This window comes from Curtobacterium sp. MWU13-2055 (assembly GCF_023242305.1).
Classification (GTDB): Bacteria; Actinomycetota; Actinomycetes; order Actinomycetales; family Microbacteriaceae; genus Curtobacterium.
In genome coordinates this window covers 229950-460635 of sequence record NZ_JALLIO010000001.1, presented here as the reverse complement: position 1 = coordinate 460635, position 230686 = coordinate 229950, and the positions used below count along the sequence as shown (strand labels likewise).

The 230686-nt window shown below is 71.3% G+C and carries 206 protein-coding genes and 3 tRNA genes (2 of these 209 only partly in view); 81 read left to right on the top strand and 128 right to left on the bottom strand.

Annotated features, from left to right (window positions below; genetic code table 11):
• Positions 1-1244, top strand: partial view of a GMC oxidoreductase gene (locus M4960_RS02070; protein ID WP_248703331.1) — the 3' portion only. The gene continues 829 nt to the left of window position 1, outside the view; only the last 1244 of its 2073 coding nucleotides appear in the window; the start codon falls outside the window, past its left edge; it ends in the stop codon at positions 1242-1244.
• Positions 1245-1280: 36 nt separating this feature from the next.
• Complete coding sequence (locus tag M4960_RS02065) at positions 1281-2660, top strand: hypothetical protein (RefSeq protein WP_148058294.1); 1380 nt, start codon at positions 1281-1283, stop codon at positions 2658-2660.
• Positions 2661-2696: 36 nt separating this feature from the next.
• Here M4960_RS02065 and M4960_RS02060 read toward each other — a convergent pair whose 3' ends face one another.
• Positions 2697-2903, bottom strand: coding sequence for a hypothetical protein (locus M4960_RS02060; protein WP_111084081.1), 207 nt, complete (start codon positions 2901-2903; stop codon positions 2697-2699).
• 179 nt (positions 2904-3082) lie between these two features.
• On the opposite strand from M4960_RS02060, the gene M4960_RS02055 reads away from it, so the two are divergent.
• Positions 3083-3154 (top strand) — tRNA-Gly (locus tag M4960_RS02055).
• A 274-nt stretch (positions 3155-3428) separates the two neighbouring features.
• On the opposite strand, the gene M4960_RS02050 is transcribed toward M4960_RS02055, so the two are convergent.
• The 3 genes from M4960_RS02050 to M4960_RS02040 are packed head-to-tail and all read right to left on the bottom strand — an operon-like array spanning position 3429 to position 5103.
• Positions 3429-3698 carry a DUF6510 family protein gene (locus M4960_RS02050; RefSeq protein WP_248703330.1) on the bottom strand — a complete coding sequence of 90 codons (270 nt, stop codon included), beginning with the start codon at positions 3696-3698 and terminating at the stop codon, positions 3429-3431.
• Positions 3698-4513, bottom strand: coding sequence for a ferredoxin reductase (locus tag M4960_RS02045; RefSeq protein WP_248703329.1), 816 nt, complete (start codon positions 4511-4513; stop codon positions 3698-3700). Before M4960_RS02045 ends, M4960_RS02050 begins: the two co-directional genes overlap by 1 nt.
• Positions 4510-5103: a molybdopterin-dependent oxidoreductase gene (locus M4960_RS02040; protein WP_123938053.1), complete on the bottom strand. Its 594-nt coding sequence runs from the start codon at positions 5101-5103 to the stop codon at positions 4510-4512. The genes M4960_RS02045 and M4960_RS02040 overlap by 4 nt, the downstream gene beginning before the upstream one ends.
• A 155-nt stretch (positions 5104-5258) precedes the next feature.
• Here M4960_RS02040 and M4960_RS02035 point away from each other — a divergent pair, with 155 nt between their 5' ends.
• From M4960_RS02035 to M4960_RS02000, 8 genes are all read left to right on the top strand, one after another.
• Positions 5259-6860 (top strand): ABC transporter substrate-binding protein, encoded by a 1602-nt coding sequence (locus M4960_RS02035; protein ID WP_111084078.1) that lies wholly within the window; start codon positions 5259-5261, stop codon positions 6858-6860.
• Positions 6857-7885, top strand: a complete 1029-nt coding sequence (locus M4960_RS02030) for an ABC transporter permease (RefSeq protein ID WP_248703328.1) — start codon at positions 6857-6859, stop codon at positions 7883-7885. The genes M4960_RS02035 and M4960_RS02030 overlap by 4 nt, the downstream gene beginning before the upstream one ends.
• Positions 7882-8766, top strand: coding sequence for an ABC transporter permease (locus M4960_RS02025; protein WP_123292790.1), 885 nt, complete (start codon positions 7882-7884; stop codon positions 8764-8766). The genes M4960_RS02030 and M4960_RS02025 overlap by 4 nt, the downstream gene beginning before the upstream one ends.
• The gene (locus M4960_RS02020) at positions 8763-10544 is read left to right on the top strand and encodes an ABC transporter ATP-binding protein (RefSeq protein WP_132100379.1); all 1782 of its coding nucleotides are present in this window, start codon (positions 8763-8765) and stop codon (positions 10542-10544) included. The genes M4960_RS02025 and M4960_RS02020 overlap by 4 nt, the downstream gene beginning before the upstream one ends.
• The gene (locus M4960_RS02015) at positions 10541-12610 is read left to right on the top strand and encodes a CocE/NonD family hydrolase (protein WP_248703327.1); all 2070 of its coding nucleotides are present in this window, start codon (positions 10541-10543) and stop codon (positions 12608-12610) included. Before M4960_RS02020 ends, M4960_RS02015 begins: the two co-directional genes overlap by 4 nt.
• Positions 12607-13323, top strand: a complete 717-nt coding sequence (locus tag M4960_RS02010; RefSeq protein ID WP_248703326.1) for a TetR/AcrR family transcriptional regulator — start codon at positions 12607-12609, stop codon at positions 13321-13323. Before M4960_RS02015 ends, M4960_RS02010 begins: the two co-directional genes overlap by 4 nt.
• A 29-nt stretch (positions 13324-13352) precedes the next feature.
• Positions 13353-13766 carry an SIP domain-containing protein gene (locus M4960_RS02005; protein WP_248703325.1) on the top strand — a complete coding sequence of 138 codons (414 nt, stop codon included), beginning with the start codon at positions 13353-13355 and terminating at the stop codon, positions 13764-13766.
• 156 nt (positions 13767-13922) lie between these two features.
• A complete protein-coding gene (locus tag M4960_RS02000) occupies positions 13923-14423 on the top strand; it encodes a Dps family protein (protein ID WP_111084072.1) in 501 nt (166 codons plus the stop codon).
• A gap of 424 nt (positions 14424-14847) precedes the next feature.
• Here M4960_RS02000 and M4960_RS01995 read toward each other — a convergent pair whose 3' ends face one another.
• The 5 genes from M4960_RS01995 to M4960_RS01975 form a co-directional block, all read right to left on the bottom strand.
• Positions 14848-15510 (bottom strand): response regulator transcription factor, encoded by a 663-nt coding sequence (locus tag M4960_RS01995; protein ID WP_123292794.1) that lies wholly within the window; start codon positions 15508-15510, stop codon positions 14848-14850.
• The gene (locus tag M4960_RS19555) at positions 15507-16724 is read right to left on the bottom strand and encodes a sensor histidine kinase (RefSeq protein ID WP_248703324.1); all 1218 of its coding nucleotides are present in this window, start codon (positions 16722-16724) and stop codon (positions 15507-15509) included. The genes M4960_RS01995 and M4960_RS19555 overlap by 4 nt, the downstream gene beginning before the upstream one ends.
• Entirely contained in the window at positions 16721-17509 is a 789-nt protein-coding gene (locus M4960_RS01985) for a DedA family protein (RefSeq protein ID WP_248703323.1), read from the bottom strand. The genes M4960_RS19555 and M4960_RS01985 overlap by 4 nt, the downstream gene beginning before the upstream one ends.
• Before the next feature lie 93 nt (positions 17510-17602).
• On the bottom strand, positions 17603-19180 hold the full coding sequence (gene rfaE2 / locus M4960_RS01980) for a D-glycero-beta-D-manno-heptose 1-phosphate adenylyltransferase (RefSeq protein WP_248703322.1): 1578 nt from the start codon (positions 19178-19180) through the stop codon (positions 17603-17605).
• On the bottom strand, positions 19177-20592 hold the full coding sequence (locus M4960_RS01975) for an aldehyde dehydrogenase (RefSeq protein WP_248703321.1): 1416 nt from the start codon (positions 20590-20592) through the stop codon (positions 19177-19179). The genes rfaE2 and M4960_RS01975 overlap by 4 nt, the downstream gene beginning before the upstream one ends.
• A 145-nt stretch (positions 20593-20737) precedes the next feature.
• On the opposite strand from M4960_RS01975, the gene M4960_RS01970 reads away from it, so the two are divergent.
• Complete coding sequence (locus M4960_RS01970; protein ID WP_248703320.1) at positions 20738-21835, top strand: glycosyltransferase family 9 protein; 1098 nt, start codon at positions 20738-20740, stop codon at positions 21833-21835.
• 688 nt (positions 21836-22523) lie between these two features.
• Here the strand turns inward: M4960_RS01970 and M4960_RS01965 are convergent.
• The 7 genes from M4960_RS01965 to M4960_RS01935 are packed head-to-tail and all read right to left on the bottom strand — an operon-like array spanning position 22524 to position 29438.
• Positions 22524-23228 (bottom strand): SDR family oxidoreductase, encoded by a 705-nt coding sequence (locus M4960_RS01965; protein WP_248703319.1) that lies wholly within the window; start codon positions 23226-23228, stop codon positions 22524-22526.
• A 35-nt stretch (positions 23229-23263) separates the two neighbouring features.
• Complete coding sequence (locus tag M4960_RS01960) at positions 23264-24676, bottom strand: PfkB family carbohydrate kinase (RefSeq protein WP_248703589.1); 1413 nt, start codon at positions 24674-24676, stop codon at positions 23264-23266.
• Positions 24677-24735: 59 nt separating this feature from the next.
• Positions 24736-25356 carry an SIS domain-containing protein gene (locus M4960_RS01955; RefSeq protein WP_123339609.1) on the bottom strand — a complete coding sequence of 207 codons (621 nt, stop codon included), beginning with the start codon at positions 25354-25356 and terminating at the stop codon, positions 24736-24738.
• Positions 25353-26711, bottom strand: a complete 1359-nt coding sequence (locus M4960_RS01950; protein WP_173168558.1) for a glycosyltransferase — start codon at positions 26709-26711, stop codon at positions 25353-25355. Before M4960_RS01950 ends, M4960_RS01955 begins: the two co-directional genes overlap by 4 nt.
• On the bottom strand, positions 26708-27745 hold the full coding sequence (locus tag M4960_RS01945; RefSeq protein WP_173168559.1) for a glycosyltransferase: 1038 nt from the start codon (positions 27743-27745) through the stop codon (positions 26708-26710). Before M4960_RS01945 ends, M4960_RS01950 begins: the two co-directional genes overlap by 4 nt.
• A gap of 53 nt (positions 27746-27798) precedes the next feature.
• Positions 27799-28875: a glycosyltransferase family 9 protein gene (locus M4960_RS01940; RefSeq protein WP_248703318.1), complete on the bottom strand. Its 1077-nt coding sequence runs from the start codon at positions 28873-28875 to the stop codon at positions 27799-27801.
• The gene (locus M4960_RS01935; protein ID WP_173168560.1) at positions 28872-29438 is read right to left on the bottom strand and encodes an HAD family hydrolase; all 567 of its coding nucleotides are present in this window, start codon (positions 29436-29438) and stop codon (positions 28872-28874) included. Before M4960_RS01935 ends, M4960_RS01940 begins: the two co-directional genes overlap by 4 nt.
• Before the next feature lie 100 nt (positions 29439-29538).
• On the opposite strand from M4960_RS01935, the gene M4960_RS01930 reads away from it, so the two are divergent.
• The 3 genes from M4960_RS01930 (at position 29539) to M4960_RS01920 (ending at position 32017) form a co-directional block, all read left to right on the top strand.
• Positions 29539-30531, top strand: a complete 993-nt coding sequence (locus M4960_RS01930) for a glycosyltransferase family 9 protein (RefSeq protein ID WP_248703317.1) — start codon at positions 29539-29541, stop codon at positions 30529-30531.
• Between the two features lie 50 nt (positions 30532-30581).
• A complete protein-coding gene (locus M4960_RS01925; protein ID WP_111084060.1) occupies positions 30582-30938 on the top strand; it encodes a PRC-barrel domain-containing protein in 357 nt (118 codons plus the stop codon).
• A 152-nt stretch (positions 30939-31090) separates the two neighbouring features.
• Positions 31091-32017, top strand: coding sequence for an SGNH/GDSL hydrolase family protein (locus M4960_RS01920; RefSeq protein ID WP_173168562.1), 927 nt, complete (start codon positions 31091-31093; stop codon positions 32015-32017).
• On the opposite strand, the gene M4960_RS01915 is transcribed toward M4960_RS01920, so the two are convergent.
• On the bottom strand, positions 31965-32861 hold the full coding sequence (locus M4960_RS01915; RefSeq protein ID WP_248703316.1) for a universal stress protein: 897 nt from the start codon (positions 32859-32861) through the stop codon (positions 31965-31967). The two genes, M4960_RS01920 and M4960_RS01915, sit on opposite strands and share 53 nt — an antisense overlap.
• A gap of 191 nt (positions 32862-33052) precedes the next feature.
• On the opposite strand from M4960_RS01915, the gene M4960_RS01910 reads away from it, so the two are divergent.
• Both M4960_RS01910 and M4960_RS01905 read left to right on the top strand, forming a co-directional pair.
• Complete coding sequence (locus M4960_RS01910) at positions 33053-33529, top strand: NUDIX domain-containing protein (protein ID WP_308221989.1); 477 nt, start codon at positions 33053-33055, stop codon at positions 33527-33529.
• 116 nt (positions 33530-33645) lie between these two features.
• The gene (locus tag M4960_RS01905) at positions 33646-35727 is read left to right on the top strand and encodes a collagen binding domain-containing protein (protein ID WP_248703315.1); all 2082 of its coding nucleotides are present in this window, start codon (positions 33646-33648) and stop codon (positions 35725-35727) included.
• A 445-nt stretch (positions 35728-36172) separates the two neighbouring features.
• Here the strand turns inward: M4960_RS01905 and M4960_RS01900 are convergent, their stop codons facing one another.
• Together M4960_RS01900 and M4960_RS01895 are read right to left on the bottom strand one after the other, a co-directional pair.
• A complete protein-coding gene (locus M4960_RS01900) occupies positions 36173-37534 on the bottom strand; it encodes an MFS transporter (RefSeq protein WP_111084056.1) in 1362 nt (453 codons plus the stop codon).
• Between the two features lie 212 nt (positions 37535-37746).
• Positions 37747-38178 (bottom strand): hypothetical protein, encoded by a 432-nt coding sequence (locus M4960_RS01895; protein WP_173168565.1) that lies wholly within the window; start codon positions 38176-38178, stop codon positions 37747-37749.
• A gap of 647 nt (positions 38179-38825) precedes the next feature.
• On the opposite strand from M4960_RS01895, the gene M4960_RS01890 reads away from it, so the two are divergent.
• Positions 38826-39041, top strand: a complete 216-nt coding sequence (locus M4960_RS01890) for a hypothetical protein (RefSeq protein WP_173168566.1) — start codon at positions 38826-38828, stop codon at positions 39039-39041.
• A gap of 27 nt (positions 39042-39068) precedes the next feature.
• On the opposite strand, the gene M4960_RS01885 is transcribed toward M4960_RS01890, so the two are convergent.
• Positions 39069-39812, bottom strand: a complete 744-nt coding sequence (locus M4960_RS01885) for a membrane protein insertase YidC (RefSeq protein ID WP_173168567.1) — start codon at positions 39810-39812, stop codon at positions 39069-39071.
• A gap of 63 nt (positions 39813-39875) precedes the next feature.
• Entirely contained in the window at positions 39876-40181 is a 306-nt protein-coding gene (locus M4960_RS01880; protein WP_173168568.1) for a DUF6412 domain-containing protein, read from the bottom strand.
• Positions 40182-40247: 66 nt separating this feature from the next.
• On the opposite strand from M4960_RS01880, the gene ybaK reads away from it, so the two are divergent.
• From ybaK to M4960_RS01795, 17 genes are all read left to right on the top strand, one after another.
• Positions 40248-40733 carry a Cys-tRNA(Pro) deacylase gene (gene ybaK / locus M4960_RS01875; RefSeq protein WP_123339622.1) on the top strand — a complete coding sequence of 162 codons (486 nt, stop codon included), beginning with the start codon at positions 40248-40250 and terminating at the stop codon, positions 40731-40733.
• A gap of 95 nt (positions 40734-40828) precedes the next feature.
• The gene (locus M4960_RS01870) at positions 40829-43498 is read left to right on the top strand and encodes an ATP-dependent Clp protease ATP-binding subunit (RefSeq protein WP_173168569.1); all 2670 of its coding nucleotides are present in this window, start codon (positions 40829-40831) and stop codon (positions 43496-43498) included.
• A gap of 649 nt (positions 43499-44147) precedes the next feature.
• Positions 44148-44381 (top strand): hypothetical protein, encoded by a 234-nt coding sequence (locus tag M4960_RS01865; protein WP_123339624.1) that lies wholly within the window; start codon positions 44148-44150, stop codon positions 44379-44381.
• Between the two features lie 220 nt (positions 44382-44601).
• A complete protein-coding gene (locus M4960_RS01860) occupies positions 44602-45144 on the top strand; it encodes an adenine phosphoribosyltransferase (protein WP_248703314.1) in 543 nt (180 codons plus the stop codon).
• Between the two features lie 55 nt (positions 45145-45199).
• The gene (gene thrS / locus M4960_RS01855; RefSeq protein ID WP_374202847.1) at positions 45200-47236 is read left to right on the top strand and encodes a threonine--tRNA ligase; all 2037 of its coding nucleotides are present in this window, start codon (positions 45200-45202) and stop codon (positions 47234-47236) included.
• Positions 47236-47805 (top strand): HIT domain-containing protein, encoded by a 570-nt coding sequence (locus M4960_RS01850; protein ID WP_248703313.1) that lies wholly within the window; start codon positions 47236-47238, stop codon positions 47803-47805. Before thrS ends, M4960_RS01850 begins: the two co-directional genes overlap by 1 nt.
• 13 nt (positions 47806-47818) lie before the next feature.
• Complete coding sequence (gene pdxS / locus M4960_RS01845) at positions 47819-48739, top strand: pyridoxal 5'-phosphate synthase lyase subunit PdxS (protein ID WP_123292809.1); 921 nt, start codon at positions 47819-47821, stop codon at positions 48737-48739.
• Positions 48729-49340 (top strand): pyridoxal 5'-phosphate synthase glutaminase subunit PdxT, encoded by a 612-nt coding sequence (gene pdxT, locus M4960_RS01840; RefSeq protein ID WP_173168571.1) that lies wholly within the window; start codon positions 48729-48731, stop codon positions 49338-49340. Before pdxS ends, pdxT begins: the two co-directional genes overlap by 11 nt.
• Positions 49341-49481: 141 nt before the next feature.
• The gene (locus M4960_RS01835) at positions 49482-50249 is read left to right on the top strand and encodes a YebC/PmpR family DNA-binding transcriptional regulator (RefSeq protein ID WP_111084044.1); all 768 of its coding nucleotides are present in this window, start codon (positions 49482-49484) and stop codon (positions 50247-50249) included.
• Positions 50250-50251: 2 nt separating this feature from the next.
• Positions 50252-50896, top strand: coding sequence for a crossover junction endodeoxyribonuclease RuvC (gene ruvC / locus M4960_RS01830; protein ID WP_111084043.1), 645 nt, complete (start codon positions 50252-50254; stop codon positions 50894-50896).
• Positions 50893-51513 (top strand): Holliday junction branch migration protein RuvA, encoded by a 621-nt coding sequence (gene ruvA, locus M4960_RS01825; protein WP_111084042.1) that lies wholly within the window; start codon positions 50893-50895, stop codon positions 51511-51513. The genes ruvC and ruvA overlap by 4 nt, the downstream gene beginning before the upstream one ends.
• A complete protein-coding gene (gene ruvB, locus M4960_RS01820; protein WP_111084041.1) occupies positions 51510-52553 on the top strand; it encodes a Holliday junction branch migration DNA helicase RuvB in 1044 nt (347 codons plus the stop codon). Before ruvA ends, ruvB begins: the two co-directional genes overlap by 4 nt.
• Positions 52554-52644: 91 nt before the next feature.
• Positions 52645-53043, top strand: a complete 399-nt coding sequence (gene yajC / locus M4960_RS01815; RefSeq protein ID WP_111084040.1) for a preprotein translocase subunit YajC — start codon at positions 52645-52647, stop codon at positions 53041-53043.
• Between the two features lie 92 nt (positions 53044-53135).
• Complete coding sequence (secD, locus tag M4960_RS01810; protein WP_123292812.1) at positions 53136-54887, top strand: protein translocase subunit SecD; 1752 nt, start codon at positions 53136-53138, stop codon at positions 54885-54887.
• Positions 54887-55894 carry a protein translocase subunit SecF gene (secF, locus tag M4960_RS01805; protein WP_248703312.1) on the top strand — a complete coding sequence of 336 codons (1008 nt, stop codon included), beginning with the start codon at positions 54887-54889 and terminating at the stop codon, positions 55892-55894. Before secD ends, secF begins: the two co-directional genes overlap by 1 nt.
• Positions 55894-56241 carry a rhodanese-like domain-containing protein gene (locus M4960_RS01800; protein WP_131920181.1) on the top strand — a complete coding sequence of 116 codons (348 nt, stop codon included), beginning with the start codon at positions 55894-55896 and terminating at the stop codon, positions 56239-56241. Before secF ends, M4960_RS01800 begins: the two co-directional genes overlap by 1 nt.
• 69 nt (positions 56242-56310) lie before the next feature.
• Entirely contained in the window at positions 56311-58635 is a 2325-nt protein-coding gene (locus M4960_RS01795) for a bifunctional (p)ppGpp synthetase/guanosine-3',5'-bis(diphosphate) 3'-pyrophosphohydrolase (protein ID WP_228505676.1), read from the top strand.
• 378 nt (positions 58636-59013) lie between these two features.
• On the opposite strand, the gene M4960_RS01790 is transcribed toward M4960_RS01795, so the two are convergent.
• The 3 genes from M4960_RS01790 to deoC all read right to left on the bottom strand — a co-directional run bounded on the left by M4960_RS01790 (position 59014) and on the right by deoC (position 61559).
• The gene (locus tag M4960_RS01790) at positions 59014-59604 is read right to left on the bottom strand and encodes a type IV toxin-antitoxin system AbiEi family antitoxin (RefSeq protein ID WP_248703311.1); all 591 of its coding nucleotides are present in this window, start codon (positions 59602-59604) and stop codon (positions 59014-59016) included.
• A 132-nt stretch (positions 59605-59736) separates the two neighbouring features.
• Positions 59737-60690 carry an ROK family protein gene (locus tag M4960_RS01785; RefSeq protein WP_123938024.1) on the bottom strand — a complete coding sequence of 318 codons (954 nt, stop codon included), beginning with the start codon at positions 60688-60690 and terminating at the stop codon, positions 59737-59739.
• Positions 60691-60827: 137 nt separating this feature from the next.
• Complete coding sequence (gene deoC / locus M4960_RS01780) at positions 60828-61559, bottom strand: deoxyribose-phosphate aldolase (protein WP_131880096.1); 732 nt, start codon at positions 61557-61559, stop codon at positions 60828-60830.
• Between the two features lie 43 nt (positions 61560-61602).
• Here deoC and M4960_RS01775 point away from each other — a divergent pair, with 43 nt between their 5' ends.
• The 4 genes from M4960_RS01775 (at position 61603) to M4960_RS01760 (ending at position 65801) form a co-directional block, all read left to right on the top strand.
• On the top strand, positions 61603-63135 hold the full coding sequence (locus M4960_RS01775) for an SDR family oxidoreductase (protein ID WP_248703310.1): 1533 nt from the start codon (positions 61603-61605) through the stop codon (positions 63133-63135).
• Positions 63132-63716, top strand: coding sequence for a GDSL-type esterase/lipase family protein (locus M4960_RS01770; RefSeq protein ID WP_248703309.1), 585 nt, complete (start codon positions 63132-63134; stop codon positions 63714-63716). The genes M4960_RS01775 and M4960_RS01770 overlap by 4 nt, the downstream gene beginning before the upstream one ends.
• Positions 63716-64150: a DUF6804 family protein gene (locus M4960_RS01765; RefSeq protein ID WP_248703308.1), complete on the top strand. Its 435-nt coding sequence runs from the start codon at positions 63716-63718 to the stop codon at positions 64148-64150. The genes M4960_RS01770 and M4960_RS01765 overlap by 1 nt, the downstream gene beginning before the upstream one ends.
• 97 nt (positions 64151-64247) lie before the next feature.
• Positions 64248-65801 (top strand): stealth conserved region 3 domain-containing protein, encoded by a 1554-nt coding sequence (locus M4960_RS01760; protein WP_131880098.1) that lies wholly within the window; start codon positions 64248-64250, stop codon positions 65799-65801.
• Between the two features lie 528 nt (positions 65802-66329).
• Here M4960_RS01760 and M4960_RS01755 read toward each other — a convergent pair.
• From M4960_RS01755 to M4960_RS01735, 5 genes are all read right to left on the bottom strand, one after another.
• Positions 66330-67289, bottom strand: coding sequence for a phosphodiesterase (locus M4960_RS01755; protein WP_123294422.1), 960 nt, complete (start codon positions 67287-67289; stop codon positions 66330-66332).
• 163 nt (positions 67290-67452) lie between these two features.
• The gene (locus M4960_RS01750) at positions 67453-69141 is read right to left on the bottom strand and encodes a ubiquinol-cytochrome c reductase cytochrome b subunit (RefSeq protein ID WP_248703307.1); all 1689 of its coding nucleotides are present in this window, start codon (positions 69139-69141) and stop codon (positions 67453-67455) included.
• Positions 69141-70205 (bottom strand): ubiquinol-cytochrome c reductase iron-sulfur subunit, encoded by a 1065-nt coding sequence (locus tag M4960_RS01745; RefSeq protein WP_111084029.1) that lies wholly within the window; start codon positions 70203-70205, stop codon positions 69141-69143. Before M4960_RS01745 ends, M4960_RS01750 begins: the two co-directional genes overlap by 1 nt.
• Positions 70206-70238: 33 nt before the next feature.
• A complete protein-coding gene (locus tag M4960_RS01740; protein WP_123294420.1) occupies positions 70239-71048 on the bottom strand; it encodes a cytochrome c in 810 nt (269 codons plus the stop codon).
• Between the two features lie 21 nt (positions 71049-71069).
• A complete protein-coding gene (locus M4960_RS01735; protein WP_111084027.1) occupies positions 71070-71708 on the bottom strand; it encodes a heme-copper oxidase subunit III in 639 nt (212 codons plus the stop codon).
• A 70-nt stretch (positions 71709-71778) separates the two neighbouring features.
• Between M4960_RS01735 and trpD the strand changes: the two genes are divergently transcribed.
• Positions 71779-72843 carry an anthranilate phosphoribosyltransferase gene (gene trpD, locus M4960_RS01730; protein WP_248703306.1) on the top strand — a complete coding sequence of 355 codons (1065 nt, stop codon included), beginning with the start codon at positions 71779-71781 and terminating at the stop codon, positions 72841-72843.
• Between the two features lie 96 nt (positions 72844-72939).
• On the opposite strand, the gene glpK is transcribed toward trpD, so the two are convergent.
• Together glpK and M4960_RS01720 are read right to left on the bottom strand one after the other, a co-directional pair.
• Positions 72940-74451 carry a glycerol kinase GlpK gene (gene glpK, locus M4960_RS01725; protein WP_111084025.1) on the bottom strand — a complete coding sequence of 504 codons (1512 nt, stop codon included), beginning with the start codon at positions 74449-74451 and terminating at the stop codon, positions 72940-72942.
• 74 nt (positions 74452-74525) lie between these two features.
• Positions 74526-75251 (bottom strand): MIP/aquaporin family protein, encoded by a 726-nt coding sequence (locus tag M4960_RS01720; RefSeq protein ID WP_123294418.1) that lies wholly within the window; start codon positions 75249-75251, stop codon positions 74526-74528.
• Between the two features lie 318 nt (positions 75252-75569).
• Between M4960_RS01720 and dhaK the strand changes: the two genes are divergently transcribed.
• The 3 genes from dhaK to dhaM all read left to right on the top strand — a co-directional run bounded on the left by dhaK (position 75570) and on the right by dhaM (position 78006).
• Entirely contained in the window at positions 75570-76571 is a 1002-nt protein-coding gene (dhaK, locus tag M4960_RS01715; protein ID WP_133936618.1) for a dihydroxyacetone kinase subunit DhaK, read from the top strand.
• 74 nt (positions 76572-76645) lie between these two features.
• A complete protein-coding gene (gene dhaL / locus M4960_RS01710; protein WP_133936617.1) occupies positions 76646-77287 on the top strand; it encodes a dihydroxyacetone kinase subunit DhaL in 642 nt (213 codons plus the stop codon).
• Entirely contained in the window at positions 77284-78006 is a 723-nt protein-coding gene (gene dhaM / locus M4960_RS01705; protein ID WP_173168578.1) for a dihydroxyacetone kinase phosphoryl donor subunit DhaM, read from the top strand. Before dhaL ends, dhaM begins: the two co-directional genes overlap by 4 nt.
• A gap of 24 nt (positions 78007-78030) precedes the next feature.
• On the opposite strand, the gene M4960_RS01700 is transcribed toward dhaM, so the two are convergent.
• Entirely contained in the window at positions 78031-78639 is a 609-nt protein-coding gene (locus M4960_RS01700) for a TetR/AcrR family transcriptional regulator C-terminal domain-containing protein (RefSeq protein WP_173168579.1), read from the bottom strand.
• A 55-nt stretch (positions 78640-78694) separates the two neighbouring features.
• Between M4960_RS01700 and M4960_RS01695 the strand changes: the two genes are divergently transcribed.
• From M4960_RS01695 to M4960_RS01685, 3 genes are all read left to right on the top strand, one after another.
• Complete coding sequence (locus M4960_RS01695; protein WP_173168580.1) at positions 78695-79915, top strand: beta-ketoacyl synthase; 1221 nt, start codon at positions 78695-78697, stop codon at positions 79913-79915.
• Positions 79916-79946: 31 nt separating this feature from the next.
• Positions 79947-81857 (top strand): ABC transporter ATP-binding protein, encoded by a 1911-nt coding sequence (locus tag M4960_RS01690; protein WP_173168581.1) that lies wholly within the window; start codon positions 79947-79949, stop codon positions 81855-81857.
• Positions 81858-81955: 98 nt separating this feature from the next.
• Complete coding sequence (locus M4960_RS01685) at positions 81956-83302, top strand: DUF1254 domain-containing protein (protein WP_173168582.1); 1347 nt, start codon at positions 81956-81958, stop codon at positions 83300-83302.
• 52 nt (positions 83303-83354) lie between these two features.
• On the opposite strand, the gene M4960_RS01680 is transcribed toward M4960_RS01685, so the two are convergent.
• On the bottom strand, positions 83355-84191 hold the full coding sequence (locus M4960_RS01680; RefSeq protein WP_123294411.1) for a helix-turn-helix domain-containing protein: 837 nt from the start codon (positions 84189-84191) through the stop codon (positions 83355-83357).
• A gap of 102 nt (positions 84192-84293) precedes the next feature.
• On the opposite strand from M4960_RS01680, the gene M4960_RS01675 reads away from it, so the two are divergent.
• On the top strand, positions 84294-84974 hold the full coding sequence (locus M4960_RS01675) for an SDR family NAD(P)-dependent oxidoreductase (protein ID WP_173168583.1): 681 nt from the start codon (positions 84294-84296) through the stop codon (positions 84972-84974).
• A 16-nt stretch (positions 84975-84990) separates the two neighbouring features.
• Here the strand turns inward: M4960_RS01675 and M4960_RS01670 are convergent, their stop codons facing one another.
• Positions 84991-85440, bottom strand: coding sequence for a GNAT family N-acetyltransferase (locus M4960_RS01670; RefSeq protein WP_131880131.1), 450 nt, complete (start codon positions 85438-85440; stop codon positions 84991-84993).
• Positions 85441-85531: 91 nt separating this feature from the next.
• Between M4960_RS01670 and M4960_RS01665 the strand changes: the two genes are divergently transcribed.
• Positions 85532-86563, top strand: coding sequence for an alcohol dehydrogenase catalytic domain-containing protein (locus M4960_RS01665; protein WP_173168584.1), 1032 nt, complete (start codon positions 85532-85534; stop codon positions 86561-86563).
• Positions 86564-86568: 5 nt separating this feature from the next.
• On the opposite strand, the gene M4960_RS01660 is transcribed toward M4960_RS01665, so the two are convergent.
• Together M4960_RS01660 and M4960_RS01655 are read right to left on the bottom strand one after the other, a co-directional pair.
• Complete coding sequence (locus tag M4960_RS01660; protein WP_248703305.1) at positions 86569-87162, bottom strand: dihydrofolate reductase family protein; 594 nt, start codon at positions 87160-87162, stop codon at positions 86569-86571.
• 152 nt (positions 87163-87314) lie between these two features.
• Positions 87315-87470, bottom strand: coding sequence for a hypothetical protein (locus tag M4960_RS01655; protein ID WP_159571359.1), 156 nt, complete (start codon positions 87468-87470; stop codon positions 87315-87317).
• Between the two features lie 94 nt (positions 87471-87564).
• Between M4960_RS01655 and M4960_RS01650 the strand changes: the two genes are divergently transcribed.
• Positions 87565-88464, top strand: coding sequence for a shikimate dehydrogenase (locus M4960_RS01650; RefSeq protein WP_248703304.1), 900 nt, complete (start codon positions 87565-87567; stop codon positions 88462-88464).
• 93 nt (positions 88465-88557) lie between these two features.
• Here the strand turns inward: M4960_RS01650 and M4960_RS01645 are convergent, their stop codons facing one another.
• The 4 genes from M4960_RS01645 to M4960_RS01630 form a co-directional block, all read right to left on the bottom strand.
• Positions 88558-88824: a hypothetical protein gene (locus M4960_RS01645; protein ID WP_123294405.1), complete on the bottom strand. Its 267-nt coding sequence runs from the start codon at positions 88822-88824 to the stop codon at positions 88558-88560.
• A gap of 119 nt (positions 88825-88943) precedes the next feature.
• On the bottom strand, positions 88944-91337 hold the full coding sequence (locus M4960_RS01640; protein WP_248703303.1) for an excinuclease ABC subunit UvrA: 2394 nt from the start codon (positions 91335-91337) through the stop codon (positions 88944-88946).
• A 423-nt stretch (positions 91338-91760) separates the two neighbouring features.
• Positions 91761-92216 (bottom strand): NUDIX hydrolase, encoded by a 456-nt coding sequence (locus M4960_RS01635; RefSeq protein ID WP_123671761.1) that lies wholly within the window; start codon positions 92214-92216, stop codon positions 91761-91763.
• 10 nt (positions 92217-92226) lie between these two features.
• A complete protein-coding gene (locus M4960_RS01630; protein WP_111084008.1) occupies positions 92227-92988 on the bottom strand; it encodes an SDR family oxidoreductase in 762 nt (253 codons plus the stop codon).
• A 154-nt stretch (positions 92989-93142) separates the two neighbouring features.
• Here M4960_RS01630 and M4960_RS01625 point away from each other — a divergent pair, with 154 nt between their 5' ends.
• Entirely contained in the window at positions 93143-93616 is a 474-nt protein-coding gene (locus M4960_RS01625) for an NfeD family protein (protein ID WP_235035827.1), read from the top strand.
• Positions 93613-94839, top strand: a complete 1227-nt coding sequence (locus M4960_RS01620; protein WP_248703302.1) for an SPFH domain-containing protein — start codon at positions 93613-93615, stop codon at positions 94837-94839. Before M4960_RS01625 ends, M4960_RS01620 begins: the two co-directional genes overlap by 4 nt.
• A 73-nt stretch (positions 94840-94912) precedes the next feature.
• Here the strand turns inward: M4960_RS01620 and M4960_RS01615 are convergent, their stop codons facing one another.
• The 9 genes from M4960_RS01615 to M4960_RS01575 all read right to left on the bottom strand — a co-directional run bounded on the left by M4960_RS01615 (position 94913) and on the right by M4960_RS01575 (position 105273).
• Complete coding sequence (locus tag M4960_RS01615) at positions 94913-95263, bottom strand: RNA polymerase-binding protein RbpA (protein WP_111084006.1); 351 nt, start codon at positions 95261-95263, stop codon at positions 94913-94915.
• Positions 95264-95408: 145 nt separating this feature from the next.
• Positions 95409-97001 carry an apolipoprotein N-acyltransferase gene (lnt, locus tag M4960_RS01610; RefSeq protein ID WP_248703301.1) on the bottom strand — a complete coding sequence of 531 codons (1593 nt, stop codon included), beginning with the start codon at positions 96999-97001 and terminating at the stop codon, positions 95409-95411.
• Between the two features lie 11 nt (positions 97002-97012).
• Positions 97013-99457, bottom strand: a complete 2445-nt coding sequence (locus tag M4960_RS01605) for an RNA helicase (protein ID WP_123294401.1) — start codon at positions 99455-99457, stop codon at positions 97013-97015.
• Entirely contained in the window at positions 99454-100206 is a 753-nt protein-coding gene (tatC, locus tag M4960_RS01600; protein WP_111084003.1) for a twin-arginine translocase subunit TatC, read from the bottom strand. The genes M4960_RS01605 and tatC overlap by 4 nt, the downstream gene beginning before the upstream one ends.
• Positions 100207-100362: 156 nt before the next feature.
• Positions 100363-101334 (bottom strand): YafY family protein, encoded by a 972-nt coding sequence (locus M4960_RS01595; RefSeq protein ID WP_111084002.1) that lies wholly within the window; start codon positions 101332-101334, stop codon positions 100363-100365.
• Complete coding sequence (locus M4960_RS01590; protein ID WP_123294400.1) at positions 101327-102358, bottom strand: YafY family protein; 1032 nt, start codon at positions 102356-102358, stop codon at positions 101327-101329. The genes M4960_RS01595 and M4960_RS01590 overlap by 8 nt, the downstream gene beginning before the upstream one ends.
• A 71-nt stretch (positions 102359-102429) precedes the next feature.
• Positions 102430-103356, bottom strand: coding sequence for a hypothetical protein (locus M4960_RS01585; RefSeq protein ID WP_248703300.1), 927 nt, complete (start codon positions 103354-103356; stop codon positions 102430-102432).
• Between the two features lie 43 nt (positions 103357-103399).
• Positions 103400-104518 carry a tRNA (adenine-N1)-methyltransferase gene (locus M4960_RS01580; RefSeq protein ID WP_248703299.1) on the bottom strand — a complete coding sequence of 373 codons (1119 nt, stop codon included), beginning with the start codon at positions 104516-104518 and terminating at the stop codon, positions 103400-103402.
• Positions 104515-105273, bottom strand: a complete 759-nt coding sequence (locus tag M4960_RS01575; protein WP_235035824.1) for an HAD family phosphatase — start codon at positions 105271-105273, stop codon at positions 104515-104517. Before M4960_RS01575 ends, M4960_RS01580 begins: the two co-directional genes overlap by 4 nt.
• Positions 105274-105423: 150 nt before the next feature.
• Between M4960_RS01575 and M4960_RS01570 the strand changes: the two genes are divergently transcribed.
• Positions 105424-106350 (top strand): proteasome assembly chaperone family protein, encoded by a 927-nt coding sequence (locus tag M4960_RS01570; RefSeq protein WP_123294397.1) that lies wholly within the window; start codon positions 105424-105426, stop codon positions 106348-106350.
• A gap of 313 nt (positions 106351-106663) precedes the next feature.
• On the opposite strand, the gene mshC is transcribed toward M4960_RS01570, so the two are convergent.
• The 3 genes from mshC to M4960_RS01555 are packed head-to-tail and all read right to left on the bottom strand — an operon-like array spanning position 106664 to position 110112.
• Positions 106664-107908: a cysteine--1-D-myo-inosityl 2-amino-2-deoxy-alpha-D-glucopyranoside ligase gene (gene mshC, locus M4960_RS01565; protein ID WP_111083997.1), complete on the bottom strand. Its 1245-nt coding sequence runs from the start codon at positions 107906-107908 to the stop codon at positions 106664-106666.
• On the bottom strand, positions 107905-108735 hold the full coding sequence (locus M4960_RS01560) for an undecaprenyl-diphosphate phosphatase (protein ID WP_248703298.1): 831 nt from the start codon (positions 108733-108735) through the stop codon (positions 107905-107907). The genes mshC and M4960_RS01560 overlap by 4 nt, the downstream gene beginning before the upstream one ends.
• Before the next feature lie 60 nt (positions 108736-108795).
• Entirely contained in the window at positions 108796-110112 is a 1317-nt protein-coding gene (locus tag M4960_RS01555; protein ID WP_123937896.1) for a M20/M25/M40 family metallo-hydrolase, read from the bottom strand.
• A 183-nt stretch (positions 110113-110295) separates the two neighbouring features.
• Here M4960_RS01555 and M4960_RS01550 point away from each other — a divergent pair.
• Positions 110296-110381, top strand: a tRNA-Leu gene (locus tag M4960_RS01550).
• A gap of 429 nt (positions 110382-110810) precedes the next feature.
• Here the strand turns inward: M4960_RS01550 and M4960_RS01545 are convergent.
• The 6 genes from M4960_RS01545 to M4960_RS01520 all read right to left on the bottom strand — a co-directional run bounded on the left by M4960_RS01545 (position 110811) and on the right by M4960_RS01520 (position 119561).
• Entirely contained in the window at positions 110811-112139 is a 1329-nt protein-coding gene (locus M4960_RS01545; protein WP_248703297.1) for an NAD(P)/FAD-dependent oxidoreductase, read from the bottom strand.
• Between the two features lie 59 nt (positions 112140-112198).
• Complete coding sequence (locus tag M4960_RS01540; protein WP_248703296.1) at positions 112199-112396, bottom strand: hypothetical protein; 198 nt, start codon at positions 112394-112396, stop codon at positions 112199-112201.
• 25 nt (positions 112397-112421) lie between these two features.
• Positions 112422-114215, bottom strand: a complete 1794-nt coding sequence (locus M4960_RS01535; RefSeq protein ID WP_123294459.1) for a DEAD/DEAH box helicase — start codon at positions 114213-114215, stop codon at positions 112422-112424.
• Positions 114216-114391: 176 nt separating this feature from the next.
• A complete protein-coding gene (gene dinB / locus M4960_RS01530) occupies positions 114392-115636 on the bottom strand; it encodes a DNA polymerase IV (RefSeq protein WP_111083991.1) in 1245 nt (414 codons plus the stop codon).
• A 37-nt stretch (positions 115637-115673) separates the two neighbouring features.
• Complete coding sequence (locus M4960_RS19550) at positions 115674-118001, bottom strand: FUSC family protein (RefSeq protein WP_248703295.1); 2328 nt, start codon at positions 117999-118001, stop codon at positions 115674-115676.
• 366 nt (positions 118002-118367) lie between these two features.
• Positions 118368-119561, bottom strand: coding sequence for an acyl-CoA dehydrogenase family protein (locus M4960_RS01520; RefSeq protein ID WP_173168593.1), 1194 nt, complete (start codon positions 119559-119561; stop codon positions 118368-118370).
• 23 nt (positions 119562-119584) lie between these two features.
• On the opposite strand from M4960_RS01520, the gene M4960_RS01515 reads away from it, so the two are divergent.
• Complete coding sequence (locus M4960_RS01515) at positions 119585-120379, top strand: SGNH/GDSL hydrolase family protein (RefSeq protein ID WP_111084173.1); 795 nt, start codon at positions 119585-119587, stop codon at positions 120377-120379.
• 3 nt (positions 120380-120382) lie between these two features.
• Here M4960_RS01515 and M4960_RS01510 read toward each other — a convergent pair whose 3' ends face one another.
• The 4 genes from M4960_RS01510 to M4960_RS01495 are packed head-to-tail and all read right to left on the bottom strand — an operon-like array spanning position 120383 to position 124937.
• The gene (locus tag M4960_RS01510; protein ID WP_248703294.1) at positions 120383-121729 is read right to left on the bottom strand and encodes a serine hydrolase; all 1347 of its coding nucleotides are present in this window, start codon (positions 121727-121729) and stop codon (positions 120383-120385) included.
• A gap of 50 nt (positions 121730-121779) precedes the next feature.
• Complete coding sequence (locus M4960_RS01505) at positions 121780-123009, bottom strand: D-alanyl-D-alanine carboxypeptidase family protein (RefSeq protein ID WP_248703293.1); 1230 nt, start codon at positions 123007-123009, stop codon at positions 121780-121782.
• 25 nt (positions 123010-123034) lie between these two features.
• Positions 123035-123613, bottom strand: coding sequence for a DUF1097 domain-containing protein (locus M4960_RS01500; protein WP_235035823.1), 579 nt, complete (start codon positions 123611-123613; stop codon positions 123035-123037).
• Positions 123606-124937, bottom strand: a complete 1332-nt coding sequence (locus M4960_RS01495) for an amidohydrolase family protein (protein WP_248703292.1) — start codon at positions 124935-124937, stop codon at positions 123606-123608. Before M4960_RS01495 ends, M4960_RS01500 begins: the two co-directional genes overlap by 8 nt.
• A 146-nt stretch (positions 124938-125083) precedes the next feature.
• On the opposite strand from M4960_RS01495, the gene M4960_RS01490 reads away from it, so the two are divergent.
• From M4960_RS01490 to M4960_RS01480, 3 genes are read left to right on the top strand one after another with little or no spacing between them, the layout of a single operon-like run.
• Positions 125084-125776 (top strand): FadR/GntR family transcriptional regulator, encoded by a 693-nt coding sequence (locus tag M4960_RS01490; RefSeq protein ID WP_248703291.1) that lies wholly within the window; start codon positions 125084-125086, stop codon positions 125774-125776.
• Complete coding sequence (locus M4960_RS01485; RefSeq protein ID WP_248703290.1) at positions 125776-126876, top strand: acetamidase/formamidase family protein; 1101 nt, start codon at positions 125776-125778, stop codon at positions 126874-126876. Before M4960_RS01490 ends, M4960_RS01485 begins: the two co-directional genes overlap by 1 nt.
• Entirely contained in the window at positions 126873-128459 is a 1587-nt protein-coding gene (locus tag M4960_RS01480; RefSeq protein WP_248703289.1) for an AtzH-like domain-containing protein, read from the top strand. Before M4960_RS01485 ends, M4960_RS01480 begins: the two co-directional genes overlap by 4 nt.
• 35 nt (positions 128460-128494) lie before the next feature.
• On the opposite strand, the gene M4960_RS01475 is transcribed toward M4960_RS01480, so the two are convergent.
• Complete coding sequence (locus tag M4960_RS01475; protein WP_248703288.1) at positions 128495-129313, bottom strand: RNA methyltransferase; 819 nt, start codon at positions 129311-129313, stop codon at positions 128495-128497.
• Positions 129314-129488: 175 nt separating this feature from the next.
• On the opposite strand from M4960_RS01475, the gene M4960_RS01470 reads away from it, so the two are divergent.
• From M4960_RS01470 to M4960_RS01460, 3 genes are read left to right on the top strand one after another with little or no spacing between them, the layout of a single operon-like run.
• A complete protein-coding gene (locus M4960_RS01470) occupies positions 129489-130325 on the top strand; it encodes a Sir2 family NAD-dependent protein deacetylase (RefSeq protein WP_248703586.1) in 837 nt (278 codons plus the stop codon).
• Between the two features lie 7 nt (positions 130326-130332).
• Positions 130333-130971, top strand: a complete 639-nt coding sequence (locus M4960_RS01465) for a histidine phosphatase family protein (protein ID WP_248703287.1) — start codon at positions 130333-130335, stop codon at positions 130969-130971.
• A gap of 57 nt (positions 130972-131028) precedes the next feature.
• A complete protein-coding gene (locus M4960_RS01460) occupies positions 131029-131769 on the top strand; it encodes a hypothetical protein (RefSeq protein ID WP_132100332.1) in 741 nt (246 codons plus the stop codon).
• Between the two features lie 108 nt (positions 131770-131877).
• On the opposite strand, the gene M4960_RS01455 is transcribed toward M4960_RS01460, so the two are convergent.
• Both M4960_RS01455 and M4960_RS01450 read right to left on the bottom strand, forming a co-directional pair.
• Positions 131878-132951 carry a glycosyltransferase gene (locus tag M4960_RS01455; protein ID WP_248703585.1) on the bottom strand — a complete coding sequence of 358 codons (1074 nt, stop codon included), beginning with the start codon at positions 132949-132951 and terminating at the stop codon, positions 131878-131880.
• 5 nt (positions 132952-132956) lie between these two features.
• Positions 132957-133964 carry an alpha/beta fold hydrolase gene (locus M4960_RS01450; protein WP_248703286.1) on the bottom strand — a complete coding sequence of 336 codons (1008 nt, stop codon included), beginning with the start codon at positions 133962-133964 and terminating at the stop codon, positions 132957-132959.
• Between the two features lie 113 nt (positions 133965-134077).
• On the opposite strand from M4960_RS01450, the gene treS reads away from it, so the two are divergent.
• Positions 134078-135787, top strand: a complete 1710-nt coding sequence (gene treS, locus M4960_RS01445; protein WP_111084171.1) for a maltose alpha-D-glucosyltransferase — start codon at positions 134078-134080, stop codon at positions 135785-135787.
• Positions 135788-135845: 58 nt separating this feature from the next.
• Positions 135846-136589, top strand: coding sequence for a 3'-5' exonuclease (locus tag M4960_RS01440; RefSeq protein WP_123339893.1), 744 nt, complete (start codon positions 135846-135848; stop codon positions 136587-136589).
• Positions 136590-136665: 76 nt separating this feature from the next.
• Here the strand turns inward: M4960_RS01440 and M4960_RS01435 are convergent, their stop codons facing one another.
• The 3 genes from M4960_RS01435 to glgA all read right to left on the bottom strand — a co-directional run bounded on the left by M4960_RS01435 (position 136666) and on the right by glgA (position 139014).
• Complete coding sequence (locus M4960_RS01435) at positions 136666-136914, bottom strand: type B 50S ribosomal protein L31 (RefSeq protein WP_017887280.1); 249 nt, start codon at positions 136912-136914, stop codon at positions 136666-136668.
• Between the two features lie 108 nt (positions 136915-137022).
• Positions 137023-137805, bottom strand: coding sequence for an ABC transporter ATP-binding protein (locus M4960_RS01430; protein WP_111083979.1), 783 nt, complete (start codon positions 137803-137805; stop codon positions 137023-137025).
• Between the two features lie 9 nt (positions 137806-137814).
• Positions 137815-139014, bottom strand: coding sequence for a glycogen synthase (gene glgA, locus M4960_RS01425; protein WP_123294382.1), 1200 nt, complete (start codon positions 139012-139014; stop codon positions 137815-137817).
• A gap of 47 nt (positions 139015-139061) precedes the next feature.
• On the opposite strand from glgA, the gene glgC reads away from it, so the two are divergent.
• Both glgC and serB read left to right on the top strand, forming a co-directional pair.
• A complete protein-coding gene (glgC, locus tag M4960_RS01420; RefSeq protein ID WP_123294454.1) occupies positions 139062-140303 on the top strand; it encodes a glucose-1-phosphate adenylyltransferase in 1242 nt (413 codons plus the stop codon).
• 99 nt (positions 140304-140402) lie between these two features.
• Positions 140403-141041, top strand: coding sequence for a phosphoserine phosphatase SerB (serB, locus tag M4960_RS01415; protein WP_333925945.1), 639 nt, complete (start codon positions 140403-140405; stop codon positions 141039-141041).
• A 90-nt stretch (positions 141042-141131) separates the two neighbouring features.
• Here the strand turns inward: serB and fabG are convergent, their stop codons facing one another.
• The gene (gene fabG, locus M4960_RS01410; RefSeq protein ID WP_027465673.1) at positions 141132-141845 is read right to left on the bottom strand and encodes a 3-oxoacyl-ACP reductase FabG; all 714 of its coding nucleotides are present in this window, start codon (positions 141843-141845) and stop codon (positions 141132-141134) included.
• A 165-nt stretch (positions 141846-142010) separates the two neighbouring features.
• On the opposite strand from fabG, the gene M4960_RS01405 reads away from it, so the two are divergent.
• The 3 genes from M4960_RS01405 to M4960_RS01395 are packed head-to-tail and all read left to right on the top strand — an operon-like array spanning position 142011 to position 143718.
• Entirely contained in the window at positions 142011-142433 is a 423-nt protein-coding gene (locus M4960_RS01405) for a DUF3099 domain-containing protein (protein ID WP_248703284.1), read from the top strand.
• On the top strand, positions 142433-142741 hold the full coding sequence (locus M4960_RS01400; RefSeq protein WP_374114431.1) for a hypothetical protein: 309 nt from the start codon (positions 142433-142435) through the stop codon (positions 142739-142741). The genes M4960_RS01405 and M4960_RS01400 overlap by 1 nt, the downstream gene beginning before the upstream one ends.
• Positions 142738-143718: an SURF1 family protein gene (locus M4960_RS01395; protein WP_131880192.1), complete on the top strand. Its 981-nt coding sequence runs from the start codon at positions 142738-142740 to the stop codon at positions 143716-143718. Before M4960_RS01400 ends, M4960_RS01395 begins: the two co-directional genes overlap by 4 nt.
• Positions 143719-144047: 329 nt before the next feature.
• Here M4960_RS01395 and M4960_RS01390 read toward each other — a convergent pair whose 3' ends face one another.
• Positions 144048-145646, bottom strand: coding sequence for an ABC-F family ATP-binding cassette domain-containing protein (locus M4960_RS01390; protein ID WP_123294378.1), 1599 nt, complete (start codon positions 145644-145646; stop codon positions 144048-144050).
• A gap of 115 nt (positions 145647-145761) precedes the next feature.
• Between M4960_RS01390 and M4960_RS01385 the strand changes: the two genes are divergently transcribed.
• Positions 145762-146361, top strand: a complete 600-nt coding sequence (locus M4960_RS01385) for a biotin transporter BioY (protein WP_248703283.1) — start codon at positions 145762-145764, stop codon at positions 146359-146361.
• Positions 146362-146631: 270 nt separating this feature from the next.
• Here M4960_RS01385 and M4960_RS01380 read toward each other — a convergent pair whose 3' ends face one another.
• The 5 genes from M4960_RS01380 to sufB form a co-directional block, all read right to left on the bottom strand.
• Entirely contained in the window at positions 146632-146961 is a 330-nt protein-coding gene (locus M4960_RS01380; RefSeq protein WP_111083972.1) for a metal-sulfur cluster assembly factor, read from the bottom strand.
• Positions 146961-147743: a Fe-S cluster assembly ATPase SufC gene (sufC, locus tag M4960_RS01375; protein ID WP_111083971.1), complete on the bottom strand. Its 783-nt coding sequence runs from the start codon at positions 147741-147743 to the stop codon at positions 146961-146963. Before sufC ends, M4960_RS01380 begins: the two co-directional genes overlap by 1 nt.
• A gap of 71 nt (positions 147744-147814) precedes the next feature.
• The gene (locus tag M4960_RS01370; RefSeq protein ID WP_111083970.1) at positions 147815-148141 is read right to left on the bottom strand and encodes a non-heme iron oxygenase ferredoxin subunit; all 327 of its coding nucleotides are present in this window, start codon (positions 148139-148141) and stop codon (positions 147815-147817) included.
• Positions 148141-149406 (bottom strand): Fe-S cluster assembly protein SufD, encoded by a 1266-nt coding sequence (gene sufD, locus M4960_RS01365; protein ID WP_248703282.1) that lies wholly within the window; start codon positions 149404-149406, stop codon positions 148141-148143. The genes M4960_RS01370 and sufD overlap by 1 nt, the downstream gene beginning before the upstream one ends.
• The gene (gene sufB, locus M4960_RS01360; RefSeq protein ID WP_111083968.1) at positions 149407-150825 is read right to left on the bottom strand and encodes a Fe-S cluster assembly protein SufB; all 1419 of its coding nucleotides are present in this window, start codon (positions 150823-150825) and stop codon (positions 149407-149409) included.
• A gap of 252 nt (positions 150826-151077) precedes the next feature.
• On the opposite strand from sufB, the gene M4960_RS01355 reads away from it, so the two are divergent.
• Complete coding sequence (locus M4960_RS01355; RefSeq protein WP_248703281.1) at positions 151078-152055, top strand: heme A synthase; 978 nt, start codon at positions 151078-151080, stop codon at positions 152053-152055.
• 360 nt (positions 152056-152415) lie between these two features.
• On the opposite strand, the gene M4960_RS01350 is transcribed toward M4960_RS01355, so the two are convergent.
• Positions 152416-153342: a heme o synthase gene (locus M4960_RS01350; protein ID WP_111083966.1), complete on the bottom strand. Its 927-nt coding sequence runs from the start codon at positions 153340-153342 to the stop codon at positions 152416-152418.
• A gap of 432 nt (positions 153343-153774) precedes the next feature.
• On the opposite strand from M4960_RS01350, the gene tkt reads away from it, so the two are divergent.
• The 6 genes from tkt (at position 153775) to pgl (ending at position 162077) form a co-directional block, all read left to right on the top strand.
• The gene (gene tkt / locus M4960_RS01345; RefSeq protein WP_248703280.1) at positions 153775-155868 is read left to right on the top strand and encodes a transketolase; all 2094 of its coding nucleotides are present in this window, start codon (positions 153775-153777) and stop codon (positions 155866-155868) included.
• A 127-nt stretch (positions 155869-155995) separates the two neighbouring features.
• Positions 155996-157108 carry a transaldolase gene (gene tal / locus M4960_RS01340; protein WP_123937848.1) on the top strand — a complete coding sequence of 371 codons (1113 nt, stop codon included), beginning with the start codon at positions 155996-155998 and terminating at the stop codon, positions 157106-157108.
• Positions 157108-158706, top strand: coding sequence for a glucose-6-phosphate isomerase (locus M4960_RS01335; RefSeq protein WP_248703279.1), 1599 nt, complete (start codon positions 157108-157110; stop codon positions 158704-158706). Before tal ends, M4960_RS01335 begins: the two co-directional genes overlap by 1 nt.
• A 22-nt stretch (positions 158707-158728) precedes the next feature.
• Entirely contained in the window at positions 158729-160267 is a 1539-nt protein-coding gene (gene zwf / locus M4960_RS01330) for a glucose-6-phosphate dehydrogenase (protein WP_111083962.1), read from the top strand.
• A complete protein-coding gene (locus M4960_RS01325) occupies positions 160264-161208 on the top strand; it encodes a glucose-6-phosphate dehydrogenase assembly protein OpcA (protein WP_111083961.1) in 945 nt (314 codons plus the stop codon). Before zwf ends, M4960_RS01325 begins: the two co-directional genes overlap by 4 nt.
• Before the next feature lie 98 nt (positions 161209-161306).
• The gene (pgl, locus tag M4960_RS01320; protein ID WP_111083960.1) at positions 161307-162077 is read left to right on the top strand and encodes a 6-phosphogluconolactonase; all 771 of its coding nucleotides are present in this window, start codon (positions 161307-161309) and stop codon (positions 162075-162077) included.
• A 265-nt stretch (positions 162078-162342) separates the two neighbouring features.
• Here the strand turns inward: pgl and M4960_RS01315 are convergent, their stop codons facing one another.
• From M4960_RS01315 to uvrB, 11 genes are all read right to left on the bottom strand, one after another.
• Positions 162343-162711, bottom strand: coding sequence for an RNA polymerase-binding protein RbpA (locus M4960_RS01315; RefSeq protein WP_027465686.1), 369 nt, complete (start codon positions 162709-162711; stop codon positions 162343-162345).
• Positions 162712-162714: 3 nt separating this feature from the next.
• A complete protein-coding gene (gene secG, locus M4960_RS01310) occupies positions 162715-162966 on the bottom strand; it encodes a preprotein translocase subunit SecG (protein WP_017887256.1) in 252 nt (83 codons plus the stop codon).
• Positions 162967-163074: 108 nt separating this feature from the next.
• Positions 163075-163854 (bottom strand): triose-phosphate isomerase, encoded by a 780-nt coding sequence (tpiA, locus tag M4960_RS01305; protein ID WP_111084168.1) that lies wholly within the window; start codon positions 163852-163854, stop codon positions 163075-163077.
• Entirely contained in the window at positions 163851-165068 is a 1218-nt protein-coding gene (gene pgk / locus M4960_RS01300; protein ID WP_248703278.1) for a phosphoglycerate kinase, read from the bottom strand. The genes tpiA and pgk overlap by 4 nt, the downstream gene beginning before the upstream one ends.
• Positions 165069-165071: 3 nt before the next feature.
• Positions 165072-166076, bottom strand: a complete 1005-nt coding sequence (gene gap / locus M4960_RS01295) for a type I glyceraldehyde-3-phosphate dehydrogenase (RefSeq protein ID WP_111083958.1) — start codon at positions 166074-166076, stop codon at positions 165072-165074.
• A gap of 280 nt (positions 166077-166356) precedes the next feature.
• Complete coding sequence (whiA, locus tag M4960_RS01290; RefSeq protein ID WP_111083957.1) at positions 166357-167337, bottom strand: DNA-binding protein WhiA; 981 nt, start codon at positions 167335-167337, stop codon at positions 166357-166359.
• A 75-nt stretch (positions 167338-167412) separates the two neighbouring features.
• The gene (gene rapZ, locus M4960_RS01285) at positions 167413-168312 is read right to left on the bottom strand and encodes an RNase adapter RapZ (RefSeq protein ID WP_111083956.1); all 900 of its coding nucleotides are present in this window, start codon (positions 168310-168312) and stop codon (positions 167413-167415) included.
• 103 nt (positions 168313-168415) lie between these two features.
• Positions 168416-170440 carry an excinuclease ABC subunit UvrC gene (uvrC, locus tag M4960_RS01280; RefSeq protein ID WP_248703277.1) on the bottom strand — a complete coding sequence of 675 codons (2025 nt, stop codon included), beginning with the start codon at positions 170438-170440 and terminating at the stop codon, positions 168416-168418.
• Positions 170441-173467 carry an excinuclease ABC subunit UvrA gene (gene uvrA, locus M4960_RS01275; RefSeq protein ID WP_228505224.1) on the bottom strand — a complete coding sequence of 1009 codons (3027 nt, stop codon included), beginning with the start codon at positions 173465-173467 and terminating at the stop codon, positions 170441-170443.
• Positions 173468-173516: 49 nt separating this feature from the next.
• On the bottom strand, positions 173517-174434 hold the full coding sequence (locus M4960_RS01270) for an SDR family NAD(P)-dependent oxidoreductase (RefSeq protein WP_248703276.1): 918 nt from the start codon (positions 174432-174434) through the stop codon (positions 173517-173519).
• Complete coding sequence (uvrB, locus tag M4960_RS01265; protein ID WP_111084166.1) at positions 174424-176496, bottom strand: excinuclease ABC subunit UvrB; 2073 nt, start codon at positions 176494-176496, stop codon at positions 174424-174426. Before uvrB ends, M4960_RS01270 begins: the two co-directional genes overlap by 11 nt.
• Before the next feature lie 193 nt (positions 176497-176689).
• Here uvrB and M4960_RS01260 point away from each other — a divergent pair, with 193 nt between their 5' ends.
• Positions 176690-178018: an MFS transporter gene (locus M4960_RS01260; protein WP_248703275.1), complete on the top strand. Its 1329-nt coding sequence runs from the start codon at positions 176690-176692 to the stop codon at positions 178016-178018.
• Positions 178019-178308: 290 nt separating this feature from the next.
• Here M4960_RS01260 and M4960_RS01255 read toward each other — a convergent pair whose 3' ends face one another.
• The 6 genes from M4960_RS01255 to M4960_RS01230 all read right to left on the bottom strand — a co-directional run bounded on the left by M4960_RS01255 (position 178309) and on the right by M4960_RS01230 (position 186091).
• Positions 178309-179526: an acyltransferase gene (locus tag M4960_RS01255; RefSeq protein WP_248703274.1), complete on the bottom strand. Its 1218-nt coding sequence runs from the start codon at positions 179524-179526 to the stop codon at positions 178309-178311.
• A complete protein-coding gene (locus M4960_RS01250) occupies positions 179523-181016 on the bottom strand; it encodes a class I adenylate-forming enzyme family protein (protein ID WP_248703273.1) in 1494 nt (497 codons plus the stop codon). Before M4960_RS01250 ends, M4960_RS01255 begins: the two co-directional genes overlap by 4 nt.
• A 22-nt stretch (positions 181017-181038) precedes the next feature.
• On the bottom strand, positions 181039-182082 hold the full coding sequence (locus M4960_RS01245; protein ID WP_132100315.1) for a hypothetical protein: 1044 nt from the start codon (positions 182080-182082) through the stop codon (positions 181039-181041).
• A complete protein-coding gene (coaE, locus tag M4960_RS01240) occupies positions 182079-182681 on the bottom strand; it encodes a dephospho-CoA kinase (protein ID WP_248703272.1) in 603 nt (200 codons plus the stop codon). The genes M4960_RS01245 and coaE overlap by 4 nt, the downstream gene beginning before the upstream one ends.
• Positions 182682-182772: 91 nt before the next feature.
• Positions 182773-184251, bottom strand: a complete 1479-nt coding sequence (gene rpsA / locus M4960_RS01235) for a 30S ribosomal protein S1 (RefSeq protein WP_111083948.1) — start codon at positions 184249-184251, stop codon at positions 182773-182775.
• 160 nt (positions 184252-184411) lie between these two features.
• Positions 184412-186091 (bottom strand): DUF885 domain-containing protein, encoded by a 1680-nt coding sequence (locus M4960_RS01230; protein WP_248703271.1) that lies wholly within the window; start codon positions 186089-186091, stop codon positions 184412-184414.
• A gap of 89 nt (positions 186092-186180) precedes the next feature.
• Here M4960_RS01230 and M4960_RS01225 point away from each other — a divergent pair, with 89 nt between their 5' ends.
• Entirely contained in the window at positions 186181-186966 is a 786-nt protein-coding gene (locus M4960_RS01225; protein WP_248703270.1) for a VOC family protein, read from the top strand.
• Positions 186967-187003: 37 nt separating this feature from the next.
• On the opposite strand, the gene polA is transcribed toward M4960_RS01225, so the two are convergent.
• On the bottom strand, positions 187004-189673 hold the full coding sequence (polA, locus tag M4960_RS01220; RefSeq protein ID WP_173168613.1) for a DNA polymerase I: 2670 nt from the start codon (positions 189671-189673) through the stop codon (positions 187004-187006).
• 100 nt (positions 189674-189773) lie between these two features.
• On the opposite strand from polA, the gene M4960_RS01215 reads away from it, so the two are divergent.
• Positions 189774-190142 carry a PaaI family thioesterase gene (locus M4960_RS01215; protein ID WP_131846571.1) on the top strand — a complete coding sequence of 123 codons (369 nt, stop codon included), beginning with the start codon at positions 189774-189776 and terminating at the stop codon, positions 190140-190142.
• Positions 190143-190149: 7 nt separating this feature from the next.
• Here M4960_RS01215 and M4960_RS01210 read toward each other — a convergent pair whose 3' ends face one another.
• From M4960_RS01210 to M4960_RS01190, 5 genes are all read right to left on the bottom strand, one after another.
• The gene (locus M4960_RS01210) at positions 190150-190620 is read right to left on the bottom strand and encodes a GNAT family N-acetyltransferase (RefSeq protein WP_173168614.1); all 471 of its coding nucleotides are present in this window, start codon (positions 190618-190620) and stop codon (positions 190150-190152) included.
• Between the two features lie 205 nt (positions 190621-190825).
• Complete coding sequence (locus tag M4960_RS01205) at positions 190826-191431, bottom strand: ANTAR domain-containing response regulator (RefSeq protein ID WP_071291723.1); 606 nt, start codon at positions 191429-191431, stop codon at positions 190826-190828.
• Between the two features lie 129 nt (positions 191432-191560).
• Positions 191561-191642, bottom strand: a tRNA-Leu gene (locus M4960_RS01200).
• A 12-nt stretch (positions 191643-191654) separates the two neighbouring features.
• Positions 191655-193163, bottom strand: a complete 1509-nt coding sequence (locus M4960_RS01195) for a HAMP domain-containing sensor histidine kinase (RefSeq protein ID WP_248703269.1) — start codon at positions 193161-193163, stop codon at positions 191655-191657.
• Positions 193160-193843 carry a response regulator gene (locus M4960_RS01190; RefSeq protein WP_243692451.1) on the bottom strand — a complete coding sequence of 228 codons (684 nt, stop codon included), beginning with the start codon at positions 193841-193843 and terminating at the stop codon, positions 193160-193162. The genes M4960_RS01195 and M4960_RS01190 overlap by 4 nt, the downstream gene beginning before the upstream one ends.
• Positions 193844-193990: 147 nt before the next feature.
• Between M4960_RS01190 and M4960_RS01185 the strand changes: the two genes are divergently transcribed.
• Positions 193991-194473, top strand: coding sequence for a hypothetical protein (locus M4960_RS01185; RefSeq protein WP_248703268.1), 483 nt, complete (start codon positions 193991-193993; stop codon positions 194471-194473).
• A gap of 79 nt (positions 194474-194552) precedes the next feature.
• Here the strand turns inward: M4960_RS01185 and M4960_RS01180 are convergent, their stop codons facing one another.
• From M4960_RS01180 to M4960_RS01170, 3 genes are read right to left on the bottom strand one after another with little or no spacing between them, the layout of a single operon-like run.
• Positions 194553-195731, bottom strand: coding sequence for a GAF domain-containing protein (locus tag M4960_RS01180; RefSeq protein WP_131920092.1), 1179 nt, complete (start codon positions 195729-195731; stop codon positions 194553-194555).
• A 52-nt stretch (positions 195732-195783) separates the two neighbouring features.
• Positions 195784-196182, bottom strand: a complete 399-nt coding sequence (locus M4960_RS01175; protein ID WP_248703267.1) for a DUF779 domain-containing protein — start codon at positions 196180-196182, stop codon at positions 195784-195786.
• Positions 196182-197723, bottom strand: coding sequence for an aldehyde dehydrogenase family protein (locus M4960_RS01170; protein WP_123294335.1), 1542 nt, complete (start codon positions 197721-197723; stop codon positions 196182-196184). The genes M4960_RS01175 and M4960_RS01170 overlap by 1 nt, the downstream gene beginning before the upstream one ends.
• 182 nt (positions 197724-197905) lie before the next feature.
• Between M4960_RS01170 and M4960_RS01165 the strand changes: the two genes are divergently transcribed.
• Positions 197906-198445, top strand: a complete 540-nt coding sequence (locus M4960_RS01165; protein WP_165901426.1) for an HdeD family acid-resistance protein — start codon at positions 197906-197908, stop codon at positions 198443-198445.
• 18 nt (positions 198446-198463) lie between these two features.
• Here the strand turns inward: M4960_RS01165 and M4960_RS01160 are convergent, their stop codons facing one another.
• The 18 genes from M4960_RS01160 to M4960_RS01075 all read right to left on the bottom strand — a co-directional run bounded on the left by M4960_RS01160 (position 198464) and on the right by M4960_RS01075 (position 219584).
• Positions 198464-199558: a VIT1/CCC1 transporter family protein gene (locus M4960_RS01160; RefSeq protein WP_248703266.1), complete on the bottom strand. Its 1095-nt coding sequence runs from the start codon at positions 199556-199558 to the stop codon at positions 198464-198466.
• Positions 199559-199688: 130 nt separating this feature from the next.
• Positions 199689-201134, bottom strand: a complete 1446-nt coding sequence (gene pyk, locus M4960_RS01155; protein WP_123294333.1) for a pyruvate kinase — start codon at positions 201132-201134, stop codon at positions 199689-199691.
• Positions 201135-201291: 157 nt separating this feature from the next.
• On the bottom strand, positions 201292-202749 hold the full coding sequence (locus M4960_RS01150; RefSeq protein WP_131846522.1) for a glutamate synthase subunit beta: 1458 nt from the start codon (positions 202747-202749) through the stop codon (positions 201292-201294).
• On the bottom strand, positions 202742-207259 hold the full coding sequence (gltB, locus tag M4960_RS01145; protein WP_248703584.1) for a glutamate synthase large subunit: 4518 nt from the start codon (positions 207257-207259) through the stop codon (positions 202742-202744). Before gltB ends, M4960_RS01150 begins: the two co-directional genes overlap by 8 nt.
• 202 nt (positions 207260-207461) lie before the next feature.
• A complete protein-coding gene (lgt, locus tag M4960_RS01140; protein WP_123294331.1) occupies positions 207462-208460 on the bottom strand; it encodes a prolipoprotein diacylglyceryl transferase in 999 nt (332 codons plus the stop codon).
• A 98-nt stretch (positions 208461-208558) separates the two neighbouring features.
• A complete protein-coding gene (gene trpA, locus M4960_RS01135) occupies positions 208559-209353 on the bottom strand; it encodes a tryptophan synthase subunit alpha (RefSeq protein WP_123294330.1) in 795 nt (264 codons plus the stop codon).
• Complete coding sequence (gene trpB, locus M4960_RS01130; protein ID WP_123294329.1) at positions 209350-210564, bottom strand: tryptophan synthase subunit beta; 1215 nt, start codon at positions 210562-210564, stop codon at positions 209350-209352. The genes trpA and trpB overlap by 4 nt, the downstream gene beginning before the upstream one ends.
• Positions 210565-210628: 64 nt before the next feature.
• Positions 210629-211414, bottom strand: a complete 786-nt coding sequence (trpC, locus tag M4960_RS01125; RefSeq protein ID WP_123294446.1) for an indole-3-glycerol phosphate synthase TrpC — start codon at positions 211412-211414, stop codon at positions 210629-210631.
• Positions 211415-211430: 16 nt separating this feature from the next.
• Positions 211431-211670: an HGxxPAAW family protein gene (locus M4960_RS01120; protein ID WP_159571188.1), complete on the bottom strand. Its 240-nt coding sequence runs from the start codon at positions 211668-211670 to the stop codon at positions 211431-211433.
• On the bottom strand, positions 211667-212332 hold the full coding sequence (locus M4960_RS01115) for a Trp biosynthesis-associated membrane protein (protein WP_123339700.1): 666 nt from the start codon (positions 212330-212332) through the stop codon (positions 211667-211669). Before M4960_RS01115 ends, M4960_RS01120 begins: the two co-directional genes overlap by 4 nt.
• Positions 212329-213873, bottom strand: coding sequence for an anthranilate synthase component I (locus M4960_RS01110; protein ID WP_173168621.1), 1545 nt, complete (start codon positions 213871-213873; stop codon positions 212329-212331). Before M4960_RS01110 ends, M4960_RS01115 begins: the two co-directional genes overlap by 4 nt.
• Positions 213870-214316, bottom strand: a complete 447-nt coding sequence (gene hisI / locus M4960_RS01105) for a phosphoribosyl-AMP cyclohydrolase (RefSeq protein ID WP_248703265.1) — start codon at positions 214314-214316, stop codon at positions 213870-213872. Before hisI ends, M4960_RS01110 begins: the two co-directional genes overlap by 4 nt.
• A gap of 43 nt (positions 214317-214359) precedes the next feature.
• Positions 214360-215145: an imidazole glycerol phosphate synthase subunit HisF gene (gene hisF, locus M4960_RS01100; protein WP_243692450.1), complete on the bottom strand. Its 786-nt coding sequence runs from the start codon at positions 215143-215145 to the stop codon at positions 214360-214362.
• Positions 215142-215981 (bottom strand): ATP phosphoribosyltransferase, encoded by an 840-nt coding sequence (gene hisG, locus M4960_RS01095; protein WP_111083926.1) that lies wholly within the window; start codon positions 215979-215981, stop codon positions 215142-215144. The genes hisF and hisG overlap by 4 nt, the downstream gene beginning before the upstream one ends.
• A gap of 69 nt (positions 215982-216050) precedes the next feature.
• Positions 216051-216314 (bottom strand): phosphoribosyl-ATP diphosphatase, encoded by a 264-nt coding sequence (locus tag M4960_RS01090; protein WP_111084162.1) that lies wholly within the window; start codon positions 216312-216314, stop codon positions 216051-216053.
• Positions 216315-216373: 59 nt separating this feature from the next.
• Complete coding sequence (rpe, locus tag M4960_RS01085; protein WP_194647834.1) at positions 216374-217033, bottom strand: ribulose-phosphate 3-epimerase; 660 nt, start codon at positions 217031-217033, stop codon at positions 216374-216376.
• 44 nt (positions 217034-217077) lie between these two features.
• Positions 217078-218652: an RsmB/NOP family class I SAM-dependent RNA methyltransferase gene (locus M4960_RS01080; protein ID WP_248703264.1), complete on the bottom strand. Its 1575-nt coding sequence runs from the start codon at positions 218650-218652 to the stop codon at positions 217078-217080.
• Positions 218649-219584 carry a methionyl-tRNA formyltransferase gene (locus M4960_RS01075; protein WP_248703263.1) on the bottom strand — a complete coding sequence of 312 codons (936 nt, stop codon included), beginning with the start codon at positions 219582-219584 and terminating at the stop codon, positions 218649-218651. Before M4960_RS01075 ends, M4960_RS01080 begins: the two co-directional genes overlap by 4 nt.
• Positions 219585-219680: 96 nt before the next feature.
• On the opposite strand from M4960_RS01075, the gene M4960_RS01070 reads away from it, so the two are divergent.
• On the top strand, positions 219681-220136 hold the full coding sequence (locus tag M4960_RS01070; RefSeq protein ID WP_123339707.1) for a DUF4383 domain-containing protein: 456 nt from the start codon (positions 219681-219683) through the stop codon (positions 220134-220136).
• Positions 220137-220346: 210 nt separating this feature from the next.
• On the opposite strand, the gene M4960_RS01065 is transcribed toward M4960_RS01070, so the two are convergent.
• The 8 genes in view from M4960_RS01065 to M4960_RS01030 are tightly spaced (at most 27 nt apart) and all read right to left on the bottom strand, a layout consistent with a single transcriptional unit that may run on beyond the window.
• Positions 220347-222353, bottom strand: a complete 2007-nt coding sequence (locus M4960_RS01065; protein WP_248703262.1) for a primosomal protein N' — start codon at positions 222351-222353, stop codon at positions 220347-220349.
• Between the two features lie 8 nt (positions 222354-222361).
• Positions 222362-223573 carry a methionine adenosyltransferase gene (gene metK, locus M4960_RS01060; protein WP_111083919.1) on the bottom strand — a complete coding sequence of 404 codons (1212 nt, stop codon included), beginning with the start codon at positions 223571-223573 and terminating at the stop codon, positions 222362-222364.
• A gap of 5 nt (positions 223574-223578) precedes the next feature.
• Complete coding sequence (rpoZ, locus tag M4960_RS01055; RefSeq protein ID WP_114849971.1) at positions 223579-223842, bottom strand: DNA-directed RNA polymerase subunit omega; 264 nt, start codon at positions 223840-223842, stop codon at positions 223579-223581.
• A gap of 27 nt (positions 223843-223869) precedes the next feature.
• Positions 223870-224808 (bottom strand): guanylate kinase, encoded by a 939-nt coding sequence (gene gmk / locus M4960_RS01050; RefSeq protein ID WP_248703261.1) that lies wholly within the window; start codon positions 224806-224808, stop codon positions 223870-223872.
• Positions 224805-225689, bottom strand: coding sequence for an orotidine-5'-phosphate decarboxylase (gene pyrF / locus M4960_RS01045; protein ID WP_308221988.1), 885 nt, complete (start codon positions 225687-225689; stop codon positions 224805-224807). Before pyrF ends, gmk begins: the two co-directional genes overlap by 4 nt.
• A complete protein-coding gene (gene carB / locus M4960_RS01040) occupies positions 225686-228979 on the bottom strand; it encodes a carbamoyl-phosphate synthase large subunit (protein ID WP_123294320.1) in 3294 nt (1097 codons plus the stop codon). Before carB ends, pyrF begins: the two co-directional genes overlap by 4 nt.
• Positions 228979-230178, bottom strand: a complete 1200-nt coding sequence (gene carA / locus M4960_RS01035) for a glutamine-hydrolyzing carbamoyl-phosphate synthase small subunit (protein ID WP_123937797.1) — start codon at positions 230176-230178, stop codon at positions 228979-228981. The genes carB and carA overlap by 1 nt, the downstream gene beginning before the upstream one ends.
• Positions 230175-230686, bottom strand: partial view of a hypothetical protein gene (locus M4960_RS01030; RefSeq protein ID WP_123294318.1) — the 3' portion only. 52 nt of this gene lie beyond the right edge of the window; the window shows 512 of its 564 coding nt (coding positions 53-564); the start codon falls outside the window, past its right edge — the gene reads right to left on this strand; its stop codon occupies positions 230175-230177. The genes carA and M4960_RS01030 overlap by 4 nt, the downstream gene beginning before the upstream one ends.

Sequence of the window (230686 nt, the reverse complement as noted above, 5' to 3'; positions counted from 1 at the left end):
ACGAGCTCGAGCCCTGGTACGAGCGCGCCGAGTGGGAGATCGGGGTCAGCGGCGGCGACGTCGACGGTCCGTGGTCCGGGGAGCGCTCGCGCGCGCGACCGATGCCACCGCTGCCGTCGGGGGCAGCGCGGGACCGGCTCGCCGGCGCCGCGGACGCCCTTGGCATCTCGACGGTGCACGTCCCGCTCCTGATCAACTCGACGCCGTACCTGGGCCGCCGCGCGTGCGAACAGTGCGGCATGTGCGTCGGCTTCGCGTGCCCGGTCGACGCCAAGAACGGCAGCCAGAACACCATGCTGACCCGCGCGTTCGCCACCGGGAACGCGTCGATCGTGCTCGAGTCACGGGTCGCCCGGCTGCGCACGGACAGTGCCGGCCGCGTGGTCGGCGTCACGATCGTCGGCACCGCGGACGGCCGCGACTGGCGGGCCGAGGTCGACGCCACCGAGGTCGTCGTGGCGGCCGGGGCGGTGGAGTCGGCACGGCTCCTGCTCAACAGCCGGAGCGACCAGGAGCCCGACGGCATCGGCAACGGTGCGGACCAGGTCGGCCGGCACCTGCAGGGCCACGTCTACGGCGGCGCGATGGGCGTCTTCGACGACGTGGTGGACGACGGGCTCGGACCGGGACCGTCGATCGCCACCACCGACTACCGGCACGGCGTGCCCGGGCAGATCGGTGGCGGGATCCTGGCGAACGAGTTCATCGCGACGCCGTCGAACACGTACCAGTACCTCGTCGGCACGGGGCTCGCGCCGCGCTCCGGGCTCGACGGCAAGCACGCGATGCGGGACCTGGCGCGGCGCAGCATGCGGATCATGGGGCCGATCCAGGAGGTCACCACGGCCGACGCACGCGTCCGGGTCGACCCCGCGGTGACGGACCGGTACGGCATCCCGGTGGCGTCGTTCAGCGGTGGGGTCCACCCGGAGGACGTCCGTGCTCGCGACCACACCAGCGCCCGGAGCGGCGACTGGTTGCGCGCGGCCGGCGCCACGCGCGTGGCGGAGCTGCACGGTCCGGTCCGGGGCACGAGCGGTGGCCAGCACCAGGCCGGCACGCTCCGGATGGGGACGGACCCCGCGACGTCGGTCGTCGACCCGTTCGGCCGGGTGTGGGGACACGACAACCTGCGCGTGACCGACGGCTCGGTGCACGTGACGAACGGCGGGGTCAACCCGGTGCTCACCATCCTGGCGACCGCGATGCGGAGCGTCGACGCGATGGTCGCGCAGCACGGTTGACCACGTGCCCGGTCCGCCACCGATACGGTGGCGTCCGTGACCGACGACCCTGAAGCCGCCATCGCCCAGCACGTCCACGACGCGTGGGACGGTTCCCTGCGGCTCGTGCACATCACGATCTCGGACGAGGACGGCGACGCCTACCCCGGCCAGGACGTCGACCGGTGGGTGATCGACGTCCGGGTGCCCATCACCGACGACGAGGCCGAAGCGGTGTCGGTCGCCGAGGTCGCCGCGTACACGAGCCGATCGCCCGAGTCGGTCGAGGCACTGGTGCTCGGGTACCAGGTGTCCGACGTCGACGGTGACTTCGCCGCGGCGATCGTCGTGCCGGACGCCACGGGCGAGACCTTCCTGTCGCTGCAGACGCACGCCGCCGAGATGCTCGGCAAGCCGGACCTGCTCGCGCTGGACCGCCTCACCGTGCGCCCGGCGTACCGCGGGCTGCCCGGGCTCGTCCCCGCCGTGGTCGACGCCGTGCGTCGTGGCCCCGCCGGTCGTTCGGCGTCGTGGGTGCTCGCGGACCCCTCGGTCTGGAACGTGCCGTTCGAGGACCAGGACCGTGCCGCCGGCGAGTTCGTCCAGTGGGCGGACACCCACGTGTTCGCGTCGATGAACGCGGACCACGAGGACCTCGAGCGGTTGGCCGCCGTGCCCCCGACCGGCGGCATCGTCATGGGGTCCCGCTCGGACGAGGTGCACCTCGGCGACGCGCTCGACGAGGCGTTGGCGCGTCCGGCGATCGCGGTGGCGTTCGCCCTGCCGCCGAAGCTCCCGGCGAGCATCTGGGCCGCGGCCCCCGAGGACGTCCACGGCGTGCACCCCGACGAGGCCACCGGGTCCATCACCGTCGAGACGCACGACGAGCAGCTCGAGGTCGTCGGATCGCCCGGCACGGCACCGCAGCTGGTCGGGACCTCGGCTTCGGCCGACGCCGCGACGCAGGACTGGCTCCGGGCGGTGCACCAGCGCTGGTGGCAGTACGAGCCCGGACTGCACGACCGGATCCACGAGGTCGTCGACGAGTACCTGACGTCGGGGGAGATCGAGTCCGTCACCGACGAACGCGCCCCGCACCTGCACGCGCCGGACCTGCCCGTGTTCCGCACCGAGTGGCCCGGGATCGGCGAGGTGCACCTGGAGCCCCTCGGCGAGGACACCGAACCGGTCGTGTACGACGCCGTGCTCGAGGTCGGCGATGCCCACGACCACATCGGGGTCGTCGTCGTGCACGAGTCCGGGCACGTCCGCGCGTCCCTCCACGACGAGTGGAACCCCGGGCTGGTCGACGTGGGCGGTGCGCTCACGCACCTGGTCAGCCTCGGTGCGGGGGAGTTCTTCGCGGACGCCCTGCACGACGAGCTGTCGGCCGGCGCCGAGCACGCGATCCTGACGGGCGACGTCCGCGGGCACTGACCGCAGTCGAGCGCCCGGCCCGTCGCCGAGCGCGGCTCAGACCGGGCGGTAGATCGCGATCGGGGGCGCCTGGTCGTCACCGTCGTCGTGCGCGTCGCCGGTGGCGAGCCAGGTCCGCCCCTCGTGCTCGATCGTGGTCGGCAGGTCGCCGTGCACCAGGATGCGGATGGCGGGGGTGTCACCGTCGATCAGGTCGACGCCGTGGGCCTCGGTCCCGCCCGGGTTGTCGTGCACGTAGCTCATGCTCCGATCGAACTCCTCGGTGCCTGATGACCGTGCCTGATGACCGCGCCTGACGACCGCGTCGGGCCGCGACGGGCCGCGCCTCGCGACACCGGACACGCCCGGATCTGCCGCAGAACACGTCTGTGGGCCCGCGATCGGGTACAGTCGACTCCGCACGGCCCACACGGCGTGCGAACGCGGATGTGGCGCAGTGGTAGCGCATCACCTTGCCAAGGTGAGGGTCGCGAGTTCGAATCTCGTCATCCGCTCGGACGGAACAGGACCCCCGGGGTTGCTCACAGAGCAGCACCGGGGGTTCTGTCGTTCCCGGGCGCCGTGAGCGGGCGCATCCGGGGGCGCAGGCTTCGGGTACCCGCGCCCGCCGGACGCAGAGGCCGCACTGCCCCGAGTGGAGACGCCGGGTGGGTGGCCCAGCGATGTCCCGAAGAGTGATCCGGAGCATCGTCGCGGTCGGATTGGACCCCAGTTCGGGGCATGCGGAAAGCCGCAAGAACTCCGCACGAGATGCGTTCGGTGATTGCGCTAGCCGCGATCCTCGGAAAGTGGGATCAGCGTGGCACGGGTGCCGGGGAGGCTGATCCAGCGCGCGGATCCGGCCTCGACCACCGTGACGAGCACGGTGTCACACGTCCGGCACCGGGCGACGGAGCCCATCGCCGAGCAGTACACGGCGGTGCGTGCGACCGTTCCGCGGGACCCGCACCCCGCGCAGCAGAGCACCGTCACGGTCGGCTCCGGACCGAGCTCCTCGGACAGGACCCCTGCGAGGGCGTTGCCGTCGACGACGATCATCAGCTGCCCCCGAACCGTTCGGCACGGACGTCGGCGGTGTCGTGCCCGAGGTCGGCGAGCCAGCGGAGCACCTGCTCGACGAAGGGCGTCGAGCCGCACACGTAGACGAGCGCCCTGGCGTCGGGTGGGAAGACCGCGGCGGCGAGCGCATCGCGGGTCAGCCGTCCCGCGAGCACGGCGGACCCGGGTGGAGCGATCCGGCTGTACACGGTGGTCACCTCGAGCGGAGCGTCGGAAGCGACGGCCCGGTCGAGTTCGGCGCGGAAGAAGACGCCGTCCGGGGTCCGGACGGCGACGAGCAACCGGAACGGTGCGGGGTCCCCGGCCTCGGCGTGCGCGGTGACCATGGCGACGAGCGGCACGATCCCCGAGCCGCCGGCGATCAGCTGCACCGGACGGTCGGACGCGCCGGGACGCCACACGAACCAGCCGCCGAGCGGCCCGTGCACCTCGAGCGCGTCGCCGACCTCGACCGCGTCGACCAGGAACGGGGACACCTCGCCACCCTCGACGCGGTCGACGGCGAGGACGACGTCGGTCCGGTCACCCGCCGAGGCGATCGAGTACGAGCGGGATGCCTGGTAGCCGTCCTCGGCCGTGAGCCGCAGGTCCAGGTGCTGGCCCGGGTCGTTCCCCGGCCACGTCGGGACGTCCAGGACGACCCGACGGGCGTTCGGGGTCTCGCGCTCCACCGAGGCGACCGTCGCGGGGTGCCAGGCCGGCCGCCTGCGGGGCGCGGGCCGACCGGCGGGCGCGATCCGGGCCTCCAGGTCGGTGGACGGGGCGGTGGGCACGTCGGTGTCGGGAACCGTCACCAGTACCGCTCTTCCTTCCACGGGTCGCCGTGCAGGTTGTAGCCCGCGTTCTCCCAGAAGCCCGGTTCGTCGTCCGCCTGCATGACGATCCCGCTCACCCACTTCGCGCTCTTCCAGAAGTACAGGTGCGGCACCAGCAGGCGCGCCGGACCGCCGTGTTCGGGCTCGAGCGGTTCGCCGTCGGCCTCGAACGCGATCCACGCCTTGCCGTCCAGCAGCTCGTCGAGCGGCACGTTCGTCGTGTACCCGCCGGTGCTGTGCACCATGCAGTAGTCGAGCGACGTCTCGACGTCCTCGAACAGGCGGTCGAGGGGGACGCCGCGCCACGGCATGTCGAGCTTGGTCCAGTGGGTGACGCAGTGGATGTCGACGGTGACGTCCTCGACGCCGAGCGCGTGCACCTCGTCCCACGTCCAGGTGTGCAGACCGTTCTCGGTGCGGATCGAGAAGACCCACGACGCCGGATCGACGTCGGGCGTGGCACCGGCCGACAGGACCGGCCAGTCGCGCACCAGGGTCTGGCCGGGCGGGATGCGGGTGTCGTCGCGGTCGGCTCGACGGCCACCGAACCCCCTGGTGAACGTCGCCATGATCCTCCTCGGACGGGATGGTCCGATCATGCTCCGTGCCGGCGGCGCCCGTGTAACGAGTTCGTAAACACTCGGACGGACGAGGAGCAGGAGTTGGGGGATCGCCAGGTTCCCTCTATCGTTCACCGGAACGATTACAGGAGGGGCCACCCCGAATGCAGCCCATCGTCCCCGAACCCCGGAACGCCCGCGGCCCGAGCCGCCGAGCGCTCCTCACCGGCGCCGCCGGCCTGGCCGGCCTCGGCCTGCTCACCCTGACGGGGTGCAGCTCCGGCGCGAACGCCGGCACGCCCACCATCCCCGAAGCGGCGGCCACCGGCGTCGCCCGACGCGGCGGTCGCCTGCGCATCGCGCGCCCGGCCGCCTCGGCCGCCGAGACCCTCGACTCCGCCAGCTCCCTGTCGGCGTACGAGTACCTCGGCGCGCTCTACAACCGGCTCGTCAAGCTCGACGAGCAGGGCACCACCGTGCCCGACCTCGCCGAGGAGTGGTCCGCGAACGCCGACGGCACCGAGTGGACGTTCTCGCTCCGCCGTGGCGTCACCTTCCACGACGGCAGCCGCTTCACCGCGGACGACGCCATCGCGAGCATCCGGCACATCCTCGACGAGAAGACCGGCAGCCCGCAGGCCGGGGTCCTCGGCGAGGTGATGGACGCCGACTCCATGCGTGCGACCGACCCGTACACGCTGCGGTTCTCGCTGACCAAGCCGAACGCCGAGTTCCCGTCGCTGCTCACCGCGTACCAGTGCTACATCGTGCCGGCGGCCGCGATCGCCGACATCGGCCGCACCGGGATCGGGACGGGTCCGTTCCGGCTCTCCGCGTTCACCCCCGCCGGTGCCGGCAGTGTCGAGGCGTTCGACGACCACTTCGCCGGGCGTCCCGCGCTGGACGGCATCGACTTCTACTCGATCCAGGACACCACCGCCCGGGTGAACGCGCTGCTCGCCGGCCAGATCGACCTGATCTCGCAGACGAACCTGGACTTCGCGACCGCTCGGGTGGTGTCCGCCTCCGACCGCGCCACCGTCGCCCGGTCGAAGAACGCCCAGTGGTACACGATCCCGATGCTCGCCACGAGCGACGAGTTCAGCGACCCGCGGGTCCGCCAGGCGATGAAGCTCGCCTACGACCCGCAGCAGATCGTCGACACCGCCCTGCAGGGCACCGGCTCGCCCGGGTGGGACAACCCCGTCCCGCCGCAGCTCGCCGCGTTCGTCGACGACCACCGCGAGTACGACCCGGACAAGGCGAAGGCACTGCTCAAGCAGGCCGGTCACGAGGGGTTCCGGACCTCGATCTACACGTCGAGCTACGAGTCGGTCTTCACGCCGATGGCGGTCGCCTACCGCGACGCCGTCGCCGACGCGGGCATCCGCCTGACGGTCCGCAACGCGAGCTCGGACTCGTACTACACGCAGATCTGGATGCAGAAGCCGCTCATGGTGAGCTACTGGTTCACCGGCCGGCCGATCGACCAGCTGCTCAACCAGATCTTCCGCACGGGCTCGTCCTACAACGAGAGCGCGTGGTCGAACGAGACCTTCGACGGGCTGCTCGACGACGCCCGCGCCGAGATGGACGACGCCAAGCGGCTGACGCTCTACCAGGACGCCCAGCGGCTCGTGGTCGAGGACGGGGCCGACATGACCCCGATGTTCGGCGACCGGCTCGTGGGGTTGTCCCGCGACGTCGTGAACTACTCGGAGTACGGCTTCGAGTTCGACTACCTCCGGATCGGACTGCGCCGATGACGACCAAGAACACCCCGTCGGACGTCCTCGTCCCCGTCCTCCGCCGGGTCGGCATCGCCGTGCTCACGGTCGTGCTCGCCTCGCTCTTCGTGTTCCTGGCCGTGCAGGCACTGCCCGGCGACGTCGCGCAGCAGCTCCTCGGCCAGAACGCCACCCCGGACGCCGTCAAGCAGCTGCGCGAGACCCTCGGCCTCGACCAGAACGTGTGGCTCCGCTACCTGCAGTGGCTCGGTGGCGCGGTGCACGGCGACTTCGGCACCTCGCTCGTCAGCGGCGAGGCCGTCGCGCCGACGCTGTTCACCGCCTTCCGGAACAGCATGCTCATCGCCGTGCCCGCCATGCTCGTCGGCGTCACGGTCTCCCTGACGCTCGGCGTCCTCGCCGGGGTCCGTCGGGGTCGCCCGTCCGACAAGGTGATCTCGATCGTCAGCCTCGTCGTGATGAGCGTGCCCGAGTTCATGGTCGCGACCGTGCTCGTGCTGCTCTTCGCGATCGGCCTGCCGATCTTCCCCGCCGTCGTGCTGCGGGGGAGCGACGCCACGGTCGGCGAACTCCTGCCGACGATCTGGCTGCCGATCATCGTGCTCACCCTGGCGATGGCCGCCTACATCGTGCGCACCGCCCGCTCCTCGACCATCGACGTGATGGCGTCCGAGTTCGTCACCACGGCGGAGCTCAAGGGCCTGACGATGCGCCGCGTGGTCTGGAAGCACGCGGTGCCGAGCGCGCTGCTGCCGACGCTCAACGTCGTCGCGCTCAACGTCGCCTGGCTGCTCGGCGGTGTCGTCGTCGTCGAGAACGTCTTCAACTACCCGGGCATGGGCAAGCTCATGCTCGAGTCGGTCTTCAACCGCGACCTGCCGACGATCGAGGCGATCGCGCTCCTGAGCGCCGTCATCTACGTCGTCTGCAACCTCGCCGCCGACCTCGTGGCGCTCGTCCTCGACCCGAAGCTGCGGACCCGCCAGCGGCGACCGCGCACGCGCACCCGCACGACGCGCAGCACCAGGAAGGCCGCCGCATGACCGCCACCGCCACCCGCCGCCCCGGACGCGCCGTCCTCGCCGGGGCCCTCGCGCCCCTGCGCGGCTCGACGGCGCTGAGCATCGGCCTCGGCCTCATCGCCCTGCACGTCGTGCTCGCCCTGCTCGCACCGGTCATCGCCGGGTACGACCCGGTGGCCACGAACGCCGGCGACGTCCTCGCCGGTCCGACCTGGACGCACTGGCTCGGTACCGACCAGTACGGCCGTGACGTGCTGTCGCGGACGCTCAACGGCGGCCGGTACGCCCTGCTCGTGACTTTCCTGGCCACCACGATCGCGGTCGCGGTCGGCACGGTGCTCGGCTGCATCACGGCGTACGCCGACAACTGGTTCGACGAGGCCGTCATGCGCGTCGTCGACGCCCTGCTCAGCGTGCCGTCGATCCTCGCCCTGCTGGTCGTGGTCACCGTCTTCGACGCCGGGCTCTGGGTGATCGTCCTCGCCGTCACCGTCGTCTACGCGCCCGCCGTGACCCGCGTCGTCCGTGGTGCCGCCCGCACCGTCATCACGCAGGACTACGTGACGGCCGCCCGGGCCCGGGGTGAACGTGCGCTGTCGATCGTGTTCCGCGAGATCCTGCCGAACGTCCTCGACGTGGTGCTCGTCGAGTACGCCATGCGGGCCTCGTGGATCGTGCTGCTCGTCGCGTCGCTGTCCTTCCTCGGCTTCGGCGCCAACCCACCGACGCCGGACTGGGGGCTGATGGTGCAGGAGAACCGCACCGCGCTGACCGTGGTGCCGCTCGGCACGCTCGCACCGATCGTCGCCCTGGCGACCCTGGTGATCGGGCTCAACCTCGCCGCCGACGGCCTGAGCAAGTCGCTCGGCGTCGACCGCGCAACGAAGGGAGTGAGCGCATGACGCACACCGACACCGCACCGGCCGCACCGGCGACCGCGACGGACCCCATCGTCCGCGTCGACGACCTCGCGATCTCCTACGCGGCCGGCAAGCGCCTGGTCCCCGTGGTGCGCGGCGTCTCCTTCGCGATCCCCGCCGGGCGCACCCTCGGCCTCGTCGGGGAGTCCGGCAGCGGCAAGTCCACCGTCGCCCGGACCCTGCTCGCGCACCTCCGGGCGGGCTCGACCATCGTCGGCGGCTCGGTCCGCGTCGGCGGCGACGACGTCTTCGCGCTGTCACCGTCCGGCCGCCGCGAGCTCCGCGGCGGCGTTGCCTCCGTCGTCGCGCAGAACGCCGGCCAGGCGCTCACCCCGTCGATGCGCGTCGGCGAGCAGATCCGCGAGGCCCTGCGCGCCCACCGCGAACCCGACGGCCCCGAGCGCGTCGCCGAGCTGGTCCGGCTGGTCCGGCTGCCAGACCCCGACGCGATCGTCCGCCGCTACCCGCACCAGCTCTCCGGTGGGCAGCAGCAGCGCATCGCGATCGCGATGGCCGTCGCCGCACGCCCGCGGGTGCTCGTGCTCGACGAGCCCACGACGGCGCTCGACGTCGTCACCCAGGCCGCCGTCCTCGACCTGATCGCTGACCTCGGCCGGCAGCTCGGCATGGCCGTCCTGCTCGTCAGCCACGACCTCGGGGTCGTGTCGGCGATGGCGGACGAGATCGCCGTCATGCGCGACGGCGAGATCGTCGAGCACGCCGCCACGGCGGCGCTCTTCGCCGCCCCGCAGCACGAGTACACGCGTGCCCTGCTGGCCGCGGTGCCGGACGGGCGACGGCCGGGAGGGACGGATCGCGTGCCCGAGACGGCGACCGTCTCGTCGACGGTCGCCTCCACGGCCGGCCGAACCGTTCCTCCCGAACCGCTCGTCCGTCCCGTGGTGACCGCCGAGGACCTGGTGATCCGCTACGGACGCGGCCTGCCGGCCGCCGTCGACGGCGTCTCCTTCACGATCGCACCGCGTGAGACGCTCGCGGTCGTGGGGGAGTCCGGAAGTGGCAAGTCGACGCTCGCGACCGCCCTCGCCGGCCTGGTGCCGGCCGAGTCGGGCACGTTCTCGTTCGACGACGGGACCGTGAGCGGCGACCTGCGCGAGCCGATCGCCGGACGGTCCCCGGACCTTCGTCGTGCGGTGCAGCTCGTGTTCCAGAACGCCGACACGTCGCTCAACCCGCGGCGCACCGTGGGCGCGGCGATCGGGCGACCGCTCAAGCTGTTCACGGGCACGTCCTCGCGGCAGCGCGTCGGCGAGCTGCTCACCCAGGTCGGCCTCGGCCCGGAGTTCGCCGAGCGGCTGCCGGCGCAGCTCTCCGGTGGGCAGCGGCAGCGCGTCGGCATCGCCCGGGCCCTCGCCGCCGAGCCGCGCCTGGTCATCGCCGACGAGATCACCACCGCGCTCGACGTGCAGGTGCAGGCCGGGATCCTCGCGCTCCTCGCCGACCTGCAGCGCTCGCGCGGGCTCAGTTGCCTGTTCATCAGCCACGACCTGGCCGTCGTCCGGGGCGTGGCCGACCGGGTCGCCGTGATGACCGGCGGCCGGATCGTCGAGATCGGACCGACCGAGCGGGTCTTCACCGGCCCGAACCACCCGTACACGTCGACGCTGCTGGCCGCGACGCTCGAGCCGGGCAGCACCGAGCTGCCCGACGTCGGCGACGGGGTACCGCGCTGGCGGCACACCGAGGGCTGGACGGACCACGGCGACGGCCACCTGACCCGGAACTGGGAGGACGCATGAGCCGCGATCGCTCGGTGTACGCCGACGCTTCGACCCTCACCGCCATCGGCGCGCCGGACTCGCTGCCGGACGGCGTGACCGTCCGCGACGAGTGGATCCCGATGCCCGACGGCGTCCGACTGCACACCCGGATCTGGTCGCCGGCGTCGTCCGACGGTCCGGTGCCGGTGCTGCTCGAGTACCTGCCGTACCGACTCGACGACTGGACCGCGCCGCGCGACTCCGAACGGCACCCCTGGTACGCCCAGCACGGGTACGCCTCGGTCCGGGTCGACATCCGGGGCAGCGGCTCGTCGGACGGGTTCTTCGACGACGAGTACAGCGAGCAGGAGCTCCGCGACGGTGAGGCCGTGATCGCCTGGCTCGCCGAGCAGGAGTGGTCGACGGGTGCCGTCGGCATGTTCGGCATCTCGTGGGGCGGGTTCAACGCCCTGCAGCTGGCGGCGCGTGCGCCCGCTGCCCTCAAGGCCATCGTCACGGTGTGTTCGACCGACGACCGGTACGACAACGACGTGCACTACGTCGGCGGAGCGGTGCTCGGCATCGACATGGCGGCGTGGGGCGCGACGATGTTCGCGTTCAACTCGCGGCCGCCCCGGCCCGAGGTCGTCGGCACGGACTGGGTCGACCGGTGGCGCGAGCGGCTGGAGTCGAACCGCCCGATGACGCCGGTGTGGCTCGCGCACCAGGAACGCGACGACTACTGGCGGCACGGCAGCGCCGCCGAGGACTACGGCAACATCGGTGCAGCGGTCCTCGCCGTCGGCGGCTGGGCGGACCCGTACCGCGACGCCGTGCTCCGACTGGTGTCGAACGTGCAGTCCCCGGTCAAGGGCATCGTCGGGCCGTGGTCGCACCAGTACCCGGACCGCGGTCTCGCACCCGGACCGTCGATCGGGTTCCTGCAGGAGACGCTGCGTTGGTGGGACCGCTGGCTCCGCGGGATCGACACCGGCGTGGAGGAGGACCCCGCACTCCGCGCCTGGATCAACGAGGGCGAAGCCCCGGCGACGTACTACGCCTCGCGACGGGGCCGGTGGGTCGGCGCCGAGGCGTGGCCCTCGGCGGCGACGCACCGGCGTGCGCTGCCGCTCGCGACGCTCCGCGGCGGCGAGGACGGGCCGGTCGTCGTCCGGTCGCCGCAGCACACCGGCGCCGACGCCGGACGGTTCTTCCCGTTCGGCAACGCGACCGACCTGCCACCCGACCAGCGTGCCGAGGACGGCCGCTCCGTCTGCTTCGACCTGCCCGTCGGCCGGGCGTTCGACCTGCTCGGCAACGCGCTCGTCACCCTGTCGGTCACGAGCGACCAGCCCCGCGCCACCCTGACGGTGCGGTTGTGCGACGTCGCGCCGGACGGCTCGTCGACCCTCGTGACGCGCGGGGTGCTCAACGCGGCGAAGCGGGACGGCATGGACCGGAACGACCCGCTGGTCCCCGGTGAGCCGGCGTCGCTGCCGGTGCAGCTCGTCGCGACCGGTCACCGGTTCGCCGCCGGGCACCGCCTGCGGATCGCGGTGTCGTCGTCCTACTGGCCCTGGGTCTGGCCGCACGGCACCGAGGCCACCGTCACGATCGACCCGACGGCGTCCGAGGTGTGCCTGCCCGTCTGGACGCGCGACACCGACGACGACGTGCGCTTCGACGAGCCCGAGCGGTCGACGCCGCTCGCGATCGAGCGCGTTGCACCGACCGAGCAGCTGCCCCAGCGCACCGTCACGCACGACGTCGAGACGGGGGAGTGGACCCTCGACGTCGACCCCGGGTACGGCGGTGGACGGGTCTACCCCGACGGGCTCGTCTTCAGCGAGGACGCCCGCGAGACGTACCGCATCCGGTCGGACGACCCGAACTCGGCCGTGGCATCGTCGCGCTGGGCGATCGGCCTGGAGAAGCCGGACTGGTCGGCACGGCTCGAGACGTCCTCCGAGGTCACCGCCGACGCCGAGGCCTTCCACGTCGTGAACACCGTGCGGGCCTGGGCCCGTGACGGCGACCCCGACGCCCCCGAGGTGCTGGTCACCGAGCAGACCTTCGCCGACGACGTCCCGAGGACCTCGGCGTGACCGGCGCGGCGGGTGCTGCACCGGGGGCGGCGGCGGGTGCTGCACCGGGCGCGGCAGCGGGTGCGGCGCCGCGCGCCCGGCAGCGTCCCGCGGTCCGGCGCGCGATGATCGTCGCGGCCGCCCGTGCCGTCATCGTCCGGAACGGCGTCGGGGCGACGGGTCTGCGGGACATCGCCGCCGAGGCCGGAGTGTCCGTCGGCACCGTGACGTACCACTTCGGCAGCGTGGCGGAGATCCTCAACGAGGTCGTCGTGCTCGAGACGGAGCGCTTCTACGGGGCGATCGTCATCGCCGTCGACGCCGAGTCCGACCCCGTCGAGGCGCTGCGGATGCTCGTCGCGCCCCTGTTCGACGACACCGAACAGGTCCGGCAGCACTGGCGGATCTGGTCCGACTACTGGACTGCGGTCGCCCGCCGGCCCGAGGTGGCCGCCGAGTACGCCGAACGGATCCGCGTCTGGGAGGCCTGTCTGGTCCGTGTGATCCGCCGCGGTGCCGACGCCGGCAGATTCCCGGGCGGCGCCGGACCGATCGAGCCGGACACCGTGGCCCTCAAGCTCGCGGCCTACAGCGACGGCGTCGCGACGCAGATCGCCCAGGGTGTCCCGGGGCTCACGAACACCGTCGCGCTGTCGTGGATGTGGACGTTCCTGGCGCACGAACTCGGTGTGCCGGCTGTGGAGATCGCCGGAACCGGCCAGCAGCCCTTGTGATGAGGTAAGGCTTGCCTTACCGTTGCAGCATGGCACGGACCCGGCGACAGCCCAGCGAACGCATCCTCATCGCCGGCGGCGTCGAGGACCTGCCGGAGATCCACCGTCAGCTTGAAGACCTGCCGGAGAACGCGTACGGACAGGTCTTCGTCGAGGTCGCCCTCGACGAGCAGATCCGCATCCTGCCCGCGCCGCCCCGCGTGACCGTGACGTGGCTGGTCCGCAGCGCCCGCACCTCGGCGGTGTCGCCACTCGTCTTCGCCGACCACGGCGAGGCCCTCGCGCACGCCCTGACCGGCTGGGCGGCCGAGTGGTGCGTCGCCGACTGCGAGCCGCGCACGAGCGTCTGGATCGGGTGCACCGACAGCCCCTGGGTCGAGCGCGCACGTTCCGCCGTCCAGCTCGAGCTGAGCGACGCCGGCTTCGACACGCTCGTCGGCTGACCGCTGCCGGCTGGCGGCTGCTCGCCGCCGGTAAGGGCAGCCTCCGCTTCCTTGCGGCATACAAGAGAAGCGGGCATGGTTGTGTCCATCGGCAGCACCGAACTGGTCAGGACAGGCCCAGCGATCCGGTGTAACCACGACGCAGGAGGTTCAGACATGACCACGACCACCACCAGCACCACGACCACCACGTCCCCGTTCTCGACGACGCCGGAGCTCGCCGCCGGAGTGGCACAGTTCCTCGCCCCCGTCGTGATCGACCTCGAGGCACTCGTCGTCAACGGCAAGCAGGCGCACTGGCACGTCCGCGGCCGCAACTTCGTCGGTGTGCACGAGCTCCTCGACGACATCGTCGAGCACGCCCAGGCCTACGCCGACACCGCCGCGGAGCGCATCGTCGCCCTCGGCCTGCCGGTCGACTCGCGCATCGCGACCGTCGCCGCCAACACGACGCTGCCGCCGCTGTCGCAGGGCTTCCAGAACTCCGACGTCACCATCACCGAGGTCATCGCCCAGATCGACGCGGCCCTGCTGCAGGTCCGTCGCGCCGTCGAGGGTCTCGACGAGGTCGACCTCAACAGCCAGGACGTCGTCATCGAGATCGAGCGCGGTCTGACGAAGGACCGCTGGTTCCTGCAGGCGCACCTCGCCGCCTGAGTCGCGACCACCTTCTGACGGGAGGCCCGGTGCCAGCTGGCACCGGGCCTCCCGTCCGTCTGTGGTCGGGTCTGCCCACCGCGACCCGCTTCGACCCGGTGCGACACTCTCGATGTCGTTCGACAACGACCTTGTCGCCGCTCCGCGTGTGCAACCGTTGCGGGCGCGCAGTTGCGACGTACTCGATGTCGTACGACATCGGCGACGTCGCTGGTTGCGCGCGCAAGTACCCGCGCGTTACCTGTACCCGTGCCGGCCCTGCGACACCGACGAGATCGCGCGACACGCCGCTGGCGCGACGCCGAGGTTCCACGGACCGACGTTTCGGCGCGCGAGATGTGCAGATTTCGGAACCTCGGGGGACGTGAGCGGCGCGGCGGACGGGCGCGGCGCGGCGGGGGGACGTGAGCGGCGCGGCGGCGCGTCAGGCAGACGGGCGGACCAGGCCGGCCTCGTACGCCAGCACCACGGCGTGCACCCGGTCGCGCAACTGCAACTTCGCCAGCACCCGCCCCACGTGGGTCTTGACGGTCTGCTCCGCGATGAACAGGTCGCCCGCGATCTCGCCGTTCGACCGCCCGCGCGCCATGAGCAGGAACACGTCGCGCTCCCGGTCGGTCAGGACGTCGAGCACCTCGGTACGCGGAGCGGCGGTGACCGGTCCGGCGACGAACGCCTCGACCAGGTGCCGGGTCACGCGCGGCGCGAGCAGTGCCTCGCCCGCAGCCACCGTGCGCACCGCCGCGACGAGCTCGTCGGCGCTCGCGTCCTTGAGCAGGAAGCCGCTCGCCCCGGCCCGCAGGGCGTCGAACACGTAGTCGTCGATGTCAAACGTCGTCAGCATGACCACGCGGACGGGTCGGTCCGTCGGCGCCGCCGTGATCCGTCGGGTCGCCTCGATCCCGTCGAGTTCCGGCATCCGGACGTCCATCAGGATCACGTCCGGCTGCAGCCGGATCGCCGCGACCACCGCCTCGGCACCGTTCGCGGCCTCGCCCACGACCTCGACGTCGTCCTGGGCCTGGAGGATCGCCCGCAGTCCCATGCGGAACATCTGTTGGTCGTCCACCACCATCACCCGCGTCATCGGCTTCCCCCGTCGGCCGCCGGTACGCGGACGGGCAGGGTCACCACGACCGTGAAGCCGCCGTCCGCCACGGGGCCGTGGTCGATCGTGCCCTCGAGCGCCGTCACCCGCTCGCGCATCCCGGCCAGGCCGAAGCCACCGTCGTCGGGTGGTGCGGCCGGCACGGTGCCAGCGGGTGGAGCGGTGTTGGCGACCTCCACCCGGAGACGCGAGCCATGCCTCCTGACCGTCACGACGGTGGACGCGCCGGGCGCGTGCCGGGCGACGTTGCCGAGCGCCTCCTGCACGACCCGGTAGACGGTGAGCTGCGCGAGCCGGTCGACGTCGTCGGCGACGTCGACGTCGAGGTCGACGGGGATGCCGGCGGCGCGCGTGGCCTGCACGAGCGCGGGCAGGTCGGCGAGGTCCGGCTGCGGCGCGCGCTCGGCGGCGGTGTCCCCGCGTAGGGTACCGAGCAGCTGGCGCATCTCGCGCAGCGCGGTGCGGGAGGTCTCGGCGATCGCGGCGAACTCGGCGCGGGCCTCCTGCGGCAGGTCGGCCACCCGGTACGGGGCCGACTCCGCCTGCATGTGCACGACGGACATGCTGTGCGCGACGACGTCGTGCAGCTCGCGGGCGATCCGGGAGCGCTCCTCGACCGTGCGGCGCCTGGCCTGCTCGAGCTCGGCGTCGCGGCGGGCGGCGACGAGCTCCTGGCGGATGCTGCGGCGCTGCCCGATGACGACGGCGGCCGCGGCGACCAGGAGCGTGTCGCCGGCGGACACGACGAAGCTCGTCGCCCACACGGCGGGCTGGTCCCAGCGGCCCGGCGTCACCGCGACGAGCAGCAGGGGGAGCACGGCGGCGACGGCCCACACGATCGCGGTCAGCCGCCAGGTCGAGCGGACCCCGAGCACGACGAGCAGGACGCTCAGGCCGATGATGCCGGTGACCGGGATCGGCCACGGGCTCGTCTCGACCGGCGCGGTGAGCAGGCCGAGCGCGACGAGTCCGACGAGGTGGGCGGCGGCTGCGGTTCGGGGGACGAACGGGGCGATGCCGATGCTGACCGCGAGCACCGCCGACACGAGCAGGGAGAGCGGGACCGCGACGGCGTAGTAGACCGAGGTCACCGGGGCGGCGACGCTGAACAGGGACACCACCGCAACCACGAGAGCGATCCGGGTCGCCAGCGGCAGCCAGGTCGGTCGCGGGCGGAGCAGGGCGGTGGTCACGGTCGGACGATCTCTCCGGTGGGGACGATTCGGGGTGTGGCGGACGGGGCGTGCGTGACGGGTGTGGTGCTCGCGGTGGGCAGGTCGGTCGCGGGCACGTCGGTCGTGGGCACGACGGTCGTGGGGACGTCGGTCGTGGGGACGCCGGTCGTGGGGACGATCGCGGCGGCCGCTCGGGCGGCACGGGTGTCGCGCCTGCGGCTGATGCTACCGATCACCCGGTCGACCGCGATGCCGAGGCCGCCCGCGACCACCATCGACACCAGGGCGGCGACGAGCGGCTCGTGCAGCACCTGCGACGCGGCCAGGGCGATCCCGACCGAGGTCGCGGACCACGCCGTCCCGGCGATCGCGCTGATGGCGAGGAAGCGACGGTAGGGCAGCCGGGTCGCGCCGGCGGTCATGTTCACCGCGACCCGGCCGACGGGGATGTACCGACCGACCAGGATCAGGCTCGCGGACCGGCGCTGCATCTGCCGTTCGGCGAACGCGAAGGCCGCGGCGATCCGCGGCTGTCGGGACTGCGCCAGGCGGGCGAGTCCGATCCGGCGACCGATCCAGTACGCCACCGAGTCACCCGCGATCGCACCCACCGCGGCGGCCACCAGGACCCCGGCCATAACGGGCTGGCCGGACGTCGCGGCGATGGCGGCGACGGCTACGAGCGCGGACTCGCTCGGGACCGGCGGGAAGAAGCCGTCGACGAAGCACAGGGCGACGAGCACGACGTAGACGAGCGGACTCGCGGCCAACTCTACGACGAACGGGGTGATCTGGTCGAACACGGCGACGCTCCCTCCGCCGACGGACCTCGTCGACGGGTTCGACGCTACGGAGCGCCGGGAGCGCTGCCATCCCGCCGGGGTCTCGACGACCCCCTACTGCGGTATGACCTTTCCGTCGGTGGTCCCCTCGGGGTCGGGCGCGGCTGCGGGCGCGGCCGCGGTCGCGGTGGTCGCTGCGGCTGGCACCGCGGACCCGGCCGACGCTGCCGCGGCTTCGCGGATGCGCCGGACCACGGCCGTCGTGGAGTGCTCGGGGACGTAGTCGACCATGACCACCTCGCCGCCGTACCCGCGCACGACCGCCGTCTCGCGGAGCATCTCGGGCGAGTAGTCGCCGCCCTTGACGTAGACCTCGGGACGCAGCCGTTCGATGAGCGGGATCGGGGTGTCGGTCGCGAACACCGTCACCAGGTCGACGCAGGCCAGGGCGGCGATCACCCCGGCGCGGTCCTCGGCCGGGTTGATCGGGCGTTCCGGTCCCTTCAGCCGCCGCACCGAGTCGTCGTCGTTCAACGCGACGACGAGCAGGTCGCCGAGGTCCCGGGCCTGGCGCAGGTACGTCGTGTGCCCACGGTGCACGACGTCGAAGCAGCCGTTCGTGAACACCACGCGACGACCGACCTGACGGGCCCGTTCGACGGCGGCCGCGAGTTCGTCGTGGTCGACGACGGTCGCGGCCGGCGCCGTCACCGAGTCGAGCAACGCGGCGGCGCTGCAGACCGACGTACCGGCTTCGCGGACGACGACGTCGGCGGCAGCCTGGGCAACGGACACGGCATCACGGACGGACGCGTCGACCGCGAGCGCCACCGTCGCGGCGGCGCAGAACGTGTCCCCGGCTCCGGACGCCTGCTGCTCGGACGCCGGCACCGCGCGGGTGCGGAAGCCCTCGTCCGTGTCGGGCTCGAGCAGCACGGTGCCGTCGCGGTCGAGCGTGACGACGGCCGCGCGGGCACCGGTCCGGGCGAGGACGTCGGCCCGTGCACCCAGGACGGCGGCCACCCGGTCGGCGCCGTTTCCGAGGTCGCGTCCGAGCAGTGCTGCGGCCTCGCCGGCGTTGGGTGTGACGAGGTCGGGTCGCAACGGCGCCCAGCGGGGCAGGTCGTGCGCGTCGACGACGATGGACCCGGGGCGGTCGCGGTCGAGCACCGGGACGACGTCCTCGGCTCGGACGCCGAGTCCGTAGTCGCAGACGACCGCGGCGTCGGCGCACCGGACGGCTCGGGCGACGGCACGCCCCAGCCGTTCGTTGTGGTCAGCGGTCGGCGTACCAGCCAGGTCGTCGACCCGGACCACGACCCGGTCGCCACCGACCACGCGGGACTTCGTGGTGGTGCGCGCACCTGCGATCTCGACCAGGAACGCGGTGTCAACGCCCGCGGTCTCGAGCCGTTCGCGCAGGACGTCGCCGGCCTCGTCGTCGCCGATGAGTCCGACGAGCCGGACCCGGGCGCCGAGCGCGCGGGCGTTCACCGCGGTGTTCGCGGCACCACCGGGCACCGCGATGGTCTCGGTGACCCGGACGACGGGTGCCGGTGCCTCGCGCGAGACCCGCTCGGCCTCGCCCACGGTCCACCGGTCGAGGATGCAGTCGCCGATCACGACGACGAGCGGTTCGCGGTCGTCGATCGTGGCGACCAGGTCGCGGACGAGCCGGACGTCGACGCTCACCGTGTGCCGCCCGCGGTGCGTGCGGGTGCGGGCTCGAGGTGCACGACCGTGGTGGTGGTCATCTCGTCGAGCAGGTGCGGGCCGTACCCGAAACCCGCTCCGGAGGCACCTCGCGGCTGGGCACTGCCGCCCGGCGCACCACCGAACACCGCGTTGACCTTGACGGTGCCGACCGGCAGCTCCGCGGCGGCGCGCAGGGCGTGACCGGTGTCGTTCGTCAGGACGGTGGCGGCCAGGCCGTACCGGTCGGCGGCGGCGAGCCGGAGGCCCTCGTCGAAGTCGTCGACGACGCGGACGGGCGCGATCGGACCGAAGGTCTCCTCGGTCATCACGAGCATGTCGTCGGTGCACCCGGTGAGCACGGTCGCCGGGTAGAACGACCCGGCGCCGTCCGGGGTGAGCCCACCGGTCCGTGCCGAGGCACCGCGCTGCAGGGCGTCGTCGACGTGGGACTGCACGGTGCTGCGCAGCCGGTCGTCGACCAACGGGCCGTAGGTCGTCGCGGGTGCGGCGGTGCGGCGCTCCGCCTCGGCCACGAGGGCGGCGACGAAGGGCCCGGCGACGTCACGGTGCACGTAGACGCGCTCGACGCTGGTGCAGATCTGCCCGGTGTTCGCGAACGCGCCAAGCGCCACCTGGGCGGCCGCCCACACCGGGTCGACGTCGGCATCGACGACGACCGCGTCGTTCCCGCCGTTCTCACGGACCACGTGGGCACGCGTCGCGACGGCGACCTCGGACAGCCGGTCACCGGTCGCGGTGGACCCGACGTGCGCGTACACGTCGATGCCCTCCTGGGCGAGCAACAACTCGCCGGTGGACCGGTCCCCGTCCACGCCGACGAGCACGCCGTCGGGCAGGACCTCAGCGAGCAGGGCGTTCAGGCGCGCGATGGTGGCGGGGGACCGCTCGCTGCACTTGTGCACCACGGTGTTGCCGGTGACGATCGCGGCACCGAGGATGCCGCAGGCTACGGCGACCGGGTCGTTCCACGGCGTCAGGGCGAGCACGACGCCGCGGGGGTGCGGGACGGCCCAGTCGGCGGCCCCGAACTGCCCGCGCAGCGCCTCGCCGCGGTGCACCGGTCCGAGCTCGGCGTACTGCACGAGCGTCCCGACGCCGGCCTCGACCCCACCGAGTGCGTCACCCGGCACCTTGCCGGTCTCGCGGGTGTTCAGGTCGGCGAGTTCCTGGGCGTGTGCGCGCACGTGCTCGGCCGCCGCGTGTAGAAGCGCCCCGCGCTCGGCCGGGGCGGTGCGCGCCCAGGGGCCCGCAGCTGCCCGGGCGCGGGCGACCGCATCGCGGACGTCGGCTTCGGAGGCACGGGGCACGGTCGACGCGACCGTCCCGTCGACGGGGTCGGTCACCACCAGGTCCGTGGCGGCGTCGGCAGCAGCAGGTGCGATCGTCATGGTGTCCTTCCGGAGGGCGGGCGGGGGTCAGACGGTGCTCGGACACCGCTGTGTGCCGACTCGACTCCGCGCTTCGTGTCCATCGGTGGCTGTCCGCCGCCCGGTGCTGGACGTCCCACCGGGATCCGACCGGTAGACGAGAGGCGTGCAGCAGATCGGTGTGGGCGGAGAACGGTTCGACGGCGTGACCGAGATCGCGGTGCTCCGCGGCGGGGGCCTCGGCGACCTGATGTTCGCCGTGCCGGCCCTCGAGGCCCTCGCCGCTGCCTACCCGGACGCGCGCACCACGCTCCTCGGCACGCCCGCCGCGGCAGCGGTCCTGGGCGGTCGGACCGACGCCGTGCACGCCTTCGAGGAACTCCCGGTCGCACCAGGTGTCCGCGACGCCGGCGACGACGCTCCTGATGCCGAGGACTTCTTCGCGCGGCTGGCCGGCCGGTTCGACCTCGCGGTGCAGCTGCACGGTGGGGGTCGCAACTCGAACCCGTTCCTGCTCCGCCTCGGCGCCCGGCACACCGTCGGCACCGCGACCGAGGACGCTGAGGTCCTCGAGCGCTGGGTGCGCTACGTCTACTACCAGCACGAGGTCCTGCGTGCCCTCGAGGTCGTGTCGCTCGCGGGTGCCGCCCCCGTCACGCTCGATCCGCGGGTGCGCGTGTCCGACGACGAGCGGGCAGCGGTCCGCGAGCGGCTCGGCGTCGCCGGGGACGGCACCCGGCTTGTGGCGATCCACCCCGGGGCGACGGACCCGCGCCGCCGTTGGAGCCCCTCACGATTCGCCGAGGTCGCCCGTGTCTGGCTCGCCGCCGGGGACGACGTGGTGCTCGTCGGCGACGCGTCCGACGTGCCGGCGTCGACCGCCATCGTCGAGGCGCTGCCCGCCGACCTCGCCGGACGGGTGCACGACCTGACCGGTGCCGTGCCGCTCCGCGAGCTCCCCGCCGTGCTCGCCGCCGCCGACGTCATGGTCGGCGACGACTCCGGCCCGCGGCACCTGGCGGTCGCCGTCGGGACGCCCACCGTCGGCGTGTTCTGGTTCGGCAACGTCGTCAACGCCGGGCCGTTCGACCGCGGGCGCCACCGCGTGCACCTGTCCTACGTCACGCGCTGCCCGGTCTGCGGGATCGACGTCACGCAGGTGGGGTGGACGGCCGAGCGCTGCGCGCACGACCCGTCCTACGTCGACGAGGTCGACCCGCAGTGGGTCCTCGACGACGTCGCCGACCTGCTCCGCACCGTCTGACCGCGGCACCGTCTGACCGCACCGTGCGCACGTCCCCACCCCGTGCGCGGTTGACCGCTGCGTGCTGCGCTGCAAGCGCGCACCACGCCGTCTACCCCGCACCAGGCAACGCAAGCCGCACCGTGCGCAGGTCCCCACCCTGTGCGCGGTTGACCGCTGCGTGCGGCGCTGCAAGCGCGCACCACGCCGTCAACTCCGCACCAGACAACGCACGCCGCACCGCGCAGGCAACGTGACAAGAAGGACGGACGGACGGGAGGCACGGTGCCAACCCGGCACGCGCCTCCCGGCCGCGCCGTGCGCACGTCCCCACCCGGTGCGCGGTTGACCGCTGCGTGCGGCGCTGCAAGCGCGCACCACGCCGTCAACCCCGCACCAAAAGACGCACGCCGCACCGTGCAGGCAACGTGACAAGACCGACGGACGGGAGGCCCGGCGCACGGCCGGCACCGCCTCTCCCGGCCGCACCGTGCGCACGTCCCCACCCGGTGCGCCGTTGACCGCTGCGTGCGGCGCCACAGGCGCGCACCACGCCGTCAACTCCGCACCAGACGACGCAAGCCGCACCGCGCAGGCAACGTGACAAGACGGACGGATGGGAGGCCCGGTGCCAACCCGGCACGCGCCTCCCGTCCGCCCCGTGGCGACGACCAATGCGCCTGGCAGCGGCGCGGCGCGCAGCGAGCGCCTACGGCCAGCTCGGCTCCGTCGCGGGCATGATCGACAGCTCCCGGATCTCGCAGCCAGCCGGCTGCGCCAGCGCGAAGAGGATCGCGTTCGCGACGTACTCGGGCTCGATGAGCTGCGCGTCCGGACCCGGCTTGTACTGCTCGGTGCGGTCGGCGAAGAAGTTCGTGCGCATGCCGGCCGGGATCACGTTGGTGACACCGACGCGACCGGCGGTCTCGGCGGCCAGGGCCTGCGAGAAGCCGCGGACGCCGAACTTCGACGCCGAGTACGCGGTGCCGTCGCCGACGCCGCGCAGGGCGAGCGACGACGAGATCGTGACCACACGTCCGTGCGCTGCCTCGAGGGCGGGCAGTGCGGCGCGGACGACCGAGGCGGTGCCGATGAGGTTGACCGCGACGATCTTCTCCCAGTTGCCGGACGAGATCGCGTCGATCGGTGCCGGGGTGTCGATCCCCGCGGCGGTCACGACCGCGTCGAGTCCGTCGTGACGGTCGGCCGCCTGGCGGACCGCCTGCTCGACCGCGTCGGTGTCCGACACGTCGACGGCCACGGCGTCGATGCCCTCGGACACCGCGTCGACGCGCAGGTCGAGGACGATCGGGGTGCCGCCGGCCTCGACGACCGCGGCGACGACCGCTGCGCCGAGTCCGGAGGCGCCGCCGGTGACGAGGACGCGACCGATGGGGGTGGTGGGGACGGGCATGGAATTCCTTCCGTAGGGGCGTGGGTCCGTCGGGTTCAGCCGACGTGTTCGAGGGCTGCGGCCAGGCGGGTCGTCGAGCGGCCGGGGTGGAACGGGACGGTGACGACTCGTCCGCCCCACTCGGCGAGGGTCGCGGCCTCGGGCAGCTCGCTCGCGGTGTAGTCGCCGCCCTTCGCCCAGACGTCCGGGCGGAACCGGCGAAGTGCCTCGTCGGGGGTGTGCTCGTCGAACACCACGACGGCGTCGACGCAGTCCAGGGCGAGCAGCAGCTCGACGCGGTCGTCCTGGGTCATGATCGGCCGGTCCGGACCCTTGAGCGCGCGGACTGAACTGTCCGAGTTGAGGCACACGACCAGGCAGTCGCCGAGTGCCCGCGCGGCCGACAGGGTGCGGGCATGCCCGGCGTGCAGCAGGTCGAAGCAGCCGCCGGTCGCGACGACGGTGCCGCCGGCGCTCCGGACCTCGTGCACGGTGCGCAGCGCGTCGCGGTCGGCTCCCGGTACCCGGAGCGGCGCGGGGCCGTCGTCGGCGAAGAGCGCGGTGACGCCGCCGGCGGCCAGGTACTCGGAGGCCGCGACCACACCGGCGGCGACGGCGTCGGCGACGTCCGCTCCACCGGCCAGTGCGACGGCGACACCGGCCGCCAACCGGTCGCCGGCGCCGCACGGGTCGCCGACGGTGACGGAGGGTGCCGGCACGAAGCGGCTGTCCGAACGGTCGTCGGCGAGGAGTGCTCCGCGGTCGCCGAGCGTCACCGCGACGGCGCCGACACCCCACTGCTCGACGAGGGCCGCCGCGGCCACGGTCGCGAAAGCCACGGTCGCGAAGGGCACGGTGGCGACGGGCACGGTGGCGACGGGCACGCCGTGGCCGTCGACGTCGGTGAACCGGCGGGCCTCGGCGGCGTTCGGGGTGGCCACGGTGATGCCGGGAACGGGTGCGGCGCCCTTCGGGTGCGGGTCCCAGACCACGGGGGTGTGCTCGGCGAGGCGTGCGAGGGCCTCCCGCAGCGCCGGAGCGGCGGCGACCCCGCGGCCGTAGTCGGCAACCACGATCGCGTCGGCGTCGTCGAGGGCGGCCGTCATGGCGTCGGTGGCCTCGGGCACGGGCGGGGTCGCACAACCCTCGTCGATGCGGACGAGCGCGTGGTCGACGACGCGCACGCGGGTCTTCACCGGCGTCGGGGCACCGGAGGGCCCGGCGACCACGGTGACGTCGGGGAGCAGGTCGCGGAGCTCCTGCGCACGGGCGTCGTCGCCCAGGACGGTGACCAGGGTGACGTCGTGTCCGTCGCGCACCAGCATCGTGGCGACGAGTCCGGCACCCCCGGCGCGGCGGTCGTCGGTCGTGACGTCGACGACGGGCACGGGTGCGTCCGGGCTGAGCCGATCGCTGGTGCCGGCCACGTCGACGTCGAGCAAGGTGTCGCCGACGACGACGATCCGCAGGCGACGACCCGCCGCGCGGTGGGGCCCGGCCGGTCGCTGCGCGGCCGGCTGCTGGGGCGTCATCGCCGGACCCCGCGGCGCAGTGCGGGCTCCATCGCCCGGCACAGGGCGTGCACGAGCACGAGCTGCGCCTCCTGCACGTTGGCGGACGGCCCCGCGATGCAGATCGCGTCGTCCACGGCCTCGGCGAGGGGGTTCGGCCGGGGCCCGGTCATCGCGATCGTCCGGGCACCGACGGCGCGGGCGGCCTCGGCGGCGCGGAGCAGGTTCGGGCTCCTGCCGCTGGTCGACAGCAGCACGACGACGTCACCCGCCCGGGCGTGCGCCGACACCTGTCGCGCGAAGACCTGGTCGAAGCCGTAGTCGTTGCCGATCGCCGTGACCGCCGAGGTCTCCGCGTGCAGCGAGATCGCGGAGTAGGCGGGGCGGTCGCCGTCGAACCGTCCGGTGAGCTCCGAGGTCAGGTGCTGCGCCTCGGCGGCCGACCCGCCGTTGCCCGCAGCGAGCAGGCGGCGACCTGCGACGAGTCGGGCCGCGATGTCGTCGGCCCAGGCGGCGATGTGGTCGTGGTGGTCGACGAGCGAGGCGATCACGGGGACCGAGGCGGCGACGTGGTCGAGCACGATGCGCGCACTCGCGGTGGTGTGCTCGTCGATGCCGGGCTGCTGGTCGATGGTCATCGGGCGGTCCTCTCGGTCGGCTGTGCGGCACGCGGGACCCGTCCGGCGTGGGTGGCGGTGCGCTGCGGTGCGCCCGCCGTGGTGGTGCGCTGCGGTGCGCCCGCCGTGGTGGTCGGTGCGGCCACGGCGACGGCACCGGCCAGCAGCCGCTCGTACACGCGCTCGCTGTCGGCGGCCACCTTCTTCCACGTGTACCGCGACTCCGCGCGTGCACGGCCGGCCCGGCCGAGGGATCCGCGGCGGTCCGGGTCGTCGAGCAGGGCGCCGACGGCAGCGGCGACCTCGGCCTCGTCGCGCGGCGGGACGTGCAGGCCCGTGCCGTCCTCGACGACGGTGTCGATGAGCCCACCGACACTCGACGCGACGACGGGTCGACCGCAGGCCATCGCCTCGAGCGGGACGATGCCGAACGGCTCGTACCAGGGTGCGCAGACCACGACGTCGGCGCTCCGGTACACGGCGGGCATCTCGTGCTGCGCCAGCTGTCCGCGGAAGGTCACGTGGTCACGGACCCCGAGCGACCGGGCGAGGGCGTCGAGCCGCTGGTACTCGGGGTCGTCCACCAGGTCGGCCCCGGCGACACCGGCACCGCCGACGACCACGAGTTCGACGTCGCGCCCCTCGGCGACCAGGGCGGCGAGTGCGGCGATGGTCGTGCCGACGCCCTTGCGCCGGACCAGCCGCGACACGGTGAGCACCCGCTGCGGACGGCCGCGCTCCTCGACGGGCCCGTCGGGGCGGAACAGCGCGACGTCGACACCGCACGGCACGACGGAGATGCGCTGCAGGGGGACGCCGAGGGCCTTCAGCTCGAAGGCCTCGTCGGAGCACGTCGCGACGACCTGGTCGGCGCTCCGTCCGACGGCCGGTTCGAGCCACTCGCGCTCCGCGGGACTCGTGTCGGCCGAGCCCTGGTGCCGACGCTTCACGACGCCGAGCGCGTGGAAGGTCTGCGCGACGGCGATGCGGGTGCCGCCGGTCCGGGCCTGCACCTGCGCGACGGCGTCGAGTGCCGCGTGCCCAGACATCCAGAAGTGCGCGTGCACGACGTCGGGCCGGTCCACGAACCACTCCGCGGCGAGCACCGACGCGAACGTCCCCATGAAGGGGAACAGCTCGTCCTTCGGCACGTGCCGCGCCGGACCGGCGTCGACGTGCACGACGTCGACCCCCGGACGCAGCGGCGCCCGGACCGGCGCGGATGCGTCGTCACGCCGGGTGTAGACGGTCACCTGGTGCCCGCGGTCCGCGAGCGCCCCGGACAGTTCGGCCACGTGGACGTTCTGTCCACCGGCGTCGACACCGCCGAGCACGGCGAGCGGGCTCGCGTGCTCCGACACCATCGCGATCTTCATCGGAGGCTCCCCTCGAACGTGGCCGAAGTCGGGGCCGAGGCCGTGGCCGAAGTCGGGGCCGAGACCGCCCGGTCGCGCCGGGCACCGCGGGTCACGGCGTCGTCGAGCAGGTCGTCCCAGTCGGCGGTGAAACGGCCGAGCGCGTGCCGTGCGAGTACGGCCTCCCGCGCCACGGCCCCCCGTCGGCGCGCCTCGTCGGGGTCCTCGATGAGGATCCGGGAGGCCCGCACCAGCTCCTCGACGTCCGTCGCGATCGCGCCGGCCTCGCCCGGCACCGTGCGGGCCGCGTCCGTCGTCGCGAGCACCAGGACCGGCATCGCCAGGTGCATCGCCTCGAGGAGCGACAGGCCGAGCGAGGTCCACCGGTTCGGGTGGACGTACGCGCGGCGTTCGGCGAGGGCCGTGTGCATCGGGTCGGAGGGCACGTCACCGCGGGCGACCACGGCGTCGCCGAAGCCGAGCTCCGGCAGCCGTTCGGTGCCCATGCCCCAGACGTCGACGGGTGCCACGGCCGCGAAGCGGGGGAGCAGGTCGGTGCCGACGACGCGGTCCCGGCGGACGGGCTCGTTGATGACGACGCCGAGGCGGTCGAGCGAGCCGGTGTAGCGCGGGCCGGGGTCGACGACGCCGTGTTCGACGACCGTGGTGCGCGTGGTGCCGCAGTCCCACATCAGCGCGTTCCAGTGCGTGACGTGCGCGATGGTCAGGTCGTCGCGGTCGCGGAACGGGTGCAGGCTGTTCGGCACGTCGACGCGGGGCGCGTTGTGCTCGACGAAGACGATCGGCACGTCGCGACCGGCCAGCAGGCGCTTCGCCGCGTCGAGTTCCTCGGTGCGTTGCAGGACGACCACGTCGACCTCGGCGTCGGCGACGTCGGCGGGGTCGATCTCGATCGCCGACGCCGGCCAGGCGCGCCCGCCACGACCGAGGCCCCAGGCGTCGCGCGCCGGCGTGGTCGGGATCAGGTACTCGTGCGGGCCGCGGACGAAGGCGTCCATCCAGCCGCCGTGCACGTGCCAGACGAGGATGCGCATGCGGGGCCTTTCGGTCGGTCGGGCACGAGGAGAAGGGGGAGCAGTGGCGGACGCTACGCAGCACCTTCTGGCGCGCTCCGCAGACTTCTCGGTTCCATCCGCGAAGCGCGGTCGAGCAGCCGTTCGTGGGCCGCGAGCACGTCCTCGATGCGCACCGTGGACAGGCACGGGTGGCCGGGGACGGGGCACTCGCGGGCACGGCTGAGCCGGCAGGGAGCCGCCTGGTCCCCGAGCAGTTCGACCAGCGGTGCGTACGGCGCCCACCGGACGGCGGGGACGACGGGCGAGAAGAGGCTGACGATCGGTGCGCCGACCGCCGCGGCGAGGTGCGCCGGCCCGGTGTTGCCGACGACGACGACCTCGGCACCGGCCAGGACCGCGGCGAGCTCGGCGGGCGTGGTCCGACCGCCGAGGTCGATGCCGGTGGCGCCGGCGACGGCCGCGGTCAGGTCGCGTTCACCGGGGGAGCCGGTGACGACGACGGGCACGCCACGCTCGGCGTACGCGGCGACGAGCTCCCGGTGGTGCGACGCCGGCCACGACCGGGCGGGGACGCTGGCGCCGGGGTGCACGACCACGTACCGTCCCAGCCCGGCCACGGACCGGGGTGCGACGGCGTCGTGACGCACCACGAGCCTCCCATCGTCCTCCGGCGGCAGCCGGAACCCGGCCGCGTCGGCGATCCGCAGCGCGCGCTCGGGTTCGGGGAGGTCCTCGGGCAGGTCCTCGCCGGGTCGCAGGCGGACGTCGAGGAGCGACCCCGGGTGGTCGACCGAGGCCCCGGAGACGCGGGGGACACCGGCGAGGCGGAGGAGCAGCGCCAGGGGCAGCGGCGACTGGTGGAACGAGGTGAGGACGACCGCTTCGTCGGGTCGCTCCTCGGCGACGAGCGCGCGGAACTCGGCGAGCACGGCGTCGTCGATCGGCCGCGCCGTCTCGGTGACCCAGGGCGCTGCCCACACCCGGACGCGGTCCACACCGGGCAGCAGGTCGGCGGCCGGGGTGCCCTGCGGTCCGCACAGCATCGTGATGTGCGAGGCACCGGCGGCGACGGCGCGCACGGCGGGGCCGGCGACCAGGACGTCACCGAACGAGTCGAGGCGCGCCACGAGAACGCGGGGACGGCTCACGTGCGGTCCGTCCCGACGGTCGACGGACCGGCCGCGGCGATCACCAGGTCGACGGCCTCGGCGAGGGTCGCCGCGACGGTCTCGGCGTCGTCGACCTCCTCGGGTCGCGTGCGCGGGGTCGGCACGAGCACGCCCTGCGCTCCTGCGGCCCGCGCCGCCTGCACGTCGGCGCCGATGTCGCCGACCACCACGAGCGCGTCCGGCGGGACCCCGAGTCGCTCGGCGGCGTCGAGGACCATGCCCGGCCGCGGCTTCCGGCAGGCGCAGTCGTCGCCGGCGTCGTGTGGGCAGACGCACCAGACGTCGAACGGCCCGACGAGCGCGTCCACGCGGGCGTTCGTCGCGTCGACCTGCTCGCGCGTCGCGAGGCCCTTCGCGACCACGGACTGGTTCGTGACCACGCCGAGCAGCAGCCCGGCTGCACGAGCCCGCTCCACGGCGCGACGGGCACCGGGGACGGGCACCACCAGGCGCGGGTCGGCGTTGTACGGGACGTCCACGACGAGGGTGTCGTCGCGGTCGAAGAGCAGGCCGCGGATCGCGCGGTCCGGAGCGAGGGGCATGGCACCGGAGTACCGGTCGGCGGCCGCGTGCCGGCTCAGGACAGCCGGGGAACGCGCCCGCTGCCGACGCCACCAGCGGACACCGCCTACCGTCGCGCCCGTGACCGCACTCGAGACCCTGCCCGCCGCCGACGGACGCCCGGAGCTCGTCGTCCTCCGCGCCATCAAGCTCGGCGACCTCCTGGTCGCCGTCCCCGCGCTCCGCGCTCTGCGACGGGCCTTCCCCGACCACCGCATCACCCTCGCGACGACGGCGTGGCTGGCGCCCGTCGTCGAACTCGTCCCCGCCGTGGACGTCCACCTGGCGCAGCACGGCCTCGACCACCCGATCAACGCCCCCGCCGGCACGGTCGACGTCGCGGTGAACCTGCACGGCGCCGGCCCCGAGTCGTCCGACCTGATCGCCGCCCTGCAGCCCCGACGGGTCATCGGGCACGCCGACCCGACCCACGGGTACGACGGTCCGGAGTGGCCGTCCGACGTGCACGAACGCGACCGCTGGGCGGACCTGCTCACCTGGCACGGCGTCCCCGCCGACGCCGACGACGTGCCCGTCGACCGCCCCTCGGCACCGCCCGTGGTCGCCGACGCCGCGGTCGTCCACGTCGGTGCCTTCCACGGGGCGCGGCACTGGCCCACGGACCGCTTCGCCGACGTGGTGCGCGGACTGCGGGAGCGCGGTGCCGACGTGGTCCTGACGGGAGGCGCGGACGACGTCGTCCGTGCACGTGCCGTCGCGGACGCGGCCGGCCTGGCGCCGGGGGCGGTCCTGGCCGGCTCCCTGGAGCTGCAGGAATTCGCGGGCGTCATCGCCGCGGCGCGGCTCGTGGTCACCGTCGACACCGGTGCGGCGCACCTCGCGACCGCGTACGGCGTGCCGTCGGTGGTGCTCTTCGGCCCGGCGCCGCCGGAGGCCTGGGGACCGCCCGCGTCGGGTCCGCACATCGTGCTCACCGATGCCTCGGTCCGGCGCGGCGACGTCTTCGCCGAGGACCCCGACCCGGCGATCCTGGCGGTCGGCGCGGCCGACGTGCTCGCCGCGGTGGACCGGCTCGACGTGCTCGGGGTGACCCCACAGGCGGCCGACCGGTAGCGTCGACCGAGAGCCACCCGGACCCACCGGGCACTCGGAAGGAGTCCTTCGTGTTCGAAGCCGCCAACATCCGTGACTGGATCGGCCTGCCGGTCGTCGACGAGGCCGAGGACAAGGTCGGGACGCTCGAGAGCATCTACTACGACACCGCCACGTCCGAGCCGGCGTTCGGTGCGCTCACGACCGGGATGGTCGGCTTCCAGAAGCTCGTGTTCGTCCCCCTCGTCGGGGCGACCGTCGCACCGAAGCACCTGCGCGTGACCTTCCCGAAGAAGCTCGTGAAGGACGCACCCTCCATCGCGACCGACGGTGAGCTCGACGCCGCGACCGAGCCCGAGCTGTTCCAGCACTACGGCCTCGAGTACCGCACGGGCAGCGGCGGCGAGCGTCGCCTCGGACGCCGCTGAGGCCGGAACTGCTCCGGATCGCCCGCCGGCCACTGCGCGCTGCCCTGGCGGTGGTCGGCGCCGTCTGTCTCGTGGCGGCGGGCCTCGGCGGGTCCGTCGGCGCGCCGCCGGCCTCCGCGGCGCCGATGTGGCCGGTGCCCGAGCCGTACCCCGTGACCGCCGACCCCACCGAGACGCTCGACGCGGTCCCGCCGGGCAGTGAGTACGTGGCGCTCGGCGACTCCTACTCGGCCGGGTACGGCCTGGGGGACCGCACCGGGCTGCCGACGAACGCCTGCGTGCAGTCGGCGCGCGACTACCCGCACCGGCTCGCGGCGCAGTTCGGGCTCGCCCTGACCGACGTCACGTGCGCCGGCGCCACGAGCGCCGACGTCACCATGGGCCACCAGTTCAAGGGCGTCCCACCCCAGATCGAGTCGTTGTCCGACCGCACCCGACTGGTGACCCTGACGATCGGCGGCAACGACGCGGACCTGTTCGGCACGGCGGCCTCGTGCCTGGCGATCTCCGCGAGCGGCCCGGTGTTCTCGGGCCGCGACGCCCCGTCGTGCGAGAGCACCCTGGTGCAGGACGGCGTCGACCAGCTCGCCGTGAAGATCCAGTCGCGCGTGGCCCTCGGCATCGCCGACACCCTCGGCGCGGTGCAGCGGGCCGCCCCGAACGCCGTCGTCGTGTTCCTCGGGTACCCGGCGATCTTCCCGGACGCCGAGGACACCCCCGCGAAGGGCTGCTTCCGGTCTGCACTCGACCTCGGCACCCTGGCGGGCTCGTTCCCGTCGGACACCTACCCGTTCACGGACACCGACGTCGAGTACCTGCACGGTGTCCAGGACGAGCTCAACGAGGTCTCCCGGTCCGCTGCCGCCGCCGCCGGGGTGCGGTTCGTCGACGTCTTCGCGAGCACACAGGACCACTCGCCGTGCGCCGCGTCGAAGCGCTACGTGGCCGGGGTGACGCTCACCGGTTCCGGCGACCTGCGGAAGATCGACCTGAAGGCCGGCGCCCTGCACCCGAACGAGCGCGGCGTCACGTACCTGACCGCGCGGATGGCCGCCGCGATCCGCGCCCTCGCCGGCTGATCCCACCGGCGGTCTCGGTCGCCGTGGCCGCTCGGCTGTCCGGGTGCGCCGCCGGCGGGACCACGCAGACCGGGGCGGCGGTCTCGCGCACGACGTCGTGGAGCAACGAGCCCGAGAGCGCGCGCACGTGGCCGCGGCCGAGCACCACCAACGACGCCCGGCGGGTGTGCGACGCGATGGCGTGACCCGGGTGGCCCTCGACCAGCAGCGGACGGATGCGGAGCGACGGGTACCGTGCGGCCAGCACGGACGTCACCCGCTGCAGCAGCTCGGCGTTGCTCGTACGCCACCGGAGCGGGTCCTCGGCGAAGTCGGTCAGCCCGGTCCGGGTGAGCACGGGCATCTCCCACGCGCGCAGCAGCGTCAGCCGTCGGTTCCGCCGGACGGCCTCGTCGACGGCGATCGACACCGCACGTTCGTCGATCGGGTCCTCCACCGCGAGCACCACGTCACCGTCGATCGGGTGCGGACCCTCCGGCACGACCACGGTCGGGACGGCAGCACGCTCGGCGACCCGCGCCGGGTCACCGCCGGCCGTCGATCCGCGCCGGTGGCGGAAGCTCCCGATCACGAGCAGGTCACCGCCGTCCGACTCCTCGACCAGGGCTGCGGCGAACGGACCCGCGTGCCGGTGCACCTCGACCGCCACACCGGGCAGGGCGGTCCGCGCGGCCTCGGCGAGCTGGTCGGCGACCGGAGTCCGGCCCTCCAACGCGTGGTCGGCGCCGATGATCCGCAGCCGCTCGACATCGGCGTCGGCGCGGGCCACGATCCACCGCAGGGCCTCGTCGTGGGGCATCGCCGCATCGGCGGCCAACGTCACCGTCGTCCATCGCTCGTCCATCCCGATCGGCCTCCTCCGTCGCAGGCTTCGGGGGCGTCACCTGGCGCTCCGTGCGCCACACGGTACTCCGGTCGGGGGCGGTGGAACCGGCCGTGCGCAGCGGTGGAACCGGCCGTGCGCGGCGGTGACCGCGAGCGCCGGACGTGGGCCGGGCCTCCCGTACGACGCCGCGTAGTCTCGCAGGCGTGGTGGTGAGCGCCGGACTGTTGCTGCACCGGACCGGTCCGGCCGGGCCGGAGGTCTTCGTCGCGCACATGGGCGGGCCGTTCTGGCGGAACCGGCCACGTGCCTGGTCGATCCCGAAGGGACTCGTCGAAGCCGGCGAGGACGCGCTCGAGACTGCCGTGCGTGAGTTCGGTGAGGAGATCGGGGTCCCCGCACCCGTGGCCGCCGACGACGTCACGGACCTGGGCGAGTTCCGGCAGGCCTCGGGCAAGCGCGTGCGGGTGTTCGCCGCCCCGGCCCCGGCGTTCGAGGTCGCCGTCGTGCGGAGCAACACCGTCCGGCTCGAGCTGCCACGCGGTTCAGGACGGTTCGTCGACGTGCCGGAGGTCGACGACGCCCGGTGGGTGCCGGTCGCCGAGGCGCGGGAGCTGCTCGTCGCGGGCCAGGTCGCCGCGGTGGACGCGCTGCTCGTGCTGCTCGACGGGCCGGATCCGGCCGGGTGAGCGCATCGCCCGTTGCGGGTGAGTCACGATCGGGTGACGGTCCGGACAGGGTCACGGGGGCGTGGATAACCTGACCGGGTGTCGGGCGGGCCGGCGCGACCACCAGGGGAGTACACATGCGGCGCTGGCGCACGGTCACAGCAGGGTTCACCGCCCTCGCACTCGGAGCAGGACTCGCGATCGGCGGCGCGACGAGCGCCTCGGCGGAGCCCGCGGGCAACTGGGGCACGTTCACCCTGAGCGGGGCGTCGAAGGCGTACACGGGCACGATGACGTTGCCCGGGTTCCCCGCCACGACGTTCACCTCGAACTCGCGGCAGTCGACCGTGATCAGCGGTGCATCGACGTGGCAGTCGGCGGGGACGCCGGTCGGTGGGGTCTACGGCACGAGTCGTGCGCAGACGTACATGAACCAGCGGCCGCAGGCTGATCGTCCCAACGGGGACTCGGCCTCGACCACCACCTACACGTTCGACGGCGCGACGCCCGGCGCGCAGAGCTGGTCGTTCGTCCTCGGGGACATCGACGCCGACCAGGCGACGATCTCGGCCACGGTGGCCGGCGGCGGTGCCGCGACCGCCGAGCAGCTCGGGTACCAGGGCTCCTACAACTCGTGCTCGGCATCCAGCCCTGCCGGATGGTCCTGCTCGCCGGATCCGGACGGCACGACCGGTCAGGACCAGCCGACCTGGGACGCCGCCACCCGCACGCTGACCGGCAACGCCGCCGCGTCGGACACCGCGGGCGCCTCGGCCTGGTTCACCCCGACCGCGTCGCTGACGAGCCTGACCATCACGTACCAGCAGCGCAGCGGGTTCCCGGTGTACCAGACCTGGTTCGCCAACCGCACCGCGGCGATCAGCGGCACCGCGACCCTCGACGGCACCCCGATCCCGGGAGCCACCGTCACCGTGACCGCACCGCGCGGCACCGTGTACACGACGACCACCGACGCCGATGGCAACTACGTGTTCCCGCAGTTGCCGGTGATCGCGAACTACCGCGTCGAGGTCACCCCGCCGGCGGGTGCTGACGGTCCGGAGCAGCCGCAGCGCGTGTCGCTCGCTGTTGACGGCACCCCAGGCGGCGTCGACGGGGTCGCCGACTTCGCGTTCACATCGCCACCGGAGACCGTCGCGGTGATCGGGACGGTGACCGACGACGACGGCAACCCGGTCTCGAACATCCCGGTCGTCATCACCGACCCGGACACCGGCGACACGCTGGTCGACACCACGACGAACAGCGACGGTGTGTACACCGGTTCCGACCTGCCCGCCGGCACCGAGCTGGACGTCTCCGTCGCCGACGAGCCGCCCGTGTCGATCACCACCGGTGACGCCGATGCAGCACCGGTCGAGCCCGAGCCGATCGTGGCGCCGCCCGCCGTGATCGCCACCGTGACCGGCGTCGTGTCGCTCGACGGCACGCCCGTGCCCGCCGGCGTGGTCGTCGAGCTCCTCGACGAGAGCGGCGCCGTCGTCGGATCGGACACCACCGACGCCGACGGTCGCTACACCTTCGCCACGTCTGCGGGTACCTACACGGTCCGCACGGTGGTCCCCGCCGCGGGTGCCACCGGTGACACCGCGAACACCGGTATCGCCGCGGTCGCCGGCACCAGCGTGACGTCGGACCTGCCGTTCACGTCGGCCGCCGCGCCCGAGGTCATCACGACCGACCAGCCCGGCACCGTTGCGGACACGAACGGCGACCCGGTCGCCGGCGTGGACGTCGTCGCGACGCCGACCGACCCGGAGGCCGGCCCGCCGGTGACCGTGGCCACCGACTCCGACGGCGTGTTCGACCTGGTCGACCTGCAGCCGACGACCGAGTACACGATCACGGTCGACGTCGACGGCGCCACTCCGGTGACCGTAGTCACGCCCGAGGACGGCGCAGCGACCCCGCTCGCCTTCGTGGTCGAGGCCGCGGTGACCCCGGTTCCGTCGCCGTCGCCCAGTGCACCGACGCCGAGCAACTCGCCGACCGCGGTGCCGACCGTGCCGGCTGCCGGAGGCTCGGGCAACGCGCCGGCCGCCGGTTCGGGTGACGTCGGCAACGGCGGGCCGCTGGCCTACACCGGTGCGGACCTGAAGCCCGGGCTCATCGCGGCCGGGGTGCTCGTGCTGCTCGGTGCGGCGCTGCTGACCTTCCGCGCGGTGCGCAACCGTCGCCGGAGCCACCTGCAGGACTGATCGGTCACGACGAGGGGCGGGCCCGGCGCGATGCCGGCCCGCCCTTCGTCGTGTTGCTGCACGCCACGCCGCCGCCCCACGAAACGCCGCCGCCCCACCCCCGAGGTTCCGAAATCTGCCCATCTCGGCGTCCCGAACGGCAGTTCGTGGAACCTCAGCGCAACGCGAACGGCAGTTCGTGGAACCTCGACGCCGCGCGCATGGCATGTCGCCGCGGCCCCTCGCCACACGCCGCCACACGCCGCCACACGCCGCCGCGACGACGCCACGCCCGGACCTCGACGCCGAGGGTCCACGACATGCCGCCGCTGCACCGCCGAGGTTCCACGGATCGCCGCCAGGACCGCCGAGATGCCGAGATTTCGGAACCTCGGCGCAGCGCGAGGCCGAGGACGACGACGACGCCACCCGACGCCACCCGACGCCGCGCCGCCCGCGCGCCGCGCTACTGCGTGCGGTGCGTGCGGTGCGAGCCCGTGACCGTCGCGACCGAGCCCGTCAGGGTCTGGATCGCCCGACCGACGACGGGCACCGACGTGGTGACCACCGCGAGCGAGGACGTGATCGCCTCGATCGACGACGTCGACAGGTGCTCCTGCCCGACCGTGTGCACCGGGAAGCCCCGACGCGCCAGCACGACGACCCCGAGCGACCCGAGCAGCACCGCACCACCGGCGAACGGCAGGTACTGCAGCCCGACGATCCCGAGCGCCTGCCCACCGATGGCTGCACCGCCGGCGATGCCGATGTTCGACGCACCGTTGATGAGCGCACCGGCGATGTCGGGGGAGACGCCTCCGGAGCGGATCGCGGCCGCCATGAAGAGCGTGCCCGTCGTGCCGTTCGCGGCCATCCACACGCCGGCGACGACCATCGTGCCGACCAGGGAGCCGTGCACGAACGGCATCGCGGCGAACGCGACGGCCATCACGGCGACGGCGGCGATGAGGGTCTGCCGGGGCGCCCGGTCGACGAACATGCCCGCGAGCCAGAGGCCGATCACCCCGGTGCCGCCCAGGACGAGCAGCGCACCGCTCACCATCGAGGCGTCGAGTCCGGCGTCGATCGCGTACGGCCCGACGTAGGTGTAGACGACGTAGTGCCCGGCGAACAGGAGCAGGTCGGCGATCACGACGGACAGCAGCCCGGTGCGCGCCCATGCTTTCGGGGACCCGATGTGCGGCGACGAGGCACCACTGACGGCGGGCAGGAACAGCAGTGCCACGGCGGCGAGCACGGCGGCGGCGACACCGATCGAGAACACGGCGGGGCGCCAGCCGATGTGCTGCGCGACCCAGGTGGCGACGGGCACGCCGAGCACGAACCCGAGCGAGCTGCCCGAGTACACGAACGCGATGGCGCGACCGGCCAGGCGCGGCGGCACGATCCGGGTGGCGTACGCCGAGGCGACCGAGAAGAACAGCGCGTGCGCGATGCCGCCGACGACCCGGCCGGCGCAGACGACGGCGAACGACGGTGCGAACGCGATCATGAGGTTCGACACCGTGTAGCCGACGAGCGTCGACACGAGCACGGCCTTGCGGGGGAGCTTCGCGGTGAAGGCGGTGAGCGGGAGCGCCAGGAGTGCCACGGCGCCCGCGTACACGGTGACGACGATGCCCATGGTGGCCTCGGACACACCGAGGTCGGCGCTCATCGTGCCGAGCAGCCCGACGGGCATGAGCTCGGTGGTGATGGCGAAGAACGTCGCCAGCCCGAGGACGGCGATGCCGACGATGGACTGGGTGGTGACGGTGATCGGCCGCGTGTTCGTCGACACGGCCGAGGTGGTGGTGTTGGTGGACACGCTGCTGACCTCCTCCGGGGCACGGGCGAGCGCGCGACGGTGCCGTTCGGGGGAACGACGATGACCGGGAGGTCTGCGGGGCACGCTCGCTGTGGATGTGGGTGATGTGGGTACGACTCCACGGCGAGTGCGCTCATCCAGTGTTGCACGATGGACCGCAGCCCGCGAGGGGGTCAGCGGAGATTCTCGGAGCGCTCCAACAATCCGCGCCCTCAGTTCTCGTTCGTCACCCGACCCTGCACGCCGCCACCCCGGAGCGCGATCGTCAACGTCCCGCTCATCGACTGCGCCGACATCGACACCGAGCCGTGCAGTGCCGCCTCGCGCGGGAAGCACGCCGTCGACGACTCGATCCGGTTCGCCGTCGCCACCAGGCAGATCGTCGACCGGTCCGTGCCGACCCCGGCCCAGACGGCCCACGGCGTGTCGAACGAGCCGCCGTCCAACGCCCGGTTCGTGAACACGAGCCGCGTGGAGTGCAGGCTCACAGGTGCCTCCACCGGACCCGGCAGCTGGTCGGCGTAGGTCTGCGGCACGTCGAGCAGCTGCTCGAGCGTGACCGTGCCCGCCGTCGGCGTGACGCTCGGTGCCGCTGCGACGTCGCCGCGCACGGGCCCGACGACGGTGCCGGCGGCGAACGCCACCCCGACCGCCGCTGCCGCGCCGAGCGCGATCCAGACGCGTGGCCGCTCCGTCCAGAGCAGCGTGCGCCACCGGGACCGTCGCGTCGGTCCGACCGGGAGGCCCGGCTCACCCCCGACATCGTCACCCGCGTCATCGGGACGGCCGGGTTCTCGGGCTTCGGTCGCCGCCCAGGATCCGGCTTCCGGTCTCAGGGAGGCATCCGGTTGCACGGACGGATCCGGCTCGGCAGCAACCGTCGCGCGCTCCGGGACCGACCGCCCCGGCGATGGCACGGACGGTGGAGCCGTCGGTTCCGGCGACGAGCCGGGCAGTGGAGCCGACCGTTCCGGGGACGCGACCTGCCCGCTGGCCGGGGCCGTGCCTCCCGGCCGCCCGTCGGGCCCCGTGTCGGAGGCGACTCCCGCGACCGCTCGCCGTCCACCCGGCCGCCGCCCGCTCGCCAGGTCCTGCAGCGCGATCCGGGCGCGCGCCGCGTCGGCGGGGCGCGATGCCGCTCCCCAGGCGACGGCCTCGAGCCGTGCCCGTTCCGCTGCCACGTCGTCGTGGGCCATGCGCACTCCCGATCTGCCGGTCGCGTGGACTCCCTTCATCGTGGCACTGCCGGGGCGGCGGCGCGCACCCAGAACGAGGGGAGTAGGCGTGACGCATGAGCACCGAACCCGAACCGCGGCAGGACGCTGACCCGGAGACCCTCGAGCCGCTGAGCCACGACTCCCAGTCCGGCGAGGCCGACTACGTGGCGACGAGCCCCGGTGGGACCGGCACGGAGCGCCACGTGCCGACCGCCGACGAGGAGCAGGGTCGCGGCACCGAGTACGACCCGGTGGACCAGGGGCCGCAGCAGGAGGGCCAGGGCGGCTGACGCCGGGCCCGACGCCACGCGCCCGCGCTACCGGATCACCCGGCGCAGCACGGCTCGCTCACCCGCCGTCCACGCGGCACTCGTCACGACGTACAGCGCGGCGGCGAGCGGGGCGATCGCGGCGAACACGACCGTGATGAACGGGGCGAACCGCCCGATGGCGGCGGTCGCTGCCGCACCGGGCACCTGCGCGCCCGGCTCGGGCGTCGGCACCGGGTTCCAGCGCAGGTTCGCGCGACGGCTGAGCTCCACGACGACGGCGAGCACGGCCAGCAGCAGGACGACGACCCAGGCGTGCACCCAGAGCGGCGACGTGAGCGTGACGACGAGTGAGTGCCCGAGCGGGACCCCGACCAGGGTGGCCTCGAGCAGGGCGTTGACCGTGCCGCCGATCGACGCATGCGTGAACAGGGCGTAGACGAGGGACAGCACCGGAGCCTGCGCGAGGACGGGTAGGCAGCCGGCCAGGGGTGAGACCTTCTCGTTCGTGTAGAGCTGCTGGACGGCGCGCTGCAGCTGCTCGGCGTTCTTCCCGTGGCGCTTCCGCAGGGCGGCGAGCTGCGGCGCGAGCCGACGTCGGTCGCGCTCCGCTCGGACCTGCAGGACGGACAGCGGCACGAGCACGGCCCGGACGGCCAGGGTCAGGAGCACGACGGCGATCGCCGCGGCGAACGAGCCCATGGTGGGGGAGAGCGCCGCGGTCAGGGCGGCGACGAGGTCCGCGCCACCGTGCAGCAGCGGGCCGACGAGGGGCAGGGTGGACAGGTCCATGACGGTTCCGATCGGTGGTGGTTCGCAGGAGGGGTCGCGAGGGGCCCGGCCACCGGTCGGTGGTCAGGCCGGGGCGACGACTCCCGGAGCACGCGATCGGACGTGCCCGTCGGCATCGGGGTGGCTCCACGCGATGCGGGTGACCAGGTCCGGTACCGCAGCGTGTTCGACGCCCGTCGACCGCAGCCCGAGGACCGCCGCCAGCACCGTGGCGATGACCTGCGCGACGACGACCGCCACGGCGACGGCCGTCAGGCCGAGCGCGGCCACTGCCAGCAGCGGCAGGACGCCGGCCGCGGGGTCGCCGATCGCGGGCGCCCCGAGCAGCAGCGCGGCGGCGGCGCGGAGGATCAGCAGGGCGACGGTCATGGTCGGTTCAGCGTAACGCCCGCGTGCCGCCACGGACAGGACGGCAGCGCGGGAGAGGATCGCCGCATGACCGCAGGTTCGCCGAGCACCCCAGCGACCGTCGCGCTCGACCGAGCCGGGGTGTCGTACACGCCGCACGTGTACGACCATCACGAGAGCGCCACGAACTTCGGCGAGGAGGCCGCCGCCGCACTCGGCCTCCGCGAGGAGCAGGTCTTCAAGACCCTGGTCGTCTCGGTCGACGGCGCACTGGCGGTGGCGATCGTGCCGGTGGCGAACCGGCTCGACCTCAAGGCCATCGCGGCGGCGGTCGGGGGCAAGAAGGCGACGCTGGCCGATCCGGCCCTCGCCGAGAAGCGCACCGGGTACGTCGTCGGCGGGATCAGCCCGGTCGGCCAGAAGTCCCGGATCCGGACCGTGCTCGACGAGTCGGCCTTGGCGTACGACAGCATCTTCGTCTCCGGCGGGCGCCGCGGGTTCGACATCGAGGTGGCTCCGGCCGACCTCGCGCGGGTCACCGACGCCATCTCGGCAGCGATCGCGCGGACCTGAGTCGGGTCGCCGCAAGTTTCTCCGGTGGCCGGGAATGACCCCGGCACTCCTGCGTTGCATTGAGTCAAAGGCACTCAAGTTCCCAGGAGGTCCCTTTGCCAGAGACGTTCGGCCCGACCGGCAGCAGTGACTCGTTCGACGAGTTCCTCGCCCGCCTCCTCGCGGCGCAGAACACCGGTGACCCGCAGCGCCCCCGTGCGTTCGGCCGACCGGTGGACATCACGCGGCTCCTCAGCCGCCGTACCCACGAGCTGCTCCAGCACACCGCCGAGTACGCGGTGTCGCAGGGGCAGCACGAGCTCGACGCGCTGCACCTGCTGCACGTGCTCGTCCGCACCGAGCCGTTCGACGCCGTCGTCCGTTCCGCCGGGGTCGACCCCGAGCGCCTCGCCGCCGAGATCGAGCAGCGCCTGCCGATGGCCCGCGAGCCGCAGCCCGAGCAGACCGGCCGCCCGGCCCTGACCGGCACGGCGCAGCGCATCCTCGTCGAGGCCACCCAGGCCGCACGGGGCTTCGGCAGCACCTACACCGACCCCGAGCACGTCTTCTTCGCGCTCGTGACCGACCAGGAGACCGTCACCGGGCAGCTGCTCGCCAGCGCCGGTGTCACCCCGCAGGCCATGCAGGACTACGCCCAGCAGGCGGCGGCAGCAGCACGAGAGGGGCGCCCCATGCCCGGAACCAGTGCAACGACCGGAACGGACGAGTCCGGTTCCGTCAGCGACACCCCGACCCTCGACCAGTTCGGTACCGACCTCACCGCGCGGGCCCGTGACGGTCGCATCGACCCCGTCATCGGTCGCGCCGAGGAGATCGAGCAGGCGGTCGAGATCCTGCTCCGTCGCACCAAGAACAACCCCGTCCTGATCGGCGAGCCCGGCGTCGGCAAGACCGCCATCGTCGAGGGACTCGCCCAGCGAATCGTCGACGGCGAGGTCCCCACCCTGTTGCAGGGCAAGCGCGTCGTCGCCCTCGACCTGCCCGGCATGCTCGCCGGCACCCGGTACCGCGGCGACTTCGAGGAGCGCCTGACGAAGGCCATGGACGAGATCGCGGCACACGCCGACGAGCTCATCGTCTTCGTCGACGAGCTCCACACCGTCGTCGGCGCCGGTGGTGGCGGTGAGGGCGGCTCGATGGACGCCGGCAACATCCTCAAGCCCCGGCTCGCCCGCGGCGACCTGCACCTGGTCGGCGCGACCACCCTGAACGAGTACCGCCGGATCGAGAAGGACGCCGCACTCGAGCGTCGCTTCCAGCCGGTCACGGTCGGGGAGCCGAGCGTCGAGGACGCCGTCGCGATCCTGACCGGCCTCGCACCCCGGTACGAGGAGCACCACGGCGTCGTCTACACGCCGGAGTCGCTGCGCGCCGCCGTCGAGCTCTCGCACCGCTACGTCACCGACCGGCACCTGCCGGACAAGGCCATCGACCTCATCGACCAGGCCGGTGCACGGCGCCGGCTCGCCCGTTCGGGCGACGTCGACGTCGAGGCCCTCCGCGACCAGGTCGCCGAGCTGCTGGCCGAGAAGGACCGCGCGGTCGCCGAGGAACTGTACGAAGAGGCGTCGCGCCTGCGCGACGAGACGGTCGGACTGGAGGCCCGGATCGCCGCCGCCACGTCGGCGGACGCTCCCCGCGCTCCCCACCGGCACGGCCGCGACGCCGCTGACGCGTCGCCGCGGGACCGGCGGCGTGGGCCCACCCGTCCGGAATCCGTGGGCACCTCGATCACGGAACGCGACATCGCCGGTGTGGTGTCACGCGCCACGGGCATCCCGGCGACGCGCCTGACCCAGGGCGACCGCTCACGGCTCGCCGTGCTCGAGCAGGAACTGCACGGGCGCGTCGTCGGACAGGACGACGCCGTCGCGGCGATCGCGAAGGCCGTCCGACGCAGCCGCACCGGCATGGGCGACCAGCGTCGTCCGGTCGGCAGCTTCCTGTTCCTCGGCCCGACCGGCGTCGGCAAGACCGAACTGGCGAAGGCCCTGGCGTCGTCGCTGTTCGGTGACGAGTCCGCCATGCTCCGCTTCGACATGAGCGAGTTCGGCGAGCGGCACACCGTCTCGCGGCTGGTCGGGGCGCCTCCCGGGTACGTCGGCTACGACGAGGCCGGGCAGCTCACCGAACGCGTGCGCCGGAACCCGTACTCGGTGATCCTGCTCGACGAGGTCGAGAAGGCGCACCCCGACGTGTTCAACCTGCTGCTGCAGGTGCTGGACGACGGTCGACTGACCGACGGCCAGGGGCGCACGGTGGACTTCCGGAACACGGTCGTGATCATGACGTCGAACATCGGCTCGGAGTTCCTGGCCTCGCGGTCGGGCGCCCTCGGCTTCGCGCCCGTGGGTTCCACTGACGGGTACGGCGAGGACGACCTCCGCGCCCGGGTGATGGGCAAGCTCCGCGAGGCCATGCGGCCGGAGTTCATCAACCGCATCGACGAGATCGTGCTCTTCCGCAAGCTCGACCGGTCGCAGATCACGTCGATCGTGTCACTGCTGCTGCAGGACACGGCGCTGCGGCTCGTCGCGCAGGACATGGTGCTCTCCGTGTCCGACGCCGCGGTCGACTGGCTCGCCGAGCACGGGTACGAGCCCGAGTACGGCGCGCGTCCGCTCCGCCGGCTCATCCAGCGCGAGGTCGACGACCGCATCGCGACGCTCGTGGTCGACGGTGGCGTGACCGCCGGGGACACCGTGCGGATCGACGTCGTCGACGACGTGCTGACGGCAGCGGTGGTGGAACCCGCGGCGCTGTAGCAGCCGTTCGCCCACGAAGGCCCGGTACCGATTCGGTACCGGGCCTTCGTGGCGTCCGGGTACGACAGCGTGGTGTTCGGGAATGCAATTCCGGAGAAATCGGAGAAAGGGGTTGCGCTGCGAATTGCGGGGCCGATAGTGTTCACTCGTCGCGAACCGCTGCAGTGCAGCCGGGGGACGACTCCGACAGCTCGAGACCGAAAGGGGGCCGACCATGATGATCACCGCAACCACTCCGTTCCGTGGAATCCGTGGACGCGTCGGCACCCCGCTCCGCGTCCGCTGACCCGGAGCGTTCCGCCTTCTGCCGACATCTGTGTCGTTCGATCCTCGTCTCGTGACGAGTCCGTCGCCTGACACCTCGCGCTGAGCCGTTCTGGCTCGCGTCGAACCGGCTCCGTCGATCGCCGATCGGTCCCGACCCGTGTGCTCCGCGCACGCGATCGGACTGCGTCGATCGTCGCCGGAGAATGTCGGCGGTCGGTGCGACGCTCTCGGTACCGGAAGTCATTCAGTACCGCGTCGTCGGACATTCCTCCGGTGACCGCGGAATGCATTCTCACGCATTCATTTTGACCTGCCCGTGTTCCGGGCAGTCCACTCCTGCCCGTGTGCCGGGCAACTCCGTCATGCCCTGAAAGGGATCACCGTGTCATCGAAGACCGCCACCCGTCCTCCCGATACCCGCGCAGCGCGCCACCGGGTCTCCCTCACCGACCGCATCGCGCTGCGCATCGGCATGTCGCTCATCATCTGGAGCCGGCGGACCCGCCGGGTCCGTCCGGTGATCGACCACGCAACACGGCTGCAACTCGACCGCGAGCGGCAGCAGCGCGAGAACGACCTGCTCCTGCAGGCCGCACTCATGCGCGCCTGGCGCTGAGCCGGATCGGACACGCGACCGTCGCACCGTGCGACCGTCGCCGTCCCGTGCCCGCTTGGTGGCTCGGTGCGAGGGATTAGCCCCGCACCGAGCCACCGCCGGCGCACCGGCCGACGCAACCCGCACAGTGCGCCGCACCGACGACCCAGCACGGCGCGACCGAGCCCGCACCGTGCGCCGACGTGTCGGACGCACCCCGGGCCTCCCGTACCGTTGGCGGGTGACCGAAACCGCAGCTGCACTCGTCGAACGCCTGACCGCCGTCGTCCCGGACTTCCCGAAGCCGGGGGTGCTGTTCCGCGACGTGACGCCGGTGTTCTCGGACGCCGTCGCGTTCGGCCGCGTGTGCGAGGCACTCGCCGCGCCCTTCGCGGTCGGTGCCGGGTTCGACGCCGTCGCCGGCATCGAGGCACGGGGCTTCGCCCTCGGCGGCGGGATCGCCGCGCAGCACCAGGTGGGCGTGCTCACCGTGCGCAAGGCCGGCAAGCTGCCGGGCGAGGTCCTCAGCGAGCAGTACGCACTCGAGTACGGCGAGGCCGAGCTCGAGCTGCGTCCGGGCCAGCTCCCCGCGGGCACCAGGGTCCTCGTCGTCGACGACGTCCTCGCCACCGGTGGGACCGGCGCCGCCACCATCACGCTGCTCGAACGCGCGGGCTACCAGGCGGTCGGGTTCGCCGCGCTGCTCGAGCTCGACGGGCTGAACGGACGCGAGCGACTCGAGCCGCGCCTGCCCGTCACGACGCTCGGCGCCGTGCCCGCCTGAGCCCCACGCGCGCACTAGTCTTGACGCACCATTTCGATCGAGGAGTCCCATCATCGTGACCGAGTCAGTCGCCGCAGCGCCGGAGAGCGCCGAGCCCGCAGCCGTGCCCCAGGCACCCGAGCCCCGCACCGCGACGACGACCACGACGGGCACCGAGCTCTTCGACGGTGAGCGCGGCGTCGTCGCGATCCGCGTCGACGGTGTCCTCAAGGACCTCGCTGCCGACGTCGCCGCCGGCGAGACCGCCGAGGCCGTCACCCTGCAGGAGCAGGACGGGCTCGACATCCTCCGTCACTCGGCCGCGCACGTGCTCGCGCAGGCCGTCCAGCAGATCAACCCCGAGGCCAAGCTCGGCATCGGGCCGCCCGTCACCGACGGCTTCTACTACGACTTCGACGTCGCCGAGCCCTTCACCCCCGAGGACCTCAAGGCCATCGAGAAGGGCATGGACCGCATCGTCAAGCAGGCCCAGCGCTTCCGCCGCGTGGTCGTCTCGGACGAGCAGGCGCGGGAGCTGATGGCGGGGGAGCCGTACAAGCAGGAGCTCATCGGGCTCAAGGGTGCGGCGACCGACGGCGCCTCCGGCGAGAGCGTCGAGGTCGGCGCCGGCGAGCTCACCGTGTACGAGAACGTCGACCCGAAGTCGGGCGAGGTCGTCTGGCAGGACCTCTGCCGGGGCCCGCACGTGCCGCACACCCGCTGGATCGGCAACGCCGCGAAGCTCATGCGCGTCGCCGCTGCCTACTGGCGCGGCTCCGAGAAGAACCCGCAGCTGCAGCGCATCTACGGCACCGCCTGGCCTGACAAGGACCAGCTCAAGGCGTACCTGGTGCGTCTCGAGGAAGCCGCCAAGCGCGACCACCGCAAGCTCGGTGCCGAACTCGACCTGTTCTCGTTCCCCGACGAGATCGGGTCCGGCCTGGCGATCTTCCACCCGAAGGGCGGCATCATCCGCCGCGAGATGGAGGACTACTCGCGCCGTCGGCACGAGGAGAACGGCTACTCGTTCGTCTACACGCCCCACATCACCAAGGGCGACCTGTTCGAGACCTCCGGGCACCTCGGCTGGTACAAGGACGGCATGTTCCCGGCCATGCACATGGACGAGGCACGCGACGAGGACGGCAACGTCACGCGTCAGGGCGCCGACTACTACCTCAAGCCGATGAACTGCCCGATGCACATCCTGGCGTACCGGTCGCAGCCGCGTTCGTACCGCGATCTGCCGCTCCGGATGTTCGAGTTCGGCACGGTCTACCGCAACGAGAAGTCCGGCGTCATCCACGGCCTCACCCGCGTGCGCGGCCTGACCCAGGACGACGCGCACATCTTCACCACGCAGGAGAAGATGAAGGAGGAGCTGACCACGACCCTCGCGTTCGTGCTCTCGCTCCTGCGCGACTACGGCCTCGACGACTTCTACCTCGAGCTGTCGACGAAGGACCCGGAGAAGTACGTCGGTGACGACGAGGTCTGGGACGTGGCGACGGAGACCCTGCGCCAGGTCGCCGAGGAGTCCGGTCTCGAGCTCGTGCCGGACCCGGCCGGCGCCGCGTTCTACGGCCCGAAGATCTCGGTGCAGGCCCGCGACGCCATCGGCCGCACCTGGCAGATGTCGACCGTGCAGCTCGACTTCAACCTGCCCGAGCGTTTCGGCATCGACTACACCGCGGCCGACGGCTCCCGCCAGCGCCCGGTGATGATCCACCGCGCGCTGTTCGGCTCGATCGAGCGGTTCTTCGGCGTGCTGACCGAGCACTACGCCGGTGCGTTCCCGGCCTGGCTGTCGCCGGTGCAGGTCGTCGGCATCCCCGTCGCGGCTGAGTACGGCGACTACCTCGACGAGGTCATCGCGAAGCTCCGGTCGCACGGCGTCCGCGCCGAGGTCGACCACTCGGACGACCGCATGCAGAAGAAGATCCGCACGCACACCAAGGCGAAGGTGCCGTTCCAGCTCATCGCGGGCGGTGACGACCGCGACGCCGGTGCGGTCTCGTTCCGCTTCCGTGACGGGCGCCAGGACAATGCCGTGCCCGTGGACGAAGCGGTCGACCGCATCCTGACGGCGATCCGCGAGCGCGCGCAGGTCTGATGACGGACGAGCAGGACCCGCTGGTCATCCGGGACGCCGCCACCGGTGCGGCCGTCCCGGATGCCTTCCAGCGCCTGTGGAACCCGCACCGGATGGCGTACATCGACGCCGGGCGCGACGGCACGGGCCGCGGGCACGCGGACGACTGCCCGTTCTGCGAGGCACCGCGGAAGTCCGACGAGGACGCCCTCATCGTCGCCCGGGGCGAGCACGCCTACGTGCTCCTCAACCTGTTCCCGTACAACAACGGACACCTGCTGGTCTGCCCGTACCGCCACGTGCCGCTGTACGACGAGGCCACGCCGGACGAGCTCCGCGAGATGGGCGAGCTGACCCAGACCGCGATGCGGGTCCTGCGCGCCGTGTCGCACTGCGACGGCTTCAACATCGGCATGAACCAGGGCGAGGTCGCGGGGGCCGGCATCGCCGCACACCTGCACCAGCACATCGTGCCGCGGTGGCAGTCTGACGCGAACTTCTTCCCGATCATCGCGCGGACGAAGTCGATGTCCCAGATGCTCGGGGACACCCGCCGACTGCTCGCCGAGGGCTGGCCGGCAGCGGACTAGACTGATCGGCATCATGAGCGACAGCACCAGCACCTCCGGCACCCCTGGCACCTCGATCACCGGCTCCGACCGCGTCAAGCGCGGCCTCGCCGAGATGCTCAAGGGCGGCGTCATCATGGACGTCGTCGACGCCGAGCAGGCCCGCATCGCGGAAGAAGCCGGCGCCACCGCGGTCATGGCCCTCGAGCGTGTCCCCGCCGACATCCGCGCACAGGGCGGCGTGGCCCGCATGTCCGACCCGTCGATGATCGAGGAGATCATCGCCGCCGTGTCGATCCCCGTCATGGCGAAGGCCCGCATCGGCCACTTCGTCGAGGCGCAGATCCTGCAGGAGCTCGGCGTCGACTACATCGACGAGTCCGAGGTGCTCTCGCCCGCCGACTACGTCAACCACATCGACAAGTGGAACTTCACCACGCCGTTCGTCTGCGGTGCCACCGAGCTGGGCGAGGCGCTCCGTCGCATCACCGAGGGCGCTGCGATGATCCGTTCCAAGGGCGAGGCCGGCACGGGTGACGTGTCCGAGGCCACGAAGCACATCCGCACGATCAACAAGGAGATCGCGGCGCTGCGCCACCTCAAGGAAGACGAGCTCTACGTCGCCGCCAAGGAACTGCAGGCGCCGTTCGAGATCGTGCGCGAGGTCGCCCGCACCGGCAAGCTCCCCGTCGTGCTCTTCACCGCCGGTGGCGTCGCCACCCCGGCCGACGCCGCGATGATGATGCAGCTCGGCGCGGACGGCGTGTTCGTCGGCTCCGGCATCTTCAAGTCCGGCGACCCGGCGAAGCGTGCCGCGGCGATCGTCAAGGCCGTCACCTTCCACGACGACCCCAAGGTCATCGCCGAGGTCTCGCGTGGTCTGGGCGAGGCGATGGTCGGCATCAACGTCGCCGACGTCCCCGCGCCGCACCGCCTCGCCGAGCGTGGCTGGTAGCACGACGAGCAGTGCCCGGCCCCGCATCGGGGTCCTGGCGCTGCAGGGTGACTTCCGCGAGCACATCGCCTCGTTGACGGAGCTCGGCGCCGACGTGGTGCCGCTCCGTCGACCCGAGGAGATCGCGGCGCTCGACGGCATCGTGATCCCCGGCGGCGAGTCGAGCGTGATGGACAAGCTGTCCCGGTCGTTCGGCGTCGCCGAGCCCCTCGCAGCTGCCATCCGCGACGGCCTGCCGACGTACGGCACGTGCGCCGGCATGATCATGCTGTCGTCGCGGATCACCGACGGCATCAGCGGCCAGCAGACCCTCGACGTGCTCGACACCACGGTTCGTCGGAACGCGTTCGGCAGCCAGAACGACTCGTTCGAGGTCGACGTCCCGATGCCCGAGCTTGGTGACGCCCCCGTGCACGCGGTCTTCATCCGAGCCCCGGTGGTCGAGCAGCACGGCCCCGGCGTCCAGGTCCTCGGTGCGCTGGCGGACGGGCAGGTCGTCGCGGTGCAGCAGGGCAACGTCCTCGCCAGTGCGTTCCACCCCGAGGTCGCCGGCGAGGACCGCTTCCACCGCCGCTTCCTCGCCATGGTGCGCAGCGCCTGACGCGGCCCCCGGGCTCTGGGCACGACCGCCCGCGGGCCCTGGGCCCGGCCGCCTGCGTGCCCGCACCGGCGGGGCGGGGGGGCGCCGGGCCTCCCGGCTGGGTAAACTGACCCCGACTTTCCGCAAGACGCAAGGAGAACCGTGTCCGGGCATTCCAAGTGGGCGACGACCAAGCACAAGAAGGCCGTCATCGACGGCCGTCGTGCCAAGTCCTTCGCCAAGCTCATCAAGAACATCGAGGTCGCCGCGAAGATGGGCGGCGCCGACCTGTCGGGCAACCCGACGCTGGTCGACGCGATCCAGAAGGCCAAGAAGACCTCGGTCCCGAACGACAACATCGACCGCGCCGTCAAGCGCGGTGCCGGCCTGACCGGTGAGTCGATCGAGTACACGACGATCATGTACGAGGGCTACGCCCCGAACGGCGTCGCGATGCTGATCGAGTGCCTCACCGACAACAAGAACCGCGCAGCGGCCGAGGTCCGGACGGCGATGTCCCGCAACGGTGGCACCATGGCCGACCCGGGCAGCGTCGCCTACAACTTCTCGCGCAAGGGCGTCATCTCGGTCACGAAGACCGACGGCCTCGACGAGGACACCGTCATGACCGCCGTGCTCGACGCCGGTGTCGAGGACGTCATCGACCAGGGCGGCGGCTTCGAGATCATCACCGAGGCGAGCGACCTCGTCGCAGCCCGCACCGCGCTGCAGGACGCCGGCATCGACTACGACTCGGCCGACGCCGAGTTCGTCCCCGGCCTCAAGGTGCCGGTCGACGCCGAGACCGCCCGCAAGGTCTTCCGCCTGATCGACGCGCTCGAGGACAGCGACGACGTGCAGAACGTCTACGCCAACTTCGACGTGCCGGCGGACGTCCAGGCCGAGCTCGACGAGGACGAGGGCGAGTAGCCGTGCTCCGTGTGCTCGGGGTGGACCCCGGGCTCACCCGGTGCGGCGTCGGCGTCGTCGAGGTCGCACCGAACCGGCGCGCACGGCTCGTCCACGTGACGGTCGTGCGCACCCCGGCGGACATGCCGCTCGAACAGCGGCTGCTCCGCATCGCCGACGGCATCGCCGCCGAGATCGACGAGCACCACCCGGACGCGGTCGCCGTCGAGCGTGTGTTCGCGCAGGCGAACGTCCGCACCGTGATGGGCACCGCCCAGGCGGCCGGGCTCGCGCTGCACGCCGCGGCGGCCCGCGGGCTGCCCGTCGGCCTGCACACGCCGTCCGAGGTCAAGGCGGCCGTCACCGGCTACGGCAACGCCGACAAGCGCCAGGTGCAGACCATGATCGCGCGCGTGCTCGGTCTCGCCGAGGCCCCGAAGCCGGCCGACGCCGCCGATGCGCTCGCGCTGGCCGTGTGCCATGCCTGGAGGCTCGGATCACCGGACGTCGCCGGCGAACGTGCCACGAACCTCACCCCGGCACAACGCGCGTGGCGCGACGCACAGGGCGGCACCGTCGACTCCCCGCTCGCCCGTGCGGCCGCTGCCGCGGCCCGACCGCGTGGCTCGTCGGCCGCGTCGGTGGGCGGCCGTAGGCTCGGGGCATGATCGCGAGTCTCCGGGGTACCTGCATCGACATCGCCGGTTCCGGCGTGGTGATCGAGGCCGGGGGAGTCGGGTACGCCGTCACCGTGACCCCGGCCCACGCGCTGACGATGCGCCACGGGTCCGAGGTGTTCGTGCGCACCGCGATGATCGTGCGCGAAGACGAGCACCTGCTCTTCGGCTTCGAGTCGACCGACGCCCTCCAGGTGTTCGACCTGCTGCGCAGCGTCACGGGTGTCGGGCCGAAGTCCGCGATGGGCGTCCTGGCCCACATGGACCCGTCGCAGGTCGCGAACGCCGTGGCGAAGGACGACGACGGCGCCTTCCGCAAGGTCTCCGGCATCGGCCCGAAGACCGCGAAGCTCATCATCCTCGCGCTCACCGGCAAGCTCGCCGCGTTCGAGCAGGCCGCCGTCGTCACCGCCGGTCGTGGCACCGCTGCCCACCCGGCCGCGACCGACGTCGTCTCCGCACTGATCGGCCTCGGCTGGCGCGAGGACGCAGCACAGACCGCCGTCGACGAGACCGTCGCGAACGAGCCAGGGGCCGCGGCCATGGGCACGCAGGCGCTGCTCCGCGCCGCGCTCGGTGCGCTCCGGCCCGCCGGTGCCGGTCGATGAGCGGCATCACGTCAGCCGGAGCCGAGTCGCAGGAAGAACTCGCGTTCGAAGGTGCACTCCGGCCGCGGTCGCTCGACGAGTTCGTCGGCCAGCGGAAGGTGCGCGGGCAGCTCGACCTGCTGCTCAAAGCCGCGGGCATGCAGGACCGCACCCCGGACCACATCCTGATGGCGGGTCCTCCCGGCCTCGGCAAGACCACGCTGGCGATGATCGTCGCGCACGAGACCGGGCGTCCGTTGCGGATGTCGAGCGGTCCGGCGATCCAGCACGCGGGCGACCTGGCTGCCGTCCTGTCGTCGCTCGTGCCGGGCGAGGTCCTGTTCATCGACGAGATCCACCGGATGGCGCGCTCGGCGGAAGAGATGCTCTACCTGGCGATGGAGGACTTCCGGATCGACGTCATGGTGGGCAAGGGCGCCGGCGCGACGAGCATCCCACTCGACCTCGCGCCGTTCACCCTGGTCGGTGCCACCACCCGCGCCGGCCTGCTGCCGAACCCGCTCCGCGACCGCTTCGGCTTCACGGCGCACCTCGAGTTCTACGAGAAGGACGAACTCGAACAGGTCCTGATCCGCGCCGCGCACCTGCTCGAGCTCGACATCGACCGATCGGCGCTGCGGGAGATCGCCGGGCGTTCCCGGGGCACCCCGCGCATCGCGAACCGGCTGCTCCGCCGGGTCCGCGACTACGCCCTCGTGCACCGCACCACCGACGGCATGGCGGCCGTCCAGGGTGCACTCGACCTGTACGACGTCGACGAGCTCGGGCTCGACCGCCTCGACCGCGCCGTGGTCGAGATCATGCTGACCCGCTTCGACGGCGGACCGGTGGGGCTGAACACCCTCGCGGTCTCGGTCGGAGAAGAGTCCGAGACCATCGAGTCGGTCGTCGAACCCTTCCTCGTCCGGGTCGGTCTGGTCACGCGCACCCCGCGCGGCCGCATCGCGACCCCGGTCGCGTGGCGGCACCTGGGCCTCACCCCAGGGCAGGGCGTCGGGCCGCTCCCGGGCCTGTTCGACGACACCGACACCACCGACTAGCGGCCGATCGGTCGGGTGACATGCCACGCACAGTGGCGTGCCCTAGACTGCTACGGCCCGAAACCGAGCAACCAGAGAAGGCAACTGCATCATGGGTCAAGAAGTCATCCTCATCGTCATCGTCGTGGCGTTCGCGGCCTTCATGTTCTACAACAGCCGCAAGCGCAAGAAGCAGCAGGGCGAGCTCGCCACCAAGATGGTGCCGGGTGCTCGCGTGATGCTGTCCTTCGGCCTGTACGGCACGCTCCTCTCCGTCGACGACGAGAAGGTCACCGCCGACGTCGAGATCGCCCCCGGCACCGTCGTCACCGTGCACCGCCAGACCCTGTCGCGCGTCGTCGACGACAGCGCCTCCGACATCGAGACCACCGCGACGCCGGAGGACGAGGCCAAGCCCGTCGCCGAACTCAACGGGGAGCCGGTCTACGGCGAGCGGGTCGACAACGACCGCCTCGACGAGACCGACTCGAAGCGCAAGTCCGACGACTGACGCCCTCGGCCGCCGGGTCGTCTGACCCGGCGGCTTCCCTCTGCCGTCGTGCCTGAGCGCCGACGGTCCTGAACAGAAAGACGAGACGACCGGTGGCACGATCGACACCCGTCAAGAAGGCGCTGCGCTCGCTCACCTGGTTGGTGATCCTGATGGCGATCCTCGCCGGCCTGAACACCGCCGCGACGATCCTCGCCGGCAGCTCGAAGGACGACACGGACAAGTGGTACCAGGGCGCGAGCTGGGTACCGGAGCTCGCACTCGACCTGCAGGGCGGCACGCAGCTGACCCTCGCGGCGCAGAACACCGAGGGCGACTCGGTCACCTCGCAGCAGCTGCAGCAGGCGGTGGAGATCATCCGCCAGCGCATCAACGCCACCGGCGTCTCCGAGACCGAGATCAACACGCAGGGTGCGAACAACATCGTCGTGTCGATCCCCGGTCGGCCCGACAAGGCCACGATCGACCGCATCGAGGCAGCGGCGAAGCTGACGTTCCGCCCCGTGCTCTTCACCGAGGCCGCGACGAACTCCGCCGTCGGTGACGACGGGAAGTCCACCGCCTCGCCGACGCCGTACTCGCCGCCCGCATCGCTCGCGGCGACGCCGAGCGCGAAGCCGACGAACGCCAGCGACGTCAACTGGATCACCCCGGCGCTGCAGGACCTGTACACCAACTACAACTGCGCGGCTCCGGACGACGTCACCTCGGCTCCGGACGACGAGCCCCTCGTCACGTGTGACGCCGACGGTGCGTCGAAGTACATCCTCGGCCCGGTCGAGGTCTCCGGTGCGAACATCAGCAACGCCACCTCGGGTCTGGCCACCGACTCGCAGGGCACGTCGACGGGCCAGTGGGCCGTCAACCTGACCTTCGACGGCCAGGGCACGAAGGACTTCCGCACCGTCACGAACCGCCTCGTCTCGCTGCAGGCACCGCAGAACCAGTTCGCGATCGTGCTGGACGGCTCGGTCATCACGGCCCCGTCCACGAACTCCGCCATCACCAACGGCAAGGCGCAGATCACCGGCTCGTTCACGGCCGAGTCGTCGAAGACGCTCGCCGACCAGCTCAAGTACGGTGCACTGCCGATCAACTTCCAGGTGCAGTCGAACGAGAACATCTCGGCGACGCTCGGCACGGCGCAGCTCATCGGCGGTCTCGTCGCGGGCCTGATCGGCCTCGGCCTGGTGATCATCTACTCCGTCATCCAGTACCGGGCGCTCGCGTTCGTCACGGTGCTCTCGCTCGGAGTGGCCGCCGTCCTGACCTACCTGGTCATCGCGATCATGTCCTGGCGCGTCGACTACCGCCTGTCCTTGGCGGGTGTGGCGGGTCTGATCGTCGCGATCGGCATCACGGCGGACTCGTTCATCGTCTACTTCGAACGCATCCGTGACGAACTCCGCGACGGTCGTGCACTCGAGAGTGCGGTCGAGTCCGGCTGGAAGCGTGCACTCCGCACGATCCTCGCGTCCGACGCGGTGAACTTCCTCGCCGCCGTCACCCTGTACGTGCTCGCGGTCGCCGACGTGAAGGGCTTCGCGTTCACGCTGCTCCTCACGACGCTGATCGACATCGTGGTGGTCGCGCTCTTCACCCACCCGATGATGCAGCTCATCTCCCGCACCCGGTTCTTCGGCGAGGGGCACAAGTTCAGCGGGCTCGACCCAGCGGCGCTCGGTGCGGTCTACAAGGGGCGTGCGCAGTTCCGCGCCCCCGTGGTGGACGGCAAGCGCCAGCGCAGTGCCGGTGAGGCGCAGCGCCGACAGACGATCGCGGAGCGGAAGGCCCAGCAGGCCTCCGGCGACAACGGCTCGACGCCGGACGGGAAGGACGACTGATGGCCAGCTTCAGCCAGTTCGGCAGCGACCTCTACACGGGGAAGCGGTCGTACGACATCATCGGACGACGCAAGACCTGGTACCTCATCGCGCTCATCATGATCGTGATCTCGCTCGCCACCCCGTGGCTGCGCGGCGGGTACCAGCTCGGCATCGAGTTCACCGGTGGTTCCGAGTTCACCCTGTCGGACGTCAAGAACACCGACCAGAGCATCGCGACGGACACCGTCGAGCGGGTCGTCTCGGACGAGATCCCGCGCGTCTCCCAGCTCGGAACGCACGGCATCCGCGTGCAGACCGGCCAGCTCACCGACCGTCAGACGACCGAGGTGCAGGACGCCCTGGCCGAGGCGTACAACGTGCCGGAGAGCCAGGTCGCGGCGACGTTCATCGGTGCCACGTGGGGCGCCGACGTGCTCGCCCAGGCGATCCGCGGTCTGGTGATCTTCCTCGCCCTGGCCGCCGTGTTCATGACGCTGTACTTCCGCACCTGGAAGATGTCGCTCTCCGCGATGGCCGCGCTGGTCCACGACCTGTTGATCACGGCCGGTGTCTACGGCATCGTCGGGCTCGAGGTCACGCCCGCGGCGGTGATCGGGTTCCTGACGATCCTCGGGTACTCGCTCTACGACACCGTGGTGGTCTTCGACAAGGTGCGTGAGAACACCGCGCAGGAGTCGATCCGCACGTTCAAGCAGTCGGTGAACCTCGCGGTGAACCAGACGCTCGTCCGCTCGATCAACACCTCGGTCGTGGCGCTGCTGCCGGTCGCGGCGATCCTGTTCATCGGGTCGTACGTGCTCGGTGCCGGCACGCTCCGCGACATCTCGCTCGCACTGTTCATCGGCATCATCGTCGGTACCTACTCGACGATCTTCATCGCCTCGCCGATGTACGCCCAGCTGCGCGAGAACGAGCCGAAGATCAAGCAGGCCGACGCCAAGAAGATCCAGGCGGCCGAGAAGCGCCAGCGCGAGGTCGACGCCGACGCGAAGGCGACCGCCTGATGCCGATCGAGATCACCGAGGTCGACGTCGCCGAGGCGCGTCGTCGGCTGGAGTCGGGGTCGCGGCTGTTCGACGTCCGTGAGCAGGGGGAGTGGGACGAGGTCCACGCTCCCGAGGCCACGCTCGTCCCGATGTCCGAGCTGGTGAACCGCTGGCAGGAGATCGACGGCGGCGACGAACCGGCGATCATCGTCTGCCACTCGGGTGCTCGTTCGGCCCGGGTGGTCGCGGCACTCGAACAATCCGGTGTCTCCGCGGTCAACCTGACCGGCGGCATGGTCGCCTGGGAGCAGTCCGGCGCACCGGTGGTCCGCGACGCCCAGGGCGAACCGGTTCACGAGCACTGACCGGACACGCGTAGTGTTGGCGGATCGAGCTCGGATCGAGCTCTCGGACCGAGTCCTGGGAGGCGCATCATGACGGACACCCGCGAAGAGCCGTCCGCGCCGAGCCGCCCCGGCTCCGCCCAGCGGCCGACCAGCCCCCTCGGACCGAACACGACGGGCAACCTCGGTTCCCTCCGGTCGCTGCTGCCGCGCCTGTTCTCCCGCGCCCAGCCGGCCGGTGCCGTGGACACCCTGATCCGCACGGTGCGCTCGCACCACCCCAAGGCCGACGTCACGCTCATCGAGCGCGCGTACTCCGTCGCCGAGCGCGCGCACGACGGTCAGAAGCGCAAGTCCGGCGAGCCGTACATCACGCACCCCGTCGCGGTCGCCCAGATCCTGGCCGACCTGGGCATCGGGCCGATCACGATCGCCGCCGCGCTGCTCCACGACACGGTCGAGGACACCGACTACCAGCTCGACCAGCTGCAGGTCGACTTCGGCGACGAGATCGCCATGCTCGTCGACGGCGTCACGAAGCTCGACAAGGTCAAGTACGGCGACAGCGCCCAGGCCGAGACGGTCCGCAAGATGGTCATCGCGATGTCGAAGGACATCCGCGTGCTGGTCATCAAGCTCGCCGACCGGCTGCACAACGCCCGCACCTGGGGCTTCGTCGAGTCCACCTCCGCCACCCGCAAGGCGAAGGAGACGCTCGAGATCTACGCGCCCCTCGCGCACCGGCTCGGCATCCAGATGATCAAGCTCGAGCTCGAGGACCTGTCCTTCGCGGTCCTGCACCCGAAGCTCTACGTCGAGATCGACAGCCTGGTCAAGGAACGGCAGCCGAAGCGCGAGCAGTTCGTCCAGAACGTCATCGGCACGCTCAAGAAGGACCTGAAGGCCGCGAAGGTCCGCGGCGAGGTCATGGGGCGGCCGAAGCAGTACTACTCGATCTACCAGAAGATGATCGTGCGGGGTCGCGAGTTCGACGAGATCTACGACCTCGTCGGCATCCGGGTGCTCGTGCCCACGGTGCGCGACTGCTACGCCATGCTCGGTTCGGTGCACGCGCGGTGGACACCGCTGCCCGGCCGGTTCAAGGACTACATCGCGACGCCGAAGTTCAACCTGTACCAGTCGCTGCACACCAGCGTGCTCGGGCCGCAGGGGCGCCCGGTCGAGATCCAGATCCGCACGCACGAGATGCACCAGCGCGCCGAGTTCGGTGTCGCCGCGCACTGGAAGTACAAGCAGCGTGCCGCCGGCCGAGACGTCGGGACCTCGTCGACCACCGACGACCAGGACATGGCGTGGCTCGCGCACATCACCGACTGGCAGGCCGAGACGAGCGACCCGGGGGAGTTCCTCGACTCGCTCCGCTACGAGATCGGCGCGAAGGAGACCTACGTCTTCACGCCGCAGGGCAAGGTCATCGGCTTGCCCGCCGGCGCCACCCCGGTGGACTTCGCGTACGCCGTGCACACCGAGGTCGGGCACCGCACCATGGGCGCCAAGGTCAACGGTCGCCTCGTCCCGCTCGAGAGCTCGCTGTCGAGTGGCGACGTCGTCGAGATCTTCACGTCGAAGAACCCCGACTCCGGTCCGTCGCAGGACTGGCTGAAGTTCGTCAAGAGCCCCCGGGCGCGGAACAAGATCAAGCAGTGGTTCACCAAGGAGCGCCGCGAAGAGGCGATCGAGCAGGGCCGCGACGCCATCGCCCGCGCCGTGCGCAAGCAGAACCTGCCGCTCCAGCGGATCATGAGCCAGGACACCATCGCCGAGGTCGCCTCGTCGATGCGCTACGACGACGTCTCGGCCCTGTACGCCGCGGTCGGCGAGGGGCACGTCTCGACGCAGTCCGTCATCGAGAAGGTCCTGGGCAGCGTCCAGAGCGACACCGAGACCGACGAGCCGGAGCTCACGTTCCCGCGCCAGGTCACGAGCCGTCAGCTGCGCACGAGCGACAGCGGCGTGCTGGTGCGCGGTGCGCCGGACATCCTGGTGAAGCTCGCGAAGTGCTGCACGCCGGTGCCGGGCGACCAGATCGTCGGGTTCATCACCCGCGGGCAGGGCGTCTCGGTGCACCAGTCGTCGTGCACGAACGTCAAGTCCCTGATGAACGAGCCCGACCGGATGATCGAGGTCGAGTGGGCCCCGTCGTCGAAGTCGGTGTTCCTCGTCCAGATCCAGATCGAGGCGCTCGATCGGTCGGGGCTGCTCAGCGACGTCACCCGGGTGCTCACCGACCACCACGTCAACATCCTGTCGGCGACGGTCTCGACCTCGTCCGACCGGTTGGCGCTCAGTCGGTTCGTGTTCGAGATGGGTGACACCATCCACCTCGACCGGGTGCTGAACGCGGTCCGACGCATCGACGCCGTCTACGACGTCTACCGCGTCAGCGCCGGCTGAGCACGGCTCGAGCGCGCGTCGCCGCGGCAGTGCCCCGCGCGGCACGACCATCCGTCGGTCGCGACACGTCGCGCGGGCCCCGTCGACCGGTCACAAACCGTCGGCTGCGGCCCCGCCGACCGACAGTTCGCGACCACTCGGCGGACGCGAGCGGGGTGTAGTGACCGCTCGCACGCTCCGGACGGGAGGCCCGTGGCGCCCCCGCCCCGCGCCTCCCGCCCGACGTCCGGCCGACGCCCGACCATCCGCCGGTCGCGACACGTCGCGCGGGCCCCGTCGACCGGTCACAAACCGTCGGCTGCGGCCCCGCCGACCGACAGTTCGCGACCACTCGGCGGACGCGAGCGGGGTGTTGTGACCGCTCGCACCCGCGACGCACTACCGGACAACGCCCCCAGCGCCTCCAGCGCCCCCAGCGGCGTCCTGCAGCCCCCGCAACCGCCGCTCGGCCTGCCGCACCATCGGGATCGTCCCGAGGGCGCTCAGCCGCACCTGCAGTTCGGCCGCGGTGACCGCCCCGATCGCCAGCAGCCCGTGCACGGCCGTCGCCTCGGCCTCCCCGAACGCGCCGGCCGAGAGGTCCGGCATCCGGAGCAGGTCGACCGCGGTCCGCGCCGGCATCGTGACCCGCAGCCCTCCGAGGACGGCGCTGTCGTCAGCCTGGATCCGGACCTCCCGCAGGCGCACGTCCGGCCCGACGTGCACGCGGACCTGCGGCGGGATGCAGGCCTCGAGCGGTGCCGGCAGTCTGGACGCCGCACCCCAGATCCACGCGGCCGTCAGGGTGCAGGCGATCAGCCGCCCATCCCGCAGGACCCAGGCGGCAGCGGCGGCACGCAACGACGGCGTCTGGGGCTCGGCAGGGGAGGCCCAGCACGGTCCGACTGGGACGAGTTCGCCGGCGAGGACCGCCGCACGCAGCTCGGGCTCCGGCCAGTCGTCACTGGTCAGCAGTCGCGGGCGGGGCACCCGCACATCCTGCCCGACCTGCGCACGCGACCGACATGCCTGTGGACAAGCCGCGGACCGGCCTGGAGGCCCGTGGCGGGCCCGCACCGAGCCTCCAGGTCGGCGTCGGCGCGGTCCGCTCAGCGCAGGACGTCAGCGCAGGACGTCGGCGCGGTGCACGAGTGCCGCCGCGCCGATGAGCGGGCCGTCCTGCGACAGCGCCGTCGGCACGATGCGCACCTTCGTCACGAACCCGAACTCGACGCGCTCCGCCACCGCTTCGCGTGCGTACTCGAACAGGTCCGGCGTGACGTGGGAGAACCCGCCGCCGATCGCCACGACCTCGAGGTCGACGAGGCTCGTCGCCGCCGCGATCGCCTGCCCGAGCGCCCGGCCGCTGCGCTTGACCGCGGCGACCGCGATCTCGTCGCCGGCCGCGTACGCCGCCGACAGTTCTTCGCCGGTGGACCCGTCGAACCCCTGGCGCTGCGCCCAGGCAACGGTCTTCGGGCCGCTGGCGATCGCCTCGAGGCAGCCGGTGCCGCCGCACGCGCACGGATCGTCGTAACCGCCGCACTCCACGTGCCCGATGTGCCCGGCGTTGCCCGTCGGGCCGCTGACGGTCCGGCCGTGCAGGATGAGGCCACCGCCGACGCCCGTCGACACGATCATGCCCATGACGTGGTCGTACCCCTGGGCCGCACCGACCCAGTGCTCGGCCAGCGTGATCGCCAGGCCGTCCATGCGCAGCGTGACCGGCACGCCCTCGGGCACGAGCGCGGCGATGCGGTCGCGCAGCGGGTGGCCGCGCCACACCGGCATGTTGAGCGGAGAGACGAGGCCGTGCTCCTCGTCGACGGGGCCGGCCGAGCCGACCCCGACGCCGACCAGGGTCGCGTCGGTCGGGACCGTGGCGAGCGCGCTCGTCACGACCTCGTCGACGGCGGCCTGCAGCTCGTCGGACGTGCGCTGCGGCCCGGTGGGGCTGCGGAAGCGCGTGCCCGGCAGGACGACGCCCTGGTCGGTGACGAGCGCGGCCTCGACCTTGGTGCCGCCGAGGTCGACGGCGAGTGCGAGGGCGGGGGGCTGGGGTGCGGTGCTGGACATGCGCGCTCCGATGCGGCGGTCTGGAGGCCCGGGGCGGCTCCCGGACGCGGCGTCGCGTCCGGTGGGCCCCGGCCTGGCAGGTGGTGGGTCGGTCGGGTCAGGTCGTCGTGCGGTGGATCAGGTCGTGTCGCGGTGGGTCAGTAGGAGCTGGTGTCGTCGCCCTGCGACGACGCGGCACCGGTCTCGACGCGGTGCGCGACCTCGTCGAGGATGCGCGCGGACGCACTCGTGCCGATGCGGTTCGCCCCGGCGTCCACCATCTCGAGCAGGGTGTCGAGCCCGCGGACCCCGCCCGAGGCCTTCACGCCCGTGTCGGCACCGACCGTTCGGCGCATCAGCGCGATGTGCTCGGTCGTCGCCCCGCCGCCGGCGAACCCGGTGGAGGTCTTCACGAACGCGGCACCGGCGGACTGCGCGGCACGCGAGGCTGCGACGATCTCGTCGTCGGTCAGGAACGCGGTCTCGAGGATCACCTTGACGACGGTGGACCCGGCTGCGTCGACGACGGCGCGGACGTCCTGCTCGACGCGCTCCCAGTCGCCGGACTTCGCGGCGCCGATGTTCTGCACCATGTCGAGCTCGAAGGCGCCGTCGGCGAGGGCCTGCAGCGACTCGGCGACCTTGGCCGCGGTGGAGGTGGTGCCGTGCGGGAAGCCGATGACCGTCCCGACGCCGACGCCGGTGCCCCGGAGACGCTCGACGGCGTAGGCGACGTCGCTGGGCCGGACGCACACGCTGAAGACCCGGTACGCGGCGGCTTCGTCGAGCTGGGCGTCGACGTCCGAGCGGGTGAGCTCGGGCTTCAGGATCGCGTGGTCGATGAGGCCGCGGACGGCATCGGCGGTGACGGGGAAGGCTGCGTTGTCCACCCGGCAAGCCTACCCGTCAGGCGTGCCGCGTAGCGTTCCGGGCATGCAGGTCCTCGTCACCGGCGCCACCGGGTACATCGGCGGTCGTCTCGTCCCCCGTCTCCTCGAAGCCGGACACTCCGTGCGCGTGTTCGTGCGCAACCCCCGGAAGCTCCAGGACGTCCCGTGGAGCAGCGACGTCGACGTCGCCGAAGGAGACCTGCAGGACGCCGACGCGGTCCGCGCCGCGGTCGACGGCGTCGAGGCCGTGTACTACCTCGCCCACGCGATGGGTGCCGACGGCGACTTCGAGTCCGCGGAACGGCAGGCGGCCGAGACGATGGCGCACGAGGCGAAGCGTGCCGGTGTCAGCCGGTTCGTCTACCTGGGCGGCCTGCACCCCGACGGCGACCTGTCGAAGCACCTGCGCAGTCGGAAGGAGGTGGGGGAGATCCTGCTCCACTCCGGCGTGCCGACGATCGCCTACCAGGCCGGCGTCGTCATCGGTTCCGGCAGCACCTCGTTCGAGATGATCCGGCACGTGACCGACGTCCTGCCGTGGATGCCCGCACCGCGGTGGGTGCGCAACCGCATCCAGCCGATCGCCGTGCGCGACGTCCTGTACTACCTGGTCGCGGCGCTCGACGTCCCCGCCGACGTCAACCGCACCTTCGACATCGGCGGGCCGGACGTCCTGCGCTACGGGCAGATGCTCAACGGCTACGCGGTCGAGGCGAAGCTGCGGCAGCGGCCGATCACGGTCCTGCCGGTGCTCACCCCGCGCCTCGCCGCACACTGGTTCAACGTCGTCACCCCGATCCCGCGCAAGCTCGCGACGCCGATCATCGAGTCGCTGCAGTTCGAGTGCGTCCAGCGCGAGCACGACATCGACGACGTCGTCCCGCAGCCCGAGGGCGGGCTCACCTCGTACCGCCGCGCGGTCCGACTGGCCCTGAACAAGATGCGCTCCGGCGAGGTGCAGACGAGCTGGCGGAGCGCCACCCTGTCGAGCGCCTCGGCCGACCCGATGCCGACCGACCCGGACTGGGCCGGCCACACCGTCTACGTCGACGACCGGAAGCGGCACTCGACCGCCTCGGCGGAGGACGTCTGGCGCGTCGTCGAGTCGATCGGCGGCGAGAACGGCTGGTACTCGTTCCCGCTGGCCTGGGTCGCACGGGGCTGGATGGACAAGGTCGCCGGTGGTGTCGGGCTCAGCCGTGGTCGTCGCGACCAGGACCGACTCGAGCAGGGCGACGCCCTCGACTGGTGGCGCGTCGAACGCCTCGAGCGCGGTCACTACCTGCGGCTCCGCGCCGAGTTCAAGTCACCCGGGCGCGCCTGGCTCGAGATGACCGTGACCCCGAACCCCGAGGGCGGCAGCGACTACCACCAGCGGGCGATCTACTTCCCGCAGGGCCTGCCCGGCCGGCTGTACTGGTACGGGATCCTGCCCTTCCACGGGATCATCTTCCCCGGCATGGTCGAGCGCATCACCGCGGCCGCCGAGCGCGAGTCGGACAACACCGAGTCGACGCAGCGCAACCGGACCCAGCACAATGGGAGTCCGGAACCGGCGAACGAGGAGGCAGCATGACCGAGGAACGCAGTCCCGTCCTGTTCCTGGGGGACAGCATCACGGCCCAGGGGTCGTGGGACAGCTGGCTCCCCGACGAGCAGACCCTGAACCAGGGCATCAGCGGTGACACGACGGACGGCGTGCTCGCACGGCTCGACGCGGTCATCGCCGAGCAGCCCGAGGTGATCGTGCTGTTGATCGGCACGAACGACTTCGGCAACCACCGGGCGAGCGCCGAACACGTCGTCCGCAACGTCGAGACGATCCTCGTCACCCTGCGGCGCGAGCTGCCCGGTGTCCGCCTGCTGCTCGTCTCCGTCCTGCCCCGCCAGGCCGAGTACACGGCGAAGATCGAGGAGGCGAACCGGCACCTGCGGCAGTTCGTCGCGACCTGCCACGCGCAGTACCTCGACGCCTGGCCCGCGCTGGCCGGCGGCGACCACCTGGACGACCGCTTCACCGACGACGGCCTGCACCTCACCGACGAGGGCTACCGGGCCTACCTCGGCGAGCTGGTCCCCGCGCTCGAGCGTGTGCGGGGTCTCCCGCCGATGTCCCGGTCCTTCACGGCCATCGACCTCGACGAGGCCCCCGCCTGATGGCTGCCCGCAAGGGACGACCCCCGGTGGGGTCGTCGCAGAACGGCGTGCCCGCCGCACCGGTCCGACCGACCGCGGGGACGACGAACACCCGTGCCACCCCGGGGTTCACCCGGCCGGCACTCGCGCCGTCGCTCATCGCCGCGATCGTCCTGCTCGCCTGCGTGGCGATCATCGACTCGTCCGGCTTCGTCTTCGCCCGCTGGGGTGTCACGGTGCTGTCCCTCATCGTGCTCGTCTTCGCGGTGCGCGGGAAGACGTGGTGGGCCGCCGCGCTGATGGCCGCCGTCGCCGTCTGCTGGAACCCCCTGGTCACGGTGCCGATCCCCGGCCAGGTGTGGGCCGCGTTGCAGATCCTGGCTGCCGCCCTGTTCATCGTGGTGGGCATCGCCGTCAAGGTGCCGCGCGAGGCGGACGCACCCCGGGCCTCCTGACCGGCTCCGCTGACCGCCTGCGGAACCGACCGGGCGGGCGGACGGTAGGATCGCAGGGTCGGGTACAGGACCCGGCAGCACGACCCGAAGGGCATGGATGAACGACGAGACCGAGCCGGTGACCGAGAGTCCTCTGCTGACCCCTCGACCGTCCTCCGGCGGTCTCGACCGGCCCGACGTCGTCGTCCGCAAGGGGCGCCTGACGCTGCTCAACGGTCACCTGACGCCGCAGCAGTCGATGATCGAGGACCTTCTGTTCCTGGACGACGCGCTGACCGAAGCCGACGTCGACCACCTGCTCATCCGCGGCAACGACGAGCGTCCGGTCATCGCGATCGACGAGCGCGACCGGCAGCGTGCGGAGAGCGCCGTCATGGCCGCCGCCGTCAACGAACCGTTCTACGCGAAGCCGCCGGGCGAACCGGCCGTGCTCGTGCAGGACGACGGTCTCGGGCCGGTCGACGAGCCGGTGCTGCGCGTGTTCCGCCCGCGCCTGGAGCCCCTCGGTCGTCTGCGCTACGGCGCCGAGACGAGCGTGCAGCTCGAGTTCTGGCGACTCACCGACACCGAGGTGCTCGCGCCCGTCGAGAACGCTCTGATGCGCCGCAGCCTGCCCGTCGACGAGTTCGTGCTCGTCGACATCGAGCGCTACGGCCGCACCTGGCGCACCGTCGAGCACATGTTCGACGACCACGTCTCCGACATCCGGTTCCCGATCGACATCGTCTTCTCGTGGGTCGACGGCAACGCCATCGAGTACCAGCGCGCGCGCCAGGCAGCGCAGGCGACGGCCGTCCTGGGCGAGGGCGACGACGCCCCCGCACGGTTCCGCCAGATCGACGAGCTCAAGTACGCACTCCGCTCGGTGCACACGTTCGCACCGTGGATCCGCCAGATCTACATCGCCACCGATTCGCCCGCTCCGCACTGGCTCGCCGACCACCCCAAGGTCCGAATCGTGCGCAGCGAGGAGTTCTTCGCCGACCCGTCCGTGCTGCCGACGCACAACTCCCAGGCCGTCGAGTCGCAGCTGCACCACATCCCGGGCATCAGCGAGCACTTCATCTACTCGAACGACGACATGTTCTTCGGCCGCACCGTCGACCCCTCGGTGTTCTTCAGCCCGGGGTCGGTGTCGAAGTTCATCCTCGCCACCACCCGCATCGGCCTCGGCGTGAATAACGCCGCGCGCAGCGGGTTCGAGAACTCCGCGCGGGTCAACCGTCGCCTGTTGCAGCAGCGGTTCGGCGCGGTCACCACCCGGCACCTCGAGCACGCGCCCACCCCGCTCCGGTCGTCGATCATGACGGAGATGGAGCACGAGTTCGCCGACGAGTTCCGTGCCACGGCGGCGTCGCGCTTCCGTGCGGCCGAGAACATCTCGGTGACAAACTCGCTGTACCACTACTACTCGTTGCTCACGGGTCGAGCGATCACGCAGGAGAACGCCGACGTCCGCTACATCGACACCACGATGCAGTCCGGGCTGCGGTCGCTCGACGAGTTGCTCAAGAAGCGGAACGCGGACTTCTTCTGCCTGAACGACGGCAGTTTCCCGGAGGTCAGCGACGAGGAGCGGACGCAGCGCGTGACCGACTTCCTCGAGCGCTACTTCCCCTTCCCCGCGCCGTGGGAGCGCGACAGCGTCTAGAACGCGCCAGCGTTCTGCTGTCGCGCTCCGGGCGAGCCTGCGAGCCCGGCGCCGGAGCCCAGCCACGCGCTCCGGGCGAGCCTGCGAGCCCGGCGCCGAAACCCAGCCACGGCTCCGGGCCCGACCGCCCCGCCCCGTCACCGACCGCCGACCGGTCGCGGCCTGTCGGCGCACGCGCCGGCAGACGACGCAAGCTGACCGCTCGACACACGTCTCGCGGTGGGTCGTGACCACCTGCCGGACAGGAGTGCCGGGACGGACTCGCCACGCGCCTCCCGACCGCCCCGCCCCGTCGCCGACCGCCGAGCGGTCGCGGCCTGTCGGCACGCGCGCCGTCCAGACGACGCAAGCTGACCGCTCGACACACGACTCGCGGTGGGTCGTGACCACCGACCGGACGGGAGGCCCGTAGCGGCCCCGCCACGCGCCTCCCGTCCGCCCCGCGCGCACGCTCACCGCACATGGTGAGCACAAATGGTCGGGTCCGCACCGCGGACCCGACCATTGCTGCTCACGAAGTGCGGCGACCTACCGGTGGACGGGGGAGACCGGCACCGAGTCGAGCGTGAAGACCGGGATGCTCGAGGTCACCGGAGCCGGCTCGACCGCGGGCGGGATCGTGACCCCGTGCGCTGCGAGTCGGGCCTCGGTCTCGACGGCCGACACCGGTTCGCCGACCGTGGAGTAGTGCCCGATCGGGACGACCGAGTGCACGACGTTGTGGCCGTAGACGTGCACCAGGTTGAACGACTGCGCGCCGTCCCGCCCACGCGTGCCGCCCTGGAACTCGGTGAGGTCCTGCGTGTAGCAGGTGGCACTGGCGACCGACACGGGGATGCCCGCGAAGACCGCGCTGGTCGAGTAGTGCAGGTGTCCGGCGATGATGGACAGGACGTCACTGCCCTCCACGACCTCGGCCAGGGCCTGCTGGTCGCGGAGTTCGACGAGGACGGTCAGGTCCTGCACGCTCGGCACGGGCGGGTGGTGCATCGCCAGGATGGTGCCGTGCGGCGCAGCCTCGGACAGGACCTCGGCCAGCCAGTCGAGCTGCTCGGGGGAGACCTCGCCGTGGTGGTGGCCCGGGACGCTCGTGTCGAGGGTGATCACCCGCAGACCGTTGACGTCGTAGACGAAGTCGACCGGACGGTCGGTGGGGTGTAACCCGAAGAGCTCCTGACGGAACGCGCCGCGCTCGTCGTGGTTGCCCATCGCCCAGATGACCTGGGCACCGATCCGGCGGGCAGCCGGCTCGACGATCTCGCGGACACGGGCGTAGGCACCCGGTTCGCCCTTGTCAGCCACGTCGCCGGTGACGACGATCGCTTCGGGCCGGGTGCCTGATGCTTCGATGTCCGCGACGATCTCGGTGAGCCGGGCGGCGGAGTCGACCCCGCCGTACAGATCGCCGTCGCCGGAGACGAGGTGGGTGTCGCTGAGGTGGAGGAGGAAGTGGTTCGGCCTGGGGTGTTCGGCCGTCCGGCTGTCCATCGGGGTCTCATTCCGTTGGCGGATGCGTGGTGCAACACGTTGCCACACCGTCCTGGATGAGTCCAGCACGTGTCAGTGAACCAGCCGTGAACTGGGGGCGGCGTTTCGCCCATCGCACGAAGAAACCCCCGCCACGTGGTGGCGGGGGTTCCTGTCGTCGTGCTTAGTGCTTTTCCTCGACCTGCTGGGCCTGGTGGCTGCCCTCGAGGTCCGGGCCGTGGTGGGCGGCGTGCGCTGCCTCGAGCTCGGCCTTCGAGACCGGCTCGATGCGGTCTTCGAAGAAGAAGCGGGAGACGCTCGCACGGGCCTTCTGGACCACGGTGATCTGCCCCTTGGCGTTCGGGCGGATCATGAGCGGCTTGTACTCGTTGAACTGCAGCAGCTTCCAGCGCTCGTACTCGTCGAGCTGCTCGTGCACCTCGATGTACTCGCCGTGGGGGAGTCGGACGATGCGACCGGACTCGTAGCCGTGCAGGACGATCTCGCGGTCCTTCTTCTGGAGTGCGAGGCACACGCGCTTCGTGATCCAGAAGGCGACGAACGGGCCGAGGACCGTCGTTGCCTGGATCACGTGGATCACGTGTTCGATCGACACCAGGAAGTGGGTCGCGATGATGTCCGACGACGCCGCAGCCCAGAGGCTGGCGTAGAGCGTGATGCCGGCGGCACCGATCGCCGTGCGGGTCGGGGCGTTGCGCGGACGGTCCAGGATGTGGTGCTCGCGCTTGTCGCCGGTGATCCACGACTCGAGGAACGGGTACAGCAGGATCGCGAGGATGAGCAGCACCAGGACCGCGATGGGCGCCAGGATGTTGAACGACACCGTGTAGCCGAACCACACGACCTCCCAGTGCGGCGGCACCAGACGCAGTGCGCCGTCGGCGAAGCCGATGTACCAGTCGGGCTGGGTACCGGCGGAGACCGGCGAGGGGTCGTACGGGCCGTAGTTCCAGATCGGGTTGATCGTGAACATCGACGCGATGAGGGCGATGATGCCCGCGACGATGAAGAAGAACCCGCCGGCCTTGGCGGCGAACGCCGGGAGGATCGGGACACCGACGACGTTGTCGTTGGTCTTGCCCGGGCCAGCGAACTGGGTGTGCTTGTTGATCACGACGAGCACGAGGTGGACACCGAGCACCGCGACGAGGATCGCCGGCAGCAGCAGGATGTGCAGCGTGTAGAGGCGGCCCACGATGTCGGTGCCCGGGAACTCGCCACCGAAGAGCAGGTAGGCGATCCAGACACCGATCACCGGAACGCCCTCGATCATGCCGACGATGATCCGCAGACCGTTTCCGGAGAGCAGGTCGTCGGGGAGCGAGTAGCCGGTGAAGCCCTCACCCATGGCGAGGACCCAGAGCAGGAAGCCGAAGACCCAGTTGAGCTCACGCGGCTTGCGGAAGGCACCGGTGAAGAACACGCGGGCCATGTGCAGCATGATCGACGCCACGAACAGCAGGGCCGCCCAGTGGTGGACCTGGCGGACGAAGAGCCCACCGCGGATGTCGAACGAGATGTCCAGCGTGGACTGGAGCGCCGTCGACATCTCGACGCCCTTGAGCGGGACGTACGTGCCGTTGTAGACGACCTCGGCCATCGAGGCCTGGAAGAAGAACGTCAGGAACGTACCGGAGAGCAGGACGACGACGAAGCTGTACAGCGCCACCTCGCCGAGCATGAAGCTCCAGTGGTCCGGGAAGATCTTCCGGCCGACTTCCTTGACGAGCCCCGAGATGCTGGTGCGCTCGTCGATGTAGTTGGCGACCCCGCCGATTATGCGGGATCCGCGCTCCGGAGCCGGCTTGTTGGCCGTGCTGCTCGGTGCCGTGGTGGTGGGGGTGCTGGTCATCAGCGTTCACGCTCCCAGAAGGACGGTCCGACCGGCTCGTGGAAGTCGCTCTGGGCAACCAGGTAGCCGTCGTCGTCGATCGCGATCGGAAGTTGGGGGAGGGGGCGTGCGGCCGGACCGAAGATGACCTCGCAGTTGTTCGAGACATCGAAGGTGGACTGGTGGCACGGGCACAGCAGGTGGTGCGTCTGCTGCTCGTAGAGCGCGACCGGGCATCCGACGTGGGTGCAGATCTTGGAGTACGCGACGATGCCGTCGTAGCCCCAGTTCTCGTGGCCCTTGGACGGGTTGAGGTCCTTCGGGTCGAGACGCATGAGGAGGACGGAGGCCTTGGCCTTCTCCTCGAGCATGTGCTCGGAGTCGAGCATGCCGTCCGGGATGACGTGGAACACCGAACCGATGGTCACGTCCGAGGCCTTGATCGGCAGACCCGTCGGGTCCTTCGTCAGGCGCAGGCCCTGCTTCCAGAAGGTGTGGCGCAGGAGCTCGTTCGGGTCCTCGGCCGGAGCGAGGTCGCGGACCAGGACGATGCCCGGCAGCGGGAACGCGGCCAGCGCACCGATCATCGAGTTGCGGATCAGCTTGCGACGGCTGAAGCCGGACTCCTTGTCGGCCAGCTGGAAGGCCTCGACGGCCTTGGCGCGCGTCGCGTCCGTGCCGCGGGTGCCGTGGCGGAGCTCGGTGATCTCGCGGTCGACGACGAGCGACTTCGACCAGTAGACCGCGCCGAGGCCCAGCGCGATGAGCGCGAGGGCGATCGAGAGGCCGAGGAAGAGGTTCGCGGTGCGGACCGTCCCGAAGTCGTTCGAGTCGATCGGGAACGCGACGTAGGCCGCGATCGAGAGGACGCTGCCGACGATCGAGAGGTAGAAGAAGGTCGCGACCTGACGCTCGGCCAGGCGCTGCTTCTTCGGGTCGACGTCGGTGCGGCGCGCGCGGTGCGGCGGCTCACCCGGGTTCTCGAACGGGTCGGTGGGCAGCACCGCGATCCCGGGGGAGGTGGTCGTGCCGTGCTTCTCGACAGCCGAGGACGAGTTCAGCGTCTCGTCGTCGTGCTCTGCCATGGTGTTCCCTTCAGTGTCGTTCGACACGGACGATCAGTTGGACTTCGCGGTCAGCCAGACGGTCATCGCGACGACCGCGCCGAGTCCGAAGATCCAGATGAACAGACCCTCGGCCACCGGGCCCAGGGAGCCGAGTGCGAACCCGCCGGGCGACTTGTTGTCCTGCACGTACTTGAGGTACGTGATGATGTCGGCCTTCTGCTCCGGCGTGAGGTTCAGGTCGTTGAAGACCGGCATGTTCTGCGGGCCGGTCTGCATCGCCTCGTAGATGTGCTTGCCGGAGACCGTCGACAGGTTCGGTGCGTACTTGCCCTCGGTCAGGGCACCGCCGGCGCCGGCCACGTTGTGACACATGGCGCAGTTGATGCGGAAGAGCTCGGCACCCTCGGCCGCGTCGCCGTCCTCACCGTTGGTGAGCTCGGTGGACGGGACGGCCGGGCCGGGGCCCAGCGAGGCGACGTACTCGGCGAGGGCGTCGACCTGCTCGTCCGTGAACTGCGCGGGCTTCTCTTCGGCCTGCGGACCCTGGGCGGCCATCGGCATGCGGCCGGTGCCGACCTGGAAGTCGACCGAGGCGGCGCCGACACCGATGAGGGACGGACCCTCGCTCGTGCCCTGGGCGGAGAGGCCGTGGCAGGTCGCGCAGTTCGAGGCGAAGAGCTTCTGGCCCTCGTTCACCTTCGACTGGCTGGTCGCCGCGACGGTGCTCGTGCTGTCGTCGGCGTTGGCCGTGGAGCTGAAGAGCGCGTACGCACCGCCGGTGGTCATGAGGCCGACGACGATGAGCGAGACGGTCGCCATCGGTGAACGGCGGCCCTTCTTGGTCTTGGTTCTGTTGAACATGTGCTCGGGGGTGTCCAGTTCCTACTTGAGAAGGTAGATGACGGCGAAGAGGAAGATCCACACGACGTCGACGAAGTGCCAGTAGTACGACACGACGATGGCGGTGGTCGCTTCCTTGTGACCGAAGTTCTTCGCGGCGAAGCCGCGGCCGAGCGTCAGCAGGAAGGCGATGAGGCCACCCGTGACGTGGAGGCCGTGGAACCCGGTCGTCATGTAGAAGGCCGAGCCGTAGGCGCTGGAGGAGAGCGTGACGCCCTCGTGCCAGAGGTTGGCGTACTCGAAGATCTGGCCGCAGACGAAGATCGCGCCCATCGCGTAGGTGACGAAGAACCACTCCGTCATGCCCCAGTGGCGCGGGTTCCAGCTCGTGCGGTGCACCTGGAAGCGCTCTGCAGCGAACACGGCGAACTGGCACGCGAAGCTGGACAGCACCAGGATGATCGTGTTCACCGAGGCGAAGGGCACCTCGAGCTTGGAGGTTTCGGCCGCCCACAGCTCGGGGGACGTGCTGCGCAGCGTGAAGTAGATCGCGAACAGGCCGGCGAAGAACATGACCTCGCTGCCCAGCCACACGATCGTCCCCACGGCAACGGCGTTCGGCCTGTTCAGGGCCGGACCGCTGGCGGATCTGGAGAGAGGGGTGCTAGTCACGTCCTCCATTATGGCCGAAACCCCAGACAGTGTTTTCGCAGGAGACTGGCGGGTCTCTCGAATTCACTACGATCGAGCCATGCCTGACGCACTCTCTTGGCCTGCAGTGATCAGCGCGCTCATGGCGCGCGAGGACCTGACGATCAGGCAATCCACATGGGCCATGGAGGAGATCGTGCACGGGCGCGCCACCCAGGCACAGATCGCCGCGTTCGCCGTGACGCTCCGCGCGAAGGGCGAGACCGTCGACGAGGTGGTCGGGTTCCGCGACGCGATCCTCGACGCCGCCGTTCCGCTGGACGTCGACCCGATGGCGTTGGACATCGTCGGCACGGGTGGGGACGTCGTCGGCACCGTGAACGTCTCGACGATGGCGGCGATCGTCATCGCCGCCGCCGGGGTGCCCGTCGTGAAGCACGGCAACAAGGCGAGCTCGTCGAAGTCCGGTTCGAGCGACGTGCTCGCCGCACTCGGGCTCGATCTCACGATGGACGCCGCGCGTGTCGCGGACACCTTCCGGCGTGTCGGACTGACCTTCGCGTTCGCGAACGCGTTCCACCCGGGCTTCGCGCACGCCGGGCCGGTCCGCCGCGAGATCGGCGTGCCCACGGTGTTCAACTTCCTCGGGCCGCTCGTCAACCCCGCACGGTGCGAAGCGAACGCCGTCGGCGTCGCGCAGCTCGACCTCGTGCCGATCATCACGGGCGTGTTCCAGACCCGCGGCGCGACCGCCCTGGTGTTCCGCGGGGACGACGGCCTCGACGAGCTCACCACCACCGGCCACAGCCACATCTGGGAGGTCACCGGCGGGCGCATCATCGAGCACGACCTCGACCCGCGCGACCTCGGCATCGCACGTGCACGCACCGAGGACTTCCTCGGTGGCGACCCCGAGCACAACGCGGCCGTCGTGCACCGCGTGCTGTCGGGGGAGACGGGCCCGGTACGCGACATCGTGTTGCTCAACGCCGCAGCGGGACTGGTCTCCTTCCGTCTGGCGCAGGACCCGGCCGAGTCCGACCGACCGATCCTGCAGCGCTTCCGCGAGCAGCTCGCGGTCGCGGCCGAGGCGATCGACTCCGGCGCCGGTACCCGCAAGCTGGCGGACTGGATCGCGGTCCCGACCGCGACCGACGCGGAGTAGACGCAACCGACGGGAGGCCCGGTGCCGGTTCCTGGAACCGGCACCGGGCCTCCCGTCGGTGCGTTCAGTGCACGCGGTCAGCGTGCGCGTGCGTCGCTACTGGACGTCCTCGTCGACCCAGTCGAAGGTCTTCGTGACGGCCTTCTTCCAGAGACGGAGCGTGCGCTCGCGCTCCGCAGCGTCGAGCTGCGGCTCCCAACGCTTGTCCTCCTGCCAGTTGGCACGGAGCTCGTCGAGGTTGGCCCAGAAGCCCACCGCGAGACCGGCCGCGTAGGCCGCGCCGAGCGCCGTCGTCTCGGCGACGACCGGACGCACCACCGGCACGTTGAGGATGTCGGCCTGGAACTGCATGAGCTCGTTGTTGGCGGTCATGCCGCCGTCGACCTTGAGCTCGGTCAGGTCCACGCCCGAGTCGGCGTTCACCGCGTCGAGGACCTCGCGGGTCTGCAGCGCCGTCGCCTCGAGGGCCGCACGTGCGATGTGCCCCTTGTTGACGTAGCGGGTCAGGCCGACGATGGCTCCGCGAGCATCCGGACGCCAGTACGGCGCGAAGAGCCCGGAGAACGCCGGCACGAAGTACACGCCGCCGTTGTCCTCGACGGTCTTGGCCAGTGCCTCGACCTCCGGCGCACTGCCGATGAGACCGAGGTTGTCACGGAGCCACTGGATGAGCGAACCCGTGACGGCGATCGAGCCCTCGAGTGCGTAGTGCGTCTCCTGGTCGCCGAGCTTGTAGCCGACGGTGGTGAGCAGGCCGTTCTCGGAGCGGACGATCTCGGTACCGGTGTTGAAGATGAGGAAGTTGCCGGTGCCGTAGGTGTTCTTCGACTCGCCCTGGTCGAACGCCGCCTGGCCGAAGGTCGCGGCCTGCTGGTCGCCGAGGATGCCCGCGATCGGGACCTCGCGGAGCAGGTTGGACGACTCGACGTGGCCGTAGACCTCGGAGGAGCTGACGATCTCGGGGAGCATCGACTTCGGCACACCGAAATCGGCGAGGATGTCGTCGCGCCACTGGAGCGTCTCGAGGTCCATGAACAGCGTGCGGGACGCGTTCGTGACGTCGGTCTTGTGGACGCCGCCGTCGACGCCACCGGTCAGGTTCCAGAGGACCCAGGTGTCGGTGGTGCCGAAGAGCAGGTCCCCGGCCTCGGCCTTCTCACGCGCACCCTCGACGTTCTCGAGGATCCACATGATCTTGGTGCCGGCGAAGTACGTCGCGAGCGGGAGGCCGACGATGGCCTTGTAGCGGTCGGTGTCACCGTCGGCGAGCTTGTCGACGATCGACTGCGTGCGGGTGTCCTGCCAGACGATCGCGTTGTAGATCGGCTTGCCGGTGGTCTTGTCCCAGACGACGGCGGTCTCGCGCTGGTTGGTGATGCCCACGGCGGCGACGTCGTGACGCGTGATGTCGGCACGCGACAGTGCCTGACCGATCACCTCGCGGGTGTTGTCCCAGATCTCGGCGGGGTCGTGCTCGACCCACCCGGCGCGCGGGAAGATCTGCTCGTGCTCCTTCTGCCCGGTCGAGATGATCGAGCCGGAGTGATCGAAGACGATCGCTCGGGTGGAGGTCGTGCCCTGGTCGATGGCGACGATGTAGTCGGCCATTGGTGCTCCTTACGGGTGTTCGGTGCGGTGGGCGGCCCGCGATCGCGGGCCGCCCACCCCGGGGTTGGGTTGGTTCAGCTGACGACGGGCAGCAGCGCGAGCGACAGCACGGCGGCGAGTGCACCGCCGACGAGCGGTCCGACGACCGGCACCCAGGCGTACGACCAGTCGCTCGAGCCCTTGCCCTTGATGGGCAGGAAGGCGTGGGCGATGCGCGGGCCGAGGTCACGGGCCGGGTTGATGGCGTAGCCGGTCGGGCCACCGAGGCTGACACCGATCGCGATCACGAGGAAGGCGACGGGGACGGCGCCGAGTTCGGCAGGTGCCTTGCCGTTCGTCATCGCGAGGATGACGAAGACGAGCACGAAGGTGCCGATGATCTCGGTCACGACGTTCCAGCCGTACGACCGGATCGCGGGGCCGGTGGAGAAGACGCCGAGCTTCGCAGCGGCGTCGGGCTCCTCGTCGAAGTGCTGCTTGTAGGCGAGCCAGACGATGACGGCACCGATGACCGCGCCGATCATCTGCGCGAGCCAGTAGATGAGCATCGTGCCGACACTGATGTTGCCGAGGATGGCCTGGGCGAGGCTGACGGCCGGGTTGAGCTGGCCGCCCGACTTGTAGGACACGAGGACGCCGGCGAAGACCGCGAAGCCCCAACCGATCGTGACCATGAGGAAGCCGGCCCCGAAGCCCTTCGACTTCGTGAGGGAGACGGCGGCGACGACACCGCCACCCAGGATGATGAGCATCGCTGTACCGACGAGCTCGGACAGGAACTTGACGCCGATGTCGTCCATCGGTGACCTCCAGTGCGTGAGGTGGGGGTCCGGTGGTGCTGCGCCGCACTCCCCGTTGAGTGATTGAGGCCGAGCCTAGTGACGAGGCGAACGACGCGGCGATGAATTCCTGAGGGAAGTCCGGGATCGTGCACGAACGTGCAACCGGCGTGCGCTGCGGGGGATCGCGAGCCGGTGACGCGTCCCCGTCGCACTGCACGAACGTGCAGACCGGACGAACGAGCGCCCGGGCGTCGGATGTAGATTGGGCGCACTCCGGTCGACGACGGCGGTGTGCAGTTCGCCTCGGCTCGGCCCCGTACCCGTGGAGGCACGCGCATGAAGAAGCTCATCAACGACCCGCAGGCCGTGGTCGACGAGACCGTCCGGGGATTCGCCCGGGCACACGCCGGACACGTCGTCCTGGTCGAGGACCCGATCCACCTGCACCGCTCCGACGCACCCGTCGCCGGCAAGGTCGGCATCGTCAGTGGCGGCGGCAGCGGACACGAGCCGCTGCACGCGGGCTTCGTCGGGTACGGCATGCTCGACGCCGCCGTCCCGGGCCCGGTGTTCACGAGTCCGACCCCCGACCCGATCGTCGCGGCCACCAAGGCCGTCGACGGCGGCGCGGGCGTCCTGCACATCGTGAAGAACTACACCGGCGACGTCCTGAACTTCGAGACCGCCGCCGAGCTCGCCGAGATGGACGACATCCGCGTCGAGGCCGTCGTGGTCGACGACGACGTCGCCGTGCAGGACTCGCTCTACACCGCCGGTCGCCGCGGCGTGGCCGGCACCGTGGTCGTCGAGAAGTGCGCCGGTGCCGCGGCCGAGCGCGGTGACGACCTCGACGCCGTCGCCGCGATCGCCCGCCACGTCAACGACGTCACGCGGTCGATGGGCCTGGCCCTGGCGTCCGGCACCGTGCCGCACGCGGGGGAGCCGTCCTTCACGCTCGCCGACGACGAGGTCGAACTCGGCATCGGCATCCATGGCGAGCCCGGGCGCGAGCGCATCCCGATGGCACCGGCCGACCAGCTCGTCGACCGTGTGCTCGAACCGATCCTGACCGACCTCGACGCCCCGGCCGGCTCGAAGCTGCTCCTGCTCGTCAACGGCATGGGCGGCACGCCGCTGTCCGAGCTGTACATCGCCTACCGCCGCGCCGCCGAGGTGCTGACGGACCGCGGGTACGACGTCACGCGTAGTTTGGTCGGCGACTACGTCACGTCCCTCGAGATGCAGGGGTTCTCGATCACCGTCACGGTGCTCGACGAGGAACTCACGGCACTCTGGGACGCACCGGTGGAGACCCCAGCACTGCGCTGGGGTCGCTGAGCAGCCGACATCGACCGCTCGACCACCGACCACGACACCGAGCCCACCGGGCCGGGAACACGAAGGGAACCGCATTGGCGCTCGACACCGAATGGGCCATCGACTGGGTCCGTCGCACCGCTGCGACGATCGACGAACACCGGGCCGAACTCGTCACACTCGACCGCGAGATCGGTGACGGGGACCACGGCGAGAACCTCGACCGCGGTTTCCGCGCCGTGCTCGAGGCCATCGACGGCGGGTCCTTCGACACGCCCGGCGCCGTGCTCAAGACGGTCGCGACGAAGCTCATCTCGACCGTCGGCGGCGCCGCCGGCCCGCTGTTCGGCACCGCGTACCTGAAGGCAGCCCAGGCTGCTGGCGACGCGACCGAGCTCGACGCCGACACGCTCGTCGCCGTGCTCGCCGCAGCCCGCGACGGCGTGGTCTCGCGCGGCAAGGCCGCCGTCGGCGACAAGACGATGGTGGACGCCTGGACCCCCGCGGTCGACGCCGCCACCGCTGCCGCCGCCGCCGGTGACGACCCGGCAGCGGTGCTCGCCGCCGCGGCCGACGCCGCCGCCTCGGGCGCCGAGGCCACCGAACCGCTCGTCGCCCACAAGGGGCGTGCGAGCTACCTCGGCGAACGCGCCGTCGGGCACCGCGATCCGGGTGCACAGTCGACGGCGTACATCCTGCGCGCCGCGGTGGACGCGACGACGGGCTCCGCCGCGTGACCGTCGGCATCCTGATCGTCTCGCACAGCGCCGCGATCGCCTCCGGCACCGTCGAACTCGCCCGACAGATGGCGGCCGACGTACCGCTCGTCGCGGCCGGCGGGACCGACGACGGCGGCATCGGCACGTCGTTCGAGGCGATCACCGCCGGCATCGAGGAACTCGCCGACGCCGACGCCGTCGTCGTCCTGTGCGACCTCGGTTCGGCCTACCTGACCACCGACACGGCGCTCGACTTCCTCGACGACGACGTCCGCGCACGCGTGCACGTCTCGCCGGCGCCCCTGGTCGAGGGCGCGGTCGCCGCGGCCGTCGCGGCCCAGACCGGTGGTGACGCCGAGGCAGTGCTCGCTGCCGCGGCGTCCGCCGCAGGGTCCGCGGACGACGCGAGCAGCGCCTCCCGTCCGTCCGGTGACCAGCCGGGAGGCACGGGGCCGGGTGACGGGGCCGCCAGCGTCGACGACGTGGCCGCGTCCGAGAGCGTCGAACTGGTGAACGAGACCGGCCTGCACGCCCGCCCCGCGGCGGAGTTCGTGAAGACGGCAGCCAAGTACGACGCAGCGGTGCGCGTGAACGGCGTGGACGCGAAGAGCCTGCTGGCGATCATGGCGTTGGCGCTGCCGAAGGGTGCCACCGTGTCGATCGAGGCGAGCGGAGCCGATGCGCAGGTCGCGGTCGACGCACTGGTGGAGCTGGTGCGGAGCGGCTTCGGCGAGTAGCCCTCGCCGGTCGTCGTCCCGCGCTCAGCGGATGGACACCGTGCCTGCGAGGTCGAGGTCCGACGGCCCGCCGGTGACGCCCGCGTCGGCCAGGAGCGTCGCGCCGAACACCGCGCTCCAGAACGTCCGGGCATCACGGCCGACACCGCTCGGACTCGTCCAGCCGTGCTCGGCGACGACGCGCTCGAGGTAGCGCTCCGACTGCCGGAACAGGACCGCGAGCAGGAGCCGCACGCGCTCCCGCTGGGCGTCGTCGTCACCGGCGGCGGCCAGCGCGCGCACGACGAGGAGTGTCGACGGCATGGCGAGCGCGGTGCGTGCGAGCACCTGACGGAACGCGTCGGCGGACCCGGCTCGCCGACCGGCGACCTGCAGGCGCGTGGTGTCGCGGAGGAAGAGCGCGAAGGCGGCGTCGAGGACGAGGCGGTCCTTCGAGCCGTAGTGGTGCGTGATCTGGTTCGGGTAGACCCCGGCCGCACGGGCGATCTCGCTGACGGTGACGGCGTGGCGTGGGGTGCTCACTCCGCCCGCGCCACCGGCTGCCCCCGCGCTGAGGAGTCCGGCGGTCGCGGCGAGGATCCTCGCTCGGGTCGCTGCGCCGCGGGTCGTCCCGGTGCCGTCGGTGGTTGCCATCTCTGAATTGTACGTGGTACAACTCCACTTGTTCAACGTACAAGAAGGAGCACTCGTGGACATCTCCATCACCGGCTACGGCGCGGTCTCACCGTTCGGCCACGGCGTCGCGCCAATGTGGGACGCCCTGGTCGCCGGACGCTCCGGCGTGCACGAGCTGCACCGCGACGGGCAGCTCTGGGAACGGGTGCCGATCATGGTCGGCGCCGACGCAGCACTCGACGCCGAGTCTGCTCTCGGTCGCGTCCGGGCGAACCGACTCGACCGCAGCCAGCAGCTCGCGCTCGTCGCCGCCGGCGAGGCCTGGGCCGACGCCGGCGCGCCCGCGGTGGACGGCGACCGCCTGGCCGTCGTCGTCGGGACCGGCATCGGGGGAGTGGAGACGTTGCTCGATGCACACGACGTGCTCGGCGCCTCGGGCGCGCGTCGGGTGTCGCCCCGGACCGTCCCGATGCTCATGGCCAACGGGGCCGCAGCGCAGATCAGCATCGAGTACGGCGCCCGCGCCGGTGCGTACACGACCGTCTCGGCGTGCGCGTCCGGTGCCGAGGCGATCGCGACGGCCGCGCGGCTCATCGTCACGGGGGAGGCCGACGTCGTCATCGCGGGCGGCACCGAAGCGGCGGTCACCCCGGTCACCATGGCATCGTTCGCGCAGTCCCAGGCCCTCGCGAAGCCCGACGGTGACGACCCCACCACGTTGTCGCGACCGTTCGACGCCGACCGCCGCGGGTTCGTGCTCGGCGAGGGTGCCGGGTTCGTCGTCCTGGAACGGGCCTCGCACGCCGCCGCCCGCGCACAGCGGTCGCACGGGACGCTTGCCGGGTGGGGGATCACGTCGGACGCGTTCCACATCACCGCCCCGCTCGGGGACGGCAGCGAGCAGGAGCGCGCGATGACGGCGGCGATCCGGATGGCCGGGCTCACCGGTGCGGACATCGACCACGTCAACGCGCACGCGACCGGGACCCCGGTCGGGGACGTCGGTGAGGCAGCGGCGATCGGTCGTGCTGTCGGGACCGGTGCGCTCGTCACCGCGCCGAAGAGCGCCATCGGGCACATGTTCGGTGCGGCGGGAGCAGTCGAGGCGATCCTGACGGTCCGGGCACTCGAGACCGGGGTCGTGCCGCCGACGCTGAACCTGCAGCACCAGGACCCGGCGATCGACCTGGACGTGGTGGCGGGGACGGCTCGGACCGCGACCATGCGTGCGGCGCTGAACAACTCGTTCGGGTTCGGTGGGCAGAACGCCTCGTTGGTGTTCACCGCGGTCTGAGCGGCACGGGGACCGACGTATCCTGACTGCCATGAGCATGGAAGGCGTGGCCTGGAGCTCGCTGTACAAGATCTCGACCGCCAAGGACGGCAAGCACGGCATCTCGCGCGAGTCGGTGCGGCGGATCATGACGTTCGCAGTGCCCTACCGGGCCAAGCTGGTGGTCTTCATCGTCCTCTCCGTCGTGGGCGCGGTCCTCGCGGTCGCGACACCGGTGCTCGCTGGCCGGGTGGTCGACGTCATCGTCGCCCGGGGCGCGCTCGACACGATCGTCTGGCTCGCGGTCGTCATCGCCCTGGTCGCCGTGGGCGACGCAGGCGTGTCGCTCGCCACGCGCTGGTTCTCCGCACGCATCGGCGAAGGCGTGATCCTGGACCTCCGGACCGCCGTCTTCAACCACGTGCAGAAGATGCCGATCGCGTTCTTCACCCGCACACGGACGGGTGCCCTCGTCAGTCGCCTCAACAACGACGTGATCGGTGCGCAGCAGGCCTTCAGCGGCACGCTGTCCGGCGTGGTCACGAACCTCGTGGCGCTGATCCTCACCCTGACCGTCATGCTCAGCACGTCCTGGCTCGTGACGGTCCTGGCGATCGTGATGCTCCCGATCTTCCTCGTGCCCGCGCGGCGCATGGGCAGCCGCCTCGCCGCGCTGCGTCGCGAGGCCGCCGACCACAACGCCGCCATGAGCACGCAGATGACCGAGCGCTTCTCCGCGCCCGGTGCCACCCTCGTGAAGCTGTTCGGCCGGCCCGACGAGGAAGCCGAGGAGTTCCGGGTCCGCGCAGCCCGGGTCCGCGACATCGGGGTGCGGAGTGCCCTGCTGCAGTTCGTCTTCGTCACCGCCCTCACCCTGGTCTCCGCGCTCGCCCTCGCGCTCGTCTACGGGGTCGGCGGCGCCCTCGCCCTCGGTGGCCACCTGAACACGGGCGACGTGGTGACGCTGGCCCTCCTGCTCACCCGCCTGTACGCGCCGCTGACCAGCCTCGCGAACGCCCGGGTGGAGATCATGAGCGCGGTGGTCAGCTTCGAGCGCGTCTTCGAAGTCCTCGACCTCGAACCACTCATCCAGGAGAAGCCCGACGCCGGCACCGTCCCCGACGGCCCGGTGGCGGTCGAGTTCGACGACGTCCGCTTCGCGTACCCCTCGGCGGACAAGGTGTCCCTCGCCTCGCTCGAGGAGGTCTCCACGCTGGACACCCGCGGCGGTGACGAGGTGTTGCACGGCGTCTCGTTCCGGATCGAGCCGGGGCAGACCGTCGCCCTCGTCGGCACCTCCGGGGCCGGCAAGTCCACGATCGCACAGCTGCTCTCCCGCCTGTACGACGTCGACAGCGGCGCCGTACGACTCGCCGGGTCGGACGTCCGCGACGTCACGTTCGCCTCCATGCGACACACCATGGGGATGGTGACGCAGGACGGCCACCTGTTCCACGAGACCATCCGCTCCAACCTGCGCCTCGCACGGCCCGAGGCGACCGAGGACGAGGTGTGGGACGCCGTCCGGCGCGCACGGCTCGAACCGCTCATCCGCTCCCTGCCGGACCAGCTGGACACCATGGTCGGCGAGCGCGGCTACCGGCTGTCCGGCGGCGAGCGCCAGCGGATGACCATCGCCAGGCTCCTGCTCGCCCAGCCGCGCGTCGTCATCCTCGACGAGGCCACCGCGGCGCTCGACTCGACGTCCGAGGCGGCCGTGCAGGCTGCGCTCAGCGAGGCACTCGAGGGGCGGACGGCGATGGTGATCGCCCACCGGCTGTCGACCATCCGCAGCGCGGACCTGATCCTCGTGGTCGAGGACGGTTCGATCGTCGAGCGTGGGACCCACGAGGAACTGCTGGCCGTCGGCGGACGGTACGAGGAGTTGCACCGGACCCAGTTCGCGGTGCAGAAGGACGTCGCGGCGGACGAGGAAGCGCTGAGCCCGAGCTCGTCGCAGTGAGGCACGAGCTCTGATCGGGGGATGCCGGAAGTCGCATCGCGGCCTGCTCACCCGTTCGGGGTGAAGCCACTGGCGGCGGTTCGCGGTGAGATCGCTGCATGACCGACACAGCAGTGAGCAGCGATGCCGACCGAGCACTCCTGACGAAGGCGTACCTGTACGGCTTCCCGCTGGTGTTCAACCTCGCGCAGGTCGCGCGGTACGTCGAGACCGGTGTCGGTGCGGTTCCAGCGGCACCGTGGAACTCCTTCGGACACGCCCGTACCCTCGCCGGGCCGGACGACACGTTCGTGACCATCAACAACGACACGTTGTACTCGATGGCCCAGATCGACCTCAGCGTCGGACCGGTCCGGTTGCGCGTACCCGACACGGCCGGTCGGTACTACGTGCTGCAGTTCGTGTCCGCGTGGACGGACAACTTCGCCTACGTCGGCCACCGTGCGACCGGCACCCATGCGGCAGAGTTCCTCCTCGTGCCACCGACGTGGGACGACTCCGCACCGTCGGGCACGACCGTCATCCACTTCCCGACGACGGTGGCGTCCATCGTCGGCCGCTGGGCGGTGAGCAGCGACGACGACCTGCCCACCGTGCACGCGCTCCAGGACGCGACGACGCTGACGCCGCTGGACGCCGCTGCCCGTCCGATCGGCCTCGCCGAACCGGACCCAGCCGTTCCCGAGGACCTGGTCTTCCTCGAGCAGTTGCGCGTCTGGTCCCAGCAGTTCCCGCCCGCGGCACGCGACCGCGAACTGCAGCGGTCGCTGGCGCCCGCCGGCACCACCGCGCCGACCACTCCGTACCTCGACCTGTCCACCACCGCGCACGAGAGGCTCGCCGCCGGTCTCGACGCCGGACGAGCGGCGCTCGAGCACGCGCTCACCTCGGGTGCGAGCCCGCAGGTGAACGGCTGGAAGCTCACCCTGCACGCCTTCGACTACAACCTCGACTTCTTCGAGGTGGGTGCGCTCGACGACGACCGATTCACGATCACCGATCCGGAACTGCGCATCGTCGAACGTGCCGCAGCGGCACTCGGTGGTCTGTGGGGCAACCACGCGTACGAGGCGGCGTACATCATGACGTACGTCGACGACCAGGGTGAGCAGCTCACGGGGTCCCGGACCTACACGCTCCGTCTCGATCCGACCCCTCCCGTCGGCGGGTTCTGGTCGCTGACCATGTACTCCATGCCCGACTTCTACCTCGTCGCGAACCCCATCGACCGCTACTCGGTCGGCGACCGGACACCCGGCATCGTCCGCGACCCGGACGGCGCACTCACGATCACGATCAGCCACGAGCGGCCAGCGGACCCGGACGCCAACTGGCTCCCGAGCCCCGCCGGGGACTTCCGCCCGATCCTCCGGATGTACGAACCGGACGACGCCGTCCTGAGCCGAGCGTGGACCGCTCCGGCAGTCGTTCGTTCGGACCGCTAGCCAGGGGACCAGCCGCCGTCCGGACGCCAGCGGTCGTGCTCGCCCATCGCGGTCACGGCGCCGTCGTGAACTGCTGGAGGCCGGTGACCCGCAGCAGGTCGAGCTTGGCGGCGTCCTCGGTTCCGGGAACCGCGGTGTAGACGACGATCCGCAGGTCGCCACCCGGGACCGTCAGCACGTCGCAGTCGATCTCGATGGGGCCGACGGGCGTGTGCACCTGCTTGCGGCTCGCCCGGTGCTCGGCGATGCGACCGGTGTCCCAGCGACGTTCGAACTCGGGTGACTCCCGGCGGAGCCGCGCCACGAGTTCGGCCAGGTCGCGGTCGGCGGGGTAGCGGCCGGATGCCTGCCGGAGGTCCGCTGCGAGGTCGCTCGAGAACTCCTCCTGGTGCTCGTCGTCCCACTCGACACCGTCGTGCGCGTGCATGAAGTGCCGCCACACCAGGTTGCGCTCGATGCCGACGGCCCGCGAGGGGTCACCGTTCAACGCAGCCCACAGGTCGTTCCACAGCACGATGTCGTGCGTCGCCGTGAACACCGCGATCGGGACGTCGCCGAGGCGGTCGACGAGCCGCTGCACCCCGGGGGTGATGTGCCGCGGGACGACCTGGAGCGACGGGGGAGCGACGCCGGCGACCCGGCACAGGTGGTCGCGCTCGGCCGCGGTGAGCCGAAGCGCCGTGGCGAGCGCGCCGAGGAGCTGCGGTGAGGGGTTCAGCGCGCGGCCCTGCTCGAGCCGGACGACGTAGTCGACGCTCACCCCGGCGAGCGCGGCGAGCTCCTCGCGTCGGAGACCCGGGGTCCGTCGGCCGGGCCCGGCCGGCAGGCCGACCTCTTCGGGACGGACGCGGTCGCGCCAGGAACGCAACACACTCGCGAACTCGCTCATGTCCACCATCTTCGCCCCGCGCCTCCTGTCCGTCCTGGTACTGCTGGTCCCACCGTCGCACGGTGCCTGGGGGAGTCAGCCGCTCAGGCGGAGAGTGGGGGCATGACAACGACACTCATCACCGGAGCCAACCGCAGCCTCGGGCTCGAGACCGTCCGCCGCCTGGTCGACGCGGGCCACACCGTGTACGCCGGCATGCGCGATCCGTCCACCGGCGACGAAGCACGCGCCCTCGGTGCCCAGGTGGTCCAGCTCGACGTGACCGACCAGGACAGCATCGACGCCGCGATCGCGACCATCCCCGTCCTCGACGTGCTCGTGAACAACGCCGGCATCCTCGGGACGTCGTTCGGCGTCGACGACCTCGACGCCGCCGCGATGTCCGCCGTGCTCGACACCAACGTCACCGGCATCGTCCGGGTCACACAGGCAGCGCTCCCGCTCCTGCGGGCATCCGACCACCCGGTGATCGTGAACGTCGCCTCGGGCGTCGGGTTCGCGCGGTGGTTGACGACCCCGGGCCACGACGAGTACGCGGTGCCGGCGGTGCCCTACGCCGCGTCGAAGGCCGCGGTGATCGCGTTGACCGTGCAGTACGCGAAGAACCTGCCGGGGTTCCGCGTCAACGTCAGCGACCCCGGGTACACCGCCACCGAGTTCAACGGGTTCGGTGGCCACCAGACGATCACCGAGGGCACGGACGCGACCTTCGCGCTCGCCACCGTCGGGCCGGACGGGCCCACCGGCGAGTTCCACAACCGGGACGGCCGCATCGAGTACTGAGGTCACGGCGTCCGGCTCAGTCGTGCACGTCGGCGCCGAACCCCGGCCCGGGGCGCATCATCCAGCCTTCCGGGTCGGGGAGCGGACGGAACCCGAACCGCTCGTACAGTGCCTGCGCATCCGCGGTGAACAGGGCGAACCGCTTCAACCCGAGTGGCTCGATCGCCTCGGTCACGCCCTGCACGAGGGCGACGCCGACACCACGGCCACGAGCGTCCGGATCGACGAACACGTCGGCCAGCCAGCCGAACGTCACCCCGTCGGTGATCACCCGGGCGTACCCGAGCTGCGCACCCGTCGCCGTGTCGTAGACGCCGAAGTTGCGGGACCCGGCGATGATCGCGTCCTGGGTGGCACGACTGCGACCCCGTGCCCAGTACGACTGCTCGCTGAGCCAGCGGTGCACGCGGTCGACGTCGAGGTCGGCGGGGTCGGCGGAGAAGTGCAGTGCGGTCGGTTCGTCCATGGGACCAGTGAACCGGCGGTCGCCGTCGGCGGGCAACGGCCAATCCGTCGCCTGTGGACAACGCGGCACCACCGTCTGGGACGATGGCGGGATGCGCGCAGTCCAGTACGACCAGTTCGGATCCGCCCCGTCGATCGTCGACGTGCCCGATCCGGTGGCACCGGACCACGGTGTCGTCGTCCGGGTCGCGGCCACCGGGGTGTGCCGCAGTGACTGGCACGCCTGGAAGGGGCACGACGACTCCGTCTCGCTGCCGCACGTCCCCGGGCACGAGTTCGCCGGTGTCGTCACGTCCGTCGGGGACGCGGTGACCCGGGTCTCGGTCGGTGACCGGGTGACCGCGCCCTTCGTGTTCGCCTGCGGGACGTGCCCGGAGTGCGTCGACGGCGCCACCCAGGTGTGCACGCGCCAGCAGCAACCCGGGTTCACGCTGCCCGGTTCCCACGCCGAATCGGTCGTCATCCCGCACGCCGACGTCAACGTGGTCGCGCTCCCGGACGCCGTGGACTTCGCCGAGGCCGCAGCACTCGGGTGCCGGTTCGGGACGGCGTACCACGCCCTGCACGCCCGAGGTCGGGTCGCAGCAGGGGAGTGGGTGGTCGTGTTCGGCTGCGGCGGCGTCGGCCTGTCGACGATCATCGTCGCGGTCGCGGCGGGCGCCCAGGTGGTCGCGGTGGACGTCTCGCCGGCGGCGCTCGAACGTGCGGCGGCACTCGGTGCCGTCACCGTGCCGATGGACGACGGCGCCGTCGCCGCAGTCCGCGCTCGCACCGACGGCGGCGCGCACATCTCGATCGACGCCTTCGGCAGCCGAGCGACCTCCGTCGCAGCGGTCGCCTCCCTGCGCCCTCGGGGACGTCACGTGCAGGTCGGCCTGCTGCTCGACGACGAGGCCGAGCCGGTGATCCCGATGGGCCGCGTCATCGCTGATGAGCTCGAACTGCTCGGCAGCCACGGGATCTCCGTGGGGGAGTACGCGGCGATGCTCGCCGACGTCGTCACCGGGCGACTGCGTCCGGACGACTCGATCGGTCGGACGATCGGTTTCGACGACCTGCCCGGGGCGATCGTCGCCATGGACCGTCCCGCCACGTCGACCGGGATGACCGTCGCCGTCTTCTGACCTGCTCAGCGCTTCGGTCGGTACACCAGTCCGAGCGCGCCGCCTGCGAAGGCCTGAGAACTGATCAGTTCGAGATCGAGCTCGTCGGTCAGGTCGGCGAACACGCCATCGCCTGACCCGAGCGCGACGGGCAGGACGGCCAGCCGGTACTCGTCCACCAGACCAGCCCGGACCAGGCTGCGACCGAACTCCGTCCCGCCCTGAGCGAGGACGTACCCGCCCGACTCCTGCTTGAGCGCTGTCACCTCGGCTTCGAGCGGTCCGGCTGCGACTCGTGCACCCGTCCAGGTCGCCGCCGCGGGGGAGTCGGGGTCGGGGACTGCCGCTGTTCGCGGATCGAAGTCGCGCTGCGTGGTGAAGACGACCTTGGGGATCCGGTTCATCGGTTCGGCGATCGGCCCGGGCGCCGTCGGCCAGAAACCTGAGATGGACTCGAAGGTCTTGCGGCCGAAGGCGTGCACGCCCGCACCAGCGACGACGTCGAGCACCCAGGCCATCGAGTCCGGACTTCCGCCGCGGAACATCCAGTCCGACTCAGCTCGGGGAGCGGCCACGAAGCCGTCCAACGACATCGACATCTTCAGGACGAGTTCACGCACGGGGAGCCCCTGTCCGATTCCGAGTTGACATAATATGCATTATCGGCGCACGCCTATGAGCGGCACCAGAGGGCTTCGTGAGCAGAAATGGTCGAGTCCCACGCGCGGACCCGACCTTTTCTGCTCACGAAGCACATCGTCGGGCGACAGTGTCAGTCGACGGGCTTCGTCGGGACGTCGTCGGCGTCGATCTCGAGCGCCGCCGGTTCACCGCCCTGTTCTTCCAGGTTCTCCTGGTCGGTGTCCGGCTGCTCCGGCGTCTCGCTCTGGGTGGTCTCTTCGGCTGGGTCTGGCTGGCTGTAGCTCATGCGCCGGACGGTACGCCGAACGCGCTGATGACGTATCGGGTCTCCTGCACGGCGCGTTAGTGTCGGACGGCCGGTCGACGCCACAGGAGGAACGATGCCGCACACGCTCGTCGGGCTGATCGGCGCCGGACTGCAGCGGTCGCTGACTCCCCTGATGCACGAAGCAGAGGGCCGGGTGCTCGGACTCGACTACGAGTACCGCCTGCTCGACCTCGACGTGCTGGGCCGAACTGCTGCCGATCTGCCGGAACTGCTCGCCACCGCCGAGGCCGAGGGGTACCGCGCGGTCAACGTCACGCACCCCTGCAAGCAGGCCGTCGTCCCGTTGCTCGACGCGCTCGACCCGCGGGCTGTCCGGATCGGTGCGGTCAACCTCGTGCTGTTCCGCGACGGCCGCCGCATCGGGTACAACACCGACGAGACCGGCTTCCGGATCGCCGTGGAGCGCGGTCTCGGATCGGTCGCCGGGCAGCACGTCGTGCAGTTCGGTGCCGGTGGTGCCGGCTCGGCGATCGCCCACGCGCTCGTCGGACTCGGTGTCCGGCGGCTCGACGTCGTCGATGCGGACGTCGGCCGCGCGGAGGCCCTCGTCGCGACGCTCGAGCCACCGCCCGACTCCTCCGTCGACGCCCGCGTCCTGGCGATGACCGATGCCGACGAGGTGCTCGCGACGGCGGACGGAGCCGTCAACGCTACACCGCTCGGCATGAACGACGACCCGCGGCAGGCCTTCGACCCCGCGCTGCTCCCCCGAGGCGCCTGGGTCTCCGACGCCGTCTACTTCCCGCTCGAGACGCCGCTCGTCCGGGCGGCACGTGCGGCCGGATACCGGGTGGTCGACGGTGGCTGGATGGCCGTCGGGCAAGCGGTCGCGAGCCTCCGACACATCACCGGGCTCGAGCCGGACCTCGACCGTGTGCGCGCCGCCTTCACCGGGTTCCTCGCCGAAGGGCGAACCGCCGGTGACCGGACCGGGCGCGAAGCCATCGGGTGAGCAGAAGAGGTCGAGTCCGGATGGCGGACTCGACCTCTTCTGCTCGCGATGCACGCCCGCGGACGCACCGAGTGCGCCCGCGAACGCGCTCCATCACGACTGGGTGAGGATGACCGCCGTCAGGATGTAGCCGACGATGCCGATGACGATCGCGACGGCCGACAGGATGATGCCGGCGAGGACGGTGCCGCGGCTGCCCCCACGCTTGCGCGCCAGGATGCCGAGCACGAGCCCGATGATGCCGGCGATGATGCCGATCAGGGCGATGAAGATGCCGCCGACGACGCCGACGATGCCGAGCACCAGGGAGACGACACCGAAGGTGTTGGACTGAGCGGGCGCGTTGCCGGGGTTGGACATGGGAGCTCCTTCGATCAGGACGCCGATCCAGGCCGGGTAGCCGATCGTGAGCGTCGATCAAACGCTATCCGAATCGCACCGGCAACGTTCAGGTTCCGTGCACGAACCTGTCCCCTGCTTCAGACGCCGACGTACGTCGCCAGGTGCTGGCCGGTCAGTGTCGAGCGAGCGGCGACGAGGTCGGCGGGCGTGCCCTCGAACACGATCCGGCCGCCGTCGTGCCCCGCGCCGGGCCCGAGGTCGATGATCCAGTCAGCGTGCGCCATGACGGCCTGGTGGTGCTCGATCACCACGACGGTCTTGCCCGAGTCCACCAAGCGGTCGAGCAGCCCGAGCAGCTGGGCGACGTCCGCCAGGTGCAGTCCGGTGGTCGGTTCGTCGAGCACGACGATGCCGCCCGGCTCGCCGAGGTGCGTCGCGAGCTTGAGGCGCTGCCGTTCTCCGCCCGACAGCGTCGTGAGCGGCTGCCCGATGGTCAGGTAACCGAGTCCGACGTCGGCCAGGCGCGCCAGGATCGTGTGCGCAGCAGGCAGCGCGGCAGGACCGTCGGCGAAGAACGCCACGGCCTCGGCGACGGACATGCCCAGGACCTGGCTGATGTCCTTGCCGCCGAGCTGGTACCCGAGCACCGACTGGTCGAACCGTTTGCCGTCGCACTCCACGCACGGGGTGGCGATGCCCGCCATCATCCCGAGGTCGGTGTAGACGACACCGGCGCCGTTGCACGCGGGGCACGCGCCCTCGGAGTTCGCGCTGAACAGCGCGGGCTTCACGCCGTTGGCCTTCGCGAACGCCTTGCGGATGGGTTCGAGCAGCCCGGTGTAGGTCGCCGGGTTGCTGCGTCGGGAGCCGCGGATCCCGCTCTGGTCGATGGCCACGACACCCTCGCGATGGGCGAGCGAACCGTGGATCAGCGTGCTCTTGCCGGAACCGGCGACGCCCGTCACGACGGTGAGCACCCCGGTGGGGACGTCCACGTCGACGTCGTGCAGGTTGTGTGCCGACGCACCGCGGATCGCGATCGCCCCGTCGCACCGGCGGACGGCGGTCTTCACCGAGACGCGGTCGTCGAGGTGCTGACCGGTGATGGTCCCGCTCCCCCGCAGCCCCTGCACCGGACCCTGGTAGCAGAGCGTCCCGCCGCCGGAGCCGGCGCCCGGGCCGAGGTCGACGACGTGGTCGGCGATCGCGATCACCTCGGGCTTGTGCTCGACCACGAGGACGGTGTTGCCCTTGTCGCGCAGCCGCAGCAGCAGGCCGTTCATCCGCTCGATGTCGTGCGGGTGCAACCCGGTGCTCGGCTCGTCGAAGACGTACGTGACGTCGCTGAGGGACGACCCGAGGTGCTTCACCATCTTGACCCGCTGCCCCTCTCCCCCGGACAGCGTGCCGGTCGGGCGGTCGAGCGAGAGGTAGCCGAGACCGATCTCGACGAACGACTCGAGCAGGTCGCGGAGGCCGTCGAGCAGCGGCGCGACGCCGGGGTCGTCGATGGCCCGCAGCCACGGCACGACGTCGGTGATCTGCATCGAGCAGACGTCGGCGATGCTCTTCCCGCCGATCTTCGACGAGCGGGCGATGTCGTTCAGCCGGGTACCACCGCACGCCGGGCACGTCGTGAAGGTCACCGCACGGTCGACGAAGGCGCGGATGTGCGGCTGCATCGCCTCGCGGTCCTTCTGCAGCATCGAGCGGCGCACTCGGGGGACGAGCCCCTCGTACGTCATGTTGATGCCGGCGATCTTCTGCTTCGTGGGCTCGCGGTACAGGAAGTCGGCGCGTTCCTGCTCGGTGAAGTCGCGGATCGGGGTGTCCTTGTCGAAGTACCCGGACTCCGCGTACATCCGGACGTTCCACCCGTCGGTGCCGTAGCCGGGGATCGTGATCGCCCCGTCGCCGAGCGCCTTCGAGTCGTCGAACAGCTGCGTGAGGTCGATGTCGTTGACGAGTCCGCGCCCCTCGCAGTCGGCGCACATGCCACCGAGCCGGGTGAACGAGACCTTCTCGGCCTTGGCGTCCTTGCCCTTCTGCACGGTGATCGCTCCCCCGGCGGTGACCGTCGCCAGGTTGAACGAGAACGCGTTCGGACCACCCACGTGCGGGTCGCCCAGACGGCTGAAGAGCACGCGCAGCATCGCGTTCGCATCGGTGACGGTGCCGACGGTCGACCGCGGGTCGGCGCCGATGCGCTCCTGGTCGACGACGATCGCGGTGGTCAGACCGTCGAGCAGGTCGACATCGGGTCGTGCGAGCGACGGCATGAAGCCCTGCACGAAGGCGCTGTACGTCTCGTTGATCATCCGCTGCGACTCGGCGGCGACGGTGCCGAACACCAGCGAGCTCTTGCCGGACCCGGACACACCGGTGAACACCGTGAGTCGACGCTTCGGCAGGTCGACGTCGATCCCCTGCAGGTTGTTGGCGCGGGCACCGCGCACGCGGATCCGGTCGTGGCCGTCAGCGGCGTGCACGCTCCGGCTCGGAACGCCGTCGTCGCCGGAACTGGTATGCATGTCGATCAGCGTACCGACGGGTACCGACACCGACAAGACGACCCGGCACCGTGCGTTGGACTCGACCCACCACCGGACGGGAGGCACGGGTCAGGCCCGCACCGTGCCTCCCGTCAGCACCGTGCGCACCTTCTCACCCCGTGCGCGTTTCCGCGCACCGTGCAGCGCCACAAGCGCGCACCACGCGACCAACCCCGCACCGGCCGACGGACCCGGCACCGTGCGTTGGACGAACCCACCACCGGACGGGAGGCACACGTCACGCCCGCACCGCGCCTCCCGTCAGCACCGTGCGCTCTTTCTCACTCCGTGCGCGGTTCCGCGCACCGTGCAGCGCCACAAGCGCACACCACGCCACCAACCCCGCACCGGTCGACGGACCCGGCACCGTGCAGACGACGGCCGGGTCAGACGACGGCCGAGTCAGGCGGCAGCGAACCGACGCACCAGCTCCGGCAGCTCCGCCGGTTCGAACGGCTCGTCGGTGGCGTCGAGTTCGTCGGCGGTCCACCAGCGCGACGCGAGGATGTCGACCCGCTCGTCGTCCGTCCACTCGGCGTCCGACAACTCGAAGCCCGGGGTGCGCACGACGTAGAACTCGCTGTGGCCGCGGTCGTGGTCGGCGAGGTCCCACTCGACGGTGAAGTCCCAGGACCAGACGGGCTCGCCCGGGTCGTCGATGACGATGCCGGTCTCCTCGCGCAGCTCGCGGATCGCCGCGTCGCGGTGGTCCTCGCCGGGGTCGACCCCGCCACCGGGCGTGATCCACCGGTGTGCACCGTCCGACGACGGCGAGTTCGTGTCCATCAGGAACACGCGACCCTCGGGGTCGAGCAGGATGATGCGGGAGGTTCGGCGCAGGCCGGGCTTGGCAGTCACCCGCCCGACGCTAGCCGACGAAGCCGCTGACGTCGCCGACGAGCTTGGTGTGGTCGGCGGGGATCGGCTCGATCGCAGCGAGGGCGATCTCAGCCGCGAACTCCGACACGCTGTAGAGCTTGCCGACCTCTTGCCGGCGGCCCTCGATCGCGCCGGGGTTCAGGCGGTTCAGCAGGGTCGCGGTGATCGTGCCCTCGATCATGTCGCCGGAGACGACGACGAACTCGATGCCGGCGGCCTCGAGCTGCGGGATGAGCTCACGCAGGGCGAGTTCGCCGGCGCGCTTGCTCTTGGCGACGGGGACGTACTCGTCCATCGTCTCGGCGGTCTCGACGAAGTGGGCCTGGTGGCTCGTGACGAAGACGACGCGCGACCCGGCGGGCATGTGCGGCACGGCCGTCTGGAGCATGTCGACCTGCGCGTCGCGGTTCAGGCGGAGCGCGTAGTCCTCGCCGAGGCCGGACTCCATGCCGCCCGAGGCGTTCAGGACGAGCAGGTCGATGCCGCCCCACTCCTGCACGACGGTGTCGACGAGCGCCTGCACCGACTCGTGGTCGGTCAGGTCGGCGCCGATCGCCAGGGCGGAGCCACCGGCTGCGACGACCTTCTCGGCGATCTGCTCGGCGCGCTTGGCCTTGTTGCGGTAGTTCACGACGACCTTGGCGCCGGCCTCGGCCAGGTACCCGACGGTGTCGGCGCCGATGCCGCGCGACGAGCCGGTGACGACGGCGCGCGTGTCGGTGAGGGATCCGGGGGCGAGGGGGTTGCTCACAGTCGTGTTCTCCAGGTCGTGTTCCGGCCGGTCGGCCGCATCGAGCCTACCAATCGCCTGCACGGCCGACCGACCCTCCTGATATGTTGAACGGAGTTGTACCGGCCGTCGCGACGCTGCGAGCCACGGCGCGCGACCGAGGGAGGGAGATCGCGTGAACGGAATCGATTGGATCCAGACCATCGTCTGGATCGGACTCGTGTTGCTGCTGGGAGTGGTCGAGATCTTCACCCTCGACTTCATCTTCATCATGCTCGCGGCCGGAGCCGCTGGTGGGTTGATCGCCGCCCTGCTCGGCGCCCCGTGGTGGCTGTCGGCCATCATCTCCGCCGTGCTCGCGCTCGTGCTGCTGTCGCTCGTGCGACCGCGTCTGCTGCTCATGCTCGGCCGAGGCGCCGACCCGCACCGCACGAACATCGAGGGGCTCATCGGGCTCCCCGGCACCGTCGCAGTCGCGTTCACATCATCTGCTCCCGGTCAGGTCCGCCTGGCCAACGGCGAGACCTGGAGCGCACGGTTCGCCGTGGGCGCCATCGACCGCACACCGCCACTCGGCACCCCCGTGGTCGTCGAGTCGATCGAGGGGTCGACCGCGGTCGTGCGCCTCGCAGAAAGGGCCACCTCGTGACCATCACACCCGGGACGATCGCACTGCTCGTCCTGATCCTCGTCGTCGTCATCTTCGTGATCGTCGTCCTGGCCAAGGCGATCCGCATCGTCCCGCAGGCCACCGCGGGCATCGTGGAACGCCTCGGCAAGTACCACAAGACGCTCTCGCCTGGCCTGAACCTGCTGGTGCCGTTCATCGACCGCCTGCGGCCCCTGCTCGACATGCGTGAGCAGGTCGTGTCGTTCCCGCCGCAGCCGGTGATCACCGAGGACAACCTCGTGGTCTCCATCGACACCGTCGTGTACTTCCAGGTCACCGACGCCCGTGCGGCGACGTACGAGATCGCGAACTACCTCGGCGCCGTCGAGCAGCTCACCACCACCACGCTCCGCAACGTCGTCGGTGGCCTCAACCTCGAAGAGGCCCTGACCAGCCGCGACAACATCAACGGTCAGCTCCGCGTCGTGCTCGACGAAGCGACCGGCAAGTGGGGCATCCGCGTCGGCCGTGTCGAGCTCAAGGCGATCGAGCCGCCCGTGTCCATCCAGGACGCCATGGAGCAGCAGCTGCGTGCCGAGCGGAGCCGTCGTGCCGCGATCCTGCAGGCCGAGGGCACCAAGCAGTCCCAGATCCTCGAGGCCGAGGGGCAGCGGCAGGCCGCCATCCTCGCGGCCGAGGGTGACGCCAAGGCCCAGGTGCTCCGCGCCGAGGGTGAAGCCTCGGCCATCGCCACCGTCTTCGAGGCCATCCACACCGGTGACCCCGACGACAAGCTGCTCTCGTACCAGTACCTGCAGATGCTCCCGAAGATCGCCGAGGGCACCGCGAACAAGCTCTGGATGATCCCGAGCGAGTTCACCGAGGCGCTGTCCGGCATCGCGAAGGGCTTCTCCGGCGGACGGAGCGGCAGCGGCCCGGTCGCCGGCGCCGGCTCGGGCGGGGACTTCCTCTCCCGCATCTCCAAGCTCGCGAACGAGAGCCTGGCGAACACCGCCGCTGCCGGGTCCGCCGGCACGGCCATGCCGCGTGCGGATGCCACGGCCGCGGACATCGTCCCCGAGTCCGACCTCGACGCACGACTGGCCGAGTCGAACCGGAGCGTCGACGCGCACCTCGCAGCCGCCGACGACGCGACCGCCGAGAAGGTCGACGACGCACCGGCTCCGCAGGCCGACGCCGCGCAGCACCCGAACGACGAAGCGTCGGGGCACCGCACCAGCGACGGCTCCGGCCGACGCTGACCCCCACCACCACGAACGACGATGCCCGCCCCGGGGAACCGGGGCGGGCATCGTCGTTCGTCAGGTGGTGGTGTCAGGCACCGCGTCGTGCACGGAGGACCTGCAGGCGCTCTTCGAGGAGCTCCTCGAGTTCCTCGCGCGAGCGACGCTCGAGCAGCATGTCCCAGTGGGTGCGGGGCGCCTTGACGTCCTCTGCTGCGACCTCGACGGGGATGCCGTCGTCACCGAGCAGGCGTCCTTCGCGGCCGGAGCGTGGCTCCGACCAGGTCTGGGGCACGTCTGCGTCAGCGGAGAAGACGATGTCGAAGGTCTCCCCCGAATCCGTCTGGTAGACCGCGCGCTTGCGGTCCGAGAGCTCGACGCCCTCTTCGCTCTGGAGACTCTGACTCCCGAGCCGCATGCCGCGGAGACTCCGATCAGCCATGTGTGTGCTCCTCTCGCTCGTCTGCCCTCCACAACACTGTCCCACGCCCCATCGTTCCCGACTGGGTGCATTCACAGTCCGTTCCCAGTGCGTGGCCCCGATGCACGGGCTCACGGCCTCGGACGTACAGGGACGCGGCGGCGGATCAGGCGCGCTTGCGGCGTCCCCACGGTGCACAGGCGAGCAGCACGAGGAGCCCGCCGAGCGACAGGAACAACGCGATCGACCCCGAAGCGAGCGACGCCGGGGTCGTCGAGGTGCCGAGTGGCACGTCGGTCACCATCGAGGTCGCGGTGTACTCGGGGACCCGGTCGATGGTGCGTCCGGACGGGTCGATGACCTGCGAGGCGCCGACGGTCGAGATGTTGACGAGGGACCGACCGGTCTCGATCGCCCGCATCCGTGCGATCTCGAGTTGCTGGAGGTTCTCGTCGGTGCCGGAGAAGTCCGCGTTGTTCGTCTGCGCGAGGATCACCTGCGCTCCCCCGCGCACCATGTCGCGGGTCAGCCCGTCGTCGACGATGTCGAAGCAGATCGCGATCCCCGCCTTGATCCCCGCCACCGGCAGGACGTTCGGCTTCGTGCCCGGCGTGTAGTCACGCTGCAGCAGGCCGATCAGGGACGGCGCGAGCTTCGAGAAGAACCACCGGTCCGGCACGTACTCGCCGAAGGGCACCGGGCGCTTCTTGTCGTAGGACGACTGCCAGCCGTCGGCGGTCCACACGAACGACGTGTTGTGCAGCACCCCGGACGGCGTCTGTGTGATGGCTCCGGCGACCAGCGGCGCACCGACCGAGTCGACGACGGCGTCGAGCGACGACGCGATCACGGGCTGCTGGCGCGGGTCGAACTCGGCGGAGGCCTCGGGCCAGACGACGAGGTCGACGCCCTTCGCCTCGACGTCGGTCGCCGCGACCTGCGCCGCCAGGACCTCGCCCGGCGCAGCACGGTCGAAGTACCCGGCCGGCCCGTTGCCCTGTACCGACTCGATCCGGATGGTGCCGGAGGTCGCGGTCGGCCAGGCCGGCACCGCCAGCACGGCGGCGACGAGCAACCCGGCGGTCCCGACCCGGACCGGCAGCCGTAGGGTCGCGCCCGGCGCCCGCGGGGACACGAGGGCGAGCGACACGACCACCGCGACGCAGTAGACGACCACGAACGTCACCCCGAGGACGCCGACGTACGCGGCGAGGTGGGTGAACGGCCCCTGCGACTGCGACAGGCCGACGCGCCCCCAGGCGAAGCCGCCGTACGGCCAGCTCCCCGAGAACCACTCGCGTCCGGTCCACAGTGCGGCGACCATGGCCGGGAGGCCCCACACGCGTCCGGCGGTCGATGGCACCACGCGCGCGACCCAGCGGTACGCGAGGGCGATCGCGACGCTGCCAAGGGCGAAGAACGCCGCCTCCAACAACGCCAAGGCGAACCACGGGACGGGCCCCAGGTAGCGGCCGGCCCACGAGATGGCCGGGATCCAGAACGCGGCACCGGCCACGTAGCCGAGCCACGCGGCCCTGCGGGCACGCTGTCCCATCGCGGCGAGCAGCATGCACGCGAGCGCCGGGAAGGCCAGGAACCACCAACCGGGCGACGGGAACGCGAGCGCGAAGAGCAGCCCGCCGATGACGGCCAGGGGCAGCGCGCTGCCCAGCGGGAGCGCCGAGAACGGGCCGTCCGCGACCGCACCGCGGCCCACGCGCGCGGGCACCCCGCGCACACCGGTCTCCGGAACCCGCACCGTGCCTCCTGTCAGACCGCGGCGTAGGCGACGATGCCGCGGCGCACCGCGTCGGTCGCACGTCGGGCGGTCTGGGCGAGGTCGTCGTCACCGGCGTTCCGGATCTGGTCGAGCAGGTCGATGACCTGCTTCGACCAGCGGACGAAGTCGCCGGCGGGCAGGTCGAGGGTGCGGAGGACGTCGTCGAGGGCCGAGCCGGAGGCCCAGCGGAACATGCCGACCGCCATCGCCGGGGTGGGCGGCACCGACCCGGCCAGACGGGCGTCGCGCTCGATGTCGTCGAGGCGCGACCAGATCGTCAGGGTCTCGTCGAGCGCCGGACGGAACGCGCCGCGCGGCAGTGCGTGCTCGGTGCCGGGGGCGTCGTCGCGGCGGGGCTGGTAGATGATCGTGGCGGCCATCGCTGCGAGCTGCGCCGGCGTGAGGTCCTTCCAGACACCCGCCTCGAGGCACTCGGCGACGAGCAGGTCGCGGTCACCGTAGATGCGCTGCAGTCGGCGGCCGCCAGCGGCCACGGTGGCCTCGCCGTTGCCGGCGTCGACGAGGTAGCCGAGCTGCAGGAGCACGTCGGTGACCCGGTCGAAGGTGGTGGCCACGGCACCGGTGCGGGACCGGATCTGCTGGAGCAGCTTGTCGTTGACGCGCTTGAGCTTCCACCAGCGCTCCGCCCAACGGGCGTGCGCCTCGCGGTCGGGGCAGGCGTGGCAGGGGTGCCGCTGCATCTGGCGACGGACCGCCGTGATCGCGGCCTGCCGTTCCTGCCGTGCGCCGTGCGAGGCCTCGCGCCCACCGGGCACGTTCGTGCGCTCGAGGTCGGAGAGCTCGCGGCGGAGCGTCGAGTACTCGGTGAAGTCACCGAGGTGGCACTGCATGGCCTCGCGGTAGCCCTCGAGGGACTCCTGCTGCGAGCGGACCTTACGGGCCAGGTCGACCACGGACCGGTCGGCCTGGAACTGCGCGAACGAGGTCTCGAGGACCTCGCGCGTGCGCTGCCGCCCGAACTGGTCGATCAGGTTGACGGCCATGTTGTAGGTCGGCTTGAACGACGAGTTCAGCGGGTAGGTGCGCCGGCTGGCGAGCGAGGCGACGGCCTGGGGGTCGAGGCCGTCGGTCCACTGGATGACCGAGTGCCCCTCGACGTCGATGCCACGGCGCCCGGCACGCCCGGTGAGCTGGGTGTACTCCCCCGGGGTGATCGGGACACGGGCCTCGCCGTTGAACTTCTCGAGCTTCTCGAGCACCACCGTGCGTGCGGGCATGTTCACACCGAGCGCGAGGGTCTCGGTGGCGAACACCACCTTGAGCAGCTTGCGCTGGAAGAGGTTCTCGACCACCTCCTTGAACGCGGGGAGCATGCCGGCGTGGTGCGCGGCGACACCGCGCTCCAAGCCCTCGAGGAACTCCCAGTAGCCCAGGACGGCGAGGTCCTCGTCCGGCAGGGTGCGGCAGTGGTACTCCGCGGTCTCGCGGATCTCGTTGCGCTCCGGGACCGTGGTGAGCGACAGGCCGGAGCGCAGGACGTTCCGGACGCCCTGGTCGCACCCGGCGCGGCTGAACACGAAGAAGATCGCGGGCAGCAGCATCCGCTCGTCGAGCATGTGCGCGATGCGTTCGCGGTGCAGTTTCTCGGTACGCGGCCCACGGCGGTCGTGGTATCCCCCACGCCCTCGTCCGCCACGGTGGCCGCCGCCGTGCCGTTCGCTGCGCGATGCACCGCCGACCATGCGGAGCAGTTCCGGGTTGACGCGGTTCGTCGCCGCCGCACCGCTGGAGTCGAAGAGGTCGACCATCTTCGAGCCGACCAGGACGTGCTGCTCGAGCGGGACCGGGCGGTCTTCCGACACGATGACGTCGGTGTCGCCGCGGACCGTCTGCAGCCAGTCGCCGAACTCCTCGGCGTTGGAGACCGTGGCGCTGAGCGAGACCAGCCGGACCTCGGTCGGCAGGTGCAGGATCACTTCTTCCCACACCGCACCGCGGAACCGGTCGGCCAGGTAGTGGACCTCGTCGAGGACGACCCAGGCCAGGTCGTCGAGCAGGTCGGAGTCGGCGTAGATCATGTTCCGCAGGACCTCGGTCGTCATCACGACGACCCGCGCCCGCGGGTTCACGTTCGTGTCACCGGTGAGCAGGCCCACCTCGGACTCGCCGTAGACCTCGACCAGCTCGGCGTACTTCTGGTTGCTCAGGGCCTTCATCGGCGTCGTGTAGAACACCTTCGCCGTCGGCTGCCGCATCGCCAGCCAGATCGCGAACTCGGCCACGATCGTCTTGCCGGCACCGGTCGGCGCGGCCACGAGGACGCTGCGGCCCTGGTCGAGCGCGTCGCACGCGGCGAACTGGAACGGGTCGAGGTCGAAGCGCAGGTCGGCGCGGAACAACTCCAGGTTGCGGGAGCGGTTCCGGACCTTGGCGGCGGCGAAGCGCTCGGCCGCGCTGAGGTCCGCGCCCGTCACAGGCCGTACTCTTCGTCGAGCTTGGCCTGCTTCTTCGCCACCCTGCGGTCGTGGAACCAGGCCACGACGCACGCGGCGATGTAGAGCACCACCATCGGGACGGCCAGCAGGAACATCGAGATGACGTCGGCGCTCGGCGTGACGATCGCGCAGAAGACCAGGATGCACAGGATCGCGATGCGCCAGGACTTGATGATCGCCGCCGCCGACAGGACGCCGACGAAGTTCAGCAGCACGATGAAGACCGGCAGCACGAACGCGATCCCGACCGCGACGATGAGCTTGATGACGAAGTCGTAGTACGCCTTCGCGTCGACGATCGAGGTGTCCTGGCTCGACACGAAGCTGCCGAGGATGCCGACCACGTGGGGCAGGATGTACCACCCGAAGTAGCACCCGGCGAAGAACAGCGGGATCGCGGTGCCGAGGAAGCCCCACACGTACTGCTTCTCGCGCCGGACCAGGGCGGGCACGATGAACGCCCAGATCTGGTAGAGCCAGACCGGGCTGGCGATGACGATGCCGATCGTGATCGCGATCTGCAGCTTGAGGTCGAACGCGCCCGTGATCATCGGGAAGTTCAGCTCGGCCGTGTGTCCGCCGACCTTGGCGAGCTCGGCCACCGGTGCCCGGAGCGAGTCCAGCACGAACGGGGTCAGGAACCATCCGCCGACCGCGGCGATGACCACGGCGATCACTGCGCGGAACAGGCGGTTGCGCAGCTCGATGAGGTGCTGCCCGAGCGACATGCGGCCTTCGGCGTCGTTGTCACGGCGCCCTTGCCGCCTCGCTCGCCCGCGCGCGGTCGTCGAAGCCATGGGTCGATCCTACGGGGTGGGGACCGACAGTTCGGCGCGCTCCGTGCGAACGCACATGCAGGACCGGTCGGCGGCGGGGCTGCGACGTCAGCCGGCGGCGAGGGCTGCGGCGGCGAAGTCCCGCACCGCGTCCCGCGCTGCGGGCGGGTCGAGCACCACGGCACGGCCGGGCAGCCCAGCGACGAGCCGGACCACCCCGTCGAAGCCGTTCGACGCCGCGAGCCGGATGCGCACGCGCGCCTCGGCATCGGGGGCGTCCGCTGTGTCGGCGAGGAAGTCGGCCACGAGCGGCAGCGACGACGAGTCGAGTTCGACGGTGACGATGACGTCCTCTGCCGACTGCTGGAACAGCGTGTCCGGGATCACCACCTGGTCCGCCGACTTCTCCACCGCACGGTCGTCGACGCGTGCACCGGACATCCGGTCGAGGCGGAAGGTCCGGAGCGCCTGCCGGTCGAGGTCCCAGGCGCGGAGGTACCAGTCCGTGTCGATCGACTCGACGCGCAGCGGGTCGACCCGGCGGGTGCCGCCCTGGGTGCGCGGACCGGCGTACTCGAAGGACAAGCCGCGGCCGTCGGCCATCGCACGACGGATCGTTGCCAGGGCGACGTCGTGCAGGTCCTGCCCGACCGCGACCGTCGAGGCGGCACCGCCGGCACCGCGCGACAGCTTCGCCATGAGTGCTCGGATGGCATCGCGGTCAGCGGCCTCGGGCAGCGCGGAGAGGTACTGCAGCCCGGCGATGAGCGCAGAAGCTTCTCGCGCGGAAAGTCGGGGCGAGTCGTCGATGGCGACGAGGTTCGTCAGGACGATCATCTCGTTCTGGTCGAAGTCGTCCCACGCGATGTCGAACAGGTCGCCGTGCTGGTACTGCATCGTCTCGCCGGGGACCCCCGACACCGCGATGAGCTCCACGGCGCGGCGGATACGGGCCTCGGGGACGCCGAAGTGGCGCGCGGCCTCGGCCACCGAGACGCGCTCGCGGTCGATCAGGTACGGCACCAGGGCGAGCAGGAAGGCGAGCTTGTCCTGCGCTTGCAGGGGTTGGGCGTCAGCCACGGGCGGACTCCTCTCCGTCGCTGTGGTCGCGCACGAGCGCACGGAGCCGCTCGACGACGCGCAGCCGCAGGTCCTCCGGCTCGAGCACCCGGACCTCGGGTCCGAAGGCGGCGAGTTCCTCAGCCAGGATCTGCGGGTCGACGTGGTGCAGCACGAGTGCGCCGTCGGCGTCGGTCTCGGTGTCTCGACGGCGGGCGAGCCGCCGCTCGGCGTCGGAGCCGGGGGTCACCGCGATGCGCGCCGTGCGGGCTGACCAGATCCGTTCGAGTTCGGCGAGCGTGCGCTCCCCCGCGCCCACCGGGGCGGTGTGCTGCCCGACGTCGTACTGCGTGACGGGTCCGACGATGCGTGAGAGCAGGTAGTTCTTGTCCGAGTCCGTGGCGAACTCGTGGGCGGCGAGCATCCAGCGGCCGCCGTGCTGCACCAGGGCGAGCGGGGCGAGTTCGCGCCGACGGGCCTCGTGCTGGCCCGGGGTGATGTAGTCGAACCGGACGGCGGCACCGCGGTCGAGGGCGGAGCGGAGCGGCTCGAACGCTGCGTCGCGGGCTCGGAGCCGCGGGGCGTACGCGTCGACGCCGAGCTGGAGTGCGCCGTCGTCGTCCTCGGAACCCGCGGACCGGACCTTCAGCAGCCCGCGACGCGAGTCAGCGGACAGCGCGCCTTCGCGCCAGGCCATGGCGGCCAGCGACAGCAGGGCCGACTCGTCCGGGGTGAAGCGGACGTCCACAGGCAGGTCGTACTCGCCCTTCGGGATCCGGTACCGCAGCGTCTGGTTGTTGCCGGCGGCACCCGGTGTCTCGATGGTCTCGAGCGGGATGCCGAGCTCGCGGACGTCGTCCTTGTCGCGCTCGAACTGCCGCTCGAGTGAGGCGTTGTCCCCACCCGGTGTGAACCGCTGGCGGTAGCCCTGCACGTTGGTCAGGATCTCCGCCTTGGTCAGCCCGGACTCCGTCGAGAGCAGCGCGAGCACGAGGCTGAACAGCCGCTCCTCTGCGGGCACACGGGGCACACGGGTCGCTGGCACGAGGCGATCCTACGGCAGCGCGGGTGCACCGGAGTGCACCCGCGCCGCGGTCGGTGGACGGTGTGGGAGCGTCAGCTCGACATCGCTCCGAGCACGTCGATGACGTACGCGTAGGCGGTGCCCTGCTGGTTCACGACGGCCAGGACCTGGTCGCCGACGTGGTGCCCGACGATGGCGTTCCGGACTCCCTCGTCGACCTGGCCCTTGGTGAGCGGCACGGTCTGCGCGCCCGAGCCGTCGGTCCAGCTGGAGCCGGCCACGGACGGGTCAGCGCCCCACGTCACGGCGGTGTACTTGATGACCGCGGTGTCCTTGGCGGTGAGCACGCGACCGGACCCCTTGCGGAGCAGGTGCGTCTCGTTCGACTTCGGCGCGTTCCACGACGGGATCGTGATGCCGGGGGCGCCGGACGGTGCGAGCACGACGGCGGGCATCTTGTCGCCAGCGAGCTGCGGGGTGCCGGTCGCGCGGGCGTCGAAGGCCCGCTTGACGTCGATGACGGCGATGACGGCGTCCTCGGTCTTCGCCGACGAGCCGCTGTCGGTGGTCGCGCTGGTGTCCGAGCTGCTGAGGGCGCTCTTCGGCAGCGCGACGGCCAGGCGGTCGCCGACCTGCGCGCACTCGAGCGATTCGCCGAGGGCGCCGTAGTTGCTCGCCCCGGCGGTGATCGGGGCCGTCTGCCCGGAGTACCCGCTGGTCTGCGCGACCTCGCCGGTGGCGCCGTCGACGAGCGTGTACTCGATCAGGACGGGGGTGCCGTCGTCGATCGTGCGGCCGTCGCCCTGCTCCAGGACGGAGACCTGCGTGCCCTTCGTGGTGAGTCCGCTCGGGATCGACACCTTCGGCTCCTTGCCGAACGCGCCGGTGGCGGTCACCGCTTCGGACGCCGCACCGGGTGCGGCGCAGCTCGAGGGGGTGGTGCCGGCGCCGTTCGAGGCGCACGCCGTGAGCGACGCCACGAGACCGATGGTGACCAGGAGTGCGGGGATGGTGCGCACGGACCCTCTTTCCGTTCGATGCAGGACGGGCACGACCGTCAGCCTACCGTTCGCCGTCGGTCGGCTCGGACGCGTCGCTGGCGGGCTCGGACGGTGCCCCGGACCCCTCGGTGGCGGCCGCTGCGGACCCGGCCTCGGCAGCGGCGACCTTGCGGGCCTGCGCCGCCGACTGCCGTGCGACCTTGCGGAGCTTCTTGTCGCTCGTCGCGCGCTCGCCCACGGCGCCGGGGGTCCAGGCCTCGATGTCCTCGTCGGAGAACTCGACCTTGCCCGCGCGGCGCTTCAGGTTCGGCAGGACGGTGCCGTCGGCGAGACGACGGGCCGTGATGAGGAACCCGGTGTGCCCGACCATGCGGTGGTCCGGTCGGACGGCGAGCCCCTCGACGTGCCAGGTGCGCACCAGGGTCTCGCTCGGCATCGGGTCGGTGAAGCGGCCGGTGTCGCGCAGGGCCTCGGCCGTGCGGGACAGCTGGGTGACGGTCGCGACGTAGCAGACGATGAGTCCGCCGGGCACGAGGGCGTCGGCTGCGGCGTCGACGCACTCCCACGGCGCGAGCATGTCGAGCACCACGCGGTCGACGCTTTGCTCCTGGACAGCGCCGGGCAGCTCCTCGACCAGGTCGCCGACGGTCACCGACCAGTTGTCCGGGACGGCGCCGAGGAACGTGCCGACGTTGCCCTGCGCGATCGCGGCGAACTCCTCGCGACGCTCGAACGACTGCAGCTGCCCCGTCGGACCGATCGCCCGCAGCAGGAACAGGGAGAGGGCACCGGAACCGACGCCCGCCTCGACCACCCGGGCGCCCGGGAAGACGTCCGCGAACGCCACGATCTGGGCGGCGTCCTTCGGGTAGACGATGGCGGCACCACGTGGCATCGACATCACGTAGTCGTTGAGCAGCGGACGGAGCGCGAGGTACTCGTCGCCCGTGCTGGCCCGGATCACCGAGCCGTCGGGCTGGCCGATGACGTCGTCGTGCCGGAGGACCCCGCGGTGCGTGTGGTACTCGCCGGCGGTCTCGAGGGACAGCGTCGTGAGCTTGCCCTTCGGGCCGGTGAGCTGCACGCGGTCGCCGGCCCGGAACGGGCCACGCGGCGGCGTGTGGGGTGCGCCACCGGCGGTGTGCGGCAGGGCCGCTGTCGGGTTGTCGGTGTGGCTCATCGGGTGACTCCCTCGGTGTCCGCAGCGTGCGCCGGGTCAGGAGCCGGGCCTCCCGTCACGGCAGCGCGCGCGGCCAGCGCCGGCCCCGTCAACTCGACCAGGCGGTCGACGTCGACACCCGACAGGGTGGTCAGGTGCACGTCACCGCCGGCGATCTCGGACAGCGGGACGATGTGCTCCACGGCGACCGTGACGGCGCCGGAGGCGACGGCCGAGGCGACGCCGGTGGCGGAGTCCTCGATCGCGACGCACGCGGTCGGCTCGACGCCGAGCTGGGCGGCGGCGGAGAGGTAGGCGTCCGGGTACGGCTTCGGACGGTCGACGTCGTCACCGGCCACGACGACGCGGAACCCGCGCTCGCCCAGTGCCTCGGCGGCGACGAGTGCCATCTTGCGACGGGACATCGTCACCAGTGCGGTGGGGATGCCGCGGGCGTGGAGCTCCTCGACGAGCTCGCGGGCTCCCGGGCGCCACGGCAGCTCACCCGCGCGCAGGTGCTCCATCACGTAGTCGGTCATCCACTGGATGATCTCCTCGACCTCCATGTCGACGCCCTTGGCGCGCAGGAGCTCGCCGGAGCGCTCGAGGCCGGAGCCGACCAGGGACAGGCCGTCCTCGTGGGTCCACTCGGCGCCGTAGCGGTTCGTCAGGTCGACCTGGGAGCGCTGCCAGATCGGCTCGGTGTCGATGATCGTGCCGTCCATGTCCCACAGCACGGCTGCGGGCGGGACGAGGGCAGGAGGATGCGCGGTCACGGGCGACGAGTCTACCGGGGCCGTTCCGCTGGGCGCGGACGGGCATGCCCGCGGGCGTCGCCGGGGCCTACAGTGGATGCCTGCATCGTGTCCGGCCGGGTGCCTCGTCGTGCCCGCCCCGCTCCGCTCCACCACCAGGAGGTCCGCTCCGTGCCACAGCACTCCCCCTTCAGCGACGGCCGGTTGCTCGTCGTCGCCTTCGAGGGCTGGAACGACGCCGGCGAAGCCGCGAGCGGACTCGCCCGCCGCATCGTCGAGTCCCTCGGGCTCGACGAGCTGCGCGAGCTCGACGGGGAGCGGTACGTCGACTACCAGTTCAACCGTCCGACCATGGGATCCGACGAGACCGGCGCCCGCGGGGTGCAGTGGCCCCGCATCGTGCTGCACGGCCCCGGGGCCGAGGGCCGTCCGGTCATCGGCGCCACCGGCTCCCCGACCGACCGCGACGTGTTCGTCCTCGTCGGTCCGGAGCCCTCCCGCACCTGGCGCGGCTTCTGCGCCGAGATCATCGACCTCGCCGACGTCTACTCGATCGACGCCGTCGTCTTCGTCGGCGCGATGCTGGCCGACGTGCCGCACACCCGACCGATCTCGGTCTTCGTCTCGAGCGAGAACGCCGGCGTCCGCACCGCGTTCGACGTCGACAAGTCCTCGTACGAGGGTCCGACCGGCATCCTCGGTGTCCTGGCCGACGCGATGGACAAGGCCGGGCTGACCACGCTGTCGCTCTGGGCCTCGGTCCCGCACTACGTGCACAACTCGCCGTCACCCAAGGCCACCCTCTCGCTGCTCGACAAGATCGAGGAGCTCACCGACGTCACCGTGCCCCGTGGCACCCTGCTCGACGACGCCACCGAGTGGGAGGACGGCATCGACGCCCTCGCCGCCGACGACGAGGACATGGCCTCGTACATCGGGCAGCTCGAGCAGGCCCGCGACACCGTCGACTCCCCCGAGGCCTCGGGCGACGCGATCGCGCAGGAGTTCGAGCAGTACCTGCGGCGCCGCGAGCACAAGGACGGCAAGGACGGCGGCACCGCTGGTGGCGAGGGGCCCTGGCGGCCCCCGCAGCAGTAGCCGACACCCCGCTCACTTCCGCCGAGTGGTCGCGACCTGTCGGTTGCCGCCCGCCTCGGCGACAGTTCCTGACCGACCGGCGACCGGCACACGACGTGTTGCGACCGCACGGCGGACGGGAGGCACGGGGCGGGTCCGCCACGGGCCTCCCGTCCGGGGGTCGCGAACGGTCACGGCACCCCGCTCACCTTCGCAAGGTGGTCGCGAACTGTCGGTTGCCGCCCGCCAACGCGACAGTTCCTGACCGACCGGCGGCCCGCACACGACGTGTCGTCGCCTGTCGACGCAGGCCGACGACGCCGCCGGCCAGAGCTCAGGCCAGACGGATGCCGAGCAGCGCGTCGATCAGGTCGGCGAGCTCCGGCGTGCACGCAGTGCCCCCGGCGATCGCAGTGTCGACCGCGGCGACCGCACCCGGCGTGTCGAGGTCGTCGGAGACCCGCGCCCGGATCCGGGACGCCACGTCGGCCGCGTCGTCAGCGTGCCCGGCGGACGCACCCGATGCCCAGGCGTCCCAGGTCGCGAGGCGCGTCGTGGCACTCGTGAGCTCGGCGTCGAACCACTCCCAGTCGTCGGAGTACTTGTGCGACAGCAGCGCGAGCCGGATCGCGCGGGGGTCCGCGCCGTCGTCGAGCAGCCCCCGCACGGTGACGAGGTTGCCGAGCGACTTCGAGATCTTCGTGCCCTGGTAGGCGATCATCCCGGTGTGCACGAACGCGTGTGCCAGGGGCTGGTGCGCCAGGGCCGCTGCGTGTCCCGCGCTCATCTCGTGGTGCGGGAAGACGAGGTCACTGCCGCCACCCTGCACGCTGATCGGCAGGCCGAGGCGGTCGCCGGCGATGACGCTGCACTCGATGTGCCAGCCGGGCCGGCCGGGGCCGATCTCGGAGTCCCAGCTCGGCTCACCGTCGCGGGCCGCACGCCAGAGGAGCGGGTCGAGCGGGTCGCGCTTACCGGGGCGCTCCGGGTCCCCGCCGCGCTCGGCAGCGAGCGTGAGCATCGTCTCGCGGTCCAGGCCGCTCTCGTCGCCGAGCGACCACGCGTCGGTGGGGTGGTTGACGTCGAAGTACAGGTCGTCGCCCTCGGCGTCCGGGGTGGGGACCTCGTAGGCGGAGCCGGTCTCCTGCAGGAACGCAACGGCCTCGGCGACGCGGTCGACCTCGTCGGTGACGGCCACGAAGTCGTCGGGCGGCAGGATCCGCAGCGACTCCATGTCGCGACGGAACAGGTCGATCTGCGACGCGGCGAGCTCGCGCCAGTCGACGCCGTCGCGGGTGGCGCGCTCGAGCAGCGGGTCGTCGACGTCGGTGACGTTCTGCGCGTACTCGACGTCGAGGCCGGCGTCGCGCCACGCGCGGCCGAGCGTGTCGAACGCCAGGTAGGTCGCCGCGTGCCCGAGGTGGGTGGCGTCGTACGGGGTGATCCCGCAGACGTACAGTGCAGCGCGCTCGTCGCCCTGCGTCGGGTCGACCGGCTTGCCGGTGGCGGTGTCGTGCACGACGGGCCGCGGCGCTGCGCCGGGGACGTCGGGGACGGACGGGGCCTGCCAGGCCCTCACGGCTGGATCACTCCGAGCGACAACAACACGATGAGAACGATACCGAGTGCGATGCGGTACACGACGAACGGCATGAAGCTGCGCTTGCTGATGTAGTTCATGAACGCCGCGATCACCACGAACCCGACGACGAACGCCACCACCGTCGCGATGAGCGTGTCGGCGAGTCCGAACGGCGCTCCGTGGTCACCGAGGCTCGTCGCGGCCTCGTACAGCCCGGACAGGAACACCGCGGGGACGGCCAGCAGGAACGCGAACCGCGCCGCGGCCGGCCGCGTGTACCCGAGCGCGAGCCCCATCGACACGGTCGCACCGGAGCGGGAGACACCGGGGACGAGTGCGAGCACCTGCGCGAGCCCGATCAGGATGCCGCCACCGAAGGTCATGTGTTCGATCCGACGCTCCTTGCGGCCGACGACGTCGAACACACCGAGCACGATGCCGAAGACGATGAGCACGATCGCGACGATCCAGAGCGAGCGGAACGTGGTCTCGATGGAGTCCTTCAGCAGGAGCCCGGCGATGCCGATCGGGATGGTGCCGAGGATCACGAGCCACCCGAGACGCACGTCGGGGTCGCCCTTCGGGACGTCGCGCCGGAACACGGAACGGAACCACCGCCCGATGATCCGGGTGATGTCCTTCCAGAAGTAGATGAGCACCGCGGTCTCGGTGCCGAGCTGCGTCACCGCGGTGAAGGCCGCGCCCGGGTCCTTCGCGTCGGGCAGGAACAGCCCGACGATGCGCAGGTGCGCGCTGGAGGACACCGGCAGGAACTCGGTGAGCCCCTGGACGAAGCCGAGGAAGATCGCCTCGAGGATGTGCACGCACGGGCCTTTCGGGGGAGGTCGGTCAGGACACCGCCACGCAGGCGACCATGAACAATATCAGTACGTGGCCAGGAGGTCCCCGAGAACACGCCGACCGAAGGCCAGCGAGTCGAGCGGCACCCGCTCGTCGACACCGTGGAACATCGCCGGGAAGTCCACCCCGGCGGGCAGCTGCAGCGGCACGAAGCCGTACCCGGCGATCCCGAGCGTCGACAGCGCTTTGTTGTCCGTGCCGCCGGACAGCAGGTACGGCAGCACCGGGGCGCCCGGGTCGTGGCGGCCGAGGACGTCGCGGACGGCGTCGACGAGCGGTCCGCCGAAGTCCTGCTCGAGACCGATGTCGCGGAAGGACATCACGACCTCGACCTCGTCGCCGGCGAGCTCCCGCACACGCGCCAGCACCGACTCTTCGTCACCGGGCAGGCAGCGGATGTCGACGAGCGCCTCGGCCGTGTCCGGGATCACGTTGTGCTTGTAGCCCGCGGTCAGGACCGTCGGGTTCGTCGTGGTGTGCAGTGCGGCGTGGATGAACCGCGAGGCCGACCCGGTCGCGAGCGCGACCTCGTCCGGGCCCGTCACGGTCGGGTCGACGCCCAGGAACCGAGCGACCTCGGCGACCATCGCGTCCGTCGTCGCCGACAGGCGCACCGGCCACTCCTCGCTGCCGATCCGGGCGACCGCCGCGGCGAGCTTCGTCACGGCGTTGTCGCGGATGACGTGCGAACCGTGCGCAGCCGTGCCGCGGGCGACGAGCTTGATCCACATCAGCGCCTTCTCGCCCGTCTGCAGCAGGTAGGCGCGACGGTCGCCGAGGGTGATCGAGTACCCGCCCACCTCGCTGATGGCGGCACTGGCCCCGGCGAAGACCTCGGGGTGGTGCTCGACGACGTGGTGCGAGCCGAGCACTCCCCCGGCTTCCTCGTCGGCGAAGTACGCGATCACCAAGTCGCGCTCGGGAGCCCCCTGCGCCGCGATGACGTCCGACAGCGATGTGAGCATCATCGCGTCCATGTTCTTCATGTCGACGGCGCCCCGCCCCCACAGCGAGCCGTCCTTGACGACACCGCCGAAGGGGTCGACCGACCAGTTCGCCGGATCGGCCGGCACGACGTCGAGGTGCCCGTGCACCACCAGGGCCGGCTTGTCACGATCGCGGCCGGGCACCCGCGCGACGACACTGACGCGATCCGGCTCGGACTCGAACAACTGCGGCTCGAGGCCCAGCCCGCGCAACTTGTCCTCGACGTAGTGCGCCGCCTCGGTCTCGCCGCGCGACTTCCCCTCGCCCCAGTTCGTGGTGTCGATGCGGATGAGGTCGCGCGCGATCGCCGCGGTGGCCTCGAGCTCGGTCGCGGTCGGCTCCGGGTTCGTCATGCCACCACGGTATCGGTCCGCACCGACGCGCCCCGGCCCGGTGACGCCGCGGGACGCGCCGGGAACCCAGCCCTCTGGACGCGCCCGGGATGCACGGCCGTGTTCATCGGGCGTTCAGACCCGTGCTAGTGTTTTCTCTCGGCAGGGACGCCGGGGAAACCCGGAGAAATCGCCACACATCCAGTCCGGATGGCGGAATTGGTAGACGCGCTAGCTTGAGGTGCTAGTGCCCGTATTAGGGCGTGGGGGTTCAAGTCCCCCTTCGGACACAGAAACATGCAATGCCCCCTGACCTTTCGGTCCGGGGGCATTTTCTGTTGCGTTTCCCGGCGAGTGCCGCCATCGCTGCGCTCAGGGCGTCACCGCCTCGGCCAGTTCGCTGCGCTCACGGCCAGGGGCGGGGGCACGGCCAGCTCGCTTCGCTCACGGCCAGGGGTGGGGGCACGGCCAGTTCGCTGCGCTCACGGCCGATGCGTGAGCAAGTTCCGACAGACCACCAGGGGAACGACGCGTGTGCTGTCGGAACATGCACACGCACTGGATGAGTGCGCATCTTCCGACGGACCACGCGTCGATCGACAAGTGGAGCGTCGGAAGATGCGCACGCATACGGCAGCGAGCAAGACAGCGCACGCACGGACGGACGGGAGGCGCGGTGCCGGCTGGCACCGCGCCTCCCGTCCGTCAGGTGGTCGCGTCTAGGACTTCGACGCCTCGACGAAGTTGCGGCGCGGGTCCGTCTCCTTGATGAGCGAGGTCGCGTCGCGGCCCGAGACGGCACCGGTGACCCAGCCGATGACGATGCGCGCCTTGCGGTTCAGCGTCGGCATCGCGTACACGTGGTACGCGCGGTGGGCGAGCCAGGCGAGCAGGTTCGTCATCTTGATGCCCTTGATGTTGGCGGCACCCTTGGCGACACCGTACGAGGCGACCGTGCCGATCGAGGGGTGGCGGTACTCCTCGAGGGGCTTGCCGGTGATCGTCGCGACGACGTTGTCCGCCGCGACGACGGCCTGGCGGACGGCGTTCTGCGCGTTCGGCGGGTAGAACGCCGGCTGCTTGTCGGCGGTCAGGTCGGGCACCTGTGCGACGTCGCCGAGACCCCAGACACCGGGGACGACCTCGTGCGTGTCCTCGGCCTCGACCTGGAGCTTCGCGTTGGCGGCGAGGTGCCCCTTCGGTCCGCGTGGCAGGTCGGAGGCGTCGAGCAGCGGGTTCGGCTTCACGCCAGCGGTCCAGACGAGCAGCCCGGTGGGGATCTCGTCGCCGTCGGAGAGCTTGACGATGCCGCCCTCGGCGCTCGGCATGGTGGTCTTCAGGCGCACGTCGATGCCGCGGGCGCGGAGCGACTCGAGCGTCCACTTGGACAGCTCCGGGCCGACCTCGGGCGCGACACGGTCGAGCGCGTCGATGAGGATCCAGCGGGGCTGCTCGCCCGCGAGCGACGGGTAGGTCTTGATGGCGGCCTGCGAGACGTCGAACAGCTCGCCGATCGCCTCGACGCCGGTGTAGCCACCGCCGACGAAGACGCTGGTCAGCAGACGACGACGCTCGTCCTCGTCACGGGTGGCAGCGGCCTTGGCGATGTTGTCGAGGAGCTTGGCGCGCACGTAGGCGGCCTCTTCCACGCTCTTGAAGCCGACGCCGTACTCCTCGAGCCCGGGGGTCGGGAAGGTGCGGGTGACCGAGCCGAGCGCGACGACGAGCTGGTCGTAGCCGAGCGTGCGGTCGTCGCCACCGGCGGTCGCGATCGAGACGGTCTTGTCCTTCGACGAGATGCCGGTGACCTTGCCCTGGATGACGCGCGTCTTGCGGAGCGCACGGCGCAGCTCGACGGTCACGTCCTTCGGGGCGATGTGGCCGCCGGCGACCTCGGGCAGGAACGGCAGGTACGTGTAGTAGGTGTTCTGGTCCACGAGCGTGATGCGCATGGGCACGGTCGCGGCGTGCTTCTGCAGCTCCTTGACGGTGCTGTAGCCAGCGGAGCCGCCGCCGAGGACGAGGACGTGAGGGATCGAGTCTGCCATTCCTCCGGTCTACCGGATACGGGCCGTCAACGTCATGAACGCCGCACTTCCTGAGCGAATCAGCGCTCTCGGAGTCGCCACCAGGCCGTCTCAGCGAGGTCGAGACCCATGTAGACCCCGTACGGGGTGCGTCGGGACTCGGTCAGCGAGAACCGTCGCAACCGGTACCCACCACCGAACCGGTCGATGATCGCCTCTGGGGAGGACTCGGCGTCGCGCTTGACGTACCAGGTGCGGTCGTCGACGGACTCGATCACGGGCGGACCGCCCGGACCGGACCCGTCACCGGCGCCCGCCGATGCGGGAGCGCAGGACGTCGATGCGCTTCTGGATCTGCTCGATGCTCGCCTGCGCCACGGCCGGCCCACCGCTGATGCGACGGAGTTCGGCGTGGATGGAGCCGTGCGGCTCGTTGGAGTGCCGGGACCAGATCGACACGAGGCGCGCGAGCTCGGTCCGCTGCTCCTTGATGGTCATGTACATCGGGCGGTTCTCGGGCTCGGCAGCCTTCGGCTGGCCGTCCTTGACCGCCCGGCCCTTGGAGCGCTTCGCCTGGGTCGCCTGACGCGCCCGGAGCAGGTCGCGCACCTGGTCGGGTTCGAGGAGCCCCGGGATGCCGATGAAGTCGAGTTCCTCGAGCGACCCGACCTCGCCGCCGGTGCCGAACTCACCACCGTCGTAGAGGACGCGGTCGAACGACGCCTGCGAGTCGAGCGCCTCGAACGGCTGGACCTCGAGCAGGCTCTCGGACGCGCGGTCTTCCTTGTTGGCCTCGGCCACCATCGCGTCTTCGGGGTTGTACATGCCGTCGTCGGCGTCCTTCGGACGGTCGAGGGCGTGGTCGCGTTCGAGCTCGAGCGTCGCCGCCAGTGCCATCAGTCCGGGCACGCTCGGCAGGAACACCGAGGCGGTCTCGCCACGACGGCGGGCACGCACGAAGCGGCCGATCACCTGGGCGAAGAACAGCGGGGTGCTCGCGCTCGTGGCGTACACGCCGACGCAGAGCCGCGGGACGTCGACGCCCTCGGACACCATGCGCACGGCGACCATCCACCGCGAGGTGTCGTCGGCGAACGCGCTGATCCGGCTGGACCCGGCGGCTTCGTCGGACAGGACGACCGTCGGCCGTTCCCCGGTGATCTGCTGCAGGATCCGGGCGTAGGCGCGGGCCGTGGTGGTGTCCGTCGCGATGACCAGACCACCGGCGTCGGGCACGCCACGGCGCACCTCGGTCAGGCGCTTGTCGGCGGCGGACAGCACGGCCGGCATCCACTCACCCTCGGGCGACAGCGCGGTGCGCCAGGCCTGCGCGGTGATGTCCTTCGTGACCTGTTCGCCCAGGGAAGCCGACATCTCGTCGCCCATCCGGGTCTTCCAGCGCATCTGGCCGGCGTACGCCATGAACAGCACGGGCCGGACGACGCCGTCCTTGAGCGCCCGGCCGTAGCCGTAGTTGTAGTCGGAGATCGAAGTGCGGATGCCCTGCTCGTCGGGGGCGTACTGGACGAACGGGATCGGCGCGGTGTCGGACCGGAACGGCGTGCCGGACAGCGAGAGCCGTCGGGTGGCACCGGAGAAGGCTTCCCTGATGCCGTCGCCCCAGGTGAGTGCGTCGCCGCCGTGGTGGACCTCGTCGAGGACGACCAGGGTGCGCCCGCCCTCGGTGATCTTCTTGTGCACCTCGGGGTTCATGCCGACCTGGGCGTACGTGATCGCGACGCCCTGGTAGTGCCGGCCGAACATGCCGTCGCCGTTCTTGAACATCGGGTCGATGCGGATGCCCACGCGGTCGGCGGAGTCCGCCCACTGCCGCTTCAGGTGCTCGGTGGGGGCGACGACCACTATGCGGTCGACGGTCCCGCGCGCCAGCAGCTCGGTGGCCAGTCGGAGCGCGAACGTCGTCTTGCCGGCGCCGGGTGTCGCGGCCGTCAGGAAGTCACGCGGCTCGGACTCGAAGTACTTCGTGAGGGCTTCGACCTGCCACGCCCGGAGCTTCGACGCGGTGCCCCACGCGGCCCGGTCCGGGAACGCCGGCGACAGGTGCTGGACGGCCGAGTTGCCGGCTGCCTCGGCCAGTGCGGCTGCGTCGGCTTCGTCCCGTGCGACGGCGTCGGCGTGCGCCGATGACTGCGCGGACACCGACGACGAAGACGTCGACGACGTGTGGTCGTCCCCCGACTCGGCCCACAGCGTGGCGGGCTGCTGCTGTTCGTACTCCGCTGCGCTCACTGGACCTGATTCTACCGCCACCGTCAGTCCTGCCTGGCGTGCGGGACGTGGCCGTCGGGGGTCCGGCGGACCAGGGATGCCGGTCGCAGCACGCCTGCGCCGAAGCGCGCGGCGACCGCGTCGACCGTGGTCTCGGTCTCGCGCCACGGCGCGTCGTCGTCCCAGAGCGCGTTGCTCGCGGCGGCCGGCACGAGGTTCTCGCCGCGGACCCCGATGAGCCGGATCCGGTTGCCCGGTCGGTGCAGCACGTCGTACAGCTCGACGGCTTCGCGGTGCAGCCGCTTGGCGACGTCGGTGGGCTCGGCGAGGGTGCGCGACCGGGTGAGCGTGGTGAAGTCGGTGTAGCGGACCTTGAGCGCGACGGTGCGGGCCTGCACGTCGGCGTGGCGCAGGCGGACGGCGACCTTGTCGGCGAGGCGCAGGAGCTCGCGCGCGACGTCGTCCCGCTCGGTCAGGTCGTGACCGAAGGTGACCTCGTGCCCGATGGACTTCTCGCCCACGCCGGTGTCGACGACGCGTGGGTCGCGCCCCCAGGACAGGTCGTGCAGGCGCTGGCCACCGGCCGGCCCGAGCGCGGACACGAGTGACCCGAGGGGCGTGTTCGCCAGGTCGCCGACGGTGCGGATGCCGCGGCGCTCGAGGGTCTCCTGCGTCTTGCCGCCGACGCCCCACAGCGCTGAGACCGGCTGCGGGTGCAGGAACGCGATGGTGTCGGCCGCGGGCACGACGAGCAGCCCGTCCGGCTTGGACCGGCTCGATGCGAGCTTCGCCACGAACTTGGTCGACGCGGCGCCGACCGAGCAGTGCAGGCCCGTCTCGGCGTGGACCGTGCGCCGGATGGCCCGTCCGATCTCCCACGGCGTGCCGTACAGCCGGAGCGCGCCGGCGACGTCGAGGAACGCTTCGTCGATGCCGAGCCGTTCGACCCGCGGCGTGAACCGGTCGAAGACCGCCATCACCGCGGCGGACTGGTCGCGGTACTTCTCGAAGTGCGGCTCGACGATGATCGCGTTCGGGCAGCGGCGCTTCGCGATCGCCATCGGCATGGCGGAGTTCACGCCGTACCGACGGGCTTCGTAGGTGGCAGCAGTGACCACGGAGCGGTCGGAGTCGTGGCCGACGATGACCGGCAGACCCACCAGGTCAGGTCGGTCGAGCAGTTCGACGGAGGCGAAGAAGGCGTCCATGTCGACGTGCAGCACGGTCGCCGAGACGTCGTCCACCGGTGCGTCGGAGACGAGCCGGTTGCTTCCGTCCTGCTTGCTCACACCGAGATGATGCCAGGGACCACCGACATCGCCGGGCTCACCGTGCGCCGGTGGCCGCCGAACGCGTGGCGGTCTCGCCGAGCACGGTCGCCCGGTGTCGGTCGGCCAGCAGCGCGAGCGCCTCGTCGATGCGGCCCAGCGCGTGCGCCGCGACCTCGACGGTCTGCTGGTCCGGACCACCCGCCGCCGCGCCCACCGCCGTGTCGAGCTGGTCGCCGACCCGCGCCCACACCGGCGCCGGCGCGGCGGACCGGGGCCCGGCCACGATGCCGTCGGCCAGGTCCGCGATCGACGCGGCGAGGCGGTGGGCGGCACCGGCCAGGGTGGCGGGCGGGTCCTGCGGGGGCGAGCCGAGCCTCCCGGCCGCCTCGCGCGCGAACGTCGCCGCCGCCTGCAAGGACGTCCGGGTCCTGGCGTCCGCGCGGGCGGGTCCGCCCGTCGGGAACCGCACCATCGGGCGCAGGACGGCGTCCAGTTGGTAGGTCGCTGCGTCGACAGCGCGCGATCGTGCGCGCAGGTCGGGTGCGGCGGCGTCGGTGGCCGTGTCGGCCGACCGGGAGGCGCGGATCGCGCCCGCACCGTCGGTCGCGTCCGCCTCGGCGTCCGCGTCGACCCCGACCAGCGCGAGCACGAACGCCCTGACCGCGGTCAGCTGCCGGCGCACGGCCCGTCGGATGACGGCCCGGGTGGCGATCGGGAAGACGACGGCGCTCACGAGCACGGCGACCGCGGCGCCGAGCAGGTTCTCGGCGAGGCGGATCGGGATGAGCGAATCGGTGAAGCTGCCGGAGAACGCGTACACCTGGCACAGGACGACGACCAGGCACGCGACCCAGACCGAGTAGACGCCGCCGAAGCCGTAGGTGCCGACCGCGAGCAGGACGCAGACGAGCACGAGCGTGAACCAGGGGTGCGCCGTGCCGACGACGTGCACGAGGACGATGCCGACGGCGCCGCCGACGACCGTGCCGACGGCACGGTGCAGGCCCTTGCGGACCCGCTCGTGCGTGGTGTTCGTGCCGGCGAGGACGATCATCACGCCGATCACGCCCCAGTAGAACCGCGGGCCGTCGAGCAGCAGCGCGAGGGGCTCGACGATCGCGACGGCGATCGCGGCGTGCACCGCGGTGCGCAGCGAGACGGAGAGTCGCCAGCGGCGCCAGGGGCCGTCGGCGACGGTGTCGGCCAGCACCGGCACGGCTCCGGCCGGGCGGCCGCCGGCGAGGACGACGGGCGTGACGAAGGGAGCTGCCAACGCGACGCCGTCGCCGCGGTGCGGCAGTTCGTCGCGGAGCTCGCGCCACCGCAGCCCGGCGCCCTGCAGGTCGGTGAACTCGGCGGCCATCCGACGGACGACGGCCGTCGTGCGCGAGCCGGGGTCGCCGGCGGACGCCGTGATGCCGTAGCGGGCGAGCAGTGTCTGCGCGGCGTCCTCGCCGTGCCCGCCGCCGTGGCGCAGGACGATCGTGACGGCACGGAGCGCGGCGTGCCGGACGTCCGACGGCGCGCCGTGCTCGACGAGGGCACCGGCACCGCGCCCGAGCTCGTCGACGGCGAAGTGCGTGTCGAACACGAGCCGGTGGAGTTCCTCCGCCGTGGTGTCGGCGTCCACCCCGCTCGCGGCGAGCATCCCGTCGACCGTCAACGCGATCTCGTGGTACCGGTCACGGCTGCGACGGAGGCGGCGCAGGGTGCGGCGTCGTGCGGACGGGTCGTCCGCCGCGGCGAGGACGGCGGCAGCGGCCTCGAGCACGGCCGAGCCACGGGCGACGAAGCCACGGCGGGTGCGCAACAGGGTACGGTGCGCGTCCGGTCGGAGCACCAGGCGGACCAGGACCGTCGCGGCGAGCGAGGCGGCCACGACGAGGCCGAGCGGCACGACGCTCGTCTCGGGCAGCGGGAGGAGCAGCCCGCACAGGTACCCGGCGAACCCGACGATCGCGGCGTCGGCGGCCCACGCGCCCCACGCGGCCGCGGCGAACTGCAGGAACAGCAGCACGACGATGAGCACGAGCTCGAGGAGCCGGAACGGCTGCAGGGCGATGCTGCCGGCGAGGGCCACGACGAACGGCACGAGGACGGCTCCGGTGCGGGCAGCCGTCCGGCCGGTACTCGGGTCGACGATGACGAGGCAGGTGATGAACGCGGGCATCGCGCCGATCATCACGCCCAGGATCGCGGGCAGGCCGAACGCGGTCGCGACGGCGTACCCCACGGCCATGCCGGCGGGCACCGCGACCAGGGTGCGGAGGGCACCGTCGGTCTTCACGAGCCCGGGGTCGAGCGCGAGGACCGCGTCGGCGAGCCGCCGGGAGCGTGTCCGTCGACGGGGAGCGGTCCGGTTCGTGGTGTCGGTCCTCGGCACGAGTCGGCCGCCTCCTCTGCGCTCGGGAGGCCAATCGTACCGGATGCTAACTATCCGGTCGTGCGGTCGGCAGCCGCACGGTGCGGCCTTCGGCGCTCGGTGCGAGGTTGATCGCTCCGTGCGGCGCTACAGGGCCGCACGAGGCGAGCAACCTCGCACGGGCTCACAAGTCCCGCACCGTGCTACCGTCGCCGATCCGTGCCGGGTTGATCGCTCCGTGCGGCGCTACAGGGCTGCACGAGGCGGGCAACCTCGCACGGACTCACGCGCTCTGCACCGTGCGACCGTCGCACCGCACCGCACCGGGCCGGGCGCGCGACCGCACCGGGCCGGGCGCGCGACCGCTCCAGGCCGCACGCGACCGCGTCAGGCGGGCGGACCGAGCACCGACGCCGCGAGCGTCCGCGCCGCCGAGTCCCGCGACGACGGGTGGTACTGGCCGGCCCGGACGTCGCGCGCCAGGCGGGCGAGTTCGCTCGAGGACCGGAACGCCGAACCCCCGACCACCCGCATGGCCTCGTCCACCACGTGCTGCGCGGTGTCCACCGCCCGCGCCTTCGTGCCGACGAGCAGCGGGAACCACCGGGCGCCGAGGTCGTCCTGTTCGTCCACCGACCGGGCGAGCGCGTCGACCTGCAGGGTGATCGCGTCGACGGCGCCGCGAAGGTCCGCGATCGCACGCCGGACGTCCGGGTCCTGCGACCGGAGCGAGCCGTCGGCCGCGACGCGACGTCCGACGGCGGACACCGCCAGCGTGATCGCACGTTCGGCGATCCCGACGTACACCGAGGCGATGAGCAGCTCGAACGCCGCGAAGACCCCGAACACGAGCGGGTCCTGGTTCGGCCCGACCGGCAGCGACCGGACGATGCGGTCGGCGGGGACGTGCACGCCGTGCAGCTTCGTCGTGCGGCTCTGCGTGGCCCGCATGCCGAGGGTGTCCCAGTCGTCCAGGTGCTCGACGTCGCCGTCGGACCGGAGCACGAAGCCGTGCACCAGCCGCGGTTCCGGGCCGGAGGTGTCCTTGCCGAACACGCTCAGGACGTCCCACGCCGGTGCGAGCGAGGTGAAGACCTTGGTGCCGGTGAAGCGGTACCCGCCGTCGCCGTCCGGCTCCGCCGTCGTCGACGAGTCGAACAGGACGGCGTCGTTGCCGGGTTCGCTCACCCCGAACGCCAGCAGGTGGTCGTCCGACGCGTGGTCGGTGACGGCCTGGAGGAACGACGCACCTCGCGCAGTCACGGCGCGCGCCGCCTGCACCCACACCTGGTGCATCCCCAGGCCGAGCGCCGTCGCCGGCGCGGCCTGGGCGAGGGTCCGCTGGACGGCGGCCGTGGCGCGGAGTCCGAGCCCGAAGCCGCCCTGCGCCACCGGCACCCCGATGCGCAGGTAGCCCGCGGCGCGGAGTCCCTCGAGGTCCTCGGCGCAGAACGCGTTCGCGGCGTCGTACCCGGGGGCGCGTTCGGCGATGCGGGCGAGCAGGTCGTCCGGCACGGTCCAGGCGGCTGCGTCCGTGCCGGCGTCCGCGCCGGCGGCTGCGCCCGTGTTGGCCTTCGTCATGGCACGAGACTATGGTCCGGAGCGTGTCAGATCGTCATCCGTGGTCCAGGTACGTCGCGATCGGTGACTCGTTCACCGAGGGGATCGGCGACCCCGACCCCACCGTCCCCGGGGGGAACCGGGGCTGGGCGGACCGGGTCGCCGAGGTGCTCGCCCACGGGTCCGACGACTTCGCGTACGCCAACCTGGCGATCCGCGGGCGGCTGCTGCAGCAGATCATCGACGAGCAGGTCGAACCGGCGCTCGCGCTCCGTCCGGACCTGGTCACGGTCTCCGCCGGGGGCAACGACATCATCCGGCCGGGCTCCGATCCGGACGAACTCGCCGAGCGGGTGGACGCCATGGTGTCCAGGCTGCGGAGCGACGGCGCCACCGTGGTCCTGTTCACCGGGCCCGACGTCGGCATGACGCCGGTGCTCGGCATGGTGCGCGGCAAGACGGCGATCTACAACGAGAACCTGCACGCGATCGCCCTGAAGCACGGCGCACTGGTGGCGGACATGTGGGCGCTCCGGGTGCTCCGCGACCCGCGCATGTGGGCACCGGACCGGCTGCACCACTCCCCCACGGGGCACGCCACGATCGCCGCCGCGGTGCTCGACGCCCTCGGCGTGCCGCACGGCCTCGAGCCGTTCAACCCCGAACCGCTCGAGGCGCGGCCGTGGCGTGAGGCCCGCGCCGAGGACCTCGGCTGGGCGAAGGAGTACCTGGTGCCGTGGGTCGTCCGGCGCATCAAGCACACCTCGTCGGGCGACGGTGTCTCCGCCAAGCGCCCCGAGCTGCAGGACGTCGTCGAGCACAAGTCCGACACCCCGTAGCGGTCAGTCCGCCGGGCGCCGCAGTGTGAGCGCACCGTCGTGCAGCGGTTCGGTCTCCCACGCGATGGTGACGGCACCGGAGTGCCGGTCGATCCGGACGTGGGCCAGGTGCGGGGTCTCGATGAACCGCACGTCGACGAGCACGGTCTGGCCGTCAGCATCGACGGCGCCGCTCGCCGCAAGCGGTCCCTCGACCGACCACTCCCCCTGGCCGACCGGCACCGTCAGGGTCCCGCCGTCGACGTCGAGCGTGAGGCGCCACCCCGCGGCCTCGTGGGCCAACGGACCGACGTCGGCGACGCCCTGGAGCGAGCCGCCACTCACCGCGGGCAGTCCCAGGGAGGCGAGCCGGGCCTCCAGGGCGGTGTCCGAACCCGTGTCGGACGGACGGTCGACGGCGGGCAGCAGGTGCTGCCAGGCCGCGTCGAGGACCGCCTGCATGTCGAGGCTCTGCCCCGTGATCGCGAGGACGACGTCGAGCTCCGGCAGGACGACGCAGAACTGACCGTAGGCGCCGTCGCCGCGGAAGCCGTGGCGGGCCATCCAGAACTGGAAGCCGTAGCCCTGCGACCAGTCCGGGTTCTCCTCGGCCGGGTTCTCGATCTGCTTGCGCGTGGCGGCCGCGACCCAGTCCTCGTCGAGGATCCGCTCGCCGTCCCACAGACCGCGCTGCAGGTACAGCTGTCCGAGCGCGGCGACCGCCGAGGTCGGCGCGTAGCACCCGCTGAAGCCGAGCTCGGCGCCCGTCTCGTCGCGGCGCCAGGCGAGGTCGTCGATGCCGAGCGGGTCGAGCAGACGTGGACGCAGGTAGTCGACCAGCGAACCACCGCTGACCCGCCGGACGATCGCGCCCAGCGTGTACGTGCACGGCTGGTTGTAGGCGAAGACGGTGCCGGGCTCCTCGTCCGGCGGCGTGAGCAGGAAGCCGCGGACGAGGTTCGTCGGGTCGGCGGCGCGTGCTCGATCGAGCGCTTCTTCGCGGTGCCCGCTCGCCATCGCGAGCAGGTGCCGGACCCGGATGCGGCGGCTGCGTTCGTCCGTGATCTCGTCGTCGAGCTCGGGGAAGTACGACAGTGCGGTCGCGTCGAGTTCGATCAGTCCCTCGCGCACGGCGATGCCCACCGCCGCTGCGGTGAAGCTCTTGCTGAGCGAGTAGAGCAGGTGCGCCCGGTCGGCCGCGTACGGCTGCCACCACCCCTCGGCGACGACCTGGCCGTGGCGGAGCAGCATCAGGCTGTGCGGCTCGACGCCGGGGGTCGACTCGAGGGCGTCGACGAACGCGAGCACACCGCGGGCGTCGATGTCGAGGGCAGAGGGGGTGGTCCGGGGGAACGTCTTCGTCGTCGTCACCCGTCCGACAGTACGGACTCCGGGTGGTGCGCGTCAGCGCGCGAGCGCCGTCAGCCCTGGAACGGGTTCGTCCAGCGCCACCAGACTCCGGGGTCGTCGATCGTCCGCTCGAGCACGAGCGGCACCGTGACCGGGTCGTGGTTCGTCACCGTGAAGCGGACCTTCCCGACCTGCTCGCCCTTCGTCCCGAGGGTGACCTCGTCGAGGTGCGCCTTCGCCCGGACCTTCGTCTTGCCCCAGACGAGGACCTCGGCCGCCTTCGCGGTGACGGCGTCGGCCTCGTCCTGCCAGGGGGTGGAGAACGAGCCGAAGGTCTGGCCGGCGTGGGTCAGGGGCACGACCTGGAAGTTGTCCGCGACCGACCGGAGCAGCCGTTGCACGTCGACGTCGAGCGAGTCGTGGTCGACCCCGCCGAGCATCACGCCGATGATGGTGACTTCGCGGCCGCCGCGCTCGTAGGTCGCGGCGAACAGCAGGCATGCGCCGGCCTCGTCGAGGGTGCCGGTCTTGATGCCCTCGATGCCGTCCAGGCCGAGCAGCTTGTTCGAGTTCTCGATCTCGCCGACCGTCGGGATCGTGACGTCCTTGGTGCCGACGATCTCCTTGACCACCGGGTTCGCGAGCGCAAGCTGCCCGAGGTCGACCAGGTCGGTCGCGGTCGAGGTGTTCTGCGGGTCGAGACCGGTCGGCTCGTGGATCGTGGTGTCGTCGAGGTCGTGCTCCTCGAGCCACTTCGTCGCCGCCTGCTCGTACTCGGCGATCGACCCGAACGCCCAGATGGCGAGGGCGCCGGCGTAGTTGTTCGCCGACTTCATGAGCATCACCTGGAACGCCTGGTGCTCGGTGAGCTTCAAGCCGGCGGGCATCGGCGCGACCTCGCCGTTCATCGCCGCGTACTTGGCGTAGAGCGACTCCATCTTCGGCGTGAAGGTGATCGCCGGGCCGGACTCCCCCAGCGCCATCGGCTTCTCGTCGAGGACCACGAGCGCCGTGACGATCTTGGTGATGCTCGCGATCGACCGGGGCTTCGTGTCACCGCTGGTGCGCAGGCTCTCCGGGAAGTCGGTGGCCTCGACCGCGGTGGCGCCGTAGCCCGGGAAGCTCAGCGCCGGCACGCTCGACGTCGGGGCCGAGTACGTGGTGGTCGCGGCGCTCGCCGGACCGAACGGCACGACGGCGGCGGCCACGAGGTACCCGGCGACGAGCACCAGGACCGCGACGACGGAGATCGTCACGGGCCTCCGGACGGCGGAGCGGGGGCGACGGACGACTCGTGACACGGGAACCGAGCGTACCGGTCGGTGCCTAGACCCTGGCTGCGACCGGCTGCTCGACGGCGGGGGTCGTCGTGGGCGTGTCCGTCGTCGCGCCGGGCTGGGTCGGCCGCGCGAACGTCAGCCGCCGGGACAGGTACGCGAACACCGGACCGAGTGCGTTCATCACGACGACCGACGCCCATGCCGCCCACGCGTTGCCCGGATCGAACCCGAAGCCGCCGAAGCACGTGGCGAAGAAGGACGCGAACCCGAGGAACATGCCGGGCACGAGCCCGAACAGCCGCGTCCGACCCGTGTACATCAGCGCGCAGTTGACGACCAGGATCAGCAGCGCGAGCACGGTGTTCTGCGCGGCCTGCCCCTCGCCGAGCACGGTGCCGAACCGCTGGTCGAGCAGCACGATCACGAGGCCGAAGGCGGACCCGATCGGCATCGCCGCCCAGAGCCGGGTGGCGTTCCGGAGCGTGGGCTTCGCCCCGAGCAGGAACATCCCCGCCCAGCTGATGAAGATCGCCCAGGTGGGCAGGTGCAGCGCGTTGCCGCCGATGAACGCCGTGGTGCCGGCGAGGACCGAGGCGACGATCTCGTGCGGGATCCGTTCACGCATGGGTGAGTTCCTTCGATCGAGTGGTGGACCCGGTGGTGAGTCGGGTGGTCCTGGTGGTCTCCGCGACGACGCGGCCGCGCTTGACCACGAGGTTCCGATCGGGGCGGTCGAGCAGGACGCCCGCGGGGTCGGTCGTCGACAGGACGACGAGGTCGGCGGCGGCTCCGGGCCGGATGCCGTGGGTCTCGGAGACCCCGACGACGCGGGCCGCGGACGACGTGGCCATCTCGAGCACGCGCCCGAGGTCGGCCGGGCCGGACAGGTGCCCCACCTGCGCGAGCAGCAACCCGATGTCGAGCAGGTCCGCGTTGCCGAACGGCGTGAACGCGTTGCGGACGTTGTTCGACGAGTAGGCGCTCGTGACGCCGGCGTCCCAGAGCTCGCGCACCGGGACGACCCCTCGGCGGACGTCTCGGTCGTCCGAGCGACCGCCGAGGTGCAGGTCCGTGGCGGGCAGCGGCACCACCGCGACACCCGCTGCTGCGAGTTTCGCGAGCACGGCGCTGCGCGAGACCGGGGGCAGACTGGCGAGCGAGGTCACGTGTCCGAGGGCGACCCGGTCCCGCAGCCCGCGAGCGGCGACACGGTCGGCGATGTGCCCGGCGAGGGCGAACCGCGGGTCGGACGTGTCGTCGGCGAAGTCGGCGTGCAGGTCGGCCGGCACGTCGAACTCCTCGGCGAGGTCGAGGACGGTCTCGATGTGCTCGTGGCATGCAGCCAGGGTCGCCTCGTTGTAGGTGCAGCCACCGATCACGTCGGCCCCGGCGGCGAGCGCCTGGCGGAGCAGGGCGAGCGTGCCCGGCGCCTTCGCGATCCCCTCCTGTGGGAACGCGACGATCTGCAGGTCCAGGGCGTCGCGGTACTCGTCGCGCAGGGCGAGGAGCACCTCGACGCCGGTCAGTCCGACGACGGGGTCGACGTCGGGGTGCGCCCGGACGAGTGTCGTGCCGTTGGCGATCGCCTGGTCGAGCAGGGTCCGGGCGCGGTCGCGGACGGAGTCGTGGGTGAAGCCGCGTTTGAGCTCCCCCGTCACCGCGATCGCGCCGGCGAGGGTGCCGTCGGGGTTCGGTCGTTCGCGGTCGAGCAGTGCCTTGTCGACGTGCAGGTGGGACTCGATGAGCCCCGGGATCACGACGCGACCGGCACAGTCCACGACGCGCGCCGCCTCGGTCGGCTCGACCTCCGTGCCCGCTTCGGCGACCTCCGTGCCCGCTTCGGCGACCTCTGTGCCCGCTTCGGCGACCCGGACGATCGTGCCGTCGGCGACGTGGACGTCGACCAGGCGGCCGTCGGTCAGGCGGGCCGTGCGCAGGATCAGGTCCATGGTGGGGTCTTCCTCGGATCGGATGGATCGGACGTGACCCACCCTTCGCCCGCCGTGTTTCCGACTCGGACGCCACGTGTGACGAGCGTGTAAAAGTTGGTCGTACCAATGAACCAAGTGGACCAACGGACCCTAGCCTCCTGTCCATGCAGAGAGGCCGCACCCTGAGCGCCGCGACCGCCGCGCACCTGGCCCGCCTGGTGCTCGAGGACCTGGCACCCGGCGACAAGCTCCCGCCGGAACGGACCCTGGCCGAGGACCTCGCCGTGTCCCGCACCACGGTGCGTGAGGCCATGCGGGAGCTCGAGCGCCGCAGACTCGTCTCCCGGACACCCGGCCGTGGCACCGTCGTGCTGCCGCGCTCCGAGGAGGCGACCGCCCTGCTCGAGCAGCAGACGGGCGCAGCGCACGGCGACGACCTGGCACGGCGGGCCGAGCACGTCGCCGAGTTCCGCACGGTGGTCGAACCCCGGGTCGCCGGTCTCGCCGCCGTCCGTGCCGGCGAAGCGGACCTGCTCGCCCTCGAACGCATCCTCGCCGCCACGCACGCGGGACTCAGTCCCGAGGAGTCGCTGGCACAGGACGTCGCCTTCCACGTGCAGGTCGCGCGCACCTCCGGCAACCCGCTGCTGGTGTCCCTGTGCGAGCTCAGCAGCGGGTGGGTGCAGGACGTCCGTGCCCGGTCGCACAGCACCAGCGAAGGTCGCCGCTCGTCGTTCGTCTGGCACGAACGGATCCTCGACTGCATCCGACGGCACGACGAGGACGGCGCCCGTGACGCGATGACCGCCCACCTCGCCGACGTAGCCCACCTCGTCGAACGGAAGGCTGACCGATGATGACCACACACACCCCCGCGATCCCGACCCTGCAGCCCGGCGCCGGCCCGATCCGGTCCGGCCGCTACCTGCCCGTCGACCCGGACACGGTCCTGTGGGGTCGGCTGCCGAACGCCGACGACCGGCCGGTCATCACGATCGCGTCCGGCGAGGACGTCACGATCGACACCGTCAGCCACGAGGGGATCCTGCCCGACCAGGGCAGCGACCCCCGCGCGTACTTCGCGTCGCACGGCGTCGCCGCCGAGCACGTCCTCGACGACGCCGTCGCGATCGCCAGGAGCGGCCACCGGGACCCCGCCACCGACGGCCCGCACGTGGTCTCCGGTCCGATCGCCATCGCGGGCGCCGAGCCGGGCGACGTCCTGACCATGACGGTGCTCGAGACACTGCCACGGGTGCACTACGGCGTCGTGTCGAACCGGCACGGCCGCGGCGCCCTGCACGGCGAGTACCCGGTCGACGGCACCACGGTCAGCGTCTTCGCCGACGTGGTCGAGACGGCCGTAGGTCAACGGGGCCGCATCCCCCTGACCGGCGCCGGCGACCGCTTCGCGCACTTCCCGCTCGCTCCCTTCCTCGGGATCATGGGCGTCGCCACCCCCGGCGAGCGGCTGCACTCGGTGCCGCCGGGCCGGCACGGCGGCAACGTCGACGTGAACCTGCTGCAGGTCGGCGCGCAGCTGCACCTGCCGGTCCTGGTCCCCGGAGCGCTCGCGTACGTCGGTGACCCGCACTTCGCGCAGGGGGACGGCGAGGTCGCGCTCACCGCGATGGAGGCGTCGCTCCGCGCGACCGTCCGGTTCGACGTGACACCCGCCGCCGAGGCCGCGCAGCAGTTCGGCGACCTGGTCTGGCCGCTCGTCGAGACCCACGAGTTCCTCGTGCCGACGGGCATGGACCCGGACCTCGACGAGGCCGTCCGCGCCTGTGTCCGGCACGCGGTCGCGATCCTCGGTGCCCGCTGGGGCATGGAGCCGCACCTGGCGTACGCCTACCTGTCGGCGGCGACGGACTTCAACATCTCGCAGGTGGTCGACCTGGTCACCGGCGCGCACGCCCGCATCCGCAAGGCCGACTTCGAGGAGCCCACCCGATGACCGCAGGAGCACCGGAGGGCTTGCTCGACGCGCTCGACGCGTACGAGTCCGCCCTCGCCGCGAACGACCTCGATGCCCTCGACGCCGCGTTCGTCGACGCCCCCGGCACGATGCGCGGTGACGACCGCGGCCTGCTCGTCGGGCACGACGCGATCAGCGCGTTCCGCGGGGCACGGGGTGGGGTCCAGGCCCGGTCGCTGACGCGCGTCGAGGTCCGCCCCCTGGCCGAGGGACTCGCCCTCGTCGTGTCGGTGTCCGAGTTCGCGGCGGGCGGGCAGGGCCTCCAGACGCAGCTGTGGCGACGCGACAGCAACAGCGACAGCAACAGCAACAGCAACAGCAACAGCAACAGCGACCACGGCGACGCCGGTCCGCGCTGGCGCATCGAGGCAGCCCACGTCACCGGCCGCCCGAAGGCCTTCGACACCACCGTCTGGCGCGCCGTCGGCGACCCGCTCGTCGCCCCCACCGCGTCCGGACCGCTCGACGGGCTCACCGTCGCGGTGAAGGACCTCTACGCCGTCCCCGGCCAGCCCGTCGGCGCCGGCAACCCGACCTACCTGCGCGAGTCCCCCGTCCAGGCGACGCCGGCCGCGGCCGTCGCGGCGCTCCTCGACGCCGGCGCCGCGATCCGCGGCATCGCGCGCACCGACGAGTTCGCCTACAACCTGACGGGACGCAACGAACACCACGGCACCCCGCCCAACGGGGCGGTTCCGACCCGACTGCCAGGAGGCTCGTCCAGCGGATCCGCATCGGCTGTCCGTCTCGGCACGGCCGAGATCGGGATCGGCACGGACACCGCGGGATCGGTGCGGGTCCCCGCCTCGTACCAGGGACTCTGGGGCCTCCGGACGACCCACGGCGCGGTCTCCCGCGACGGGCTGCTCGCCCTCGCACCGTCGTTCGACACGGTGGGGTGGCTCACCCGGAGCGCCGAGGTCCTGCTCGCGGCGCTCGACGCCACGGTGTCGTCGGATCCGGACGCTCGTGCGGAGCCGGAACTACTCGTACCCGCCGAGCTCCTGGACCTCGTCGAGCCGGCCGTCGCCCGGGCCTTCACCGCGTTCGTCGCCGGACAGGGCCACCCGATCGGCACCGTGCAGCTCGCCGACCTCGGGATCCCGCCCCTCGACGACCTGCGTGAACTGCTGCGCCTCGTGCAGGCCGCCGAGGCCGTCGCCGCCCACGGTGCCTGGAGCGACGCCCACCCCGGCGCCCTGAGCACCGTCGTCGGCGACCGGTTCGCCGCCGCCCGGGCGAACGACCCCGCAGCCACCGCCGACGCCGTCGCGCGACTCGACGACGTCCGCGCGACGATCCGCACGGCGCTCGCCGGCCGGACCCTGCTGTTCCCGACGGTCCCGGGGCCGGCACCGCTCATCGCCGCCGACACCGCGGCGCTCGAACGCACCCGGACCGCGACGACGGCGATGACGAGCCTCGCGAGCGTCGGCGGCACACCGGCGGTCAGCGCTCCGGCGCTCACCGTCGACGGAGCCCCCGTCGGCGTGTGCCTGGTCGGCGAACCGGGCACCGACCGTGCCCTGGTGATCCGCGCCGGACGGATGCTGCAGCGCTGAGGCGAGCCGGGCCTCCCGGTCCGCCCGTGGCGTGGCTAGGAGGCGAGCCGCTGGGCCTGGGTGACCGCCCACAGTCCGACGGCGCTCGCCGCGGCGATGTTGAGCGAGTCGACGCCGTGCGCCATCGGGATCCGCACCGTGGTGTCCGCCGACGCGATCGCGGCGGGCGTCAGCCCCTGCCCCTCGGTGCCCATGACGAGCGCGACCTTGCCGGGGACGTCCCGGGTGAACTCGGCGAGGTCGACCGACTCGTCGGTGAGCGCCATCGCGGCGAGGTGGAAGCCCTGCGCGCGCAGTTCCTCGCCCGCCGCCGGCCACTCGCCGATGCGGGTCCACGGGATCTGCAGGACCGTGCCCATGCTCACCCGGACGCTCCGGCGGTACAGCGGGTCGGCGCAGCGCGGGCTGACGAGGACCGCGTCCGCGCCCAGGCCGGCGACGCTGCGGAAGACGGCGCCGACGTTCGTGTGGTCGACGATGTCCTCGAGCACGACGACGAGCTTCGCGTCCCGCACCACCTCGGCGACGGTCGGCAGCTCGGGGCGCTGCACGGCGGCGATCGCGCCACGGTGCATGCGGAAGCCGGTGAGCTCCTCGAGCAGGGCGTCCGGGCCCACGAAGACCGGGCCGTCGTGCTCCGCGACCAGGGGCAGCACGCTGTCGAGCCACTTCTCCTGCACCAGGATGCTCCGCGGGGTGTGCCCGGCACGGACCGCGCGCTCGATGACCGTGTTCGACTCGGCGATGTACAGGCCGCCCTCCGGTTCGCTCACCCGGCGGAGCGCCACGTCGGTCAGCCGGGCGAAGTCGTCGAGGCGGGGGTCGTCGAGGGAGTCGATGCGGACGGGGTGCACGGGGCTCGTTTCGGTGTGGTGCAGGTGGTGGGCCAACCGGTGTCTCGCCGCGTCTCGCCGAAGGGGGAAGCGACCGGGACGGTCGGCTGTTGAGGGTACCGTGAACAGGGTGCTGGATGATGCTGGGTCGACGACCGGACCGCCCACCGGGGCGCCGACCGGTCAGCCGACCGGTCTGCCGACCGCGGCGGACCTCGACCGCGTGCTCGAGGTGCTCGCCGGCAAGCGCGTCGCCGTGCTCTCCGGGGCCGGCCTGAGCACCGACTCCGGCATCCCCGACTACCGCGGCGCCGGGCGGGTCGTGCGCAAGCCGATGACCTTCCAGGAGTTCCGCGCCGACGCCGCCAAACGGCAGCGGTACTGGGCCGGCTCGCACCTCGGCTGGCGGAGCTTCGCCGCCGCCCGACCGAACGAGGGGCACCGGGCGCTCGCCGCCCTCGAGGACGCCGGTGTCGTCACGGGCGTCATCACGCAGAACGTCGACGGCCTGCACCTGCGCGCCGGATCCCGCCGCGTGGTCGAGATCCACGGGTCGATGGACCGCGCCCTCTGCCTGACGTGCGGGCAGGTGTTCTCCCGCGCCGACCTCGCCACGACCATCGACCGTGCCAACCCGTGGATCGACGAGCCCGGCTCGGTGCAGCTGCAGCCCGACGGCGACGTCGAGATCGCCGACGTCGAGCGCTTCGTGGTGCCGGACTGCTCGGTGTGCGGCGGGATGCTCAAGCCCGACGTCGTCTTCTTCGGCGAGTTCGTGCCCACCGAGAAGTTCCACGAGGCGGTGTCGATCGTCGCCGACGCCGAGGCGCTGCTCGTGGTGGGGTCGTCGCTGACGGTGAACTCCGGCGTGCGGCTCGTCGACCACGCTGCCCGCCGCAAGAACCCGGTGGTCATCGTGAACCGCGGTGCGACCCGCAGCGACCGCCGCGCCGCCGTGAAGCTCGACGGCGGGACGACCGAGACGCTGGTGCACCTGGCCGAGCGGCTCGGTCCAGCGCGGCGTCTGGGATGATCGACGGGTGACGACGCTCCTGTACCTGGTCCGGCACGGTGAGACCGACTGGAACGCGCAGCGCCGCATCCAGGGTTCCACCGACATCCCGCTCAACGACACCGGACGGCGACAGGCCACCGAGGCCGCCGAACTCCTCACCCGCCGGCAGTTCGACGCCGTCGTCGCCTCGCCGCTGTCCCGCGCCGCCGAGACCGGGACGATCATCGCCGACCGGCTCGGCCTCGCGGCGCCCGTGACGTACGCCGGGCTGGCCGAACGCGCCTACGGCGAAGCCGAGGGGCTCACCGACACCGAGGTCACGGCGGAGTACCCGCACGACGACATCCCGGGCCGCGAGTCCCGGTCCGCGCTGCTTGCCCGCATCACCGAGACGCTCGGTGAGATCGCGGTGCGCTTCGACGGCGGGGTCGTGGTCGTCGCCACCCACGGCGCGGTGATCCGGAGCGTGGTCAACGAGGCGGCGCCCGGCACCGCCGACCGGCACGCCACCCCGATCCGCAACGGCTCGATCCACTCGTTCCGCTGGGACCCCGAACGCTTCCACGCGGAGCTCGTCCGCTTCGACGACCCGATCGACGACGTCTCGGACGGGCCCGGGCGGTACGCGTTCGACTACCAGAACCCGCTGGAACGCCGGGGCTGAGCGGGCGGCGCGGCCGTCCTGCGACTAGGCTCCGACGCACCCGAACCAGGGGGCGACATGGTGACCGACGGAACCGACCCGGGTGGCTGGCAAGCCACTGACCAGCAGGACGACGACCTCGACCGTGCCTTCGGCCCCGAGACCGCCAGCGTGCAGACCCGCACGATCGGGCAACGGGCACGCACCTGGCTCGTCATCGGCGGCAGCACCGTCGTCGTCGCCGGGGTGATCGCCCTCGTGCTCGGTACCATCATCGGCAGCGTGCAGACCGGCATCGGCGGCGTGTTCCCCCGGCCGGACCTGGCACTCGACCGCCTCGACGACCGGCTCGCCGACGTGCCGGGCGTCACCGAGGTCCGCCACCACCCGGCCGAGAAGACCGGCTTCGCGAGCTACGACGCCACCGCGACGATCACGGCCGACCCGTCGCTCGACGCCGCCGCGCGCACCGACCTGGTCGAGACGCTGAGCCGCGCGACCGACTCGTCCGGTGGCAACGGCGTCCGGGTCGTCGCGATCGCCGACCTCGGCACCCTCGAGGTGGGTGTCTCCGACTCGCGCACGGTGACCGCGAAGCGCCTGGTACTGGCGGACACGCTCGACCACATCGGCGGGGTCACGGCCGTCCGCTGCTCGTGGGAACGCGGTGGCACGCCATCGGACCGCGCCGCCGACCAGTCGATCGTCGTCGAGACCCCGGGGCGAGGGGCCGCCGTCCCGCCGATCGTGGCGCGGGTGACCGAGGAGACGCACAAGGTGTTCCCCGGGGCGAGCGTCGAGGTGGTCGCGGCGAAGTAGCGGTCGCCGGTCGGGTGGCCGACGCGGAACGACGAATCCGATGTCGTACGACGTCGACGTTGTCGCATCGCATCGCATCGACCGACGCGCCCCGCCCCGCGCCCCCCGCTACCGCGCGCGCCGGTCGGCCACGGCCCGCTCGACCGCCCGCACGACCTGCTCCGCCGAGTCCTGCCACCGGAACCGCGCGGCCCGCTCGACTGACTGCGCCGAGGCCTCGTCCCACCGCTCCTCGACCCGCCGCACCGCAGCCGCCACCGCCGACGGCGACGCCGGGTCGAAGTACTCGGCCGCATCGCCCCCGATCTCGCGGAAGATCGGGATGTCGCTCACGACGACCGGGGTCCCGACGCCCATCGCCTCGACCAGCGGGATGCCGAAGCCCTCGTCGTACGACGCCGTCGCCAGGGCCGTGGCGGATCGGAGCACCGACAGGTACTCCTCGTCCGTGGCACCGTCGTGGAACACGATCGAGCCGGCCGGCGCGAGCCCCTCGATCCTCGCGCGGTCGGCGTCGGACACCCGCGACATGCAGTGCAGGGTCCAGTCCGCTCCGAGGAGGGGTAGCGCGGCCGCCAACGTCTCCACGTTCTTGTACGGCATGAACGACCCCATGTAGACGAGCGAGCGCTCCCGCGGCGCACTCGCCGCACGCGGAGTCGCCGGGTCGGCAGCGTTGTACGCCACCGTCACCGGACGCTTCGTCAGCCGGTGCCCGGCGATGAGCCCCGCGGTGGTCTCGGACACCGTGACCACCCCGTCGGCACCGTTCAGCAGGACGCGCTGCGGCACCCACGACAGGTGGAACGCGCGCCACCCGAGCCGGAGCGGCCACGAGAACTCGCGCGGAGGCGTCCGGTTCCGGTAGTAGATCAGGTCGTGCAGGGTGAGCACGAGTGCGTAGTCGCGCCCCCGCGAGCCCATCGTCTGCATCGGCGAGAACACCGCGTCGAGGCCGAGCCGGTTCACCCGCCGTGCGACGAGCGGCTCCCCCGCGTCGGTGGGTGCCGGCAGCAGCTCCCACGGCAGGTCGCGCGGCAGCGACTCGAGCTGGCGCTCGTCGTGGATGAGCAGCACGACGTCGTGCCGGTCGGGCAGGTTCCAGGCCACTCCGGCGGTGAAGCGGCTGATGCCGTCGTGCCGACCGATCCGCACGTACCGGCAGTCGATGCCGATCCGCAGGCGCGTCACGCGTCGGACTCCTTCGCGTCGCTCGCCGTCGTCTTCGTCGCGGTCGTCCGGGAGGCCCGGCCCGTGCCCGACGATCGGCCCGCCTTGGTGCCGCGGCCCCGTCCAGGGCGCGCGGCCGTGTCCGCCATCCGGCGCAGCACCGCCGCAGCGGCCGGTGCCGGTGTCTCGTAGTGCACCAGGTGCCCGACCCCGGGGATGACCACGAGTTCGGCATCGCGGAGGCGGGCGGCCAGGGCGCGTTGCTCGGGGACGGCCGTGATGTCGTCGTGCTCCGCGGCGATCATCAGCACCGGCACGTCGATGCGGTCCGCGTACTCGGACACGTCATGGGTGACCGAGGTGCGGAACGCCTCGAGCACGCTCGTGCGGTTCGCGAAGGCCGAGAAGTACCGGTCGTGCTGGTCGTGCACCCAGCGGCGCATCCCCCGGTCGTGCGACTTGAGCATCGCGATGCTCATCACCCGCACGATGGCGGCGTTCCGCAGGATCCCGAGCCCGATCGGCTTCGGCAGCACCGCGCCGGCCCTGTAGTACCCGATCGCGATCCCGGTGCCCACGGCACGGGGTCCCTGCAGCGCCGGCGCGGCGATCGGGTTCACGAGGACGAGCAGCCGGGTGTCGAGCCCGGCAGCCACGGTGGCGGACACCACGATCGACCCGAACGAGTGGCCGAGGACGACGGCGTCGCGGCCGAGCCCGAGCGCCTCGTGGAACGCGCGCAGCCAGCCGACGTACGACTCGATGTCCGACACCGGCAACGGGTCGGACACGCCGAAGCCGGGCAGGTCGGGCACGATCACGCGGACGTCCTGCAGGTGCGCGGCGATCGTCTCGAGGCCGTGGTGGTCGCCGCGGAACCCGTGCACCGCCAGGACGGTCTGCGTCGCGTCGGACGGCCCGTACTCCCAGTAGTGCGTGGTTCGGCCGTCGACCTGCACGGACCGGTGGACCACCGGGGTGGCGGCCATGAGCGACTGGTACGGGGAGAGCACGGGCGGTTGCATCGGCGCCAGTCTACGAAGACAACCGCACGAAACCCCGGACACCCGCAGCATCGCGCGCCTATCGTGTCCGGGGCGGGCCGTCGACGGGCCCGTCGACGACGACGAGGAGCACGGTGACCTTCACAGCCCCGATCCAGCTGCCCGGCCTGACGCTCGACCCGCAGTGGTACAAGCGCTCGGTCTTCTACGAGTGCATGATCCGCTCGTTCGTCGATTCGAACGGCGACGGGATCGGCGACCTGCAGGGCGTGATCGGCAAGCTCGACTACCTGCAGTGGCTCGGCGTCGACGCCCTGTGGCTGCCGCCGTTCTTCCAGTCGCCGATGCGCGATGGCGGGTACGACATCGCCGACTACAAGGCGATCCTGCCCGAGTTCGGCACGCTCGACGACTTCCGCGAGCTCGTCACGAAGTCGCACGAGCGCAACATGCGCATCGTCATCGACATGGTGATCAACCACACCAGCGACCAGCACGAGTGGTTCCAGCAGTCCCGCGAGGACCCCGACGGCCCCTTCGGCGACTTCTACGTCTGGCGGGACACCGACGAGGAGTACCCGAACATCCGGGTCATCTTCGTCGACACCGAGGAGTCGAACTGGACGTTCGACCCGGTCCGCCGGCAGTTCTTCTTCCACCGGTTCTTCTCGCACCAGCCCGACCTGAACTTCGAGAACCCCGCCGTGGTCGAGGCCGTGTACGACGTCGTGCGGCACTGGCTCGACCTCGGTGTCGACGGTCTGCGGCTCGACGCGATCCCGTACCTGTTCGAGTCCGAAGAGGGCAACGGCGAGGGCGAACCGGAGACCCACGAGTTCATCAAGAAGATGCGCGCGATGGTGGACGACGAGTACCCCGGCCGTGTCCTGCTCGCCGAGGCGAACCAGTGGCCGCGCGAGACCGCCGCCTTCTTCGGCACCGACGAGGAGCCCGAGTGCCACATGGCATTCGACTTCCCGGTGATGCCCCGCATCTTCTACTCGCTCCGTGCCCAGCACGCCAAGGAGCTGTCGGCGATCCTGTCGGAGACGCTCGACGTGCCGTCCGCGGCAGCCTGGGGCGTGTTCCTCCGCAACCACGACGAGCTCACGCTCGAGATGGTCAGCGAGGAGTACCGGCAGGCCATGTACGGCTGGTACGGCTACGACCCCCGGATGCGCTCGAACATCGGCATCCGGCGCCGGCTCGCTCCCCTGCTCGACAACTCGCGGGCCGAACTCGAGCTCATCCACGCGCTGCTGTTCTCGCTGCCGGGCTCGCCGTTCCTGTACTACGGCGACGAGATCGGGATGGGCGACAACATTTGGCTGCCCGACCGCGACTCGTCCCGCACGCCGATGCAGTGGACCCCCGACCGCAACGCCGGGTTCTCCACGGCAGACCCGGGCAAGCTCTACCTGCCCGTGGTGCAGTCGCTCGTGTACAACTACGCGCAGGTCAACGTCGAGGCGCAGCTCGCCCAGTCCCGCTCCCTGCTGCACTGGGTGCGCAACGTCATCCACGTGCGGAAGGCCCACCCGGTGTTCGGGCTCGGGACCCTGCACGTGCAGGAGACGTCGAACGAGTCGGTGCTCGCGTTCGTGCGCTCGTGGGAGGGCTCCGGGCAGCAGTTCGGGCCGTCGGCGGAGGACGTGCTGTGCGTGTTCTCGTTCGCCACGAACCCGACGTCGGTCACCGTGTCGGCTCCCGAGTTCGCCGGTCGGCCGCTCTACGACCTGTTCGGCGGCGGTTCGTTCCCCGCGTTCGACGAGGACGGCACCGTCACGCTGACCCTCGGGACGCAGTCGTTCTACTGGCTGCACGTCGGCGCGCCGGTCGGGTAGCACCGGTCGTGTCAGTGCGTCCCGTTAGCCTGACCGCGTGACGTTCCCCACAGCACAGCTGGATCCGACAGCACAGCTCGACACGCCCGCCCCGGCGCAGGACCTCTCCGGACGCCCCTGGTGGCACGCCCTCGGCGTCTTCGACCTCGAGACCACCGGTGTCGACGTCGAGACGGCGCGGATCGTCACGGCGCACGTCGGCCTCATCGACATGACGGGTGCCTCCATCGCCGAGGGTGCGTGGATCGCCGACCCGGGCATCGCGATCCCCGAGGGCGCCGCGGCCGTGCACGGCTACACCACCGAGCGCGCCCAGGCCGAGGGGCGTCCCGCGGCCGAGGTCGTCGCCGAGATCATCGCCGCGATCGAGGCGGTGTTCGCCCGCGGCATCCCGCTGGTGATCTACAACGCCCCGTACGACCTGACGGTCCTCGACCGCGAGGCAAAGCGACACGGGTTCGCCTCCCCCGTCATCGGCAACGTCGTCGACCCGCTCGTGATCGACAAGGCCCTCGACACCTTCCGCAAGGGCAAGCGCACGCTCGAGGCGGCGTCCGAGCTGTACGGCGTCACCCTCGACGACGCGCACGACGCCGGCGCCGACGCCATCGCCGCAGGTCGGGTCGCCCAGGCCATCGCCGGCAAGTACCAGGACGAGCTCGGCATCTCGGCAGAAGAGCTCCACCGCAAGCAGGTCGGGTGGTGCGCCGAGCAGGCGACCTCGTTCCAGGAGTACATGCGCAAGAAGCGCGACCCGTCCTTCACCGCCGACGGTCGCTGGCCGCACCGCAACGGCGCCTGACCCGCGCACCGGCCGCACGACGCAGAACGGGCGGTCCTCCCGAAGGAGGACCGCCCGTTCTGCTGTTGCCGAAGGACTACTTGGAGAAGCCCTTGAAGCGCTGGTTGAACTTCTCGACGCGACCGGCCGAGTCGAGGATGCGCTGCTTGCCCGTGTAGAACGGGTGCGAAGCGGACGAGATCTCGACGTCGATCACCGGGTAGGTGGCACCGTCGAGCTCGATCGTCTTGTCGCTGTTCGCGGTCGAACGCGTCAGGAAGGTCTCACCGGAGGCCAGGTCACGGAAGACGATGGCGCGGTACTCGGGGTGGGTGTCGGTCTTCATGGAGTTTCCTCGATAGCGGTAGCGGTGGTGGGATTGCGCGAGATGCGCGGGAAGTCATCGGCTTGCGCCAGCCGTCAACGTTACCAGACGGACGGCGCGATCGCAGCGCTAGGACGCGCGCGCCGTGTACCGACCGGCGTCCTTCGTGACGGACAACGCGATGCCGAACGCCTCGGTCAGGGTCTGGTCGGTCAGGACCTCGTCGATGGGCCCGGCGGCCTGCACGTGGCCGTCGGCGAGCACCAGCGCGTGGGTGAACCCGGCAGGGATCTCCTCGACGTGGTGGGTGACGATCACGATGGCCGGCGAGTCGGCGCTCTGGGCGTAGCCGCCGAGGGTGCGGACGAGGCTCTCACGGGCACCGAGGTCGAGCGAGGCGGCCGGTTCGTCCAGGAACAGGATCTCCGGGTCGGTCATGACGGCACGGGCGATCTGGACGCGCTTCTGCTCGCCGTCGCTCAGCTCGCCGAAGGTGCGGTCGGTGAACGACCCCAGGCCCCACTCCTCGAGCACGCGCTGGGCACGGCGGACGTCGAGCTCCTCGTACTCCTCGTTCCAGCGACCCGTGACCGAGTACGCGGCCGTCAGCACGACGTCGATGACCTTCTCGGTCACCGGGATGCGACGGGCCAGGGCGGTCGACGCGAAGCCGATGCGCGGGCGGAGCTCGAACAGGTCGGCGCCGCCCAGCTCGGTGCCGAGCACCTCGACGTCACCCGAGGTCGGGAACGTCTGGGCACCGGCGACCTGCAGCAGCGTGGTCTTGCCGGCGCCGTTCGCGCCGAGCACGACCCAGCGTTCGTCGTCCTGCACCCCCCACGAGATCGAGTCGAGGATGGTGGCCCCGTTGCGGACCACGGAGACGTCTGACAAGCGCACGACCGAGGGCATGCGACCAGCCTACGGGTTCCGGCCGAGCACCTCGTCGTAGACCTGCCGTGTCCTCGTGGCGATCGCGTCCCACGTGAACTCGGACTCGACGCGCAGGCGTCCGGCGCGGCCCATGAGCTTCGCGAGCCCCTCGTCGGCGAGCACCTCGTTGAGGGTCGCGGCCAGGTCCGCCACGTACTTGTCGGGGTCGGTCGGGGTGCCCGTGCCGTCCTGCGCCTGGTCGATCGGCACGATGCGACCGGTGAAGCCGTCCGCGACGACCTCGGGGATGCCCCCGGTGCCGGTGCCGACGACGGGGATGCCGCACGCCATGGCCTCGAGGTTCACGATGCCGAGCGGTTCGTAGATCGACGGGCACACGAACACGGTGCCCGAGGACAGCACGTTCACGATCTCCTCGTGCGCGAGCATCCGGTCGATCCACACGACGCCCTCGCGCTGCTCGCGCAGGCCCTCGACCAACCCGGTGACCTCGGCGAGGATCTCCGGGGTGTCCGGGGCACCGGCGCACAGCACGATCTGGACGTCCTCGGGGAGCGACGCCACGGCGCGGAGCAGGTAGGGCAGGCCCTTCTGCCGGGTGATGCGACCGACGAAGACGACGCTGGGGCGCGACGGGTCGATGCCGAGGGCGCGGACGGCGTCCTCGTCGACCTGCGGCTTCCAGGCGTCGATGTCGATGCCGTTGTAGACGACGTGCACCTTCGACGGGTCGATCGACGGGTACGAGCGCAGGATGTCGGCGCGCATGGCCTTCGACACCGCGATGACGCCGTCGGCGTTCTCGAACGCCTCGCGTTCCATCCAGCTCGACAGGCGGTAGCCGCCGCCGAGCTGCTCGGCCTTCCACGGGCGGAGCGGCTCGAGGCTGTGCGCCGTGACGACGTGGGGGATCCCGTAGGTCAACTGCGCGATCCGGCCCGCCGAGTTCGCGTACCAGGTGTGCGAGTGCACGAGATCGGCGCCCTCGACGTCGGCGGCGATGGCCACGTCGGTGCCGAGCGCCTGCAGTGCACCGTTCGCCTGCTCGAGGCCGGCCGGCGTGCGGTACCCCCAGACGTCGGCTTCGTCGCGGAAGGCCCCGAACGCCCGGACACGGACGTCGGTGTCCGTCCCCGACCGCAGCGCAGCGGTGAGTTCGGACACGTGGACACCCGCACCGCCGTAGACCTCCGGCGGATACTCCCTGGTCAGTAGATCGACTCGCACGGGTTCAAGGTAACCGGTTCCCAGTGCTGACGCCTACTGTGAGCGGCATGGCACCAAAGAAGGTCTTCGGCATCGTGCTCGCTGGCGGCGAGGGGAAACGGCTCATGCCGCTCACGGCCGACCGGGCGAAGCCCGCAGTCCCGTTCGGCGGGAACTTCCGTCTCATCGACTTCGCACTGTCGAACCTGGTGAACTCCGGTCTGCAGAAGATCGTCGTCCTCACCCAGTACAAGTCGCACAGTCTCGACCGGCACGTCGCCGAGACCTGGCGCATGGAGGGCCTGCTCGGGTCCTACGTGGCGTCGGTCCCCGCGCAGCAGCGACTCGGCAAGCGCTGGTTCGCCGGCTCGGCCGACGCGATCCTGCAGTCGCTCAACCTGCTCCGCGACGAGCGTCCCGACATCGTCGTCGTGGTCGGCGCCGACCACGTGTACCGGATGGACTTCCACCAGATGGTCGAGGCGCACATCGCCTCGGGTCGCAGCGCCACCGTCGCGGCGATCCGTCAGCCCATCGAGCTCGCCGACCAGTTCGGCGTCATCCAGGTGGACGCCGACGACCCGACGAAGATCGACGCCTTCCTCGAGAAGCCGAAGAACCCGGTCGGACTCGCCGACTCCCCCGGCGAGGTCCTCGCCTCGATGGGCAACTACGTGTTCAACGCGGACGCCCTCGTCGACGCGGTGCTCCGCGACGGCCAGGTCGAGTCGTCCGCGCACGACATGGGCGGCGACATCGTCCCCGACTTCGTGGACCGCGGCGACGCCGGTGTCTACGACCTGCAGCGCAACGAGGTCCCCGGGTCCACCGACCGTGACAAGTACTACTGGCGCGACGTGGGGACGATCGACTCGTTCTTCGACGCGCACATGGACCTCATCGCCCCGGTGCCGGTGTTCAACCTGTACAACCAGGACTGGCCGATCTTCAACCAGCAGACGAACCTGCCGCCGGCGAAGTTCGTGCGGGACGCCAACGGCAACACCGGCTCGACGGTCGACTCGCTCGTGTCGCTCGGCTGCCTGGTGTCGGGCGCACAGGTCGAACGCAGCATGATCGGCCCGTGGTGCGGGATCGACTCCGGCGCGAAGGTCCTCGACTCGATCGTGTTCGAGCGGGCGACGATCGGCGCCGGTTCGGTCGTGAACCGGGCGATCCTGGACAAGGACGTCGTCATCGCGCCGGGTGCGCAGGTCGGCATCGACCGTGAGGCCGACGAGGCCCGCGGCTTCACCGTGACCGAGTCGGGCATCACCGTGGTCGGCAAGGGCGTCCGCGTCGACGCGTAGCGTCGGCCGGTCACGTCGACACCGACGAACGGACGGACAGGAGGCACGGCTCGCGTCATGGACGCGGGCCGTGCCTCCGTCTGTCGGTACCGTTGGTCCGTGCCCCGCTTCCTCGTCGTCCTCGATGCCGATTCCACCCTCCTCGAGGACGAGGTGATCGAACTCCTCGCGGACACCGCCGGGACCCGGCCACAGGTCGCGGCGATCACGGAGCGCGCCATGCGCGGGGAGATCGACTTCGCCGAGAGCCTCCGGGAGCGTGTCGCGACCCTGGCGGGCCTCCCGGTCGACGTCTTCCGACGCGCACAGCAGGCGGTCCGCGTGACGCGGGGTGCCGACCAACTCGTCCGCGGCGTGCACGCCGCCGGTGGGACCGTCGGCGTCGTGTCCGGCGGGTTCCACGAGGTCCTCGACCCGTTCGCCGAGCAGCTCGGTCTCGACCACTGCCGGGCGAACCGGCTCGAGGTGGCCGACGGCGTGCTGACCGGACGTGTGCTCGGCGACGTCGTGGACGCGCACGCCAAGGCCGTCGCCCTGCGCGAGTGGGCCGAGGCCGACGGCGTGGACGTGGTCCGCACCGTCGCGATCGGCGACGGGGCGAACGACCTCGAGATGATGCGCGTCGCCGCCCTGTCGGTGGCGTTCGACGCGAAGCCGCGCGTGCGGGAGCAGGCGGACGTCGCCGTCGTGGACCGCGACCTGTCCGCCGTGCTCGCGACGCTCGGCCTGCGCGGCTGAGCGGACCGTCCGGTTCTTCGCGCTCAGCGACACCTCGCGTGCGCGAGCACCCGTGAACCGTCGCTGAGCACGAAACGACGCGCAGGCTGGCTAGTGGCCCATGCCGAGGCCGCCGTCGACCGGGATGATCGCGCCGGAGACGTAGCCGGCCCCGTCGCTCGCCAGGAACAGCGTGGCGTCGGCGACGTCGTCGACCGTGCCGTACCGGGCCGCCGGGATCGCCTTCTTGAACTCGGCCTGCAGCTCGTCGGACAGCGCGGCCGTCATGTCGGTCTGGATGAACCCGGGCGCGACGACGTTGGCGGTGATGCCACGCGAGCCGAGCTCACGGGTGATCGACCGGGCCATGCCGACCAGGGCGGCCTTCGACGACGCGTAGTTGACCTGGCCGATCTGGCCGTAGGCGCCGACAACGCTCGACATGAGCACGATGCGACCGAACTTCGCCTTCATCATGCCCTTGGTCGCGCGCTTCACGACCCGGAACGTGCCGGTCAGGTTGGTGTCGACGACGCTCGTGAAGTCGTCCTCGGACATGCGGAGCAGCAGCTGGTCGTTCGTGATCCCGGCGTTGGCCACGAGCACCTCGATCGGTCCGAGCTCGGCCTCGACCTGCGTGAAGGCGGCGTCCACCGAGGCCGTGTCGGTGATGTCGGCCTGCACGGTGAGGGCCCCTTCGGGTCCGCCCTGTCCGCTGCGCGACGTGACCGCGACGCGGTGCCCGGCGGCGACGAAACGCTCGGCGAGGGCGTGGCCGATGCCGCGGTTGCCGCCGGTGATCAGGACGGTACGGGGGGTGCTCATGGTCGCTCCGTTCGGTGGTGGTGTGCGGTCGTGTCGCGCCGACGGGTCGGCGGACACGCCCGGACGAGCGTAGCGGAGCCAGCACCGCAGCCCGTTCGCGCGCGGCGCACCCACGATCGGCCCCGGAGGCTTAGGCTGGACCACGGGTAGACGGAGACCATCTGTATGAAGAGCACGCACACCAGCATCACCACGCTCCCGGATTCGCCGGAGCTGGACCGGGCGCACCGCCTGTCCCGCTACGTGTGGCAGATGGCCATCCGCGTCGTCCTCTTCGTCGTGGCCGTGCTCGTCTACTCCATCTGGCACTCCTGGATCGCCGTCGTGCCGATCGTCCTCGCCGCCGTGATCCCCTGGGTCGCCGTGATCGTCGCGAACGCCGGCAGTCGGACTGAGAGCGACATGATCTCGCCCGCGGGTGCGATGCAGCTCTACGACGCGGTCGACCCGGGCCTCCGCGAGCAGCAGGAAGAGGACCGGGCCCAGGCCTACCGCGACGAGCAGGACCGCCTCCGGCAGCAGGCCCAGCACGCGCAGGACGAGTGGCAGCGCAACGGCGACCGCTCGAAGATGCGGGGACCCCGCTGATGGGCGCGACCTTCGACCTGCACACCGAACCGGGCTCGACCCCCGTCTGCTCCCGAGCCGGCTGCTCCAACACGGCAGCGTGGCGGGTGAACTGGCGCAACCCCCGGATCCACTCCGCCGACCGCGTGAAGATCTGGGCCGCGTGCGAGGAGCACCGCGACTTCCTCGCCGACTACCTGCGGTCCCGCACCTTCCCGGTGCGCGTCACCGGCATGCACGAGGACGTCGACCGGCTCGACGACGAACGCGACCCCGCCTCGTCGCCGAAGAACGACGTCGGGGTGCGCTCCACCGGCACCGGTCGATGACCGACGACTTCGACCCGCACTCCCGGTACGGCCGGAAGCACGCTGCCAAGCTGCAACGCGCCGCCGACCACGCCCGTCGCTCCGTGCCGGACGACGAACGCCCCACTCAGGACCCGGACGAGCCCTTCGTCGGCTGGCACTTCGTCCGCAGTCGCCGCTGGCTCGGGTACTTCGCGATCGCCGTGGCCTTCGCGATCGTGTGCGCGCTGTTCGGCATGTGGCAGTGGGACCGCCGCAACGAAGCGGTGCGCCAGAACGAGCAGGTCGCCCAGAACTACGACCACACCCCGGTCCCCCTCGACCAGGCGCTGCCGACGGCGTCGAGCTGGCAGGACGAGCAGGAGTGGCTCCGCGTCTCCGTGACCGGCCGCTACGACATCGACGCGCAGCTGCTCGTCCGCAACCGCGTGCACAACGGCCAGCCCGGCTTCGAGGTCCTCACCCCCCTGGTCACCGACGACGGCCGCGCGTTCATCGTCGACCGCGGCTGGGTCCCCACCGGCAACGCGCAGGACGCCCCCGACCACGTGCCCGCTCCCCCGTCGGGCGAGGTCACGGCGATCGTCCGGCTGCAGCAGAGCGAGCCCCGGATCCCCGGCCGTACCGACCCCGCGCACACGGACCAGGTGCAGTCGGTGACGCTGGCCGACGTCGCGAAGAAGGTCGACACCCCCATCTGGACGGGTGCGTACGGCGAGCTCGCCTCCGAGTCCCCCGCCCCGACCGAGGCACGCCCGCTCGGCTGGGAGCGTCCCACCGCCGACACCGGCCTGCACCTGAGCTACTTCATCCAGTGGTTCCTGTTCGCGGCCGGCGGCTTCGGGTTCCTGGCGTACGTCATGGTGCAGGAGTACCGGAACCTCAACCAGGACGACCCGGAGGAACGCGAGCGCGCCCAGGAGCGGCAGCGCCGCAAGGACGCCAAGCCGAAGACCGACGCCGAGATCGAGGACGACCTGATCGCGTCCCGCCGCTGACGCGCTGCGCCGGGCCGCTCGCCGCGGGCGCGCCGCCGCGCGGTCACCAGCCGTCGCCCGTCGACGCCGGTGACGACACGTGGTGACCACTCGGCGGACGTGAGCGGGTTGCCTTGACCGACGGGACAGCGGACGGGAGGCCCGTGGCGGCGTCGCCACGGGCCTCCCGTCCGTCCTACGGTCACGTCGACCACCACACGCCGCCCGGCCGCTGGTCACGACGCGCTCGCACGCGTGCCGCCGAGCGGTCACGAACCGTCGCTCGCCGGCGACGGCGACGACACATGGTGACCACTCGGCGAACCTGAGCGGGGTGTCGTGACCGCCCGCTAGGCGAGCTCGATGAGCTCCGCGTAGTCCTTGTTCCAGTGGTCCTCGGTGCCGTCCGGCAGGAGCAGCACGCGCTCGGGGTTGAGCGCCTCCACGGCACCGGCGTCGTGCGACACCAGGACGACGGCGCCCTCGAACCCGGCGAGGGCGTTCAGGATCTCCTCGCGCGACGCCGGGTCCAGGTTGTTCGTCGGTTCGTCGAGCAGCAGCACGTTCGCGCCCGAGACGACGATCATCGCGAGCGACAGACGCGTCTTCTCACCGCCGGACAGGACCCCGGCCTTCTTGTAGCCGTCGTCCCCGGTGAACAGGAACGAACCGAGCACGCGACGGGCCTCGGTCTCGTTGAGGTCGGTCGACGCCGACACCATGTTCTCGATCACGGTGCGGTTGATGTCGATGTTCTCGTGCTCCTGCGCGTAGTACCCGATGCGCAGACCGTGGCCGGGCTGGATCTCACCGGTGTCGGGCAGGTCGGCACCCGCGAGGATCCGGAGCAGCGTCGTCTTGCCGGCACCGTTGAACCCGAGGATGACGACGCGCGAACCGCGGTCGATCGCCAGGTCGACGCCCGCGAAGATCTCGAGCGACCCGTAGGACTTCGACAGCCCCTCGGCCATGAGCGGCGTGCGGCCGCACGGGGCCGGCGTGGGGAAGCGGATCTTGGCGACCCGGTCGGCGACGCGCTCGTCCTCGAGACCAGCGAGCAGCTTGTCGGCACGCGCGACCATCTGGTGCGCAGCGGCGGCCTTCGAGGCCTTCGCCCCGAACCGGGCGGCCTGGTCCTTGAGCGTGGCGGCCTTCTTCTCGGCGCCGGCGCGCTCCTTGCGACGACGCTCCTCGTCGGCGACGCGCTGCCGCTGGTAGAGCTTCCAGCCCATGTTGTAGATGTCGATGGTCTGGCGGTTGGCGTCGAGGTAGAACACGCGGTTGACGACCTCTTCCACGAGTTCGACGTCGTGGGAGATGATGATGACGCCCCCGGGGTAGGTCTTCAGGTGCTCGCGCAGCCACACGACCGAGTCGGCGTCGAGGTGGTTCGTGGGCTCGTCGAGGATCATCGTCTCGGCGTCCGAGAACAAGATCCGCGCGAGCTCGATGCGACGACGCTGACCACCGGACAGGGTCTTGAGCTGCTGGTCGAGGATGCGGTCCGGCAGCTTGAGGTTCGACGCGATCGACGCCGCCTCGGCCTCGGCCGCGTAGCCGCCGAGCGCGTTGAACTGGTCGTCGAGTCGGCTGTACCGGCGCATCGCCTTCTCGGCGACGGCGGTGTCCTCGCTCGCCATGTCGAGCGTGGCGAGGCGGATGCCCTCCACGAGCTCACCGAGCCCGCGGGCGTCGAGGATGCGCTTGCGTGCGGTCTCCTCCGGGTCGCCGGAGCGCGGGTCCTGCGGCAGGTAGCCGATCTCACCACCGCGGTCGATCGTGCCGCCGTTCGGCTGCGTCTCGCCCGCGAGGGCCTTGGTCATCGTCGTCTTCCCCGCGCCGTTGCGGCCGACGAGTCCGATCTTCTCGCCCTTCTCGACACGGAAGGACACGTCTTCCATGAGGAGACGAGCTCCGACGCGGATCTCGAGTTCGTGCACGGCAAGCACAGTGGACGTCCAATCAGTTGGTGGGTTTGCACAACGACGTGTGCGTGAGGTGCACCGCTACGCTGACGGGACCGATGGTTCCGAACGGGACCAGCAGTCCATTCTAGGAGAATCCATGACGAACGCCACCGGGTTCGCTCCCCGCGCAGTCCTCGCCGACCGTCTGCGGACGCACGGGCTGGCCACGAACGCCGCCCTCGTCGCCGGCGGAGCCCTGTTCACCGCTGCGATGGCACAGCTCGAGGTCCCGATGTGGCCGGTCCCGATCACCGGGCAGACGCTCGCCGTCGTCCTCGTCGGCGCGACCCTGGGTGCCCGCCGCGGCATGCTCTCGCTGCTCGTCTACGCCGTCGCCGGCCTGGCGGGTGCGCCGTTCTTCGCCGACATGACCGGCGGCCTGCAGGCCCTGGCCGTGCCGAGCTTCGGCTACGTCATCGGGTTCATCCCCGCCGCGGGCGTCGTCGGTTGGCTGGCCCGCCGCAACTGGGACCGGCACTTCGGGCGTGCAGCCGTCGCGATGCTGCTCGCGAGCGCCATCCCGTTCGTGACCGGACTGCCGTACCTGGCGGTCGTGCTCGGGCAGCTCGGCGCACCGAACGACGTGCAGTCGGTGCTCGCCGCCGGCCTGTACCCGTTCATCGTCGGTGGGATCGCGAAGGCGCTCATCGCCGCGGGCATCGTGCCGCTCGCGTGGAAGGCGCTCGGCCGCCGCTGACGCGCGCACGACAACGGCCCCGCACCGATCGGTGCGGGGCCGTTCTGCGTCCGCTGCGTGCGGGGCGGCGGGCCGTGGGTCGGTCACGACTCCCCGCCAGCCGGACGCCGAGTGGTCACCTTCCGTCGCCCGGAGCGCGGTCGGCCGACAGAACGTGACCACTCGGCGAACGTGAGCGGCGTGTCGCGCCCCGCGCGCGGCGCGACCACGGACAGACGGGAGGCCCGGTGCCAGCTGGCACCGGGCCTCCCGTCTGCGGTGTGGTCGCGACTAGATCGCGAACCCGAGCGCGCGCATCATCTCGCGCCCGTCGTCGGTGATCCGTTCCGGACCCCACGGCGGCATCCAGACCCAGTTGATGCGGAAGGCGTCCACGATGCCGTCGAGGGCGTTCGCGGTGTCGCCCTCGATGACGTCGGTGAGCGGGCAGCCGGCACTCGTCAGCGTCATGCTGATCACGAGCGCCGAGGCCTCGTCGTCCCAGGCCAGGTCGTAGATCAGGCCGAGGTCGACGATGTTGACGCCGAGCTCCGGGTCCTGGACCTCCTTCAGGCCCTCGACGACCTCGTCGAACTTCTCCGGGGCGAGTGCCGCGATCATCAGGCCTGCGCCTCTGCGGCGGACGCCGCCGCGGCCTGCACGTAGCGGTCGTAGCCCTCGTTCTCGAGGCGGTCGGCGAGCTCCGGGCCACCCTGCTCGGCGACCTTGCCCGCGACGAACACGTGCACGAAGTCCGGCTTGATGTAGCGGAGGATGCGCGTGTAGTGCGTGATGAGCAGCACGCCGAGGCCGGTCGCGGCCTTGGCGCGGTTCACGCCCTCGGACACGATCTTCAGCGCGTCGACGTCGAGGCCGGAGTCGGTCTCGTCGAGCACGGCGAAGCGGGGCTTGAGGAGCTCGAGCTGCATGATCTCGTGGCGCTTCTTCTCGCCGCCGGAGAAGCCCTCGTTGACGTTGCGCTCGGCGAACGACGAGTCCATCTTGAGGTCGGCCATCGACTGGCGGAGCTCCTTGATCCAGCCGCGCAGGGCCGGGGCCTCGCCGTCGATCGCCGTCTTGGCGGTGCGGAGGAAGTTCGACACCGTCACGCCGGGGATCTCGACCGGGTACTGCATCGCCAGGAACATGCCGGCACGGGCGCGCTCGTCGACGCTCATCGCGAGGACGTCCTCGCCGTCGAGGGTGATCGAGCCACCGACGACGTTGTACCGGGGGTGCCCGGCGATCGTGTACGCCAGCGTGGACTTGCCGGAGCCGTTCGGCCCCATGATCGCGTGGATCTCGCCCTCGTTGATCGTGAGGTCGACACCCTTGAGGATCTCCTTGGTGCCCTGATCGGTGTCGATCGAGACCTGGAGGTCGCGGATTTCCAGAGTGGACATTGCTTGGGTTCCTTCGGTTTTCTGTCGTGTCGCGGACGGGCCGCGGAAAGTGTGGGGGCCGGGAGGCGGTGTCAGTCGACGGGCACGGGGTCGTGCACGTCGACGTAGACGTCGCCCTCGCGCACCTCGACCCGGAACACCGGGACGGGCTCGTACGCCGGGAAGTTCTGCGGCTTCCCCGTGGCGAGCGAGAAGCGGGAGCCGTGGGCCCAGCACTCGAGCGTGTCGCCCTCGATGAAGCCCTCGGCCAGCGAGATGTCCCCGTGGGTGCAGGTGTCGCCGATGGCGTGCACGGTGCCGGACGAGTCCTTCACGATGGCCACCGCGGTGCCGTCGACGACGGCGCGCATGGGGCTGTCCACCGCGATCTCGGACTCCGCGCAGACCTTCGTGGGCATCAGGCGTCGGCCTCCGCCGGCGCGACGATCACCGAGCGTCCCTCGGCGAGCTCTTGCTCGACCGCGGCGATGAGTCGTTCCTCGAGCTCGGGCGCGCCGATCTTCTGGATGACCTCGACCAGGAAGCCGAGCACGACGAGACGACGCGCTTCTTCCTCGGGGATGCCGCGGGCCTGCAGGTAGAACAGCTGCTCGTCGTCGAAGCGACCGGTCGCACTCGCGTGGCCGGCGCCCTCGATGTTGCCCGTCTCGATCTCGAGGTTCGGGATGCTGTCGGCACGGGTGCCGTCGGTCAGCACGAGGTTGCGGTTCTGCTCGTACGAGTCGGTGCCGTCACCGGCGCGACCGATGAGCACGTCACCGATCCACACGGTGTGCGCGCCCTTGCCCTGCAGCGCGCCCTTGTAGTTGACCCGACCGCGCGTGTTCGGCGCGTCGTGGTTCACGTAGACCTGCTGCTCGATGTACTGACCGGCGTCGGCGAAGCACACGCCGTACATCTCGGTGTCGGCGCCCTGCGCACCGAGGTGCGTCGAGGGGTTGACCCGGATGACGTCGCCGCCGAGCGAGACCACGACGTGCTTCAGGAAGGCGTCGCGGCCGACCTCGGCGAAGTGCGTCGAGACGTGCACCGCGTCGTCGTCCCAGTCCTGCAGGCTGACGACGGTCAGGCGCGCGCCGTCCTGCACGACGATCTCGATGTTCTCGCTGAGCAGTGCGCTGCCGCGGTTGTCGAGCACGACGATGCCCTGGGCGTGCGGCTCGGCCGTGATGACCGTGTGCGCCGCGCGGGGCTGCGTGCCGAAGTCGGAACGCGTGATGGTGATGAACTCGTGCGCCTCGGTTGCCTTGACGGTGACGGCGAGGACGGCGTCGCGCGCGGTCCACGCAGCGGCCGCTGCACGGTCCTCGGGCAGACCGGCGGTCCCGACGCGGGGGTCGTCGCTGCGACCCCACTCGACGTCGGCACCGTCGGACTGGCGGGCGAGGAACCGGTAGGCGGATCCGTCGAGACCACCGTCGAGGAGCGGCTGGAGCTTCGCCAGGGGCGCGAACTTCCAGTTCACCTCGCGGCCGGTGACGGTCGGGAACGCCTCGAGGTCGCCGGACTGGAACCGCTCGGAGCGGGTCTGGACCGGGATCTTCTTGTCCGGGGCGTCCCAGCCGCCGTCGGAGTGGGCTCCGGCGCCGTGCTGTTCGGCACCCTGGGCGGGTGCCGCGGGCTCGATCGGCTGGTCGATGTGGGGAGGGGTGGTGCTGGACATCTAGCCGACGGATCCTTCCATGCTCATCTCGATGAGCTTGTTGAGTTCGAGCGCGTACTCCATCGGGAGCTCGCGGGCGATCGGCTCGATGAAGCCACGGACGATCATCGCCATCGCTTCGTCCTCGGCCATGCCGCGGGACATCAGGTAGAAGAGCTGCTCCTCGCTCACGCGCGAGACCGTGGCCTCGTGCCCGAGCTGGACGTCGTCGACGCGGATGTCGATCGCCGGGTACGTGTCGCTCCGGCTGATCGTGTCGACGAGCAGCGCGTCGCACCGCACGGTGTTCGCCGCGTGGTGCGCCGCCGGGTCGACCCGAACCTCGCCGCGGTAGCCCGCACGACCGCCGCCACGGGCGATCGACTTCGAGACGATCGACGACGTCGTGTACGGCGCCATGTGGATCATCTTCGCGCCGGCGTCCTGGTGCTGGCCGGGGCCGGCGAACGCGACGGACAGGGTCTCGCCCTTGGCGTGCTCACCGGCGAGGTAGATCGACGGGTACTTCATCGTCACCTTGGAGCCGATGTTGCCGTCGATCCACTCCATCGTGGCGCCCTCGTGCGCGATCGCACGCTTGGTCACGAGGTTGTAGACGTTGTTCGACCAGTTCTGGATCGTCGTGTACCGAACGCGGGCGTTCTTCTTCACGATGATCTCGACGACGGCCGAGTGCAGCGAGTCCGACTTGTAGATCGGGGCGGTGCAGCCCTCGATGTAGTGGACGTAGGAGTCCTCGTCCGCGATGATCAGCGTCCGCTCGAACTGGCCCATGTTCTCGGTGTTGATCCGGAAGTAGGCCTGCAGCGGGATCTCGACGTGGACGCCCTTGGGGACGTAGACGAACGAGCCGCCGGACCACACGGCCGTGTTCAGCGCGGCGAACTTGTTGTCGCCGGCCGGGATCACGGTGCCGAAGTACTCCTGGAAGAGCTCGGGGTGCTCGCGGAGCGCGGTGTCGGTGTCCATGAAGATGACACCCTGCTGCTCCAGGTCCTCACGGATCTGGTGGTACACGACCTCGGACTCGTACTGCGCGGCGACACCGGCGACGAGGCGCTGGCGCTCGGCCTCGGGGATGCCGAGCTTCTCGTAGGTCGCGCGGATGTCCTCGGGGAGGTCCTCCCACGACTGCGCCTGCTTCTCGGTCGAGCGCACGAAGTACTTGATGTTGTCGAAGTCGATGCCCGTCAGGTCGGCACCCCACGTCGGCATCGGCTTGCGGCCGAAGAGCTGCAGGCCCTTGAGCCGGTTCTTGAGCATCCACTCGGGCTCGTGCTTGAGGTTCGAGATGTCGGTGACGACCTCGTCCGAGACCCCACGGCGGGCCGAGGCCCCGGCCGAGTCGGAGTCGGACCAGCCGAACTCGTATTGCCCGAGCCCTTCGAGCTCGGGACGGTCGATGAGCACGTCGGACATGGTCTCCTCGTTTCCTTCTCGCGGGGCAGCGTCTTCAGGTGTGAACCCGTGGCGTCTGGACGCCATTCCACCGCAGACCGCCGACAGGCGGACACGGTGCTGCTCCCTCGCAACGACAATGGTTCCACGCAGTCCCTGGATCGATCGGCGATCTCGGCCCATTCGGAGCCGGCGCCTGCCTAGACTTGACTGCTGCTGAACCCTCGAATCCTACAGGTTCACTGCACGGAACAACAGGAAGGCACCACCCTCGTGACTCGCGTCGGACCCCCCGTCGACCAGGATCTCCGGACCGCACGGTGGTGGTCGCTCCCCCGGGTCGTCGACCGCCGGGTCATCGCGCTGGCGTGGGCCTCGTTCGTGGTCGAGGTCGTGTTGATCGGCACCGGCGGCCTCGTCCGGCTGACCGCGTCGGGCCTCGGATGCCCCACCTGGCCCAAGTGCACGGCCGATTCGCTCGTCTCCACGCCCGAGATGGGCATCCACGGGATCATCGAGTTCGGCAACCGACTGCTCACCTTCGTGCTCGTCATCGTGGCGATCGCGATGTTCCTGGCGGTCGTCCGGATGCTCCGCACGCGCCCCGAACTGTTCTGGCTCGCGTTCGCTCAGGGCGTCGCTATCCCGGTCCAGGCCGTCATCGGCGGGCTCAGCGTGCTCACGAACCTCAACCCGTTCGTCGTCGGGCTGCACTTCGTCGTGTCCGCCGCCCTGACCTCGGTCACCGCGGCCCTGGTCTACCGGACGGTGCACGGCCCGCGCACCAGCCACCGCCTCGTGCCCGGCTGGTACACCGGCGTCGTCCGCGGCACCGTCGCCGCCGTCGTGGTCACCGTGCTCGTCGGCATCCTGACGACCGGCAGCGGCCCGCACGCCGGTGCCGACGAGGCCGTCGACGGCGGGATGCTGCACCGCACGGGCTTCGACCCCGCGGTCATGGAGCACGTGCACGCCTGGCCCGCGTACGCCCTGTTCGCGCTGACCCTCGTGCTCGTCGTCGGCGCCGTCCGACTGCGGATCTCGAGCAAGTGGGCGCTGTTGCTGCTCGTCGTCGAGTTCCTGCAGATCGCCGTCGGTCTGACCCAGGCCCGCACCGGCCTGCCCGTCGGGCTGGTGGGCACGCACATGGTGCTCGCCGGGCTGCTCGTCGGAGCCACCACGGCGGTCGTCCTCGCCACGCGCGCCAGCGCCGGTCGCGAGGCCGTGCGGGAACCACTCGACGCCGCCTGACGCCCGGGCGCGTCGCACGCGCCACACCCGTTCTGCGACACCCCACGAGTCGATCGACTCGTGGGGTGTCGTTCGTTGCACACGCATCCCGGGCCACGCGTGCGCCCCGCGCCCAGGCAGGCACCCGGCGGCCGGGAGGCCCGTGGCGGCCCCGCCCCGCGCCTCCCGGCCGCCTGGTGGGCACGTCCACAGCCGCGCCAGATCGCGCACTGACCCGCAACGACGTCCTCGACGTCGTGCGACGTCGAGGACGTCGCAACCCCGCGCCCGCAACCGTCGCGCACGCGCACCGACGACGAAGGCGACGTCGTACGACATCGAGTTCGTCGTACGACGTCGCCCAGTGGCGCCGCGCAGTGCTTAGAAGGTGAAGACCTGCGGCAGCAGCGGGTCGATGCCCACGGCGATGAAGAGCAGCGTCAGGTACGTGATCGAGCTGTGGAACACGCGCATCGGCTGAACGTGCTCGACGTGCTGGATCGCCCGCGAGTACAGCCGGTGCGACTCGACGACGAACCAGATGCCGCCGGCCAGCGCGACCACGGTGTACAGCGGGCCCATGTGCGCAACGGGGATGAGCAGGAGCGAGCAGACGAGCGTCGCCCAGGCGTACAGCACGACCTGCAGGCCGACGACGGTGCGACCGCGGACCACGGCGAGCATCGGGACGTCGGCGGCGTCGTAGTCGTCGCGGTACTTCATCGACAGCGGCCAGTAGTGCGGCGGCGTCCAGAGGAAGATCACCATGAAGAGGATGACCGGGGCCCAGGTGAGCGAGCCGGTGACACCCGCCCAGCCGATGAGCACGGGCATGCAGCCGGCCGAGCCGCCCCACACGATGTTCTGCGGGGTGCGGCGCTTGAGCCACAGCGTGTAGACGAACACGTAGATGAGGATCGCGATGACGCTCAGGGCCGCGGCGAGCCAGTTCACCAGGAACCCGAGCACCGCGGTCGACAGGACGCCGAGGATCCACGAGAACACGAGGGCTTCGCGGTCCGAGAGCTCACCGGTCACCAGCGGCCGGGTGCTCGTCCGCTTCATCAGGCGGTCGATGTCACGGTCGATGTAGCAGTTGAAGGCCGACGCCGAGCCGGCGGACATCGCCCCGCCCAGCATCGTCCAGAACACGAGCCAGAGGTCCGGCACGCCACGCTCGGCCAGGAACATGGTCGGCGCGGTGGTCACGAGCAGCAGCTCCATGACCCGCGGCTTGGTCAACGAGACGTACGCACGGACCTTGCGGGACAGCGTCGATCGGGGTCGATCGGTGTCGGGCCTGGTCACGGTGGCAGTCGGCAAGGGAACCTCAGTCTGTTCGCATCAGCTCGCACACTCGGTGGACGACTGCGGCGGCGTCCGGGCATGCGCTGACCCGGAATGTCCACGGGTCGTCGACAGTTTACGTGATGGAAGCGCCGCGATGATGCCCCGCTCCCCCATCCCGTGCAGAACGACGGGCCGCGGAGCACGACACGCCCGGCGGACGAGGGCCCGGGTGACCCGACTCGTGAACATCGGGCGTCACCTGAACCCCTTCTGAGTGGCTGGTCACTATGCTGGACCTGCCCTCCCGCAGTGCGCGCCCCGATGACGTCGGCCGCGATGAGCCGGTCGGCCGCCGCTAGACGGCGACACGACTCGGCCCCGGGATGGCCACATGTCCGTGCGATGGCACGAGCCCTCGCACATGTCGCATCAAGAAGGGTCAACATCCAAGTGGCTGAATTCACCTGGGACGCCATCGACCGGAAGGCCGTCGATACGGCCCGCGTTCTCGCCGCCGACTCGGTCGAGGCCGCCGGCAACGGTCACCCCGGCACCGCGATGAGCCTCGCGCCGCTCGCACACCTGCTCTTCCAGAAGGTGATGCGTCGCGACCCGAGCGACTCCACCTGGATCGGCCGCGACCGCTTCATCCTCTCCGCCGGTCACGCCTCGATCCTGCAGTACGTGCAGTTCTACCTGCACGGCTACGGCCTCGAGCTCGACGACCTGCAGCACCTGCGCAAGTGGGGCTCGAAGACCCCGGGTCACCCGGAGTACGGCCACACCGACGGTGTCGAGATCACCACCGGCCCGCTCGGCCAGGGCCTCGCGTCCTCGGTCGGCTTCGCCTACGCCCAGCGCTTCGAGCGCGGCCTGTTCGACCCGGAGACCCCGGCCGGCCAGTCGCCGTTCGACCACTTCACCTACGTGATCGCCGGTGACGGTGACATGCAGGAGGGCGTGACGAACGAGGCTGGCTCGCTCGCCGGCCGTCAGCAGCTCGGCAACCTGATCGCGTTCTACGACTCGAACCAGATCTCGATCGAGGACAACACCGACATCGCGTTCTCGGAGAGCGTCCCCGAGCGCTACGAGGCGCTCGGCTGGCACGTCCAGATCGTCGACTGGAAGAAGACCGGCGAGTACTCCGAGGACGCCGTGGAGCTCCACGCCGCGATCGAGGCCGCCCAGCAGGTCACCGACAAGCCGTCGCTCATCGTCCTCAAGACGATCATCGGCTGGCCGTCGCCGACCAAGCAGAACTCCGGCAAGATCCACGGTTCGGCGCTCGGCGCCGACGAGATCAAGGGCCTCAAGGAGGTCCTCGGCTTCGACACCGCGAAGACCTTCGAGGTCGCCCCCGAGGTCCTCGAGCACACCCGCGGCGCCGTCGCCAAGGGCCAGGCGCAGCACGCCGAGTGGCAGAAGACCTTCGACGCGTGGGCTGCTGCCAACGCCGACAAGAAGGCGCTGTTCGACCGCGTCAACGCCAAGGAGCTCCCCGCGGACCTCGAGGCAGCACTGCCGGTCTTCCCGACCGACAAGGCCGTCTCGACCCGTGCCGCCTCCGGCAAGGTCATCAACGCCATCGCGCCGCTGATGCCCGAGTTCTGGGGTGGCTCGGCCGACCTCGCCGAGTCGAACCTCACCACGATCGAGGGCGCCAAGTCCTTCGGTCCGGCCGAGGCCTCGACGTCGACGTGGAGCACCGACCCGTACGGCCGCGTGCTGCACTTCGGCATCCGCGAGCACGCCATGGGCTCGATCCTCAACGGCATCGTCCTGCACGGGAACACCCGCCCCTTCGGCGGCACGTTCCTGATCTTCAGCGACTACATGCGTCCGGCGGTCCGTCTCGCCGCGCTCATGGGCGCCCCGGCGATCTACGTCTGGACCCACGACTCCGTCGCCCTCGGCGAGGACGGCCCGACGCACCAGCCGATCGAGCAGGTCTCGTCGCTCCGTGCGATCCCGGGTCTCGACGTGGTCCGCCCCGCCGACGCCAACGAGGTCGCGTACGCCTGGCTCGAGATGCTCAAGCACACCGACCGCCCGGCCGGCATCGCGCTGAGCCGTCAGAACCTGCCGGTGTTCGAGCGTGGCGAGGGCGACGCCTCCGGTGAGGTCTTCGCCTCGGCGAAGAACGTCGCCAAGGGTGCGTACATCCTGGCCGAGGCGCCGAACGGCACCCCGGACGTGATCCTCATCGCGACCGGTTCCGAGGTGCAGATCGCCGTCGAGGCCCGTGAGCAGCTCAAGGGCGAGGGCATCAACGCCCGCGTCGTGAGCGCACCGTCCATCGAGTGGTTCCGCGCCCAGTCCGAGAACTACCAGGACCAGGTGCTCCCGAAGGACGTCACCGCTCGCGTGTCGGTCGAGGCCGGCATCGCCATGAGCTGGCGCGACATCGTCGGCGACAAGGGCCGCAGCGTCTCGATCGAGCACTTCGGTGCCTCGGCCGACTACCAGACGCTCTTCAAGGAGTTCGGCTTCACGACGGAACACGTCGTGGCCGCCGCGAAGGAATCCATCGCGGCTTCCTGACCCGCAGGGGCCGGGTCCGGTTCGCCGGATCCGGCCCTTCTGCCGGGAGGCGCGGTTCGGCTCCGCCACGCGCCCCCGGTCCCCCAGACCCCGGCCATCAGGCCGATGAAGGAAAGAAGAGAAACACATGGCTGAGAACACCCCCACTGCCGCCCTCTCCGCGGTCGGCGTGAGCATCTGGCTCGACGACCTGTCCCGCGAGCTCCTCGAGACCGGCAAGCTCACCGACCTCATCGCGCAGAAGAACGTCGTCGGCGTGACCACCAACCCGACGATCTTCGCGTCGGCCCTCGCCAAGGGCGAGCGCTACGACGCCCAGGTCAAGGAGCTGGCCGCCGCCGGCACCGACGTGACCGAGGCGATCTTCGAGATCACCACGCAGGACGTCGCCAACGCGTCCGACGTCTTCAAGCCGATCTACGACGAGTCCAAGGGCTTCGACGGCCGCGTCTCGATCGAGGTCGAGCCGGGCCTCGCCCACGAGACCGCCAAGACCATCGAGCAGGCCAAGTTCCTGTTCGAGAAGGTCGGTCGCGAGAACGTCCTCATCAAGATCCCGGCAACGGTCGAGGGCCTCGAGGCCATCACCGAGGTCATCGGCGCGGGAATCTCCGTCAACGTCACCCTGATCTTCTCGCTCGAGCGCTACCGCGCCGTCATCGACGCCTACCTCGGTGGGCTCGAGAAGGCCAAGGCCGCCGGTCACGACCTGTCGAAGATCCACTCGGTCGCCTCGTTCTTCGTGTCGCGCGTCGACTCCGAGATCGACAAGCGCCTGGACGCCGTCGGCACCGACGAGGCCAAGGCCCTGAAGTCGAAGGCCGGCATCGCCAACGCGCAGCTCGCCTACCAGGTCTGGACCGAGGCGTTCGCCTCCGAGCGCGCCCTCGGCCTGCTCGAGGCCGGTGCGAACACGCAGCGTCCGCTCTGGGCCTCGACCGGCGTCAAGGACCCGTCGCTGCCCGACACGCTCTACGTGACCGAGCTCGCCGCCCCGAACACCGTGAACACGATGCCGGGCAAGACGCTCGACGCCACGTTCGACCACGGTGAGATCCACGGCGACGCCATCGCCGGCACCTTCGACGCCGCGCAGCAGGTCCTCGACCAGCTCGCCGCGCAGGGCATCGACTACGACGACGTCGTCGCGCTGCTCGAGAAGGAGGGCGTGGACAAGTTCAACGTCTCGTGGGGCGAGCTCGTCGACACCGTGAAGACCGCGCTCGAGGGCGCCAAGTAGTGACGGTTTCCATCGCTGCCAGCGGCGATGCCGCGCGGGCCATCGACTCGGTGGTCCCGCGGCTCGTCGCTGACCTGGTGGCCTCGGGCATCACCGCCCAGGACCCCGAGCTGTGGGGACCGGACACCGAGGCCGAGGCGTCCAAGCGCCTCGGCTGGGTGGAGGCCGTCTCGGTCTCCCGCCCGCTCGTCGCCCAGATCGCCGCGCTGCGCGAGTCGCTCCGTGCCGAAGGGGTCGACCACGTCGTCCTCGCCGGCATGGGCGGCTCGTCGCTCGCGCCGGAGGTCATCACGCGCACCGCCGGCGTCCCGCTGACGGTGCTCGACTCGACCGATCCCGCGCAGGTCCGCGCCGCCGTCACGACGGACCTCGAGCGCACCGTGCTCGTCGTCTCGTCGAAGTCCGGCTCCACGCTCGAGACCGACTCCCAGCGCCGCGTCTACGAGCAGGCGTTCCGCGACGCGGGCATCGACCCCACCGGCCGCATCGTCGTCGTCACCGACCCGGGCTCCGCGCTCGAGGCCGCCGCGATCGACGCCGGCTACCGGGTCTTCACCGCCGACCCGACCGTCGGCGGCCGCTACTCGGCGCTCACCGCGTTCGGGCTGGTGCCCTCCGGTCTCGCCGGAGCGGACATCGCCGAGCTGCTGGACGAGGCCGACGCCATCTCCGCGCTGCTGTCGGTCGACCTCGACGAGAACCCCGGGCTCGTGCTCGGTGCGGTCCTCGCCGGCACCGACCCGCTGCGCGACAAGATCGCCATCGTGCCGGACGGCACCCACATCGTCGGGTTCGGCGACTGGGTGGAGCAGCTGATCGCGGAGTCGACCGGCAAGAGCGGACGTGGTCTGCTGCCCGTCGTGCTGCACGCCGACTCCCCCGAGGTCTCCGCAGCCCTGCCGGACGTCCAGGTCATCCGCCTGGTCGGTTCGCGCGAGGACGAGCGCCACGTCGCCGAGGGCGAGGTCGAGATCACTGGGACGCTCGGTGGTCAGATCCTCGTCTGGGAGTACGCCGTCGCGGTCGCCGGGCGGTTGCTCGGCATCGACCCGTTCGACCAGCCCGACGTCGAGGCCGCCAAGGTCGCGACCCGTGCGCTGCTCGACGACCGTCCCGCGCCTGCGGAACCCGCGTTCGCCGAGGACGGCATCGCCGTCTCCGCGACGCCCGGACTGCCGGTCGGGACGACGCTCGCAGAAGCCGTGACGGGCCTCCTGTCCGGACTGGACGCCACCGGCTACGTGGCGGTGCAGGCGTACGTCGACCGCACCACGAACCGTGACCTCGAGACGCTCCGCGACGCCCTGGCGGCGCGCACGCGTCGGCCGGTCACCTTCGGGTACGGCCCGCGGTTCCTGCACTCGACCGGGCAGTACCACAAGGGCGGACCCGCCACGGGAGTGTTCCTGCAGATCGTGGCGGACGAACCGGACGACCTGGCGATCCCGGGCCGGCCGTTCACGTTCGGCCAGCTCCTCCAGGCCCAGGCAGCCGGTGACGCGAGTGTCCTCGCGCAGCACGGCCGCCCGGTCCTCACCCTCACGACGTCGGACGTGCGCGCCGCCACCGCGGCCATCGCCTCCGCCGTCTCCCACTGACTCGTAAGGAGTTCACCGACTCATGTCACCGGTGGCAATCACCCCGGAGCACAACCCGCTCCGGCTGCCGACGGATCGTCGACTGAACCGGATCGCGGGACCGAGCACGCTCATCATCTTCGGCGTGACGGGCGACCTGTCACGCAAGAAGCTGATGCCGGCGGTCTACGACCTGGCCAACCGGGGGCTCCTGCCCCCGGGGTTCGCGCTCGTCGGCTTCGCCCGTCGCGACTGGGAGGACCAAGACTTCTCCCAGCTCGTGCACGACGCCGTCAAGGAGCACTCCCGCACCCCGTTCGACGAGGACGTCTGGCGTCAGCTCGAACAGGGCATCCGCTTCGTCCAGGGCTCGTTCGACGACCCCGAGGCGTTCCTGCAGCTCAAGCAGACCGTCGACGACCTGGACGCCGAGCGCGGGACGCTGGGCAACCACGCGTTCTACCTGTCCATCCCGCCGAAGATGTTCCCGGTGGTGACCGAGCAGCTGAAGCTGTCCGGCCTCACCGCGAAGCGCGAGGGCTCGTGGAGCCGCGTGGTCGTCGAGAAGCCGTTCGGCTCCGACCTCCGCACCGCGCGCGAGCTGAACGCGATCGTCGAGAGCGTCTTCGCGCCCGACGACGTGTTCCGCATCGACCACTACCTCGGCAAGGAGACCGTCCAGAACCTGCTGACGCTCCGGTTCGCGAACCAGATGTACGAACCCATCTGGAACTCGAACTACGTCGACCACGTGCAGATCACGATGGCCGAGGACATCGGCGTCGCCGGACGTGCCGCGTACTACGACGGCATCGGCGCTGCGCGCGACGTCATCCAGAACCACCTGCTGCAGCTCCTCGCGCTCACCGCGATGGAGGAGCCCGTCTCGTTCAAGGCCGCCGACCTGCGCGCCGAGAAGGAGAAGGTGCTGTCCGCCGTGCGGTTGCCCGAGGACCTGTCGACCGCCACGGCGCGAGGACAGTACGCCGGCGGCTGGCAGGGCGGCGAGAAGGTGCTCGGCTTCCTCGACGAAGCCGGGATGAACCCCGAGTCCGGCACCGAGACGTACGCGGCGATCAAGCTCGACATCGCGACCCGTCGCTGGCAGGGCGTCCCGTTCTACCTGCGCGCCGGCAAGCGGCTCGGGCGCCGTGTGACCGAGATCGCGATCGTCTTCAAGCGCGTCCCCGAGGACGTCTACGGCAACTCGCAGTCCCCCCTCGGTCAGAACGCGCTCGTGATCCGCGTCCAGCCGGACGAGGGCGTCACGCTCCGGTTCGGCTCGAAGGTCCCCGGCGTCGGCACCCAGGTGCGCGACGTGACGATGGACTTCGGCTACGGCCACGCCTTCACCGAGGCATCCCCCGAGGCGTACGAGCGACTCATCCTCGACGTGCTCCTCGGCGACCCGCCACTGTTCCCGCGGCACCAGGAGGTCGAGCTGTCCTGGAAGATCCTCGACCCGATCGAGGAGTTCTGGGCCACGCAGGGCCAGCCCGAGCAGTACCGTCCCGGCACGTGGGGTCCGGCGTCCGCCGATGCCCTGCTCGCCCGCGACGGCCGGACCTGGAGGCGTCCATGAAGATCGACCTGCCGAACACCACGGTCTCGAAGATCCAGAAGAAGCTCGTCCACATCCGCGAGGAGGGCGGCGCCGTCGCCCTCGGTCGTGTCCTGACGCTGATCATCTCGACGGCCCTCGGCCACGAGGAAGAGGCGATCGAGGCGGCGAACGAGGCGTCCCGCGAGCACCCGATGCGCGTGATCATCGTGTCGAAGAACGACGGCGACACGAAGTCGCCCGGCCGTCTCGACGCACAGATCCGCGTGGGCAGCGACGCGGGCGCCAGTGAGGTCATCGTCCTCCGCGCCTACGGCGAGACCGCGACCGACGAGGAGAGCCTGGTCACGGGCCTGCTCCTGCCGGACGCCCCGGTCGTGGCCTGGTGGCCGCAGACCGCGCCGTCGCAGCCGTCGGCCTCGGCACTGGGCCGCATCGCCCAGCGCCGGATCACCGACGCCGCCGCGCAGAAGGACCCGAACGGCGCGATCGAGGCCCTCGGTGCCTCGTACGTTCCGGGCGACACCGACTTCGCGTGGACCCGACTGACCCTGTGGCGGAACCAGCTCGCCGCGGCGCTCGACCAGCCGCCGTACGAGCCGATCACCGGCGTCGAGGTGACGGGCGCGTCGGACAGTCCGTCGACGATCCTGCTCGCCGCGTGGCTGCAGCTCCAGCTCGAGGTGCCGGTGACGGTCACCACGTCGCCGCGTGCGACCGGGTCGAGCGGCATCCACGGCGTCAAGCTCGTGCGCGAGTCGGGCACCATCGACCTCGAGCGTTCCCTGGTGGACGTCGCGACGCTCTCGATGCCCGGTCAGCCCACGCACGACCTGTCGCTGCCACGCCGCAACCTGCGTGACTGCCTGGCCGAGGAACTCCGTAGACTCGACCCGGACGTCCTCTTCGGAGACGTCGTCAAGCACGGGGTTCCCCAGCTGCGCGAGACCATCGCCCGCTGAGCACCCCACAACGGTCGGGCCGCCTGTCTGGTGCAGGCGGCCCGACCGGACCGAAGGCGGTCGTACGACCGGTCGGCCGCCACGAACACGGGAGTCACGTGACCAACGAACGGCGGGTGCTCGTGCACCCGGACAAGCAGGCCCTCGGCGCTTCGGTCGCCGCACGCTTCATCACCAAGATCATCGACGTGCTCGACGAGCAGGAGCGTGCCGACATCGCGATCAGCGGTGGCTCGGTGTCGTCGCTCGTCCTCGCCGCGATCGGCCAGTCGCCGGCGCGCGAGAGCGTCGACTGGTCGAAGGTCCACGTCTGGTGGGTCGACGAGCGCTGGGTGCCGGCGGGTGACGCCGACCGCAACACCACGGGGACGCAGACCGACTTCTTCGACCACGTCGACATCCCGGAGTCGAACATCCACCCGATGCCCGCGTCCGACGCCGGTATCGACATCGAAGCGGCCGCGCTGCAGTACGAGCGTGAGCTGCAGGACGCCGCGTACGAGGGTGCCGTCGCTCCGCGCTTCGACATCACGCTGCTCGGTGTCGGCCCGGACGGGCACACCGCGTCGCTCTTCCCCGAGTTCCCGCAGCTCACGGTGACCGACCGCGCCGTCGTGTCGGTCGACGACTCCCCCAAGCCGCCGCCGCAGCGCCTGACGGTCACCTACCCGGTGATCAACGCCTCGCAGCGCGTGTGGGTCATCCTGTCCGGTGCCGAGAAGGCGTCGGTCCTCGGGCTCGCCCTGGCGGGCGCCTCCGTCGAGGACGTCCCCGTCGGCGGCGTCCAGGGCCGCAAACGCACCGTGTTCTTCGTGGACCAGGACGCCGCGCGCGACGTCCCCGAGAACCTCATCGCGTCGACGTACTAGTCGCGCGACCTGCCTGACGGGAGGCCCGGTGCCAGCTGGCACCGGGCCTCCCGTCCGTATGTAGTCGCGCCCCTGCCCCCGAGGTTCCGAAATCTCGGCATGTCGGCGCTCTCACCGGCTGGCCGTGGAACCTCGGCGGGACACACGCGGCATGTCGTGGAACCTCGGCGGGACACACGCGCCGTGTAGAGCCCAAGAGCCCCCACGACGCACGAAGGCCCCCACACCATCGCGGTGCGGGGGCCTTCGTCAGTGTGTGTGGGCGCTACGCCTTCTTGGCAGCGGTACCGCGACGCTCGCGGAGCTGCTGGAGCGCGTCCTCGAGGAGCTGCGCTGCCTCTTCCTCAGTCCGACGCTCCTTCACGTACGCGAGGTGCGTCTTGTATGGCTCCGTCTTGGAGACCACGGGAGGGTTCTCCTTGTCGCGCCCGGCGGGGAGCCCGCTCGACGGCGAATCGACGGTCTCGGGGATCTCTTCGTCCGGCAGGTTCGCGGCGAAGTACCGCACGACCTCGTTGCCGAGGGCGTCCCAGTACGAGATCGCCACACGCTCGGCCTGGACCCCACGGTCCTGTTCGCCCATCGGTCCGGCGCCGACGCGGGACCCTCGGATTGCACTGCCTCCGCTAGCCATGGATCAGACCCCCGCCGTGAACTTGTTGATGAGACCGAGCACGATGATGGAGACGATCCAGACCAGACCGAGGATCACCGTGATGCGGTTGAGGTTGCGCTCGGCGACGCCGGACGCCCCGAGGTTGCTCGTCACGCCGCCACCGAACATGTCGGAGAGGCCGCCACCGCGGCCCTTGTGCAGGAGGATGAGGAGCGTGAGCAGGAGGCTCGTGATTGCGAGCAGGACCTGCAGCACGACGGAGAGTATCGCCACGACGTACCTTTCGTGTCAGTCAGCCGTACCAGTGTACCGGCCGCGCGGGGCACGGCCGGTACACGGACGGGAGTGGTGCGGACTACAGCCCGACGCCAACAGGTGTGGCTACAGCCCGACGTGCTGGCGGAACCGGGCGATCGCCGCGAACTCCTGCACGTCGAGGGATGCGCCGCCGACGAGGGCGCCGTCGATGTCGGGCTCACGGAGGAACCCGGCGATGTTGCCGGACTTGACCGAACCGCCGTACAGGACGCGCGTGTCGGCAGCGGCCTGGTCGCCCCAGGCAGCAGCGATGCCGCGACGGATCGCGGCGCACTCGTCCTGCGCCTGCTCGGCGGTGGCCGCCTGGCCGGAACCGATCGCCCAGACGGGCTCGTAGGCGACGACGATGTCGGACGGCTGCACGGCGTCGAGCACGACGCGGAGCTGCTCGACCGGCACGACGCCGGCGCCGCGCTGTTCGCGCTGCTCACCGGTCTCGCCGACGCAGACGACCGGGACGAGGCCGTGCTTGACGGCTGCGGCGGTCTTGGCCGCGACGACCTCGTCGGTCTCACCGTGCAGCGTGCGCCGCTCGGAGTGTCCGACGATGACGTACTGCGCGTCGAGCGCCGACAGGAACGCGCCGGAGACGTCGCCGGTGTAGGCACCGGAGTCGTACTGCGACAGGTCCTGCGCACCGAAGTGGATCGGCAGCTTGTCGGCCGAGATGAGCGTCTGCACGCTCCGCAGGTCGGTGAAGGGCGGGAACACCGCGACCTCGACGTCGTCGAAGTCGTGGCGGGCGTCCTTCAGGGTCCACGCGAGCTTCTGGACCGTGGCGATGGCCTGGAGGTGGTCCAGGTTCATCTTCCAGTTGCCGGCGATCAACGGCGTGCGGGTCATGCGGACCACCCCAGTGCTTCGAGACCGGGAAGCGACTTGCCCTCGAGGAACTCGAGGCTCGCACCGCCACCAGTCGAGATGTGCCCGAACTGGTCGTCCGAGAAGCCGAGCGAGCGGACCGCAGCGGCGGAGTCGCCACCGCCGACGACTCCGAGGCCGTCGACCTCGGTCAGGGCCTTGGCGACGGTCTTCGTGCCGGCGGCGAAGGCCGGGAACTCGAACACGCCCATCGGGCCGTTCCAGAACACCGTCTTCGAACCGGACACCGCCGACGCGAACCGCGCCGCCGTCTCCGGCCCGATGTCGAGGCCGATGCCGTCGGGGCCGAACGACGACGACTCGATCGCGTCGGCCGCCACCGTCTCGTGCGCCGCGTCGGCGGAGAACCCGGAGGCCACCACGACGTCGGTCGGCAGGTCGATCGTCACGCCGAGCTCCTTCGCCCGCGAGAGGTACTCGCGGACGACGTCGAGCTGTTCGGCTTCGAGCAGCGACTTCGCCACTCCGTGGCCCTGGGCCGCGAGGAAGGTGAAGAGCATGCCGCCGCCGATGCACAGCGTGTCGACCTTGGGCAGGATGTGGTCGATGACGCCGAGCTTGTCGCTGACCTTCGAGCCACCGAGCACGACCGTGTACGGCCGTTCCGGCGAGGAGGTCAGGCGCTCGAGCACCCGCAGTTCGGTCTCGATGAGCGAACCGGCTGCGCTGGGCAGCGCGGACGCGAGTTCGTAGACCGAGGCCTGCTTGCGGTGCACGACACCGAAGCCGTCGGAGACGAAGGCGTCACCGAGTGCCGCGATGCGGTCCGCGAACGCGGAGCGCGCGGCAGCGTCCTTCGAGGTCTCCTCCGGGTTGAACCGGAGGTTCTCGAGCAGCAGGACGTCGCCGTCCTCGAGGGCCTCGGCGGCTGCGGTCGCCTCGTCGCCGACGGTCTCGCCGACGAACGTGACCTCTTTGCCGAGCAGCTCGGAGAGCCGCTGGCCGACCGGCGCGAGCGAGAACTCCGGCTTGGGTTCCCCGTCGGGGCGGCCCAGGTGGGAGATCACGATGACGCGCGCGCCGGCGGTGATGAGGGTGTTGAGGGTCGTCAGGGACGCCCGCACGCGGCCGTCGTCCGTGATCGTGCCGTCCTTGAGCGGGACGTTCAGGTCACAACGGACGACGACGCGCTTGCCGGCGAGGTCGCCGAGGTCCTCGAGAGTGCGGAGGGCCATGTGTTACAGACGCTCGCCGACGTACTCGGTCAGGTCGACGAGACGGTTCGAGTAGCCCCACTCGTTGTCGTACCACGAGGTGATCTTCACGAGACCGCCGATGACCTTGGTCAGGCCGGAGTCGTAGATCGAGGAGTGCGGGTCCGTCGTGATGTCGGTCGACACCAGCGGGTCCTCGCTGTAGAGCAGGATGCCCTTGAGCGGGCCCTCTGCGGCCTCCTTGTACGCGGCGTTGATCTCGTCGACGGTGACCTCGGACTTGGTCTCGAGGGTGAGGTCGGTGATCGAGCCGGTCGGGACCGGGACGCGGAGCGCGAAGCCGTCGAGCTTGCCGGCGAGCTCCGGCATGACCTGGCCGATGGCCTTGGCGGCACCGGTCGAGGTCGGGACGATGTTCAGCGCGGCCGCACGGGCACGACGGGGGTCCTTGTGCGGGCCGTCCTGCAGGTTCTGGTCGGCGGTGTAGGCGTGGATCGTGGTCATGAGGCCACGCTCGATCCCGAACTTGTCGTTGAACACCTTGGCGAGCGGCGCGAGGCTGTTCGTGGTGCAGGACGCGTTCGAGATGATGTTGTGGTTCGCCGGGTCGTACTGGTCCTCGTTCACGCCGAGGACGATGGTGACGTCGTCACCGGTGGCCGGGGCGGAGATGATGACCTTCTTGGCGCCCGCGTCGATGTGCTTCTGCGCATCGGCGGCCTTGGTGAAGAAGCCGGTCGACTCGATGACGATGTCGACGCCCAGCTCGCCCCAGGGGAGGTTGGCGGGGTCGCGCTCCGCGAGGACCTTGATGGCCTTGCCGTCGACGACGATGTTGTCGCCGTCGAGCTCGACGGAGACGCCGAGACGACCCGTGATGGAGTCGAACTTCAGCAGGTTCGCCAGCGCGGCGTTGTCGGTGAGGTCGTTCACCGCCACGATCTCGAGGTCGGAGCCCTTCGCGAGGGCGGCCCGGAAGAAGTTGCGGCCGATACGGCCGAAGCCGTTGATACCGATCTTGACGGTCAATGGATCTCCTGGTGGGTGTGGAGCGCCCGAGGGGCGCTGCTTTCGGAGGGCGCTGGCCCTGTCGGGCCCGCGTGTGGTGGACGATACGCCCCGTAACGTCGCCGTAACGACCCTAGCAGTCGGACCCTGCCAGGCAGTGCGGTGTGACGGTCCGTCCGGACGGTCGTCCGCAACGTCCGGAACGACGGCGGTGCGGCCCGTGGGCGCCCCCACAGAACGGACGGGAGGCGCGGTGCCAGCTGGCACCGCGCCTCCCGTCACGTAGGTCGGACGACCCGTCTCAGACGCCCTCGAGCTCCTCGGGGACGCTCGCTTCCGTCCCGGGGATGCCGAGGTCGGACGCGCGCTTGTCGGCCATGGCGAGGAGTCGGCGGATGCGACCGGCGATGGCGTCCTTCGTCATGGGCGGGTCGGCGTGCTGGCCGAGCTCGTCGAGCGACGCGTCGCGGTGCTGCAGGCGCAGCGCGCCGGCGTACTGCAGGTGGTCGGGGACCTCGTCGCCGAGGATCTCGAGCGCGCGCTCGACGCGGGCGCAGGCGGCGACGGCGGCCTGCGCCGAACGGCGGAGGTTGGCGTCGTCGAAGTTGACGAGGCGGTTCGCGGTCGCACGGACCTCGCGACGCTGCCGCATCTCCTCCCAGTCGGCGGTGGTGCGGGCGGCGCCCATCACCGTGAGCATCTGGCCGATGGCCTCGCCGTCGCGGATGACGACGCGGTGGACGCCACGGACCTCGCGGCCCTTCGCGGCGACGCCGAGACGCGACGCGGCGCCGACGAGGGCCATGGCGGCCTCGTTGCCGGGGCACGTGACCTCGAGCGCTGCGGCCCGGCCCGGGTCGGTCAGGGTGCCGGAGGCGAGGAACGCACCGCGCCAGATCGCGGCGAGGTCCTCGCGGTTGCCCGTGGTGAGCCGGTTCGGCAGCCCGCGGACGGGGCGACGACGGGCGTCCATCAGACCGGTCTGGCGTGCGAGGGTCTCCCCCGCCTCGAGCACGCGGACCAGGTAGCGGGTGCCACGACGGGACGACGCGGACGAGCCCACCGACGCCTCGCTGCGGACGCCGTACAGCTCGGCGAGGTCCTTGCGGACCCGGTGCACGATGATCCGGGTGTCGAGCTCCACCTCGACCGCGATGCGGCCCGAGATGACGTGCAGGCCACCCGCGAACCGGAGGATCGTGGCCAGTTCGGCGGCGCGGACCGTGTTGCGGTTCACGGCGACCCTGGCCAGTTCGTCCTTGACCTCGGCAGTCAACGGCACAGCATCATTCCTAACGTTCATCTGGTGGTCCCGCGATTCCGGCGGCACGTACGTGGGGAGCGGCCGGAGGGACGGTCACTCCCGGCCGAGATCTCGGTTCTTCACACGCACGGCGACGCCAGGCATCCCGCGGAGGAGGTTCGCCAACTCGGCGACGATGGCGACCGAGCGGTGCTTCCCGCCGGTACAGCCGATGGCGATCGTAGCGTGTCTTTTGTTCTCGCGCTGGTACCCCTCGAGCACCGGCTCGAGCACGGAGACGTACCGATCGACGAACGGACGGGCTCCGGCCTGGGCCAGGACGTAGTCCGAGACGGGCTGGTCGAGGCCCGTGTGGGCCCGGAGTTCCGGGACCCAGTAGGGGTTCGGCAGGAACCGGACGTCGGCCACCATGTCGGCGTCGGCGGGCAGTCCGTACTTGAACCCGAAGCTCATGAGCGTCACCTGAACACCCACGAAGTGATCGTCGGCGAACTGCTCGGTGACGGTGTTCGCGAGCTGGTGGATGTTGAGGTCCGAGGTGTCGATCACCATGTCGGATGCCTCGCGCAGACCGGCCAACCGGGTCCGCTCGCGCGCGATGCCGTCGAGCAGGGTGTCCTCGCCCTGGAGCGGGTGGGGTCGTCGGACCTGCTCGAAGCGCCGCACCAGGACGGCGTCGGTGGCTTCGAGGAACAGCACCCGGACCCGTGCGGACGTGGTCGACCGCACCTGTTCGACCGCGTGCTCCGGGTCCGTGAAGAACCGTCCGCCGCGGACGTCGACGACCGTGGCGATCTTCGGGATCTTCTCGCCGGCGCGGTCGGCCAGTTCGGTGAGCGGTGCCAGCATCTGCGTCGGCAGGTTGTCGACGACGTACCAGCCGAGGTCTTCGAGGGCCTTGCCGACCGTCGAACGCCCGGCCCCGGACATGCCGGTGACGATGAGGATGTCGTGCTGCGACGCGTGCGCGGTCGCTGTGGCGCTGTCGGTCATCTGGGAGTGGGCTCCGTCGTGGCGGCCCGGGCGCGTCGCCCGGGGAGGTCTCGGCTGCGGGACCAGGGTATCGCCCGACAGGTGTCGGGAGGCACGGGATGCGTCACGTGGGCAGCTGCGGACCGTCGTGGGTCACGTCGGGGACCCGCACCGGGCCTGCTGGGACCGGCTCGGCGTCCGCAGCGTCCGTCTCGGCGTCCGGCGCGCTGGTCGGGGTCTGCTGCAGCTTCGTGACGACCGCCGCGGCGGTCGCCGGACCGACGCCGTTGACCTCGCTGATCTCGTCGGCCGTGGCCTCGCGCAGCCGTGCCACGGACCCGAAGTGCTTCAGCAGCGCATTCACCCGCGACGGCCCGAGCCCGGGGATCTCCGACAGCCGGGACCGCACGTCGCGCTTGCGGCGGGTGCGCTGGTGCGTGATCGCGAACCGGTGCGCCTCGTCGCGGATGCGCTGGATGAGGAAGAGCGCCTCGGAGTTGCGCGGCATGATCACCGGGAAGTCGTCGTCGGGCAGCCAGAGCTCCTCGAGGCGCTTCGCGATGCCGACCAGCGCGATGTCGCGCACTCCGGCTTCGTCCAGCGCACGCTTGGCGGCCTGCACCTGGGGTTGTCCGCCGTCGACGATGAGCAGTTGCGGGCGGTAGGCGAACCGCTTCGAGGGCTTGGAGCCCTCGACCACCTCGGCGCTCGTCACGTCGGGCACGTCCGGCAGGTCCGCGTCCTCGTCGAGGCGCGCCAGACGCCGCGTGAGCACCTGGTACATGCTGTCGGTGTCGTCGGTGGTCTCGGCGATCGTGTAGCGGCGGTACTGGTCCTTGCGGGGCAGGCCGTCCTCGAACACCACCATCGACGCCACGACGTTCGTGCCCTGCAGGTGCGAGATGTCGTAGCACTCCATGCGGAGCGGGGCCTCGGTCATGCCGAGGGCGTCCTGGATGTCGGCGAGGGCCGCGGAGCGCGTCGTGTAGTCGGCTGACCGCTTCGTCTTGTAGAGCATCAGCGCCTGGGCGGCGTTCTGCGCGGCCGTGCGGGCCAGGCCGGCACGGTCACCGCGTTGCGCCGTGCTGAGCTTCGTGCCGCGGCCGCCCCGTCGTTCGCTGAGCCACTGCTGCAGTGCGTCGGCGTCCTCGGGCAGGGTCGGCACCACGACCTCGCGCGGGGGTTCCTCGGCGACGGCGGCCGGCGTGAGCTCGTTGTCGGCGTAGACGCCCTGCACGATCTGCTCGACCAGGTCACCGGTCGAGATGTCGAGCTCCTTGTCGACGACCCACCCGCGGACACCGCGGATGCGCCCGCCACGGACCGAGAACAGCTGGACGGCCGCGGCGAGTTCGTCCTCGGCGATGCCGAACAGATCGAGGTCCACCGAGTCGCGGAGCACCACGGCGGACTTCTCGAGCACGGCCTCGAGCGCCTCGACCTGGTCGCGGAACTTCGCGGCCTGTTCGTACTGCATGGCGTCGGCCGAGGCCCCCATGCGCTGGCGCAGCTCGGTGATCACCCGGCGGTCGTAGTTGTTCATGAACCGCACGAACTCCTCGACGAGCGCACGGTGCTCCTCGATGGTGACGCGCTGCGAGCAGGGGCCTCCGCACTTGCCGATCTGCCCTGGGAAGCAGGGCTTGCCCGTCTGCATCGCGCGCTTGTACGAGGAATCCGAGCAGGTGCGGATCGGGAACACCTTGATCATCAGGTCGATGGTGTCGTGCACCGCCCAGATCTTCGGGTACGGCCCGAAGTACTTCGCACCCTTGATCTTCCGGTTCCGCGTGACCATCACCCGTGGGGCTTCGTCCGCCATGGTGATCGCCATGTACGGGTACGACTTGTCGTCACGGAACTTGACGTTGAACGGCGGGTCGAACTCCTTGATCCAGGTGTACTCGAGCTGCAGTGCCTCGATCTCGGAGCCGACCGTCGTCCACTCCACGCTGCGGGCCGTCAGCACCATGCGCCGGGTGCGTTCGTGCAGCGTGGGCAGCGGTGCGAAGTAGTTGCTCAGCCGGGCGCGGAGGTTCTTCGCCTTGCCGACGTAGAGCACCCGGCCGGCCTCGTCACGCCAGCGGTAGACGCCCGGGTCGGTCGGGATCTCTCCCGCCTTCGGGCGCCACGGAACGGTGTCCGCCACCTACCGTGCACCCGCCTTCTGCTTGGTCGACTTGCCCGGTCGGCTCGCCGTGCGGGCCTCCACCGCCTGCTGCTTGCCGACCCGGGCGTCCTGTGCGTCGAAGATCTCCCGCAGGAAGACGCCCGTGAAGCTCTCCGGCACGTCGGCCACGTGCTCCGGGGTGCCGGTCGCGAGCACCGTACCGCCGCCGGCGCCACCCTCTGGGCCCATGTCGATGACCCAGTCGGCCGACTTGATCACGTCGAGGTTGTGCTCGATCGTGATGACGGTGTTGCCCTTGTCGACCAGGCTCTGCAGCACGATGAGCAGCTTGCGGACGTCCTCGAAGTGCAGACCCGTCGTCGGCTCGTCGAGCACGTAGACGGTCCGGCCGTTCGAGCGGCGCTGCAGCTCGGTGGCGAGCTTGACGCGCTGTGCCTCGCCGCCGGAGAGCGTGGTCGCGCTCTGGCCGAGACGGACGTACCCGAGGCCCACGTCGACGAGCGTCGCCATGTACCGGTGGATCGCGGAGATCGGTTCGAAGAACTCGGCCGCCTCGCTGATCGGCATGTCCAGGACCTCGGAGATGCTCTTGCCCTTGTAGTGGACCTGGAGCGTCTCGCGGTTGTAGCGCGCGCCGCCGCAGACCTCGCACGCGACGTAGACGTCGGGCAGGAAGTTCATCTCGATCTTGATCGTGCCGTCGCCGGAGCAGTTCTCGCACCGGCCGCCCTTGACGTTGAAGCTGAACCGACCGGGCTGGTAACCGCGGGTCTTCGCCTCTGGGGTCTCGGCGAACAGCTGACGGATCCGGTCGAACACGCCCGTGTAGGTCGCCGGGTTCGACCGCGGTGTGCGGCCGATCGGTGCCTGGTCGACGTGCACGACCTTGTCCAGCTGGTCGAGGCCCTTGACGCGGGTGTGCTTGCCGGCGATGTGCCGGGCGCCGTTGAGCTGGTTCGCGAGCACCTTGTACAGGATGTCGTTGACCAGGGTGGACTTGCCCGACCCGCTCACGCCGGTGACCGCGGTGAACACCCCGAGCGGGAAGTCGGCGTCGATCGTCTTGAGGTTGTTCGCCCGTGCGCCCTGCACGCTGATGGTGCGCTTCAGGTTGACCTTGCGACGCTCGGCGGGGACCTCGATCGCACGACGACCGGCGAGGTAGTCCCCCGTCACCGACTCGCGGTTCGCGATGATGCCCTCGTACGAGCCCGAGTGCACGACGTTGCCGCCGTTGACGCCGGCCCCGGGGCCGATGTCGACGACCCAGTCAGCCGTGCGGATGGTGTCCTCGTCGTGCTCGACGACGATCAGGGTGTTGCCGAGGTCCTTGAGCTTGACCAGGGTGTCGATGAGACGGCGGTTGTCGCGCTGGTGCAGCCCGATGCTCGGCTCGTCGAGCACGTACAGCACCCCGGTCAGGCCGGAGCCGATCTGCGTCGCGAGACGGATGCGCTGTGCTTCGCCACCGGACAGCCCGCCGGCGCCGCGCGCCAGGGTCAGGTAGTTCAGGCCGACCTCGAGCAGGAACTCGAGGCGCGCCCGGATCTCGCGCAGGACCGCCGCGGCGATGTGCGCTTCGCGGTCGGTGAGCGTCAGGGTGTCCATGAACGCGTACGCGTTGTCGAGGGACATGTCGGTGACGTCGGCGATGCTGCGGCCGTCGACCGTGACCGCCAGGACCTCGGGCTTGAGGCGTGTTCCCTCGCACACCGGGCACGGGACCTCGCGCAGGTAGCCCTGGAAGCGCTGGCGCTGCGAGTCCGACTCGGCCTCGGCGAACTTGCGCTCGATGTAGGGCATGACGCCCTCGAACCCGCTGGTGTAGCGCATCTCGCGGCCGAAGCGGTTGCGCCAGGACACCGACACCTGGAAGTCCTTGCCCGTCAGGATCGCGGCCTGCACCGAGGCGTCGAGCTGGCTCCACGGGGTGTCGAGCGTGAACCCGAGGTCCTTGCCGAGGCCGGCGAGGAGCTTCTCGAAGTACGAGTACAGCCCGCTCGCTCCGGTCCAGGGCAGCAGGACGCCGTCGCGCAGCGAGGCATCGGGGTCGCCGAGCACCAGGTCCGGGTCCACCGACATGCGCGTGCCGAGCCCGGAGCACTCCGGGCAGGCACCGAACGGCGCGTTGAACGAGAACGTGCGGGGCTCGATCTCGGTCAGCGCGAGCGGGTGGTTGTTCGGGCACGACAGGTTCTCGGAGTAGGTGCGCACGGCGCCGGGTCCGTCGTGGTCGACCAGGTCGATGCCGACGGTGCCACCGGTCAGGCGCAGTGCCGTCTCGAGCGAGTCGGTGAGCCGACCGAGGATGTCTTCGTTCGACACCAGACGGTCGACGATCACCGAGATGTCGTGCTTGACCTGCTTCTTGAGCTTCGGCGGGTCGCTGAGCTGGATGCGCTCACCGTCGACGATCGCGCGGGCGTAGCCGGACGCCGCGAGTTCCTGGAAGAGGTCGACGAACTCGCCCTTCTTCTTGGAGATGACCGGGGCGAGCACCTGGAAGCGCGTGCCGGACTCGAACTCCATGAGCTGGTCGGCGATCTGCTGCACGGTCTGCTTGCTGATGACCTCGCCGCACGTCGGGCAGTGCGGCACCCCGATGCGCGCCCAGAGCAGACGCATGTAGTCGTAGACCTCGGTGATCGTGCCCACCGTCGACCGCGGGTTGCGGTTCGTCGACTTCTGGTCGATCGACACCGCGGGCGACAGCCCTTCGATGAAGTCGACGTCGGGCCGGTCGACCTGGCCGAGGAACTGTCGCGCGTACGCGGACAGGGACTCGACGTAGCGTCGCTGGCCCTCGGCGAAGATCGTGTCGAAGGCCAGTGACGACTTGCCGGATCCGGACAGGCCGGTGAACACCACGAGGGAGTCACGGGGGATCTCGAGGTCGACGTTCCGGAGGTTGTGCACCCGGGCCCCGCGGACGCTGAGCGTCGAGGAGCCGGTCGGGACGGTCACGCCGGGGAGGTGGGGGTCGGTCGGCTCGCCGAAGGCGTTCCGGCCCGAGGTCGCGGTGCCGCGGTCAGAGGTGATTGTCATCGCCGTCGATTCTACGAAAGGGGTCCGACATCCGCCCGCGAGTCGGTGGTCAGACGAGTGCGTCGAGAGCGAACGCGACCCCGGAACGACGCTCGCTGGCCGTCCAGAGCCGCGCGGCGGCGGTCCGGTCGTGGGCGCGCGGCTCGGCACGGACCACGGCTGCGGGTCCGCGCAGCTGCATCCACCCGGCCGGTCCCCAGTACTCCCCCGAGCGCACGTCCGCGGCGACCGCAGCGTGCACGAGGGGTTCGGCACCGGCGTCCTTGCCCTGGGCGTACAGCCGCTGCGCCGGCCGGGTCCACGCGGGTTCCGGGCGCGACGGTGCGACGTCCGGGCGCTCCGGGGAGAGCGCGTCGAGCGACAACCCGGGGTGCGCGACCACGCTGGCGACGGACGAGCCCGCATCCGCCAACCGCTGGGCGAGTTCGAAGCCGAACAGCATCACCGCGAGCTTGCTGCGGCCGTACTGCCGGTAGCTGGAGTAGTGGCCGACGCGGAACGGGTCGCCCGGGTCGAGGCTGGCCCATCGGTGTGCGATCGACCCGAGGTGCACGACGCGACCGCCACGCTGTTCGAGCAGCGGCATCGTCAGCGCCATCCAGGCGAAGTGCCCCAGGTGGTTCGTGCCGATCTGCAGCTCGGTGCCCTGTGCGGTGGCGCTCGGAGTCGAGGCCCCGACGACGCCGGCGTTGTTCACGATCGCGTCGACGCCGTCCGGTTCGAGGGCCGCGAGCTCGTCGGCGGCGGCACGGACGGAGTCGAGGTCGGCGAGGTCGAGGTGCACGTGCGCCAACGAGGCTCCGTCCACGTGCCGCCGGATGCTCTCTTCCGCCGCTGCGGCCCGACCCCGGTCGCGGGTGGCGAGCACGACCCGGTGCCCGGACGCGGCGAGTTGCTCGGCCGCGTGGTACCCGAGGCCCGCGCTCGCTCCGGTGACGACGACTGTGCGGCGACCGTCAGCTGACATGCCCGGCCGACTCCATCTGCCGCAGCGCCTTCTTGAGGTCCTGCACTTCGTCACGGAGTCGCGCGGCGAGCTCGAACTTCAGCTCGGCCGCGGCCTGCAGCATCTGGTCGTTGAGGTCGCCGATCGTCGCCTCGAGCTGGGTCGCGCCCTCGCCCGCGATGCCGCCCCGCTTCAGGTTGGGCGTGGGCGAGCGGCGACCGTCGGCACCGGGACGACCCTGCAGCAGCGCCTTGGTGTCGTCGTTCTCGCGCTGCAGCACCTCGGTGATGTCGGCGATCTTCTTGCGGAGCGGCTGCGGGTCGATGCCGCGCTCCAGGTTGTACGCGACCTGCTTCTCGCGACGACGATCGGTCTCCTCGATCGCGGTCTTCATCGAGTCGGTCATCTTGTCGGCGTACATGAGCACCTGGCCCGACACGTTGCGGGCCGCGCGACCGATCGTCTGGATGAGCGACGTGGACGACCGCAGGAAGCCTTCCTTGTCGGCGTCGAGGATGGCCACCAGGGACACCTCGGGCAGGTCGAGGCCTTCTCGCAACAGGTTGATGCCGACGAGCACGTCGTAGACGCCCTGTCGCAGTTCGGTCAGGAGCTCGACGCGCTTGAGCGTGTCGACGTCGGAGTGCAGGTACCGCACCCGCACACCGGCGTTGCCGAGGAAGTCGGTCAACTCTTCCGCCATGCGCTTCGTCAGGGTCGTGACGAGCACGCGCTCGTCCTTGTCGACGCGCTGCTTGATCTCCTCGAGCAGGTCGTCGATCTGGCCGTCGCTCGGCTTCACCACGATCTCGGGGTCGACCAGGCCGGTCGGACGGATGATCTGCTCGACGACGCTGTCAGTGATGCCGAGCTCGTACCGACCGGGCGTCGCCGACAGGAAGACCTTCTGCCCGACGCGGTCGAGGAACTCCTCGAACCGCAGTGGACGGTTGTCGAGGGCGCTCGGCAGCCGGAACCCGTGGTCGACCAGGGTGCGCTTGCGCGAGGCGTCGCCTTCGTACATCGCACCGATCTGCGGCACGGTGACGTGCGACTCGTCGATGACGATGAGGAAGTCGTCGGGGAAGTAGTCGATGAGGCAGTGCGGTGCCTCGCCCGCGACGCGGCCGTCCATGTGCCGCGAGTAGTTCTCGATGCCGGAGCAGAAGCCGATCTGCTCCATCATCTCGATGTCGAACGTGGTGCGCATGCGGAGCCGCTGGGCCTCGAGCAGCTTGCCCTGTCCCTCGAGCTCGGCCAGGCGCTCGGCGAGCTCCGCCTTGATGTCGACGATGGCGCGGTGCATGACGTCGGTGTCGGCGACGTAGTGCGACGCCGGGAAGATCGACACGGCGGGCAGGTCGTTGATCACGTTGCCCGTCAGCGGGTGCAGGGACGAGAGCGCTTCGACCTCGTCGCCGAACATCTCGATCCGGATGGCGTGCTCTTCGTACATCGGGATGATCTCGATGGTGTCGCCGCGCACGCGGAAGGTACCGCGGGCGAAGTCGACGTCGTTGCGCTGGTACTGCATCGAGACGAACTTGCGCACGAGCTGGTCGCGCGAGATCGTCTGCCCGACGTGCAGTGCCACCGAGGCGTTCATGTACTGCTCGGGTGTGCCGAGGCCGTAGATGCAGGACACCGTCGACACCACGACGACGTCGCGCCGGCTGAGCAGCGAGTTGGTCGTCGAGTGCCGGAGCCGCTCGACCTCGGCGTTGACCGAGGAGTCCTTCTCGATGAAGGTGTCCGTCTGCGGGACGTACGCCTCGGGCTGGTAGTAGTCGTAGTACGACACGAAGTACTCGACCGCGTTGTTCGGCATCAGACTGCGGAACTCGTTCGCCAACTGCGCGGCGAGGGTCTTGTTGTGCGCGAGCACGAGTGTCGGCCGCTGCACCTGCTCGATGAGCCAGGCGGTCGTCGCCGACTTGCCCGTACCGGTCGCACCGAGCAGCACGACGTCGGTCTCACCGGCGTTGATGCGCCCGGCGAGCTCGGCGATGGCCGCAGGCTGGTCGCCACTCGGCGTGTACTCGCTGATGACCTCGAACGGACGTACCGCTCGGGTCGGTTCGATCGCAACACCCATGGGATCAACGGTAGTCGGCACCCCTGACACCGGCGCCCCTGCTCGCCCTGGGCGTATCGTCCTCGCCAAGCAGCCTCCAAGTCCGCTGATAACCAGCGGGCATAGCGTCCGGTCCGTTCAGCAACCCGATCGCTCCGCACGTCCCCGACGAGCCAGCACGAGCCACACCCGAAGAGGCCCCATGACGACGGCGACCCCCGCCGCACCGACGAAGGGCACCCCGTTCCGCGGACGCATCCGCGGACGAGTGCTCCTCCTGCTCTGCTTCATGTACGCGATCTCGTACATCGACCGGACGAACATCTCGACGGCGCTGCCGCACATCACCGAGGAGTTCGGCTTCAACGAGGCCACCGCGGGCCTGATCGTGTCCGCGTTCTCACTGCCCTACGCGCTGCTGCAGGTCTTCGGCGGCACGATCAGCGAGAAGTTCGGACCGCGCAAGGCCCTCTTCGTCATCACCGTGGTGTGGGGCGTCGCGACACTGTGGACCGGCTTCGCGGTCGGCTTCTGGACCCTGTTCGCGGCCCGGGCGCTCCTCGGGCTCAGCGAGGCCGCGGCGTTCCCGACCGCGACCCAGGCCATGACCCGCTGGATCCCCCGCGACCGCAACGGCTTCGCGCAGGGCGTCGTGCACTCCGCGGCCCGGCTCGGCAACGCGCTGGCCCCGCTGCTCGTCGCCTGGGTGATCGGTTCGACGGGCAGCTGGCGGTGGGCGTTCTTCGCCACGGCCGTCCTGTCCTTCGCCTGGGGCATCGTCTGGTTCGTCTGGTTCCGCGACAAGCCCGAGTCCACGAAGGGCATCACGCAGGTCGAGATCGACGAGCTCCCGCCCGTCGAGACGCGTGCGACCCGTCCGCCGGTGCCGTGGCGGCAGATGGCGCGGCAGATCCTGCCGGTGACCTTCGTCGACTTCGGCTACGGCTGGACCCTCTGGGTGTTCCTCACGTGGCTGCCGACGTTCCTCAGCTCGACCTACGGGCTCGAGATCGGCGACTTCGCGCTGTTCACCACGCTCATCCTGCTCGCCGGCGTCGTCGGGGACACGGTCGGCGGCATGCTCAGCGACCGGATCATCCACCGCGGCGGCAACACCCGGAACGCCCGCCGGACCGTCCTGGTGATCGGACTCGGCGGGTCGCTCGTCTGCCTCATCCCGCTCGTCATCGGGCAGGGCCTGCTCGTCGCGACGATCTCGCTCGCGCTGTCGTTCTTCTTCCTGGAGCTCTGCAACGCGAACCTCTGGGCGATCCCGATGGACGTCGCCCCGCAGTGGTCCGGCACCGCGTCCGGCTTCATGAACACCGGCTTCGGCATCGCCGGCGTGGTCTCCCCGATCGTCTTCGGGCTGCTCATCGACGCGTCCGGCTGGCAGCTGCCGTTCGCCCTGTCGTGCGTGCTGCTCGGCGCCGCGGCGGTCGTCGCGTGGTTCATGAAGCCGCAGCGGCTCACGTCGACGAACGGTGTCCTCGAGGTCGGCACCCCCGCCGCCGAGCAGCGCACCGTCTGACCCGCGACGCGCGCTGTCAGCGGCACGCCGTGCCGAATCGGGCGTACCTGGTCGCGAGGAACGACCAGGTACGCCCGATTCCGCTATCCGCAACGGGACCCGCCGGGCGTGCGCGCGGCCCTGGTGGTCCCCGACCGCCGGACGGGAGGCCCGGGTCCGGGCCGACCCGCGCCTCCCGTCCGCCGCGCAGCGCGTCCACCGCCGCGACGCGCATCCGCCGCCGCGCACAGCGAGCAGGAACGGGCGTCCCTGGTCGGGAGAACCGACCAGGGACGCCCGGAACGGACAGGTCAGCGCCGGGTGGCGCGCGCCTGACGCTGGGCGCGGGACGCGAGCGACGGCCGGCCGGTGAGCGGCACGCTCAGCGGGGTCCACCGGAACGCCTCGGTGACCGCCACGGACAGCACCACCACGAGCAGGTACGTGACGAGCGTCAGCCACGGCCGCGGCACCACGGCCTCGAGCCAGCTGTCGCCGTACAGCAGGATCCAGATCAGGAACGGGTGGCTCAGGAAGATCCCGAACGACCGGTCCGAGGCGTAGTCGACGAAGCGCGCGACCGAGCTGCCGGGGCGCCGACGATCCGCCCAGTGCGCACCGATCGCCAGGAAGCCCACGAACACCGCGGTGCTCCACACGGCCTCGATCGGTTGCAGTGGCGTGCCGGCGGCGTAGAGCGACTGGCCGAGGGCGACCTGGAGCGCCCAGACGCCGAGCGTCAGCGCGCCGACGCCGGCGAACGCCCAGAGCACGGCCCGGCGGTGCACCCGGATGAACCGGAGGAACGCGTCGGCGTGATCGGCGGCGATCGCCCCGGAGACGATGAAGAACACGTACGAGAAGAAGAACTGCTTCTGGTAGCCGTGCAGCCAGGCGTCGCTTGCCGGGAAGTACTTGTAGCCGGCGAACACGACGAGCTGCACCACCAGCGCCACGACGAGCGTCGTGACGTGGTGCCCGCGGGTCTTCCGGACCAGCCACACGATGACCGGCAGCAGCAGGTACACCTGCATGGTCACGAGCAGGAAGTACAGGTGGTACCAGGACGTGCCGGTGACGATGCCCTCGGAGAGCGTGCGCACCAGGTCGGGCACGTCGCCCCGACGGGTGCTGCTGAGGAGCCAGCTCGAACCGACGTACACGAACGACCACGCCAGGTACGGCACCCCGACGAGCAGGAACCGCTTCGGCCAGAACTGCGCCATCGGCCGCGGTCGCAGCGTGTAGCTGTAGACGAGCACGAACGCCGTCAGCGAGAAGAAGACGAGCCGGGTGAAGTGCAGCAGGGCGAGCAGCGCGTTCAGGCCGGCGTCGTCGGACGCGGCGGTGTGGCTGGTGGTGTGCACGCCGATGACGCAGGCGAAGGTCAGGATCCGGAGGACGTCGACCTCGTACAGGTGGCGTGGCTTGCCCGCCGCGGTGCGGGTCGGGGTCTGGACCTGGGGCTGTGGCTGGGCCTCCGGCTGCGGCTGCGGCTGGGCCCGTGGCTGCGGCTGAGCGCCGGTCACGACGGCTGCGCCATCGTCCGCACCTTCGCCCGCTGCACCTTGCCGGTGGGCGCGCGCGGCAGGTCGGGGACCACGATGATCTCGACGGGGCGGCGGAAGCGGGTCAGGTGGGCCTCGGCGCGCGCGGTCAGGTCGGCGACGAGCGCAGCGGCGTCCGCTGCGTCCTGCTGCAGGATCACGTACGCCACCGGGACGGCCCCGAGCACGTCGTCCGGCCGCCCGACCACCACGGCTTCGAGCACCCGGGGATCGCCGAGCAGGACGTCCTCGACCTCGGAGGGGTAGACCTTCTCGCCGCCACGGTTGATGACGTCGTCGGAGCGTCCGGCGAGCGAGACCCAGCCGTCCGCAGCGACGGACCCCACATCTCCCGTGCTCAGCCAGCCGTCGGCGTCGAAGCGGTCGGGAGCGCGCCCGAACAGGTAGCGCCCGACGATCCCCGGGCCGCGCACCCACAGCGCACCGACCTCGTCGGCGGGCAGGGCTGCGCCGTCCTCGTCGCGTGCCTGCACCTCGGACCCGACGGGCACGCCGACGGTCCCGGGGCGAGCAGGCGCGTCCAGCGGTGTCGCGGTGATCTGCGACGCACCTTCGGTCATCCCCCAGCTCACGACGAGCGGGACGTCACCGAGTGCCGTGCGCACCGGGTCCGGCAGCGGTGCCGAAGCGCTCCGGACGAACCGGAGGCCCTCCGGGAAGTCCAACGGCCCGGTCTTCGCGAGCACGGCGAGGATCGCCGGCACCGCGTTCAGCCAGGTGATGCGCCGCTCGGCGAGCAGTTCCCAGAACCCGGTCCGCCGGAAGCGCACGTCGAGCACGAGCGTCGCCCCGGCGACGAGCGTCGCCAGCAGGCCGACGACCTCGGCGTTGACGTGGAACAGCGGCAGCGAGTTGAACCCGCGGTCGCGGCCGGTCAACCCGTTGTGCCGCGCGACCGCCCGCGCGACGAACAGCAGCTGCGACTCCGGCAGCTCGACGCCCTTCGGAGCGCCGGTCGACCCGGAGGTGAAGAGCACCACGGACCCCTCGCCCGGTGCGTCCGGGCTCTGCGTGGGCACGTCACCGTCACGGACGGCGGCCGGGAGGAACGTGGCCGCGTCGATCCCGCTGGCGGGCACTCCGGGGACGGTCCCGTCCACGGCGCGGTCCGACACCATGATCGAGGCCCCGCCGATCAGGTCGGCGAGACGGGCCGGCTCGGTCGCCGGCTGTCCGGTGTCCACCGGGACGGCACGGCGCCCGGTCGCCACGGCGGTCAGGTGCACCACGGCGAACGCGAGGGGGTCGCCGACGTCGACGAGGACGGCTCCGGAGGCGGGGACGCCGATCGCGTCGAACGTCGCGGACCAGGCGGTCACGGCGTCCTCGAGCGCTCGGTAGGTCAGGACGCGCGCAGAACGGGCGTCCTCCAGGTAGGGGCGCTCGGGGCTCTCCGCCGCGCGGTCGCGGATGAGCGAGCGCAGGTCGGGTTCTCCGTCGACGGGCTGCACCAGCAGAGGCTATTGCGCGAGCCTATGAGCCGTCAGAGGGGAACCGGTGCAGCATCCACTGCCAGAGCGCGGTCATCCGGGGTTCCCCGTCCGGTCCGAGCGGCGTGGAGTCCTTGATGATGAACGAGTGCGCCTTCCCCCGGCCCCGGACGTCGGTCAGGATCGCGTGCGGGTCCGCGCCGGCGAGCGGTGGATCGGTGTCCGTCCGGAAGGGGCCGTCGACGCCGTCGAGCCCGAGGACCCGCCACGACCCGGTGATCCGCGGGCCGAAGGTGTCGCGGACGTCGTCGACGGCGTACATCCGGGCGACGGGGGTCTTGCCGGGGCGGTTCATCCACGCCGCGTGCGACGGCCCCCGTGACTCGACGGGCGACGAGAACATCAGCGCGCCGCGGACGGACCGGATGTGCGCGATGTACGCCGCCTCGCCGCCGCCCTGGGAGTGTCCCGCCACGACGATGTCCTGCCAGGCGATGTCGTCGTCACCCTGCACGAAGCGGCCCCAGCCGCCGTCGGGGTCGTGGTCGTCGAGGTAGGCCACCGCGTCACGGAAACGCGACACGATCGACCCGGCGGGCGTCACCGAACTGAACTCGGACTGACGGGTGCCGTCGAACCGGTTGCGCTGCACCATGCCGTAGCAGCGGGCGTCGGACTCACACGTGCCGGACAGGGTGCGACCGAGGTTCCAGTAGTCCAGCCCGAGCACGTGGTACCCGTCCGCCAGGGCCTGCCCGAGGAACCGCTGGTACTCCGCCGGGCGGGACCTCGTCGCGGGCAGGAACAACAGCAGGGGGCCGTCGGTCGAGGTGCGGGCGGCGAAGTCGTCGCGGTTCGGGGTCAGTCGCTCGCCGTTGACGGTTCCGAGACGGAAGCGGTGGAACTCCCCCTCGGGTCCGCGCTCGTCGCCCGACGGTGGCTCGTCGGCGTGCGAACGATCGATCGTGGGGACCCGTCCCTCGTCCTCGATGCGCTGCGCACCGAGCAGGTTCGCCGCGACCAGCGCACCGCCGCCGATCGCGACGAGCACGATCGCGGCGAGGACGAGCAGCAGACGGTGCTTCACGATTTGATCCGCGACCACACCTCGTCGGCCGATCGGATCGTCTGGTCGAGGGTGCCCGTCGCGTCGACGACGTGGTCGGCGAGGGCGAGTCGGTCGGCGTCGCTCGCCTGTGCGGCCACCCGGCGCTCGGCCTCGTCGCGTTCCATGGCACGGTGCTCCACCAGCCGCTCGATGCGCTGCGCAGCGGGGGCGTCGACGACCACGACCGCATCGAACCGGAGCGGCCGGGATCCGCGGGCCTCGGCGAGCAGGGGTACGTCGTACACGACGACGGCGTCCGGGTCGGCGGCTTCGGCCGCGTCGAACGCACGCTGGGCGAGCCGCCAGACCTCGGGGTGGGTGATCGCCTCGAGGTCCTTGCGTGCCGCCGGGTCGGAGAACACGATCGCTCCGAGCGCGGGGCGATCGAGTGAGCCGTCGGCCGCGATCACCGAGTGACCGAAGCGCTCGGCGACCTGCGCGAGCCCGGGGCTGCCGGGTGCGACGGCGTCCCGCGCCAGCCGGTCGGCGTCGACGACGACGCCGCCGTGCTCCGCCCACCGCTTGGAGACCGTCGACTTGCCCGCGGCGATGCCGCCCGTGAGACCGATGATGCGCACTGCGACAGGCTAACGACCCGCAGCGTGGAAACGCCGGAAGCCCGGCACCCCCTGGGGGATGCCGGGCTTCCGGTCAGTGCGACTCGCTCGATCAGTTGGTCGAGCTGAGCTTCTCGCGGAGCGCCGCCAGCGAAGCGTCGTCGGCGAGGGGGCTTGCGCCACCGGTCTCGCTCGAGAACGACGACGAAGAGGAAGCGGACGACGTCGAGGCGCCGGCCGGGAGGTCGAAGCCACCCTTTTCCTCGTCGGCGATGGTCTTCGCGACCTGCGCCTTGTGGGCTTCCCAACGACCCTGGGCGGCCGCGTACTGGCCCTCCCACTCGGTGCGCTGGGTGTCGTAGCCCTCGAGCCACTCGTTCGTCTCCGGGTCGAAGCCGTCCGGGTACTTGTAGTCACCCTTGTCGTCGTACTCGGTCGGCATGCCGTAGAGCGCCGGGTCGAACTCGGTGCCCTCGGGGTCCACGCCCTCGTTCGCCTGCTTGAGGCTGAGCGAGATGCGGCGACGGTCGAGGTCGATGTCGATGATCTTGACGAAGACCTCGTCGTTGACCGAGACGACCTGCTCGGCGAGCTCGACGTGCTTGTTCGAGAGCTCGGAGATGTGCACCAGGCCCTCGATGCCGTCGGCAACGCGGACGAAGGCACCGAACGGGACGAGCTTCGTGACCTTGCCCGGTGCGATCTGACCGATCGCGTGGGTGCGGGCGAAGACCTGCCACGGGTCCTCCTGCGTCGCCTTGAGCGAGAGCGACACGCGCTCACGGTCCAGGTCGACCTCGAGGATCTCGACGGTGACTTCCTGACCGACCTCGACGACCTCGCTGGCGTGCTCGATGTGCTTCCAGCTGAGCTCGGAGACGTGGACGAGACCGTCGACGCCGCCGAGGTCCACGAACGCACCGAAGTTGACGATCGAGGACACGATGCCCTTGCGGACCTGGCCCTTGTGCAGGTTGTTGAGGAACGTGGTCCGGGACTCGGACTGCGTCTGCTCGAGGAGCGCACGGCGCGACAGGACCACGTTGTTGCGGTTCTTGTCGAGCTCGAGGATCTTCGCCTCGATCTCCTGGCCGAGGTACGGCGTGAGGTCGCGGACGCGACGGAGCTCGATGAGCGAGGCGGGGAGGAAGCCGCGGAGACCGATGTCGACGATCAGGCCACCCTTGACGACCTCGATGACCGTACCGGTCACGACGCCGTCGGACTCCTTGATCTTCTCGACGTCGCCCCATGCGCGCTCGTACTGCGCACGCTTCTTGGACAGGATGAGGCGGCCTTCCTTGTCCTCCTTCTGGAGGACCAGGGCCTCGACCTCGTCGCCGACCTTGACGACCTCGTTGGGGTCGACGTCGTGCTTGATCGAGAGCTCGCGCGAGGGGATGACGCCCTCGGTCTTGTAACCGACGTCGAGGAGGACCTCGTCGCGGTCGATCTTCACGACGGTGCCGGAGATGAGATCACCGTCGTTGAAGAACTTCAGGGTCTTCTCGACCTCGGCCAGGAAGTCATCAGCCGAACCGATGTCGTTGATGGCGACCTGCTTAGGAGCCTTGGTCGTAGTGGTTGTCATGTAGAGATTGCTCCGAACGGACATGAGTCGGGCCGTGGCGTGCGGGGAGTCGAGACCCCCGTGGTGCTCCGCCGTGGCGATTGATTGAGTGGCGCGGATTGCGCCGCACAAGTCTAACCGCACCGGCGGAGCCCCCACAACCGGGCGTGTCACCCGCGCGTCAGCCGAGCAGCGCGCTCCGCAGCGTGTCGAGACCGATGCTGCCGAGGGCGAGCGCACGACGGTGGAACGACTTCAGGTCGAAGTCGGCGCCTTCGCGGGCGGCGACCTCGTCGCGGATCGACTCCCACACGCGCTGGCCCACCTTGTACGACGGCGCCTGTCCGGGCCACCCGAAGTACCGCGCGACCTCGAACTGCACGAACGCGTCGTCCATGTTCACGTTCTCGCGCATGAAGTCGAGGGCGTACTCCCACGTCCAGCCGCCGCCGTCCGGGTTCGTCTTCTGCAGGTGCACGCCGATGTCGAGCACCACGCGGGCGGCACGCATGCGCTGGCCGTCGAGCATGCCCAGCCGGTCGCCGTCGTCGTCGAGGAACCCGAGCTGCTCCATCAGGCGCTCGGCGTAGAGCGCCCAGCCCTCGACGTGTCCGGACGAGCCGGACAGCTGGCGACGCCACGTGTTCAGCTCACCGCGGTTGTAGACGCCCTGGCTGATCTGCAGGTGGTGGCCGGGGACGCCCTCGTGGTAGACCGTCGTCTTCTCGCGCCAGGTGCCGAACTCGGTGACGCCCTCGGGCACCGACCACCACATCCGGCCCGCGCGCGAGAAGTCGTCGGACGGCCCGCTGTAGTAGATCCCGCCTTCCTGCGTCGGGGCGATGCGGCACTCCAGCCGGCGGATCGGGTCCGGGATGTCGAAGTACGTGCCGGCCATCGCCGCGACGGAGGCGTCGCTCGTCTCCTGCATCCAGCGCTGCAGGGCGTCCGTGCCGTGCAGGATCCGCGACGGGTCGGTGTCCAGCACCTCGATCGCCCGGGCCACGCTCGCACCCGGCTCGATCCGGTCCGCGATCCGCTCCTGCTCGTCGCGCATGCGGGCGAGTTCCTCAAGGCCCCACTCGTACGTCTCGTCGAGGTCGACGACGGCACCGAGGAACCGGCGGGAGTGCAGCTCGTAGGCCTCGCGCCCGACGGCGTCGACCGGGGTGGCGAGCGGCAGCAGCTCGTGCTCGAGGAACTGCCCGAGGCTCCGGTACGCGGCCGAGGCGACCTCGGCCCCACGGGTCAGCTCGGCACGGAGCGAGTCCGGCACGGGAGAGCCGTCGTCGAACGCCGCACCCTCGGCGAGCCGGCGGAAGAAGCCGTCCTCGGCACCGTTGCGGGCGGCCTGCTCCGCGACCAGGGCGACCTGCCGCTTCGCCGGGGTGACGTCTTCGCGCGTGCCCTCGAGCAGGGTCTCGCGGATGCCCTCGAGCGCGTCCGGCAACGCGTGCAGTCGGCTGGCGACGTCGTGCCAGTCCGACTCGGTCGCCGTCGGCATCAGGTCGATGATCTCGCGGACCGACTGGGCCGGGCTCGCGATCACGTTGAGGTCGCGGAGGTGCAGCTTCCGCGCGTACGACTCCTGCACCAGGTCGAGTTCGGCGCCGAGGTCCGCCTTCGTGACTTCGTCGACGGGGTCCACCGCGGCCGCGGCGTCGAGCGTGCGCTTCGCGGCCCGTGCCGCGTCGGCCAGGGCGGCCGCGCCGGCGGGCGAGGTGTCGCCGTACTCCCCCGTGCGACCCGGCACACCGATGTACGTGGCCGTCGTCGGGTCGAGGTCGACGAGGGTGGCGACCCATCCCTCGGCCACGTGGTCGACGGCGGTCTGCTGGCGGACGGGACGCTCTTCGCTCATGCTCCGACCCTATCGACCGGCTCGGACGACGGACAGCGGTCCTAGGATCGTGGCCACCGGGACCGTCCGGTCAGAGGAAAGGATGTTGCATGTCCGAACACGATGGTCGCTGGACCGAGGGCACGCCCTGCTGGTCCGACCTGGGTGTGCCCGACGTGGACGCGGCCCGCACCTTCTACACGGACGTGTTCGGGTGGCACGTCGAGGACGGCCCCGCCGAGGCCGGTGGGTACGTCACGGCGCTCCTCGGTGGCCGCCCGGTCGCCGGGATCGGTCCGCTCACGGGCGAGGGACAGCCACCGAGCTGGACGGCGTACCTCGCCACCGACGACGTCGATGCCATCACCGCTCGCGTCATCACCGCAGGCGGCAGCGTCCTGACACCCGCGTTCGACGTGCTCGATGCCGGTCGGATGGCGATCGCCGCCGACCCGACGGGTGCGGTCGTGGGACTCTGGCAGGCAGGGGCGCACGACGGCTCCGGTCGGGTCAACGAGCCCGGTGCTCCGTGCTGGGCCGAGGTGCACACGCGCGACGCCGAGGCGGCGAAGGCCTTCTACACGGCCCTGTTCGGCTGGTCGTACGACGTGTTCGGCGATCCGTCGGAGCCCTACACCTCGGCGAAGCTGCCCGGAGCGCCCGCCGAGGCCGACCCGGTCGCCGGCGTCTTCGCGCCACCAGGCGGCCTGCCGGAGGGCGTCCCGGCGTACTGGTTGACGTGGTTCGGCTCGGACGACACCGACGGGACCGTCGACTTGGCCGTCCAGCGGGGCGGGACCGCCCTGATGGAACCGTTCGACAGCCCGTTCGGGCGCTCGGCGATCGTGCTCGGCCCCCAGGGCGAGGTGTTCGGCGTCGTCGCGATGCCGGCCTGAGGTCCCGTCCGTTCTGTGGTCGCGTCGCGACCCGCGGTCAGTGCGCCGCGCTCTCCCAGTTCGCGCCGAGACCGACCGAGACGTCGAGCGGCACGGTGAGTTCGGCGGCGTTGCCCATCCGGGTGCGGAGGATCTCCTCGACGCGGTCCTGTTCGCCGGGCGCGACCTCGAGGATGAGCTCGTCGTGCACCTGGAGCAGCAGGTGCGACTCGAGTCCGCCGTCGCGCAGGTCCTGGTCGACGCCGAGCATCGCGATCTTCATGATGTCGGCCGCCGAGCCCTGGATCGGCGCGTTCAACGCGGCGCGCTCGGCGTTCTCGCGCAGGACGCGGTTCGGGCTCTTCAGGTCCGGGAACGGCCGGCGACGACCGAAGATCGTCTCGGTGTAGCCGTCCTCGCGCGCCTGCTCGACGACGTTGCGCAGGTAGTCGCGCACGGCGCCGAACCGGGCGAAGTACTCGGTCATGAGCGTCCGGGCCTCGGACTGCTCGATGCGGAGCTGCTTCGACAGCCCGAACGCGCTCAGCCCGTAAGCCAGGCCGTACGACATCGCCTTGACCTTGGTGCGCATCTCGGCGGAGACCTCGGCCGGCTCGACACCGAACACGCGGGCGCCGACGAAGCGGTGCAGGTCCTCGCCCTCGTTGAAGGCCTGGATGAGACCGGGGTCGCCGGACAGGTGCGCCATGATGCGCATCTCGATCTGCGAGTAGTCGGCCGTGATGAGCGTCGTGTACGGCTCCGCGACGGCGAACGCCGACCGGACCCGGCGTCCGACCGCGGTCTTCACCGGGATGTTCTGCAGGTTCGGATCGGTCGACGAGATGCGGCCGGTGCTGCTGCCGGTCTGCTCGTACCGGGTGTGGATGCGCCCGTCGACGATCGCCGCGTCGAGCGTGTCGACGATCTGGCGGAGCTTCGTGGCGTCGCGGTGCTGCAGCAGCAGGCCGAGGAACGGGTGCGGGTGCTGCTCCTGCAGGTCGGCCAGGCTCGCGGCGTCGGTCGAGAACCCGGTCTTCGTCTTGCGGGTCTTGGGCATCGCGAGCTCGGTGAACAGGACTTCCTGCAGCTGCTTCGGGGAACCGAGGTTCACCTCGTGCCCGATCTCGGCGAACGCCTGCTGCGCCAGGTCGGCGGCACGCTCCCCCAGTTCCTTCGACAACCCCGTGAGCACCGGTCGGTCGATGCCGACACCGATCGTCTCCATGCTCGCGAGCACCGACACCAGCGGCAGCTCGATGTCGTCGAGGACCTTGAGCGACGACTCGTCGATCCGGGCACGGAGCGCCGTGGTGACCCGCAGGACGAACCACGCGTGCACGCCGACGTTGACCGGGTCGGTCTCCGGCACGAGCTGGTTCGGGTCGGCGGTGGGGAGCTCTTCGCCGAGCTCCTGGTAGACGAGGTCGGCCAGCGGCTGCCCCTGCTTGCCGGGCTGGGCGAGCCACCCCGTGATGCGGGCGTCGCCGGCGATGCCGTTCACGACGAAGCCCGCGGTCGCGAGCACCTTGATCGCGGTCTTGGCGTCGTGGAAGTGCTTCGGAGCGGCGGAGGCGAACCACGCCGAGAGCTGCTCGTAGTCCTTCGCGCCGCTGCCACCGGGCACCTGGACGGCGTCGTCGTGGGTGGCGATGCCGATGGTGCTGAGTCGGCCGTCGATGACCTCGACCGCGACGCCGTAGCCGTTCGCCGCCTCGGAAGCGTTGCGGCGCTCGAGCCAGTACCCGAGTTCCTCGTCGATCAGGGTCTTCACCGACGGCGGGGTCGCGGCGCCGTCGGTCACCCCGCCCTCGGCCGGCTGCTCGGACGGCTCACCGGAGCCGGCGACCTTGAAGACGCGGTCGAGCAGCGTGCGGAACTGCAGCTTGGCGAACAGCTCACGCACGGCGGTCTCGTCGAGGGGACGGAGCGCGACGTCGGCCGGACCGACGGGCAGTTCGACGTCGGTGACCAGGCGGTTGAGCCGGCGGTTGCGGACGGCACGGTCCCGCTGCTCGCGCAGGTTGTTGCCGACGACTCCCTTGATCTCGTCGGCGTGCTCGAGGACCCCCTCGAGCGAGCCGTACTGCGTGACCCACTTGACCGCGGTCTTCTCGCCGACCTTGTCGATGCCGATCAGGTTGTCGCTGGTCTCGCCGACGAGCGCGGCGATGTCCGGGTACTGGTGCGGCTCGATGCCGTAGCGCTCGTACACCTTGTCGCGGTCGTACCGGGTGAGCTCGGAGACGCCACGGACCGACGGGTACAGCAGCGTCACGTCGTCGTTGACGAGCTGGATGGCGTCGCGGTCGCCGGAGACGACGTACACCTGGTACCCCTGCGCAGCACCCTGGGACGACAGGGTCGCGAGGATGTCGTCAGCCTCGTAGTCCTCCTTCGTCACGGTGGTGATGCCCATCGCCTCGAGCGCCTGCTGCAGCAGCGGGATCTGCCCCTTGAACTCGGCCGGGGTCTCGGAGCGGGTGCCCTTGTACGCCTCGTACTCACGGGTGCGGAACGAGAACCGGGAGATGTCGAACGCAACCGCCAGGTGCGTCGGCTTCTCGCGCTGCAGGAGCATGAGCAGCATCGAGATGAAGCCGTGGATGGCGTTCGTGTGCTGCCCGTCGCGGTTCACGAAACTGTCGACCGGCAGCGCGTAGAAGGCCCGGAAGGCGAGCGAGTGGCCGTCGATGACCATGAGGGTAGGCTTTGCGGAGTCCGACACCCGGACAGCCTACCGACGCCATCCGACACGGGAGTTCGAGCGCGTGACCGACGAAGCCACCATCATCGGGAACGTCGACGAGCGGCTCGCGGCCCGCGGGATGGGTGAGCTGGCCACCAAGATGGGCATGGTCATCACCGAGATGTCGGCCGACCGCGCCGTCGGCAGCATCCCGGTCGAGGGCAACCGTCAACCGGTCGGCCTGCTGCACGGGGGCGCCTACGTCGTCCTCGCCGAGAGCCTCGGTTCGATGGCCGCCAACGTGCACGCCGGCGAGGGCCGCTACGCCGTCGGCATCGAGCTGAACGCCTCGCACACCCGGAGCGCCACGTCCGGCACCGTCACCGGTGTCTGCACCGCGATCCACCTCGGCAACACGCTCACCACGCACGAGATCGTGCTCACTGACGACCAGGGGCGCCGCTGCTCCACCGTCCGCATCACCAACCTCATCCGCGAGGCACGCTGACCCGTCGTCAGTCCTCGGGCGGACGCTGCAGCAGCAGCCGTGCGTCGCCGAAGCCGAGCCGCCGGTAGAGCCGCTCCCCGTCGACGCTCGAGTGCACCGAGGTCCGCTCGACGCCGAGGTCGTCCGCGATGTCGAGCAGCGCGGTGACGAGTCGTCCGGCGACGCCGAGCCCGCGCAGGTCGGGGTGCACGTAGACGGTCTGCACGTCGGCGGTCAGGCGTCGCCCCGGCCGGTCCGGGGTCGGCGGCCGGGCGACGAGTCCGAGCCACGCCATGCCGAGCACCGCACCGTCGCGCTCTGCGACGACACACCGGTGCGTGTCCGGGTGTTCGCGGGCGAAGGCCGTCATGGCCGCGCGGTAGTCGTCCGGCGTCGCGGCCGGCTCGGCGCCGCCCTCGCCGACACTCCACCGCCACCGCAGGTCGGCCACCGCCGGCATGTCCTCAGGCCGGGAGGCCCGGATCACCACGTCGTCCACGGCTCCAGCCTGCCAGGTGGTCGCCTCCACCGCCCCACGCGCCCGTGGCCGCCAGTGCATGCGTCCGCACACTCCGACAGAACGCGCGTCGATCAACCGGTGGCTTGTCGGAACATGCACACGCACCGAGCGCCCCACGCGCCCGGGAACGCAGCAGCGCCGCCGGACCGGGGTCCGACGGCGCTGGTGTGAGCGACGGGTGGTGCTACTTCTTGGCGCTGAGCTGCTCGATGATCGCCTTGGCGACGTCGTGCATCGTCAGGCGGCGGTCCATCGAGGCCTTCTGGATCCAGCGGAACGCCTCGGGCTCGGTGAGGCCCATCTTCTCGTTGAGCAGGCCCTTGGCGCGGTCGACGAGCTTGCGGGTCTCGAAGCGCTCGACGAGGTCGGCGACCTCGGCCTCGAGCGTGATGATCTGCTGGTACCGCGAGAGGGCGATCTCGATCGCGGGGAGCAGGTCGTTCGGGGTGAACGGCTTGACCACGTAGGCCAGCGCGCCGGCCTCGGTCGCACGCTCGACGAGGTCCTTCTGGCTGAACGCCGTGAGGAGGACCACCGGAGCGATGTGGTTCTTGGACAGCTTCTCGGCTGCGGAGATGCCGTCGAGCTGGGGCATCTTGACGTCCATCACGACGAGGTCGGGACGGAGGTCGGTGGCGAGCTGCACGGCGGTCTCGCCGTCGCCGGCCTCGCCGACCACGTCGAACCCGTTGTCGCGGAGGATCTCGACGATGTCGAGGCGGATGAGCGACTCGTCCTCGGCGACGACGACGCGGCGCGGTGCTGTTGCAGTTGCTTCTGTGTCACTCACAGCCGCAAGCCTACTAGACGTCAGAAGTGCTTCATGTCAGCACACGGCGATCCTTGGACAGAACAGCCGCCTTGTACGAGTGGCGGGACGCGGTACCGGAACAGCCCCGCACGCCGTGAGCCTGCGTTGTACGAGTGGCGGGACTTGAACCCGCACGCCGTGAGGCAGAGCATTTTGAGTGCCCCGTGTCTGCCGATTCCACCACACTCGCGAGGCCTCCAGGCTAGCAGGGCCCCCGCCCCTCGACCGCCGCCGGCAGCCGCAGGTCGAACACCGCACCGCCGAGCACGTCGCCCTCGCCGCCTTCGTTGTCGTCGGCGTGCTGCAGGGACCCGCCGTGCGCCTCGGCGATGCCCCGTGCGATCGGCAGGCCCAGTCCGGCCCCGCCGGAACGGGCGTCGCGAGCGGCCTCGAGGCGGACGAGTCGGTCGAACACCCGCACGCGGTCCTGGGCCGGGATGCCCGGACCGTCGTCCGCCACCCGGAGCACGGGGCCCGCTCCCCGGTCGTCGAGGGAGACGACGATCCGGCCGGCGGGTCCGGCAGCGCGGGCGGCGTTGTCGACGAGGTTCCCGACGACCTGGGCGAGCCGCTCGGGGTCGACGTCGGCGCACACGGGCCGCTCGGGCACCACGACCTCGAGCGCGACGGACGGCAGCCGCAACCGCAGCCGGTCGCCCTCCGCCACCAGGAAGGCGCCGAGGTCCACCGGTCGTCGGTCGAGTTCGATCCCCCGGTCGAGCCGGGCCATCGTGAGCATGTCCTCGATGAGCCGTGCGGCTCGGTCGGCCTGGCGGACGACGTGCACGGCGAGCACCTCGCGCGTGGCGACGTCGCCGCCACCGTCGCGCACGAGCGTGTCGGCTGCAGCCCGGACCCCGGCGACCGGCGTCCGCAGCTCGTGCGCGGCGTCGGAGAGGAACGAGCGGACCCGTGCCTCCGCGGCGACCGCCTCACGCTCCGCGCCCTCGACGGCGTCGAGCATCTCGTCCAGGGCGACGGCGACGCGACCGATCTCGGTGTCCTGCCGCGAGGGTCGGAGTCGCCGCCCACGGTCGCCGCCCGCGATCGACCGCGCGGTCGTCGCCATCTCGTCGAGCGGCCGCAGGGACCGCCGGACGACGAGCACCACACCGAGCACGGCGACCCCGAGGAACGCCGCGGAGGCACCGCCCATGACCCAGCCGAGCTGCACCAGGGTGTCCTGCACGTCGCGGGTACCGACGGTCAGCGTGATGCGGGTGCCGTCGTCGAGCCGGCTCACGAGGGTGAGCACCCCGTCGTCCTCGCGCACGGACGACGACGTGACCGTGGCGCCGTCCTCGGTGGTCGTCGGCGTCGCCGCGGCCGTGGGTGTGGTCCCGCCGACGAGTGCGCTGCCGCGCGGAACCGTTGCCGGCAGGCTGCCGGGGTCCGGCGGGCCCGTCCGCAGCTGGTCCGGCGTCGGACCGGCTTCGACGGCCCCGCCGTCCGGCCGGACGATGCGCACCGACAGCCCCTGTGCGGAGAGCCGGTCGGCGAGGTCCTCGGCGTCGACGGTCCCGACGAGCGCCGCGGCGGCCGACGCCCGGTCACGGAGCCGGTCCTCGGCCTGGGCGCGCAGTCGGATGCCGAGCAGCACCTCGACGGCGACCGCCAGCCCGGCGAGCAGCACCGCGAGCAGGACCACGATCGCGACGACCGTGCGCAGCCGCAACGAGGTCGTGCGGAGCGCACCGTCGTGGACCCTCACGCCGCCGTCCGCTCGTCGCTCAGCCGGTACCCGAGGCCGCGGACGGTGTGCACGAGCCGCGGCCCGTGCGCCTCCATCTTGCGTCGGAGGGCGCTGAGGTGGACCTCGACGACGTTCGCCGCGACGTCGTCGTAGCCCCACACCTGCGTCGTGATCTGCCCCTTCGACACGGTGCGGCCCCGGCTCTCGGCGAGGAACCGCAGCAGGCGGAACTCCGTCGCGGTGAGGTCGAGCAGGACCCCGGCACGCCGAGCGGTGGCGGCGTCCGGGTCGAGGACGAGGTCGCCGACCTCGACGACCGACGGGATCCGCCCGCGCCGCCGGAGCACCGCCGTCACCCGCGCCACCAGCTCGGCCATCGCGAACGGCTTCACCACGTAGTCGTCGGCACCCTCGGCGAAGCCGCGCAAGCGCTCGTCGAGCTCGTCCCGCGCGGTCATCATGACGACGGCGGCGTCCGAGGTGGAGCGCACCCGGCCGGCGAGCACGATGCCGCTCGGCCCGGGCAGCATCCAGTCCAACAGGACGAGGTCGGGTGCGGCGCGTCGGAGGTCCTCGACGAGGTCGCGTCCGTCGGATGCCTCGGCGACCGAGAAGCCCTCCGCACGCAGGGTCGTCGCGACGGAGGTCCGGATGGAGTCGTCGTCGTCGACGACCAGGATTCGAGCGGGAACAGGCACGGCGGACACCGTAGGACGCTCCGGCGGCCACCGAGCATGGAGGACGCTGGAGAACCCCTGTGCTTCAGGCATGCTTCAGATTCGGACTCGAGCGTCGTCTCCAGCGGCGGATCACCCGGATCCGCCCGGTCACGGAACGGAACCACCATGCTCGACGAACGAGACGACTCGACCACCACCGCCACCCCGCGACGCGGCGCACTCCTGCGACGGGTCGGGATCGGCACGGCCGCAGCCGCGGTGCTGGTGCTCGGCGGGTTCGGCATCGCCACGGCGAACGCCGCGACGACCACCCCGGCGCCGAGCGCCCCGACCGGTGCACCGAGCGGTGCACCGGACAGCGCGACCACACCGGCCCCGGTTCCGTCGGACGGCGACAGCGCGACGGTGCCCGCACCACCCGAGGGCGGCCCCGTGACGGCCCCCGGCTGCACGTCGCTGCCGAAGGCCGGCGACACCGCGACGGTGCCCATGCCGCCGAAGGGCGACGAGGGGAAGGCACCCACCCCGCCGAAGGACGGTGCGAAGCCCACGGCACCCACCCCGCCGGAGGACGGTGCGAAGCCCACGACGCCCACCCCGCCGACGCCCGACGCGACCACCACGCCGACGCCGACCTCCGGTTCCTGATCACCAGGCCGGGAGGCGCGCACCGTCGGCGGTCCCGACCGCGCGGGGCGTGCCTCCAGGCCGGGTCGTCCCGACCGGCTCAGGGACCCTCGAGCGCCTCGATCGCCGCCACGAGACCGGCCCGTCGCGGCGACCGCCGCGGCAGGACCGCGAGCAGCGCGCGGAGCACGCGCGCGTCCGCCGCCCCGTCCGGCGTCCGCGCCCACGCGAGCAGCGCCTCGACGCTGCCGTCCGCGACGACCGACTCGCGGAACCGACCACGCACCAGGTCGCGCACGGCGTCCACCCCCGGCGCAGCCGACCCCGGCAGGACCGGTCCGGTGTACCGGTCGACGGCCTGGAGGCGCGCCCCGCGGTCGAGCGCGGACAGCACGGTGTCGACGTCGGTCGCCATCCCGGTCACCCGGTACGGTCGCGACGTCACGGTCACGCCCGACGCGTGCTCCGCGAGGACCCGTCGGAGCCGCACCACCTCGGCGCGCAGCGTCACGACGGCGCCGGCGTCGCCGTACACGGCGTGCGCGAGGTCGGCGGCCGCCAACCCGTCGGGGTGAGCGGCGAGGACGACGAGGAGCTCGGAGTGCCGCGCGGACAGGTGGACCCGGCGGTCGTGGACGCGCAGGACGGCGGTGTCGGTGCCGAGGACCGTCAGCTCCGCGCCGGGCGCGCGCGGCGTCGACGCGGCGGGCCTCGGCAACCGGCTCGCGGCCAGGGCGAGCTGCGCCTCGGCGGCGGCGACCGTGGCCGCGAGGAGCGAGAGGGTGTGCCGTTCGACGGCCCGGTCGTCGCCTGTCAGGTCGAGCACGCCGACGGTGGCCCCGTGGGCGTCGTGCACGGGCACTGCGGTGCACGACCACGGCTTGACGGCGTTGGCGTAGTGCTCGTCGGAGCGGATCTGCACCGGCCGGTCGAGCCGCAGGGCGGTACCGGGCGCGCTCGTGCCGACGCGGTCCTCGGCCCAGTCGGCCCCGGGCACGAAGCCCATGTCCTCGGCCGCACGTCGGGCCGTCCGCGCTCCGTCGACCCACACCAACCGGCCGGAGGCGTCGCCGACGGCGAGGACGCAGCCGGCGGACCGGGTGTCGTCGAGCAGCAGGTGCCGGACCACGGGCAGCAGGGTGGCGAGCGGGCCGTCCCGGCGGGCGGCGTCGAGCTCGTCGTCACCGAGTGCGAGCGATGGCACGCCGTCCGGGTCGACCGCCGCGGACCGCCGCCAGGACGCGGCAACGAGCGGGCGGAGCCGGTCGGGTGCGCGCATGCGTCCTCCGATCGACCCCACCCGCCGCACCGTCGCGACGAGTACGGCCAGCCTACGTCCGGTGCGCGACCGGGACCAGGCCGAGATCCGCCAGCTCGGCGTCGTCGAACATCCGCGACCGGGTCAGGAACCGCTTGCCCTCGGGGCTCTCGACCGAGAACCCGCCGCCGCGACCGTCGACGACGTCGATCGTCAGGTGCGTGTACTTCCAGTACTCGAACTGCGACACCGACATGTACACCTCGACGGGGTCGATGCCGTCGGCCTCGAGCGCCCCGAGCAGCACGTCGCCGGAACCGGTCCGGAACATGCCGACGGGGTAGCACATCGGGCTCGAGCCGTCGCAGCAGCCGCCCGACTGGTGGAACATCAGCGGGCCGTGCCGGGCGGCGAGGGTGCGCAGGAGCTCCCCCGCCGCCGGCGTGACCGCCACGCGTGCGGTGTCGGGCATCAGAAGAAGCCCATCGGACCATCGGCGTAGGACACGAGCAGGTTCTTCGTCTGCTGGTAGTGGTCGAGCATCATCTTGTGGTTCTCGCGCCCGATGCCGGACTGCTTGTACCCACCGAACGCCGCACCGGCCGGGTACTGGTGGTACGTGTTCGACCACACCCGTCCGGCCTGGATGTCACGACCAGCGCGGTACAGCGTGGTGGCCTCACGACTCCACACCCCGGCACCGAGTCCGTAGAGGGTGTCGTTGGCCGTGGCGATCGCGTCGTCGTAGCCGCTGAAGGACGTCAACGCGAGGACCGGACCGAAGATCTCCTCCTGGAAGATCCGCATCGAGTTGACGCCCTCGAACACCGTCGGCGTGACGTAGTACCCGCCGGAGAGCTCCCCGCCGAGGTCCGCGCGCTCCCCGCCGGTGAGCAGCTTCGCGCCCTCCTGCTTGCCGATGTCGATGTAGCTCAGGATCTTCTCGAGCTGGTCGTTCGACGCCTGGGCGCCGATCATCGTGGACAGGTCGAGCGGGTGCCCCTGCTTGACGGCGCGCACCCGGTCGAGGCCGTCGGCGACGAACCCGTCGTAGATCTCCTTCGCCACGAGCGCCCGGGACGGACACGTGCAGACCTCGCCCTGGTTGAGGTTGAAGAAGGTGAAGCCCTCGAGTGCCTTGTCGTAGAACGAGTCCTTCTCGGCGGCGACGTCGGGGAAGAACACGTTCGGGCTCTTGCCGCCGAGCTCGAGCGTCACCGGGATGAGGCTCTGCGAGGCGTACTGCATGATCAGCCGACCGGTGGTGGTCTCGCCGGTGAACGCGATCTTCCGGATGTCCGGGTGCTGGGCGAGTGGTGCGCCGACCTCGATGCCGAAGCCGTTGACGACGTTGAGCACGCCGGCGGGCAGGAGGTCGCGGATGAGCTCGACGAGCACGTGGATCGACGCCGGGGTCTGCTCGGCGGGCTTCAGCACGACGCAGTTGCCCGCGGCCAGGGCCGGTGCGAGCTTCCACACCGCCATCAGGATCGGGAAGTTCCACGGGATGATCTGTCCGACGACGCCGAGCGGTTCGTGGAAGTGGTACGCCACGGTGTCGTGGTCGATCTCGCCGGCCGAGCCCTCCTGCGCGCGGATCGCTCCGGCGAAGTACCGGAAGTGGTCGATCGCGAGCGGGATGTCGGCGCCGAGGGTCTCGCGGATCGGCTTGCCGTTCTCCCACGTCTCGGCGACGGCGAGCATCTCGAGGTGCTCCTCCATCCGGTCGGCGATCTTGTTGAGGATGACCGCGCGCTCGGCGGCGCTCGTCCGCCCCCAGGTCGGGAACGCCTTCCAGCCCGCCGCCACCGCACGGTCGACGTCGGTGGAGTCACCGCGCGCGACCTCGGTGAAGACCTTGCCGGTGACGGGGGTGGGGTTCTCGAAGTACTGCCCGCTCGCCGACGGGACGTACTCGCCGCCGATGAAGTGGTCGTACCGCGATCGGTACTGCACGAGGGAGCCCGGTTCGCCGGGTGCGGCGTAGCTGGTGGGCGATGGTGCGATGGTCATGGTGGTGGCCTTTCGACGACGCTGTCGGGGCACGCACGGTTCGCGTGCTGCTCGCACCGTACGACCGCGGGGGTTGCATCCGGTTGCACGCGCTCGCGCCCGCTCGGGTCCGAGGACCGCACGGGCTCGCCGTCGGCCGGGTAGCGTTCGGGACTCCAGCGGTCCGATCAGGAGGAGTGTCCGTGGATTCTCGTGCCGTCCGCACGTTCCGGGTGTTCGTCGTCGTCACGGCGGTCGTCGCGATCGCCCTGGGGATCGTCGCCATCGTGTGGCCCCGGCCGTCGCTCGTCCTCGTGGCGCTGCTGTTCGGCGTCTACCTCGTCGTCGCCGGCGCCCTGCGGGTCGTGGCTGCGGCGCGCGGGCACGGGACGCCGACGGTGTGGCGGTGGACCTCCGGGATCGTCGGTGCGCTCGTCGCGGTCGCCGGACTCGTCGCGCTGCTCGACCCCGCGATCCCGCTGGTCGTCTACGCCGTGCTCGCCGGGGTCGGCTTCGTGATCGAGGGCATCGTGTCGATCGTGGGCGGCTTCGTCGGCCACCCCGGGTCGTCCCGGGTGCCGACGCTGGTGAGCGGCGTGCTGTCGATCCTCGGCGGCGTCGTCGTGCTCGTCGCGCCCGGCCTCGCGCTCACCGTGTTCATGGTCTTCGCCGGCATCGCCCTCATCGTCGTCGGTGCCGCGGCACTGCTGCTGCTCCCGCCGCGAGCCGCCGTCCGCCGGTAGGCGGTGCCCCGTCCGCCGCTACGCGGTGCCCGTCCCGAACAGCAGCCCGAGCGCGTAGGTCACGACGGCGGCGCCGATCCCGATCGCCAGCTGCCGGAACGCCCGCTTGCCCGGCGACGCACCGCTCAGCACGCCGACGACCGCACCGGTGCCGAGCAGGGCGAGACCGACGAGCGTGCCGGCGACCGCGATGGCCGCCCACCCCTGCATGCCGAACAGGAACGGCAGCACCGGGATGATCGCGCCCGACGCGAAGAACAGGAAGCTCGACACCGCGGCACTCAGGCCGTTGCCCACCGCCTCGTGGTCGTCGGTGACGGTGACCGGACCGGTCGACGGGTGTCGCTCACCGATGCCGGACAGCACGTGCGCTGCGTGCTCGGTCGCCTCGGCCTCGGACATCCCGCGGGCGCGGTACACCAGGGCGAGCTCGTTCGCGTCGACGTCGAGGTCCGCCACGGCGCGCCCGGCCTCGGGGTGCGGTGCGGACGCCTCGAGCAGCTCGCGCTGCGACCGGACCGAGACGTACTCCCCCGCCCCCATCGACAGGGCGCCGGCGAGCAGGCCCGCGATGCCGCTCAGCAGCACGAAGTGCCGGTCGGCGCCCGACGCGCTGATGCCGATGATGAGGGCCAGGTTCGACACGAGTCCGTCGTTGGCGCCGAAGACCGCCGCGCGGAAGGTGCCCGACAACCGCATCCGTCCGCGGTTTGCGAGCCCGCGCACCACCTCGCCGTGGATGCGCTCGTCGGCGGCCATGCTCGCGGTCGCGTCGTCGTCGTCGGCGTACGGCGAGCGGTCCTCGGCGCGCTGCATCAACGCGAGGACGAACACCGACCCGAAGCGCTTCGCAAGCGTCGCGAGGACCCGGGTGCGCAGACTGCCCCGCTGCGGACGTCCGACGTCGTCACCGAGCAGGTCGAGCCAGTGCTGCTCGTGCCGCCCCTCGGCCTCGGCCAGCGCGGCCAGGATCTCGCGTTCCTCGCCGGACCGCCGCGCGGCCAGGTTCCGGTAGACCGCGCCCTCGGCGCGTTCGTCGGCCAGGTAGCGGCGCCAGCGGCGGGCGTCGGCGCGCGGCGTCGGGTGTTCGGTCTGGAGGCTCACAGCAGCCATCCTGCCGCCTGCGGCCGACAGGTGGCCGCCACCAGGGCCGTGGAGACGCGGCAGGGCGCGGACCGGAGGCGACGCGTGTTCGTGCGCCGGGCCTCCTGTCCGCGCCCTGTCGGCGTCGGGATCCTGCGGATCAGTCCCGCACGTAGGCCGGAGCGGCCTCGGCGTGGGCGTCGCCCACCCGGTGCACGCGCAGGTCGTTCGTCGAGCCCTCGATCCCGGGAGGCGAACCGGCCGTCACGATGACGCGGTCGCCGGGGGCGGCCAGGCCGTTCTCGAGGAGGACGTCGTCCACCTGCGAGAAGAGCTCGTCGGTGTGGGTCTTGCGCTCGACCAGGAAGGACCGGACGCCCCAGGTGAGCGCCATGCGGCGACGCGTGGCCTCGTTCGGGGTGAAGGCGATGATCGGCAGGCCGTGGCGCAGACGCGACATGCGGCGCGCCGAGTCGCCGGACTCGGTGAACACGCAGAGGTACGAGGCCTCGGTGAACTCCGCGATCTCGACCGCGGCGAGGGTGATCGCCCCGCCGAGGGTGCGCGGCTTCGTGCCGAGCGGCGCGATGCGCTCGAGGCCGTGGTCCTCGGTCGACTCGACGATGCGGGCCATCGTGCGGACGGTCTGCACCGGGTACTCGCCGACGCTGGTCTCGCCCGAGAGCATGACCGCGTCCGCACCGTCGAGGACGGCGTTCGCGACGTCGGAGGTCTCGGCGCGGGTCGGGATCGGCGACGAGATCATCGACTCGAGCATCTGGGTCGCGACGATGACCGGCTTCGCCATGCGGCGGGCGAGCTCGACGGCCCGCTTCTGCACGATCGGGACAGCCTCGAGCGGCAGCTCGACGCCGAGGTCACCGCGGGCGACCATGATGCTGTCGAAGGCGTCGATGATCTCCTCGAGCGCGTCGACGGCCTGCGGCTTCTCGATCTTCGCGATGACGGGGAGGCGCTTGCCCTCTTCGTCCATGATCTCGTGCGCGCGGACGACGTCCGAGGCGTTGCGGACGAACGAGAGCGCGATGAGGTCGGCGCCCTGGCGGATACCCCAGCGGAGGTCGGCCTCGTCCTTCTCGCTCAGCGCGGGGACGTTGACGGCGACGCCGGGCAGGTTGATGCCCTTGTTGTTCGACACGGTGCCGCCGACGACGACCTCGGTGCGGACACGGACGCCGTCGGTGTCGAGCACGCGCAGGCGGACCCGACCGTCGTCGATGAGCAGCGGGTCGCCGGGCTTGACGTCCTGGGGCAGGCCCTTGAACGTCGTGCCGCAGATCTCCTTGGAGCCGGGGACGTCCTCGGTCGTGATCGTGAACACGTCGCCGACCGCCAGGTCGTGCGGGCCGTCGGCGAACTTGGCCAGACGGATCTTCGGACCCTGCAGGTCGACGAGGATCGCGACCGGCTTGCCGAGCTCCTCGGCAGCGCGACGGACGTTCACGTAGTTGGCCTCGTGGACGCTGTAGTCACCGTGGCTGAGGTTGAGTCGGGCGACGTCGACGCCCGCTTCGATGATCTCCTTGACGGTCTCGTAGTCCGACGTTGCCGGTCCGAGCGTCGAAACGATCTTTGCGCGTCTCAATGGATTCCTTCGTGGTGGTGGATAATGCTCTGGTTTCCGCGCTGTGGGGCCGCGCGGAACGAAGCGAGGCCACCAGCACCTTATCGAGTGCTGGTGGCCCCTCGCTCACCGGGGGGTGAGCATCTGGTGGTGGTTGGTCATGCGGCGATCCGTCGTCTCAGACCGACATCGCGCGGTCGGTCGCCTTCACCGGCGCCGGCAGGATCGTCGAGCCCTCGAGGTACTCGTCGACCTTCGCCGCCGCGGCACGGCCCTCGGCGATCGCCCAGACGATCAGGGACTGCCCACGGCCGGCGTCACCGGCGACGAACACGCCCGCCTCGTTCGTCGTGTAGTCGGCGCGGCGGTCGAGCGCACCGGACACCGTCGTCGGGAGACCGAGCTGCGGCTCGATCGTGTCGGATTCCGGACCCGTGAAGCCCATCGCGACGAGGACGAGGTCTGCGGGGATCTCACGCTCGGAGCCGGCCTTCGGCACGCGACGGCCGTCGAGGTACTCGGTCTCGGCGACCCGGAGCGCACGGACCTCGCCGGCCTCGTTCGCCAGGAACTCGACGGTCGAGGCGAGGAAGTGCCGCTCGCCGCCCTCTTCGTGGGCGCTCGTCACCTCGAAGACGGTCGGGAACATCGGCCACGGCTGCTCGGACGGACGCTCCAGCGGCGGCTGCTTGCCGATCGCCAGGTTCGTCACGCTCAGGGCGCCCTGCCGGTGCGCGGTGCCGATGCAGTCCGCACCGGTGTCACCGCCGCCGATCACGACGACGTGCTTGCCCTCGGCGGTGAGCTGGTTGTCGACCCGGGTGCCGGCGTTCGCCTTGTTCTGCTGGACCAGGTAGTCCATCGCGAAGTGCACGCCCTCGAGGTCGCGCCCCGGGATCGGCAGGTCGCGCGGCACCGTGGCGCCGGTGGCGACGACGACCGCGTCGTAGCGCGACTTCAGGTCGTCCCAGGTGATGTCGCGGCCGATCTCGACGCCCGCACGGAAGCGGGTGCCCTCGGCCTGCATCTGGGACAGGCGCGCGTCGATCTGGCGCTTCTCCATCTTGAAGTCCGGGATCCCGTAGCGGAGCAGCCCACCGATGCGGTCGTCGCGCTCGTAGACGGCGACGGTGTGCCCGGCACGCGTGAGCTGCTGCGCGGCGGCCAGCCCGGCGGGGCCGGAACCCACGACGGCGACGGTCTTGCCCGTCAGGCGCTCCGGCGGGTGCGGGGTGACCCAGCCGTTCTGGAACGCCTCGTCGATGATCGAGACCTCGACCTGCTTGATCGTCACGGGCGGCTGGTTGATGCCGAGCACGCACGAGGACTCGCACGGAGCGGGGCACAGCCGGCCCGTGAACTCCGGGAAGTTGTTCGTCGCGTGCAGCCGCTCGATCGCCTGACGGCCCTCACCGCGCCAGGTCAGGTCGTTCCACTCCGGGATCAGGTTGCCGAGGGGGCAGCCCTGGTGGCAGAACGGCACGCCGCAGTCCATGCAGCGGCCGGCCTGGCGCTTGAGGGCACCGGACTCCTGCTGCTCGTAGACCTCTTTCCAGTCCATGAGCCGGACGGGCACGGGGCGCCGTGCCGGCAGTTCGCGTTCCTGGACCTTGAGGAATCCCTTGGGGTCAGCCACCGGTCACCTCCATGATTCGATTCCAGACGACGTCGCCGTCGGGGTCGAGCCCCTCGTCGACGGCGCGCTGACGGGTCTCGAGCACCGCCGCGTAGTCACGCGGCAGCACCTTGACGAAGTCGCTCAGGTCGCCGGACTCGAGCAGGTCGGACGCGAGCGTCGAACCGGTCTCCTCGGCGTGCCGGGTGAGCAGGTCGGTGACGATCTCGACGTCGGCGCTGTCGAGCGCCTCGAGTCGGAGTTCACCGGTCGCGAGGGCGTCGGTGTTGACGTGCTCCTCGCGCAGACCACGGACGTACGCGGTGCCGCCGGACATGCCGGCGCCGAGGTTCCGACCGGTCTCGCCCAGGATGAGCGCGAGCCCGCCCGTCATGTACTCGAGCGCGTGGTCGCCCACGCCCTCGACCACCGCGGTCGCCCCCGAGTTGCGCACCAGGAAGCGCTCGCCCACGATGCCGCGGATGAACATGCTGCCCTGGGTCGCGCCGTAGCCGATCACGTTGCCGGCGATGACGTTCTCCGCCGGGTCGAAGCCCGAGCCGGCGTCCGGCCGCACGATGATCTCGCCACCGGACAGGCCCTTGCCGACGTAGTCGTTGCTGTCGCCGATCAGGCGCAGGGTGATGCCGGCGGGCATGAACGCGCCGAGCGACTGCCCGGCGGAACCGCGCAGCGTGACGTCGATCGAGCCGCTGGGCAGCCCGTGCTCGCCGTGCCGTTTGGTGACCTCGTGGCCGAGCATCGTGCCGACCGCGCGTTCGGTGTTGCGGATGGGCAGGTCGAGCGCGATCGAGCCGCCGTGGTCGAGCACGTCGGCGGTCTGCTGGATCAGCCCCACGTCGAAGTGCTGCTCGAGCTCGTGGTCCTGCTCGCGCTGGTGGCGACGGGGCTCGGCGTCCTCGAAGTGCGGACCCGCGAGGACCGGTGCGAGGTCGAGCCCTGACGCCTTCCAGTGCTCGAGGGCACGGTCGACGTCGAGGGCGTCGGATCGGCCGATCGCCTCGTCGAGGGTGCGGAAGCCGAGCTCGGCGAGGAGCTCGCGCACTTCCTGCGCGATGAACTCGAAGAAGTTCACGACGAACTCGGGCTTGCCGGAGAAGCGCTTGCGGAGCTCGGGGTTCTGCGTCGCGACCCCCACCGGACACGTGTCGAGGTGGCACACGCGCATCAGGATGCAGCCCTCGACGACGAGCGGAGCGGTGGCGAAGCCGTACTCCTCGGCGCCGAGCAGGGCTGCCACGACGACGTCGCGCCCGGTCTTCATCTGACCGTCGACCTGCACGACGACGCGGTCGCGCATGCCGTTCAGCATGAGCGTCTGCTGGGTCTCGGCCAGGCCGATCTCCCACGGGGTGCCGGCGTGCTTGAGCGAGTTGAGCGGGGACGCACCCGTGCCACCGTCGTGTCCGGACACGAGTACGACGTCGGCAAGGGCCTTCGTCACGCCGGCCGCGACCGCGCCGATGCCGGACTGGCTCACGAGCTTGACGTGGACGCGGGCGGCCGGGTTGGCGCGCTTCACGTCGAAGATCAGCTGCTTGAGGTCCTCGATCGAGTAGATGTCGTGGTGCGGCGGCGGCGAGATGAGGCCGACGCCGGCGGTGGCGTGCCGGGTGCGTGCGACCCACGGGTACACCTTCTGCGGGGGCAGCTGGCCGCCCTCGCCGGGCTTCGCACCCTGCGCCATCTTCAGCTGGATGTCGGTCGCGTGGGTGAGGTACATGCTCGTGACGCCGAACCGCCCGGAGGCGACCTGCTTGATCGCGCTGCGGCGCTCGGGGTCGAGCAGCCGGTCGACGTCCTCGCCGCCCTCGCCCGTGTTCGAGCGGCCACCGAGGCGGTTCATCGCGATCGCGAGCGTCTCGTGGGCTTCCTTCGAGATGGAGCCGTACGACATCGCGCCGGTGTTGAAGCGCTTGACGATCGACTCGATCGACTCGACCTCGTCGAGCGCGACGGGCTTGCGCGCCCCGTGCTTGAAACGGAACAGCCCGCGCAGCGTCATGAGCTCCTCGGACTGGTCGTCCACGGCGCTCGAGTACTCACGGAAGATGTCGTACCGGCGGGCACGGGTGGCGTGCTGCAGCCGGAAGACGGTGTCCGGGTTGAACAGGTGCGGGGGGCCTTCGCGACGCCACTGGTACTCGCCGCCGGTCTGCAGCCGCTCGTGGGACAGGACCGCGCCGTCCTGCGGGTACGCCTGGGCGTGCCGCTCGGCGTTCTCCTTCGCGATGACGTCGATGTCGACCCCGCCGAGGATCGACGAGGTGCCGGTGAAGTACTTGTCGACGAACTCCTGGCTGAGCCCCACGGCTTCGAACGCCTGGGCGCCGGCGTAGCTCGACACCGTCGAGATGCCCATCTTCGACATGATCTTCAGGACGCCCTTGCCGAGCGCCTTGATCACGTTCTTGACGGCCTGCTCCGGGGTGATCCCGGTGATCATGCCGGCACGGACCAGGTTCTCGCAGGTCTCCATCGCGAGGTACGGGTTGATCGCCGACGCGCCGTACCCGATGAGGGACGCAACGTGGTGGACCTCACGCACGTCGCCGGCCTCGACGATCAGGCCGACCTTCATGCGCTGCTCGGTGCGGATCAGGTGGTGGTGCACGGCGGCGAGCAGCAACAGGCTCGGCACGGGCGCCTGCTCGGCGTTGCCGTCGCGGTCCGACAGCACGATGAACTGCTTGCCCGACTCGATCGCGGCGTCGACCTCGTCGCACACGGCGGCGATGCGCTTCTGCATCGCCTTCTTGCCGGCGTCGACGCGGTACAGGCCCTTGATCGTGACCGTCAGGTGCCGACCCGACTCCGTCTCGAAGTGCTGCACCTTGGCGAGCTGGTCGTTGTCGATCACCGGGAAGTCGAGCGTGATCTGCTTCGCGTGCTCGGAACCGGCCGACAGCAGGTTCCGCTCCGGACCGAGGCCCATGCCCATCGAGGTGATGACCTGCTCGCGGATCGAGTCGAGCGGCGGGTTCGTCACCTGGGCGAACTGCTGGGTGAAGTAGTCGAACAGCAGCCGGGGGCGCTGCGAGAGCACCGCGATCGGGGTGTCGGACCCCATCGCACCGAGGGGCTCCGCGCCCACCTGCGCCATCGGGCGGAGCAGGATGCGGACTTCCTCCTCGGTGTAGCCGAACGCACGCTGGCGGCGGGTGACCGATGCCGGGGTGTGCACGATGTGCTCGCGGTCGGGCAGGTCGTTGAGGTTGATGCGCCCCTCGTCGAGCCATTCGCCCCACGGGCCGGAGGACGCCAGGCCCTGCTTGACCTCGTCGTCCTCGATGATGCGGCCGGCCTCGGTGTCCACCAGGAACATCCGGCCGGGGCGCAGACGGCCCTTGCGGACGACCTTCGCGGCGGGCACGTCGATGACACCGGTCTCCGACCCCATGACGATGAGCCCGTCGTCGGTGACGAGGAAGCGCCCGGGACGCAGCCCGTTGCGGTCGAGGGTCGCGCCGACGAGCGAGCCGTCGGTGAAGGTGATGGCGGCCGGACCGTCCCACGGCTCCATGAGCATCGAGTGGTACTCGTAGAACGCCCGCAGCTCCGGGTCCATCCCGACCTGGTTCTCCCAGGCCTCCGGCACCATCATCGACACCGCGTGCGGCAGCGTCCGGCCGGTCAGGGTCAGGAGCTCGAGGACCTCGTCGAACGACGCCGAGTCGCTCGCGCCGGGGCTGACGATCGGCAGTAGCGGCGCCACGTCGCCGAGCAGTTCGCTCTCGAGCTGCGACTGGCGTGCGCGCATCCAGTTGCGGTTGCCGCGCACCGTGTTGATCTCACCGTTGTGCGCGATCGTCCGGAAGGGCTGGGCGAGCGGCCACGACGGGAACGTGTTGGTCGAGTAGCGCGAGTGCACGATCGCGAGCTTCGACGCGAAGCGCTCGTCGCTGAGGTCCGGGTAGAACGGCTCGAGTTGCAGCGTCGTGACCATGCCCTTGTAGACCATGGTGCGGCTCGACAGCGACATGAAGTACAGGTCGTTCGCGTGCTCGGCGCGCTTGCGCAGCCGGTAGGTCTGGCGGTCCAGGGCGATGCCGCTCCACGAGGCGCCGTGCACGTCGTGGCGCACCGAGGCGACGAACAGCTGCTCGAACGCCGGCATGGCCGCACGTGCCAGGGTGCCGAGCACCTCGGGGCGCACCGGGACCTCGCGCCAGCCGAGGACCTTCAGGCCCTCTTCGCGCGCCAGTCGCTCGACGGCGCCCTTGACGGCGTGCCGGTCGCCCTCGTCGGTCGGCAGGTAGGCCGTGCCGACCGCGTACTCCCCCGCCGCCGGCAGGTCGAACGGCACCACGGCGCGCAGGAACTCGTCCGGCACCTGGCACAGGATGCCCGCGCCGTCGCCCGTACCGGCGTCCGAACCGACGGCACCGCGGTGCTCGAGGTTGCGGAGGGCGCCGAGTGCAGCGTCGACGATGTCGTGGCCGGGCGTCCCGCGCAGCGTCGCGACCATCGCGAGACCGCAGGCGTCCTTCTCGTTCGCCGGGTCGTACATGCCGGTGGCGTCGGGGACCGCCGAGAACCGACGGTGCGGCGGCACGAGGGACTTCGGTGCCGAGGGCTGGAGTGGCTGGAGCGCCATGGGGGAACCGTCCTCACGAGGAAGTGGAACAGGGACAGCGGTGGCCCGGTGGTGCGTTCCGCCCAGACGGGCGGGACTGGTGCCCGTGCCCCGCTTGTGGCGGGGAGGAGTGCTCCTAGGCGCGGTCAGTGGGAGTCGTGACCGCTCCGGAGCCCTGGGCGACGAGGCGTTCGTCGTCGTCCTCGTGCTCCGAGAAGGTGTCGTCGGAGTCTACATCGGACTTCGGACGCGGCTCGCGACCGGGCAGGTACGGGCTCGGCTCCTTGCCGGTGTGCCGACGGGTCTGCACGATGAAGATGACGATCCCGAGCAGGATGGCCGCGAACGACATCCAGACGTTCGTGCGGATGCCCGCGAAGGTCTCGCTCGTGTCGACGCGGATCGACTCGAGGAAGGACCGGCCGACGCCGTACCAGATCAGGTACAGGGCGAGGACCTTGCCCCACTGGAGCGTGAACTTGCGGTCGAGCAGCAGGATGACGACGACGCCCAGGACGTTCCAGATGATCTCGTAGAGGAACGTCGGGTGGAACAGCGTGCCCTCGGGCAGGCCCTTCGGGAACGCGGCGTTCGTCGACTCGATCTGCAGGCCCCACGGCAGGCTGGTCGGCATGCCGAAGAGCTCGTGGTTGAAGTAGTTCCCGAGCCGACCGAACGCCTGTGCGAGCAGCACCCCGGGCACCACCGCATCGATGAACGACGTGAACCGCAGGCCGACCTGGCGGCAGCCGATCCAGGCGCCGACGGACCCGAGGATCAGGGCGCCGAAGATGGCGAGCCCGCCCTCCCAGATGTACAGGAAGGACAGCGGGTCGATGCCGGGGCCGAAGTAGTCCGACACGTGCGTGAACACGTGGAAGAGCCGGCCGCCGATGATGCCGGCGGGCACCGCCCAGATCGCGATGTCGATGATGATCCAACGCTCGACGCCGCGCGCGTTGAGGCGGCGGTTCGCGAGCAGGACCGCGGCGACGATCCCGAGCAGGATGCAGATTGCGTACGCGTGGATGCGGAAGTCGAGCGGCAGCGACCAACCGAACACGTCGCGCAGCCAGGCGGTCAGGTCGAAGTACTGCCAGGCGGTGCTCGGGCTCGGGATGCTCAGGAGGGGCATGGAGGAACGGTCGCCTTTCGGAACTGACGGGGCGCGGTGTCGACGTGTCGTCGGCCCCGCTCACTGTAGCGCGGGTCGTGGGCCCGCCAGGAACTGGACTAGGAGCGGCGGGCGCCGGTGGTGAGGTCGGCCGCGCGGTCGGCGACCCCCTGCACCCCGAGGTCGGCCAGTGCGCGGACGAACGCCGAGCCGACGATCGCGCCGTCGGCGTACTCCAGGACCTCGGCGACCTGCTCGGCCGTCGAGATGCCGAGGCCCACGCAGGTGCGCGCGACGCCAGCGTCACGGAGCCGCGACACCACGGTGCGTGCAGCGACGTCGACGCCGGCCCGTGCTCCGGTGACGCCCATCGTCGAGACGGCGTAGACGAACCCGCGGCTCGCCTGCACCGCCTGCTGCATCCGGGAGTCGGACGAGGACGGTGCCGCGAGGAACACGCGGTCCAGGCCGGTCCGCTCCGACGAGGCCATCCACTCGGCGGCTTCGTCCGGGATCAGGTCGGGCGTGATGAGGCCCGCGGCTCCGGCGGCGACGAGGTCGTCGGCGAAGCGGTCCACGCCGTAGCGGAGGACCGGGTTCCAGTACGTCATCACGAGCACCGGCACGTCTGCGCGCTCGGTGATCTGGTGCACGGCATCGAAGACCTGCGCGACCCGGAAGCCGTTCGCCAGGCTCTCCTCGGCCGCACGCTGGATGACCGGGCCGTCCATGACGGGGTCGGAGTACGGCAGGCCGAGCTCGATGACGTCCACGCCGTTCTCGGCGAGGGCGACGGCAGCGTCGACGCTGGTCTGCACGTCGGGGTACCCGGCGGGCAGGTAGCCGACGACGGCCCCGGCACGCTCGGCGTTGGCGGTGTCGATCGTCGTGGCGACGGTCTGGTTCGTGGTCACAGCTGCACCGCGTTCTCGTCGAGGATGCCGAAGTAGCGACTGGCGGACGCCACGTCCTTGTCACCACGGCCGGACAGGTTCACGAGCACGACGCCCTCGGGGCCGAGCTCCTTGCCGAGCTTCATCGCACCCGCGAGCGCGTGCGCCGACTCGATCGCCGGGATGATGCCCTCGGTCTGGCTGAGCAGCCGGAACGCCTCCATCGCCTCGGTGTCGGTGATCGGCGCGTACTGTGCGCGACCGATCGACGCCAGGTAGGCGTGCTCAGGCCCGACGCTCGGGTAGTCGAGCCCGGCGGAGATGCTGTGGCTCTCGATGGTCTGGCCGTCCTCGTCCTGCATCAGGTAGGACTTCGCGCCCTGCAGGACGCCTTCGCGACCGAGCGTGATGCTCGCGGCGTGCCGACCGGTCTCCACGCCGTCGCCACCGGCCTCGAAGCCGTGCAGCGCGACGGACTCGTCGTCGAGGAACGCCTCGAAGATCCCCATCGCGTTCGAGCCGCCACCGACGCACGCGGCGACGGCGTCGGGGAGACGCCCGACGCGGTCGAGGACCTGCTGGCGGGCCTCTTCGCCGATCACCTTGTGGAACTCGCGCACCATCTCGGGGAACGGGTGCGGGCCGGCGACCGTGCCGAGCAGGTAGTGGGTCGAGTCGACGTTCGCCACCCAGTCACGGAGCGCCTCGTTGATGGCGTCCTTCAGCGTGCGCGATCCGGTCTCGACCGGGATCACCTCAGCGCCGAGCAGGCGCATCCGGGCGACGTTGAGCGCCTGCCGCTCGGTGTCGACGGCACCCATGTACACGACGCAGTCCATGCCGAACAGCGCCGCAGCGGTCGCCGTGGCCACGCCGTGCTGGCCGGCACCGGTCTCCGCGATGAGGCGGGTCTTGCCGAGCCGACGGGCCACGAGCGCCTGACCGAGCACGTTGTTGATCTTGTGCGACCCGGTGTGGTTCAGGTCCTCGCGCTTGAGGATCACGCGGGCACCACCGGCGTGCTTCGCGAACCGCGGCACCTCGGTGATGATCGACGGACGACCGGTGTAGTCGCGCTGGAGCTCGTCGAGCTCGGCACGGAAGGCCGGGTCCGCCCAGGCCGTGCGGAAGGCTGCCTCGAGCTCGTCGAGCGCCAGGACGAGCGACTCGGGGACGAAGCGTCCGCCGAAGTCACCGAAGTACGGGCCGTGCAGGTCGCGGAGTGAGGTCACGATGGGTCTTCCCGGGACGAGTCCGACGCGACCGGCGGTGCCGATGGTCGGACGGGTGGAACGTTCAGCCGCGGTCGGCGGCCTCGATGAACGACGCGAGGGTGGTGGCGGGGTCGGCACCCGTGACGAGCGCTTCCCCGACCAGGACGACGTCGGCACCCGCTGCGCGGTAGTGGGCGACGTCGGCGGGACCTGCGACGGCGGACTCGGCGACGCGCACGACCCCGTCGGGGATGCGGTCGGCGAGCGACCCGAAGAGGTCGCGATCGAGCGAGAAGTCGGTGAGGTCGCGCGCGTTGACGCCGAGGATCCGCGCACCGGCGTCGAGCCCACGGGAGACCTCGTCGGCGGAGTGCGCCTCGACCAGCACGCGCATGCCGAGCTCTTCGGCCAGCGTGTGGAGCTCGACCAGCTGCTGCTGCTCGAGCGCGGCGACGATGAGCAGCACGACGTCGGCGCCGGCAGCTCGGGCCTCGACGACCTGGTACGGGTCGGCGATGAAGTCCTTGCGCAGCACGGGGATGCCCACGCGGGCCTTGACGGCTTCGAGGTCAGCGAGGCTGCCGAGGAACTTGCGCCCCTCGGTCAGGACGCTGATCGTCGACGCACCACCGCGCTCGTAGTCGGCCGCGAGGGCGGCCGGGTCCTCGATGGGGGCCATCGAGCCACGGGACGGGCTGGCGCGCTTGACCTCGGCGAGGATCTTCACCCGGTCGCCCGGGGCGAGGAACGCGAGGGCGTCGAGCGGCGACGCCACCCGGTCGAGGTCGCGTTCGACGTCCGAGTACGGGCGGTCGACACGACGGGCGGCGGCGTCCTCGAGCGCGCCCGCGACGAGGGTCTCGAGCACGTTCGGCATGCGAGTCCTACTCGGCGTGGTGCTTGGCGACGTACTTCGGGCCGTTCACGCCGTAGCCGGCCTTCGCCATGACCGCGCCGATGACCAGACCGATGACGACGACGGCAGCGGAGACCCAGACGCCCCACGGCTGGTCGAACCAGAAGAACAGCGTGCCTGCCGCGAATCCGATCAGCATGATCACGACGGCGGTCCAGGCGGCCGGCGAGTGGCCTTCGCCGAGTTCTGCGGGCTCAGTGTTGCTCACGGTGCTCCTCGTTCTGCTCCGGCGTCGTCGGTCGACCGACGCCCATCCGATCCTACCGTGCCGTCGGTCGGGTCGACCCCAGCACTGAGGTCGTCCCAGTCCACGACGGCGTCGCGCACGACCGGGGCTGCGGCACGCGCGTCGGCGGCGGCTCCGGCGGTCGCTGCCCCGTACTTCCGGCTCGGACCGGGCCACGCACGCTGCACGACGATGACGACGACACCGAGCAGGACGGCCAGGACCCCACCGGCGATGCCGACGGCCGGCCAGAGCGACACGTCGACGCCGGACACGACGCGGCGCACGGCGGTCAGGTCGCTGACCCCGGCCACCGCGCCGACGGCACCCTTCGCCGCGGCGACCGGGTCACCAAGGGCCGTGATGCCACTGACCACGACGCCGAGTCCGAGCAGGATCTCGACGCACGCGAGCACGATGCGCAGCACCCGGCCGGCGATCGTCATCGCGAGGAACAGGGCCAGGCTCGCGATCGCCAGGGCGGTGTACTGCGGCACGACCGCGGCCCCGTCGGCGTCGACCGTCGAGGTGACGGCCGCACCGGCGTGCAGGTCCACGGTGAACCAGGTCTGCGTCCACGCGAGCATGATGATGCCGGCGACGAGCAGTCCGGCGACGACGACGATCGGGCGCGAGCGCTTCACGAGCGCACCTCGCGCATCCGGTTCGCCGTGGCCACGGCCCGCAGGGGTGCCGCCGCCTTGTTGATGGTCTCCTCGTGCTCGGTGGCCGGGTCGGAGTCCGCCACCAGGCCGGCACCGGCCTGCACCCGTGCCACGCCGTCCTTGATCAGGGCGGTGCGGATCGCGATCGCGATGTCCGCGTCACCGGCGAAGTCGAAGTAGCCGACGACACCGGCGTAGGCACCGCGCTTCGCCGGCTCGAGCTCGTCGATGATCTCCAGCGCGCGGGGCTTCGGCGCACCGGACAGGGTGCCGGCCGGGAACGTCGCCCGGAACACGTCGATGGCGGACATCCCCGGACGCACCGCACCCTCGACGCTCGACACCAGGTGCATGATGTGACTGAAGCGCTCGACCGTCATGAACTCGGTGACCGCGACGGTACCGGGCTCGCAGACCTTCTGCAGGTCGTTGCGGGCCAGGTCGACGAGCATCAGGTGCTCGGCGCGTTCCTTCGGGTCGTCGAGCAGGTCGTCGCCGAAGCGGACGTCCTCTTCCGGGGTCGCACCACGTGGACGCGACCCGGCGATCGGGTGCGTGATGGCGCGGCCGGACTGCACCTTCACCAGGGCCTCGGGCGAGGCACCGACGATCCAGTACCGCTCGTCGGCGGTGTCCGCCAGGGCCAGGAAGTACATGTACGGACTCGGGTTCAGCGTCCGGAGGACCCGGTACACGTCGAGCGGGTCGGCGGTCACCTCGTGGTCGAAGCGCTGCGAGATCACGACCTGGAACACGTCGCCGTCGCGGATGAACTCCTTCGAGCGCTCCACCGCGGCCATGTACTCGTCCGGCGTGGAACGGTGCGTCGGCGTCGGGTCGGCGATCTCGAACGCCTCGGCGACGGTCGCGACGCTCGGCTGGACGAGGTCGGCCTGCAGGCGGTCCAGGCGGCGCTGCGCGTCGGACCAGAGCGTGTCGGCGTCGTCGGTGCCGTCGTTCAGCACGCTCGCGACGAGCAGGACGAGGCCCGTGCGGTGGTCGAGCGCGACGAGCTCGGAGACGAAGGACAGTGCCTGTCCGGGCACGTCGAAGTCGGCCGGCGGCACGTTCGGCAGGTGCTCGAGCTGGCGCACGGCCTCCCACCCGATGAACCCGACCGTCCCGCCGACGAGCGGCGGGGAGCCGGGCACCCGCGGGGTGGCCCAGCGCTCGTGCAGGCGTGCCAGGACCTCGAGCGGTTCGCCGTCGAGTGAGCCGACCGCACGTTCGGCGTCGATGCCGGTGTCGATCCAGGCGGCACGGTCGCCCTCCTGCGTGAGGACGCCGAAGCTGCGCACACCGACGAACGACCAGCGCGACCAGAGGCCGCCCTGGCCCGCGGACTCCAGCAGGAACGACCCGGGCCGGCCGTCGGCGAGCTTCCGGTAGACACCCACCGGCGTCTCGCTGTCGGCGTAGAGCGCGCGCACCACCGGGACGACGCGGTGGTCGCTCAGCAGGGCGTCGAACTCCGGCCGGGAGGTCGTGTGCGGCGCATCGGAGATCGTCGCGGTCGTCATCGGGTCGCCTCCACTGCCGTGTCGGCCGGGGCAGACGCGGTCGCGTCCGTCGGCGCCGACGCCGCTGTGCCGGTCGGGGCTGACGCCGTCGTGGGCGCGAGCGGATCGACGTCGAAGCAGCGGTGCGCCCCGGTGTGGCACGCGGCCCCGACCTGCTGCACGGTGACGAGCAGGGTGTCGGCGTCGCAGTCGAACGCCGCGTCGCGCACGTACTGCGCGTGCCCCGACGTGTCGCCCTTCCGCCAGTACTCGTTCCGCGACCGCGACCAGAAGGTCACGCGCCCCTCGGTGAGGGTGCGGCGGAGCGCTTCCCGGTCCATGTACCCGAGCATGAGGACGTCCTTCGACGACTCCTCTTGCACGATGGCGGGGAGCAGCCCGTCCGCACCGAAACGTGCGCGGCCGAGGACCGCGTCGGTGTCGGTGCTGGTGCTGTCGGTCATGAGACTCCTAGCCTACGGCGGCGGATCAGCGGGCGGCGGCGGTTCAGCGGACGGCGTGGCCGGTCGCGCGCAGCGCGGCCTTGACGTCGCCCACCGTCATCTCGCCACGGTGGAAGACGGACGCGGCGAGGAGGGCATCCGCACCCGCGTCGACGGCCGGGGCGAAGTGGTCGACCCGACCCGCGCCTCCCGAGGCGATGACCGGGACCCGCGCGACCGACCGCACCGCGGCGACGAGCTCGAGGTCGAACCCGTTCTTCGTGCCGTCCGCGTCGATGGAGTTGACGAGCAGCTCCCCCGCACCCCGCTCGACGGCGTCGCGCGCCCAGGCGATCGCGTCGATGTCGGTCTCGGTGCGGCCGCCGTGCGTGGTGACCACGAAGCCGGACGCAGTCCGGTCGGAGCGCTTGACGTCGAGCGACAGCACGACGGCCTGCGCACCGAACCGGTCGGCGATCTCGCCGACGAGGTCGGGCCGGGCGATCGCTGCGCTGTTCACGCCGATCTTGTCCGCGCCGCACTGCTGCAGGCGGGACACGTCGTCGACGGAACGGACGCCGCCACCGACCGTGAGCGGGATGAACACCTGCTCGGCGGTGCGGGTGACCGTGTCGTACATCGTGGCGCGGTTCTCGACCGTGGCACCGACGTCGAGGAAGGTCAGCTCGTCGGCGCCCTGCTCGTAGTAGCGCGCGGCGAGCTCGACCGGGTCACCGGCGTCCTGCAGATCGAGGAAGTTCACGCCCTTGACGACCCTGCCGCCCTTGACGTCGAGGCACGGGATGACACGGACGGCCACGCCGCCCGGCGCCGTGGCTGCCGCGGTCACAGCCGGGCCGCGTGGATCGGGCTGACGAGGATGGCCCGGGCCCCGAGGTCGTACAGGGCGTCCATGATGAGGTTCGCGTCGTCGCGCGGGATCATCACGCGCACCGCGGACCAGTCGCGGCCGTGCAGCGGCGACACCGTCGGCGACTCGATGCCGGACGCGACGGCGGTCGCCTGCTCGAGCAGCGCGGTGGGGATGTCGTAGTCGAGCATGACGTAGCCGCGGGCGACGAGCACGCCCTGCAGCCGACGGCGGAGCACGTCGATCCCCGGGATCGTCTCGTCGGTCGACACCAGCAGCGCGGTCGACTCGAGGATGACCGGACCGAAGATCTCGAGGCCGGCCTGCCGCAGCGTGCTGCCCGTGGAGACCACGTCGGCCACGGCGTCGGCGACACCGAGACGCACCGCGCTCTCGACGGCCCCGTCGAGCTTGACGAGCGTCGCCGTCACCCCGTGGCGGGCGAGGAAGTCGCCGACCAGGCCCGGGTAGCTCGTGGCGACCCGGACGCCGTCGAGGTCCTGCAGGGTGCTGTACCGGCCCGGCGTGCCGGCGAAGCGGAAGGTGGAGTCGGCGAAGCCGAGCGCATCGACCTCGTGCGCCTCGGAACCGGAGTCGAGCAGCAGGTCACGGCCGGTGATCCCGACGTCGAGTGCGCCGGAGCCGACGTAGGTCGCGATGTCCCGCGGGCGGAGGAAGAAGAACTCGACGCCGTTGCGCTCGTCGAGCAGGTGCAGCGCCTTCGGGTCGCGGCGACCGGCGTACCCGGCCTCGCGCAGCATGTCGGACGCAGTCTCGGACAGGGAGCCCTTGTTGGGCACGGCGATGCGGAGCATCAGGGGGTCTGCTTTCTGGTCGGGGTCGTGGCGGATCGAGGTCGGTGCACGGGCGGGCCCGAGCGCGTCCTACAGATGTCGCCAGATGTCCGCCGGGGACAGCCCCTTCGCCACCATGAGGACCTGCAGGTGGTACACGAGCTGCGAGATCTCCTCCGAGGTGCGCTCGTCGCCCTCGTACTCGGCCGCCATCCAGACCTCGGCCGCTTCTTCCACGATCTTCTTGCCGATCTGGTGCACGCCGGCGTCCAGTTCGGCGACGGTGCCGGAGCCCTCGGGGCGCGTGCGCGCCTTCTCGGTGAGCTCCTGGAACAGGTCGTCGAACGTCTTCACGCGGTCCAGGTTACCGGTCTCCGCTGACGCTGCCGACGTACCGTCCGGACGGGTCGCGCTCATGCCCGCGCCCGCGCGGCCGCTTCGCGCAGGTCCGTGATCCGCGCGGCGGGCTCACCGCCGTACACGGCCGACCCGGCGACGAGCGTGTCGGCGCCGCTGCGCACGGCCTCGGGGACGGTGTCCACCGAGATGCCGCCGTCGACCTCGAGCCACACGTCGAGTCCCGAGGCGTCGACCGCCGCACGGGCGTCGGCGAGCTTCGGCATCACGGACGGCATGAACGACTGCCCGCCGAAGCCGGGCTCGACGGTCATGAGCAGGATCATGTCGTAGGCGTCGAGATGGTGCAGCACCTGCGTGATCGGGGTGCCCGGCTTCACCGCGACGGCCGCGCGGGCGCCGTTCGAGCGGATGGCGGCGGCGGTGGCCACGGGGTCGTCCGCAGCCTCGAAGTGGAACGTCACGCTCGACGCACCGGTCTCGGCGTACTTCGGCGCGTTGACGTCGGCGTCGGTGAGCATGAGATGGACGTCGAGCGGCACCGGGGAGACCTGCTGCAGGCGCTCGACGATCGGCAGCCCGAGCGTCAGGTTCGGCACGAAGTGGTTGTCCATCACGTCGACGTGCACCAGGTCGGCGGTCTCGATGCGGTGGAGTTCACGCTCGAGGTTCGCGAAGTCGGCGGACAGGATGCTCGGCGAGATGCGGATCGTCACCCGGCAAGCCTACCGGCGCGTGCGCGACGCCCCACTCGACGGCCTCAGGCGACGCGACGGAACAACGCGATGAACATCGCGTCCGTGCCGACCCGGTGCGGCCAGAGCTGCGCCGTCGCGCCGTCCGCGATCTCCGGGTCGCGCGCGGCGACCCCCCGGACGATCGTCGCGGTGTCGAGCTGCTCGAGGACTCCCCCGTGCCGCCCCATCAGCGCGTCGACCTGCCCGCGCGTCTCGGCCAGGTGCGGCGAGCACGTGACGTACGCGAGCGTCCCACCCGGTGCGAGCACCCGGACCGCGGCGTCGAGCAGCTCGGTCTGCAGGGCCGCGAGCTCTTGGACGTCCTCCGGGGTCTTCCGCCAGCGTGCTTCCGGACGCCGACGCAGGGCGCCCAGGCCGGTGCACGGCGCGTCGAGCAGGATGCGGTCGAAGGTCATCCCGGTGCCGTCGCGGCCGTAGCGCCTGGCGTCGCCCTCGACGACGCGGACGTGGTCGCCGAACACCCCGAGGGCGTTCCGCACGAGTCCGGCACGTGCCGGCACGAGTTCGTTCGCGACGAGGGTCGCGCCGCCCTGCTGCGCCTCGGCGGCGAGCAGCGCGGCCTTGCCGCCGGGGCCGGCGCACATGTCGAGCCAGCGCTCGCCCTCGCGCACCGCGGACGACCGACTCAGCGCGAGGGCGGCGAGCTGCGAGCCCTCGTCCTGCACGCGCAGGCGCCCGGCAGCGACGCCAGGCACGCGCGCGGGGTCACCGGAGATGCCGCGGATCCCGACGGGCGAGACCGGCAGGGCGTCGGCGGCCGGCACGGGGTCGGCGGTCCGGACGGGAGGCACGGTGCCGGTCGCGCCGTCGGCCTCCGGTTCGTCGTCGGCGGGCACCAGGGTCGCCGGCACGTCCGCCGCGCCGGTCGCGTCGGCGAACGCGGCATCGGCGTCTGCGTCTTCGTCGGGCACCGTGCGCGTGGTCGCGGTGGCGATGTCCTCGTCGGTGGCGAGCCCGGGCAGCGCCGCGAGCTGCACCCGGGGCGCGGCGTTGTCGGCGGCGAGCAGGGCGGCGAGCTCGTCGCGGGAGCGTTCGGCGGCGAGGGCGTCGCGCAGTGCCGAGACGACCCAGACCGGGTGCGACCACCGCGTGGCGAGCAGGGCGTCGCCACCACGGCCCTCGGTGATCTGCGCGTCCCACTCGTCGTCGGTGCGCGCGGCGATCTTGCGCAGCACGGCGTTCACGAAGCCGGTGGCGCGGCGGGCACCGACTTCGCGGGCGAGCTCGACCGTGGCGTCGACCGCGGCGTGCGTCGGGGTGCGCATGGCGAGCAGCTGGTGGGCGCCGAGCCGCATCACGTCGAGGACGTCGGCCTCGATGTTCTCCGGCCGACGACCCGACGCCAGCGCGATGATGACGTCGTAGCGACCGAGCATCCGGATCGAGCCGTAGGTGAGCTCGGTGGCGAACGCGGCGTCGCGCGCGGTGAGGCCGGCACGACGGAGGCGTGTCGGCAGCAGCAGGTTCGCGTACGCGTCGTCGACCTGCACGGCGCGGAGCACGTCGAACGCGACACGACGGGCGTTCGCGGGGCGGGGACCGCGGCGGGCGCCCCGGGTGTTCGTCGGCTGGCTCATGCGAGGACCTTCCCGTCCAGTTCGCCCAGGCCACGGGCCCAGGCAGCGGCGTCCATCGCCTTCTTGCCGGCCGGCTGCACCTCGAGCAGCACCAGCGGAGTGTCACCGGTCCCGACCAGCAGCCGACCGCCGTGGAGTGCCAGCGCACCGGGCGCGAGCTGCAGGGCGGGGTCCGCGGGGCCTCCTGTCAGGCGGTTGCTGCGGAGCAGCTTCACGCGGGTCTCGCCGAGGTGGGCGTACGCGCCGGGCTCGGGGGTGACCCCGCGCAGACGGGCGTGCACGACCGCCGCCGGAGCGTCGAAGTCGATGCGCCCGTCGTCGATGGTCGTCTTCGGCGCGAGCGTCGGCTCGCCGGTCTGCTCGGTCGCGACGGCCGTGCCGGCGGCGATGGCGTCGACCACCCGGGCGACGGTCTCGGCGCCGGACTCCGCCATGGCGGCGAGGACCTCGCCGGCGGTCGCCTCCGGGTCGATCTCAAACGGGTCCGCCGCGAACACCGGGCCGGCGTCGAGCGCCTCGACGAGCTGGAAGACCGACGCGGCGGTGCGGGTGTCCCCCGCCATCACGGCCCGCTGGACCGGCGCCGCGCCGCGGTACGCCGGCAGGTCGGAGAAGTGCAGGTTGACCCAGCCGAGGCGCGGGGCGTCGAGCGCGGGACGGCGGAGCAACGCGCCGTAGGCGACGATGACACCGAGGTCGACGTCGAGGTCGGCGATGCGCGCGGTGACGTCGTCGTCGACGCGGCTGGCCTCGATGACGGGCAGTCCGAGCTCCGCGGCGACCTGCGCGACCGGCGTCGGCGTCAGCACGCGCTTCCGGCCCTGCGGTGTCGGCGGACGCGTGAGGACCGCGGCGATCTCGTGGTCGGACGCCGCCAGACGGCGGAGGGTGGGGACGGCCGCAGCGGGGCTGCCGGCGACGACGAGACGCATGGGTTCGATCCTCCCACGCGCGCGCTCGGTGGACTGACCCGAACCGGGCCCGCGCCGGGTGGGTACGGTCTGCGGCACAGCACGAGAGGGGTTCCCATGTCCGACGTCACCACGTCCACCGACCGCTTCGCAGGGTCCAGCATCCAGAAGGTCGCGCTGCTCGTCGGCGTCGTGTTCCTGCTCGTCGGCATCGCCGGGTTCGTGCCCGGGCTGACGTCCGGCTCGCTCGCGGGCGCCGGCCACGGGTCGATGGCGATGCTGCTCGGGGTCTTCCAGGTGTCGGTGCTGCACAACGTCGTGCACCTGCTGTTCGGGGTCGTCGGGGTGCTCGCGGCGGGGTACGCCACCGGGTCGCGGATGTACCTGGTGCTCGGCGGGGTCGTCTACTTCGTGCTCTGGGTCTACGGGCTGTTCACCGCCGGGCACTCGTTCGGCGCGAATTTCGTACCGCTGAACTGGGCGGACAACTGGCTGCACCTCGTGCTCGCGGTCGGGATGGTCGCACTCGGCGTGGTGTTCCCGCGCGTCGGTGGGCGGGCCGTGCGCGCCTGACGCTGCTGCGCGGCGGACTCGTTTCGCGACGAACCACTCGTTGATCGACGCGTGGATCGTCGGAAGGTGCACACGCATCGGGTGCGTGCGCATCGGCCGACAGAACACGAGGTGATCGACGCGTGGAACGTCGCAAGATGCGAGCGCATACGGCCCGGGAGGCGCGGCGCAGCTCCGCCACGGAGGCCCCGCCCCGGCGGCCGGTGCGGGTCAGACCTCGCTGAAGGGTTCGGCGTCGTCGAGCCGGACCCGCAGCGTCGGTGCCGCCCGACGCCGGTTGCCGCCCTTCAGGACCCGCCGGGTCGACGACCGCCGGATGACCTCGGCCTTCAGGGTCGCCGCGACCTCGGCACCGTGGGCGTACGGGAACCGCACGATCGCTCGGACCGTGCCCGGCAGGGCGTCGTCCTCGACGGGCACCGGGCCGAGCACCGGGCCCGCGGTCGCCCCCTCGAGCGCCTCGACCGCGGCGGTGACGGCCTCGTCGGTGCCGGTCATCGTCGCCACGCGGACCGCCGGCGGGAAGTGCAGCTCACGCCGGTCGGTGAGTTCGTCGTGCGCGGGACCGTCGAGCCGCCAGAGCGCCATCGCCGTCGCGAGCTTGCCGCCGATGCCGACCAGGTACGCCTCGGCCCCGGGAGCACCCTTCGCGGCGGCGTTCGTCCAGAACCGGAGCACGTCCTCCTGCACGCGCAGCCCTTCGCGCGCGAGCATCTTCTCGCCGTCGAGCAGCAGGACGCACGCGTAGCCCCCGGGCACGCTCGGCTCGGCGCCACGTGTCGCGACGACGACGGAGGGCCGCGCGGGGACCTCGTCGAGCGGGCGTGAGCCGTCGGCCACCACGATCCGGGTGCCGGGGAACGCCCGCCCGAGTTCGTCCGCGGTGCGTTGGGCGCCCTGTCCCACGGGCTTCACGGTGCCGTTGCCGCACGTCGGGCAGCGGAACCCCACCGCGAGGGCACCGCAGAACCGGCACTGCGGCGTGGCACCGCGGTGCGGACTGCCGAGCGGACCGCCGCAGATCCGGCAGTGCGCCCGCTCACCGCACTCCGCGCAGACGAGTCCGGTGCCGAACCCGGGGCTCGCGACCTGCACGAGCACCGGGCCGTGCTGGCTGGCCTCGCGCGCGGCACGCCAGGCAGAGCTCGGGATGCGTGCCTGCGCGGCGTACCCCTCGGCCGAGGTCTGCTGCACGGTCGGGATGACCTTCGGGGTCTTCACCCGGAACGGCGTGACGTCCTGCAGCCAGTGCAGTTCGACGAGCCGCTGCACGTCGGTGCTGCGGGCGTGCGAGACGAACAGCAGTGCGGCGCCCGACTGCGCCGCCCGCACGAGGGCGACGTCACGCGTGTGCACGTACGGCGCGCGCTGCTCGATGAACGAGGCGTCGCCGTCGTCCCACATCGCGATGAGCCCGAGATCCGTGGCCGGTGCGTACACCGCCGTCCGGTTGCCGATCGCGACGACGGGGTGCGTCCGCGCCTGCAGGAGCGCCTTGGCCCGCTGCCCGTTCGTCTGCTTGGCGTCGAAGCGCACGACCCGTTCCGGCGGCAGCACCGCGAGCAGCGCGCGCTCGAGGTCGATGACGTCGCGGAAGTCGGGGACGGCGATGACGGCGGACTGCTCGGCCGCGAGGGTGTGGGCGGCCGCCTGGGCGAGCGTCGCCGCCCAGCCGGGCACCCAGATCGGATCGGAGTCGCCGTCGCCCTCGTCGCTGGTGGGCCGGGTCAGCGCCACGGGGTGGGGAACGGCGGCGACCGCAGCGCGATCGTGCTCGGCGATCACGCCTTCGAGCATGCCCGGGGTGTAGCCGGTCACCGGCGGGGCGGACACCGGGGGCGGGGACCACGAGGTGTCCCGCGCGAGCCAGGCCTTCTCGGCGCGGACCTGGCGGGTCGGCACGGCCAGACGGAGGACGTCGGACGCCACACCGGCGGCGCGGTCGGCCACGGCGCGGGCGAGCTTCCAGATCTCCGGCGCCAGGACCGGGACGGGTGACACCAGGGTCTCGATCGCGCTGAGTTCACCCGGGTAGTCGCCCTCGTCGACGATCTCGACGACGTAGCCGTCGGACATCCGGGCCCCGGTGCGGAGCGGGACCTTCACGCGGACGCCCGGCACGCAGTCGTCCTCGAGCTCGGCCGGCACCCGGTAGTCGAACAGACGGTCCAACTGCGGGAGCGGCGAGTCGAGGACGACGCGCGCGACGGTGGTCACGCGGTGCCTCAGACGGCGGCGGTGACGAGCCCTGCGGCGGCGCGGAGTTCCTCGACGCGGTCGAGCTGCTCCCAGGTGAACCCGGGGAGCTCGCGGCCGAAGTGTCCGTACGTCGCGGTCTGCGCGTAGATCGGACGGAGCAGGTCGAGGTCGCGGATGATCGCGGCCGGACGCAGGTCGAAGACCTGGCGGATCGCGGCTTCGATCGTGGCGTCGTCGACGTGTCCGGTGCCGAAGGTCTCGACGTAGAGCCCGACGGGCTTCGCGCGGCCGATCGCGTAGGCGACCTGCACCTCGAGCCGGTCAGCGAGGCCCGCGGCGACCGCGTTCTTCGCGACCCAGCGCAGCGCGTACGCCGCCGAGCGGTCGACCTTCGACGGGTCCTTGCCGCTGAACGCGCCGCCACCGTGACGGGAGGCCCCGCCGTACGTGTCGACGATGACCTTGCGGCCGGTGAGTCCGGCGTCGCCCTGGGGGCCACCGATCTCGAAGCGACCCGTCGGGTTGACGATGACGTCGACGTGCGAGGAGTCGAGGTCGACGAGGTCGAGCACCGGACGGATCACGTGCTCGGTGATCTCGGCGGTGAGCTGCTCCAGCGTCACGCTCGGCGAGTGCTGCGTCGACAGGACGACGGTCTCGACGGTCTTCGGCACGACGCCGTCGTAGCCGACGGTGACCTGCGTCTTGCCGTCCGGGCGCAGGAACGCCAGCTCGCCGGACTTGCGCACGGCGGCCAGGCGCTCGGCCAGGCGGTGGGCGAGCCAGATCGCGACGGGCATGTACTCGGGGGTCTCGTTCGTCGCGAAGCCGAACATGATGCCCTGGTCGCCGGCACCCTGACGGTCGAGCGGGTCGACCGCGCCGGTGCGGGAGTCGAGCGACTCGTCGACGCCCTGCGCGATGTCCGGCGACTGCGCACCGATCGACACCTCGACGCCGCACGTGGCGCCGTCGAAGGAGACGTCCGACGAGTTGTAGCCGATGCCCGTGATGACGTCACGGACGAGCTTGGGGATCTCGACGTAGCCCGAGGTCGTGACCTCGCCGGCGACGTGCACGAGGCCGGTCGTCACCATCGTCTCGACGGCGACCCGAGCGTGCGGGTCCACCGTGAGCAGTGCGTCGAGGATGCTGTCCGAGATCTGGTCGCAGATCTTGTCGGGGTGCCCCTCGGTCACCGACTCGGACGTGAAGAGGCGCAGAGCAGCTGCAGTCACCGGGATCAGTCGGAGGGCTGCTGCTGCTTGGTGACGGTGAGCTTGTCCTCGTTGATCTCGTGGAGAGCCACGGACAGCGGCTTGTCGTCGATCGTCGAATCGACGAGCGGGCCGACGTTGTCGAAGAGCGAGCCCTCGTGCAGGTCGGCGTAGTAGTCGTTGATCTGACGCGCGCGCTTGGAAGCGAAGATGACGAGCGCGTACTTCGACTCGACCTTGCTGAGCAGGTCGTCGATGGGCGGGTCGATGATGCCCTGGGGGTTGGCCATGGAGTCTCCTCGTCGTCGGTGCACCCGTCAGGGCGCAGAGAACAAGTCTACGACCTGTCGTGCCGCGGTGCCGACATCGGAGTTCACGATGCGGACGTCGAACTCGTCCTGGGCGGCCAGTTCGACCTTCGCGGTGTCGAGTCGACGCGCCTGTTCCTCGGGTGACTCGGTGCCGCGGCCGATGAGTCGACGCACCAGTTCTTCCCACGTCGGGGGCAGCAGGAACACGAGCACGGCCTCGGGCATGGCGTCACGGACCTGGCGAGCACCCTGCAGGTCGATCTCGAGCATGACCCGCTCGCCGGCGTCGAGCGCGCGGTCGATCGGCGGCCGCGGGGTGCCGTACCGGTACGAGTTGTGCACCGTGGCCCACTCGAGCAGTTCGCGCTCGCGGATCATCCGGTCGAACTCGGCGTCGTCGACGAAGTAGTAGTGCACGCCGTCGACCTCGCCCGGGCGGGGCTTCCGGGTCGTGGCGGAGACGCTGAGGTTCACGTCCGGGTACTGCTCGCGGATGTACGCGCTCACCGTTCCCTTGCCGACGGCGGTCGGCCCGGCGAGGACGACGAGCTTCGAGGCACCGCGCTTGCGACCGCGCGCGGCGAGCCAGTCGGCCAGGGCCGTGCGCTGCCGGGTGCCGAGGCCCCCGAGGCGCTTCGACGGCGCGATGCGCAGCGTGCCCATGATCGACTCGGCACGCGCCGGACCGATGCCGGACAGGCTGACGAGCAGGTCGCGCACCCGGAGCGAGCGCTCCGCCGAAGTCGTGTCGACGAGGGCGTCGTCCCATGCCGATCGAGCGACCTCGAGTGCCGAGCGCTCCCCCGACGCGACCTGGGACTTCACCGCGGCCCGGGCGCGTCGCGCGGCGACCGCCGCCTGGGCCGCCGCGACGCGGTCGACCTCTGGTGGAGTGCGGTGGGCCGGCAGGTCGGTGCCGTCGGTGCGGTCGCCGTTGGTGGTCATGCTGCGGCCCCGAGGGCGGCGCGGATCCGGTCGGCGCGGTCGGACACGAGTGCCGCGACCCCGTCCGGACCGTCGGTCAGCAGACCGCGCGACTCGCTCACGAGCACCTGTTCGGCGCGCGCACCGTACAGCGCACGGAGGTCCTCGATCCGGGCGCCCTGGGCACCGAAGCCCGGGGCGAGCACCGGCGCGGTGCCGATCGCGTCCGCGTCGATGCCGAAGTCGTCGAGGTGAAGGGTCGCGCCGAGCACGAGCCCGACGTCGCCGAGGGCCTGGTCGCCCGCGGCCCGGTTGTCGTCTGCCACGTCCAAGACGATACCGGCAGCCACGGACCGCCCGGCACGCGGGCCCTCCGCCAGGACCGCGGTCTGCAGCACCCGCGCCTCCGGGTTGCTCGTCGCGGCGAGCACGAAGACCCCGGCACCGTTCCGCCGAGCGACGTCGACCGTCCCGCTGAGCGAGCCGTAGCCGAGGTACGGCGACACCGTCATCGCGTCGGCCGCGAACGGCCCGTCACGGTCGAGCCACGCGAGTGCGTAGTCGTCACCGGTCGACCCGATGTCGCCCCGCTTCACGTCGGCGACGACCAGGAGGCCCGCATCGCGTGCACGACGGATCGTCGCGTCGAGCGCGCGGTAGCCCGCCACCCCCGCCGCCTCGAAGAACGCGATCTGCGGCTTCACGATCGCCGCGCGGCCGGCGGCCGCGTCGACCAGGGCCGCGCCGAAGGCCGTCAGGCCCTGCTCGTCGCGGCCGAGCCCCCACGCCGCCAGGGTGGTGGCGTGGGGGTCGATGCCGACGCAGAGCGGTGAACGCTCGCGCATCGCGGACGCGAGCCGATCACCGAAGGAGGCCGGGCCTCCCGTCTGCCCCTCGCTCACCAGGTGGCGCGCTCCCGCGCGTAGTCCTGCAGGCTCCGGACGTTGAGCGGCGTGCCGATCGTCTCGATCGCCGCGACCGCCGCACCGATCTGCGCGATCGTCGTGAACAGCGGCTTGTCCGCTGCGACCGTGGCCGCACGGATCTCGTACCCGTCCGCACGACCGGCGGCACCCGACGGCGTGTTGATGACGATGTCGACCTCGTTGCGCGTCAGCAGGTCGACGACGCTCTCGCCGCCCTGGCTGTACTTGCCAACGATGCCGACCTCGATGCCGTTGCGGCGGAGGATCTCCGCCGTGCCCTCGGTCGCGATGATCGTGAAGCCCAGCTGCTGCAGGCGGTGCACCGGCAGCACGATGGCGCGCTTGTCGGTGTCCGCGACGCTCACGAAGACCGTGCCGCTGGTCGGCAGGCCGCCGTACGCGGCGTCCTGCGACTTGAGGAACGCCCGTGGGAAGTCGCGGTCGATGCCCATGACCTCGCCGGTGGAGCGCATCTCGGGGCTGAGCACCGAGTCGACGACCTGACCCTCGCGGGTGCGGAAGCGGCGGAAGGGCAGGACGGCCTCCTTGACGGCGACCGGGGCCTCCATCGGGACGAACGCCCCATCGCGGGCCGGCAGCATGCCCTCGGCGACGAGCTCGTCGACGCTGGTGCCGGTCATGATGCGGGACGCGGCCTTGGCCAGCGCGATGCCGAGCGCCTTCGAGACGAACGGGACCGTGCGGCTGGCGCGCGGGTTCGCCTCGAGGACGTAGAGCACGCCGGCGCCGATGGCGAACTGGACGTTGAGCAGACCCTGCACGCCGATGCCGCGGGCGATCTTCTCGGTCGCGTCGACGACGCCCTGGATCTCGGCGCGGCCGAGGCCGACCGGGGGCAGGGTGCACGCGGAGTCACCGGAGTGGATGCCGGCCTCTTCCAGGTGCTCCATGATGCCGCCGATGTAGAGCCGCTCACCGTCGAAGAGCGCGTCGACGTCGATCTCCACCGCGTCGTCCAGGAACCGGTCGACGAGCAGCGGGAGCTCCGGGCCGATGATCGCCTGGTCGGCCATCCGGTCGAAGTAGTCGGCGAGCGACGGGGAGTCGTACAGGATCTCCATGCCGCGGCCGCCGAGCACGAAGGACGGGCGGACGAGCACCGGGTAGCCGATCTCCTCGGCCACGGCGGTCGCGCTCGCCAGGTCGTGGGCGGTGCCGTTGCGCGGCGCGAGCAGCCCCGCGGCGTCGAGGATGGCGGAGAACTGGCCGCGCTCCTCGGCGGAGTCGATCGCCGACGGGCTGGTGCCGAGGATCGGGATCCCCGCCGCCTCGAGCGGCTTCGCCAGACCCAGGGCGGTCTGCCCGCCGAGCTGCACGACGACGCCGACGAGCTCGCCCGACGCCGCCTCGGCCTCGATGACCTCGAGGACGTCCTCGGCCGTGAGCGGCTCGAAGTACAGACGGTCCGAGGTGTCGTAGTCGGTGGAGACCGTCTCGGGGTTGCAGTTGATCATGATCGTCTCGAACCCGGCGTCGCTCAGCGCGAAGGACGCGTGCACGCAGGAGTAGTCGAACTCGACGCCCTGGCCGATGCGGTTCGGGCCGGAGCCCAGGATGACGACCTTCTTGCGGTCGCTCGCGACCACCTCGGTCTCGGCGTCGTACGACGAGTAGTGGTACGGCGTCAGGGCAGGGAACTCGCCGGCGCAGGTGTCGACGGTCTTGAAGACGGGGCGGATGCCGAGGGCGTGCCGGTCGTCGCGGACCTGCTGCTCGCTGACCGGGTGCTCCGGGGTGCTGCGCAGCGCCGCGATCTGGGTGTCGCTGAAGCCGTGCTCCTTGGCCCAGCGGATGGTGTCCGCGTCGAGCTCGTCGGCGGCCGCGACCTCGGCGGCGACCTCGTTGATGAGCACGATCTGGTCGATGAACCACGGGTCGATCTTCGTGGCTTCGAAGACCTCGGCGGCGGTGGCGCCGGCGACCAGGGCCTGCTGCACCGTGACGATCCGGCCGTCGGTGGGGATGGACGACTTCGCGAGCAGGGCGTCCTTGTCGAGCTCCGCCGCCGGGGTGTCCCAGTGGAAGCTCGAGCCGCGCTTCTCGAGCGAGCGCAGCGACTTCTGCAGCGCCGTCGCGTAGTTGCGGCCGATGGCCATCGCCTCGCCGACGCTCTTCATCGTCGTGGTGAGCGTGGCGTCCGCCGCGGGGAACTTCTCAAACGCGAAGCGCGGGGTCTTCACGACCACGTAGTCGAGCGTCGGCTCGAAGCTGGCCGGGGTCACCTTCGTGATGTCGTTCTGGATCTCGTCCAGGCGGTACCCGATGGCGAGCTTCGCGGCGATCTTCGCGATCGGGAAGCCCGTGGCCTTCGAGGCCAGCGCCGACGAGCGGGAGACGCGCGGGTTCATCTCGATGACGATCAGGCGGCCGTTCGACGGGTCGACGGCGAACTGGATGTTGCAGCCACCGGTGTCGACACCGACGCGACGGATGATGTCGATGCCGATGTTGCGCATGTTCTGGTACTCGCGGTCGGTGAGCGTGAGCGCCGGAGCGACGGTGATCGAGTCGCCGGTGTGCACGCCGACCGGGTCGACGTTCTCGATGGAGCAGATGACGACGGTGTTGTCGTAGTTGTCGCGCATCAGCTCGAGCTCGTACTCCTTCCAGCCGAGGATCGATTCCTCGAGCAGGACCTCGGTCGTCGGGCTGGACTGCAGCCCGTCGCCGACGAAGCGGACGAGCTCGGCTTCGTCGTACGCGAAGCCCGAACCGAGACCACCCATGGTGAAGGACGGGCGGACGACGAGCGGGTAGCCGAGGTCCTTCGCGAACTCCTTCGCCTCTTCCAGCGTGTGGGCGATGTGGCTCCGGGCCACGTCGGCGCCGGACTCGAGCACGAGCTCCTTGAAGAGCTGGCGGTCCTCACCGCGCTGGATGGCGTCCACCTTGGCACCGATGAGCTCGACGCCGTGCTTCTCGAGGATGCCGGCCTCGTCGAGCGCGATCGCCGCGTTCAGGGCGGTCTGGCCGCCCAGCGTCGGCAGGACGGCGTCCGGCTTCTCGATGCGGATGATCTCCTCGAGGCACGCGTTCGTGATCGGCTCGATGTAGGTCGCGTCGGCGAAGTCGGGGTCGGTCATGATCGTCGCCGGGTTCGGGTTGACGAGGATGACCCGGACGCCCTCGGCGCGGAGGACACGGCACGCCTGGGTGCCGGAGTAGTCGAACTCGGCGGCCTGACCGATGACGATCGGGCCGGAACCGATGACGAGGACGGAGTTGATGTCTGCGCGCTTGGGCATCAGTTCGCTTCCTTGGTGATGTCTGCTGCGGGAGTGGTCGCGTCGGCGGTGGCCGCGTCGAGCGGCTCCCCGTCACGTCGCGCGCGCACCAGGTCCGCGAACCGGTCGAAGAGGTACATGCTGTCGTGCGGACCAGCGGCGGCCTCGGGGTGGTACTGCACGCTGAACGCGGGCACGTCGAGCGCCCGCAGGCCCTCGACCACGTCGTCGTTCAGCGAGTAGTGCGAGACCTCGACGCGGCCGAACCCGGCCGGCGACTCGAGGACCTGCCCCAGGGGAGCGTCGACCGCGAAGCCGTGGTTCTGGCTCGTGATCTCGACCTTGCCCGTGGTGGTGTCGAGCACCGGCTGGTTGATGCCGCGGTGCCCGAAGGGCAGCTTGTAGGTGCCGAAGCCGAGCGCGCGGCCGAGCAGCTGGTTGCCGAAGCAGATGCCGAAGAACGGGCGACCGGTCCGCAGGCTGCCCTGCAGCAGTTCGACCTGGGCGTCCGACGCCGCGGGGTCCCCGGGGCCGTTCGAGTAGAACAGGGCGTCCGGTGCGAGCTCCTCGAGCGCCGCAGCGGAGATGTCCTGCGGCACGACGTGCACCTCGAAGCCGCGCTGGGCGAGGTAGCGGGTGGTCGACGCCTTCACACCCAGGTCGAGCACGGCCAGTCGGCCGATCTGCTCGCCCTCGGCCGGCACGACGTAGGTCTCCGGGGTGGACACGATCGCCGAGAAGCTCGCGCCGGCCATCGTGGCCTGCGACCGGACGGCGTCCAGCTGCTCCGACTCCGAAAGCGTCGCGTCGGCGCCGCTGAACACGCCGCCCTTCATGGCGCCGGCGTCGCGGATCCGGCGCGTGAGGGCGCGGGTGTCGATGCCGGAGATCCCGACGATGCCGTCGCGCACCAGGTGGTCGTCGAGCGACGCGTTCGCGCGGTGGTTCGAGACCACGCGGCTGGGGTCGCGCACCACGTACCCGGCGACCCAGATGCGACGGGACTCGGGGTCCTCGTCGTTGACGCCGGTGTTGCCGATGTGCGGCGCGGTCTGCACCACGATCTGGCCGGCGTAGGACGGATCGGTCAGCGTCTCCTGGTAGCCGGTCATGCCGGTCGCGAAGACCACCTCGCCGAGCGTGCGCCCGCGGGCGCCGTAGGCCCAGCCGTCGTACCGGGTGCCGTCTTCGAGGACCAGGACGGCCCGTTCGCGTGTCATGCTTTCTTCCCTTCGCCCGCGGTTCGCGGGGCATCGGCCGCAGTCGCCTGCGGCCCGGTCTCGGTCAGTCCCTGCAGGGCGAGCAGCGCGGCTGCGTCGCCCTCCGGGAACCGGAAGTACGTGTCGAGGTCCGTCGCACCTGCGGCGCCGGTCGCCGTCCATCGCAGACGGACCAGTCCCCCGGGCTCGACCACCCGGTCGATCGCCCACGTCGAGCGGTCGGCACCGCGGACCGCAGCACGTGCGATCCAGCGGTCGTCCGCGCCGGCGAGTCGAAGGACCACACCGGTCGCGTGGACGCGCACGCCGCCGCGACCCCGGAACCCGAGTCCGCCGGCGGTGATGCGTTCCAGCGGCTGGTCGGCACGGGTCGTCGCGACGGAGAAACCGTCCCAGGACCCGACTTCCGGTCCGATCGTGGTCGGGACGGGGACGGGAGGCACGGATTCCGCCTGCTTCCTGGTCCGCGTCCGCCAGGTGCGCGCCATGGCGACGAACAGCGCGGCCA

Bases quoted from the DNA above. Each gene is read 5' to 3' on its own strand.
- M4960_RS02060 (WP_111084081.1), bottom strand. From the start codon at position 2,903: ATGAGCTACGTGCACGACAACCCGGGCGGGACCGAGGCCCACGGCGTC.
- M4960_RS02050 (WP_248703330.1), bottom strand. From the start codon at position 3,698: ATGATCGTCGTCGACGGCAACGCCCTCGCAGGGGTCCTGTCCGAGGAG.
- M4960_RS02040 (WP_123938053.1), bottom strand. From the start codon at position 5,103: ATGGCGACGTTCACCAGGGGGTTCGGTGGCCGTCGAGCCGACCGCGAC.
- M4960_RS02035 (WP_111084078.1), top strand. From the start codon at position 5,259: ATGCAGCCCATCGTCCCCGAACCCCGGAACGCCCGCGGCCCGAGCCGC.
- M4960_RS02030 (WP_248703328.1), top strand. From the start codon at position 6,857: ATGACGACCAAGAACACCCCGTCGGACGTCCTCGTCCCCGTCCTCCGC.
- M4960_RS02025 (WP_123292790.1), top strand. From the start codon at position 7,882: ATGACCGCCACCGCCACCCGCCGCCCCGGACGCGCCGTCCTCGCCGGG.
- M4960_RS02020 (WP_132100379.1), top strand. From the start codon at position 8,763: ATGACGCACACCGACACCGCACCGGCCGCACCGGCGACCGCGACGGAC.
- M4960_RS02015 (WP_248703327.1), top strand. From the start codon at position 10,541: ATGAGCCGCGATCGCTCGGTGTACGCCGACGCTTCGACCCTCACCGCC.
- M4960_RS02005 (WP_248703325.1), top strand. From the start codon at position 13,353: ATGGCACGGACCCGGCGACAGCCCAGCGAACGCATCCTCATCGCCGGC.
- M4960_RS02000 (WP_111084072.1), top strand. From the start codon at position 13,923: ATGACCACGACCACCACCAGCACCACGACCACCACGTCCCCGTTCTCG.
- M4960_RS01995 (WP_123292794.1), bottom strand. From the start codon at position 15,510: ATGACGCGGGTGATGGTGGTGGACGACCAACAGATGTTCCGCATGGGA.
- M4960_RS01975 (WP_248703321.1), bottom strand. From the start codon at position 20,592: ATGACGATCGCACCTGCTGCTGCCGACGCCGCCACGGACCTGGTGGTG.
- M4960_RS01965 (WP_248703319.1), bottom strand. From the start codon at position 23,228: ATGCCCGTCCCCACCACCCCCATCGGTCGCGTCCTCGTCACCGGCGGC.
- M4960_RS01955 (WP_123339609.1), bottom strand. From the start codon at position 25,356: ATGACCATCGACCAGCAGCCCGGCATCGACGAGCACACCACCGCGAGT.
- M4960_RS01950 (WP_173168558.1), bottom strand. From the start codon at position 26,711: ATGAAGATCGCGATGGTGTCGGAGCACGCGAGCCCGCTCGCCGTGCTC.
- M4960_RS01945 (WP_173168559.1), bottom strand. From the start codon at position 27,745: ATGCGCATCCTCGTCTGGCACGTGCACGGCGGCTGGATGGACGCCTTC.
- M4960_RS01935 (WP_173168560.1), bottom strand. From the start codon at position 29,438: ATGCCCCTCGCTCCGGACCGCGCGATCCGCGGCCTGCTCTTCGACCGC.
- M4960_RS01915 (WP_248703316.1), bottom strand. From the start codon at position 32,861: ATGGACGAGCGATGGACGACGGTGACGTTGGCCGCCGATGCGGCGATG.
- M4960_RS01905 (WP_248703315.1), top strand. From the start codon at position 33,646: ATGCGGCGCTGGCGCACGGTCACAGCAGGGTTCACCGCCCTCGCACTC.
- M4960_RS01890 (WP_173168566.1), top strand. From the start codon at position 38,826: ATGAGCACCGAACCCGAACCGCGGCAGGACGCTGACCCGGAGACCCTC.
- M4960_RS01885 (WP_173168567.1), bottom strand. From the start codon at position 39,812: ATGGACCTGTCCACCCTGCCCCTCGTCGGCCCGCTGCTGCACGGTGGC.
- M4960_RS01880 (WP_173168568.1), bottom strand. From the start codon at position 40,181: ATGACCGTCGCCCTGCTGATCCTCCGCGCCGCCGCCGCGCTGCTGCTC.
- ybaK (WP_123339622.1), top strand. From the start codon at position 40,248: ATGACCGCAGGTTCGCCGAGCACCCCAGCGACCGTCGCGCTCGACCGA.
- M4960_RS01850 (WP_248703313.1), top strand. From the start codon at position 47,236: ATGACGGACGAGCAGGACCCGCTGGTCATCCGGGACGCCGCCACCGGT.
- pdxS (WP_123292809.1), top strand. From the start codon at position 47,819: ATGAGCGACAGCACCAGCACCTCCGGCACCCCTGGCACCTCGATCACC.
- ruvA (WP_111084042.1), top strand. From the start codon at position 50,893: ATGATCGCGAGTCTCCGGGGTACCTGCATCGACATCGCCGGTTCCGGC.
- ruvB (WP_111084041.1), top strand. From the start codon at position 51,510: ATGAGCGGCATCACGTCAGCCGGAGCCGAGTCGCAGGAAGAACTCGCG.
- yajC (WP_111084040.1), top strand. From the start codon at position 52,645: ATGGGTCAAGAAGTCATCCTCATCGTCATCGTCGTGGCGTTCGCGGCC.
- secF (WP_248703312.1), top strand. From the start codon at position 54,887: ATGGCCAGCTTCAGCCAGTTCGGCAGCGACCTCTACACGGGGAAGCGG.
- M4960_RS01800 (WP_131920181.1), top strand. From the start codon at position 55,894: ATGCCGATCGAGATCACCGAGGTCGACGTCGCCGAGGCGCGTCGTCGG.
- M4960_RS01795 (WP_228505676.1), top strand. From the start codon at position 56,311: ATGACGGACACCCGCGAAGAGCCGTCCGCGCCGAGCCGCCCCGGCTCC.
- M4960_RS01785 (WP_123938024.1), bottom strand. From the start codon at position 60,690: ATGTCCAGCACCGCACCCCAGCCCCCCGCCCTCGCACTCGCCGTCGAC.
- M4960_RS01775 (WP_248703310.1), top strand. From the start codon at position 61,603: ATGCAGGTCCTCGTCACCGGCGCCACCGGGTACATCGGCGGTCGTCTC.
- M4960_RS01770 (WP_248703309.1), top strand. From the start codon at position 63,132: ATGACCGAGGAACGCAGTCCCGTCCTGTTCCTGGGGGACAGCATCACG.
- M4960_RS01765 (WP_248703308.1), top strand. From the start codon at position 63,716: ATGGCTGCCCGCAAGGGACGACCCCCGGTGGGGTCGTCGCAGAACGGC.
- M4960_RS01760 (WP_131880098.1), top strand. From the start codon at position 64,248: ATGAACGACGAGACCGAGCCGGTGACCGAGAGTCCTCTGCTGACCCCT.
- M4960_RS01755 (WP_123294422.1), bottom strand. From the start codon at position 67,289: ATGGACAGCCGGACGGCCGAACACCCCAGGCCGAACCACTTCCTCCTC.
- M4960_RS01750 (WP_248703307.1), bottom strand. From the start codon at position 69,141: ATGACCAGCACCCCCACCACCACGGCACCGAGCAGCACGGCCAACAAG.
- M4960_RS01745 (WP_111084029.1), bottom strand. From the start codon at position 70,205: ATGGCAGAGCACGACGACGAGACGCTGAACTCGTCCTCGGCTGTCGAG.
- M4960_RS01740 (WP_123294420.1), bottom strand. From the start codon at position 71,048: ATGTTCAACAGAACCAAGACCAAGAAGGGCCGCCGTTCACCGATGGCG.
- M4960_RS01735 (WP_111084027.1), bottom strand. From the start codon at position 71,708: ATGGAGGACGTGACTAGCACCCCTCTCTCCAGATCCGCCAGCGGTCCG.
- trpD (WP_248703306.1), top strand. From the start codon at position 71,779: ATGCCTGACGCACTCTCTTGGCCTGCAGTGATCAGCGCGCTCATGGCG.
- glpK (WP_111084025.1), bottom strand. From the start codon at position 74,451: ATGGCCGACTACATCGTCGCCATCGACCAGGGCACGACCTCCACCCGA.
- M4960_RS01720 (WP_123294418.1), bottom strand. From the start codon at position 75,251: ATGGACGACATCGGCGTCAAGTTCCTGTCCGAGCTCGTCGGTACAGCG.
- dhaK (WP_133936618.1), top strand. From the start codon at position 75,570: ATGAAGAAGCTCATCAACGACCCGCAGGCCGTGGTCGACGAGACCGTC.
- M4960_RS01700 (WP_173168579.1), bottom strand. From the start codon at position 78,639: ATGGCAACCACCGACGGCACCGGGACGACCCGCGGCGCAGCGACCCGA.
- M4960_RS01690 (WP_173168581.1), top strand. From the start codon at position 79,947: ATGAGCATGGAAGGCGTGGCCTGGAGCTCGCTGTACAAGATCTCGACC.
- M4960_RS01685 (WP_173168582.1), top strand. From the start codon at position 81,956: ATGACCGACACAGCAGTGAGCAGCGATGCCGACCGAGCACTCCTGACG.
- M4960_RS01680 (WP_123294411.1), bottom strand. From the start codon at position 84,191: ATGAGCGAGTTCGCGAGTGTGTTGCGTTCCTGGCGCGACCGCGTCCGT.
- M4960_RS01675 (WP_173168583.1), top strand. From the start codon at position 84,294: ATGACAACGACACTCATCACCGGAGCCAACCGCAGCCTCGGGCTCGAG.
- M4960_RS01670 (WP_131880131.1), bottom strand. From the start codon at position 85,440: ATGGACGAACCGACCGCACTGCACTTCTCCGCCGACCCCGCCGACCTC.
- M4960_RS01665 (WP_173168584.1), top strand. From the start codon at position 85,532: ATGCGCGCAGTCCAGTACGACCAGTTCGGATCCGCCCCGTCGATCGTC.
- M4960_RS01655 (WP_159571359.1), bottom strand. From the start codon at position 87,470: ATGAGCTACAGCCAGCCAGACCCAGCCGAAGAGACCACCCAGAGCGAG.
- M4960_RS01650 (WP_248703304.1), top strand. From the start codon at position 87,565: ATGCCGCACACGCTCGTCGGGCTGATCGGCGCCGGACTGCAGCGGTCG.
- M4960_RS01645 (WP_123294405.1), bottom strand. From the start codon at position 88,824: ATGTCCAACCCCGGCAACGCGCCCGCTCAGTCCAACACCTTCGGTGTC.
- M4960_RS01640 (WP_248703303.1), bottom strand. From the start codon at position 91,337: ATGCATACCAGTTCCGGCGACGACGGCGTTCCGAGCCGGAGCGTGCAC.
- M4960_RS01615 (WP_111084006.1), bottom strand. From the start codon at position 95,263: ATGGCTGATCGGAGTCTCCGCGGCATGCGGCTCGGGAGTCAGAGTCTC.
- tatC (WP_111084003.1), bottom strand. From the start codon at position 100,206: ATGTCGCTCGGGCAGCACCTCATCGAGCTGCGCAACCGCCTGTTCCGC.
- M4960_RS01580 (WP_248703299.1), bottom strand. From the start codon at position 104,518: ATGAGCCACACCGACAACCCGACAGCGGCCCTGCCGCACACCGCCGGT.
- M4960_RS01555 (WP_123937896.1), bottom strand. From the start codon at position 110,112: ATGACGAACCCGGAGCCGACCGCGACCGAGCTCGAGGCCACCGCGGCG.
- M4960_RS01545 (WP_248703297.1), bottom strand. From the start codon at position 112,139: ATGGCAGACTCGATCCCTCACGTCCTCGTCCTCGGCGGCGGCTCCGCT.
- M4960_RS01520 (WP_173168593.1), bottom strand. From the start codon at position 119,561: ATGACGAAGGCCAACACGGGCGCAGCCGCCGGCGCGGACGCCGGCACG.
- M4960_RS01500 (WP_235035823.1), bottom strand. From the start codon at position 123,613: ATGCGTGAACGGATCCCGCACGAGATCGTCGCCTCGGTCCTCGCCGGC.
- M4960_RS01495 (WP_248703292.1), bottom strand. From the start codon at position 124,937: ATGGACCTGATCCTGCGCACGGCCCGCCTGACCGACGGCCGCCTGGTC.
- M4960_RS01490 (WP_248703291.1), top strand. From the start codon at position 125,084: ATGCAGAGAGGCCGCACCCTGAGCGCCGCGACCGCCGCGCACCTGGCC.
- M4960_RS01485 (WP_248703290.1), top strand. From the start codon at position 125,776: ATGACCACACACACCCCCGCGATCCCGACCCTGCAGCCCGGCGCCGGC.
- M4960_RS01480 (WP_248703289.1), top strand. From the start codon at position 126,873: ATGACCGCAGGAGCACCGGAGGGCTTGCTCGACGCGCTCGACGCGTAC.
- M4960_RS01460 (WP_132100332.1), top strand. From the start codon at position 131,029: ATGGTGACCGACGGAACCGACCCGGGTGGCTGGCAAGCCACTGACCAG.
- M4960_RS01450 (WP_248703286.1), bottom strand. From the start codon at position 133,964: ATGCAACCGCCCGTGCTCTCCCCGTACCAGTCGCTCATGGCCGCCACC.
- M4960_RS01435 (WP_017887280.1), bottom strand. From the start codon at position 136,914: ATGAAGACCGACACCCACCCCGAGTACCGCGCCATCGTCTTCCGTGAC.
- M4960_RS01430 (WP_111083979.1), bottom strand. From the start codon at position 137,805: ATGCCCTCGGTCGTGCGCTTGTCAGACGTCTCCGTGGTCCGCAACGGG.
- glgC (WP_123294454.1), top strand. From the start codon at position 139,062: ATGGCACCAAAGAAGGTCTTCGGCATCGTGCTCGCTGGCGGCGAGGGG.
- fabG (WP_027465673.1), bottom strand. From the start codon at position 141,845: ATGAGCACCCCCCGTACCGTCCTGATCACCGGCGGCAACCGCGGCATC.
- M4960_RS01405 (WP_248703284.1), top strand. From the start codon at position 142,011: ATGAAGAGCACGCACACCAGCATCACCACGCTCCCGGATTCGCCGGAG.
- M4960_RS01400 (WP_374114431.1), top strand. From the start codon at position 142,433: ATGGGCGCGACCTTCGACCTGCACACCGAACCGGGCTCGACCCCCGTC.
- M4960_RS01395 (WP_131880192.1), top strand. From the start codon at position 142,738: ATGACCGACGACTTCGACCCGCACTCCCGGTACGGCCGGAAGCACGCT.
- M4960_RS01385 (WP_248703283.1), top strand. From the start codon at position 145,762: ATGACGAACGCCACCGGGTTCGCTCCCCGCGCAGTCCTCGCCGACCGT.
- M4960_RS01380 (WP_111083972.1), bottom strand. From the start codon at position 146,961: ATGATCGCGGCACTCGCCCCGGAGAAGTTCGACGAGGTCGTCGAGGGC.
- sufC (WP_111083971.1), bottom strand. From the start codon at position 147,743: ATGTCCACTCTGGAAATCCGCGACCTCCAGGTCTCGATCGACACCGAT.
- M4960_RS01370 (WP_111083970.1), bottom strand. From the start codon at position 148,141: ATGCCCACGAAGGTCTGCGCGGAGTCCGAGATCGCGGTGGACAGCCCC.
- sufD (WP_248703282.1), bottom strand. From the start codon at position 149,406: ATGTCCAGCACCACCCCTCCCCACATCGACCAGCCGATCGAGCCCGCG.
- sufB (WP_111083968.1), bottom strand. From the start codon at position 150,825: ATGTCCGACGTGCTCATCGACCGTCCCGAGCTCGAAGGGCTCGGGCAA.
- tal (WP_123937848.1), top strand. From the start codon at position 155,996: ATGGCTGAGAACACCCCCACTGCCGCCCTCTCCGCGGTCGGCGTGAGC.
- zwf (WP_111083962.1), top strand. From the start codon at position 158,729: ATGTCACCGGTGGCAATCACCCCGGAGCACAACCCGCTCCGGCTGCCG.
- M4960_RS01325 (WP_111083961.1), top strand. From the start codon at position 160,264: ATGAAGATCGACCTGCCGAACACCACGGTCTCGAAGATCCAGAAGAAG.
- M4960_RS01315 (WP_027465686.1), bottom strand. From the start codon at position 162,711: ATGGCTAGCGGAGGCAGTGCAATCCGAGGGTCCCGCGTCGGCGCCGGA.
- tpiA (WP_111084168.1), bottom strand. From the start codon at position 163,854: ATGACCCGCACGCCGTTGATCGCCGGCAACTGGAAGATGAACCTGGAC.
- pgk (WP_248703278.1), bottom strand. From the start codon at position 165,068: ATGGCCCTCCGCACTCTCGAGGACCTCGGCGACCTCGCCGGCAAGCGC.
- rapZ (WP_111083956.1), bottom strand. From the start codon at position 168,312: ATGACCGACAGCGCCACAGCGACCGCGCACGCGTCGCAGCACGACATC.
- uvrA (WP_228505224.1), bottom strand. From the start codon at position 173,467: ATGACAATCACCTCTGACCGCGGCACCGCGACCTCGGGCCGGAACGCC.
- M4960_RS01270 (WP_248703276.1), bottom strand. From the start codon at position 174,434: ATGTCAGCTGACGGTCGCCGCACAGTCGTCGTCACCGGAGCGAGCGCG.
- M4960_RS01260 (WP_248703275.1), top strand. From the start codon at position 176,690: ATGACGACGGCGACCCCCGCCGCACCGACGAAGGGCACCCCGTTCCGC.
- rpsA (WP_111083948.1), bottom strand. From the start codon at position 184,251: ATGACAACCACTACGACCAAGGCTCCTAAGCAGGTCGCCATCAACGAC.
- M4960_RS01230 (WP_248703271.1), bottom strand. From the start codon at position 186,091: ATGAGCGAAGAGCGTCCCGTCCGCCAGCAGACCGCCGTCGACCACGTG.
- M4960_RS01225 (WP_248703270.1), top strand. From the start codon at position 186,181: ATGTCCGAACACGATGGTCGCTGGACCGAGGGCACGCCCTGCTGGTCC.
- M4960_RS01215 (WP_131846571.1), top strand. From the start codon at position 189,774: ATGGGTGAGCTGGCCACCAAGATGGGCATGGTCATCACCGAGATGTCG.
- M4960_RS01185 (WP_248703268.1), top strand. From the start codon at position 193,991: ATGCTCGACGAACGAGACGACTCGACCACCACCGCCACCCCGCGACGC.
- M4960_RS01180 (WP_131920092.1), bottom strand. From the start codon at position 195,731: ATGCGCGCACCCGACCGGCTCCGCCCGCTCGTTGCCGCGTCCTGGCGG.
- M4960_RS01175 (WP_248703267.1), bottom strand. From the start codon at position 196,182: ATGCCCGACACCGCACGCGTGGCGGTCACGCCGGCGGCGGGGGAGCTC.
- M4960_RS01170 (WP_123294335.1), bottom strand. From the start codon at position 197,723: ATGACCATCGCACCATCGCCCACCAGCTACGCCGCACCCGGCGAACCG.
- M4960_RS01160 (WP_248703266.1), bottom strand. From the start codon at position 199,558: ATGGCTGCTGTGAGCCTCCAGACCGAACACCCGACGCCGCGCGCCGAC.
- gltB (WP_248703584.1), bottom strand. From the start codon at position 207,259: ATGTACGACCCGGCGAACGAGAAGGACGCCTGCGGTCTCGCGATGGTC.
- lgt (WP_123294331.1), bottom strand. From the start codon at position 208,460: ATGCCCCTCCTGAGCATCCCGAGCCCGAGCACCGCCTGGCAGTACTTC.
- M4960_RS01110 (WP_173168621.1), bottom strand. From the start codon at position 213,873: ATGACGACCGCGACGATCTCCGATGCGCCGCACACGACCTCCCGGCCG.
- hisI (WP_248703265.1), bottom strand. From the start codon at position 214,316: ATGACCGACAGCACCAGCACCGACACCGACGCGGTCCTCGGCCGCGCA.
- hisG (WP_111083926.1), bottom strand. From the start codon at position 215,981: ATGCTCCGCATCGCCGTGCCCAACAAGGGCTCCCTGTCCGAGACTGCG.
- M4960_RS01080 (WP_248703264.1), bottom strand. From the start codon at position 218,652: ATGAGCCAGCCGACGAACACCCGGGGCGCCCGCCGCGGTCCCCGCCCC.
- M4960_RS01075 (WP_248703263.1), bottom strand. From the start codon at position 219,584: ATGCGTCTCGTCGTCGCCGGCAGCCCCGCTGCGGCCGTCCCCACCCTC.
- M4960_RS01070 (WP_123339707.1), top strand. From the start codon at position 219,681: ATGTCCGACGTCACCACGTCCACCGACCGCTTCGCAGGGTCCAGCATC.
- rpoZ (WP_114849971.1), bottom strand. From the start codon at position 223,842: ATGGCCAACCCCCAGGGCATCATCGACCCGCCCATCGACGACCTGCTC.
- gmk (WP_248703261.1), bottom strand. From the start codon at position 224,808: ATGACCACCAACGGCGACCGCACCGACGGCACCGACCTGCCGGCCCAC.
- carB (WP_123294320.1), bottom strand. From the start codon at position 228,979: ATGCCCAAGCGCGCAGACATCAACTCCGTCCTCGTCATCGGTTCCGGC.
- carA (WP_123937797.1), bottom strand. From the start codon at position 230,178: ATGACACGCGAACGGGCCGTCCTGGTCCTCGAAGACGGCACCCGGTAC.